The sequence below is a fragment of the Streptomyces sp. NPDC040610 genome, from assembly GCF_055594065.1.
In genome coordinates this window covers 212,706-443,391 of record NZ_JBVIXA010000004.1, presented here as the reverse complement: position 1 = coordinate 443,391, position 230,686 = coordinate 212,706, and the positions used below count along the sequence as shown (strand labels likewise).

The window sequence follows — 230,686 nt, the reverse complement described above, 5'->3', positions numbered from 1 at the left end:
ATTCCGCAGCCTCGTAGACGTCCGGCACCGCCCCCATCGCCGCCCTGCCCACGTAGTAGCGGAATGCGCTGGGGTACCTCGCACCCCGCTCCCGGTACATCAGAACCCGCCCCATGAGGGCGCTGACTTGCCACTCATCACCCAGAGCGGTGGCGAGTAGTCGGAAGGCCTGATCCGCAGACAGGGAGCCGGCGGGGACGGTGAGTAGGGCCTCGTCAACGGCAGCAGCTCGGTGATCGTATCGGAACACGTAGGGCAGTTCAGTCTTGAGAAGCGTGGCAAGTTCAGACGTCGTGAGTTGAAGGGCAGGACCGTCAGTCCGCAAGGTCCAAGTCAGGTCAATTGGATGGAGCACATCGAAGTGTTGGCTGTTGAGCCGGGCAGAGTCCCGCATCCGACCGGCGTCGTGGTTCCCGAAGCCGTTGTTATTCCAGGACGGTGCTACCCCTTGATCATGCAGTCGCCGGAACACAACAGCTTCCGGAGCAACGTAGCTAAGGTCGTCGTCGATTTTCAGGTAACTAAATTTGACGTTTCGTGAGTTGACGTAGTGACGTCCGTCGATTTTCCGCAGAAGTCTCTTGAGTCGGGAGGCGATGGAGCGGTCGCCTTTGCCAACGTAGACGATCTTCCTTGCTTCACCGTCGAGTTCCTCGTGGAGGAGGAAGACACCGGGCCAGTCATCGAGCTTCTCGATGCTCGGGAGCGCGAGGTCGTACCGCGGCTGTGCCGCGAGAATCTTGAGGAAGAGGTCTGTGTGATCCCTGGTAATCAGCCGGAAACCGGCGCCACCGGCGTACGCGACGTTGCGGCTGAAGGCGTACGAATCGGCGGTATCCGTCCCACGCTGGTTGGGCTCTGGAAGGCCGGACGCTTTGAGCTTGCGCTTGAGCGTCGGATAGATATCACTTAGCGCGAGCGTCGGAGGAGCGTCAGCTATGCCTTCTCTGACGACGTCACGCAGTGCCGCAGTGAAGGACGTGCAAGCCGCCTTCTGTTCCTCTGGTGGCGGCACGTGGGCGATCTGATCCGCCGCTGTAAGTGTGTAGACACCACGGACATCAGCGGCATCAGCAAAGTGGCTCTCGTCTGTGCCAGCGAGTCCCTGAATGGCCCGACCCGAATAGCAGCAGTCGAGGACCATTAGCTTCACTTGGGCGGGCGAGTCGAGCAGGGCGTTACGGACCTTGGCATACTCCAGACCGGTCAGGTCAGGGTAGCGGAGTTGAGTCTCCCCAGTGGCTAGGCAGAGCTCACCAGTCTTGGTGGCCATCCCGTGGCCGACGAAGTACACGAGCAGGGTGCCTGTTGTCTTTTCAGCCAGACGGTATAGCTGCAGCGCAAGGTCGCTAGCTGGCGTGGGGTTTTCCAGTACGAGCACGCTCTCCTCGGACCACCCGCACAGGTCGGGGTCGGTGAGGAGTTGGCGCATGGCCTCAAGACTGTTGAGCGCCGCAGGCACGTCGGGAAGAGAGGGATCGCGGTACTGGGAGACGCCGATGAGTACGGCGATGTCGTCAGACGCCATCGACGTCATCAGCAAAGAAGCGCCTGATGAGGGCATCAGCCTCTCCGGCGTCTCCGGTCTCAATTTCCAGGGAGCGATCGGCCCGGGTGATGGTGATCCGCAACTTCGTTGGAGTACGGCGGCTCTGCAGCCAGGTGGCAAGGGAGCCGGCGAGGACAGATGCGATCCCACCGGAGCCAAGAGCGATGGTGAGAAGCCCAAGAGCACCGCCCAACTCGCCTTCGGCGGGAGGAGCGGGTACGACTCGTACACGCCCTTGGAGGCCACGTTCGTGTCGAAGCCACTCGACCAACGCCACCTGGTCGTCGAGAGCATCAGTCGAGTCGATCACGATTTGAGCGTCCGTCGTCTCGACGTCCCCAGTGCCGTTCATCAAGTGGCTCACCCTCACCTGCACCTCGCGCCGGAGGCTTCCGGACTAGTACTAGCGATCACATTACGTGAGTGCGTCCTGGCTTCGGCCAGAATCAAACGAAGCAGAGGCGATGCCAAGGACCGCCTCAACCAGATCGCGCGCCCGACTGCTACTCGTCTTCACCAGTGCCTTGGAACCGCCAGGCATACCGTTCAAGGGCCTTCGCCGTGTTCTGAAGACGGCTGACAAGCTGCTCAGCCTCTTGGCGTTCTCCAACTGCGTATCAGGCAGTGTGGACCTCTCCCTGTCGTGCGGTACCCCCGGTTCTGGAGGCTGGCTGGTCATGAACGTGCATCGCGGCCAGGCGTTCAGGCCGAGACCAAGCTGCACGTGCGCTTTGGCTTGACGGGGCGAGTTCGACCGGAAGCCTTCCAAGCGGGCGCTGCCGATCAACCACAGCAACCGACAGCGGAAGGGATGCCTCCGGTGAATGCGCGGTCACGACCGCCGTGACAGACTGCCGGGTTCCATATCCCCGCAGCTCAGGCGGTCACCGAACACGGATGGATCGGCTCTCTTCTAAGCACTTGGCCGCAGGTTCGAGTCCTGCCGGGGGCGCTCATCTGCGTCATGGTTCGGCCCTCCCACCGGGAGGGCCTTTTCGCTGGTCAGGGGTTCTGGCTCCGCATCCGCCCCAAAGCCACCCACTGCACCGCGGCGAATCCCGCCACCACCAACCCCTGCAGGACGATCCACACCGTCCCCACCGTCGTCATGGACAGCGCGTCCGTGGCGGCGAGGGTGAAGCTGAGGGCGGCCCAGAGGAGGTTCGCGGTGATGATGGAGGTGAGGGCGGGGCGGGCTATTCGGGGGCGGGTTGCCGTGAATTGGACCGCTGCCGCGTAGAGGAGGAGGAAGGCGCCCACGGGGTAGAGGAGTGCCGCTTCGAGTCCTAGGAAGGAGTCGAGGATCTGGGCCAGGGCCAGGTAGGCGAGGCCGTTGGGGCCGGTGACGGCTGCGTCGAGTTTGAGGGTCAGGCGGGCCAGAGAGTCCTCGTGTCGCGGCTTCGTCGCGTCGGTCGTCGTGACGGGTCCGGAGTAGTTCGCCGATGCCATCTTTTGGTTCCTCCCGCTCGTCTCCTCGCCCTGTTCCGGGCGACTCCAGACTCGTTCGGCGGGGGAAGTGCGGCAATTACCTGTGAGGTAAGGGGAGAGGAGGCAGGGGGCCAGCTCCGTCACGGGTGGTTCTGTGTCGTCGATGCCTCCTCCTCCAGGCGTCGCTTCGCCTCCGCCCAATCGATCGGCAGCTCCCCCGCCGGCACCTCCCAGAACGTGAACACCGAGTCCCGTGTCGCCCGGCGCAGGCCCGTCATGATGCTCTTGTGGGGTTCCGCGCGGGCGTACGCGTACAGGGCGGTGCGGTCCTGCCAGGCGGAGAGGGTGTAGAAGACGCCCTTGGTGAGCTGGGCCTCCAGGGAGGCGCCCAGGGCGCCGGGGGCGGTGCGGACCTGTTTCCAGGCCTTGTACGACTGCCAGAAGAAGAGCGGGACGTGCTTGCGGGACTTCGTCTCCAGGCGGGAGGCCATGACGAACGCCGTGGTGTCGGGGGCCGCCTCGTGCGGGGTCACCCAGGGAATGATCGGCACGGTATCCTCGATCCCTAGTTAGAGAGTGGCGCTATCTATATTAGGTAGTGGCGCTCTCTAATGCCATAGGTCAGTCCGAGGAGAGGGTGGCGGCTGTGCGGATCTCCGAGTTGAGTCGGCGCAGTGGAGTGCCCACCGCGACGATCAAGTTCTATCTGCGGGAAGGGCTCGTGCCGCCGGGGCGTGCCACCTCCGCCACGCAGGCCGAGTACGACGAGACCCATCTGCGGCGGCTGCGGCTCGTCCGGGCCCTGATCAGCGCGCGCGGGCTGAGTGTCAGTGCCGCCAAGGAGATCGTGGGCAGCCTGGGCGAGGTGGAGGGTGATACGTACGAGTTGCTCGGGCTCGTCTTCGGGGTGTGGCCCGGCACGGGCGGCGACACCGGGCAGGATGTCGACGCCGACGCCGACGCCGACACCGACACCGACGCCCTCATCGCCGAACTCGGCTGGGACATCACTGAGTTCAGCCCCGCCCGCCAGACCGTCACCCAGACCCTGAACACCCTGCGCGGCCTCGGCGTCCCGTACGACTGGCGCACCCTGCTCCCCTACGCCCGCCTCGCCGAACGCACCGCCGTCCTCGACCTCGACCAGATCGAGGGCCCGGACGACCCGCTGGAGAAGGCCGAGCGCGCCGTCCTGCTCACCTACCTCCTCGAACCGGCCCTCCTCGCGCTCCGCCGCCTCGCACAGGAGTCGGAGGCGGCGGCGCGCTACCGCGGCGATCAGCCACAGAGCCAGGCGCAGGGCTGACCGGGCCAGGAGCAGAGCCAGGAGCGGAGCCAGGCGCAGGGCCAGTCACAACGCCAAGCGCAGAGCTAGTCGTACAGCTTCTCGATCTCCTTCGCGTACGCCGCCGCCACCGCCGACCGCTTGATCTTCAGGGACGGTGTGAGCAGGCCGTTCGCCTCGGTGAACTCGCCCTCGGTGACCACGAAGCGGCGGATGGACTCCGCGCGCGACACCGCCTCGTTGGTGTAGTCCACCGCCTTCTGCAGGTCCGCGAGGAGTTGCGGGTCGTGGCACAGCTCGGACAGGGGCGTGTCCTTGGGGCGTTTGCGCACGGACAGCCAGTGGGCGACGGCTTCCGGTTCGAGGGTGATGAGCGCGGCCACGTAGGGGCGGTTGTCGCCGACGACCAAGCACTGGCCGACCAGGGGGCGGCCGCGCAGGCGGTCCTCCAGGACGGCGGGTGAGACGTTCTTGCCGCCGGAGGTGACGATGAGGTCCTTCTTGCGGCCGGTGATGGTGAGGTAGCCGTCGTCGTCGAGGGATCCGAGGTCCCCGGTCGCCAGCCAGTCGCCGGTGAGGACGGCGTCCGTGGCTTCCTTGTTGTTCCAGTACGCGCTGAAGACGATGCCGCCCTTGATGAGGACCTCGCCGTCGTCCGCGATGCGGATCGCGGTGCCGGGCACGGGCGTGCCGACGGTGCCCGGGCGCGGGCCGAGCGGCGGCACGATGGTCGCGGCCGCGGTGGTCTCCGTCAGGCCGTACCCCTCGTAGATGAGGATTCCGGCGGCGTAGAAGAAGAGGTTGAGGCGTTTGTCGAGCGGGGAGCCGCCGCTGATCGCGTAGCGGAGGCGGCCGCCGACCTCCTTGCGGACGCGGCGGTAGACGAGGAGTTCGTACAGCGCCCAGCCGAGGTACAGGCCCGCGGAGGGGCCACGGCCGCGGCCCTGGAACTTGGTCAGGTACGCCTCGGCGAAGCGCACCGCGATGCGGTCCGCGCGCTCGAAGGAGGCACCGCGGCCCATCCGTTCGGCGGTCGCGCGCCCGGTGTCGTGGATCCGCTCGAAGAGGTACGGGACGCCGACGACGAACGTCGGCCTGAAGGCGCGCAGTTCGGGGCGGAGCTCGTCCGGCCTCACGCTCGGGAAGTGGCCCAGTTCGATGCGGGCGAGCATGCAGGCGATCTGGAGGGAGCGGCCCAGGATGTGGGCCAGCGGCAGGAACAGCAGGGTCGACGCGGTCTGGCCCGTGACCTCCTTGAAGACCGGGTGCATGAGCTCGACGGTGTTCGCGGCCTCGGCGTGCAGATTGCCGTGCGTGAGGACGCAGCCCTTGGGTCTGCCGGTGGTGCCGGAGGTGTAGCAGACGGTCGCGACGGAGTCGGGCGTGAGGGCCGTGCGGCGCGCGGTGACCTGCTCGTCGCCCACCTCGTGGCCGCGCTCGGCCAGTTCGATGACCGCGCCGTCGTCGAGGACCGACACGGCCGGGGGTACGGGATGTGCGGCGACCGCGCGGCGCACCGTCTCCGCGTTCTCCGCGGTCTCGGCGATGAGGAGCGTGGCGCCGGAGTCGCGCACGATCCACTCGATCTGGTCGGCGGACGACGTCGGGTAGACGGGCACGGTCTGGCCGCCCGCCGCCCAGATCGCGAAGTCGAGGACCGCCCACTCGTAGCGCGTACGGGACATCAGGGCGACCCGGCCGCCCGGTTCGAGGCCGGACGCGATCAGGCCCTTGGCGGCCGCGGTGACCTCGCGGGCGAAGGCGGCGGCCGTGACGGGGCGCCACTGGCCCGCCTCCTTGCGGCGCAGGACGACGGCGTCGGGGGCCTCGGCGGCGTTGGTGAAGGGGATGTCGGCGGCGCTGCCGCGGGTGGCCGCCGCCGCGAGGGCGGGGGTGCGGGCCTCCCGTACGACGCCGTGCTCGTCCCTGACGGTCTCGACCTTGGCGCGATCCGCCAGGTCGGTGCGGCGGCGTGCCTGTTTCAGGTCCTTGCGTACGCCCATGACGGCTCCCGTTGGTTCGCTCGGCGCGGGTGCGGGGGTGCGGTGCGGGGGTGTGGGGGGAGCGGATCCTGACACTTACTTTTGGGTCAACTTACCGACGCGTAAGGGAAATTCAATGGTTCGGGCAGAAGAACTCCGGACCGCGTGCGGGGCCCACCGGCGCAGCCCCCACCGTGTTTCCGCGCGGTCGTCGTCCCTGGCCCCGTGCGCACGGGTCTTTCCCCTGCGCCCCAAGACCCGGCCCACGCGCCCCAAGACCGGCCGATGCACCCCAAGACCCGGCCGATGCACCTCAAGACCCGGCTGACCTGCGCCGAAGTACGCTGCATGACCTCTACACGCACCCCAGTCCGCGGCCGCGGCACGCTGGGCGCCCTCACCGCGCTCGCCGGGACGGCCACCGCGCGGCAGGGCGGCCGACTCGCCGACGCCCGGCCGTATCTGCGGGCGGCACTCTGCCTGGCGCCCGCCCTGCTGATCCTCGTCGCCGGGTTCCAGCGGCGCTGGATGTCCGACGACGGGCACATCTACGTCCGCACGGTCCGGCAGATCCTCGCCGGGCACGGGCCCGTGTTCAACGCGGGCGAGCGCGCCGAGTCGTCCACGGGGACGCTGTGGCAGTGGCTGCTCGTGCTCGCGGGGCTGCCGGGCGCGGACATCGCGAGCGCCGCCGTGTACGGCGGACTGCTGCTCACCGCCGCCGGGTTCGCGCTCGCCGCGTGGGGGGCGGTCCGGCTGTACGACGACGACGGCGGCGGCACGGGGGACGGCGGGCGCGGCGGCCGGGTGCTGCTCCCCCTCGGTGTCCTGGTGCCGCTCGCCCTGCCGCCCGTCTGGGACTTCGCCACCTCCGGCCTGGAGACGGGGTTCGCCACCTGCTGGCTCGGCGGTGCCTGGCTGCTGCTGGTCGCGCGGCCCCGCTCCCTCGCCACCGCCTTCGTCATCGGGCTCGGCCCGCTCGTGCGGCCCGATCTGGCGCTGGTCTCCGCCGTGTTCCTGGGCGCGCAGTGGCTGAGCGCGCGCCCCTCCCGGCGCGCCGCGCTCGCCGGGGCGGGGGCGGCGGGGGCGCTGCCCGTCGCGTACGAGATCTTCCGGATCGGGTACTACGGGCATCTGGTGCCGCTGCCGGGCGTCACCAAGGAGGCCTCGCGGAGCCTGTGGGGGCGCGGCCTCGGCTACCTCGGCGACTTCGCCGGGCCCTATCTGCTGTGGGTGCCCGCCCTGTTCGTGGTCGCGGCCGCGCTGCCGTCGGGGCGGGCGCGGCTGTTCGGGCACGGCGGGTCGGACGGGAGCGCGGGGGCGTCCGGGCCCGCCGGGATGTCCGGGCCCGCCCGGATGTCCCGCCCCCTCGGGACGTCCGTGCCGCTCGTCCCCGCCCTCGCGCCCGTCCTCGCGGGCGCGCTCTGCTGGGCGTACGTCATCAAGGTCGGCGGCGACTTCATGCACGCGCGGATGTTCCTGCCGGGGCTGTTCCTGATGGTCCTGCCGGTGTTCCTGGTGCCCGCCACGCGCGCGTGGGCGCTCGCCGCCGCGGGGGTGTGCGTGTGGGCCGTGGTGTGCGCCGCGGTGCTGCGGATCGGGTACGAGGGGCGGATCGGGCCCGGCGGCATCGCGGACGAACGCGGGGTGTACGTCCGGCAGAACGCCGCCGCCCACCCCGTCCACCACACGTTCGGCGGCTACCGCGAGAACGCCGCGTACGCGCGCGAGGTGCGCACGGCCGGGCGCGACGGCGAGGCGGCGGCCCTGTTCCTCTCGCGCACCCGCGTGACCGCCGCCACCCCCTCCGTGACCGGCTTCTACGCCACCCTCGGCCTCAACGGCACCGTCGTCCCCCTGGACGGCGCCGCCCTCGACCCGATCGGCCTGGCCTACCCCCTGGCCGCCCACTCCCAGCGCATCGAGCACGCGCGCGTGGGTCACGACAAGTGGCTGCCCGACGAGTGGGTCGTCGCCGACCGCGGCACCGCCGACCTGCCGTCCGGGCTCGACCCGGCCCGGGTGGCCGCCGCCCGCCGCGCGCTCACCTGCGGGCCGCTCGCCGAACTGCGCGCCGCCACGCGCGCCCCCCTCACGCCGGGGCGCTTCCTGCGCAACGCCGCCGGCGCCCTGGAGCGGACGGCGTTCCGCTTCCCGAACGATCCGGTGCGGGCGGAGCGGGAGTTGTGTGGCGGCGGGCGGTGAGCGGCCGCTCGGGGAGCCGTCAGCGCGGAGCGGGGCTGTCGTGCCCCGGGGCCGGTGTCCGGGACGGGTAGGAGGTGGGCGGCTCGCTCTGCCGCGTGGGCACCCGGCCCCGCAGGTCGTTCGCCTCGCGGATGCTCTCCGCCAGCTCGCTCACGTCCTTGTCGCCCGTCGTGTACGCGAGGCCGCGCGCCCACTCCTCCAGGCGGTCCGGCGCCGGGGCGCCCGGCAGCGGGGCCGTGCCGTTGTCCTCGCCCTGGCCGCCACGGTCGTCCGGGGCGCCCTCCCGCTGCGGTTCGGCGTCGGCGACGCGGTCGTACGCGCGCAGCCCGTCGGCGAAGTACGCGGCGGTGGCGGCCACTTGGAAGCGCGGCTCGGCCTTCTCCAGCGTGCCGTCCAGGTCGTCGGTGCCGATGTCGGCCGACGCCTCGCGCGGGGCGCGGCTCCCGGGGTCGAGCCAGCGGACGCGCGCCGTGGCCACGGGGCCGCTCGCGCCGGGCCGGGTGCGGACGGCGTACAGGGCCGTCACCGTGTGCCCGGGCCCGATCTCCCCGCCGTCCACGCGGTCGTCGCGGAAGTCGTCGTCGGCGACGCGCCGGTTGTCGTACCCGATGAGCCGGAACCGCTCGACCGTCTCCGGGTCGAAGGTCACCTGGGACTTGGCGTCGCGGGCGCGCAGGTCGATGTTCGCGGGCAGCCGCTCGCAGAACACCTCGCGTGCGTCGTCCTCGTCCGCCACGTAGGTGGTGTGGCCGTCACCCCGGTCGGCGAGCCGTTCCATCAGGGCGTCCCCGTAGTCGCTGCCGACGCCGACGCCGAACAGCGTGATGCCGTGCGCGCGGCGGGCGTCCTCGACGCGCCGCAGGATGCCGTCGGCGCTGGTGTCGCCGGTGTTGGCGAGGGCGTCGGAGAGCAGCACGACGCGGTTGGTCGCGCCCTCGCGCAGGCCGCGGGACGCGGTGTCGTAGCCGGTGGTGATGCCCGCCTCCACGTTCGTGGAGGCGGTGGGGCGCAGGTCGTCGACGGCGGCGTGCACCTCGTCGCGGCTGTCGCCGACGCGGGTCATGGGCAGCACGGTCTCGGCGCGGTCGCTGAAGGTCACGAGGGCGACCGAGTCGTCGTCGCGCAGCCGGTCGGTCATCACGCCGAGGGACTTCCTGACCAGGTCGAGGCGGCCCGGCTCGGCCATGGAGCCGGAGATGTCGATCACGAAGGTGAGCGCGGCGGGCGGGCGGCGCTCCTCGTCGTCCGGGCGGGTGGCGAGGCCGACGCGCATCAGGGACCAGCCGTCGGCGCCGGTGCGGGCCCCGTCCACACTCACGGAGAAGCCGTCGCCGTCGGGCTTGCGGTAGTCCTGCCGGAAGCTGTTGACGAACTCCTCGGGGCGCACCGTCGCAGGGTCGGGCAGGATGCCCCGGTCCAGGGTGCGGCGCGCGAAGCCGTACGAGGCGGTGTCCACGTCCAGGGCGAAGGTGGAGCGCATGTCGGCGGGGCGGGGGCCGGGGGCGATGTCGCGGCTCAGGCCGTTCTCGCGCTGCCGTGAGTCCTGCGCCCCGTCGGGCGGCGGGGCGGGCGCGGGCAGGGCGTTCGACCCGCGTTCCTTGCTCGCCGCCCGGCGCTTGTCGCCGCTGTCGTCCCCGCCGCCGCTGCAGCCCGCGAGGAGCATGCCGCCCGCGAGGAGGGCGGCGGTCAGGGCGGTACGGCGGCGTCGGTCACGTATGCGGGTGCGGGTGCGGATGCGTGCGCGTGTGTGGCTGCGGGTGTGACTGTGGCTGTGGGTGCGTGAGAAAGGCGTGTGTGTCATGGGCCGGTCCCCCGGTTCGTCTCGTCAGCGCTCGTGACTGTGACGGCCGAGGGGCCCAGGACGATCGATCCCGTACGTTGCGGAAGGGTCTCAAGTCGGCCACGGCGAGCGGAAGTCGGGGCTCCGCCGCCGCGGCCCGGCCGCCCCCGGGGACGATCCGGACAGGCCCTACGACACCACGTCCTTCCGCGAGAACCCCCGGAACGCGAGCGCGAACAGCACCAGGGCGTACGTCACCGAGATCGCCGAGCCCTGGATCATGCCGCCCCACTCCGGTGTCGGCTGGAACACGTCCGCCCAGGCGAACTGCCAGTGCGCGGGCAGGAAGTCGCGCCAGCTGCCTAGGGCCGTCACGGCGTCCAGGACGTTCCCGGCGATGGTGAGGCCGACGGCGCCGCCGACCGCGCCCAGCGGGGCGTCGGTCTTCGTCGACAGCCAGAAGGCGAGGCCCGCGGTGACCAGTTGGGACACGAAGACGTACGCCACGACGATCGCCAGGCGCCGCGCGGCCGTGCCCGCTTCGAGCGTGCCGCCGGTCGGGATCTCCAGCGGCCCCCAGCCGTACGCCGCCGCGCCGACCGCGAGCGCGACCACCGGGAGCAGCAGCATCGCGGCGGCGCTCAGGCCGAGTGCCACGGCGAGCTTGGACCACAGGAGCCGGGCTCGCGGCACGGGCGCCGCGAGCAGATAGCGCAGGCTGGACCAGCCCGCCTCGGAGGCGACGGTGTCCCCGCAGAACAGCGCCACGGGGATCACGAGCAGGAACCCGGCCGACACGAACAGGCAGGTCGCGGCGAAGTTCACGCCGGACGCCGTGGCCGTGTCCATGAGGGTGACTTGGTCGTTCCGCCCGCCCGGTGATCCGGCGACGGCGAAGGCGATGAGCAGCACGAACGGCAGCAGGGCGAGGATGCCGCCCATCACCAGGGTGCGCCGCCGCTTCAGCTGGCGGATCGCCTCGACGCGCAGGGGCAGGGTGCGCCCGGCGCGGTATCCGGGTGCGGTGGCGCGCTCGGCGGGGCCGTCACCGGGGGCTGCAGCCACCGTGGTCGCCATGTCGTTCGCGTCGGTCACGTCTGTCACCCCCGCAGTGGCCGCCGCGTCGGGCGCGCCCGGTGTGCTCTCGGTCGCCGTCATGCGGTGCCTCCGATCAGGGTCAGGAACGCGTCCTCCAGGCGGCGGTGCGGGCCGACGGACTCGACGGGCACCTCGAGGCGGACGAGTTCGACGAGCAGCCGGGACGCCGGGGAGCCGTCCCCGGTCCCCGGTCCTTCGAGGCGCACCAGGAGCCCGCCGTCGGCGCGCGTCGCCGACGCCACGCCCGGCAGCGACGCCACCTTCTCCACCAGCGGGTCCGCGATGTCGGCGGCGAGGCCGACCAGGAGCGTGTCCCCGGAGCCGACGATCTCGTCCACGGGCCCCGCCTGGACGAGGCGGCCGCGGTCCATGACGACCAGGTGCGTGCAGGACTGCTCGACTTCCGCGAGGAGGTGGCTGGAGACGATGACGGTGCGCCCGCCCTCGGCGTACCGGATCATCACCTCGCGCATCTCGCGGATCTGCGGCGGGTCGAGGCCGTTGGTCGGCTCGTCGAGGATGAGCAGGTCCGGCAGGCCGAGCATGGCCTGGGCGATGGCGAGGCGCTGGCGCATGCCCTGGGAGTAGGTCCGCACCGCGCGGGCGAGGGCGTCGCCGAGCCCGGCGATCTCCAGGGCCTCGTCGAGGTGGGCGTCCTCGGCGGGGCGGCCGGTGGCCTTCCAGTACAGCTCCAGGTTCTCCCGGCCGGAGAGGTGCGGCAGGAATCCGGCGCCCTCGACGAACGCGCCGACCCTGGACAGGACGGGCGCGCCGGGCCTGATCGCGCGGCCGAAGACGCGGATCTCGCCCGCGTCGGGGCGGATGAGGCCCATGAGCATGCGCAGGGTCGTCGTCTTGCCCGCGCCGTTCGGCCCGAGGAGGCCGAGGACCTGGCCCTTCTCGACGCGGAAGGACAGGTCGCGGACCGCGTACCGGTCGGTGGACTTCGCGTACCGCTTGCTCAGGTCCGTGATCTGCAGGGGGACTTCGGCGAGCGCCGGGTCGGGCGCGGGCGCCGTGGTGCGCCTGCGGCCGAGGGCGAGGAGGGCCACGGCGAGCACGGCGCCGGTGATCGGCAGCCACCACACCCAGGCGGGCAGCGGGGCGGCGGCGGTCTCCACGCCAGGGGCCGTCGGGACCTTCAGGCCGCTCTTCAGCGACACCGTGTACGCGGCCGGGCGGGCCGGTGAGGCGTAGCCGAGGTCGGTCGAGGCGAGCACGAGGCGGAGCCGGTGGCCCTTCTTCAGCTCGTGGTCGACGGCGGGCAGCGTCAGGTCGACGTCCGCGCCGTCGACGGCGCCCGGCACCCGCACGGGGGCGACGAGTTGGGCGGGCAGGACCCGCTGGTCGCCGCCGGGCCCGATGTCGTACACCTTCCCGAACAGGACCGTGTCCTCGCTGTCGGACTTCACGTGCGCCCGCACGGTCGGCGCGCCGGTGACGCGCAGGTCCGCGGAGACGGGCTTCGACTCGAAGGCCGCGTACTGGCCGGGGAAGTCGAGGGAGACGCCGATGCCGAGCGAGGAGAGCTGGGCGAGACCGCCGCCGCCCCGGCCGCCGCCACCGGCCGCCGAGCCGATGCCGGGCAGCGAGGAGACGGCGGGCGGCGAGGCGCCCGCGGGGTTGTCGAAGGTCTGCGGGCGCCCGGCGAGGGGAACTTCGCGCACGCCGCTCGCCAGGCCCGGATAGCGGTCGCCGCTCGCGCCGCGCAGGGTGGCCGCGCCGTCCGTGGAGTCGATGCCGCCGGTGCGCGTGACGCGGAAGGCGGGGCCGGTGTCGACGCCCTTGTCGTCCTTCAGATAGCGGTCGAACCAGGTCCCGACGCGGCCCGCGACCCGGTCGGTCTCCATGTCGCCGCCGTCGTGACCGCCCGCGATCCAGTCGACCGAGACGGGCGCGTGGTTGGCGCGGATCGCCCTGGCCATGGCGTCGGACTGGTTGAGCGTGAACAGCGAGTCGGTCTGGCCCTGCACGATCAGCGCGGGCACCTTGATGCGGTCGCCGACGGCGGAGGGGCTGCGCTCGCTCAGGAGCTCGCGCGCCTTCGCGTCCGGCTTCCCGGCCACCGCCACGCGGTCGTACATCTCGCACAGCCGCTTCTCGAACCGGTCGCAGCCGCCGCCCGCGCTGAGGAACATCCCGGCCCACAGCTTCTTGAACACGCCCTGGGGGAACAGCGCGTCCGCCAGGTTCCAGTACGTGACGACCGGGGCGATGGCGTCGACCCGCCGGTCGTACCCGGCGGCGAGCAGGGCGGCCGCGCCGCCGTACGAGGCGCCCGTGACGCCCACGCGCGGGTCGCCCGCCTTGTCGAGGCGGACCTCGGGGCGCTCGGCCAGCCAGTCGATGAGGCGGGAGACGTCGGCGACCTCGCCCTTGGGGTCGTTCAGACCGATCCGCCCCGTGGACCTGCCGAAGCCGCGCGCGGACCAGGTCATGACCGCGTAGCCCTCGCGGGCCAGCTTCTCGGCCTGGTCGCGCACGTCGCTCTTGCTGCCACCGAAGCCGTGCCCGATCAGGACGGCGGGCCGCTTGGTGCCGGGGTCGCCCGCCGTGAAGTACGACGTGTCGATCCGCACCTCCTGGCCGTCGGCCGCCTTGCCCATGTCGAGCATCCGGTCCGAGCGCCGCACGCCCGGGCCCTCGTCCGACGCCAACGCCGTCCACGTACCCGCCCCTGCGAGCACCACGACGGCGGCCGCGGCGGCGAAAAGACGCCGCGGCCCGCGCAGCGCGGCCTTCCAGGCTCCGGCCTTGGGCCGTCGTAGATCCATGGCGTCAACGGTACGGGGGCCCGCCGACAATCAATGCCCCCGCCGGTCGGAACCCCGATGCCTCCCCGGGAAGTACGGCGGGGCGGTGGCATACCGCCGACGCGGTAGGCACGGGCCGTCCGGCACGGTAGGCACGGGCCGCCCCGCGCCCCCGCCGCCTCACCCCGGCCCGCCGGGCCAGGGGTCAACTGTCAGGGGCGCCTACCCTGTTGACCCATGACACCTCACCCCGCGAACCCCGGGACGCCCACCGCCCCCACGGAATCCCTGGCCATCGGTCAGCGCTCGCTCGGCGACCCCTCCGTGCTGTTCCCGCTGTGGCCGCCGCTCACCGAGGGCTGCCCGGTCACGAGCACGGAGTCCGTCGCGTACCCCGTAGAGGTCGATTACGCCTACGACAAGGTGCCCGCCGACTTCTTCGCGACCGCCGCGGCGCGGCCGCGCGGGCACGAGCGGTGGGCGCCGCTGCTTCCGCCCCTGCACGGCCCCGGGCTCGCGGAGGGCGGCACTCCGCTGCTGCCCCTGGAGGACGGGGTGTGGATCAAGGACGAGTCCCGCAATCCGACCTGGAGCCACAAGGACCGCCTCAACCGGGTCGCCGTCGGCGCGGCCGTCGGGGTCGGCGCGGCAGGCGTCGTCGTCGCCTCCTCCGGCAACCACGGCGCCTCCGCGGCGGCGTACGCGGCACGGGCCGGGCTCCGCTGCGCCGTCCTCACCTCCACCGAGGTGCCCGCGGCCGTCGACGCGTTCCTGCGCGGCTACGGAGCGGTCGTCCTACGGGTGCCCGCCGAGGCGCGGTGGCCGCTCCTGCGCCGGATCGTCGAGCGGACCGGCTACCACCCCGTCAGCAACCTCACGCCCGCCGCGCACACCGGGCACGGCTTCGGGCCCGAGGGCTACAAGACCCTCGCCTACGAGATCTTCGCCGACCTCGGCGTCGTCCCGCGCGCGGTGTTCGTGCCCACCGGCTACGGAGAGATGCTGTTCGGCCTCTGGAAGGGGTTCGCCGAGCTGGTGCGGCTCGGGCAGGCGGAGCGGGTGCCCCGGCTGTACGGGTGCGAGCCCGCCGCCGGGGGTCCGCTCGCCGCGGCCGTGCGGGGCGGATTGCCCGCGGCGCACGTCCCGCTCGGGGCCACCGCCGCGTACGCCATCGCCTGCCCCGTCGGCGGGTATCGCGGGGTCGTCGCCGTCCGGGAGAGCGAGGGGGCTCCGCTCCTCGTCACCGACGCGGAGATGGCCGCCGCCCGCTCGGAGTTGGCCCGCAACGGGGTGTGGGCCGAGCTCTCCGCCGCCGCGGGCCTCGCCGGGCTCCGGCAGCTCGGCCGCCCGGAGGACGGCCCCGTGGTGTGCGTGTCCACGTCCAGCGGCTTCAAGGACCAGGACCTGCTGGCCGCTGGGCCGTCGGAGGTGGTCGACCCGGAGGACTGGGACGCGGTGGAGCGGCGGCTGCGCCAGGCGTGATGGCGTGATGGCGTGCTGACACACGGCCGGGCGTCTCAGCTCTTGACCGCCCGGCCGAAGACCGAGCGGGCCCAGAGGAAGCCGACCAGGGTCAGGCCCGCGATCCAGGCCAGGGCCTGGGCGCCGCTGGTGCCGATCCCGGTGCCGAGCAGCAGCCCGCGCAGGGTCTCGTTGATCGGCGTGAAGGGCTGGTACTCGGCGAACCAGCGCAGGCCCGTCGGCATCGAGTCGGGGGTGACCACCGCGGAGCCGAGGAAGGGCAGGAAGGTCAGCGGCGTGGGCGCGTTGCTCGCCGCCTCGACGGTCCTCGCGCCCAGGCCCATGGCGGCCGACACCCAGCTCAGCGCGAAGGCGAGCAGCACCAGGATGCCGAGGGCGGCGGCCCACTCCACCGGCCCGGCGTTCGGCCGGAACCCCACCGCGAGCGCCACGCCGATCACCAGGGCCAGGCTGATCAGGGTCTGGACGACGTTGCCGACGACGTGCCCGGTCAGGACGGAGCCGCGCGAAATCGCCATCGTACGGAAGCGGTTGATGATGCCCTCGGTCATGTCGCTGCACACCGAGACGGCCGTCGAGATGGCCCCGGCGGTCACCGCCATGAGGATGATGCCGGGGGTGACGTAGTTGGTGTACTCGTCCCGGCCGCCCGCGCCGCCGCCCGGCAGTCCCATGCCGTCGCCGAGCGCGCCGCCGAAGACGTACACGAACAGGAGCAGCATCAGGATCGGCATGGCGACGACCGAGAGCGTCATCGACGGATAGCGCCGGGCGCGCTTGAGGTTGCGGCGCAGCATCGTCAGGGAGTCGCGCAGCGCGTGCGAGCGGGCGCCACCGGGGCGGTTGGGGCGGGTGGAGCCGATGGCTCCGGTGCTGTGCGTGGTGCTCATCGGGCGTTCCTCTTCAGGGAGTCGGTGGCCGCGCTCAGGGAGCCGGAGGTGGAATCGGCGGCGGAGCCGGTGGCCGGGCCGCCGGTCAGCGTCAGGAACACGTCGTCGAGGTCGGGCGTGTGCACGGTCAGGTGCTCGGCGGGGATGCCGGCGCCCTCCAGCACGTCGAGCACGGCGCGCAGGGCGGCGATGCTGCCGTCGCTGGGGATCTGGACGGTCAGCGTCTCGGCGTCGCGGGTGACCGTGTCCAGGGCGAGGCGGTCGGCGGCGGCGTCCATGCGCGCCGCGTCGGCGAACGCGACGCGGATGTGGCCGCCGGGGATGCGCCGCTTCAGCTCGTCCGGTGTGCCCTGCGCGACGATCCGGCCGCCGTCGAGGACGGCGACGCGGTCGGCGAGCTGGTCGGCCTCCTCCAGATACTGCGTGGTCAGGAAGATGGTGGTGCCGCCCGCGACGAGGTCGCGGATCATGTCCCACATCGTGCGGCGGCTGCGCGGGTCGAGGCCCGTCGTCGGCTCGTCGAGGAAGATGACGCTCGGGTCGCCGACCAGCGTCATGGCGAGGTCGAGCTTGCGCCGCATGCCGCCGGAGAAGGTGCCGGGCAGCTGCTTCGCGGCGTCCGCGAGGCCGAACCGGCCGAGCAGTTCGGCCGCGCGCCGCCTGCCCTCGCGCCGGGGCAGGTGCAGCAGGTCCGCCATCATCAGCATGTTCTCCTCGGCGGTGAGGAGCGCGTCCACCGCCGCGTACTGACCGGTGACGCCGATCGCGCGGCGTACGGCGTCGGGGTCGGCGGCGATGTCGTGTCCTGCCACGTGCGCCCGGCCCGCGTCGGCGGTGATCAGCGTCGACAGGATCTGCACGGTGGTGGTCTTGCCCGCGCCGTTCGGGCCGAGCAGCGAGAAGACCGTGCCGCGCGGGATGTCGAGGTCGATGCCGTCGAGCACGACTTTGTCGCCGTAGGCCTTGGCGAGCCCGGAGGCCGAGACGGCCGAGCCGACCGAGCCCGCCGTGCCCTCCAAGGCGGCCGACGTACCGACCTCCGTCGGCGGATTGTTCCTGCCGGTCACCCTGCCCATGTCCCATCACTCCAGACTCGTACGGCGTTCAAGCCAGACTTTTACGGCGTTCAAGCGCCGCGCTTGAACACTGTAAAAGACGACTTGCACGCCGTGCAAGTAGTTCCTGAACACTGTGCAAGTGATCGGCTATCCTGGCCGTATGCCGCGTGAGACGTTGAACCGTGACCAGATCGTCCAGGCCGCGATCGAGCTGCTCGACGCGGAGGGCGTCGACGGGCTGAGCATGCGGCGCCTGGGCCAGCGCCTGAACTCGGCCGCCACCGCGATGTACTGGCACGTCGGCAGCAAGGACAAGCTCATCGTGCTCGCGGGCGACCGGGTGTGGGGCGAGGTCGCCCTGCCCGACCCCGACACGATCGGCTGGCGGGCCGCGGCCGCCGCCTTCGCGCACGAGTGGTACGCGATGCTCACCCGGCACCAGTGGCTCATGCCGGCCAGCAGCACCCACCTCATCTACGGCCCGGAGACCGCGCGCCGCCAGGACCACTGCTACCGCGTCTTCGAAGCCGCCGGTTTCTCCGGCGACGAGCTGGACGGGGCCGTGACCACGCTCCTGACGTTCGTGACCGGCACGGCCCTGGAGGACGCGGCCGCGGCCACCATGCGGGCGCAGATCCGCAGGCGGGGCGGCGACGAGGAGCGGGAGGTCAAGGAGGTCGTCGAGTGGGCGAACGACATCGCGAAGGAGTTCCCGCGGCTGCGCGCCCGCATCGAGGCGGGGGCGCGGGCCCGCCTCACGGAGGAGCGGGACACACGAGCCCAGGACGCTCGGGACACACGGGCCCAGGACACTCAGGACACCCAGGCCCCGGACACGCGACGACCGGACACCCAGCAGTCGCACACCCCGGAGCCGCACACCCCGGAGCCCCGCACCGCCCCCGAAGGCCCGAGCCCCGCGAGGATCAACTTCGGCGTCGAGACGATCCTCGACGGCCTCGAAGCCCGCCTGGGCGCCCGGACCGGCGGCGGGCCCGCGCGCTAGCCGGGACTACTCCCGCATGTCCTCCGGCACGCTCACCAGCCACCGGCTCTCCCGGCGCGGCCGCAGGTAGCAGAGCCAGTACAGCGTCGCCGCGCCCACGATCCCGCCCGTCCAGAGCAGATACGAGGCCTCCTGGCGGCTCAGCACATACGCGAGCACCGCGATCAGCACCACCGGAACCCCCGGCCACAGCGGCATCCGCCAGGCCGGCGCGTGCCGGTGCGACCCGCGCCGGGCGAGCAGCGCCGCGACGGCGACCAGCAGGTACATCCCGGTCACGGACACCCCGGTCACGCCGTAGAGGGTGTCCAGGTTCACGAAGCACAGCGCGGCGCCCGGCACGCCCACCAGGAGCGTGGCGACCCAGGGCGAGCCGAAGCGGCCGAGCCGCGACAGGACGTTGTTCACGGGCTCGGGCCAGGCCTTGTCGCGGGCGGAGGCGAACAGGACCCGCGAGTTCTGGATCACCATGACGATGCCCGCGTTGATGATGGCGAGGGCGACGCACAGGCTGATGAAGGTGCCGACCCCGGAGCTGGACCAGGCGGCGACCATGCCGCTGATGTCACCGCTGGTGAGCGCGGCGAGATCGGGCGCGCCCATGGTGATCGCGGCGACCGGCACGAGGAGCACGACCGCCGAGATGCCGAGGGTGAGCAGCACGGTGCGGGTGACGTTCTTGCGGGGGTTCTCCATCTCCTCGGAGAGGTACACGGCCGTGGAGAAGCCCTGGGTGACGAAGAGGGCGATGGCGAGCCCGGAGACGATCAGCATGGCGGTGACGGTCTTGGTGCCGTCGCCGGACCCGGACCCCGTCGCCACGGTGAGGTCGACGAGGCTGCCCGCGCCCCGCTCGGCGTGCGCGAACCCGAGCACGGCCACCACACCTGCGGCGACCACCTCCAGGACCAGGAAGATCCCGGTGATCCACGCGTTGGCCCGCAGGTCGAGCAGGCCCGCGAGGGTGGCCAGGAGCATCACGCCGGCGCCCGCCATGGACGGGTCCAGGTGCACGACCGGGGCGAGGTAGTCGGCGGTGCCCATGGCGATCACCGGCGGCACGATCATCACGACGAGCAGGGACAGGACGAACACCAGCCAGCCCGCGAGCCGTCCGGCCATGGTCGACACCATCGCGTACTCGCCGCCCGCGCTGGGGATGAGGGTGCCCAGCTCCGAGTAGCAGAACGCGACGCCCACGCACAGCAGCGCGCCGATGGCGATGGTGAGGGCGGTGGCGGTGCCGAGCGAGGAGAAGAGGTCGGGCACGACCACGAAGAGCGTGGAGGCGGGCGTGACGCAGGACAGCGTGAGCAGGGTGCCACCGACGACGCCGATGGAACGCTTCAGCTTGCGCGGGGCCTCGGCGGCCGCGGGAGCTGCCGGTTCCGTCGGCGCGGAAGCGGGCACGGCCACGGGCTCGGGCAGCGTGCGAAGCGTTTCGCTCATGCGGCGGTTCCGTTCGGTTCGGGCGGCAGAGCCGTCATGGAAACCCCGGCGTAAGGAGAACGTCAATGGCCGATTACCTACGGAATCCGCACCCCGGCCAGGAACCAACTCGCCGTTGAATCCCAGCCTTTCGTACCTCTAGGTGAATTTCACCTGATCAATTCGATGCACGACCTTCGATACCAAGGTCGACTGCCATCACAGCCTCTGCCACCCGTTTCGCGCCCTCTGTACGAGAACCGCAGCCCGAGCCCCGAAAAACAAACGAAGCCGTCCGGAGTCCGGACGGCTTCGTGCCCTACCGCTGCGTTACGGCGTACCGCTCAGTGATTGCGCGGGAACCCCAGGTCCACGCCCGCCGGGGCGTCCGACGGGTCCGGCCAGCGGGTCGTGACGACCTTGCCGCGGGTGTAGAAGTGCGTGCCGTCGTTGCCGTAGATGTGGTGGTCGCCGAAGAGCGAGTCCTTCCAGCCGCCGAAGGAGTGGTAGCCCACCGGCACCGGGATCGGCACGTTCACGCCGACCATGCCCGCCTCCACCTCCAGCTGGAAGCGCCGCGCGGCGCCGCCGTCCCGGGTGAAGATCGCGGTGCCGTTGCCGAACGGCGAGGCGTTGATGAGGGCGAGCCCCTCCTCGTACGTCTCCACGCGCAGCACACAGAGCACCGGGCCGAAGATCTCGTCCTTGTACGCGTCCGCCGTCACCGGCACCCGGTCGAGCAGCGAGAGGCCGATCCAGTGGCCGTCAGCGCATTCGGGGTGGCCCTCGACGGTGTAGCCGGTGCCGTCCAGGACGACCTCGCTGCCCTGTGCCGCCGCGCCCGTCACGTACGACGCCACCTTGTCGCGGTGGGCGGCGGTGATGAGCGGGCCCATCTCGGAGGCCGGGTCGGTGCCGGGGCCGATCTTGATCTTCTCGGCGCGCTCCTTGATCTTCGCGACCAGCTCGTCGCCGACCGCGCCGACGGCCACGACCGCGGAGATGGCCATGCAGCGCTCGCCCGCCGAGCCGTACGCGGCCGAGACGGCGGCGTCGGCGGCCGCGTCCAGGTCGGCGTCCGGCAGCACCAGCATGTGGTTCTTGGCGCCGCCGAGCGCCTGGACGCGCTTGCCGTTGGCGGAGGCGGTGGTGTGGATGTAGCGGGCGATCGGGGTGGAGCCGACGAAGGAGACGGCGGCCACGTCCGGGTGCTCCAGGAGGCGGTCCACGGCCACCTTGTCGCCGTGCACGACGTTGAACACGCCGTCCGGCAGGCCCGCCTCGGCGAGCAGCTCCGCGACGCGCATCGACGCCGACGGGTCCTTCTCGCTGGGCTTGAGCACGAAGGTGTTGCCGCACGCGATGGCGAGCGGGAACATCCACATCGGCACCATGGCCGGGAAGTTGAAGGGCGTGATGCCCGCGACGACGCCGAGGGGCTGGCGGATCGAGGAGACGTCCACGCGGCTCGCGACCTGCGTGGACAGCTCGCCCTTGAGCTGCACGTTGATGCCGCAGGCGAGGTCGACGACCTCCAGGCCGCGGGCGACCTCGCCGAGGGCGTCGGAGTGCACCTTGCCGTGCTCGGCGGTGATCAGCTCGGCGATCTCGTCGCGGTGCGCGTCGAGCAGCGCACGGAACTTGAACAGGACCGAGGTGCGCTGGGCGAGCGAGGACTGGCCCCAGGTCGTGTACGCGGCCTTCGCGGCGGCCACGGCCGCGTCCACCTCGTCCACCGACGCGAAGGCGACGCGGGTCGTCACGGCACCGGTCGCCGGGTCGGTGACGGGGCCGTACGTACCGGACGCACCCTCGACGGTCTTGCCACCGATCCAGTGGTCGACGGTCTTCGTCATGCTCGTCATGCCGAGAATTCCCTTCACAGATGGCGGCGCCGGGCTGAGACGTGCCGGTCGTACTCCTCGCGTGCCTTGACCGCCGACGCCCGGGTCGCGGTCTCGGCCACGGGCACATCCCACCACGCCTGTGCGGGGGGCGGGCCCGACACTGTGTCTGCCGTTTCCGTCTCCACGTAGACACATGTGGGGCCGTCCGCTTCGCGTGCTTCGCGCAGGGCCTCGCGCAGGTCGCGGACGGTCTTCGCGCGCCGCACCGGCAGTCCGAGCGAGGCCGCGTTGGCGGCGAGGTCGACGGGCAGCGGGGCACCCGTGTAGGTGCCGTCGGGCGCCCGGTGGCGGTAGGCGGTGCCGAACCGCTCGCCGCCGACGGACTCCGAGAGGCCCCCGATGGAGGCGTACCCGTGGTTCTGCAGGATCACGACCTTGATCGGGATGTTCTCCTGCACGGCCGTGACGATCTCGGTGGGCATCATCAGATACGTCCCGTCGCCGACCAGCGCCCACACGGGCCGCTCGGGCGAGGCGAGCGAGACGCCGATCGCGGCCGGGATCTCGTAGCCCATGCAGGAGTAGCCGTACTCCACGTGGTACTGCCTCGGCGAGCGCGCCCGCCACAGCTTGTGCAGGTCGCCGGGGAGCGAACCGGCCGCGTTGATGAGGACGTCGGCGTCGGTGACCAGCTCGTCGAGCAGGCCGAGCACCTGCGCCTGGGTGGGCCGCACATCGGGTTCGTCCGCTTCGTAGGCGGCGTCGACGCGGTGTTCCCAGCGGGCCTTGTCGTCGACGTACTCGTTCACGTACGCCGGGTCGACGCGATGGCCCGGCAGCATGTCCCGCAGCCCTTCGAGGGCGGCGCGGGCGTCGGCGACGACGGTGGCGCCCGCCATCTTGTGGGCGTCGAACGCGGCGACGTTGATGTTGAGGAAGCGCACTCCGGGCGCGGCGAAGAGGGTGCCGGACGCGGTGGTGAAGTCGGTGTAGCGGGTGCCGACGCCGATCACCAGGTCGGCGGTGCGGGCGAGTTCGTCGGCGGTCGCGGTGCCGGTATGGCCGATGCCGCCGACGTCGGCGGGGTGGTCGTGGCGCAGCGCGCCCTTGCCGGCCTGGGTGGAGGCGACGGGGATGCCGGTGGCGTCCGCGAGGTCGGCGAGCGCCTGCTCGGCGGCGCTGTGGTGGACGCCGCCGCCCGCGACGATCAGGGGCCGGTCGCTGCCCTGCACCAGGCGGGCCGCGGCGGCGAGTTCGGCGGGGTCGGGGGCCTGGCGGCGTACCGTCCAGACCCGCTCGACGAAGAACTCCTCGGGCCAGTCGAAGGCTTCCGCCTGCACGTCCTGGGGCAGCGCGAGGGTCACCGCGCCCGTGTCGACGGGGTCGGTGAGCACGCGCATCGCCTGGAGCGCGGCCGGGATCAGCGCCTCGGGGCGGGCGATGCGGTCGAAGTACTTCGAGACGGGCCGCAGGCAGTCGTTCACGGACACGTCGCCCGCGTACGGCACTTCGAGCTGCTGGAGGACCGGGTCGGCGGGGCGGGTCGCGAAGGTGTCGCCCGGGAGCAGGAGCACCGGCAGGTGGTTGACGGTCGCGAGTGCGGCGCCCGTGACGAGGTTGGTGGCGCCGGGGCCGATGGACGTCGTCACGGCGTGCGTGGACAGGCGGCCGCACTGCCGGGCGTACCCGACGGCGGCGTGCACCATGGCCTGTTCGTTGCGCCCCTGGTGGAACGGCATCTGCTCGCCGTACTCCACGAGCGCCTGGCCGAGTCCCGCCACGTTGCCGTGCCCGAAGATGCCCCAGGTCGCGCCGATGAGGCGGCGCCGCTCGCCGTCCCGCTCGGTGAACTGCCGCGCCAGGAAGCGCACCAGGGCCTGGGCCGTCGTGAGCCGGACCGTGCCGGGCGCGCCGCGCGTGCCGCCCTGCGTTTCGCTCATCGGTAACCCTCCGTGTGGTCGGGGTGGAAGCAGATCTTCCACTCCCGCTCGTCCCCCGGTCCCGCCATGACGTTCAGGTAGTACATGGTGTGCCCCGGCTGGGCGATGGACGGGCCGTGCCAGCCGTCGGGCACGAGCACCGCGTCGCCGGAGCGCACCTCGGCGAGCAGGTCGGTGCCGCCCTCGCGGGAGGGGGACACCCGCTGGTAGCCGAAGCCGTTGTCGCCCTCGATCTCGAAGTAGTAGATCTCCTCGAGGACCGACTCGACGCCGGGGCGGTGCTCGTCGTGCTTGTGCGGCGGGTACGAGGACCAGTTGCCGCCCGGCGTGATCACCTCCACGGCGATCAGCCGGTCGCAGTCGAAGGCGTCCGCGGACGCGAAGTTGCGGACCTGGCGCGCGCAGCTTCCGCTGCCGCGCGCTTCGACGGGGACCTCCGGCGCGGGGCCGTAGCGGGCGGGGAGTCGGCGCTCGCACTTCGCTCCTGCCAGGGCGAAGCGGCCTCCCACGCCGGAGGCGATCTGGATATGGGCGTCACGGGGAACGTAAGCGAAGTCGGTGGCTCCGCTGAACACGCTCTCGCGGCCCAGGAGTTCGATGATCTCGCCCTCCGCGTGCACCGTACAGCCGCCGGTCAGCGGGAGCACGATCCATTCACTCTCACCGGTGGCGAAGGAGTGCGATCCACCGGCCGGGATCTCGACGACGCGCAGCCCCGCATACGTCCAGGCTGCGCTTTTCGGGTCGATGGCGACGGCGTAGGGCCCGTCGCCCGCACTTCCTTTTGGTACGTACGTCATGCGGGGCTCCTCCTGATTGCGTACGTCACGGCTACAGCAGGCCGACCGCGGTGTCGACGGCGCCCGCGACATCGCCGTCCGCCGGGTAGAGCAGCGTCCGGCCCGCGACCAGGCCCTGCACGGTGGGCAGGCGCAGGGCGCCGCGCCACTTCTCGTACGCGGCGTCCGCGTCGCCCGCGATGTCGCCGCCGAGCAGCACGGCGGGCAGCGTCGAGGTCTCCATGACGCGGGCCATGTCGTCGGGGTTCTCGGTGACGGGGACCTTCAGCCAGGTGTACGCGGAGGTGCCGCCGAGTCCCGCGGCGATGGCGATGGACCGGGTGACGGCCGCCGCGCTCAGGTCGTTGCGCAGCACGCCGTCGTCGGACCTGCGGCACAGGAACGGCTCGACGAACACGGGCAGTCTGCGCGCGGCCATGCCGTCGACGGCCCGCGCGGTGGCCTCCAGGGTCGTCAGGGAGCCCGGGTCGGCGTAGTCGACGCGCAGCAGCAGCTTGCCCGCGTCGAAGCCGAGGCGGCGCAGGTCCCGGGGGCGGTAGCCGGTGAACCGGTCGTCCAGCTCGAACGCGGCGCCCGCGAGGCCGCCGCGGTTCATGGACCCCATGACGACCTTGCCCTCCAGGGCGCCGAGCAGCAGCAGGTCGTCGAGGATGTCCGCGGTGGCCAGCACTCCGTCCACCCCCGGCCGCGACAGGGCCAGGCACAGCCGCTCCAGGAGGTCGGCCCGGTCGGCCATCGCCATCGGGTCCTTCCCGACGCCGAGGGCGCCCCGGGCCGGATGGTCCGCCGCGATGATCATGAGCCGTCCGGAGTCCCCGACCAGCTCCCGCCGCTTGCGCCGGGCGGCGGCCTCGGCGATGGCCTCGGGCTCCCGCACCCGGGTCCGTACGAGCCGGGCCACGTCCACGGCGGTCATGTGACGGCCCCCGCGGCAAGGGCGGCGTCCACCTCGGCCGCGTACGGCATCGCCGAAGAGCACTCCAGGCGGGAGGCGACGATCGCCCCCGCCGCGTTGGCGTACCGGATCACCCGCTCCAACTCCCACCCGGCGAGCAGCCCGTGACACAGCGCCCCACCGAACGCGTCGCCCGCCCCGAGCCCGTTCAGGACGGTCACGGGCAGCGGCGGCACCTCGACGGTGTCCCCCGCCTGGTTCATGGCGAGCACGCCCTTGGGCCCCTGCTTGACCACGGCCAGCTCGACCCCGGCCGACAGGAGCGCCCCCGCGGCGGCCCGCGGCTCCCGCACCCCCGTGGCGATCTCCACCTCGTCCACGTTGCCGACGGCGACGGTGGCGTGCCGCAGCGCGGCGGCGTAGTGCGGCCGGGCCTCGTCCGGGTCGCCCCAGAACATCGGCCGCCAGTCGAGGTCGAAGACGGTGATGCCGCCGGAGCGGGCGCCGAGCGCGGCGACGGTCGCCGTCCTGCTGGGCTCCGCGCACAGGCCGGTCCCGGTCATCCAGAAGATGCTGGCCTCGGCAATGGCGTCGAGGTCGAGATCGGCCGCGGCCAGCTCCAGGTCGGGCGCCTTGGGCTGACGGTAGAAGTACAGCGGGAAGTCGTCGGGCGGGAAGATCTCGCAGAACGTCACGGGCGTGGGCAGCCCGGCGACCTCGCCGACCCACCGGTCGTCGACCCCGAACTCCCGCAACTGCTTGCGCAGATACGCGCCGAAGGGGTCCTGTCCCGTCCGCGTGACGACGCCCACGCGCCGCCCGAGCCGCGCCGCCGCGACCGCCACGTTCGTGGCCGAGCCGCCGAGGAACTTCCCGAAGGTCGTGACCTCCGAGAGCGGCACCCCGGTCTGCAGGGGGTAGAGGTCCACCCCGATCCGGCCCATCGTGATGACGTCGTACGGGTCGTACGGATCGGTGTTCGGATCGCTCACCCTGCACATCCCTTCCTGGAGGCAGCCTGTCGCCTCCCCCAGGTCTAATCCCGTCCCAGGAACCCTGTCAACATTTTGTCCTTACATTCGGACTACTCCTTGACACTCTTCTCGGCCGCCGTGGAGGCTGACGCCCATGGCGACCCAGACCTCCTTGACCCCATCGTCGGCTTTGTCCCGCATCCGCGTCGGCTCGGCCCCCGACTCCTGGGGCGTGTGGTTCCCCGAGGATCCCCAGCAGGTCCCCTGGACGCGCTTCCTGGACGAGGTCGCCGACTCCGGTTACGAGTGGATCGAGCTGGGCCCGTACGGCTATCTGCCGACCGACCCGGCGCGGCTGACCGCCGAGACGGACCGCCGGGGCCTCAAGGTGTCCGCGGGGACGGTCTTCACGGGCCTGCACCACGGCCCGGACGTCTGGGACAAGACCTGGGAGCACGTCTCCGCCATCGCGGAACTGACCCGGGCGATGGGCGCGCGCCACCTGGTCGTCATCCCGTCCTTCTGGCGGGACGACAAGACCGGCGAGGTCCTGGAGGACTCCACCCTCACCCCCGAGCAGTGGCGGCAGCTCACCACCCAGACCGAGCGCCTGGGCCGCGAGGTGCGCGAGCGCCACGGCCTCGACATCGTCGTCCACCCGCACGCCGACACCCACATCGACACCGAGGAGAACGTCACCCGCTTCCTGGACGGCACGGACCCCGACCTGGTCTCGCTGTGCCTGGACACCGGGCACTACGCCTACTGCGGCGGCGACAGCGTCAAGCTCATCGAGACGTACGGCGAGCGCCTCGGCTATCTGCACCTGAAGCAGGTCGACCCGGCCGTGCTCGCCGAAGTGCGCGCGCAGGACATGCCGTTCGGGCCCGCGGTCGCGCGCGGCGTGATGTGCGAGCCGCCGACCGGGGTGCCCGCCCTCGGCCCCGTCCTCGAAGCCGCCCAGAAGCTCGACGTCGACCTGTTCGCCATCGTCGAGCAGGACATGTACCCGTGCGAGCCGGAAAAGCCCCTGCCGATCGCCCGCCGGACCCGGTCGTTCCTGCGCTCCTGCGGAGCCTGAGCGCTTCGCCGGCTGTGTGGTGATGCCCCTGCGGGTCGCTGGGGGCTGGTCGCGCCCACGCGGCGGAGGCCGCATGTCGGCACAGTCCCGCGCCCCTTACGGGGCGCGGCACGCCCGCGTACGGCACCCTTGTCCCACGACGGGCGAGGCCGGGCCGACGACGAGCGGGAGGCCGGATGAACGCGGGCCGCTGGCACGACGCACGCACACGCACCACGGTGCGCTCCCTGCACGGCCCGGACGGCCTCTGGGAGGTCGCCCTGGCCCGGCCGCACCCGCGGCTGCGCCCCGGCGTCATCAGCTACCGCGGCTTCCGGCTCGCCCTCGGCGCGCCCCGGCGGCGGCTCGAAGTCCCCATCGGCGCCGTCACCTTGATGTTCGGCTTCGGTGACCAGCTGCGCATCAGGGGCCTCACGGGCTCCGCGCGCCCGCCGGTGTCCCTGGTCTCGGTGGTCTCCGGGCTCACCACGCGGCCGGTGCTCGGCGAGCACGACGGACGGCTCGCGGGCGTCGAGGTGCTGCTCACGCCGTGGGCCGCGTTCACGCTCCTCGCCACGGAGCAGCACGAGCTGGCCGAGCGCGCCCTGGACCCGGACGTGCTCGGCGTCCGGCCCGGGCGGGGCCGGTGGGAGGGGGTCGGGGACCTCGCGTCGGCGCTCGGCGCGCTGCCCCGCTGGAGCGACCGCTTCGGCCTCCTCGACGACGTCCTCGCCCGCTGGTCCGAGGACGGGCCGCCGTGCTCGGCGCGGATCGTGCGGGCCTGGGAGGAGCTGGTGCGAAGCCGCGGCCGGGCGTCCGTGGCCCGGATCGCGGAGGAGGTCGGCTGGAGCGTGCGGCAGTTGGAGAACCGGTTCCGCGAACAGATCGGCGTCGGCCCGAAGGCGGCGGGCCGGATCCTGCGCCTCCAGCACGCCCGCCGACTGCTCGCCGCGGGCCACGGCCAGGCGGAGACGGCGGCGCTCTGCGGCTTCTACGACCAGGCGCACCTCAGCGGCGAGTTCAAGGCGATGACGGGCTGCACCCCGCGCCGGTTCGCGCTCGCCGGGGCCGCCCCGCTCCCGGCGCACAGCGGGCCGCCGTCCGCCGAGCGGCTCGCGGGCGAGCAGACGAGCCTGGTCCTCGCGCCCGGCACACCGGGGCAGCGGGCGGTGTTCGCGAAGACCGCGGGACGCCGCCGCTGAGGACCGGCCGACCGGGGGAACGCCTCGGCCGGGGGCACCAGCGCGCCGAGGCAGGGGCACCGGCACATCGACCGACACACCGAGACAAGGGCACCGGCACACCGGCACCCGGGGCCACCACGGGTAATCACGCGCCCCGGACACGCCCCGCGCCCGCGCCCTTCGCGGGCGACACTTCCGTCACAAACGCCCCTTTCTCGTCACACATGTCTCGTGTACGCGGGTCTTGCGTCACAGCCAGTCGACAGACGCCCCCGCGCGGTCACTCTGCGTCGTTCACGGGGCACAGGCTGAGTGATCGCCAGTGCCGCGCCCAGCTCCCCCGTCGGCCGTTCCGGCCGCCCCTGGGCGCGCGCAGGGAGGAGCCACCCATGACCGACCGAAGGCTCTGGTCGTACAAGGACATCGCGGCGCACATCCGGGTCCAGCCCGACACCGTGCGCTCCTACCGCAAGCACGGTCTGCTGCCCGAGCCCGACCACGTCGAGGGCGGCAAGCCCTACTGGTACGCCGACACCATCCGCGCCTGGGTCGCGTCCCGGCCGGGCAACCGCACCCGCAGGGACGGCTGAGACGAGCCCGGCACCCCTCTTGGATGAGTACCCCCTAGGGGTATAGTGTGAAGCACGTCAGGGGTTCCCTGGAACCAACGGGACCCCACGCGTGCGCAGACGTCCGACACGTCCACACCTTTCACCGAGGAGAACGACATGACCGCCAACGCCCAGACCTCGCAGACCGAATCCGTCACCACGGTGTTCGCCGTGACGGGCATGACGTGCGGCCACTGCGAGGGCGCCGTGGCCGAGGAGATCGGCGAGCTGGCGGGCGTCCACTCGGTCAAGGCCGAGGCCGCCAGCGGCAAGGTGACCGTCGTCTCCGCCGCCGCGCTGGACGAGGAGGCGGTCCGCGCCGCCGTCGACGAGGCCGGCTACGAGCTCGTCGGCAAGGCCTGACCGCCGCCCCGCCCCTCCCCCGGGCCCCGCGGCACGCCACCCACGGCCGCGGGGCCCGGCGCCTTTCCCCGAAAGAGCCGCCATGAACACCTCCGAGGTCGAACTCGCCATCGGCGGAATGACCTGCGCCTCCTGCTCGGCCCGCATCGAGAAGAAGCTGAACCGGATCGAGGGCGTGACCGCGTCGGTCAACCTCGCCACCGAGAAGGCCAAGGTCGCCTACGCGGACGGGGTCGAGGTCGGCCAACTCCTCGCCACCGTCGAGAAGCTCGGCTATTCGGCGCGCGAGATCGTGCCGCCCCCGCCGGACGCCGGGCCGGACGACGACGGCGCCGACCGGCCCGTCACCACCGACCTCACCGAGGCCGACCGGCTCCTGCAGCGCCTGCTCGTCTCCGCGGCCCTCGCGCTGCCCGTCGTGGTGCTCGCGATGGTGCCCTCGCTCCAGTTCGAGTACTGGCAGTGGCTGTCCCTGACGCTCGCCGCGCCGGTCGTCGCATGGGGCGGGCTGCCCTTCCACAAGGCGGCACTCACCAACGCCCGGCACGGCGCTGCGACCATGGACACCCTGGTGTCCCTCGGCACACTCGCCGCGTTCGGCTGGTCGGTGTGGGCGCTGTTCCTCGGCACGGCGGGCGAGCCGGGCATGCGGCACGGCTTCGAGTTCACGATCGCGCGCGGCGACAGCTCCTCGGCGCTCTACCTCGAAGTGGCCGCGGGCGTCGTCACGTTCATCCTGCTCGGCCGCTATCTGGAGGCCCGCTCCAAGCGGAAGGCGGGCGCGGCCCTGCGGGCCCTGCTCGAACTCGGCGCCAAGGACGTGTCCGTGCTCGGCGCCGACGGCACGGAGACGCGGATCCCGGTGGGGCGGCTCGCCGTCGGGGACCGCTTCGTCGTCCGGCCCGGCGAGACCGTCGCCACCGACGGCACCGTCGTCGAGGGCGCGTCCGCCGTCGACGTGTCGATGCTGACCGGCGAGTCCGTGCCCGCCGACGTCACGGTCGGGGACGCGGTGACCGGCGCGACCGTGAACGCGGGCGGGCGCCTGGTCGTCGCGGCCACCCGCGTCGGCGCCGACACCCAACTGGCCCGCATGGCCCGGCTCGTCGAGGACGCGCAGAGCGGCAAGGCCGAGGTGCAGCGCCTGGCCGACCGGGTCGCCGCCGTGTTCGTCCCCGTCGTCATCGCGCTCGCCGTGGCCACGCTCGGCTTCTGGCTGGGCAACGGCGTGGGCGCGGCCGCGGCGTTCACGGCCGCCGTCGCCGTACTGATCATCGCCTGCCCGTGCGCGCTCGGCCTCGCCACGCCCACCGCCCTGCTCGTCGGCACCGGCCGCGGCGCCCAGCTCGGCATCCTCATCAAGGGCCCCGAGGTCCTTGAGTCCACGCGCCGCGTCGACACGATCGTCCTCGACAAGACCGGCACGGTGACGACGGGCCGCATGGCCCTCCAGGACGTGTACGCGGCCGAGGGCGCCGACGAGAAGGAACTGCTGCGGCTCGCGGGCGCCCTGGAGCACGCCTCCGAGCACCCGGTCGCGCGCGCCGTCGCGGCGGGCGCCGCCCAGCGGCTCGGCCTCGACGCGGGCGCGCTGCCGGTGCCGACGCGCTTCGAGAACGCCCCCGGGTCCGGTGTGCGCGGCACGGTCGACGGACACGAGGTGCTGGCCGGGCGCGAACGGCTGCTCACCGATGCGGGTGTGACCGGCCTGGCCGGGCTGACCGCCGCCCGGGAGCGGGCCGAGGCCGCGGGCCGCACCGCCGTCCTCGTCGCCGTGGACGGGGTGGCCCGCGGGCTGCTCGCGGTCGCCGACACGGTCAAGGACACCAGCCCCGAGGCCGTACGCCGACTGCGCGAACTCGGCCTCGAACCGGTCCTCCTGACCGGCGACAACCGGTCCGTGGCCGAGGCGGTCGCGGCGGCCGTCGGCATCGCCCCCGACGCCGTGCACGCCGAGGTGCTGCCCGAGGACAAGGCCGACGTGGTGCGCCGCCTCCAGGACGAGGGGCGGGTCGTGGCCATGGTCGGCGACGGCGTGAACGACGCGGCGGCCCTGGCGACGGCCGACCTGGGGCTCGCCATGGGCACGGGCACCGACGCGGCCATCGAGGCGGGCGACCTCACCCTCGTCCGGGGCGACTTGCGGGTGGCCGCCGACGCGATCCGGCTCGCCCGCCGCACCCTCGCCACCATCAAGGGCAACCTCTGCTGGGCCTTCGGTTACAACGTCGCCGCGCTGCCCCTCGCGGCGGCCGGACTGCTCAACCCGATGATCGCCGGAGCGGCCATGGCGTTCTCCTCCGTGTTCGTCGTCACCAACAGCCTCCGCTTGCGGTCTTTCACATAGCCTCGCGATCCTTCACACTGTCTTCGCGGGACTCTCACCTCAGGCGAGATATCCGCATATGGGCCCCCTTGCGTCCGTTCGATGGCATATGCAAGAGACGTAGATCACAGCGATCGCAACGTAACCATCAGGGGGGTTCGCGAGTCTAAGAGGGCGACACCAGAGGGATCTTGGGGGATCCATCGGGCGTCGGGGGACATCTTGGGGGATGTCCCGGATGTGTTGGCCGGGGCACGTGCACCGGGGAGCTTTGAGCGGCCCTCCCGATCTCGTACGCGTCCCGGCAGAACGCAGACCACACAAACTCCCGGCCGGATCCCGTGGGGGGAATCCGCACCGGGGCACAGGAAAGCGCCCCGACCGTCGACCCGTGGGGGGATCGACGGCGGGGCGTTTTTCATGGCGTGGGCGCCTTGACCAGTAGGGCGCGGTGACGCCGAGCTTCGCCCCGTAAGGGGCGCGGGGAACTGCGCGACCAGCCACAACAAAAGCCGCAGACGCGCCTGCCGGGATCTCGGCAGGCGCGTCTGCGGCTTTTCGCGCGCTGAGCGCGCAGTTCCCCGCGCCCCTTACGGGGCTCAGGTCGGCCCGACGGGCCTAGGTCAACGAGACTCGACCGGGACGAAGTCCCGGATGACCTCGCCGGTGTAGATCTGGCGGGGGCGCCCGATACGCGAGCCGGGCTCCTTGATCATCTCGTGCCACTGGGCGATCCAGCCAGGCAGCCGTCCCAGAGCGAAGAGCACCGTGAACATCTCGGTCGGGAAGCCCATGGCCCGGTAGATCAGGCCGGTGTAGAAGTCCACGTTGGGGTAGAGCTTGCGCTCGACGAAGTAGTCGTCGGCCAGCGCGTGCTCCTCCAGCTTGAGCGCGATGTCGAGCAGCTCGTCGGACTTGCCGAGCGCCGAGAGGACGTCGTGCGCCGCCGCCTTGATGATCTTCGCCCGGGGGTCGAAGTTCTTGTAGACGCGGTGCCCGAAGCCCATGAGCTTCACGCCGTCTTCCTTGTTCTTCACCTTGCGGATGAAGGTGTCGACGTCGCCGCCGGAGGCCTGGATGCCCTCCAGCATCTCCAGGACCGACTGGTTGGCGCCGCCGTGCAGCGGACCCCAGAGGGCGGAGATGCCCGCGGAGATCGACGCGAACATGTTGGCCTGCGAGGAGCCGACCAGCCGGACCGTGGAGGTCGAACAGTTCTGCTCGTGGTCCGCGTGCAGGATCAGGAGCTTGTCGAGCGCGGCGACGACGACCGGGTCCAGGTCGTACTCGGCGGCGGGCACCGAGAAGGTCATGCGCAGGAAGTTCTCGACGTAGCCGAGGTCGTTGCGCGGGTAGACCACCGGGTGGCCGACCGACTTCTTGTACGCGTACGCCGCGATCGTCGGAAGCTTGGCGAGCAGCCGGATCGTCGAGAGGTGACGCTGCTTCTCGTCGAACGGGTTGTGGCTGTCCTGGTAGAACGTCGACAGCGCGCTGACCACGGAGGACAGCATCGCCATCGGGTGCGCGTCGCGCGGGAAGCCGTCGTAGAAGCGCTTGACGTCCTCGTGCAGCAGGGTGTGCTGGGTGATCTCGTTCTTGAAGGTCGCGAGCTCGTCGACCTTCGGCAGCTCACCGTTGATCAGCAGGTACGCCACCTCGGTGAAGGTGGAGCGCTCCGCGAGCTGCTCGATCGGGTAGCCGCGGTAGCGCAGGATGCCCTGCTCGCCGTCGAGGTACGTGATGGCGGATTTATAGGCGGCCGTGTTGCCATAACCGCTGTCCAGGGTCACCAGACCGGTCTGGGCGCGGAGCTTGCCGATATCGAAGCCCTTGTCGCCGACAGTGGACTCGATCACCGGGTAGGTGTACTCGCCATCGCCGTACCGCAGTACTACAGCCTTGTTAGCGTTCTCGCTCACGTCATCCCTCACCGACGTTGTGCCTCTTCTTCGAGGTGCCCTGACTGTCTCTACCATCCCCCATTTGGCCCTGGAGAGTGCACTCGGGGTCGACCATTGGGCCTATTGGCGGCACTCAGTGCCGCCAACCTGCTCATCCTGCCCCCTTCGCCCCAGTTCCGAAAGTGCTGTGTGACGTTTCCGACTCGTTTGATCGATCAAAGGTCGGCAGTGCGTTGACGCCTACCCTCAACCGCCGCGCCGAACCGCGAGCCGATGATCCAGGGCCGTCCATCTGCGGCCCGCGGAGACCGTGCGGACCGCCTGCCCCAGAGCCTTGCGCGAACCGACCAGGACGACCAGTTTCCTGGCCCGCGTCACGGCCGTGTAGAGCAGATTCCGCTGGAGCATCATCCAGGCGCCGGTGGTGACCGGGATCACCACCGCCGGGTACTCACTTCCCTGTGAGCGGTGGATCGTCACCGCGTAGGCGTGGGCGAGTTCGTCGAGTTCGTCGAAGTCGTACCCGACCTCCTCGTCCTCGTCCGTCTTGACCGTGAGGCGCTGCTCGTCGGCGTCCAGGGCGGTGACCACGCCCACCGTGCCGTTGAAGACGCCGTTCGCGCCCTTCTCGTAGTTGTTGCGGATCTGCGTGACCTTGTCGCCGACACGGAAGACGCGGCCGCCGAAGCGCTTCTCCGGCAGGTCGGGGCGGCCGGGGGTGATGGCCTGCTGGAGCAGGCCGTTCAGGTGACCCGCGCCCGCCGGGCCCCGGTGCATGGGGGCGAGCACCTGCACGTCCCGGCGCGGGTCGAGGCCGAACTTGGCGGGCAGGCGGCGGGCGGCCACGTCGACGGTGAGCCGCCCGGCCTCCTCGGTGTCGTCCTCGACGAACAGGAAGAAGTCGTTCAGGCCCTGGGTCAGGGGCGGTTGCCCGGCGTTGATGCGGTGGGCGTTGGTGACCACTCCGGACTGCTGGGCCTGGCGGAAGACCCGGGTGAGGCGGACCGCGGGGACCGGCCCCTCCTCGCTGAGCAGGTCCCGCAGGACCTCGCCCGCGCCGACGCTGGGCAGCTGGTCGACATCGCCCACGAAGAGCAGATGGGCGCCCGGCGGGACGGCCTTCACCAGCTTGTTGGCGAGGAGCAGGTCGAGCATGGAGGCCTCGTCGACGACCACCAGGTCGGCGTCCAGGGGCCGGTCCTTGTCGTACGCGGCGTCGCCGCCCGGCTTCAGCTCCAGGAGGCGGTGGACCGTGGACGCCTCGGCGCCGGTCAGCTCGGCCAGGCGCTTGGCGGCGCGGCCCGTGGGCGCGGCGAGCAGCACCTTCGCCCTCTTCGCCCGGGCCAGCTCCACGATCGAGCGGACCGTGAAGGACTTGCCGCAGCCCGGCCCGCCGGTGAGGACGGCGACCTTGCTGGTCAGGGCGAGCTTGACGGCCTCCTCCTGCTCGGGCGCGAGGTCGGCCCCCGTGCGCCCCTTGAGCCAGCCGAGCGCCTTGTCCCAGGCGACGTCCCCGAAGCCCGGCATCCGGTCCTCCGGCGCCCGCAGCAGCCGCAGGACCTGGCCCGCGAGGGACAGCTCGGCGCGGTGGAAGGGGATCAGATAGACGGCCGTGACGTCGTCCCCGCCGTCCGGGCCGGGAACGGCTTCGCGGACCACCCCTTCGGGATCTTTGGCCAGCTCGGCCAGGCAGTCGATGACGAGACCCGTGTCGACCTGGAGGAGCTTGACCGCGTCGGCGATCAGGCGCTCCTCGGGCAGGAAGCAGTTGCCCTGGTCGGTGGATTGCGAAAGGGCGTACTGGAGACCGGCCTTGACGCGCTCCGGGCTGTCGTGCGGGATGCCGACGGACTGGGCGATGCGGTCGGCGGTGAGGAAGCCGATGCCCCACACGTCGGCGGCGAGGCGGTAGGGCTGATTCCGCACGATCGAGATGGAGGCGTCCTCGTACTTCTTGTAGATCCGCACGGCGATGGACGTGGAGACGCCGACGCCCTGGAGGAAGACCATCACCTCCTTGATCGCCTTCTGCTCCTCCCACGCGGCGGCGATCTTCTTCGTGCGCTTGGGGCCGAGGCCGGGGACCTCGATGAGGCGCTTGGGCTCGCTCTCGATGACGTCGAGGGTGTCCACGCCGAAGTGCGTGGTGATGCGGTCGGCCATCACCGGGCCGATGCCCTTGATGAGGCCGGAGCCGAGATAGCGCCGGATGCCCTGGATCGTGGCCGGCAGGACCGTCGTGTAGTTCTCGACGGTGAACTGCTTGCCGTACTGCGGGTGGGAGCCCCAACGCCCCTCCATCCGCAGCGACTCGCCGACCTGCGCGCCGAGCAGCGCGCCGACCACGGTCAGCAGATCGCCGCCGCCCCGGCCGGTGTCCACCCGCGCGACCGTGTACCCGTTCTCCTCGTTGGCGTACGTCACCCGCTCCAGGACGCCCTCGACAACGGCCATCCGGGGCGCGGGGACGCCGGCGCTGTTCGGCTGTGCGGCACTGGGCATGCCCCGAAGCTACCGTCGCCCACTGACAGCGCCCCGTCAGGGGCGCGGGGAACCGGGCCCGTAGGGGGCGCGGGGAACTGCGCGCTCAGCGCGCGAGAAGCCGCAGACGCGTCTGCCGAGATCCCGGCAGATGCGGCTGCGGCTTTGCTGTGGCCGGTCGGGCAGTTCCCCGCGCCCCTGACGGGGCTCAGGTCGGCCTGGCGGGCGCCCGCTGGTCGAGGCGCCCCCGCCAGCGAAAGTCACGATCGAGTTTCAGCCACTGGACAGGGGGTTGCCAGACCCTCGTGTAATCGTTTCCAATCCCTCGTGTAATCGATTCCACGAGGAGGTGGCATCGGCAGTGGCAAGCGTCGGCATCAAAGACGTCGCGGCCCGCGCGGGCGTCTCCGTGGCCACGGTCTCGCGTGTCCTGAACGCGCACGCGTCCGTGAGTCCGGCCGCCCGGGAGCGTGTGCTCGCCGCGGTGGACGCGCTCGGCTACCGGCCCAACACGCTCGCGCGGTCCCTCAGGACGGACCAGACGCGCACGCTCGGCCTGGTCATCAGCGACGTGCTCAACCCGTACTTCACCGAACTGGCCCGCTCCGTCGAGGAGGAGGCCCGCGCGCTCGGCTACAGCATCATCTTCGGCAACGCCGACGAGCGGCCCGAGCTGCAGGACCACCACATCCGCACGCTCCTGGACCGCCGCATCGACGGCCTCCTCGTCTCCCCCGCCGACGGCGGCTCCCCGCTGGTCCTGGACGCCGCCCGCGCGGGCACCCCGATGGTCTTCGTCGACCGCTGGATCCCGGGCCTCGACGTGCCCGTCGTGCGGGCCGACGGCAGCTCCGCCGTGCGCGACCTGGTCGCGCATCTGCACGGGCTCGGCCACCGCAGGCTCGCCATCATCGCGGGCCCGGCGGCCACGACCACCGGCAGCGAGCGCGTGGCGGCCTTCCGGGACGCGCTGGCCGCGTACGGGCTCGAACTGCCGCAGGAGTACATCGGCCAGGGCGACTTCCAGGCCGCGAGCGGGCGGCGCGCCACCGAGCGGTTCCTGGAGCTGCCCGAGCCGCCCGAAGTCGTCTTCGCCGCCGACAACTTGATGGCGCTCGGCGCGCTCGACGCGATCCGCGCGCGCGGCCTGCGGATTCCGCACGACATCGCGCTCGCCGCGTTCGACGACATCCCCTGGTTCGTGCACACCGATCCGCCGATCACGGCGATCGCCCAGCCCACGGGCGAGCTGGGCCGGGCCGCCGTGCGGGCGCTCACCGACCTGATCGAGGGCCGGGCGCCGGAGTCCGTGACGCTGCCCGCCCGTCTTGTCGTACGCGGTTCGTGCGGCGAGGCCCCCACAACCGGCACGTCCGGCACGACCCGAAGGAGTGACGCATGACTGGCCCCGCACCGGTGCGCGACGCCGTGCAGGACGCACCGGAACTGCTGCGCGTCGAGGGCATCCGCAAGGCCTTCCCCGGCGTCGTCGCCCTGGACGGCGTGGACTTCGACCTGCGCGGCGGGGAGGTGCACGTACTCCTCGGCGAGAACGGGGCGGGCAAGAGCACGCTCATCAAGATGTTCTCCGGCGCCAACCAGCCCGACGCGGGCCGGATCCTCGTCGGCGGCGACGAGGTGCGCATCCACGGCGCGCAGGACGCCGAGCGCCTCGGGATCGCCACCATCTACCAGGAGTTCAACCTCGTCCCCGACCTCACGGTCGCCGAGAACATCTTCCTGGGCCGGCAGCCCCGCCGCTTCGGCCTCATCGACCGCAAGAAGATGGAGGCCGACGCCGCCGAGCTCCTCGCGCGCGTGGGCGTCGACGTGTCGCCGCGCGCCCGCTGCCGCGAACTGGGCATCGCCCGGCTCCAGATGGTGGAGATCGCCAAGGCGCTCAGCCTGCACGCGCGCGTGCTCGTCATGGACGAGCCGACGGCCGTGCTCACCTCCGAGGAGGTGGAGAAGCTCTTCACCATCGTGCGGGGGCTGCGCGCCGACGGCGTCGGCGTCGTCTTCATCACCCACCACCTGGAGGAGATCGCCGCGCTCGGCGACCGTGTGAGCGTGCTGCGGGACGGCCGCAGCGTGGGCCAGGTGCCCGCGTCGACGCCCGAGGACGAACTCGTACGACTCATGGTGGGCCGGTCCATCGAGCAGCAGTATCCGCGCGAGCGGACCGGGAAGGGCCAACAGGCCGACGGGGACGCGCCGTTGCTGCGGGTCCGCGGGCTCACGCGCGGCGGGGTCTTCCACGACGTCGGCTTCGAGGTGCGTGCCGGTGAGGTCGTCGGTGTGGCGGGCCTGGTCGGAGCGGGGCGCACGGAGGTGGCGCGGGCCGTCTTCGGCGCGGATCCGTACGACGCGGGCACGGTGGAGGTCGCGGGCCGTGCGCTGCCCCGGCACGACGTGTACGCGGCGATGACCGCCGGGGTCGGGCTCGTGCCGGAGGACCGCAAGGGCCAGGGGCTCGTGCTCGACGCGTCCGTGGAGGAGAACCTCGGCCTGGTGACGCTGCGGGCGGCGACCCGCGCGGGCCTGGTCGACCGGGCCGGGCAGCGGGCCGCCGCCGAGCGGATCGCGGGCCAACTGGGCGTACGGATGGCGGGACTTCACCAGCACGTGCGCACCCTCTCCGGCGGCAACCAGCAGAAGGTCGTCATCGGCAAGTGGCTCCTCGCCCAGGCGAAGGTGCTCATCCTCGACGAGCCGACGCGCGGCATCGACGTCGGCGCGAAGGTCGAGATCTACCAGCTCATCAACGAACTCACGGCCGCCGGGCACGCCGTCCTGATGATCTCCAGCGATCTGCCGGAGGTCCTCGGGATGAGCGACCGGGTCCTGGTCATGGCGCAGGGCCGCATCGCGGGCGAACTCGGCGCGGCCGAGGCGACGCAGGACGCGGTGATGGCGCTCGCCGTCAGCACGGGGGCCTCGACGGCGCCGGTGGACACCGCCTCGCCTGTGGACGCCGGCGCTTCTGTGGACACCGGCGCCCCTGTGGACAACGACAACACCCGCGCGGGCGACGACGCCCCTGCCGGGGACGCGAAGGAGGACTCCCGTGGCAACCACTGACACCCGTCCGGACAAGACGGGCACCGGCGGCGCGGGCGGCGGCCTCGACCTGCGCCGCGTCCTGCTCGACAACGGCGCGCTCAGCGCCCTCGTGGTCCTGGTGGTCGCGATGTCGCTGCTCTCCGGCGACTTCCTGACCACGCAGAACCTCCTCAACGTCGGTGTGCAGGCGGCCGTGACGGCGATCCTCGCGTTCGGCGTCACCTTCGTCATCGTCGCCGCGGGCATCGACCTGTCGGTCGGCTCGGTGGCGGCGCTGTCCGCGACGGTCCTCGCCTGGTCGGCGACGAAGGAGGGCGTGCCGGTCTGGATCGCGGTGCTCCTCGCGGTCGCCACGGGCATCGCCTGCGGTCTGGTCAACGGCGTGCTCGTCTCGTACGGGAAACTCCCGCCGTTCATCGCGACGCTCGCGATGCTGTCGATCGGCCGCGGCCTGTCCCTGGTGATCTCGCAGGGCTCCCCCATCGCCTTCCCTGAGTCGGTCTCCAAGGTCGGCGACACGCTGGGCGGCTGGCTGCCGGTGCCGGTCATCGTGATGGTGGCGATGGGCCTGATCACGGCGCTGATCCTGACGCGTACGTACATCGGCCGCTCCATGTACGCGATCGGCGGCAACGAGGAGGCCGCGCGCCTCTCGGGCCTGCGGGTGAAGCGCCAGAAGATCATCATCTACGCGCTCTCGGGCCTGTTCGCGGCCGTCGCGGGCATCGTGCTCGCCTCCCGCCTGGTGTCCGCGCAGCCGCAGGCCGCGCAGGGCTACGAGCTGGACGCGATCGCCGCGGTCGTCATCGGCGGCGCGAGCCTCGCGGGCGGTGTCGGCAAGGCGTCCGGGACGCTGATCGGCGCGCTGATCCTCGCGGTGCTCCGCAACGGCCTCAACCTCCTTTCCGTGTCGGCGTTCTGGCAGCAGGTCGTCATCGGCGTCGTGATCGCCCTGGCGGTGCTCCTGGACACGCTGCGCAGGAAGGCCGGGGCGGGCTCGGGCGGCGGCGGTGCCGTCGGCAGTACGTCGTCCGGGTCCGGCGGCAAGGGACCGCAAGCCCTCAAGTACACGCTCGCCGCCGTGGTCGCGGCGGCCGTCATCGCCGCGGTGTCCGTCTTCCACTCCGGCTCGTCCGGTACGTCCACGAAGATCGGCCTGTCCCTCTCCACCCTCAACAACCCCTTCTTCGTACAGATGAAGGAGGGCGCGCAGGCGGAGGCCAAGAAGGCGGGCGTCGACCTGACGGTCACGGACGCGCAGAACGACGCGTCCCAACAGGCCAACCAGCTCCAGAACTTCACCAGCGAGAGCATGAAGGCCGTCATCGTCAACCCGGTCGACTCCGACGCCGTCGGCCCAGCCGCGCGCGCCGCGAACAAGGCGGACATCCCCGTCGTCGCCGCCGACCGGGGCGTGAACAAGGCGGACGTGGCCACCCTCGTGGCCTCCGACAACGTCGCGGGCGGCAGGCAGGCCGCGAAGGCCCTCGCCGACAAGCTCGGCGGCAAGGGCGAGGTCGTCGTCCTCCAGGGCACGGCGGGCACGTCCGCGAGCCGGGAGCGCGGCCAGGGCTTCGCCGAGGGCATCAAGGCGTTCCCCGGCATCAAGGTCGTCGCCAAGCAGCCCGCGGACTTCGACCGCACCAAGGGCCTGGACGTCATGACGAACCTGCTCCAGGGCAACCCGGGCGTCGACGGCGTCTTCGCGGAGAACGACGAGATGGCGCTCGGCGCGGTCAAGGCCCTCGGCGACAAGGCGGGCAAGTCGGTGTCGGTGGTCGGCTTCGACGGCACGCCCGACGGCCTGAAGGCGGTCGAGGCGGGGACGTTGTACGCGTCGGTGGCGCAGCAGCCCGCGGAGCTGGGCCGGATCGCGGTGCGCAACGCGATCCGCGCGGCGGACGACAAGAAGGTCGACTCCGTGGTGAAGGTGCCGGTGAAGGTGGTCACGGAGAAGAACGTGGCACGGTTCAAGTGAGGCGTCGTACGCGCACGGGGACGGTCCCGGCACGGGGAACGACGGGGAACAGTGAAAGGCAGAACCACGATGCATGACTACGACCTGCTGGTCGTGGGCTCGGCCAACGCCGACCTGGTGACCGCAGTCGAGCGGCGGCCGGGGGCCGGCGAGACGGTGCTCGGCTCGGACCTGGCCGTCCATCCGGGCGGCAAGGGCGCGAACCAGGCGGTGGCGGCGGGCAGGCTGGGCGCGCGGACGGCGCTCCTGGCGCGGGTCGGCGACGACGCGTACGGGCGGCTGCTGCTCGACTCGCAGCGGTCGGCGGGCGTGGACACGGTGGGCGTCCTGGTGGGCGGCGCGCCGACCGGGGTCGCGCTGATCACGGTGGATCCGTCGGGCGACAACAGCATCGTGGTGGCGCCGGGCGCGAACTCGCGCCTGACACCCGAGGACGTACGGGCGGCCGGGAGCCTCTTCCAGGCGGCGCGGGTGGTGTCGGTGCAGCTGGAGATCCCCCTCGACACGGTCGCGGAGGTGGTACGCGCGCTGCCGGAGGGCACGCGTCTGGTCCTGAACCCGTCACCGCCCGCCCCGCTGCCGACCGAGGTCCTGGCGGCCTGCGATCCCCTCGTGGTGAACGAGCACGAGGCGCGGGTGATCCTGCGGGGCGCCGGGGCGGACGTCCCCGAGGCGCCGGAGGACTGGGCGCGGGGGTTGCTGGCGCTCGGCCCGAGGTCGGTGGTGGTGACGCTCGGCGGCGACGGCGCGCTGGTGGCGGGTCCCGAGGGGATGGCGCGGGTGCCGTCGGTGAAGGTGGATGCCGTGGACACGACGGGTGCCGGGGACGCGTTCACGGCGGCGTTGGCGTGGCGGCTCGGCGCGGGCGAGGACCTGGAGTCGGCGGCGCGGTACGCGGCGAAGGTGGGGGCGCTCGCGGTGACGCGGGCGGGGGCGCAGGTGTCGTATCCGTCGGGTGCCGAGGTGGCGGCGCTGTGAGGAAGGCCGGGATACTCAACCGCCATCTGTCGGGCGCGCTGGCCGAGCTGGGTCATGGCGACCGGGTCCTGGTGTGTGACGCGGGGATGCCGATTCCGGCGGGGCCGCGGGTGGTGGATCTGGCGTTCGTCGCCGGGGTGCCGTCGTTCGCGCAGGTCCTGGACGGGCTGCTCGCGGAGCTCGTGGTGGAGGGCGCGGTGGCGGCGCGGGAGGTGCGGGAGGCGAATCCGGGGGCGGCGGCGTTGTTGGAGCGGCGGTTTCCGGGGGCGGCGCTGGGGTTGGTGCCGCACGAGGAGTTGAAGGGGCTGTCGGCGGGGGCGCGGCTCGTGGTGCGGACGGGCGAGGCGAGTCCGTACGCGAACGCGTTGCTGACGTGCGGGGTCTTCTTCTGAGCCCGGGAACGTTTCGAGGGGGCCCGGTCCGTCGACTGGGCCCCCTCGGTTTCCCTCCCCTTGCCAGCGGCTCTGCGGATCCCCCCGGATCCCCCCTCCAGAGCTTCTGACACCCAGTACGACACGCGTGGTGGCGGAAGGGTTGCACGCCGTCGCCAAGTTCCCCCGGAAGATTTCGGCGTGCCGACAAACCACCACGGACGTAGCGTTTCGCCCATGGGCGACGACACCTCATTCGAGCAGGACGTACTGACCGAGCTGGGCGACGACAGGCTCCAGGAGATCGCCGACGTGCTCGGCACGGACCCGGCCGGCGCGCAGGCCGTCGTGGGCCAGACGGTCTCGACGCTCTCGGGCACCCTGCAGGACAAGGCGCAGACGGCCGACCCGGCGGAGGCGGCCGAGGTGCGCCAGGCCTTCACGGAGGAGGCCCCGCTCCAGGGCGTGGCCACTCTGGGCGGCGGCCTCGGCGGGCTGCTCGGCGGCGGCATCATGGCGGGCGTGCTCGGCAAGCTGAGCCGCCCGGTGGCGAACGCGGTCGCGAAGAAGACGGGTCTCCCCGTGGCGACGGTGACGCGCGCGGTGGAACTCCTGATCCCGGTGGTCCTCGCGGTACTCACGAAGCGCGCCCAGAAGACGCGGCCGACCGGATCCTCCGGCGCCGCGCCGGGTGCGGCGCCCACCGCCGGTCAGGGCGGCGGCGAGAGCGGGGGCGGGCTCGCGGATCTGCTGGGGGACATCCTGGGGAGCGGCAAGAAGTAGCCGTACGCGGCGCCGCGCCCACGAGCACCGCACCCGCGAGCACCGCGCCCCGAGCCCGTCAACAGCGGCGTGCGGTCCGCAGCCAGGCGAGATTCAGCACCGCGATCGCACCCCAGATCCAGCAGACGACGGTGCTTCCGTCGGGCGCCAGCGCCGTGGCGAGCGCGCCCAGTCCGACCGTGCCGAGCACCAGCCCGGTGCTGCGCCTCAGCTCCAGTGCCGTGCGCAGCGGCCCCGGTTCGGCCAGCCTGTCGGCGAGGTAGGCGTCGAACGCCTCCGCGACCTGGTCGTCGATCTCGTCCCGCACCTGGGCATCCAGCGATTCAGCCATGGTCGGCCACCCCGCCCCGGTTCTTTCGCATCTCGACCCCCGAGCGTTCCGGCGCCCGTTGGCGCCCCTTGAACCAACGTAGCCATTGCAGAGACATTCTGCAAACAATCTCTGCAACAACTGCAGAGACTCTCTGCAGTACCCTGGTCGGCATGGTCGAGCGCCCCGAGAAGAGAGTCCTCACCGGCCCGGACCTCAAAGCCTTCTACAAAGCGCTGTCCAACCCGGTGCGCCGCGACATCCTGAGCTACCTGGGCGAGCACGGCGAAGCGAACTCCACCAGCGTCGCCAAGGCCCTCGGCGAGAGCACCGGCACCACCAGCTACCACCTGCGCAAGCTCGCCGACCTGAAGCTGATCGCCGAGATCGAGGAGCGGTCCACCGGCCGGGAACGCTGGTGGAGGTCGCTGATGACGGACATCTTCACGCCCCCGGGCCTGGAGTTGACGGCCGACGAGCGCGAGGCCGCCGTCAAGGTCGGCGCGCTCAAGATGACGCAGGACCTGAACCTGGTCGTGAGCGCGTACGCCGGGTACGACGCCTCCGCGGGCTGGAACCAGATCCAACGCTCCGGACTGCGGATGACGAAGGAACAGGTCGCCACGTTCACCGAGGAGTACCTGGCGCTGCTGCGCAAATACCGGACCGAGCCCGGCGACCACCCGCCCGACTCACGACAGATGGCCGTACGCCTGGTGGTCGTGCCCGACGAAGGTCCCCGGCCCACCCTGCCGACCGCGCCTGACGACGGCGCCTGACGGGCGGGCAGGCGGGCAGGCTCAGCAGACGTGCTCCAGATACCTCCGCACCGTCTCCCCCAGCACCTCCCGCCCGTCCCCCGCCCACAAGCCGTCGTTGAACAGTTCGACCTCCGTCGGGCCGCTGTAGCCGGAGGACTCGACGAGGTGGCGCCAGTGGTGGAAGTCGATGGTGCCGTCGCCGAGTTGGCCGCGGCCGGTGAGGGCGCCGTGGGGCAACGGGGTGGTCCAGTCGGCGAGCTGGAAGGCGTGCAGGCGGCCCGTGGTGGTGGCGTGGGTGAGGGCGGTGGGGGCCTGGTCGTCCCACCAGATGTGGTACGTGTCGGCGCAGACGCCGACCTGGTCGGCGGGGAAGCGTTCGGCCAGGTCGAGGGCCTGGGTGAGGGTGGAGACCACGCAGCGGTCGGCGGCGTACATCGGGTGGAGGGGTTCGATGGCGAGGCGGACGGCGCGGGCGGCGGCGTAGGGGGCGAGTTCGGCGAGGGCGTCGGCGACGCGTTCGCGGGCGGCGGGCAGGTCGCGGTCCCGGTCACCGGCGGGGAGGCCGCCGGAGACGAGGACCAGGGTGTCGGTGCCGAGGGTCGCGGCCTCGTCGATGGCGGCGCGGTTGTCGGCCAGGGCGCGGGCCCGTTCGGCGGGGTCGCGGGCCGTGAGGAAGCCGCCCCGGCAGAGCGTGGTGACGGTCAGACCGGCGCCCCGCACCAGCTTCGCGGCCGCCTCCACCCCGTACTCCTGGACCGGCTCGCGCCACAGGCCGACACCCCGGACGCCCAAGTCGGCGCAGGCAGTGACCAGTTCGGGCAGGGAGAGCTGCTTCACCGTCATCTGGTTGATGCTGAAGTCGGCCGGGGCGCGGGGCGGGGGTGGTGTCATGGGGTGACTCCGTGGATCTCCTGGAGCACGCGCATGCGGTACGCGGCCAGGTCCGGGTCGGGGAACAGGGAGAGGGCGGCGGCGAGTTCGTACGCCCTGGCGAGGTGCGGCAGGGAGCGGGCCGACTGGAGGCCGCCGACCATCGTGAAGTGGTCCTGGTGGCCCGCCAGCCAGGCCAGGAGGACGACGCCCGTCTTGTAGAAGCGGGTCGGCGGCTCGAAGAGGTGGCGGGCCAACTCGACGGTGGGATCGAGGAGTTCGCGGAAGGCCTTGGGGTCGTCCGCGTCCAGGGCGCGTACCGCTCGGGCCGCCACCGGTGCCAGCGGGTCGAAGACACCGAGGAGCGCGTCGCTGTGGCCGCGGTCGTCGCCCGCGATCAGGTCGGGGTAGTGGAAGTCGTCGCCCGTGTAGCAGCGCACCCCGTCCGGGAGGCGGCGGCGCAGGGCGACCTCGCGGTCGGCGTCCAGGAGCGAGATCTTCACGCCGTCCACCTTGCCGGGGTGGGCGGCGATCACCTCCAGGAACGTGTCCGTGGCCGCGTCCAGGTCGGCCGAGCCCCAGTAGCCCGTGAGTGCCGGGTCGAACATCGGGCCGAGCCAGTGCAGGATCACCGGGGCGGTGGCCTGCCGGAGCAGGTCGGCGTACGTCGTCAGGTAGTCGTCCGGGCCCTCCGCCGTCGCCGCCAGGGCCCGCGACGCCATCAGGATCGCCCGCGCGCCCACCCCCTCCACCAGCGCCAACTGCTCCTCGTACGCGTGCCGTACGTCGGTGAGGGTCGTCGCGGGCGAGGTCAGCTGGTCCGTGCCGACGCCGCACGCGATCCGGCCGCCGACCGCGGCGGCCTCCGCGGCCGAGCGCCGGATCAGCTCGGCCGCGCCCGCCCAGTCCAGGCCCATGCCGCGCTGCGCGGTGTCCATGGCCTCGGCGACGCCCAGGCCGTGCGCCCACAGGTGGCGGCGGAAGGCGAGGGTGGCGTCCCAGTCGACGGCGGCGGGTCCGTCCGGGGACACGTCGGCGCGCGGGTCGGCGACGACATGGGCGGCGGCGAAGACGGTGCGGGAGCGCAACGGGGACGAGGGGGGCGAGGAGGGCACGGAGGGCACGGAGGGCACGGACGCCGCGTTCACAGCGCGATCTCCGGTACGTCGATCCGGCGCCCCTCCGCCGACGACCGCAGCCCCAGCTCCGCCAGCTGCACGCCCCGCGCGCCCGCGAACAGGTCCCAGCGGTAGGGCGCGTCGGCGTACACATGCCGCAGGAACAGCTCCCACTGGGCCTTGAAGCCGTTGTCGAACTCCTCGTTGTCGGGGACCTCCTGCCACTGGTCGCGGAAGGAGTGCGCGGCGGGCAGGTCGGGGTTCCACACCGGTTTGGGCGTGGCCGCGCGGTGCTGGAAGCGGCAGCCGCGCAGGCCCGCGACCGCCGAGCCCTCGGTGCCGTCGACCTGGAACTCCACCAGCTCGTCGCGGTGCACCCGCACCGTCCAGGACGAGTTGATCTGTGCGACGGCGCCCCCGTCGAGCTCGAAGATGCCGTACGCGGCGTCGTCCGCCGTCGCGTCGTAGGGCTTGCCGCGCTCGTCCCAGCGCTGCGGCACATGGGTGACGGCGAGCGCCTGCACGGAGCGCACCCGGCCGAACAGCTCGTGCAGGACGTACTCCCAGTGCGGGAACATGTCGACGACGATGCCGCCGCCGTCCTCCGTGCGGTAGTTCCAGGACGGGCGCTGCGCCTCCTGCCAGTCGCCCTCGAAGACCCAGTAGCCGAACTCTCCGCGCACGGACAGGATCTGCCCGAAGCAGCCGCCGTCCACCAGGCGCTTCAGCTTGCGCAGGCCCGGCAGGAAGAGCTTGTCCTGGACGACGCCGTGCTTGACGCCGGCGTCCCGGGCGCGCCGGGCCAGGTCCAGGGCGGCGGCGAAGGACGTGGCGGAGGGCTTCTCGGTGTAGATGTGCTTGCCCGCGGCGAGCGCCTTCCCGAGCGCGTCCTCGCGGGCCGAGGTGACCTGCGCGTCGAAGTAGACGCCGATCGTGGGGTCGGCGAGGACGGCGTCGAGGTCGGTCGACCAGTGGGCGAGGCCGTACCGCTCGGCCAGCTCGCGCAGCGCGTGCTCCCTGCGGCCCACGAGGACCGGCTCCGGCCAGAGCCGGGTGCCGTCGCCCAGGTCGAGGCCGCCCTGCTCGCGCAGGGCGAGGATCGAGCGGACCAGGTGCTGGCGGTGACCCATGCGTCCCGTCACGCCGTTCATGGCGATGCGGACCGTCTCGCGTGTCACGTGAGTTCCTCCGTAGGCGCGGGGCGCCGGGTGCGCGGCCGGTGGGCGGGGGCGGTGGTGGGGGCGGGGTTCTTGTGTCCCGTGCGGCGAACCATGCGTAGCAAGCGCTTTCTATTGGGGAGAAGCTAGCCTGCCGGACAAGGTTCGTACAAGACCGGAGGCCAACAGATGACCGTGACCCTGGCGGACGTGGCGGCTCGCGCCCAGGTGTCCCCCGCCACCGTGTCCCGCGTACTGAACGGCAACTACCCCGTCGCCGCGGCGACGCGGGAGCGCGTACTGCGCGCGGTGGACGACCTGGACTACGTCCTGAACGGCCCCGCCAGCTCGCTGGCCGCGGCGACCTCGGACCTGGTCGGCATCCTCGTCAACGACATCGCCGACCCGTTCTTCGGGATCATGGCGAGCGCGGTCCAGTCGGAGATCACCGGCCCCGGCGGGCGGGCCGGGGGCGAGCGCATGGCGGTGGTCTGCAACACCGGCGGCTCCCCCGAGCGCGAGCTGACGTATCTGACCCTGCTCCAGCGCCAGCGGGCCGCGGCCGTCGTGGTGACCGGCGGCGCCATCGAGGACGCCCCGCACGCGGCGGCGATCGGCGGGAAGCTGCGGCGGCTCGGCGAGGCGGGCTCGCAGGTGGTCCTGTGCGGGCGGCCGCCCGCCGACGAGGCGCCGGACGCGGTGGCCCTGACCTTCGACAACCGGGGCGGCGGGCGGCGCCTCACCGACCACCTCATCGGCCTCGGCCACCGCCGCATCGGCTACATCGCGGGCCCCACGGAACGCACCACCACCCGCCACCGCCTGGAGGGCCACCAGGAGGCCCTGGCCGCCGCGGGCGTCCCCGACGACCCCCGCCTGACCCTGCACGGCCCCTACGACCGCCGCTCCGGCTACGATGCCACCCTCGAACTCCTGCGCCGCGCCCCCGAGTTGACGGCCGTCGTCGCCGCCAACGACACGGTGGCCCTGGGCGCCTGCGCCGCCCTGCGCGACCGCGGCCTTTCCATCCCCGGCGACGTCTCGGTGGCGGGCTTCGACGACCTCCCGTTCAGCATCGACGCGGTCCCCGCCCTGACGACGGTCCGCCTTCCGCTGTACGAGGCGGGGGCGCGGGCCGGGCGGATCGCCATGGGCCGCGAGGAGGAGCCGCCCGGAGGCATCGCGACGGTGCACGGCGAACTGATGGTGCGCGGCTCCACGGGAACGCCCCGCCGGGCCTGACGCCCCCGCCTCGCCCCGGCCCGCCTCAGCTCCCCGCGATCGTCCACCGCCCGACCTCCCGGTGGGCCGAGTCGAGCACGGTCTCACCGGCCCCCGGCTCCAGGGCGTAGTACCGCAGGCTCCCCGCCCAGTAGCGGAGGATGCGCCCCAGTTCCCGGGTGGTGTCCTCCGCCGACGCGGCATCGTCGACTTCGACTTCGAGCAGAAACTTCACGACGGCCTCCCACAGGCGCAGCCGGGGCGAGGCCGATGCCGTCGCCCATTCGTGGGTTCCAGCATTCCATTGAAGTTCCCTTGGGGACTTTTCCCAGACCATGGCTGGTCAGTGAGGTGCGTAAGGAGAAAAGTCTCAAACAGGAGTGGTGCCGGGGCGAGACCGCTCCCCCTCCGCGGGCGGGCTTCACCCGAGATACGGCGCCCCGCGCTCCTCCAGCGACTCGTCGGAGACGGCCGGGGTCCCGCCGACGAGCCGGGCCCGGAAACAGACGTTGAACTGCCGCCGCACCTCCCCGTCGCTGTACGCGATGACGTGCTTCGGGTCGGTGTACGTGCCGACAAGGCCGGTGATCTCCACATCGAGGCCCGTCTCCTCCCTGACCTCACGGACGGCCGCGCCGGGCAGGCTGTTGGGTTCCGGGGCGTCGGGGTCGTCGTAGTACTCGGTCCGTGCCATCAGGCGACCTCCACGGGTTCGGCCGTCTGCCAGACGGCACCGTGACTCGATGCCGTGCCCGTACCTCTCCTCACGGCCACGGGCGGTCGCGTTCCCGGAGTCGGCGTCCCCGAGGCAGATGCGCACCGCGCAACCTGCGGCGGCCTTGCCCCGAAGCAGGTCGTTCAGCTTGGGATACGCCTCGTGCAGGAACACGGCCGCGTACACGAGGATGTCGACCTGTTCGCGGGCCGCCGACAGCAGGTCGATGAACACCGACACCGGCAGGTCGGCACGCTGCTCGTACAAGGCGACCAGTTCCGGGCTCACGGCACCCGCCCGAGGTTCACCCACCGCTCAACCGACTTGGGATCTATGTCGACTTCGGCCGCCGGGCTCGCATGCGTCCAACCCCCGGCAGGCATGGTCGCCCGCAGCCGCTCATTCGCCGCCACAGGGGCGTTCTAGCACTCTCGGGACGTCCTGAAGTGGGAAACGTACGAGGTTCCCGCGTCCTGGTGGCCAGGCGGAACCTCGCAGCATGAAGCAACAGACCACGCCCGAACCGGCGGTAGTTCTCCCCATCGGTTTCCACGCATGGCTACTCGACTGCATCCCCACGCCTCGCTGCGATGTGTGTGCCGCGAACTGGAAACAACTCAACGTGGCCAAAGGCCGGGGCGACATCACCCAAGCGGCCAGGCATACCACGGAGATCAGGGATCACGCGGGCGGTGCGCACGACTGAGGAAAGCCATGCGCCTTCACCGTTCAGACCTCGATGGGGCTGGTATGACTGACGCATGCAGGAAGAAGCCGCACAGTCCGCGATCGACACGTTCATCTCCGCCTTCAACGCGCCGGACGACAGCGGTGTGACGACACTGCTCGCCCAGGCCCTGACCTCGGACGTGGTGTTCTGGGGGCCGCTCGGGCGCCGTGAGGGGATCGAGGAGGTCGAGCGGTTCGTGCTGGATCTCCGGCGGCATCCGGCGGGGGCCGGGACCATGGTGCGGTGTTCGGCGGTGGACATGCCGGACGAGTGGGCCCGGTATCGGTGGGTCTTCACCACTCCGGACGGGGGGCCGCGGCTCGCGGGCACGGATGTCGTGCATCTGCGGCGGAGCCTCATCGACCAGATCATCGTGTTCGCGGGGGAGATCAAGCCGTCCGGCTCCTGATTCCGTCCGTCCGACAGACCCGTGATACCGGCGGGAACTCCGGTACCCAAGTGGGCCCTGCTCGCCGAAGCTGAAGGGGAGTTCGTCTCCTCCCTTCCAGTCGATACGGAGAGTTGAGTCATGACCTCAGAGCATGCTTCGGCCCGTGTGTCCGGGCCGTCACGGCCGTCCCGTCGCACCGTTCTGGTGGGTGCGATCGGCGCCGCCGGGGCGGTCGCCGCCGGTGGCGGGTCCGCGCGGGCCGCGTCCGGGAGCGGCGGCGGGCCCACCACCTTCCCGCTGCCCGACGGCTTCCGGCCCGAGGGCATCGCCATCGGGAGAGCGCCCTACGCCTATCTGGGCTCGCTGGGCACCGGGGCCGTGTACCGGGCCGATCTGCGCACCGGGCGAGGGGGGTTGCTGCACGCGGGCGTGCCCGGGGTGCCCGCCGTGGGGATGAAGGTCGGGCGGGAGGGGCTGCTGTACGTCGCCGGGGGCGCCAGTGGCACCGCGCGTGTGCTCGACCTGCGGACCGGGGCGATCGTGGCCACGTATCGACTCGCGGCGGAAACCGGACACTTCATCAATGACGTTCATCTGGCGGAGGGCCGGGCGTGGTTCACGGATTCCAGTGACCGGGTGCTGTACGGCGTGCCTCGGGGGCGGCGAGGGGGTCGGGGAGACGTCCGGCGGGTGCGGCTCGGCGGGGACTGGCAGCAGGAGCCCGGTGTCATCAACGCCAACGGGATCACGTCCACGCCCGACGGGCGGGGGCTGATCGTCGTCAGGAGTCTGCCCGAGGGGCGCCTGTACCGGGTCGACCCACGCAGTGGTGACGCCGTGGAGATCCGGCTGAAGGGTGCGGCCGACGTGCGGTACGGCGACGGGCTGGTGCGGGTGGGGCACACGTTGTTCGTGGTTCAGAACCGGCTGAACGTCGTCACCGGGTTCCACCTCGGCGCCGACGCCCGCACCGCCGTCCTGCGCCACCGCCTCACCGACCCCCGCTTCGACGTCCCGGCGACCGCCGCGCGCTTCGGCGACCGGCTCTATCTCGTCAACGCCCGCTTCACGACCCCGCCCACGCCCGACACGACGTACGACGTCGTCGCCGTGCCGCTGCCCGGGGCCCGGGTCGCCGACGGCTGACGCCGGGGCATGGCTCCTGGCCGGTTCCGGCCGTATGCTCGGAGTCGTATCTCTGACTGAGTCAAGTATCCGAGGTTCCCGGTCGGGCGAGGTGGCTGCGCATGAGCGTGCAAGAGATCCGGTCCTTCAACCGCTTCTACACGAATCTCATCGGCGCGCTCGACTACAGCCGCCACCTGTACGCGCCCTACACCCTCACCGAGTCCCGGGTGCTCTACGAACTGGCCCACTCGCCGCGCACCGACGTCGCCGACCTGCGCGGTGAACTCTCCCTGGACGCAGGGTACTTGAGCCGCATCCTGGCCAGGTTCGAGGAGGACGGCCTGGTCGAGCGGACGCCCTCGGAGCGGGATCCGCGGCGGCGGCGCGTCACGCTCACCGCGCGCGGGCGCACCGCCGCCGAGCTGCTCGACGAGCGGTCGCGGGAAGCGGTCGGCTCGCTGCTCGCGACGGTACCGGCCGCCGAGCGCGAGCGGCTCACCGCCGCCATGGCGACCGTCCGCGCCATCCTGTCGGACAGCACCCGCCGCCCGCCCCGCGCCGACGACGTGCTCCTGCGCGAGCCCGGCGCGGGCGAACTCGGCTGGATCGTGCAGCGCAACGGCGCGCTGTACGCGGCCGAGTACGGGTGGAACGCCGACTACGAAGGCCTGGTCGCCCGCATCGTCGCCGACTTCGCCGAGGACCACGATCCGCACCTGGAGCGGGTCTGGATCGCCGAGCTCGACGGGCGTCCCGTCGGGTGCGTGATGTGCGTACGCGACGAGGTGCCGGGCACGGCGCGGCTGCGGCTGCTGCTCGTCGAGCCGGAGGCGCGGGGGCTCGGCATCGGGGACCGGCTGGTCGGCGCGGTCGTGGAGTTCGCCCGGAGCGTGGGGTACCGGGAGCTGGTGCTGTGGACCAACGACGTCCTCAGCTCGGCCCGGCCCATCTATCAGCGGCACGGGTTCGTGCTCGTGGCGGAGAAGGCGCATCGGTCGTTCGGGGTGGATCTGGTGGGGCAGGACTGGCGGTTGCAGGATCTGGCCGGGGGCCTTTGACGTGTGGGGTGGCCCCGTCCAGGGGGTGGCCCCGTTCGGGGTGCGGGTGGCGCGGTTGCGTCTGCCCTGTTGCGCGGGGTGCGCGGGTGCGGGTGCGTTGGGGCTTGTCGCTCAGTTCCCCGCGCCCCTTACGGGGCACTCGGTACCCCGCGCCTCAGCGGGGGCGTTTCCGTAGTCCTCCTCGGGAAAGAAGTCCGGCCATGAAACTCGCCTTCTCCACGCTCGGCGTACCCGGCATGCCCGTCCCGGACGTACTGCGGCTTGCCGTCACCCACGGCTATCACGGCGTCGAGCTGCGCGCGCACCCCGAGGAGCCCGTCCACCCGGGCCTCGGTCTCACCGAACGGGCCGACGTGGCCGCCGCGTTCAAGGACGCGGGCGTCGACGTGCTCGGCCTCGCGGGGTACGCCCGCGTCGCGGCGCCCGGCGACGACGAGCCCGTCCTGGACGAGATCCGGGCGCTGCTCGCCCTCGCCCGGGACCTCGGCGCGCCCTACGTCCGCGTCTTCCCGGGCGGATTCCCCGGCGGCTCCCCGGACGACGGCACCGAGCCGTCCCAGGAGCAGCGGGACGAGGCCGACGCCACGGCCGCGCGACGCCTCGGCACCGCCGCCGAGCACGCCGCCGACGTCGGCGTCCGCATCCTCCTGGAGACCCACGACTCGCACCGCACCGGCGCCGCCGCCGCCCGCGTCCTCGGCCCCGTCGGCCACCGCAACGCCGGAGCCCTGTGGGACCTGATGCACACCTGGCTCGGCGGCGAACAGGTCGCCGACACCTTCGCCACGCTGTCCCCGTTCCTCGGCTACATCCAGGTCAAGGACATCGCGAGCGCCGACGACACCACCCCGCTCCCCCTCGGCGCGGGCGTCCTGCCCCTCGCCGAGTGCGTGGAACTCCTCACCCGCAAGGGCTGGGACGGCTGGCTGTGCTGGGAGTACGAGAAGCGGTGGTACGAGGGGGCGGCGCCGCTGCCGGAACTCCTGGGGCCGGGGCGGGAGCTGCTGGCGCGGCTGCTGACGGAGTCGGCCTGAGGGGGCGCCCGGCCGCGCGCGAGGGCGGCGGCGGGGTCCGGTGACGCCTGCGGCCCGGCCGAACTCCGCACCCCTGGGCGGGAGTCGCCGCCCGGATCACCGACGGGGCCGCCCCGAGGATGCCTCCGACCACCCGGCGCAGCCACCGACGGCACGGCAGCCCCAGCCGCCGGCGCCCGCCGTTCGGCCCAACCACCCGGATTCGTCGGCCCCCCAGCCGCCAGCACTCGCCGACCGACCCGACCGTCCCGACCCGCCGACCGGCCAGCCGTCCGGACTCACCGCCCGCCCGGCGCCCGGACTCGCCGACCAGCCCGACCGTCCCGACTCACCACCCGCCCAGCTGTCCCGATTCGCCGCCCGCCCGGCTGTCCCGACTTGTCGACCGGCCCAACACCCGTGCCCCGCCAGCCGCCTCCGCGTCCCGGGCTGCTCGGGTCCCTTCGACCGCCCCAGCACCCGGCACCCGGCACCCGGCACCCGGCACCCGGGGAGCCTCTCAGGCCTCCTCCGCCGCCCCTCCCCCGTCTCCCTCTCCCCAGCCCTCACCCACATACCCGTCCAGCAACCCCGCCCCCGCCAGCATTGCCCGTGACCTCCGCGTCAGCTCCTCCTGGCGGCGGGCCAGGGCCGCGCGCAGGGCCTCGCTGCTGCCCGTCTCGCGCAGGCCGTCCAGGACCGGGCGGATCGCGGGCAGGGCGTAACCGGCCTGGCGGAGCATGGCGATCATGCGGGCGTCGCGGACGTCGGCGGCGTCGTAGCGGCGGTACCCCGTGCCCCGCTCCCGCGCGGGCGCGAGCAGGCCCGCCGACTCCCAGACGCGCAGCGCCGAGGCCCGCACACCGACGCGGGCGGCGACCTCGCCGACGGTGAGGTCCACGCGGGACGGCACCGCGGACCCGGCGGGCGGAGGTCCGGCGGACGCGGACCCGGCGGGCGCCGACCCGGTGAGCGGCGCCCCCGGCCCCACCGCCCCTTCCCCCTCCCGCGCCACCGCCTCCAACGCCGCCCCCGTCGCCCGCAGCGCCTCCCTGCGCGCGTGCAGGTCCGCGTGGGCCGCGTCCAGCAGGGTCAGCGCCAGCGGTACGTCGTCCGCGTGCACCGCTCGCATCACGGCGCGGGCCGTGTCGGGGCCGAAGCCCTTGGCCAGGGCGCGGTAGGTGAGCAGGGCGCGGCCGTGGACGGGGGCGAAGCGGCGGTAGCCGGAGGGGGTGCGGGGGGTGGGGGGCAGGATGCCCGCGTCGGCGTAGTCGCGTACGAGCTGGGTGGAGACGCCCGCCATCCGGGCCAGGTCGACGGGGCGCAGGGCCTTGGGCAGGGGCCGCGCGGGGCGCGGGGTCATGCGCGGGACGAGGGTTCCGGGATCACTTCGTCAGCGTACGTCGCCGGGGTGGGCGGTGAGACGGGCGTGCGGCGCCGGGGCGGGAGCGAGGCGAGCGCGACCCCGCCCACGAGGAGCGCCGCCGCGCACCACTGGAGCGTGCCCACGGACTCGTCCAGGAACAGGGCGGCCGACGACATGCCGAAGACCGGGACGAGGAGCGAGAACGGGGCCACCGTCGACGCCGGGTGGCGGCGCAGCAGGTACCCCCAGACGCCGAAGCCGAACACGGTCGTGATCCACGCGACGTACACGATGATCCCGACGCCCTGCCAGTCGAGGGAGCGCAGCGCGTCGAGGTCGCGTGCGGGGCCCTCGAAGAGCAGGGAGAGGGCGAGGAGGGGGAGGACCGGGACCGTGCTCACCCACACCATGAAGTTCAGGGCGTCGGGCGGTGCGGCCTTGCGGGTGAGGACGTTCGACACGCCCCAGCAGGCGGCCGCGGCGACGGTCAGGCCGAAGGCCGTGAGCGGCCCGGACGCGCCCTCGTGGACGGCCGCGACCCCGATGCCCGCGAGGGCGACCGCCATGCCCACCACCCGTATCCGGGCCGGGCGTTCACCGAGCACGGCGAAGGCGATGAGGGCGGTGAACACGGCCTGGATCTGGAGCACGAGCGAGGACAGACCGGCCGGCATCCCCGCGTCCATGCCGATGAACAGCAGCCCGAACTTGGCCACGCCGAGCGTGAGGCCCACGCCCACCAGCCACTTCCAGGCGACCTTGGGGCGGCCGACGAAGAACACGGCGGGCAGCGCCGCGACGAGGAAGCGCAGGGCGGAGAAGAGGAGGGGCGGGAAGTGGTCGAGGCCGATCTCGATGACGACGAAGTTGACGCCCCAGACGGCGGCGACCAGGACGGCGAGGAGGATGTGGGTGGGGCGCATGCGTCGAGGATCACGCGACCCGAGTGTTCAGCACCAGCGCGAGTTTCTTCATGATTGTCTGAAGCGTTGCTTAGGAGTGGCGCCCCGGCACGGCGAAGTGGCAACCCCGGCGTCCGGCGCGGCGGCCCCGGCCGCACAGGGACGGGGCGCGCGGGGACGAGCCGTACAGAGACGAGCAGCAGAGAGACGAGGTGACCCCCGTGCTGGATCTCGCCCGGCTGCGCGCCCTGCACGCCGTGTCCGTCCACGGCACCGTCGGCGCCGCCGCCGAGGCGCTCGGCTACACGGCGTCCGCCGTGTCCCAGCAGATCGCCAAGCTGGAGCGGGAGACCCGCACCACGCTCCTTGAGCGGCGGGGCCGGGGCGTGGCCCTGACCGAGGAGGCGGTGCGCCTCGTCGAGGCGGCGCGGGAGCTCCTCGCGATCGTGGAGCGCGCGGAGACGGACCTGGAGGAGCGCCGGGGCGTCCCGGCCGGGCGCCTGACGGTGGTGGCGTTCGCGTCGGCGGCGCGCGGCCTGCTGCCCGGGGTGCTCGCGGACCTCGCCCACCGCCATCCGGCGCTCGACGCGCGCCTGTCGGAGGTCGAGCCGCATCTGTCGGTGGACCTCGTCGCCAAGGGCGCCGCGGACCTGGCGGTCGCGCACGACTGGGACATCGCGCCGCTGCCCGCGCCGCCCGGCGTCGAACAGGCCGTGATCGGCGACGACTTGTGCGACCTCCTGGTCCCTTCGGGGCACCGTCTGGCCGGGCGGGCGGCGGTGCGGCGCGAGGAGCTGCGGGACGAGCGGTGGATCTCGCAGCCGCCGGGGCGGGTGTGCCACGACTGGCTGCTGCGGACGATGCGGGCGGCGGGCTGCGAGCCGGACATCGTGCACCGCGCCGAGGAGAACCCCACCCTGATCGCCCTGGTCGCGGCCGGACTCGGCATCGCCGTGATCCCCCGCCTCGGCCGCGGCCCGCTCCCCGCGGGCGTCACGGCGGTGCACCTCGACCCGCTGCCGGTGCGCAGGCTGTACGCGGTGTGGCGGACGGGGGCGGCACGGCGCCCGGCGATCGCGGAGGCGGTACGGGTGCTGCGGGAGCGGTGGGCGCCCGCGGCCGAAGGGGCACCGGACGCCACCGGCTGACCCCGCACCCCATCCGCACCAACTTCGGGCGTTCGGAGGCAGTTCGGGAACCCTGACGCGCGCCCCGTCGTCCAAGGGGCACGCTGTCGGAGAGTCTCCGCGGGGCGGTGTCGGCATCGCTGCTGGCTGCGAGCGCTGACCACCCTCTCCAGCCGCCCGTGGCCGGCAGCGCGCCGCCACCGGTGCGCCCCCTCCCTTGCACCGGTGGCGGCCCCTCCCCGGCCCCACGGCGGACCCGCGGCAGCCCCACGTCGGCACCACCCTTGACCCGCCGCACCCCACGGGATATCCGTGGCAGGTGCCTCACGACTCCCACTCCACCCCCAGCGGCCAGGACACCCCCGACGACCACGACGCCCACCCGCGCGACCTGCTCGCCCGCATGACGCTCGAAGAGAAGGTCGGCCAGCTCTTCGTCCTGCATGTGTACGGGCATCACGCGAGCGCCCCGGACCGGGCCGACATCGAGCTGAACGAGCGGGAGCTCGGCGTGCGCACCCCCGCGGACGCCGTCGCCAAGTACCGCCCGGGCGGGCTCATCTACTTCGGCTGGGCCCACAACACCCGCGACCCGCGCCAGCTCGCCACGCTCTCCAACGACGTGCAGCGGGTGGCCCACGACACCTCGCCGGGCGTCCCGCTGCTGCTCTCCGTGGACCAGGAGCACGGCGTCGTCGCCCGCATCGGCGCGCCCGCGACGCTCCTGCCGGGCGCGATGGCCCTCGGCGCGGGCGGCGCGGCCGACGACATCCGCGAGGCGGCCCGGATCGCGGGCGCCGAACTGCGCGCGCTCGGCATCTTCCAGAACTACGCCCCCTCCGCCGACGTCAATGTGAACCCGGCCAACCCGGTCATCGGCGTACGGTCCTTCGGCGCGGGCCCGGACGCCGTGGCCGCGTCCGTGACCGCGCAGATCGAGGGCTACCGGGACGCGGGCATCGCCCCGGCCGTGAAGCACTTCCCCGGCCACGGCGACACCGAGACCGACAGCCACTCCGCGCTGCCGCACATCCACCACACCCGTGAGCAGTGGGAGGAACTCGACGCCCCGCCGTTCCGTGCCGCGCTCGCCGTCGGCGTCGACGTGGTGATGACCGCGCACATCGTGGTCCCCGCCCTCGACCCGGCGCTCGACCCGGCGACGCTCTCGTACCCCGTCGTCACCGGCGTCCTGCGCGAACAGCTCGGCCACCAGGGCGTGATCGTGACCGACTCCCTGTCCATGCAGGGGGTACGCACCAAGTACGGCGACGACCGCGTCGCCGTCCTCGCCCTCAAGGCGGGCGTCGACCAGCTGCTGCACCCGCCGCAGCCCGAACTCGCCTGGAACGCCGTCCTCCAGGCCGTCCGCGACGGTGAGCTGACCGAGGCCCGCATCGACGAGTCGGTCCTGCGCATCCTGCGGCTGAAGCGGAAACTGGGCCTGTTCGAGCAGGCGTACACGACTCTGGACGAGGTGGACGCCACCGTCGGCAGCGCCGCCCATCTCGCCGCCGCCGACCGCATCGCCGAGCGCACGACGACGCTCCTGCGCAACGAGGGCGGCCTGCTCCCGCTGTCCCCGGACACCCACCGCCGCCTCCTGGTCCTCGGCGCCGACCCGGTGTCCCCCTCCGGCACCACCGGCCCGCCCACCACGGTCCTCGCCGCCGCCCTCACCGAACTCGGCTTCACCGCGACGGCGTCGAGCACCGGCACCGAGCCCTCCCCCGAGGCCGTCGACAAGGCGCTCGCCGAGGCGGCCTCCGGCCACGACGCCGTGATCGTCACGACGTACGACGTCACGCACGGCGACCGCCAGCACGCCCTTGTGACGGCGCTCACCTCCGCCCCCGAAGGCCCGCCCGTCATCACCGTCTCCGTCCGCACCCCGCACGACGTGACCCGGCTGCCCGGGGTGCGGGCCGCGCTCGCCGCCTTCTCCTGGACAGACGTCGAACTGCGCGCCGCCGCCCGCGTCCTCGCCGGCCGCGTCGGCCCCGTCGGGCGCCTGCCCGTGCCGGTGCCGAGCCCGGACGACCCCGGGCAGGTGCTGTACCCCATCGGCCACGGCCTCACGTACGAGCCCTACGCCACCCCCGGCCCGGAGGCGTAGGGCTCGTACGCGGCCCGCCCCCTCCGCCGGGGCCAACGTGCGCAAAGCCCCCCGCGCGCCTGGCGTGCGCCCGCCGCGGGGGGTCACGCTGGGTGCACATGGTGTACGTGGCGGGGGGGTCCGGCCATGCGGGTGTCAGGAGCGGCGGTGGTGTGCGGCGGCGCGCTGCTCGCCGCCGCGCTCGCCCTGACCGGCTGTCAGAAGTCTCCCGGTGACAGCTCCGGTGCCGGGCCTACCGGCGACACCGCGCCCGCCGGGTCCGCCGGGGCCGGGCACGGTGCCGTCTTCCTCGGCGCCGACGAGTGCAGTTCCCGTGGGCGGGGTTCCTTCACCGAGGTGCCCTGCGGCAGTGAGCGGGCCGCCGCGCGCGTCATCGCCCGGCACGGCGGTCGCGCCGCCGACGGACCGCCCTGTCCCGGGCGCACCGACTTCGTCCTCCACATCAGCGCGAACCGGCCCTCCGTCGACGAGGACGGGGACGGGGCGGTGCCTCAGGGGTACGCCTGCATGCGCAATCTGGAGTCCCCGCATCCCGGGGATCCCGGGGCCGGGGGTGGGCCTCGTACCGTCGTCGGGGACTGTGTGTACGGGGATGGGCGGGGGCAGGTGCGGGAGACCGCCTGTGACGGCTCCGGCCGCCGGGCCCCCGAGTACCGCGTGGCCGCGGCCGCCCCCTCGCGCGAGCTCTGCCCTGCGGGCACGGAGTTGTATGTGGTGCTGGGTGGGGGGCGGCCGGTGGGGTGTGGGGTGCGGGTGTGACCCTGCCGGGGGCTTCCCCAACCCCGCCCCTTCCCGAAACTGGGGGCGCTGCCCCCAGACCCCCGCTCCTCAAACGCCGGAGGGGCTGAAATCAGCCCGTCCGGCGTTTGAGGACGAGGCGCGGAGCGCCGATAGCGGGGGTCCGGGGGCGGCAGCCCCCGGTTTCGGGAAAGGGGCGGGCCTGGGGCGCCCCGCGAGGGCTACGGCCGCAGCATCTGCTGCCGGTCCCGGTCCCGGCGGTCGAGCTTGGAGTCGTACGGCGCGAGCGGCTTCGCCTCCGCGGCCTGAGCGGCGGGCACCCCGGCCCAGGCGAGGATGCGCTCGGTGGCCTTGGCCTTGTCCGAGGCGGCGAGCCCGGCGACGTTGGCGCCGTGGTTGGCACCGGGCGCGGTCATGACGTACGAGTCGTGCTTGGCCCCGCGCGCGGGCTTGAACGGCTCGGCCCCCCACGGGTCGTTCTCGCCGTACACGAACAGCATGCGGTGCGAGTTGTGCCGCACCCAGCGGTCGACGTCCTTCATGGCGTTCTTCTGGAACTTCATCGGGATCTCCCGGGGCACGAAGTTCCGCGGCGGCTGGTACCCGTAGCGGCTGAGGCCCTTGAGCCAGGGCTGCTTGATGTCGGGCGAACCGAGCTGCGTACCGGCCTGGTAGTAGTACGGCGTGTAGTACTCGAGGCCCTGGTCGGTGTAGGAGGCCCAGCCGCCGACCTCGTCGATCCAGCCGAACAGCGTGGCGTCGCTGGCGGTCTTGGCGACGGGCACGTCGGCGCAGGCGGTGGCCGCCTGCTGGTACTGCCAGAAGCCCCAGTTGACGTCGAGGACGACGGCCTCGAAGGCCTTGTCGATGCCGCCGATGGTCTTGAAGGTGTGGTTGTTGGCGGCGGCGAAGTCGGCGTACAGCTTCTTCATGGGCGCGCGCCGCACCAGCGACTCGTGCTGCACGGCCTCGATCTTCGCGCGGCACTCCTTGGTGCCGACGGTGTCCAGGAAGCGGTCGTACGCGGAGTCCTCGCGGTTGTTGACGTCGTTCGGCGCGACGTAGGCGACGACGCCGTCCATGTCACGCGGGTAGAAGCGCTCGAAGTAGGTGGCGGTCATGCCGCCCTTGGAGGCGCCCGTGGACAGCCACTTCTTGCCGTAGATCGGCTTGAGGGCCTTGAAGATGCGGTGCTGGTCGGTGGCGGCCTGCCAGATGTTCAGCTTGGACCAGTCGGCGGGCGCGGGGCGGGACGGCGTGAAGAAGCGGTACTCCATGGAGACCTGGTTGCCGTCGATGACGCGGGTGGGTTCCGCGCGGCCCGGGTTGGTGTTGAGTCCGTAGCCCGAGGTCGAGAAGACGGTGGGCCGGGCGGTGTCCTTGTGCAGCACGGTGATGCGCTGCTGGAACGTGCCCTTGGACGGGTGCCGGTGGTCGACCGGCTGGGTGTAGTTGAGGACGAAGAAGCGGTAGCCGTCGTACGGCTTCTCCTCGATCAGGCTCATGCCCTTGATGGCGAGGAGCCGGTCCTTGATGTCCTTGCTTGCGGCGGGCGCGCCCTGTTCGGCGTCGGTGGCCGCCGTGGCCGTGACTCCGGTGAGGCCCACGGTGCCTATGAGCACCACGAGCGAGAGCACCCATCTGAGGGTCTTGCGCATGCATCCTCCCCTGTCGGCGCAGCGATTGACCGGAACCTAACCGAGCAACTCGTCGCACACCAGGGCACATTGAGGACATTCGGGACTCAGGGAAATTCACTGAGAGGACGGGCGTGTCCGGTGAGCGGACATCTCGGACTCAGCAGAGGATCCAGCCCGAGCTGACCTTCGCCCGGCCCACCGAGCCCTTGATCCAGACGCAGCGGTGTCCCGCGTGCACCTTGACCGGGCCCGCGAGGCGGGTGAAGGTGCCCGCGTCCCGCACGGGGCGGCTGCCGCGGGCCTGCACGCTGATCGACATCTTCTGGCGGGCGCCGGGGTTCTTTGCGTACGTCACGGCGCAGACGTAGCCGCGCTTCTTGTAGAGCACGACCTTGCCGGTGCTGAAGGTCAGGGTGCGGGCCTTGTGTCCGGGGCAGGGGCCCGCGGCCGCGGCGGTGCCCGCGCCCGGTCCCACCAGCGCCACCAGAACGGCGGCCACCAGCGCGGCGGCACCCGCGGCCAGGCTCCGTCGTATCCGACCACTCTTCACGTCTGCCCCTCCCGACACCCCCGCATCAGCGTACTGACGTACGGACGCCGAACCGGCACCGGATGGTTGCGGAAGCTGATCTATCACTTTTGTCGCCCGTGAACCGTCGGAAACCGCCTGGTCAGGCTCCCACCGGCTCTCCGACGAACGTCCGCCACAGCTCCGCGTACCGCCCGTCCCGCGCGAGCAGCTCGTCGTGCGTGCCGTCCTCGGCGACCCGGCCGTGGTCCATCACGATCACACGGTCGGCGCGGGCGGCCGTGGTGAGGCGGTGGGCGACGACCAGCGTGGTGCGCTTGCCCGCGATGCGGTCCGTGGCCTGGTTGACCTGGGCCTCGGTGGCGAGGTCGAGGGCGGCGGTGGCCTCGTCGAGGAGCAGGATGTCGGGGTCGACGAGTTCGGCGCGGGCCAGCGCGATCAGCTGGCGCTGTCCGGCCGACAGGTTGCGGCCGCGCTCGGAGACCTCGTGCAGATAGCCGCCGTCGAGCGTGGCGATCATGTCGTGCGCGCCGACGGCCCGCGCCGCCGCCTCGACCTGCGCGTCGGTGGCGTCGGGGCGTCCGTAGGCGATGGCGTCGCGGATGGTGCCCGCGAACAGATAGGCCTCCTGCGGGACGACGCCGAGCCGGTGGCGGTACGAGGTGAGGTCCAGGGAGCGCAGGTCGGTGCCGTCGACCGTGACCCGGCCCGACGTCGGGTCGTAGAACCGGGCGACCAGCTTGACCAGCGTGGACTTGCCCGCGCCGGTCTCGCCGACGAAGGCCACGGTCTGCCCGGCCGGGATGCGGAGGCGGACCCCGCTGAGCGCGGCCTCCGGCTCGTCGGCCGAGCCGTAGCCGAAGTCGACGTCCTCGAAGGCGATCTCGCCGCGCAGGGACAGCACGTCGAGGGGTTCGTCGGCGGACTTGGTGGACGTGGGTTCCTGGAGCAGTTCCTGGATGCGGCCGAGGGAGACCGTCGCCTGCTGGTAGCCGTCGAAGACCTGGGACAGCTGCTGCACGGGCGCGAAGAACAGGTCGATGTAGAGCAGGTAGGCGACCAGGGCGCCGGTGGTGAGCGTGCCCGCGTCGACCCGGTGCGCGCCCACGATCAGGACCGCCACGACGGCCACGGACGACAGGAACTGCACGAACGGGAAGTACACCGAGATCAGCCACTGGCCGCGGATGCGGGCCGCGCGGTAGTCGGCGCTGCGCGCGGCGAACGACTCGCTGCCGGAGCCCTCGCGCCGGAAGGCCTGCACGATCCGCAGCCCCGACACCATCTCCTGGAGGTCGGCGTTGACGACCGAGACGCGCTCGCGCGCCAGCTCGTACGCCTTGACGCTGGAGCGGCGGAAGAAGAACGTGCCGACGACCAGGAGCGGCAGCGTCGCGAAGACGACGAGGGCGAGCTGCACGTCGATGACGAGGAGCGCGACCAGGATGCCGAAGAAGGTGACGACGGAGACGAACGCGGTGACCAGGCCGGTCTGCAGGAACGTGGAGAGCGCGTCCACGTCCGTGGTCATCCGGGTCATGATGCGCCCGGTCAGCTCCCGCTCGTAGTAGTCGAGGCCGAGCCGCTGGAGCTGCGCGAAGATCTTCAGGCGCAGCGCGTACAGGACCCGCTCGCCGGTGCGGCCCGTCATCCGGATCTCGCCGGTCTGCGCCGCCCACTGCACGACGACGGCGACGAGCGCGAGCGCGGACGCGGTCCACACGGCGCCGAGGGCGAGCTGGGTGACGCCCTCGTCGATGCCGTGCCGGATCAGCACGGGCAGCAGCAGGCCCACCCCGGCGTCGACGGCGACGAGCAGCAGGCTCAGGGCGAGCGGCCCGCCGAAGCCGCGCAGGAGCCTGCGCAGTCCGTACGACTCCTCGGCGGCGACGGCCCGCGCCTCGTCGACGCCGGGGGTGTCGTTCGCGGGCGGCAGGGCGTCGACCTGGGCGAGGAGCTCGGGCGTCGCGGGCGTCCCGGCGAGCGCCCCGGCGTCGGTGTCGCGGGGCTCGCGGTCGCCGACCCACAGGCGCGGGGTGATGCCGCGCTCGGCGTCGAACTCGGCGTCCAGCTCCTCGCGCACGGAGGTGTCCTCGACGGCCTCGGCGGGCGCGGCGGGGGTGATGTGTCCGGGCGAGACGCCGCCCAGCTCGTCGGGGTCGGTGAGCAGGCGCCGGTACAGCGGGGAGCGGCGCTCCAACTCGGTGTGGGTGCCGATGTCGGCGAGGCGGCCGCCGTCGAGGACGGCGATGCGGTCGGCGAGGTTCAGGGTGGAGCGGCGGTGCGCGATGAGGAGAGTCGTACGGCCCTCCATGACGTGCTTGAGGGCTTCGTGGATCTCGTGCTCGACGCGGGCGTCCACCGCCGAGGTGGCGTCGTCGAGGACGAGCAGGCGGGGGTCGGTGAGGATGGCGCGGGCCAGGGCGACGCGCTGGCGCTGGCCGCCGGAGAGGGTCAGGCCGTGCTCGCCGACCTTCGTGTCGTAGCCCTCGGGCAGCTCGGCGATGAAGCGGTCGGCCTGGGCGGCGCGGGCGGCGCGCTCGATCTCCTCGTCGGTGGCGCCGGGGTGGCCGTAGGCGATGTTGGCGCGGACGGTGTCGGAGAAGAGGAAGGAGTCCTCGGGGACCAGGCCGATGGCGGCGCGCAGCGAGTCGTGCGTCAGCTCGCGCACGTCGTGGCCGCCGATGAGGACGGCGCCGCGCGACACGTCGTAGAAGCGGGGCAGCAGCAGCGACACGGTCGACTTGCCGCTGCCGGAGGAGCCGACGACGGCGAGGGTCTCGCCGGGGTGTATCTCGAAGCTGAGGCCGTCCAGGACCGGGCGGCCGTCCTCGTACGCGAACGACACGTCGTCGAACTCGACGGTCGCCGGGGCGTCCGCGGGCAGCTCCTTCGTGCCGTCCGTCATCGTCGGCTCGGTGTCGATCAGCTCCAGGACGCGCTCGACGCCCGCGCGGGCCTGCTGGGCGACGGTCAGGACCATGGCGAGCATGCGCACGGGGCCGACGAGCTGGGCGAGGTAGGTGGAGAACGCCACGAACGTGCCGAGCGTGATCTCGCCCTTGACGGCGAGCCAGCCGCCGAGCGCCAGCATCGCGACCTGCCCGAGCATGGGCACGGACTGCAGGGCCGGGGTGTAGCGGGAGTTCAGCCGGATGGTGCGCAGACGGCCCGCGAACAGCCGCCGTCCGACCTCCCTGAGCTTCCCCGTCTCCTGCTCCTCCTGTCCGAAGCCCTTCACCACGCGGACGCCGCCGACGGCACCGTCGACGACGCCCGCCACGGCGGCGGCCTGCGCCTGCGCGTACCAGGTGGCGGGGTGCAGCTTGGCGCGGCTGCGGCGGGCGATCCAGAGCAGGGCGGGGGCGACGGCGAGGGCGACCAGGGTCAGCGGCAGCGAAAGCCACGCCATGATCACCAGCGACATCACGAACAGCAGGACGTTGCCGATGGTCATCGGCAGCATGAAGAGCAGGCCCTGGATGAGCTGCAGGTCGCTGGTCGCCCGGCCGACGACCTGCCCGGTCGACAGCTCGTCCTGCCGCCGCCCGTCCAGGCGCGTGACCGTGTCGTACATCTCGGTGCGCAGGTCGTGCTGTACGTCGAGGGCTAGGCGGCCGCCGTAGTAGCGGCGGATGTACGTGAAGACGTAGACCAGGACCGCGGCGCCTATGAGGGCGGCGGCCCAGGGGCCCATCGACCTGCTGTGATCGCCGATCACGTCGTCGATGACGATCTTCGTGAACAGCGGCACCAGCGCCATGACGGCCATGCCGCCCAGCGAGGAGCCGAGCGCGAGCACGACGTCCAGGGGGTGCCGCCAGGCATAGCCCCAGAGTCGTTTCGCCCAGCCCCGTTGCTCCGGCTGCTCCGTCACTGTCCGCCTCCCGTCGACCTGACCTGCCGAGAGCGCCAACGCGGGCTTCTGCCGTTTTCATCCCGCCGCAACAAAACAGCTGGGGGCCGCGCCCCCGTTCCCCCTGCCTTTTCGGCGCTCCGCGCCTCGTCCTCAAACGCCGGACGGGCTGAAATTGCCCGCCCGGCGCCAAGGGGTCCGGGTCAGGACTGCGGCACGGGCACCGCCGCTTCCTTCGGGGTCTCGGTCGGGGCGAAGCGCGTGGGGGCCTGGCTGATGGGGGTCAGGTCCTTGTGGATGGCCTTGGAGACCCGCTGGATGGTGTCCACGCCGTAGTTCATGTTGCTGTTGCCGTGCGTGAGCACGGAGATCGTGTAGTCGTGGCCGCGGCCCTTGAAGGCGCCGAGGCTGTGGACGCGCCAGCCGTGTGTGGCTCGCGGCAGCCAGCCGTTCTTGACGGCGATGGAGGTGCCGGACGGGGCGCCCGCCGGGGTGCCCCAACGCTGGTCGCGGACGACCTTGCCCATCAGCTTCAGGATGTACGCGCGGGCGTTGTCGCTGAGGACGTTGTTCTTGCCGGTGACCAGGGCGAGCAGCTTCTGCTCGTCGGTGGCGTTGATCCGGGTGAGGCCCCAGTAGCCGCCGGAGCCGGGCACCGTCTTGGTCATCTTGGCGGCGGCCAGGAACTTCTTGACCTTGGTGACACCGAGCTGCCGCCACAGCGCGCTGGTGGCGTCGTTGTCGGATCTGGTGATCATGGCGGTGGCGAGGTTGGACTCGCGCTCCGTCAGGTACCGGTTGGTCTTCTTCGCGTCCCACAGCAGGGTCGCGAGCACGGTCACCTTGACGACGCTGGCCGAGTCGAACGACGTGGAGCCGCGCAGGGTGCAGGTGGTCTTCGTGGCCTTGTCGTGGAAGCCCACTGCGATGGTGCCCTTGCGGTTCTTCAGGGCGGCCGTGATGTCCTTCGTCAGCTTCTTCGCCAGCGCGGGCTGGGCCGACGAGGTGCACTTGACCTGGGCCGTCGCGGCGGCCGCCGGGGTGGCGGCCGCCACCCCGGCGACGGGCACGAGGACGGCGGCGGCCGCTCCCGCGCTCAGGATGCGGGCACGCCGGGATATGCGGTGAGTCATGGAGGTTCCCCCCGTAGTCGGACACGCGTACGCCCCCAGCGCACGCGTTTCACTTGACTCACCGGACCCGGTGAAAGGTTGCACGCAGAACGAAAAAACTCAGCCCAGATGCGTCGGCGCGAACATCCGCAGGAGCGCGGGCAGCACCACGACCGACGGCCCGGGCTCCGCCAGCGCCTTCGCCAGGTCCTCCCGCAGCCGCTCCGGCGAGGTCCGCACCCCCGGCACCCCGAAGGACTCGGCGAGCGCCACGAAGTCCGGCCGGGCCAGCTCCGTGCCGGTCGCCTCGCCGAAGGCGTCGGCCATGTACTCGCGCAGGATGCCGTAGCCCCCGTCGTCGACGATCAGCCAGGTGACGTCGAGGCCGTACTGCTTGGCCGCCGCCAGCTCCGCGATCGAGTACATCGCGCCGCCGTCGCCGGAGACCGCGAGGACGGGCCGCGTCGGGTCGGCCGCGGCGGCGCCGAGTGCGGCGGGGAAGCCGTAGCCGAGGCCGCCCGCGCCCTGCGCGGAGTGCATGGTGTTGGGCCGTCGCGCGTCGAAGGCGGACCAGGCCCAGTAGGCCAGGATCGTCATGTCCCAGAAGGACGGGGACCCGTCCGGCAGGGCGGCCCGCACGGCGGCGAGCACGTCCTGCTCCAGGGTCAGCTCCTGCCCGTCGATGCGCTCCCGCACGGCGGCGAGGACCTGTCGCACCCGCTCCGGTGCGGCGGGGTCGGGCCGCTCCCCGACGGTCTCCAGGAGCGCCGAGAGGGCGAGCCTGGCGTCCGCGTGGATGCCGAGCGCCGGGTGGTTGGACTCCAGCTTGCCGAGGTCGGCCTCGATCTGGATGACCCGGCCGCGGGGCGTGAACGTGTGGTAGTTGGACGACAGTTCGCCGAGCCCGGAGCCGACGACGAGCAGGACGTCGGCGTCCTCCAGGAAGTCGGTGGTGTGCCGGTCCTCCAGCCACGACTGGAGCGAGAGGGGGTGCTCCCAGGGGAAGGCGCCCTTGCCGCCGAAGGTCGTGACGACGGGCGCGTTCAGGCGCTCGGCGAGCGCGCGCAGCTTGCCGGAGGCGTCGGCGCGCACCACACCGCCGCCCGCGATGATCGCGGGCCGCTCGGCGCGGGTGAGCAGGTCGGCGGCCACGGCGGTGAGCTCGGGCCGGGGCACGACCTCGTGCGGGGTGGCGTCGACGGCCGTGACGACCGGCAGCGTGGTCTCGGCGAGCAGCACGTCCTGGGGGATCTCCACCCACACCGGCCCGTGCGGCGCGGTGAGCGCCGACTGCCAGGCCGCGGCGATCGCGGACGGGATCTGCGACGGCGTCCGCACGGTGTGCACGGACTTCACCACGTCCCGGAACGAGGCCTGCTGGTCCCGCAGCTCGTGCAGATAGCCGTGGCGCCCGCCGCCGAGCCCGGCGACGGGGACCTGGCTGCCGATGGCGAGCACCGGCGACGACCCGGCGGCGGCCTCCTGGAGCGCGGCCAGGGAGGTGAGCGCGCCGGGCCCCGTCGACAGGAGCAGCGGCGCGACCTCGCCGGTGATCCGGCCGTACGCGTCGGCGGCGAAGCCGGTGTTGTTCTCGACCCGCAGCCCCACGTACCGCAGGGAGGAGCGGCGCAGCGCGTCGAACATGCCGAGCGCGTGCTGGCCGGGAAGACCGAACACGGTGGTGGCGCCGAGGCCCTGCAGGGTCTCGACGACGAGGTCACCGCCGTTGCGGCCGGGCGGCGGGTTCAGGGCGGCGCGGGTCTGCGCCTCGGTGGGGCGCAGGACCAGGTCGTGGTCGTGGGTCACCGGGCGGCCTCCGCGGTCCCCCGGGCGGCGATCTCCTGGATCATGGCGGCGTCGCGGGCACCGGCGATCTGCCGGGACATGATCGTCGTCAGCTCGTACGCGGTGTGGGAGGCGGCCACGGCCGTGATCTCGGCGTGGTCGTAGGCGGGGGCGACCTCCACGACGTCGGCGGAGACGAGGTTGCAGGAGGACAGGCCCCGCAGGATCTCCAGGAGCTCCCGGGACGTCATCCCGCCGGCCTCCGGCGTACCCGTGCCCGGGGCGTGCGCCGGGTCGAGGCAGTCGATGTCGATGGAGATGTACAGCGGCCGGTCCCCGATGCGCTGCCGCAGCTGGTCGGCGACCTCGTCCGCGCCGCGGCGGTAGATGTCCGACGACGTGACGATGCCGAAGCCCATCTTCTCGTCGTCGGTCAGGTCCTTGCGGCCGTACAGCGGGCCGCGGGTGCCGACGTGGCTGAGCGCCGAGGTGTCGAGGATGCCCTCCTCCACCGCCCGGCGGAACGGGGTGCCGTGCGTGTACTCCGCGCCGAAGTACGTGTCCCACGTGTCCAGGTGCGCGTCGAAGTGCAGCAGCGCGACCGGGCCGTGCTTCTTCGCCATCGAGCGCAGCAGCGGCAGCGCGATCGTGTGGTCGCCGCCGAGCGTCATCATGCGCGCGCCGGTCGCGAGCAGGTCGTCGGCCGCCGCCTCGATCGTCTCCACGGCCTCGTTGATGTTGAACGGGTTCGCGGCGATGTCGCCCGCGTCGGCGACCTGCGCGAGGGCGAAGGGGGACGCGTCCTGGGCCGGGTTGTACGGGCGCAGGAGGCGGGACGCCTCCCTGATCGCGTTCCCGCCGAAGCGGGCGCCCGGGCGGTACGACACGCCCGTGTCGAAGGGGACGCCCACGACCGCGATGTCCGTCGTGCCGACCTCGTCGAGGCGGGGCAGCCTGGCGAACGTCGCGGGGCCCGCGTAGCGCGGGACGCGCGAGGAGTCGACAGGTCCACGGGGTTCGTTCGTCACGCTGCTGCTCATGGTCGGGTTCCTCCTGGTGATGCTGGTTGTACGTGGTCAAGTGTCGCGCGGTCGTGGGCCCTGCGGGGCTTTCCCCCATCCCGCCCCTTCCCGTAACCAGGGGGCTCCGCCCCCTGGGCCCCCGTATCGCCGCTCCGCGGCTCGTCCTCAAACGCCGGACGGGCTGAATCCAGCCCCTGGGGAATGTTCATGCCGTCACCGAAGCCTCCGGTGCCGTCGGCTCGGCCCCGCGCCCGGCGACCCGCTCGCGCCACGCGGCCAGCGTCACCGCGTCCGTGGGCGGCGTGGCCAGCGACACGACGACGTACACGACGAGCGAGGTCAGCAGCCCGTAGTAGATCGGCTCGTTGGCGAGGATGCCGTACCACCACATGAGGCCGACCACGGAGAGCCCACCGGCGACGACGGCGGCCAGCGCCCCCGCCCCGGTCCCGCGCCGCCACAGCAACCCGCCCAGGATGGGCACGAGCAGCCCGCCCACCAGCAGGTTGTACGCGACGGTCAGCGCCTGGACGACGTCGTTGAGGGCGATGGAGACGCAGATGACGGCGACGCCCATGACGAGGATGAAGAGCCGGTTGCCCTTCACCTCGTCGTGCGGCTCGTCGGAGGCGCCACCCGCGCGCACAGCGCCCCGCACCCGCGCCCAGATGTCGTTGTTGGCGACGGTCGCGCAGGCGATGAGCGCCCCGGACGAGGTGGACATGACGGCGGCGAGGGCGGCGGCGAGCACCAACCCCCGTACGCCCATGGGAAGTTCGTCCTTGACGATGGTGGCGAAGGCGGCGTCCGCGCTGGGCAGCTTGGGGTACATGACCTTGGCCGCCGTCCCGATGACGGCTCCGGCGAGGGCGTACACGAGGCAGTACGTCCCGGCGACGGTCCCCCCGTACCGGGCGACCTTGTCGCTGCGCGCGGTGAAGACGCGCTGCCAGATGTCCTGCCCGATGAGCATGCCGAACGTGTAGATCAGGACGTACGTGAAGATCGTCTCGGCACCGACGCCGAACGGCGAGAAGTACTCGTCCGGCAGCTTGTCCCGCATCTCCCCGAAGCCACCGGCCTTGACGACGGCGATGGGGAGCAGCAGGAGCAGCACACCCACTGTCTTGACGACGAACTGCACCATGTCGGTCAGCGTGATCGACCACATGCCGCCGAGGGTGGAGTACGCGACGACGATGGAGCCGCCGATGACGATGGCGAGCGTGCGGTTCATGTCGAAGAGGACGTCGAAGATGGTGGCGTACGCGATGGTCGAGGTGACCGCGAGCATCAGCGTGTACGCCCACATGACGACGCCGGAGAGGACGCCCGCGCGGCCGCCGTAGCGCAGGTCGAGCATCTCGGAGACGGTGTAGACGCGGAGCCGGGCGATGCGGGCCGAGAAGAAGATCGAAAGGGCGAGCAGGCCGAGGCCGATGGTGAACACCATCCACGCGCCGGACAGGCCGTGGGTGTAGCCGAGGCCGACGCCGCCGATGGTGGAGGCGCCGCCGAGGACGATCGCGGCCATCGTGCCGGAGTACATCCACGGCCCGAGGCGACGCCCGGCGACCAGGAATTCGCTCTTCGACTTGGCGCGGCGCATGCCCCACCAGCCCATGGCCAGCATCCCGGCGAGATAGACGACGATCACTGTGTAGTCGACGGCCATGGTGGGGCCTCCTTGCGCGCTCGGTCGGTGGCGTGTCGTGCGGGTGGAGTGCTGCGGGGAGCTGCGAGGACCGGCCGCGGGGACATCCGCCCGTACCCGAGGCGCCGGTCGGCACGACCTTAGGTGGCCGGAAAGCGACGCTGAAGTGTACGTTTCCTACACTCGCCGAGCGGTGGATGGAGGAAGTGTCCATGGTGCCGAACCCCGAGCCCACGTCGCCGCCGTCACCAGCACCACCCCCGACCCCACCCGTCCCCCTGACCGCCCTGCTCGCCCACGAGGAGCTGGGCCTGCGCCAGATCGCGGGCCCGGACGCGGGGCGCACCGGCGCCGTCGTGCACTGGGTGCACACCTCGGAGATGGCCGACCCGTACCCGTACCTGCTGGGTGGCGAGCTGCTGCTCACGGCCGGGGTGCACGTCCCGGCGGCGGACGCGGAGGGTGCGGCCGACCGCCTGGACGCGTACGCGGCGCGCATCGTGGCGGCGGGCGGCGCGGCGCTCGGCTTCGGGGTGGCCCCCGTGCACGACACGGTGCCGCGGGCCCTGGTCGACGCCTGCGAACGCCACGGCCTCCCCCTCCTGGAGGTGCCCCCGCGCACGACCTTCAGCGGCATCGCCCGCGCGGTGTGGCAGCTCATGGCCGAGGCCCGGCACGCCGAACTCCGCCGCGTCACCCAGGCCCAGCAGGGCCTGGCGGCAGCGGCGTCCCGCCCGGACCCGGTCCCGTCCCTGCTCCGCCAACTGGCGGCACGCCTCGGCGGGTACGCGGCGCTGTACAGCCCGGACGGAACGCCCACCCAGGCGGCGGGCACGCCCCCGGAGGCGGAGGCGGGTCTGGCGTTGGGACGGCTGGTGGGGGTGGTCAATCCGGGCGGGGGCGCGGGGTTGGGCGGCGTGGCGGGACCCGGCGGCCCGACGGGGCAGGCCGGCCAGGCCGCGCGGCAAGCCGAGCGGGCTCCTCGCCCGGCGCCCGCCTCCGCCACCGACACGGTCGCCGGGGCCCACCTCACCGCGTACGCCCTCGCCGGGGCGCACGGGCTCGCGCTCGGGGTGGCCACGCGGCAGCGGGAACCGGGCGACCACACACTGGCCGGGGTCGCCGCCGTGCTCCTGTCGCTGCTGACCGCGCCGCACCAGGGCGCGGCCGAGTCGGCCCGGTCGGCGGCGCTGGTGCGGCTGCTCCTGGGCGCGGCCCCGGAGGACGTGGCGCCACTGCTCGGCGCCGGACGGTGGACCGTCGTCCACGCCCGGGTACGCGGCGGCGACCACGACCGGACACCGGCCACCCCGGCGTCCCTGGCGGCGGCCCTGGGCAGCACCCTGGCGGACGACGGCAGGGGGGCCGAGGGCGACGGGTCCGGCGACGAGGGCCGGGCTGGGGGCAGCGGCGGCAGCACCGGTAGCGGTAGCGGAACCGGCAGCGGCAGCGGCGGCAGCAGCAGCGGAACCGGCACCAGTAGCCGCACCGAGGCCCACGGCGGCCCGGCAGGCGACGGCGCCCCCCACCCCGTACGCCTGCTCCTGCCCGCCGACCGGGAACCCGCCCCGCAGACCGGCTGGACGCTCGGGGTCTCCGCGCCCGCCGGGGCCGGGGCCCTGCCCGCCGCCGACGCGCAGGCCGCGCGGGCCCTGCGTCGGGCCGAGGCGACGCGGGTGCCGTTGGTACGGCACCGCGAGACCGGTCTGGCCGGGCTTGTCGCACCGGCCGAGGCCGACGCGCACGCGCGGGCGCTGCTCGCCCCGCTCGGCGGGGGGCCGCTCGCCGAGACGCTGCGCACCTGGCTCTCCCTGCACGGCAGTTGGGACCGTACGGCCGCTGCCCTGGCCGTGCACCGCAACACCGTCCGCCAGCGCATCACCCGCTGCGCGACGCTGCTCGACGCGGACCTGGACGACCCGGACGTCCGCATGGAGCTGTGGTTCGCGCTGGGGCGCAGGGACGGGGCGGGCTGAGCAGCGGGGGCCGTACGCCCCGGGGCGACTGCGGTACCCGCAGGCGGCACCGGCCGCCCGACCACGTACCCGAGCCCCGATCCGCACGCGCCGGAGTGGTCTCAGCCCTCCGCACGCCCCCAGAACGTGAGTCGCCGCACAGGTCCGGCCTGCGGGACGGCCCGCGCCGGGGTCGTTGGCGACGGCACAATGGGTCGCATGCCGATACCCAGCCGCGCCGCGCTCGTCGATCATCTCGTCCGCACCCGCATCGCGGGCGATGTCGCGACGCCCCGCGACAACAACCTCTCCCACTACCGCAAACTCGCGAACGGCGACCGCCACTACTGGCTGGGCCTTGAGCTGGGCGACCGCTGGACCGACGAGCAGGACGTGCTCGCGGTGATGGCCGAGCGCTGCGGTGTGAACGACGACCCCGAGTACCGCCAGGGTCAGGACACCATCGACCCGGAGCTGACCGTCGACGCCCTGGAGCGGATGGCGGGGCGGCTGCGCAAGGCCGCGTCCGCCAAGGAGCGCGTGCTGTTCGCGACCGGTCACCCCGGCGGTCTGCTCGACGTGCACCGCGCGACGGCCGCCGCGCTGCGCGCCGCGGGCTGCGAGATCGTCGTCATCCCGGAGGGGCTCACCGCCGACGAGGGCTTCGTCTTCCAGTTCGCGGACGTGGCCGTCCTGGAGCGCGGCGCGACCCTCTGGCACACCCACTCCCCCGAGCCGATGAACGCCATCCTGGACGGCCTGCTGCGCGAGGAGCGGCCCCTGCCGGACCTCGTCGTCGCCGACCACGGCTGGGCGGGCCGCGCGGGCCAGCGCGGGATCGACTCCGTCGGGTACGCGGACTGCAACGACCCCGCCCTGTTCATCGGCGAGGCCGAGGGCACCGTCCAGGTCACGGTGCCGCTCGACGACCACGTGACCAGCCCGCGGTTCTACGACCCGCTGACGGCGTACCTGCTCGACGCGGCGGGGCTGGCGCAGGCCTGAGTCGGCCGGAGACGCCGTCGGCCCCAGGGGCGCCCGGAGCCTCAGCCCCGGGGAACCCGGACCACACCCTCCTGGATCACGGTCACCGCCAGCTTCCCGTCCATCGTCCAGATCCGTCCCTGCCCCAGGCCACGCCCGCCCCCGGACGACGGCGACTCCTGGTCGTAGAGGAGCCACTCGTCCGCACGGAAGGGCCGGTGGAACCACATGGCGTGGTCGAGCGAGGCGCCGACGACGTCCCCGACGGCCCACCCGCCGCGCCCGTGGGCGAGCAGCACGGAGTCGAGGAGCGTCATGTCGGAGACGTACGTGGCGAGGCACAGGTGCAGGAGCGAGCCTGCGGGCTCCGCGCCGAGCTTGCCGTTGGTGCGGAACCACACCTGCGACCGCGCCTGCCGGGGCGCGCCGACACTGGCGAACGGCGGCTCGTCCACGTACCGCAGGTCGACGGCGGCCCGCGCCTCGAGGAGCCGCCGCACGACGTCGGGCCCGAGCACGTCCACGTACCCGGGCAGCGACTCGGCGGCGGTGGGCAGCGTCTCGGGGTCGGGCGCGGGCGGCATCCCGTCCTGGTGGTCGAGCCCCTCCTCGTACGCCTGGAACGACGCGGAGAGGTGGAAGATCGGCTGCCCGTGCTGCACGGCGACGACGCGGCGCGTGGTGAAGGAGCGCCCGTCGCGGATGCGGTCGACGGTGTAGACGATGGGCACGCCGGGGTCGCCGGGGCGCAGGAAGTAGGCGTGCAGGGAGTGCGCGATTGGGGTCTCCCCTGCTCGAGCGGAGCCGAGAGCTTGGGGAAGGTCGCCGGGGACGGTGCGCCCGGCGGCGACGAGGGCCTGCGCGGCGACCTGGCCGCCGAAGACGCGCGGCACGAGCGACGTCCGGCTGACGCCGCGGAAGATGTCCTCCTCGACCCGTTCCAGGTCGAGGAGGCCGAGCAGGCTTTCGAGTTCCTCGCTCATCGGCGAGTTACAGACCCATCGACTTCGCGATGATCATCTTCATGACCTCGCTGGTGCCGCCGTAGATGCGGTTGACGCGGTTGTCGGCGTACAGGCGGGCGATCGGGTACTCGTTCATGAAGCCGTAGCCGCCGTGGAGCTGGAGGCAGCGGTCGATGACGCGGTGCGCGACCTCGGTGCAGAACAGCTTCGCGGAGGCGGCCTCGGCCGGGGTCAGCTCGCCCGCGTCCAGGGCTTCGAGGGCGCGGTCGGCGACGGCCTCGGCGGCGTCCACCTCGGCCTGGCAGGCGGCCAGTTCGAACTTGGTGTTCTGGAACGAGGCGACGGACTTGCCGAAGACGGCGCGCTCCTGGACGTACTCCTTGGCGAACCGGACGGCGGCCTTGGCCTGCGCGTACGCGCCGAAGGCGATGCCCCAGCGCTCGGAGGCGAGGTTGTGGCCGAGGTAGCCGAAGCCCTTGTTCTCCTCGCCGAGCAGGTCGTCGACCGGGACCTCGACGTCGACGAACGCCAGCTCGGCGGTGTCGGAGACCTTCAGGCCGAGCTTGTCGAGCTTGCGGCCGACCGAGTAGCCCGCGGACTTGGTGTCGACGGCGAACAGGGAGATGCCGTAGCGGCGGTCGTCCTCGCGCGGGGCGGAGGTGCGGGCGCAGACGATCACGCGGTCGGCGTGGACGCCGCCGGTGATGAAGGTCTTGGCGCCGTTGAGGACGTAGTGCGTGCCGTCGTCGGAGAGCTTGGCGGTGGTCTTCATGCCCGCGACGTCGGAGCCGGTGCCGGGCTCGGTCATGGCGAGCGCCCACATCTCCTCGCCGGAGACGAACTTGGGCAGGAAGCGCTTCTTCTGCTCGTCGGTGGCGAGCATCTCGATGTACGGCAGGCCGAGCAGGACGTGCACGCCGGAGCCGCCGAAGGAGACGCCCGCGCGGGCCGTCTCCTCGTACATGACGGCCTCGAACTTGTGCGAGTCGATGCCGGCGCCGCCGAACTCCTCGGGGACACGGATGCCGAAGACGCCGAGGTCGGCGAGCTTGTAGTAGAAGTCCCTCGGCGCCTGGCCCGCCGCGAACCACTCGTCGTACACGGGCACGACCTCGGCCTCGATGAAGGCCCGGACGGTCTCCCGGAATGCCTCGTGGTCCTCGGTGAAAACGGTTCGGCGCACGGCTTGGACTCCCTCTGGCGACGGCGCGTACTAAGCGCTTGCTCAGCCCGAGGTTACCCGGCGGTCACTGTGACCGTCCAGAGCCAGAACTGTCACCTGCGTCTCCCCTGGAGGCCGCCGCCAGCGCCCCGTGCGCCAACCTGCTCAGCAGCCCCGCCATGCCCTCCCGGTCCGGGAGCGACCCCGGCCGCCCCAGGTGCGGCGTCGAGTTCAGGAGGCCGAAGACCGCGTGCACCGACGCCCGCGCCTCGGCCTCGGCGAGCCCGGCGTACACGTCCCGCACCGCGGAGACCCACAGCTCCACGTACCGCCGCTGGAGCGAGCGGACCAGTTTGCGGTCGCTGTCCCGCAGGCGGTCCAGCTCCCGGTCGTGGAGAGTGATCAGCGGGCGGTCGTCGAGGGCGAAGTCGATGTGGCCCTCGATGAGCGAGTCGAGCACGGCCCCGGGCGACCCCGCGGCCTCCGCGGCCCGGCGCTCACCGCCCCGCAGCAACTGCTCGCTGATCCCCACGAGCAGCTCGGCCAGCATCGCGTCCTTGCCCGCGAAGTGGCGGTACAGGCCGGGCCCGCTGATCCCGACGGCGGCCCCTATCTCGTCCACGCCGACGCCGTGGAAGCCGCGCTCGGCGAAGAGCCTCGCGGCTTCCTTGAGGATCTGCTCGCGGCGGGTGGGGGCGTCGGTCCTGGTGGCCATGGAAGCAATTCTAGACAGCACGGTTAGCGGTCGTTAACCTTAACGGCATACGTTAACGCTCACTAACAGTGGGAGCCCAGCGGATGCAACAGGCACCAGTCCTCGCGAGCGCGGCGGACCCCGCCTCGGAAGCCTGGCGGTCGAACGAGACGGCGCACCGCGCCCTGGTCGAGGAGCTGCGCGGCAAACTCGCGGCGGCCCGGCTCGGCGGCGGCGAGCGCGCCCGGCAGCGGCACGTGGCGCGCGGCAAGCTGCTGCCGCGCGACCGCGTGGACGCCCTCCTCGACCCCGGCTCGCCGTTCCTCGAACTGGCCCCGCTCGCGGCCGACGGCATGTACGACGGCGCGGCCCCGGCCGCCGGCGTCATCGCGGGCGTCGGCCGGGTCAGCGGGCGCGACTGCGTCATCGTCGCCAACGACGCGACCGTCAAGGGCGGGACGTACTACCCGATGACGGTCAAGAAGCACCTGCGGGCGCAGGAGGTGGCACTGGAGAACCGTCTCCCCTGCCTCTACCTGGTCGACTCGGGCGGCGCCTTCCTGCCGATGCAGGACGAGGTGTTCCCCGACCGCGAGCACTTCGGGCGGATCTTCTACAACCAGGCGCGGATGTCCGGCGCGGGCATCCCGCAGATCGCGGCGGTCCTCGGGTCCTGCACGGCGGGCGGGGCGTACGTGCCCGCGATGAGCGACGAGGCCGTGATCGTGCGCGACCAGGGCACGATCTTCCTCGGCGGCCCGCCCCTGGTGAAGGCCGCCACCGGCGAGGTCGTCACCGCCGAGGAGCTGGGCGGCGGCGAGGTCCACTCCCGGGTGTCGGGCGTCACCGACCACCTCGCCGAGGACGACCCGCACGCCCTGCGCATCGTCCGCACGATCGTCTCGACGCTCCCCGCGCGCGGGGAGCTGCCCTGGGAGGTCCGCCCGGTCGAGGAGCCGAAGGTCGACCCGCTCGGCCTGTACGGCGCGGTGCCGACGGACTCCCGCACCCCCTACGACGTCCGCGAGGTCATCGCCCGCGTCGTCGACGGCTCGCGCTTCGCCGAGTTCAAGTCCGAGTACGGCCAGACCCTGGTGACGGGCTTCGCACACATCCACGGCCACCCCGTCGGCATCGTCGCGAACAACGGCATCCTGTTCTCGGAGTCCGCCCAGAAGGGCGCCCACTTCATCGAGCTGTGCGACCAGCGCGGCATCCCGCTGGTCTTCCTGCAGAACATCTCCGGCTTCATGGTCGGCCGGGACTACGAGGCCGGGGGCATCGCCAAGCACGGCGCGAAGATGGTCACGGCGGTGGCCTGCACCCGCGTCCCGAAACTGACCGTCGTGGTTGGCGGCTCGTACGGAGCGGGCAACTACTCGATGTGCGGCCGGGCCTATTCGCCGCGCTTCCTGTGGATGTGGCCCAACGCCAAGATCTCCGTGATGGGCGGCGAGCAGGCGGCGTCCGTCCTCGCCACCGTCAAGCGCGACCAGCTCGAAGCGCGCGGCGAGGAGTGGTCGGCCGAGGACGAGGACGCCTTCAAGGCCCCGGTCCGCGCGCAGTACGAGGAACAGGGCAACGCCTATTACGCCACGGCACGGCTGTGGGACGACGGTGTCATCGACCCGTTGGAGACCCGCCAGGTGCTCGGCCTGGCTCTGACCGCGTGTGCCGGGGCGCCCTTGGGCGAACGCGGCTTCGGCGTCTTCCGGATGTGAGGGACCAGACCCCATGAGCATGTTCGACACAGTCCTTGTGGCCAACCGGGGCGAGATCGCCGTCCGCGTCATCCGTACGCTGCGGGCGCTCGGCGTCCGTTCGGTGGCCGTCTTCTCCGACGCCGACGCCGACGCCCGGCACGTCCGCGAGGCCGACACGGCGGTGCGGCTCGGGCCCGCCCCGGCCGCCGAGAGCTATCTGTCGGCCGAGCGCCTCCTGGCGGCCGCCGCCGCGTCCGGCGCCCAGGCCGTCCACCCCGGCTACGGCTTCCTCGCCGAGAACGCCGCCTTCGCGCAGGCCTGCGCGGACGCCGGGCTCGCCTTCATCGGCCCGCCCGCCACCGCCATCGACCTGATGGGCGACAAGATCCGCGCCAAGGAGACCGTGCGGAAGGCCGGGGTCCCCGTCGTCCCCGGCTCCTCGGGCAGCGGCCTCACCGACGCCCAGCTCATCGACGCCGCCCGGGAGATCGGCACCCCCGTGCTCCTGAAGCCCTCCGCGGGCGGCGGCGGCAAGGGCATGCGCCTGGTCCGCGACGCCGCCCTCCTCGGCGAGGAGATCGCCGCCGCCCGGCGCGAGGCCCGTGCCTCCTTCGGCGACGACACCCTCCTCGTCGAGCGCTGGGTCGACCGCCCCCGGCACATCGAGATCCAGGTGCTCGCCGACGCGCACGGCAACGTCGTCCACCTCGGCGAGCGCGAGTGCTCCCTCCAGCGCCGCCACCAGAAGATCATCGAGGAAGCGCCGTCCGTCCTCCTCGACGAGGCGACGCGGGCCGCGATGGGGTCCGCCGCCGTGGAGGCCGCGCGCTCCTGCGGGTACGTCGGGGCGGGCACCGTCGAGTTCATCGTGCCCGGCGACGACCCCGCCTCGTACTACTTCATGGAGATGAACACCCGCCTCCAGGTCGAGCACCCCGTCACGGAGCTCATCACCGGCCTCGACCTGGTGGAGTGGCAGCTCCGGGTCGCCTCCGGCGAGCCGCTGCCCTTCGCCCAGGACGACATCACGCTCACCGGGCACGCGGTGGAGGCCCGCGTCTGCGCGGAGGACCCGGCTCGCGGGTTCCTTCCGTCCGGCGGGACCGTCCTCTCCCTGCACGAGCCGTCCGGCAACGGCGTGCGCACCGACTCCGGGCTCAGCGAGGGCACGGAGGTCGGGAGCCTGTACGACCCGATGCTGTCCAAGGTCATCGCGTACGGGCCGGATCGCGCGACCGCGTTGCGGAAGCTGCGGGCCGCGCTCGCGGAGACGGTCACCCTGGGGGTGCCGACGAACGCGGGGTTCCTGCGGCGGCTGTTGGCCCACCCGGCGGTGGTGGCCGGGGACATCGACACCGGCCTGGTGGAGCGGGAGGCCGAGGGGCTGGTGGACCCGGATGTGCCGGTGGAGGTGTACGGGGCGGCGGCGTTGGTGCGGGCGGCCGGTTCCTTCCCCGATCCCGCCCCTTCCCGAAACCGGGGCTCCGCCCCGGACCCCGCTCCTCAAACGCCGGAGGGGCTGAAGAACAACGCGTGGCTCGACCCCTTCTCCGTGCCCAACGGGTGGCGCCTCGGCGGTGAGCCCGCGTGGACCGTGCACCATCTGCGGGTGCCGGGGCACGAGCCCGTGTCCGTGCGGACACGTCTGACCGCCGACGGCGACGTCGAAGTCGACCTCGGGGGGCCCGGGGGCTCGCCCCCGGTTTCGGGAAGGGGCGGGCTTGGGGAAGGCTCCGCGCAGCGCCCCACCCTCCACCTCGACGGCCGCACCCACACCTTCCACCGCGCCGGCACCTGGCTCGGCCGTGACGGCCACGCCTGGCACGTCCAGGACCACGACCCCGTGGAAGCCGCCCTCAGCGGCGCCGCGCACGCGGGCGTGGACGCGCTGACGGCGCCCATGCCCGGCACGGTCACCGTCGTCAAGGTGGCCCCCGGCGACGTGGTGGCCGCGGGCCAGAGCCTGCTGGTGGTGGAGGCGATGAAGATGGAGCACGTCATCTCCGCGCCGCACGCGGGCACCGTCACCGAACTGGACGTCACCCCGGGCACCACGGTCGCCATGGACCAGGTCCTTGCCGTGGTGACCCCCGCGGAGGAGGACGCGTCATGACCGCACGAGCCCCCGGCGGCCTGCCGATGGTCGTCCCCACCGAGGACCTCCCGCCCCGCGTCCGCATCCACGAGGTGGGCGCCCGGGACGGCCTGCAGAACGAGAAGGCGACCGTGCCCACCGAGGTGAAGGCGGAGTTCATCCACCGCCTGGCGGCCGCGGGCCTGACCACGATCGAGGCGACCAGCTTCGTGCACCCCAAGTGGGTGCCCCAACTGGCCGACGCGGAAGACCTGTTCCCGCTCCTCGACGACCTCGCGCACACCAAGGGCGTGCACCTGCCGGTGCTGGTCCCGAACGCCCGCGGCCTGGACCGCGCCCTCGCGCTCGGCGCCCGCCGCGTCGCGGTGTTCGCGAGCGCCACCGAGTCCTTCGCCAAGGCCAATCTGAACCGCACGGTGGACGAGGCGCTCGCCATGTTCGAGCCGGTGGTGGCGCGGGCGAAGGAGGCTCAGAGCGCGCACGACCAGGTGCATGTGCGCGGCTATCTGTCGATGTGCTTCGGCGACCCCTGGGAGGGCGCCGTCCCGATCGCCCAGGTCGTCCGCGTCTGCAAGGCGCTGCTCGACATGGGCTGCGACGAGCTGAGCCTCGGCGACACGATCGGCGTGGCGACCCCCGGCCACGTACAGGAACTGCTCGCCGCCCTGAACGAACAGGGCGTGCCCACGCACCGCGTGGGCGTGCACTTCCACGACACCTACGGCCAGGCGCTCGCCAACACCCTGGCGGCCCTGCAGCACGGGGTGACGACCGTGGACGCGTCCGCGGGCGGCCTCGGCGGCTGCCCGTTCGCCAAGAGCGCCACCGGAAACCTCGCCACCGAAGACCTCGTGTGGATGCTTCACGGCCTCGGCATCGAAACCGGGGTCGACCTCGGCCGTCTCACCGCCACGAGCGTGTGGATGGCCGGCCAGCTGGGCCGACCGAGCCCGTCCCGCACCGTGCGTGCCCTCTCCCACCAGGAGCAGTGAGAACGATGGACCACCACCTCTCCCCCGAGCACGAGGAACTGCGCCGTACCGTCGAGGCGTTCGCCCACGACGTGGTCGCCCCGAAGATCGGCGACCTCTACGAGCGGCACGAGTTCCCGTACGAGATCGTGCGCGAGATGGGCCGCATGGGCCTCTTCGGGCTGCCCTTCCCCGAGGAGTACGGCGGCATGGGCGGCGACTACCTGGCGCTCGGCATCGCCCTGGAGGAGCTGGCGCGCGTCGACTCGTCCGTGGCGATCACGCTGGAGGCGGGCGTCTCCCTGGGCGCGATGCCGCTGCACCTGTTCGGCACCGAGGAGCAGAAGCGGGAGTGGCTGCCGCGGCTGTGCTCCGGCGAGATCCTGGGCGCCTTCGGCCTGACCGAGCCGGACGGCGGCTCCGACGCGGGCGGCACGCGCACGACGGCGCGCCTGGACGAGGCGACCGACGAGTGGGTCATCAACGGCACGAAGTGCTTCATCACCAACTCCGGGACCGACATCACGGGCCTGGTGACGGTGACGGCGGTGACGGGCCGCACGGACGCGGGCAAGCCCCTGATCTCCTCCATCATCGTGCCGTCCGGCACGCCGGGCTTCACGGTCGCGGCGCCGTACTCGAAGGTCGGCTGGAACGCCTCGGACACGCGGGAGCTGTCGTTCTCCGACGTGCGGGTGCCGCGGGCGAACCTGCTCGGTGAGATCGGCCGCGGGTACGCGCAGTTCCTGCGGATCCTGGACGAGGGCCGGATCGCGATCGCGGCGCTCGGCACGGGGCTCGCGCAGGGCTGTGTCGACGAGTCGGTGAAGTACGCCAAGGAGCGGCACGCGTTCGGGCGGCCGATCGGCTCCAACCAGGCCATCCAGTTCAAGATCGCCGACATGGAGATGAAGGCGCACACGGCGCGGCTCGCCTGGCGCGACGCGGCCTCGCGGCTCGTCTCCGGGGAGCCGTTCAAGAAGGAGGCGGCGCTGGCGAAGCTGTACTCGTCGACGGTCGCCGTCGACAACGCGCGCGAGGCCACGCAGATCCACGGCGGGTACGGCTTCATGAACGAGTACCCGGTGGCGCGGATGTGGCGGGACTCCAAGATCCTGGAGATCGGCGAGGGCACGAGCGAGGTGCAGCGCATGCTGATCGCCCGGGAGCTCGGCCTCACCAGCTGAGGCGGGAGGGGCCGCCGACCGGGGCGGGGGGCCGCTGGACCGGAAGCAAGGTTAGGTTAACCTAAGCACCACTTCCGGCCAGTGCCCCGTACGAAAGCAGAGACCTCATGTCGCACAGCCTCCGCACGCCCTCGCGCCGCGGCATCCTCGCCGCGGGCGGCGCCCTCGGGCTCACCGCCGTCCTCGCCGCCTGCGGGGACGACAAGAAGGACAAGAGCGGCGGCTCGGGCAGCGGCACCAAGGACGGCGGCCCCTGGTCCTTCAAGGACGACCGCGGCGAGACGGCCAAGGCGGACGCGACGCCCGCGAACATCGTGGCGTTCACCGGCGTCGCGGCCGCTCTGTACGACTACGGCGTCGAGGTCAAGGGTGTTTTCGGCCCGACCAGGACCAAGGACGGCAAGCCGGACGTCCAGGCCGGCGACATGGACATCAGCAAGGTGACCATCCTCGGCAACGCCTGGGACCAGTTCAACATCGAGAAGTACGTGGGCCTCCAGCCCGACGTCCTGATCTCCACGATGTTCGACGACAAGGGCACCCTCTGGTACGTCCCCGAGCAGTCCAAGGACAAGATCCTGGGGCTCGCCCCGAGCGTCGGCGTCTCCGTCTACGACCGGCAGATGACCAAGCCCCTGGAGCGCATCCTCGCCCTCGCCGAGTCGCTCGGCGCGGACGTGAAGTCCGACAAGGTCGTCACGGCGAAGAAGCGCTTCGAGGCCGCGGCGGAGCGGCTGCGCAAGGCCGCGAAGTCCCGCCCGGAGATCAAGGTCCTGATCGGCTCGGCGAGCGCGGAGATCTTCTACGTCTCCGGCTCCGACCTCTCCGCCGACCTGGAGTACTTCAAGGCGCTCGGCGTGAACATCGTCGAGCCGCCGGAGAAGGCCAAGAAGGAGAGCGGTGGCTGGTTCGAGAACCTGTCCTGGGAGAACGTCGACCAGTACGAGGCCGACGTGATCATGATGGACAACCGCACGTCGGCCCTGCAGCCCGCGGACCTGGCGAAGCAGAAGCCCACCTGGGGCAAGCTGCCCGCCGTCAAGGCCGGGCAGGTCATCCCGCGCGTCACCGAGCCGATCTTCTCGTACGCCAAGTGCGCACCGATCCTTGAGGACCTGGCCAAGGCCATCGAGAAGGCCAAGAAGGTCTCCTAGCCGGGCGCCGACCCCGGAGCCGCCCGTCTGCTTCCGCAGGCGGGCGGCTCTTTGTGTGAGTACCCCTGTGACCTGCGAGTTTATGGACGACTCGTGAATATCCCGGTGACTTGTGGGACGGAAGGGACCCCAGGACCCTGTCGCGATGAACTTAGGTTAGGCTACCCTAAGTTCCATGTCGCGCCCTCGGCCCTCCCTGCTGTGCCCTGTCCCGGGGGCGCGACCAAGTCCCCTCACCTGGAGGACAGTTCATGCGCTCGCACCTGCTCAATGACACCACCACGGAGCGGTACCGCGCCTCCGTGACCGAAGGAGTCGAGCGGGTGGCGGCCAGAATCGCCACCACCTCCCGCCCGTTCACCGGCGTCTCCGCGGACGCGCTCACCCCCCGCGTCGAGGCCGTCGACCTCGACACCCCGCTGCACGACACCGGCGCCGCCCTCGACGAGCTGGACGAGCTGTACCTGCGCGACGCCGTCTACTTCCACCACCCCCGCTACCTGGCCCACCTCAACTGCCCGGTCGTCATCCCGGCCGTGCTCGGCGAGGCCGTCCTGACCGCCGTGAACTCGTCCCTGGACACCTGGGACCAGTCCGCGGGCGGCACCCTCATCGAGCGCCGCCTGATCGACTGGACCGCCGAGCGCATCGGCCTCGGGCCCGCCGCCGACGGCGTGTTCACCTCCGGCGGCACCCAGTCCAACCTGCAGGCGCTGCTCCTCGCCCGCGAGGAGGCCAAGGCGGAATCCCCCGACCGGCTGCGCATCCTCGCCTCCGAGGTCGGCCACTTCAGCGTCCAGAAGGCCGCGAAGATGCTCGGCCTCGGCCAGGACGCCGTCGTGGTGATCCCCACCGACCGCGACAAGCGCATGCAGACCGTGGCGCTCGCCCGCGAGCTGGCCCGCCTCGACCGCGAGGGCCTGGTCCCCATGGCCGTCGTCGCGACCGCGGGCACCACCGACTTCGGCTCCATCGACCCGCTGCCGCAGATCGCCGACCTCTGCGCGCAGTACGAGACGTGGCTGCACGTCGACGCCGCCTACGGCTGCGGTCTGCTCGCCTCGCGCACCCGCCGCGACCTGCTCGACGGCATCGAGCGCGCCGACTCCGTCACGGTCGACTACCACAAGTCGTTCTTCCAGCCGGTCAGTTCGTCCGCGCTCCTGGTCCGGGACGCGGTGACGCTGCGGCACGCCACGTACCACGCCGAGTATCTGAACCCGCGGCGCGCGGTGCAGGAGCGCATCCCCAACCAGGTCGACAAGTCCCTGCAGACGACCCGCCGCTTCGACGCCCTGAAACTGTGGATGACGCTGCGCGTGATGGGCGCCGACGCCATCGGCGACCTCTTCGACGAGGTCTGCGACCTGGCGGCCGAGGGCTTCGACCTGCTCGCCGCCGACCCGCGCTACGACGTCGTCGTCCAGCCGAGCCTCTCCACGCTCGTCTTCCGCTACATCCCGGCGGCGATCTGCGACCCGGCGTCCATCGACCGCGCCAACCTCTACGCCCGCAAGGCCCTGTTCACCTCCGGTGCCGCCGTGGTCGCGGGCACCAAGGTGGGCGACCGCCAGTACCTGAAGTTCACCCTGCTCAACCCCGAGACCACGGCCGCCGACATCGCCGCCGTCCTCGACCTGATAGCCGGCCACGCCGAGCAGTACCTGGGAGAGAACCTTGACCGCGCCAGCTGACCGCCACGACGCGCGGCCGCAGACCCCGACGGCCACGGCGCCGGACACGACGTACGACTTCATCGGCATCGGCCTCGGGCCCTTCAACCTCGGCCTCGCCTGTCTCACCGAGCCCCTGGACGACCTGAACGGCCTGTTCCTGGAGTCCAAGCCGGACTTCGAGTGGCACTCGGGCATGTTCCTGGACGGCGCCCATCTGCAGACTCCGTTCATGTCGGACCTGGTGACGCTCGCCGACCCCACGTCCCCGTACTCCTTCCTGAACTTCCTGAAGGAATCGGGTCGTCTGTACTCCTTCTACATCCGCGAGAACTTCTATCCGCTGCGCCGGGAGTACAACGACTACTGCCGCTGGGCCGCCGGGAAACTCTCCTCCGTCCGCTTCGGCACGACCGTGACCCGGGTGTCGTACGACAACGGCGTCTACGACGTGACGACCGGCTCCGGCGCCACCCTGCGCGCCCGCCACCTCGTCCTCGGCACCGGCACCCCGCCCCACATACCGGCGGCGTGCGAGGGCCTCGGCGGCGACTTCCTGCACAACTCCCGCTATCTGGAGCACAAGGAGGAGCTGCAGAAGAAGAACTCCCTCACCGTCGTCGGCAGCGGCCAGAGCGCCGCCGAGATCTACTACGACCTGCTCGCCGACATGGACACCCACGGCTACCGCCTCAACTGGGTGACCCGCTCGCCGCGCTTCTTCCCGCTGGAGTACACGAAACTGACGCTGGAGATGACCTCTCCGGAGTACATCGACTACTTCCACGCGCTGCCCGAGGACACCCGCTACCGCCTGGAGAGCGAGCAGAAGAACCTGTTCAAGGGCATCGACGGGGAGCTGATCGACGCCATCTTCGACCTGCTGTACCAGAAGAACCTCGACGGGCCCGTGCCCACCCGGCTGCTCACCAACACGAGCCTGCGAAAGGCCCGGCACACGGGCGGCGTCTACACCCTCGGCCTGCGCCAGGAGGAGCAGGGCAAGGACTTCGAGATGACGACGGAGGGCCTGATCCTCGCCACCGGCTACCGCTACGCCGTCCCCGCCTTCCTGGAGCCGCTGCGCGACCACCTGCGCTTCGACGGCCACGGCCGCTTCGACGTGGCCCGCAACTACTCCGTGGACGCCACCGGCCGCGGTGTGTTCCTCCAGAACGCCGCCGTCCACACCCACTCCATGACCAGCCCCGACCTCGGCATGGGCCCGTACCGCAACGCGTACATCATCCGTGAGCTGCTCGGCCGCGAGGTCTACCCGGTCGAGAAGTCCATCGCCTTCCAGGAGTTCGCCGTATGAGCTGGATGCAAGGAACGGGCAGGACGAGCGGCACGAGCGGCATGAGACGCAGGCCGAGCCGGGAACGCGGCGTCGGCACCCTCACCATGCGCCCCCTCGACCCGTTCGAGGACGCCGAGCTGGTCCACTCCTGGGTCACCCACCCCAAGTCGGCCTTCTGGCTGCTCCAGGGCGCGAAACTGCAGGACGTGGAGCGCGAGTACATGGGCATCGCCGCCTCCGAGCACCACGACGCGTTCGTCGGCCTGCACGACGGGGAGCCCGCGTTCCTGATGGAGCGCTACGACCCCCGCTACATCGAGCTGGTCGGCCTGTACGAGCCCGAGCCCGGCGACGTCGGCATGCACTTCCTGGTCGCCCCCACCGACCGGCCGGTGCACGGCTTCACCCGCGCCGTCATCTCCACGGTGATGGAGCACCTGTTCGCCGACCCGCGCACCCACCGCGTCGTCGTCGAACCCGACGTCACGAACACGGCCGTGCACCGCCTCAACGAGGAGGTCGGCTTCGTGCCGGAGCGCGAGATCGACAAGCCGGAGAAGCGGGCGCTGCTCAGCTTCTGCACCCGCGAGAGTTACGAGGCGGCCGTGGTGCGCCACGCCGTAGCAGCACGCCCCACCGCAGTTTCTGGAGCACGGACATGACCCTGACGCCCACCGCACCCCTGACGCGCCTCTCCCCCCAGGCCGAGGCCGTGGACCATCTGAACCCCGAGCGCTGGGCCGAGGCCAACCGGCTCCTCATCCGCAAAGCCCTCGCCGAGTTCGCGCACGAGCGGCTGCTCGCCCCCGAGGAACTGGGCGCGGGCCGGTACGTCGTGCGCAGCGACGACGGCCTGACCCGCTACCGCTTCGCCGCGCGCGTCTTCGCCCTCGACCACTGGGGCATCGACGCCTCCTCGATCACCCGCCACCGCGACGGCGCCGAACTCCCCCTGAACGCCCTGGAGTTCTTCACCGAACTGCGCGGCGCCCTCGGCCTGAGCGACCAGGTCCTGCCGGTGTACCTGGAGGAGATCTCCTCCACCCTCTCCGGCACCTGCTTCAAACTCACCAAGCCCCGCGTCTCCGCCGCCGAGCTGGCCACCGCCGGTTTCCAGGAGATCGAGACCGGCATGACCGAGGGCCACCCCTGCTTCGTCGCGAACAACGGACGGCTCGGCTTCGGCGTGCACGAGTACCTCTCGTACGCCCCCGAGACCGCGAGCCCCGTCCGGCTGATCTGGCTGGCGGCGCGGCGCGACCGGGCCGCGTTCACCGCGGGCGAGGGCCTGGAGTACGAGTCGTTCCTCCGCGCCGAGCTGGGCCGGGAGACCCTGGACCGGTTCGACGCCGTGCTGCGCGCCCAGGGCCTCGACCCGGCCGACTACCTCCTCATCCCGGCCCACCCCTGGCAGTGGTGGAACAAGCTCTCCGTGACCTTCGCCGCCGAGGTCGCCGACCGGCGTCTGGTGTGCCTGGGCGAGGGCGACGACGAGTATCTGGCCCAGCAGTCGATCCGGACGTTCTTCAACGCCTCCGCTCCGGCCAAGCACTATGTGAAGACGGCCCTCTCCGTCATCAACATGGGCTTCATGCGCGGGCTCTCGGCCGCGTACATGAAGGCGACCCCGGCCATCAACGACTGGCTGCACGCCCTCGTCGCCTCCGACGAGGTCCTGCGCTCCACCGGCCTCGGCATCATCCGCGAGCGCGCTGCCGTGGGCTACCGGCACCTGGAGTACGAGGCCGCCACCGACCGCTACTCGCCGTACCGCAAAATGCTCGCCGCGCTGTGGCGCGAGAGCCCCGTGCCGACCCTGAAGGACGGCGAGCGGCTCGCCACCATGGCGTCGCTGCTGCACACCGACCGCGACGGGGCCTCCTTCGCGGGCGCCCTCATGGAGCGCTCGGGCCTGGCGCCCGCCGAGTGGCTGCGCCGCTATCTGCGCGCCTATCTGACGCCGCTGCTCCACTGCTTCTACGCCTACGACCTGGTGTTCATGCCGCACGGCGAGAACGTGATCATGGTCTTGAAGGACGGTGTCGTCGACCGGGTCCTGTTCAAGGACATCGCCGAGGAGATCGCCGTGATGGACCCGACGGCGGTCCTGCCGCCCGAGGTCGAGCGGATCCGCGTCGACGTGCCCGAGGACCGCAAACTCCTGTCGATCCTCACGGACGTCTTCGACTGCTTCTTCCGCTTCCTGTCCGCGAGCCTCGTCTCCGAGGGCCGCATCGACGAGGACGTCTTCTGGCGCACGGTCGCCGAGTGCGTCCGCGACTACCAGCACTCGATGCCCGAACTGGCCGACAAGTTCCGGCAGTACGACATGTTCGCGCCCGAGTTCGCGCTGTCCTGCCTGAACCGGCTCCAGCTGCGCGACAACGAGCAGATGCTGGACCTCGCCGACCCGGCGGGCGCCCTCCAGCTGATCGGGACCCTGAAGAACCCGATCGCCTAGACCGGGCGGGGCTCCGCGGACGGTCCCGCGGAGCCCCGCTCAGCCGTGTCCGGTTCTACCGCGTGGGCCAGGGAACCTGCGGTGACTTGTAGTAGCCGATGCCGAGCGCGTCCCAGCGCGGGGCCTGCTCGGCGAGCCGGGACTTGTAGGTGTCCCAGTCGTGCGTGGACGCGGGCGACCAGCCGAGCTCGGCGATGCCGGGCAGGCGCGGGAACGCCATGAAGTCCAGTTGCGCGGGCGTGGACAGGGTCTCCGTCCACAGCGGCGCCTCGACGCCGAGCACCGAGTCCGCCGGGGCCCCTTGCAGATACGTGCCGGGGTCCCAGTCGTAGGAGCGCTGCACCTCGACGTAGCCGGCCCAGGACAGCCCGAGCGGGGTGTCCTTGTGGTACTTCATGTCGAGGTAGGCGCGGTCGGCCGGGGAGATCACCAGCTTGGTGCCGTTCTTCGCCGCGTTCACGACCTGGTCGCGCTCGGCCTGGCCGGTGCGGTCGTAGCCCCAGTACTGGGCGACGGCGCCCTTGACCGGGTTGGCGCCCGCCAGTTGGTGCCAGCCCATCACGCTCTTGCCGTACTTGGTGACGACGGGCTGCACCTTGTCCATGAACGTCACGAAGTCCTCGTGGCTCGTGGAGTGCGCCTCGTCACCGCCGATGTGCACGGTCCCGCCGGGCGTGAGCGCCGCCAGCTCCCGGACGACGTCGTCCACGAACTCGTACGTCACGTCCTTCTTCACGCACAGCGAGCTGAAGCCGACGTTCGTGCCGGTGTACAGCGGCGGCGCGACGCCGTCGCAGTTCAGTTCGGCGTACGAGGCGAGGGCCGCGTTGGTGTGGCCCGGCATGTCGATCTCCGGGATCACCTGGAGCCCTCGGGACGCGGCGTAGGCGACGATGTCCTTGTACTGGTCCTTGGTGTAGTAGCCGCCGGGGCCGCCGCCGACCTGTGTGGATCCGCCGTAGGTGGCGAGGCGCGGCCAGGAGTCGACGGCGATGCGCCAGCCCTGGTCGTCGCTCAGGTGCAGATGCAGCTTGTTCATCTTGTAGAGCGCCAACTGGTCGATGTAGCGCTTCACGTGCTCGACGGGGAAGAAGTGCCGGGACACGTCCAGCATCGAACCGCGGTAGGCGAAGCGCGGCTTGTCCTTGATGGTGCCGCCCGCGATCCGCCACGGTCCCGGCTGCTTGGTCTTCTTCTCGACGGCGACGGGCAGTTGCTGCCGCACGGTCTGCACGCCGTGGAGCAGTCCGGTGGGCGACCAGGACGTGATGGTGAGGGAGCCGCGCTCGGAGATCACGCGGTAGCCCTCGTTCCCGAGGGCCTTGTTCTCCGGCTCGGCGCTGAGGCGCAGCCGGATGGCGTCGCCGCCCGCGCGGTCGGTGACGGGGAGCCGGTAGCCGGTGGAGGGGCGCAGGATGCCCGCGAGGTACTCGCCGACGCGGCGCTCCTCGGGGCGGTCGCCCACGCGGATGCGGGTCTTGGCCGTGATCTCGAAGCCGGGTCCGCCCGGTTCGGCCTTCATGGGCACCGGCACGATCCGGCCCAGCGGGATGGGCTCGGCACGGGCGGTGGCGGGGCCGGGGGCGTCCGATCCCGAGGTGGCCGCCGACGACGCCGTACCGGCGGCGGCGATCAGCAGGAACGATCCGATGACACAGGCAGTTCTGCGGTGCTGTCTCACAAGCGGGTCCCTTCGCCGGGCAACGCGGATGTGACGCAGTCGAACCGTCACCATGCGTACCGCGCACCCCAGACCTGGTCAAGGTGTAGACCACCCGCCCTGGCCTGCGGTGCGAGAATCGGGGCATGGCGGAAATCATCCAGCGCGACGGGACCTGGACCTTCGACGGAGAGACGCTGCGGCTCGTGCCCGGCCGCGACAAAGCCGTCTCGCTGCTGCGCAAGACCCTCGGCGAACTCACGCTGCCCCTGGCGGCGTTGGCGGGCATCGCCTTCGAACAGGGCAAGAAGAACGGCCGGTTGCGGCTGCGGCTGCGCGACGGCGCGGACCCGCTGCTCCAGGCGACGGGCGGCAAGCTCGCCGACGCCTCCGACCCGTACCAGCTGACGGTGGAGCCGGACCGGTACGGCGTCGCGGAGTACGTGGTCGACGAGGTGCGCAACGCGCTGCTCCTGGAGCAGGTCCCGGCGAAGGGCTGCGAGGGCTATCTGCTGCCGGGCCCCTCGGTGCCGCTGCAGGTCGCCGCGGGCGACGCCACGGTGAGCTTCGACGGGGAGAACGTCCGCCTGGAGTGGAACTGGAAGACGGAGGAGGCCAAGGCGGCCTCCGGCACCCGCTCCATCGCCCTGGCCGACGTGGCCGCCGTGGAGTGGCAGCCCGCCATCGGCCTGGAGAACGGCTATCTGCGGTTCACGGTGCGCAACTCCCCCACCAAGGCCCCGCCGAAGTACGACCCGAACTCGGTGGAGCTGTGGGGCTTCAAGAAGGACCCGCTGATGGCGCTGGTCGCGGCGGCCGTGCAGGCCCGCCTGCCGCACCCGGCCGCGCCCGCGAAGGCGGCGCTCGCCCAGGATGCCGCGGCCGCCTCGGCCGACGCGGTGGCCGCGCTGCCCGCCGCCCCGGCCGAGGACGGCCATGACGCGCTGCTGCGGCGCCTGCGAGAGCTGGGCGAGCTGCACCGGAGCGGGGTCCTGACGGACGAGGAGTTCGCGGCGGCCAAGCAGGCGGTGCTGAAGCGGATGTGAAGGCCTTCAGGGCCCGATAAAAGTACAGACCAAGCTACTCCTGCCCGATATCGGGCAGGATTCTTGCGAAAGCTCCCTTCGTACCCCAGGATCAACGAGTGCACGAAGAACTTGTCGATCACCTGACCCGGTCCTCCTCGCTCCAGCGCGGTGAGGCCCTGCGGGTGATCCAGGACGTGCTCGCCTACTTCGACGAGACGGCCGAACAGTTCGTCCGCCGCCGCCACCGCGAACTCCAGGGTCAGGGCCTGGTGAACGCGGAGATCTTCGAGCGGATCGCGGCGGACCTGCGGTACCGCGCGGTCGCGCCGCCGGAGCTCACGCTTCGGCAGCTGCGCCGCATGGTCTACGGCTAGACCCGTCCGCTCCACGTACGAACCGCCCAACCCGAGGGGACCCTTTATGTGCGGAATTGTCGGATACATCGGTAAGCGTGACGTCGCTCCGCTCCTCCTGGAAGGCCTGCAGCGCCTGGAGTACCGCGGCTACGACTCCGCGGGCGTCGTGATCACCAGCCCGAAGGCCACCGGTCTGAAGATGGTCAAGGCCAAGGGCCGCGTCCGCGACCTGGAGGCCCGCGTCCCCAAGCGCTTCACCGGCACCACCGGCATCGCCCACACCCGCTGGGCCACCCACGGCGCCCCCTCCGACGAGAACGCCCACCCCCACCTGGACGGCGAGAACAAGGTCGCCGTCGTCCACAACGGCATCATCGACAACGCCTCCGAGCTGCGCGCCAAGCTGATCGCCGAGGGCGTCGAGTTCCGCTCCGAGACGGACACCGAGGTGATCACCCACCTGATCGCCCGCTCCGACGCCGCGAAGCTGGAGGACCGGGTCCGCGAGGCGCTGCGCCACATCGAGGGCACCTACGGCATCGCCGTCCTGCACGCCGACTTCAACGACCGCATCGTGGTCGCCCGCAACGGCTCGCCCGTCGTCCTCGGCATCGGCGAGAAGGAGATGTTCGTCGCCTCCGACGTCGCCGCCCTGGTCTCGCACACCCGCCAGGTCGTCACTCTCGACGACGGCGAGATGGCCACCATCAAGGCCGACGACTACCGCACGTACACCACCGAGGGCTCGCGCACCTCGGCCGAGCCGACCACCGTGGAGTGGGAGGCCGAGTCGTACGACATGGGCGGCCACGACACGTACATGCACAAGGAGATCTTCGAGCAGGCCGACGCCGTGGACCGCGTGCTGCGCGGCCGCATCGACGACCGCTTCTCCACCGTGCACCTCGGCGGCCTGAACCTGGACGCGCACGACGCCCGCAAGGTGCGCCGCGTCAAGATCCTCGGCTGCGGCACCTCGTACCACGCGGGCATGATCGGCGCCCAGATGATCGAGGAGCTGGCCCGCATCCCCGCCGACGCCGAGCCCGCCTCCGAGTTCCGCTACCGCAACGCGGTCGTCGACCCCGACACCCTGTACGTGGCCGTCTCCCAGTCCGGCGAGACCTACGACGTGCTCGCGGCCGTGCAGGAGCTCAAGCGCAAGGGCGCCCGCGTCTTCGGCGTCGTCAACGTCGTCGGCTCCGCCATCGCGCGCGAGGCGGACGCGGGTGTGTACGTGCACGCGGGCCCGGAGGTCTGCGTCGTCTCCACCAAGTGCTTCACCAACACCACCGTCGCCTTCGGGCTGCTCGCCCTGCACCTGGGCCGCATCCGCGACCTGTCGGTCTCCGACGGCAAGCGGATCATCGCGGGCCTGCGGCAACTGCCCGCGCAGATCGAGCAGATGCTGGAGCGCGAGGACGAGATCAAGAAGCTGGCGCAGGAGTTCGCCGAGGCCAAGTCGATGCTCTTCATCGGGCGCGTACGCGGCTACCCGGTGGCCCGCGAGGCCTCCCTGAAGCTCAAGGAGGTCTCCTACATCCACGCCGAGGCCTACCCCGCCTCCGAGCTGAAGCACGGCCCGCTCGCCCTCATCGAGCCCGCCCTGCCGACCGTCGCGATCGTCCCCGACGACGACCTCCTGGAGAAGAACCGCGCCGCCCTGGAGGAGATCAAGGCCCGCAGCGGCAAGATCCTCGCGGTCGCCCACCGGGAGCAGGAGAAGGCCGACCACACGATCATCGTCCCGAAGAACGAGGACGAGCTCGACCCGATCCTGATGGGCATCCCGCTCCAGCTCTTCGCCTACCACACGGCCCTGGCCCTGGGCCGGGACATCGACAAGCCGCGCAACTTGGCGAAGTCGGTCACGGTGGAGTAGTCCTGCCACTGATCACGGCAGCGAAAATTGAGCAACCCCCACGGCGAGCAACCAGGTCCGCGAGAGCGGCGGCGGTTTAGCCGCAAAGGGGCGAACGGTCCCCTGTGTGTGCCACCAAGCGCACAGGGGACCGTTCTTCGAGGGACCGGGGTCGCCCATTACCCCGGCCCGCGCCTGCTCAGCCGGCGGCCGTCACCCCCCGACCTGCAGGGCATACGCCGCGCGCGCCGGCATGGGCCGCCGGACGCCGCCGCACGGGCACTGGGCCGTGGTTCTGCCCCAACAAGCGGTATGTACCCTTCACAAGGGAACAACCCACCTCTACGCGCGAGTAGATTTATGCGTCGCCGATGCGCGGCCGCCGCCCCGCGCCCCTCATCCCACCTGGGGCGAAGGGGAGTTGCGCAGCTAGGGGATCACGACGACGGGCCGTTGCGCACGGCGCGCGAGACGGCCCGCGACGGACCCGAAGATGCGCCCCACGATCCCGTGCGTCGAGCCGACGACGATGGCGTCCGCGGAGTACTCCCGGCCGACCTCTTCGAGTTCGTGGCAGATGTCGCCGCCGCGCTCGACCAGGATCCAGGGCACCTCCGACAGATACTCGGCGCAGGCCAGTTCGAGGCCGAGGACTTCGGTGCGGTGGTCGGGGACGTCGACGAAGACCGGGGGCTCGCAGCCCGCCCAGACGGTGGTGGGCAGCCGGTTGGCGACATGGACGATGATCAGGCCGGAGCCGGATCGGTGTGCCATCCCGATCGCGTAGGCGAGGGCCCGCTCGCTGGATGTCGAGCCGTCGAAGCCGACGACGACACCGTGCCGGAAGGCGGGATCGCAGGAGTGACGTGGTTCTTCCGCCGCCTGGGGGGTCGCGCTCGGATCGGCGACCTGCCGCTTGCGGTTCGCGGGTTCGGAGAATTCGTGACCGGCCATCGGTGTCTCGGCGAAGGAGTCCTCTGTGGGAGGGTCGGCTTTTCGGGTGCGCGATCTGCGTGCGCGGTAGGGGACAGGGCGGCACAAACAAGTACGAGCAGGTTCGGACGTGTGCGGGTCACCGCAGGTCGGGCACTGTGACGACGCACATCACCGGACGTGTGTCCGGGAATCATCTTCCCAACCCCTTACCCCCAAGGGTACGGCCGCACTCCTCTCCTGCCCAGCTCTCGACGAGCCTCGTCCGGACCCCCTCGGGGACCCGCCCGGGCCTGGCCCCGGGGCGCCGCCGCGGGCCCGCACAAGGCCCGCCCAAGGCCTCAGGGAGGCCTCACGGCGTTCACCGGAGCATGCATGAGCCCGGCTCGGATGGCAATGGCGGCTGCCCCGTACAGGCGGTTTGCGCCCGGTTCGCGCGCGCGGTCCCTTCAGGCCAGTGACCGGCCGGTCGGCCGCGCGTTGAACCCGTGAAACCACTCTTTCGGAGACATCCGCCGCCACCGCCACACCGTGCGAAACCACAGCCGCAGGGAGCACGCCGTGCCAGGACCGTCCACCGCAGCCCCGGTCGTCGCAGCCACCACCCGCCGCCGCGCACCCGAGGGGGCGCGCGAGCGCCGGGCCCCCTCGGTCCCGGCGCCCCGCCCCGCGAGGACCCCGGCGCCCGCCCCGCAGGAATCGGCGAGCGACGTGGTGCGCTGGGCGGCTTTCTCCTGCGTCCTGGTCCCGGTGGTCCTGGTCGGGTACGGGACCTCGCTGGCCGGCGCGGGCGGGGCGGCCCTGGGGCTGGCCGCCGTGACCGGGGTGTGCCGGGTGCTTCTGCAGCAGTCCGAGCGCGGGGCGGCGCGGGCCCGGGCGCAGCGGGGCGCGGCCACCCGCGGACGGCGTCAGCGACAGGCGCCGGGGGCGCACCGGGGCGGGCGCCGTCCGGGGCCGGACGCGCCGGTGGACTGACTGATTCCCACGCACTCCCCCGTATGTTTTCAGCCAACTTCCCAGCCGTCGGCATTCCCTGGCGGAACGGGGGGTCAACGCACGTCTCACCAGGGGTGAAAGGAGCGGGGAAGGCCTCTGCACCCTACGTTGACCGGCCACTGGCACAAGGCGCACTTCCCTGCGCGGCCCGTGAGTGCGACGCTTCGTGATCGAATGCTTCACGCCAAGTTGCCATGTCGACAATGCGCCGGGTGCTGAACTGGTCACAGCGGCGTCACATGACGCAGTAGATTCGATCTTGACTGTAGTACGGCGGGGGACTGGTGGAGGACCGAGGGGAAACGTGCAGGAGCGACAGGCCCAGAAAGCACGTCAAGAACAGGGAGCCGCGACGACCGAGGGGGGCTTAGCACCATGAGCCACGACTCCACTGCCGTGCAGGAAGCCGCGGCGCGGAAACTCTCCGGGCGGCGACGTCGGGAGATCGTCGCGGTGCTGCTCTTCAGCGGTGGTCCCATTTTCGAGAGTTCCATACCTCTCTCCGTGTTCGGCATTGACCGGCAGGACGCGGGAGTACCCCGATACCGGCTGCTCGTGTGCGCCGGTGAAGAGGGGCCGCTGCGCACCACCGGCGGACTGGAACTGACCGCGCCCCACGGGCTGGAGGCGATCTCGCGGGCAGGCACCGTCGTGGTGCCGGCCTGGCGCTCGATCACATCGCCGCCCCCGCTGGAGGCACTCGACGCGCTGCGCCGCGCGCACGAGGAGGGCGCGCGCATCGTCGGCCTGTGCACCGGCGCGTTCGTCCTGGCCGCGGCCGGTTTACTGGACGGCCGACCGGCGACGACGCACTGGATGTACGCGCCGACGCTGGCCAAGCGCTACCCGTCCGTGCACGTCGACCCGCGCGAGCTGTTCGTCGACGACGGCGATGTGCTGACGTCGGCCGGCACCGCGGCCGGAATTGATCTCTGTCTGCACATCGTGCGCACGGATCACGGCAATGAGGCGGCGGGCGCGCTCGCCCGCAGGCTGGTCGTGCCACCGCGCCGGGCCGGCGGCCAGGAACGCTACCTGGACCGGTCGCTGCCGGAGGAGATCGGCGCCGACCCGCTCGCCGAGGTCGTCGCCTGGGCGCTCGAACACCTTCACGAGCAGTTCGACGTGGAGACGCTGGCCGCCCGCGCCTATATGAGCAGGCGCACCTTCGACCGGCGGTTCCGCTCGCTGACCGGGAGCGCCCCCCCTGCAGTGGCTGATCACCCAGCGGGTGCTGCAGGCACAGCGGCTCCTGGAGACCTCCGACTACTCCGTGGACGAGGTCGCCGGACGCTGCGGCTTCCGCTCGCCGGTCGCGCTGCGCGGCCACTTCCGGCGCCAGCTCGGCTCCTCGCCCGCGGCCTACCGCGCGGCGTACCGGGCACGGCGGCCGCAGAACGAGCGGTCCCTGGAGTCGGCCTCGGCGCCCTCCGCCCCGTCGGCCGCCACCGCGGCGGCCGCCGTGTCCGCCGGACCCTCCGTGGTCGCCGCGGACGGACCAGGGCCGGGGCCGGGCGGAAATCCCGGCCTGGCACCGGGCCCCGTCCCGTCCCAGACCCGGCGCACGGCCGCCGCCAGCTCGCTCGGGGCCGCGGCGTCCTTGCCCATGGATCCGGGCAAGCCGCACTCCGACGCGTACGCGCCGGGTCGCACTCCCCTGCCCGGTCAGAGGAGCGCGCCGTAGGGTTGGGCGCATGAACGATCGCATGGTGTGGATCGACTGCGAGATGACCGGGCTCTCGCTGACGGATGACGCACTTATCGAGGTGGCCGCACTGGTCACCGACTCGGAACTGAACGTGCTCGGCGAAGGTGTGGACATCGTGATCCGCCCGCCGGACGCGGCCCTGGAGACCATGCCCGAGGTGGTGCGGCAGATGCACACCACCTCGGGGCTCCTCGACGAGCTGGCCGGCGGCACCACGCTGGCCGACGCCGAGGAGCAGGTCCTCGCCTACATCCGCCAGCACGTGAAGGAGCCCCGCAAGGCCCCTCTGTGCGGCAACTCGGTCGGCACGGACCGCGGCTTCCTGCTGCGGGACATGCCGACCCTCGAGGACTTCCTGCACTACCGCATCGTCGACGTCTCCTCCATCAAGGAGCTGGCCCGGCGCTGGTACCCCCGGGCGTACTTCAACAGCCCGGACAAGAACGGCAACCACCGCGCCCTCGCCGACATCCGCGAGTCCATCGCGGAGCTGCGCTACTACCGCGAGGCGATCTTCGTCCCGCAGCCCGGGCCGGACTCCGACACCGCCAAGTCGATCGCCGCGAAGCACGTCCTGCCTGCGGATTAGCCCTCCGCGGCACCCCGTGTACGGGGTCCGGAAAAGGCGTGCGCGAGCACCCCTTCGGACCCTGTACACTTTTTCTCGGCCGGTCGGAAGAACGACAAAGACCGGCCCGTGGTGGGTGTAGCTCAGTTGGTAGAGCACCTGGTTGTGGTCCAGGTGGCCGCGGGTTCAAGTCCCGTCACTCACCCTGAAGGATCGGCCCCTGACCCGGGAACGGGTTGGGGGCCGATTCGTTTGCCGCTCTCGCCCGACCAGGCCTAGGGCGATGCGTACCGCATCACATCAGTAATCCGGCAGACGACCTTCCCTGACACCTCACGAACCCCGAGCGCGGATTCGTTCGCCACCTGATCCGGCGCCAAGTTGCTCGCGACAGCGACACCCTCGGCGATACGTACACCGTCGGCGGCGACGAACTCCACCTCAACCGAGTAGTCGGACGTCTTCGAGCTGTGGTTGGTGATACGCAATTCAGCGGTGGGCCAGCGGGTGCTCGGATCCACCGAGCACTTGGTGAGCCGCACGTCGGCACGCGCATCCGGCACCGCCGGGGCGGTCTGCTCCTGGGAAGGGTCCCGTCCGGGAGGCGACTCATCGCCACCGTCGCGGATGAGCGCCAGCGCCACCAAGATCGCCACCAGGACGACAGCGATCAGCGCCACGTAGAGAAACACCCGCCCGAGCCGCTTCCCACGCGGCGGAGGACGTTGCCCCTGGGGCGGCCCGCTCAGCGGCCCGCTCGGCGGCCCCGGTGGCCGCCCCCACCGACTCGGCGGTGACGCGGCAGGAGGCCGCTGACCTGACATGGCGCCCCCAGATGGCGCGTGGGGCTGATACGTCAAGCATCTCTCCGCGAGGTGAAACGCGCATGTCAGACCGTGTCGCCCAGGGCCCGCACGGACGGCGCCGGGGCCCTCAGGACGAGGCCCTGCGCACCAGCTCTGTCGGCAGCACGATCTGTCGGCGGGCGAGGCGGCGGGCTGCTGCCGGGCGGGTGTCGGCGATCTCGGCGAGCAGGACGTCCGTCATCGTGCGGCCCATCTCGGCGATGGGCTGGCGGACGCTCGTCAGGGGCGGATCCATGTGACGGGCGATGGCCGAGTCGTCGAAGCCGACCAGGGCCACGTCGTCCGGTATGCGGCGGCCCGCCTCGCGCAGGACCTGGCGGGCGCCCGCCGCCATCACGTCCGAGCCCGCGAAGACCGCGTCCAGGTCGGGGCGGCGGGCCAGAAGCTCCGTCATGGCGCGGCGGCCGCCGTCCTCGGTGAAGTCGCCGCGGGATATCAGGGCCTCCTCGACGGGGTGGCCCGCCTCGGAGAGGGCCTCGCGGTAGCCGTCCAGGCGGCGCTGGGCGCCGTACACGTCCAGGCGCCCCGTGATCGTGGCTATCGTGCGGCGGCCCCGGTCGAGAAGGTGGCCGACGGCCGCGCGGGCGCCCGCGAAGTTGTCGGAGTCCACCGAGGCCAGCGGCTCGTCGGCCGAGCGGCGGCCGCTGATCACCGCCGGGATGTCGAGCTGCTGGAGCAGGTCCGGCAGGGGGTCGTCGGCGTGCACCGACACAAGGAGGACGCCGTCCACGCGGTGCGCCGACAGATACTGGGCGAGGCTGCGGCGCTCCCGGTCGCCGCCCGCGAACGTCAGCAGGAGCTGCATGTCCGTCTCCGCGAGCGCGGTGCCCACGCCATGGATGATGTCCGAGAAGTACGGCTCGGCGAAGAACCGGGACTCCGGCTCGGGGACGACCACGGCGATCGAGTCCGTACGGTTCGCGGCGAGCGCCCGGGCCGCCGTGTTCGGGACATAGCCCAGCTCCGCGACCGCCTCCTCGACGGCGGCCCGCGTCTGCTCGCTCACCCGGGGCGAACCGTTGATCACCCGGGACACCGTGCCGCGCCCGACCCCCGCCCGCGCGGCGACCTCCTCCAGCGTGGGCCGTGCCCCGCCGCGCCCCCTGGACTGACCGCTCCCCATCAGTGCCTCCCCACGACGCGAATCTAACAGCAGGGCCACGACCACCAGCGACGGCGCCGACGGCCCGCAACTCCCGGCGTCCGGTGCCTTGACACCCCCCGGGCGAGCCGCGAACCTTCAAGGCATCACACATGGGAGCGCTCCCACCCTACCCGGCTCTTACATGACCCGCACGTCCCGTCCGAGCCATTTCCCACCAACTCGCCCATTTCATACGAGAGTTGACCGGCTGTCGGTACGTCTGGGACCAGGAGGACGCAATGCGCTACAGGACTCGAACGTCCCGCACGGCCGTGGTCCTCGCGGCCGCCACCGCTCTCGCCGCCGGACTGCTCGCCGGCTGCGCGGAGGACTCAGCCGAGGACGAGCCCGGCGGTTCCTCGGGGGGCGGCGGGGGCGGGAAGGGCAAGACGACCCTGACCGTCGGGGTGTTCGGCGCCTTCGGCCTGCAGGAGGCCGGTCTGTACGACGAGTACGAGAAGCTCAACCCCGAGATCAACATCAAGCAGAACTCCGTACAGCGCAACGAGAACTACTGGCCCGCGCTCCTCACCCACCTCAGCAGCGGCAGCGGCCTCTCCGACATCCAGGCCGTCGAGGTCGGCAACATCGCCGAGCTGACCGGCACCCACTCCGGCAAGCTGGTGGACCTCGGCAAGACCTCCGGCGTCGACAAGAACGCCTACCTCGACTGGAAGTGGCAGCAGGGCACCACCGACGACGGCAAGACCATCGGCCTCGGCACCGACATCGGGCCGACCGGCATCTGCTACCGCAAGGACCTGTTCAAGAAGGCCGGGCTGCCCACGGACCGCGAGGAGGTCGGCAAGCTCTGGGCCGGGGACTGGAACAAGTACCTGGAGGCGGGCAAGCGGTTCCAGAAGAAGGCGCCCAAGGACACCGCCTTCGTCGACGGCGCCACCGGAGTGATGGCCGCCGTGCACGGCTCCGGCAAGGAGAAGTTCTACGACGCCGAGGGCGAGCTGGTGTACAAGGACAGCGCGGGCGTCAAGGAGGGCTGGGACCTCGCGGCCGAGTTCGCCGAGGCCGGTCTGACCGCCAAGCTCCAGCAGTTCCAGCCCAGTTGGGACCAGGCCTTCTCCAACGCCTCCTTCGCCACCGTGACCTGCCCGCCCTGGATGCTCGGCTACATCAAGGACAAGGCGGGCGACAAGGGCAAGGACCAGTGGGACGTCGCCGCCGCGCCCAAGCCCAGCAACTGGGGCGGCTCCTTCCTGACCGTGCCCGAGGCGGGCAAGAACAAGGAGGAGGCCGCCAAGCTCGTCGCCTGGCTGACCGCGCCGAAGCAGCAGGCCAAGCTGTTCGACAAGCGGGCCAGCTTCCCGAGCGCCGAGGCCGCGTACGGCCTGCCCGAGGTGAAGGACGCCAAGAACCCCTACTTCGGCGACGCCCCGGTCGGACAGATCTTCGCCAAGGCCGCCGAGGGCGTGCCGGTCCAGCCCATCGGCCCCAAGGACGGGATCATCTCCCAGTACCTGGCCGACACCGGGATGCTCGGCGTCGACCAGAAGGGCACGTCTCCCGACAAGGCCTGGGACAAGGCAGTGAAGACGATCGACAACGCGCTGGACCAGTGATCATCCGGTGACCGACATCCCGAGCGACACCCGTACCGCCGCGCCCTCCACGGGGGAGGAGGGCGCGGCCCCCCGCGCGCGGGCCGGGGCGCTGCTCGCCGACCCGGCCGCCGAGCGCCGCCGGGCCCGGCGCAGCCGCCGCTACCGCTGGGACATGAAGTGGAGTCCCTACGCCCTCATCGCGCCGTTCTTCCTCTTCTTCATCGCCTTCGGGCTCTTCCCGCTGCTCTATACGGGGTGGGCCTCGCTGCACCGGGTGGAGCTGGGGACGCCCACGGACATGGAGTGGGTGGGGCTGCGCAACTTCTCGCGGCTCCTCGATGACGACTTCTTCTGGAACGCGCTGCGCAACACCTTCACCATCGGCCTCATCTCGACCGTGCCGCAGCTCCTGATGGCCCTCGGCCTCGCCCATCTCCTGCACTACCGGCTGCGCGGCTCGATGTTCTTCCGCGTCGCGATCCTCACCCCCTACGCCACCTCCGTGGCCGCGGCGACGCTCGTCTTCGTGCTCATGTTCAGCCGCACCGACCACGGCATGATCAACTGGGCGCTCGGGCTCGTCGGCGTCGACGCCGTGGACTGGCAGAACGGCGACTGGACCGCGCAGTTCGCCGTGTCCTCCATCGTCATCTGGCGGTGGACCGGCTACAACGCGCTGATTTATCTCGCGGCGATGCAGGCCATCCCCAACGATCTGTACGAGTCGGCGGCGCTGGACGGCGCGAGCCGCTGGCAGCAGTTCCGGCACGTCACGATTCCCTCGCTGCGGCCGACGATCCTGTTCACCTGCGTGGTGTCGACGATCGGGGCGACCCAGCTCTTCGGCGAGCCGCTCCTCTTCAGCCAGGGCGCGAGCCCCACCGGCGGCTCCGACCACCAGTTCCAGACGCTCGGCCTCTATCTGTACGAACAGGGCTGGTTCAACCAGCACCTGGGCCGGTCCTCGGCGATCGCCTGGACCATGTTCCTCATTCTCGTCCTGATCGGCCTGCTCAACTGGGCGATCAGCCGCTGGATCCGCAGAAGCGCGTGAGGGGATGACGTGGCAAGCCTCAAGAAACGCGGTACACGCGTCAAGAAGCGTGGCGCCGGGCGCCAACTGCACGGCGGCAAGGTGGCCTACGCCGTACTGATCCTGTTCACCATCGGCTCCCTCTTCCCCCTGGTGTGGACCGCGATCGCCGCGTCCCGCAACAACACGCGGCTCGCCGAGACACCCCCGCCCTTCTGGTTCGGCGGGAACCTCTTCAAGAACCTGGAGATCGCCTGGACCGACGCCAATATGGGCACGGCCCTGCTCAACACCCTGGTGGTGGCGGGCACCATCACCGTGGGCACCGTGCTCTTCTCCACCCTCGCGGGCTTCGCCTTCGCCAAGCTGCGCTTCCGCTTCCGGGGGCTGCTGCTGCTCCTGGTGATCGGCACGATGATGGTGCCGCCGCAGCTCAGTGTCGTACCCCTGTTCATGATGGTGGCCGAGTTCGGCTGGACCGATCAGCTGCAGTCGGTGATCCTGCCGACCCTGGTGAGCGCCTTCGGGGTGTTCTTCATGCGGCAGTACCTCATCGAGGCGCTGCCCACCGAGGTGATCGAGGCCGCCCGGGTCGACGGGGCCAGCAGTCTGCGGCTGATCTGGCACGTGGTGTTCCCCGCGGCGCGGCCCGCCATGGCCGTCCTCGGCATGCTGACCTTCGTCATGGCCTGGAACGACTTCTTCTGGCCCATCATCGCGCTGACCCAGGGCGGCGAACCCACCGTGCAGGTGGCCCTCGCCGGTCTCGGCCGGGGCCAGATCCCCGACCAGTCCGTGATCATGGCGGGCGCGCTGCTCGGCACGCTGCCGCTGCTCATCGCCTTCGTCCTGTTCGGCAAACAGATCGTGGGCGGCATCATGCAGGGCGCGGTGAAGGGGTGACCCGCACCGCCGTCCCTCACCGCACCGCCGTCCTGGCCCGACGTGCACCGACCTTTCCGTCCGACCCATGGGAGCGCTTCCATGACCCACGCGAACCTGCGATTCCCGTCCTCCTTTCTGTGGGGCGCAGCCACCGCCGCGTACCAGATCGAAGGGGCGGTGCGGGCGGACGGCAGGACGCCGTCGATCTGGGACACCTTCAGTCATACGCCGGGCAAGGTGCTCGGCGGGGACACCGGGGACGTGGCCTGTGACCACTTCCACCGGTGGCGCGACGACGTGCGGCTGATGGCCGACCTCGGGATCGGCGCGTACCGCTTCTCCGTGTCCTGGCCGCGGGTGCAGCCCACCGGGCGCGGGCCCGCTGTGCAGCGCGGGCTCGACTTCTACCGCGCGCTCGTCGACGAGCTGCTCGCGCACGGCATCACGCCGATGGTCACGCTCTACCACTGGGACCTGCCCCAGGAGCTGGAGTCGGCCTTCCCCAGCGGCTCCCCGGCGGGCGGCGGCTGGCCGGAGCGGGACACCGCCTACCGCTTCGAGGAGTACGCGGGCATCGTCGCCGGGGCGCTCGGCGACCGCGTGGAGCTGTGGGCGACCCTCAACGAGCCCTGGTGCAGCGCCTTCCTGGGCTATGGCTCGGGTGTGCACGCGCCCGGCCGCACCGACCCGGCGGCCGCCCTGCGCGCGGCGCATCACCTCAACCTCGCCCACGGCCTGGGCGCCCGGGCGCTGCGCGCGGCGCTGCCGACCCGCGCCCGGGTCGGCGTCTGCCTCAACCCGAGCGCCGTGCGCCCGCTGACCTCGTCCGCCGCGGATCTCGACGCGCGCCGCCGCATCGACGCGCTCGCCAACCGCGTCTTCACCGGGCCGATGCTTCGCGGGACGTACGACGACGATCTGCTCGCCGACACCGCGCGGATCACGGACTGGTCCTTCGTGCGCGACCGGGACCTGGCCACCGCCCGGCAGCCGCTGGACTTCCTCGGCATCAACTACTACTCCCCCGCTGTCGTGTCGGCCGCCCCGCCCGCGGCCGGACCGCGCCTGGACGGGCACGGCGCCGCCGACCACTCCCCCTGGCCGGGCGCCGACTCCGTCTCCTTCCACCGGGCGCCCGGTGAACTCACCGCCATGGACTGGCCGGTGGACCCCACCGGCCTGAAGGACCTTCTCCTTGAGTACACCGCTCAGGCCCCCGGGGTTCCCCTTTTCGTGACGGAGAACGGAGCGGCCTACGACGACAAGCCCGGCGCGGGCGGCCAGGTCCACGACCCCGACCGGATCCGCTATCTGCACGGCCACCTCACCGCCCTGCACGAGGCGATCCTCGCGGGCGCCGACGTACGCGGCTATTTCCTCTGGTCGCTCCTGGACAACTTCGAGTGGGCGTACGGCTACAGCAAGCGGTTCGGAGCGGTGTACGTCGACTACGAGACGCAGGCGCGGACGCCGAAGTCGAGCGCGCACTGGTACGCGAAGGTGGCGGCGAGCGGGGAGCTGCGCGCGGCCGAGGAGTGAGGCGGCGGACGGGCAGGGGGGCAGGGGGCAGGGGTGCGCCCCGGCCGAGTGGGGGGAAAGTCCGGCCGGGGCGCGTGTGGGGGGATGCAGTGGCTCTTGGGGAAAGCGGCCGTGGGGGCGGCTACTTGTAGGCGGCGAACGCCTTCGTGAACGCCAGGGGGTCCTGGGCGATCGACGAGCACGTCGGCTGCACCGAGTTGTTGCCGCCCGCGCAGGCCTTGTCGCGCGTCGAGGACCACATCGACAGCCAGCCGATGCCCTTGTCCTGTGCGAACTTCACCAACTGGGTGGCGTCGTCGACCTTGAAGACCTCCGTGGTGACGTCGTTCACGCCGATCATCGGGGTGACCGCGACGGCCTTCCATGCCTGGGCGTCCGAGAGGCCGAGGACACCCTTGATCTGCGCCTGTGTCGCGGTCGCCGCCTGGGTGGCGTAGGTGCCCATGTCGTCGCTGTAGGCCGGTCCGTAGTCCATGGCCATGATGTTCACGGCGGAGATCTTCACGCCGTTCTTCTTGGCGTCGGCGAGCAGGTCGACGCCGGGCTGGGTCAGGCCCTCGGGCATCACCGGCAGCGTGAAGGAGACGTCGAGCCCCGGGTGGTCCTTCTGGAGGGCGGCGATGGCCTGCGCGCGCCGGGAGTTGGCGGCGGTGTCCGGCAGGGCCGCACCCTCGATGTCGAAATCGACCTTGGTGAGCTTGTACGCGTCGATGACCTTGCCGTAGGCCTTGGCGAGCGCGCCCGCGCTGTCGCAGCGCAGGCCGAGTTCGGAGCCGGCCGCGCCGCCGAAGGACACGCGGACGTCGCCGCCCTTGGCGCGCAGATCACCTATCTGGGCGGCCACCTTGTCGTCGCCGAGCGCGGTGCTGCCGCCCCACAGGGGTGCGCAGCCGCCGCCCGAGGTGACGAAGGCCAGGTTGAACTCCTTCACGCCGGTCTTCGCGGCGGTGTCGAGGAGGTCGTAGGCCGGGGCGAGGGAGGTGTCGACGAAGGGGGCGAACTTGGCGGCGCCCTTGCCGCCGGTGCCCTCACCCGGGGTGGAGGTCGGGGTGGGCTTCTCGGTGGGGCGGCCGGAGGGCCGCGGGGCCGCGCCGTCGTCGGCCGCGCACTTGGCCCCGTTGATCAGACACTTGACCGGGTCGGCGGCGCCGGACACGACGAACCCGACCGTCAGGGACTCGCCGGGCGCCAGCTCCTTGTCCCACTTGGGCGGGGTGACGGTGACGCGGCGCCCCTCGACCTTGTGCTCGGCGTTCCACAGCGAGCTGAGCTTCGCGTCCGCGGGCAGGTCGAACTCCAGCGTCCAGTCGGCCTGGGCCTTGTCTGTGCTGTTCTTGACGACGTACTGCGCGGTGTAACCGCCCGACCAGTCGCTGGTCTTGGTGTACGCGGCGCCGACGGAGGCCGCCTGGGCCGTACTGGACAGCAGGAAGGCACCGCCACCGACGACGGCCGCCGTGACGACGGCACCTATCGCCTTCTGTCTGCCGGTGACCCTGCGACGGTGGGTGCTCATGGCTGCGCCTGCCTTTTCCGGGGGGGTGCGGGTGGGACCGCTCCGCACGTTAGCCCCGCGTGGGCGCGACAAAAGGGGCTTCCCCGGGTCCGGGGGTGGATCTTAGGGCGGGCTTAAGAGTGGGATCGGGGTGGGGAAAGGTTGGGTCGGCTTCTTCCCCGATCCCGCCCCTTCCCGGCTGTGTCGATCTGCGGCTCCGCCGCGTGGGGGGCTCCGCCCCAGACCCCGCTCCTCAAACTCCCCCAAGCTCTTGAGGAGCAGGGGGACCCTCACGAGGGGCTGGATATTTCGCCGGTGCGGCAAGGTTCTAGCCCGTCCGGCGTTTGAGGACGAGGCGCGAAGCGCCGATCAGCGGGGTCCAGGGGGCGCAGCCCCCGGTTTCGGAGAAGGGGCGGGACCGGGGAAGCCCCCGTCAGCCCGAACCACCCCCCACCGACGCCGACCGCCGCCCCCGTCGCCGCACGCTCCCCCGCCGCCGCCCCCCGGCCAGGGACCGCCGAGGATCCCGCTGGATCCAGAGGCGCACCTCCGTACCGCCGAGGACCGAGCGGCCGATGCGCACATCGCCGCCGGTGGACTCCGCGAGGCGGCGGACGATGTCGAGGCCGAGGCCGGTGGACCCCGTCGCGCCGGTCGCGGCCCCGGAGCCGCCGCGGGCGAGGGCGGCCCCGGGGTCGGCGATCCCGTCCCCCGCGTCGGAGACGAGCACGATCACCGCGTCCTCCCCGCTGTGCACGTCCACGGCGAACGCCGCCCCCTCCCGCGTGTGCCGGAAGACATTGCCGAGCAACGCGTCCAGGGCGGCGACCAGTTCGGCCCGCGCCACCGGGATCCACACCGGCTGCTCCACCCCCGCGACCCGAGCCTCGCGCCCCTCGTCCTCCGCGAGCGCCGACCAGAACCCCATCCGCTCGCGGATCACCTCGGCGGCGTCGCACCCGGCGCCGGGCCCGACGTGCACACCGGCCGCCGTCTGCGGCTTCGCGTCCCGCGCCGTGCGGATGATGGTGTCGACCTCGCGTTCGAGGCGCTCGACGGCGACGCGGGTCTGCTCGGCGGCGGGCCCTTCGCCCAGCGAGGCGGCGTTGAGGCGCAGCACGGTCAGGGGTGTCCGCAGGCGGTGCGACAGGTCGGCCGCCAGTTCCCGCTCGTTGGCGAGGAGCTGGACGACCTGGTCGGCCATGGAGTTGAACGCCACGGCGGCGAGCCGCAGTTCGGTCGGCCCGTCCTCCGGCACCCGCGCGCCGAGCTTGCCCTCGCCGAGGTCGTGCGCGGCGCCGACGAGCCGCCGGGCGGGCTGGACCATGCGCACGCCGAGGCGGTCGGCGACCGCGACGGACCCGATGATGAGCGCCACGCCGACGCCCGCGAGCACCAGCCACGCCGTGGCCACGCCGTTGCTGACCTCGCTCTCCGGCACGAAGATCTCGACGACGGCGATCTCCCCGGAGCTCAGCCCGAAGGGCTGGAGCAGCGCGGAGCCGCCGGGCACGCCCGCGGTCCTGGCCCGCCCCTCCGCCCGGGTGGCGGCCACGTCGCGGGCGGCGGCGCGGCGCTCGCCGATCCTGAGCGGCGGCTGCTCGCCGATGGCCGGTACGTACACGGCCATCCGCCCGTCGCCGCCCGCCTCGGAGGTGGCGACGGCCCGGGTGAGCTGGGCGCGGTCGGTGGTGATGGAGAGGGTCGGGCCCATGCCGGCGGCGTGCCGTTCGGCGGCGGAGAAGGCACGGTCGCGGGCCATCTCCTGGATGACGAGGCCCAGCGGGACGGCGAACGCGGCCACGACCATCGTGGTGACGGCCAGGCACACCCGCACGAGCGCCCACCTCACGGCGCGGCTCCCGCCCGCCGGGCGCGGATCACAGCGGTGGCTCCAGCTTCACGCCGACGCCCCGCAGGGTGTGCAGATAGCGGGGGTTGGCTGCGGTTTCGCCCAGTTTCCTGCGCAGCCAGGAGAGATGGACGTCGATGGTCTGGTCGTCGCCGTAGCTCTGCTGCCAGACCTCGGCGAGGAGTTCCTTGCGCGGTACGACGACACCGGGCCGCCCGGCGAGGAAGGCGAGCAGGTCGAACTCGCGCCGAGTCAGGTCGAGCCGGGCGCCGTCCAACTGGGCCTGGCGGCGCAGCGGGTCGACGGTGAGGCCGCCGACCTGGAGCACGGGCCGGGGCGTGGCCTCGCCGTTGCCGGATCCGGAGCCGCGCGAGCGCCGCAGCACCGCGGCCATCCGCGCGGACAGGTGCTCGACGGAGAACGGCTTGGTCAGATAGTCGTCGGCGCCGTCGTTGAGGAGCCGCACGATCTCCGCCTCGTCGTCGCGCGCGGTCGCGATGATCACGGGTACGTCGGTGATGCCGCGCAGCATCTTCAGCGCCTCGGCCCCGTCCAGGTCGGGCAGCCCGAGGTCCAGGATGACCAGGTCGAACCGGATATGGGCGACCTCGCGCAGCGCCTCCAGGGCGGTGCCGACGCTCCGTACCGTGTGGGAGGCGTCGGTGAGATGCCGGATGAGGGCCGAGCGTACGAACTGGTCGTCCTCGACGACGAGCACACTTGCCATGGGCGGCACCGTACGCCATTCGGGGGACACGGGTGCCGAGCGGGACTTTTGGCCCGGACTTGGGTCCGATGTCCGGTCCTGAACGTGTGCGGGGCCGCGCGCCGGACCGCACGCGGAGACCAAGCGGAAGGTTCAACTCCTGGTCCTGGGCACGGCGGGTGGTGCACTATGGCCCGCGATGCACAGAGGTCTCGTACACGCGATCGCGTGGTCGCTCGCCACGGGCGCGGCGGTCACGCTGTCGTGGTGGGGCGTGCACACGGTGATGGCGGGCACGGCGTACGATCCGCCGCGCGCCCTGCCCCTGGTGTCCGGCGACCGCGCGGCGGACCCCCTGTCGTCGTCGACGCACCGCCCCGAGCCGACGTCGAGCAGCAGGCCCCCGAAGTCCGGCGCCCCGTCCACGTCGAAGCGCCCGGACCCCACGAAGAGCCCCGAGCACCCCCGGAGCCCGTCCCCGGACCACTCGGCCGAGCCTCCGAAGAAGCCCGCCCACCCCTCCCCCTCGGGCAGCGTGAAGGGCTACAACACCGACGGCGGCCGGGTCGTCTTCGACCTCGGCGACACCTACGCGACGCTGGTGTCGTCGTCGCCGTCGGCGGGTTGGTCGATGCAGGTGTGGAAGGCGTCGACGTGGATCCGGGTGGAGTTCACGTCGGGCGCGGACCGGGTGTCGGTGTTCTGTACGTGGCACGACCACGCGCCGCGGGTGGACATCAACACGTACTGAGCCGGGCGGCTCGGGGAACGCCGAGGGTTAGCGGAACACGGACGACGGGGGCGCGGGCGACGCCACGGCGCCGGCGTCCGTGACGGCGGCCGCGCCGCCGCTGAAGGCGCCGAGCGCGGGCCCGTGTTCGACCCGGGCGGGGTGCGGGTCGCTGGCGCTGCGCCGGGTGAGTTCGGCGATGGGCAGGGGTTGTCCGGCGCCGAGGAGCACGGCGTTGCCGAAGCGTTTGCCGCGCAGGACCGCGGGGTCGGCGATGAGGGCGAGTTCGGGGAAGACGGTGGCGGCGGTGGCGAGTTGGCCGCGCAGATAGGCGAGGGGCGGGCCGTCGGCGAGGTTGGCGGCGTACCAGCCGGTGGGCTTCAGGGCCCTGCGGACGTCGCCGAGGAATTCCACGGTGGTGAGGTGGGCGGGGGTGCGGGCGCCGCTGAACACGTCGGCTATGACGAGGTCGGCCCAGCCGTCGGGGGTCTTCGCGAGGCCTGCGCGGGCGTCGGTGCCGCGGATGCGGATGCGGGCGCCGGGGTCGAGGGGCAGGGCGCGGCGGACGAGTTGGACGAGGGCGGTGTCGCGCTCGACGACCTGCTGGGTGGAGCGGGGCCGGGTCGCGGCGACGTACCGGGCGAGGGTGAGGGCGCCACCGCCGAGGTGCAGCACCTGCACGGGCCGTCCCTGCGGGGCGACGAGGTCGATGATGTGGCCGATCCTGCGCTGGTACTCGAAGTCGAGGTGGGCGGGATCGTCAAGATCGACGTGCGACTGCGGCGCACCGTCGACAAGGAGGGTCCACCCCCGGGCCCGCTCCCGGTCGGGCATCAGCTCGGCAAGCCCTCCGTCAACTTCCTCGACGACCGCTTCCCGCGCCTGCTGCCCCCGCCTGTTCCTTGCCACAGGCTCATTATCGCCGGGCGGCTACGCCCCCGCCCGCCCGGACGTATTCAGCCCCGACGCCAAGCCGAGCCATATCAGCCCGTCCGGCGCTTGAGGACGAGCCGCGCAGCGGCGAAAGGCGGGGCAAGGGGCGCAGCCCCCTGTACCGGCCCAGGCACCCCGCCCGCACCCTCAACGGCAGTTGTCCGCGGCCTCGATCATGCGAGCGGCCTCCCCCAGCGCGGCCCGCAGCACAGCGGGGTCGGTCACGGGGTCCGTTTCCCCCGGCGGCACGAGCCACCCCGTCCCGGCGACGGGCGGCGCGGGCACCGGATCGGGGTCCCGGGCCACGGCGACTCCACGCCCGAAGGTCTGGGTACAGGCGCTGCCGGGCAGATCCCACCCGTCCGCGGTGCCGGGCGGCACGAGAAAGCCGAGCGTGTCGCACCCGCCGTCGTGCAGGACGGGCCCCACGGCCTCGCCCCCCGCCCCCCGGCGCAGAATGTCGACGGCCTCGAGCCCCTGGCGCGCGGGAACGGTCACGAGATCGCACTCCTCGTGACCGTCGGGGTCCTCATAACCGTCAAGGCCCGTACAGCCGGGCCCCGCGCTGCGGTCCTGGCTCGGCCAGTGCCGGGCCGTCGTCAGCGCGCCCCCGGATTCGCTGTTCTCCATGCCGAATTCCAACAAGGGAACCTCCTCGCAAGGGCGGAAGCGGCGTCGCTCCCTCTCCGCATGGTTCAACGCGCCGGGGTGTCAACGGCTACGGCGCCACGCCGCCGCAAAGGATGGCAGTTCATGGCAGATCACGGGTGAGATATCCGGTTTGTAGCCAAACTCCGCGTGGTGGCCGGTTCACAGCTAGTACGTTCTTGCTCCGCCGGAACGAGCCGGAACAAGCCGGAACAGCCCGCACCGGTCGGCTCCGGTCGGCGTACCGGTGGCCGACGGCGCGGGACGGCGTACCACGGTCCAGCACGGTCTTCAGCGAGAGGATCCGGCATGGCGTCGTCGTCATCGGCATCGTCAACTCCGCCTCCGCGTCCGAATGTCGCGTTCCGGCAGCTGCGCGGGCAGCGCTCCCCGGGCGAGTTCGCGGCCGCGGTGCGGCGGGCCGCGCGCGAGATCGGCGAGCGGGTCAGCTGCGACGCGCGGTACGTCGGCCGCGTGGAGGCGGGCGAGATCCGCTGCCCCAACTACGCGTACGAACGGGTGTTCCTGCACATGTTCCCCGGCCGGACGCTGACGGACCTGGGCTTCGCGCCGCGCGCGGCCGTCCGGGGGCGGGGGGCGCGGGCCGCCGGGGACGCGCGCGGGGCGGCCACCGGCTGCCCGCATGACGGCCACGACCCGAGGTACCCGCGTGCCAGTGACAGCGACAACACCTTCAGCACCGAGGAGAGCGACGTGCGGCGTCGCGCATTCATGACCAGCGGCACGGCCACCGTGGCCGTCGCCTCCCTGGGGTCCTTCGGGCTCCCGCTGGACGGCGCCGCCGAGGCCCGCGCCCGCGAGCCCCGCCGGTTCCGCGCGGCGGACGAGCACGAGGTGAACGCCGTCGAGGAGGCCGTCCGCGAGATCCGCCTGCTCGACGACCGGCACGGCGCCGACGGCCTCTACCAGCGGGCGGCCGCCCCGCTGCGCACCGCCTACGCCCTGCTCGACGCGGGCACCACCCGGCAGGCCGGGCAGGCGGCGTCCGCGCGGCTGTACTCGGGCGCGGGCGAGCTTGCCATCTCCGTGGGCTGGCTCGCGCACGACTCGGGCCGCTTCGACGACGCCCGCTCGCACTACGCGGAGGCGCTCGCGACGGCCCGGATGGCCGGGGACCCCGCCCTGGAGGCGCACGCGTTCTGCAACACGGCGTTCCTGGCCAGGGACGCGGGCCGGCCCCGGGAGGCGGTGCGGGCGGCGCAGGCCGCGGCGCGGGCGGCCCGGCACCTGGAGTCGCCCCGGTTCCTCTCGCTGCTCGCGCTGCGCGAGGCGGGCGGCTGGGCCGGGCTCGGCGATCGCACGGGCTGCCGCCAGGCGCTCACCCGCGCGCACGCCCTGTTCGACCGCGGCCCGGCCGAGGCCGACCCGGAGTGGATGACCTTCTACGGCGACGCCGAGCTGGCGGGCCTCGAGGCGCAGTGCTGGTCGGCGCTCGGGCAGTGGGAGCGCGCGGCCCGGCACGCGCAGCGCGCCGCGGGCGTGGCGGCGGAGCGGACGCCGGAGTTCACGCGGAACATCGCGCTGTACACCGCGGAGCTCGCCGACGACCTGGCCCGCGCGGGCCGCCCGGACGAGGCCGCGGCGGCGGGCGTGCGGGTCCTCGCCCTCCTGGACGAGGTGCAGTCGTCGCGGATCGCGTGCATGCTCGCGACCACGGCCCGGCTGCTGCTGCCGCACCGGCGGGCCGCCGAGGTGACGGACTTCCTGGAGCGGCACGCGGCACGCGCGCGTGGATGACGGCACGGCGTACGCGCGCGTGGATGACGACATCGCGCACGCGCGCGTGGACGACGGTTTATCCGGCGAGGTGGCCCGTCTCGTTCCAGGACTCCAGGGCGGGCTCTCCGTAGGCCCAGCCCAGGACCGAGAGGGACGTCGGGTTGAGGCGGATGCGGGACGCGAACTCGATGTCGTAGCCGAGCCAGCGGGCGCCGATGACGCGCAGGATGTGGCCGTGGGCGAACACGAGGACGTCCCGGTCGGCCTCGCGGGCCCAGGCGACCACCTCGTCGGCGCGCGCGGACACCTGCGCCAGCGTCTCGCCGTCCGGAACCCCGTCCCGCCAGATGAACCACCCGGGGCGCAGGGCCTGGATGTCGGCGGGGGTCAGTCCGTCGTACGCCCCGTAGTCGAACTCCATCAGCGCGTCCCACTCGGCGGCCCGGTCGCCGAACCCGGCGAGCTCGCACGTCTCCCGCGCGCGGGACAGCGGGCTGGTGCGCACCTCGACTCCCGGGAGGCCGTCGTAGGGCGCCCGGTGCAGCCGCTGGCCCAGGAGCTTGGCGCCGCGCCTGCCCTCTTCGAGGAGCGGGATGTCCGTCCTGCCGGTGTGCTTTCCGGACAGCGACCACTCGGTCTGTCCGTGCCGGGCCAGCAGGATGCGCGGTGCCATGAGAAGCCTTTCTAGAGGGACATGCAAGGACAAAAAGGGACAGTCACCTGTCCGTTCCTTCCATCATCACTCACACCGCGAAAGCGCAACCCGGGCGGCGATCTCTGCGTCTTTGAGGCACAGGGGGATGGCTCATCGGCCTTCGCGTACGCCGTAAAGTGACCCAGCGGCCGTACGCCGCGAGAACAGAGCGGGAACAGCGCGAATGAGATGGGGGACCCACCGGATGCCGCAGACCGAGGCAAAGGGCGCCGGCAGCCGCGGCATATCCGAGGGCCTGACGTCCCCACTCCGCCTGCGCTGGTGGACGGAGCTGCCGCTGATCCTCCTGGTGTACGGGGCCTACTCCGCCGGGCGGCTGCTCGCGCGCGGGGACGTCACGACGGCCGTGGGCCACGGCCTGGACATCCTGCGGGTCGAGAAGGCCCTGAACCTGAACCTGGAGCATCCGCTCAACCGGCTGTTCACGGCCCACACCTCCATCGGCGTTCCGGCGGACTTCTGGTACGCCTCGCTGCACTACCTGGTCACACCCCTGGTGCTGATCTGGCTGTTCCGCAGCAAGGCCGTGCACTACGCCGCCGCCCGCACCTGGCTGATGGTGTCCACGCTCATCGGCCTGATCGGCTTCACGCTGATGCCGACCTGCCCGCCGCGCCTCCTCGACGGCAAGCACGGCTTCGTCGACACGATGGCGCAGTACAGCGACTGGGGCTGGTGGGGCGGCCAGGCCAGCGCCCCGCGCGGGCTCGGCGGCATGACCAACCAGTACGCGGCGATGCCCAGCCTGCACGTCGGCTGGTCGCTGTGGTGCGGTGTGGTGCTGTGGCGCTACGGCCGCACGCCCCTGGTGAAGGCCATCGCCATCGCCTATCCGCTGCTCACCACCATCGTCGTCATGGGCACCGCCAACCACTACTTCCTCGACGCGGTCGCGGGCGCGGCCGTGATGGGGATCGGCCTGCTGCTCGTCCGGCCGGTGCAGCGCGGGGCGGCCCGGGTCAAGGCCCGGTTGCGGCCGGTCGTCGCGACCGCGCTCGCCGCACGCACTGCGGGGCGCGCCGAGGCCCCCGCGGAAGCCACCACCGCCCCAGCCGCCACTGACTCCTCGATTGTCAGTGCCGGATGCCAGACTTCGGCGGGTGAGCGAATTCCCCATCAGCGCAAGCTCGGGACCGATCCGGGCGGCAAGTCCGCCGCCAAGCCGGGTGGCAAGCCCCGCGGGAACAAGGGCGCCAGACCCGCGGGCCGCGCCGCGGACACCGGGGACAGCGCTCAGACACCGGCTCGCGGAGCTGCGCGGACCTGACGTACCGCCGCAGTCCCTGGACGCCCGCGCGCTGGCGGCGCTCGCGGCGAACCCGGGCTGCGGGCGGCGCGCGCTCCTGGACGGCGCGGGCGTGCCCAAGGCGGCGCTCGCCGAGGCGCTCGGCTCGCCCTCGGGCTTCGGGCAGTCGCAGTTCGCGTTCATGCGGGGGCACGCCTTCGAGGCGCGCGTGAAGGCCGACGGGGGCACGGAGCTGCTGCGCCTCACGCACGCGTGCCTGGGCGGCGGCCCTGAGCCGGAGCCCGGTGCGGCGAGCGTGCCGGACCTCACTGCGGCCGGGCCCGAGGGCCGCGCGGCCCGCACGGAGCTCGCCCTGGACGAGGCCTCGGCCGCCGGGGCCTGGACGCTGCTCGACCACCCGATGCTGGCCCTGGACGTCGCCGGCACGCCCGCCTTCCTGGAACCGGACGCCGTGGTCGTGGCGCCGGACGGGACCTGGACGGTCGTCGAGATCAAGTCCTTCCCCATGATCGACGGCGCGGCGGACGCGGCGAAGGTGGGCGCGGCGGCGCGCCAGGCCGCGGTGTACGTCCTCGCCCTGGAGCAGGTCGCGCGGCGCCTCGACCCCGCGCCCCAGGTGCGCCACCGCGCGCTCCTCGTCTGCCCCAAGGACTTCTCGAACCTGCCCGCCGCGTCCCCCGTGGACGTCCGCAAGCAGCTCGCCGTCACCCGCCGCCAGCTGTCCCGCCTGACCCGCGTCGAGGACATCGCGGCCACGCTCCCGCCCGGCACGACGTTCGACGTGACGCGGCCCGCCGCCGAGCTGGCCGCCGCGGTCGACGCGGTCCCCGCGACGTACGCCCCCGAGTGCCTGGCCGCCTGTGAGCTGGCCTTCCACTGCCGCGACCGGGCCCGCGCGGCGGGCGAGCTGACCTCACTCGGCCGCTCCCTGCGCGCCGACCTCGGCACGCTCGCCACCATCGACGAGGCGCTCGCCGCGGCCCGGGGCGAGGCGGGCGACGCCGACGACCCGGCGGTGGCGGCGCTGCGCCGCGCGGGCGCGCTGCGCGCGGAGGCGCTCGCCGGAGGTGTGCGTTGTCCCTGATCGACAACCTGGCCCGGCTCGACGCCGCCACCACAGGCCGCGCCCAGCCGAGGGCCACCGTCCGGCACCGGCACCTCTCCCAGCGCCCCCTCGTCTTCGTGCCGCTCATCACCGCCGGTGAGGCGGGCGCCCCGCTCGGCGCCCTGATCGGCACGGAGCGCACGGCCCCCCGGCTGCTCACGGTGGCCCAGCCCCGCGACCGCGACCTGCGCTTCGCATTCCTGTCCCGGCTCGCCGAGATCCTGCTGCCGTACGTCGAGTCGTACGCGGACGACGTCGAGGCCGCCGAGCGCACCGAGACCGACCCGGAGACCGGCAAGCGCGTCAAGGTCGAGGTCGAGCTGTGCGCGGACGCCCCGCAGCTGATCGTGCCGAGCCGCGCGGGCATCGAGTTCGTACGGCTGCTCGGCCGCTCCATGCGGTTCCGGCGGACCGCCGAGCAGGATCCGGACGCGCCGTATCCCGCGCCCCCGCGCGTGCCGCTGCTCGGGCGCTGGCTCACGCACTACGGCGAGCGGTCCCGTGTGCCCGGCTCGTCGCTGCTGCTCGCCATGACCGACCTGCTGTCCCGGCACTGGGCCACCGGCCAGTCGTCCCTCGAGGAACAGCACCTGGGCGCGCTGCTCGCGTGGATCGAGGCGCCCGAGGGGACGTCCGGCGCGGACGCGGCGCTCCGCGCGGAGCTGGCCAGGGACGCCGACGGGCAGTTGCTGTGCCCGCCCGCGGGGCCCGCCACGGACCCGGCGTTCGACAACCAGCTCCTCGCCCCGGCCATCGAGCGCCACGACCGGGCCCGCACCGCCCTGGCCGCCGCCGCGGACGGCATCGAGGCGGACGCGCTGCTCGCCTCGCTCGGCGCCGCCGAGCGCGAGATCGACGCCCTGGTGGCCAGCCGCACCCGGCCCACCTGGGACGCGGTGTGGCGCGGCCTGGACGCGCTGTGCACGCTGCCCGAGGCGCCGAGCGCCGTGGACCGGTGGCGCGGCGACCGCTGGTCCTTCACCGGGCACCGCGACCGTGTCGCCGCCGGTGAGCCGCCGCAGCCCCGCGTCGACGACGCGGTCACCGCCGCGAACAAGCTCGCCACCCGCGAGCGCGAGCAGGCCCGGCTCGACGCCCAGGAGGCCCTGGACGACCCGCTGGTCATGGCCGGGCGGCGGCTCGCGGGCGAGGCCTTCGCCGGGGAGGTGACCGACGTCGTCATGGCGTACAGCGAGGGCCGCTCGCCCCGCCCCCGCCCCCTGGTCACCGTCCGCACCGCCGACCGCCCCCAGCTCGACGAGGGCGTGAAGGCCTACCGCTCCCTCGCGGGCAAGCCCCAGTCCTTCCAGTTCGTCACCCACGACGCCGACGGCGGGCTCGTCCTGCGGCTCCTGGACAAGATGGGCCGCGGCAAGGAGCCCGAGCCCGGTTCCGTGCCGGAGGTGGGCGACCGCCTGTGCTGGACGCTCTTCGAGCACGAGCAGCGGGGCGGGCCGCGCCTCCCGGACCCGGAGGACACCCCGTGGACGCACGGCGGTCCCCCGGAGACGACGCCCGCCCTCAGCGCCCCCGTCGGCGAGCGGCCCGACCCCGTGACAGCGGAGGACATCCTGTGACGCCCGTGGCCCCCGCCGCCCCCGCCACCCCGGAGGACACCCTGTGAGCCCGGCACCCCTCGACGCGAGCCCCGCGCCGTTCGACCCCGGGGCGGAAGCCGCCCGGGCCACCGACGCGATCCTGCGCGACACGCTGGACGGCGCGCACCGGGGTGTCGTCGTCGACTCGCCGCCCGGCGCCGGGAAGTCCACCCTCGTGGTCCGCGCCGCCCTCGAACTGGCCGCGGCGGGGCGCCCCCTGATGGTCGTCGCCCAGACCAACGCCCAGGTCGACGACCTCGTCCTGCGCCTCGCCGAGAAGAACCCCGAACTGCCCGTCGGGCGGTTGCACAGCAGCGACCCCGACCCGTACGACAAGGCGCTCGACGCGCTCGCGAACGTACGCAAGTCCGCGAAGGTCGGCGACCTCGCCGGGCTCGACGTCGTCGTGTCCACCGCCGCGAAGTGGGGGCACGTCAAGGACGTCGAGCCCTGGCGGCACGCCATCGTCGACGAGGCGTACCAAATGCGGTCGGACGCCCTGCTCGCCGTCGCCGGGCTCTTCGAACGGGCCCTGTTCGTGGGCGACCCGGGGCAGTTGGACCCCTTCGCCATCGCCGAGGCCGAGCAGTGGGCGGGGCTCGCGTACGATCCCTCGGCCAGTGCGGTGACCACGCTCCTCGCCCACAATCCCGGGCTGCCGCAGCATCGGCTGCCCGTGTCGTGGCGGCTGCCCGCGTCGGCCGCGCCGCTGGTCTCCGACGCGTTCTACCCCTACACGCCCTTCCGCAGCGGCACAGGTCACGCCGACCGGTCCCTCAACTTCGGTGTCCCGTCCGACGGTTCGGGCCCCGACCGGGTCATCGACGAGGCGGCCCTCTCCGGGTGGGGCCTGCTCGAACTGCCCGCCCGGAACACTCCGCGCACGGACCCCGAGGCGGTCCGGGCCGTCGCCCTCGTGGTGCGGCGGCTGCTCGACCGGGGCGGGGCCGCGACGTCCGAGCGGGCGCCCGAGCCCGTCCCCCTCACGGCCGACCGGATCGCCGTCGGGACAGCGCATCGGGATCAGGCCGCGGCTGTACGCGGGGCGCTCGCCGCACTCGGTGTGGTGGACGTGACCGTCGACACCGCCAATCGGCTCCAGGGGCGGGAGTTCGACGTGACCGTCGTGCTCCACCCCCTGTCCGGGCGGCCGGACGCCACGGCCTTCCACCTGGAGACGGGGCGGCTGTGTGTGCTCACGTCCCGGCACCGGCACGCGTGCATCGTCGTGTGCCGGGCGGGAGTCGACACACTCCTGGACGACCACCCCTCCACGGAGCCCGTCCAGCTGGGCGTCACGGTCAAGTTCCCCGACGGCTGGGAAGCCAACCACGCAATCCTCTCGCGTCTCGCGGAACACCAAGTCCCCTGGCGCGCGTAGCCCAGAGCACCCGGGGGTCGCCCTCCCCCCCCCACGTCACGGGTGCCGTCGGCCTGGGCTGTGCCCACCCTCCCCCAAGCTCTCGGCTCCGCTCGAGCAGGGGGACCCCCATCGCCCTCTGCGCGGCCCAGCTGCCCACAGGGTTGGGGGGCAGTTGGTAGTGACCGCACCCCGCCGGACCGTTGGCCGGACGGGTACCCCCCACCGGACCGTTGGCCGAACGGGCACCCCCACCGGACCGATCGCCGCCATCCGAACCGGAGGGGACGTGCCGGTATGTCCGCGCGCAGCTCGGCCCACCACGACGGGCGTAAAGCAAAACGTTGGCGATGAGGCACACGCGAGCACGGACATACCGGCACGGCCCCGCCCCACGAACCGAAGCGAGGGCGAAGGACCGCAACCCCCACGCGCGGCGCGCGGACCTCTTGCGTGGGGAGGGACAATGGATGCGGCCACGCGGCGTACGACGAGAGGAAAACGATATGGCGGAGCCCTCGCGGCCCCGGTCCAGCCAGCGCATGCGCCCCGCACCGCTCCTCTTCGAGCCCGCGGAAGCCACTGCCGACCCCGAGCACTTCTTCGACCTGGAGTCCATCGACGACCCGCGCGAACTCCTCGCCAGGTCCACCGAGTTGACCCTGGCCTTCCGCGCCGCGACCGACCGCTCCGTCGAGTTCCAGGCCCTGGCCGCCGCCCAGCTCGCCGACCCGCGCCGCTTCGACCGCCTCACCCCGGCGGACATCGCGGAACGCGCCGAGTGGACCGAGGACTACGCGAAGAAAATGATCGAGTTCGGCCGCGAACTCCTGCGCGGCGACCCCGAGGCGTCGGGATCGAGTTCGAGCCCGACAGGGACGACGGACCCGACGGATTCGGCGACGGAGCCCGGGGCCCACTGAGCCGGAGGATCCGTTGGCATATGCCGGTGGGGCAAGGTACCCCACACCTCCGGCCGCTGTCCCGGATTCCGGCAACTCTGCGAGATCACCCGCTCACACCCGGTAGATCTATCGACATGAGCAGCTCCCCCCTCACCCTCACCCCCCACACCCCCGCCACCCCCCACGCCCCCGGCACCCCCACCAACGCCCACGACGTCACCCCCGCGGGCGCAGCCTGGCTCACCTCCGCCGAAACGTATCCGCACAGGGCCCTCGCGGACTGGCGCGCCCGCCCCACCACCCCGGCCGTCCTGTCCTGCGGCACAGCCTTCGACGTGGTCAGCGTGCCGGGCGTCTTCGGACGGCGGATGGTCGACCGGTTATGGCACGAGGGCCCCGGCTCGGGCCCCGTGGCCACGTACCGCGGCCGCATGCTGCTCTTCACGGCCCCGGGCACGGCCAGCCGCCTCCCCTCGCTCCTGGAGTGGGAGGAATGGGGCCCCGCGGTCCCCGCCCTGCTCTGCCACGGCGCAGGCGACGCGGTGACCGTGCCCCCGCTCACCGCGAGCCACGGCACAGGCCCCGACGACCGGCTCGGATCGCGCTGGCTGGTCACCCCCGACACCCGCCGCCCCTGGCTCCCCGGACCCGACGTAGTGCTCTGGGCCTGCGTCCGCGCGGCCCGCGCCGCAGCCGGATCCGCGGTGCGTATATCGATTTTTCCTCGCGGCGATCAGGATGCTAAGGTCTACGACGTCAGCAGGCGCCGCTAGCTCAGTTGGTTAGAGCAGCTGACTCTTAATCAGCGGGTCCGGGGTTCGAGTCCCTGGCGGCGCACGACACCGATACCGACGCATGTCCACAAAAAGCGTGGACATGCGTCGGTATCGTCGTTTTTGCGCGGCTTCGCCGCGCGTTGTGGGGGCTTCGCCACCCACACCCCCCCTTTGGGTCGGCCTGGGGACCGGGGCGTTTGGGTACCCCCTCCCGGCTGGGCGGTCGGGGGCCGGAACATTTCGGTCGGGGGCCGGAACATTTGGGTGGTCTGCTGGGTCACGTGGGGGTGATCTTGACGGTCCAGGCGCCGGAGGGGGTTCTGGACTCGACCTCGATGCGGATCTGCTCGCCGGGCACCGTGAAGGCCTCCCCCACTCGTACCGGCGCGTCCGCCAGCGGCGGGTAGACCGACTCCGTGTCGCACGCCTCCGAGTCGGGATGGGCGTCGATGACCTCGACGGGCCCCCGGCCGGAGGCCGTCTCGTTGCGGACGTGATAGGCGAGGACGCCCTCGCTGCAGGTGCCCTGGTCGTTGCCCACGGCACCCCGCGCCTCGATGGCAACGGCGCTGCCCCGGCCCGTGCGGACCACGGCGAGCTTGGTGGCGCCCACGCCGCCCGGAACGGGCGGGGCGGCCAGCGGGTCGAGGGTCAGCCGCCGCGGGCCGCCGTCCACGCAGACCACCTGGCGCGGCCCGAGCCAGCCGAGCTTCCACTTGTGCCAGCCGAACAGCTCGGGAGCCAGGCCGAACTGGCTGCCCATGACGTCCCAGTCACCGACGTGGGTGTCCCAGTCACCCTTGCCGTCGGTGGGCCGGTGATAGAGGTCGGGCAGGTCGAAGACGTGGCCGGTCTCGTGGGCGAGGACGTTACGGTCCGGCGGATGGCGCTCGAAGACGGTGACGATGCGGCGGATGCCGGTGCCGTCGGCCCGCATCGGACGGTCGAAGTTCACGACCTTCGTGGCGTCCGAGTTCACGCCGGGCGCGTCCGGATCGGCGACGAAGTACACGATGTCGTACGCGGAGAAGTCCACGCGCGGATCGGCCGCGGCGACGGCGTCCCGGAGGTAGGACGCGCGGTGCTGCGGGTCCCAGTCCCGCTCTATGGCGTACATCGTGGAATCTTCCGGCATTTCCACCCATTCGTGTTGCGGATGGGCGCGCAGCCGGAACCTCCCGTAGGAGGCTTGGGCGAAGAAGTCGCTGGTGGCCGGGAAGTGGTCGGCCGCGAGTTCCCGCGGGGTCGTCAGCGGCGGGGAGTCCGGGAAGGAGAGGAAGACCATGACGGCGTCGAGGGTGCGGGAGGGGCGCGGATAGGCGCCGTTCCAGGTGTCGAGGCCTTCCGAGTGGTGCGCGGGCGTGCGCCGCAGGGCGCACGGGCCCGCCTCGCCGTGGGCGATCGCCGGCCCTGCGACCAGTGAGGTGGCGGCCAGAGCGGTCAGGCAGGTGAAGAGGATGCCCGCGGTGCGCAGCCGCGGCCGCTCCCCTCCACGGGTGAGCATCCAAGGGGGGAGCTGACGCTCCACGTCGACCTCCGGGTGCGGAATGCGAGACACCTCACCCACCCTGTGATGCTTTGTCATACTTCGCCCTGTTTGTCTGACCCGGTCGAGTGAGGATCGGCCAGGATGCGACACTCCGGCCGCTCACCGGCTGTCACAAGCGGTCGAGCAGCAAAGAAGCCTGTACAGGGCCGAGCAGAAACGATCTGTCGGTCGCCTTGGGGGCCCTCGCGGGGCGTGGTACGGCTGGAACGGGCCGTCGGCCTGCCTCTATGATCGGCACACTTTCCCGGCCCCGTCGGCCGCCCCCCAAACGGCCGACCGCCTCCCCAGACCCGCCAGGATTCGGGGCCCATCGACCTGCTCGACATCAATTGCACTGCGGGAGCAAGCGGTGAACGGAACCTCACAAGGGCCGACCGCCACAGCGGTCGCAGACCCCGGCCGCGCCCGGCCTGCCGTCACAGAGCGTCACCAATCGGGCCCGACCGGGCCCCTCGCCCAGTACGCCGCCGACTACCGCGCCGCCTTCGCCGCGGCCCCCCTGGCCCTCGCCGTCGTGGACCGCGAGGGCCTGGTCGTCAGCGCCAACGAGGCGCTGGCCGAACTGCTCGGCGCCGATGCCGCCGACCTCACCGGCCGGGTCGCCGCCGACCTGGTGGACCTCGCGTCCGACGCCCGCACCTGGCACGCGTACCGCGAGGTGCTCCGCGGCCGGCAGGCCAAGCTCCGCTGCACCCGCCGCCTCAAACACCCCGACGGGCACTCGCTGTGGACGCAGATCACCGCGTCGCCGCTGCCCGGCGGGGCCGAGCGGCGCGGCGCGGGCAGCGTCCTGCTCGCCGCCGCCGACATCAGCGCGCGCCGCGATCTGCAGGCCCGGCTGCGGCATCTGCAGATGCACGACCCGGTGACCCGGCTGCCCAACCGCGCGCTGTTCTTCGAGCGCCTGGCCACGGCGCTGGAGGCGGGGTCGTACGACGACACGAGCACCGGCCGGATCGGTCTGTGCTATCTGGACCTCGACGGGTTCAAGGCGGTCAACGACACGCTCGGCCATCGCGTCGGCGACCGGCTGCTCGCCGCCGTCGCCGAGCGGCTCACCGCCCTCGCCGACCGCGCCGGATACGGCAGGGCGTCGGCGCCGCTGGTCGCCCGGCTCGGCGGCGACGAGTTCGCGCTGCTCGTGGAGGACTCCACCGGCACCGACCAGCTCACCGAACTCGCCGAGACGGTCCTCAGGGCCCTTCAGGAACCCTTCGACCTGTCCGGGCAGCGGCTCTCGGTGTCGGCCTCCATCGGTGTCGTCGAGCGGCGCGCCGCGGGCACCACGACCACCGGCCTGATGCAGGCCGCCGACACCACGCTGTACTGGGCGAAGGCCGACGGCAAGGCCCGCTGGACGCTGTTCGACCCCGAGCGCAACGCCCACCGCATGACCCGCCAGGCGCTCGCCAGTTCGCTGCGCCCCGCCGTCGAGCGCGACGAATTCGTCCTGGACTACCAGCCGTTGGTATGCCTGGAGAGCGGCGACGTGCGCGGCGTCGAGGCACTCGTACGGTGGAATCATCCGCAGTTCGGACTGCTCACGCCGAATCGGTTCATCGGACTTGCTGAAGAAGACGGCTCGATCGTGCAGCTCGGCCGCTGGGTGCTGCGGACCGCGTGTCGCCAGGCCCGGCGGTGGCAGCTCGAACACCCCGACAGGGAGCCGCTGTTCGTGAGCGTCAACGTCGCCGTGCGCCAGGTGTGGGACTCCGACCTGGTGGCGGACGTGGCCGAGATCCTGGCGGAGACCGGCCTGGCGCCGGGACTGCTGCAACTGGAGCTGACCGAGTCCGCCGTCATGGGCTCCGCGGGCCGGCCGCTGCAAGCCCTGCAGGCGCTCAGCGACATGGGCGTCCGCATCGCCATCGACGACTTCGGCACCGGCTACTCCAACCTCGCCTACCTCAGCCGTCTCCCGGTGTCCGTCCTGAAGCTGGACGGCTCCTTCGTCCGCGGATTCCAGTACGACGAGGGCGAGTACGGCACGGCGTCCGCGCACATCAACCCCGCCGACGAGGTGATCGTCGAGGCCCTGGTGCAGCTCGCCCACCGGCTCGGGCTCACCGTCACCGCGGAGTGCGTGGAGACCTCCGGGCAGGCGGAGCGGCTGCGCAGGATCGGGTGCGACACCGGGCAGGGGTGGCTGTACTCACGGCCCGTGGGGGCGGATCGTATCTCCGTACTTCTGGGGTCGCGGGGCGCGTGAGACTCGGCCCCGCGGCGCGCGTGCCGCCCCCGGTCACTCCGCGGGTTCCGGCTCGTCGCGCGCGGTGACGCATGCCTGTACGAAGTCCCTTACCTCCTGCGGGACTTGGGTGCCCCGGGTGCGCGCCACGCCGACCTGGGACGGGCCGATGCCGCGCACCACGCGGTAGACCACGCCGGGGCGGTGGCAGGAGCGGGCCGTGGCCGCCGAGGCGAGGGACACGCCCTCGCCGTCCGCTATGGCGGTCAGCCACGCCTCGAAGGTGCGGGCGACGGCGCCGATCTTCGCCGGGCGGCCGTCGCGTGCGTCCGTCGCCAGCCAGTGGTCGCGCCACCAGCCGGACTCCGGCGGGGCCGCGACGAAGGGCTCGTCGAGGAGTTCGGCGAAGTCGACCTCCTCGTACGCGGCCAGGCGGTGCGCGGCGGGCAGCGCGACGTGACGCGACTCGGTCAGCAACACCTCGACGTCCAGGGCCTCCTGGCCGGGAAACGGCAGCCGCAGCAGCGCCGCGTCGACGGCGCCCGTGGCCAGGCCCGCCGTCGGGTCGTCCGCCGCGGCCTGCGTCAGACGCACCCGCCAGCCGGGTCTGCGGCGCGCGAACTCGGCGACGCTCCGGCGCGCGAGCCCGTCCGCCCCGTCGGTCACGAAGCCCACCCGCAGGACCCGGTCCGCGCGCGCCGCCGCGCCCCGCGTGGAGCAGAGCGCCGCGTCCCAGGCGTCCAGCACCGCGGGCGCGGCGGCGGCGAGTGCCGCGCCCGCGTCCGTCAGGGCCATCCCGGCGCGCGACCGCGTGAACAACTCCGTCCCCAACTGCGTCTCCAGGCGCCTGAGTTGACGGGTCAGCGTGGGCGTCGACAGGAAGAGGCGGTCGGCGGCACGCCTGAGGTCGCCCTCCTGGGCGACGGCGGTGAAGCTGCGCAGCAGGCGGGTGTCCATGTCCATGGCGACAGATTAGGGAAGCGGGTGGGGCGCGGGGGCCGTGGGGTGGCGGCGGGCCGGACGCGCCAAGGTCCTTGCGGGTGAGGGGAGTTCGGGTGCCGCCCCCACCCCCGTCGGGGCGGCACCCTCCCTCGCGGTGTGCGGGCCGCGGGTCAGGCGGGGTTCGGCAGTCCGTAGGCGTCCGCGATGAGTTCGTAGCTGCGCAGGCGTACGTCGCCGCTGTGCGCGTTGGCCGTGAGCATCAGCTCGTCGGCGCCGGTGCGCTTGGCGAGGTCGTCGAGGCCCGTGCGGACCTGGTCGGCGGTGCCGTGGACGACGTTGGAGTTCCAGCTCGTGATGAAGTCCCGCTCCATCTCCGTGAACCGGTGTGCCTCGGCCTCCTCCGGCGTCGGCACGAGGCCGGGGCGGCCGGTGCGCAGGCGGACCATGTTCAGGGCGGCCGCCAGCACCTGGCGGCGGGCCTCCTTCTCGTCGTCCGTCGCGAGCGCCGAGACGCCGATGAGGGCGTACGGGGCGTCGAGGACGGCGGACGGGCGGAACGACTCGCGGTACAGGTCGAGGGCCGGGATCGTGTTCTGCGCGGAGAAGTGGTGCGCGAAGGCGAAGGGCAGGCCGAGCGTGCCCGCGAGGCGGGCGCTGAAGCCGGACGAGCCGAGCAGCCAGACGGGCGGGCGGTGCGGGGACTGCACGCCGCCGGGGGAGGTGGACTGGACGGGGCCCGGGACCGCGTGGATGCGGGCGTAGGGGTGGCCGTCGGGGAAGTCGTCGTCCAGGAAGCGGGTCAGCTCCGCGAGCTGCTGGGGGAAGTCGTCCGCGCCCTCGTTCAGGCGGTCCGTGCGGCGCAGGGCCGCGGCGGTCGCGCCGTCCGTGCCCGGGGCCCGCCCGAGGCCCAGGTCCACTCGGCCCGGGGCCAGGGCCTCCAGCGTGCCGAACTGCTCCGCGATGACCAAGGGGGCGTGGTTCGGCAGCATCACGCCGCCTGAGCCGAGGCGGATGCGGGTCGTGTGGGCTGCCAGGTGGGCGAGGATCACCGCCGGGGAGGAGGAGGCCACTCCCGGCATCGAGTGGTGTTCCGCCACCCAGTGGCGGTGGTAGCCGCGGGACTCGGCCAGCTTGGCCAGGGCCACGCTGGTGTGCAGCGCGTCGGTCGCCGTGCGGCCCGCGCCCACGGTCACCAGGTCCAGTACGGACAGTGGGGTGGGGGCGTCGCCGTGCCTCGGGGCCCGGATTTCGTCGCCGTCGCCGCCGCTCTGCTCCACCGTCACCGGGGCCTCCTTGTTCTCGCCGTCTTCGCCTGCGTCTTTGCGGTACGCAGGGTCGAACAGGAGGGGGGCTCCGCTTATTCCCGCGTGGGACGCCCCAGTCCCGCCCCTTCTCCGAAACCGGGGGCTGCCGCCCCCTGGACCCCCGCTTGTCGGCGCTTCGCGCCTCGTCCTCAAACGCCGGACGGGCTATATCCAGCCCCTCGTGGGGGTCCCCCCTGCTCCTTAAGAGCTTGGGGGAGTTCGAGGAGCGGGGGCCTGGGGGCGGAGCCCCCAGGATCGGGAAGGGGCGGGGTTGGGGAGCTCCCAGCCGGGCTACCGGTCTCGGATCTGGACCACGGGTTCCTTCGTGAAGAGGGTGCCGAGGGTGGGGGCGTTCACTCGGCGGGAGGCCAGGCGGAGGGCTTCCCAGACAGTGACCTGGTTGGCGGTGAGGACCGGCTTGCCGAGTTCGGCCTCCAGGGGCTGGATGTGGGCGGCCGTGTGGAGGGCGGTGTCGGGGAGGAGGACGGCGGCCGCGTCGGGGTGGTCGCCCGCGCGGGCGAGGGCGAGGACCTCGTCCCAGCCCCAGGTGCCGACCTCCGCGGCGGTGATGATGCCGCTGCCCCGCATGGCCACGACCTCGGCCCCCGCGGCCTTGAGGAAGGCGGAGAAGTGGTGGGCCACGTCCTCGGGGTAGGTCGCGGCGATGGCGACGCGCTCGGCGCCCAGCTCGCGTACCGCGTGGGCGAAGGCGAAGGACGTGGAGGAGGCGGGCAGCCCGGCGGCACGGGCCAGCGCCCGGACCTGGTCGTGCGCCCCGTCCCAGCCGAAGACGAAGCTTCCGCTGGTGCAGGCCCAGACGACGGCCTCCGCACCGGTGAGCCGCAGGTCCTCGACCCCGGCGGCGAGCCGCGCCGCGGAGCCCATCTCCAGGAGCGCGTCGACACGGTGCGCGTCCTCTCCGATGTCCGTGTGCACGACGTGCAGGCGGATGTCGGAGTCGAGGAGTTGTTCCATGCGGGGGTAGTCGTCCTCGGCCGAGTGTCCGGGATAGAGGAATCCGAGTGCGGTCAAGTCCAGCCTCCTTCGGCGGTCGGTCCTGCGGGCCCGGTGGGTTCCGCGGGCCCTGACGGTCCCCCGGGCGGGTCGGGCAGGCTGTCGGAGGGCGCCGCGGCCGGCGGCACCGCGGGCGACACGGGCGGCTCGGCGAGTGCGTCGAGGGCGCCGTACTCCGCGGTGCCCGGCCGCGCGCCCGCGTTGATCAGCGCTTGGTAGGGCCCCACGGCTCGCGTACCCAGCTTGCGCAGGGACGACCACATCGTGACCTGGTTCGCCGAGATCACCGGCATCCGCAGCTCCGCCTCCAGCTGCGGGATGACGTCGTACGTGGGCAGGTTCGTGCAGCTGATGAACAGCGCGTCGACGGGGCCGGACGCCGCCTGCCGCGCCATGTCGGCCACGTCGCGGTAGGGCACCTTCCAGATGTGCCGGGTCAGGCCCAGATAGGCGCGGCCCACGACCGAGACGCCCGCCTCGGCCAGATACTCCTCCAGGGACTGGGTCACCGACCAGGTGTAGGGCGTGACCAGGGCGATCCGCCGCGCGTCCAGCTCGTCGAGCGCTTCGAGCAGGGCGCCGGACGTCGTCACGGAGGCGACCGAGCCCTCGCGCGACATGGCCTCGCACATCGCGCGCTCGCCCGCGATGCCGCCGACGAAACTGCCCGAGGTGCAGGCGTAGGCGAGGACTTCGGGTTCGGCGGCGGTGAGCGCGCGCACCGCCTCGGCCAGGGTCTCGTGCTCGCTGACCAGGCGGGCCAGGTCGAGGCTGACTTCGACGGGCACGTACGGCGTACGCGTCAGATGCAGGGAGACCTCGTCCGGGACCCAGCGCCACAGCTCCCGGTCGAGGGCGAAGTCGAAGGGTGCGACGACACCGACACCGCGCTGAGGGTGTGGTCCGCCGAGGGTGGAAAAGGAAGTGACGTCCATGAGCAGGCCCTAAGTTCGTGCGTGCAGGGACAGGGCCGGCCGGGGGCCGGAATTGGAGCTTGGCGGCGCGCGACGCGCCGGGACGTCGGGACGGGGGTGCGTGTGCGGCGAGCACACCGTGCGCGAGGGAGGGAGCACTCAGCGTGCCCGTCCCTGTGGTGCCTGAGCTGAACTGCTTCTGTTGACGAAGGTAGGTTGGGGTGCCAGCGTGGTCAATCCGCACATCTCAGACGGCTGAGAACGTCGGCCGCCGGGACGCTGCGGTGTCGTCCTGACGCTCTCCCAGGGAAGCGGGCTCTCGTTGCGAAACGGTTTCTCTGCCATGTCCGAAAGCGGTGGCTCCGAGAGCGCCGCGCGCGCCGGAAGCGGGGGCTCCGGGGGCGGGGCTTCCGGAAGCACGGTGCCCGGTGAGGGCGTGCCCCGGAGCACCGGGGCGCGGGCCGCAGCGCCTGCCGAGGCCCCCGCGCCCCCCACCGCTCCCCCTGTCCCCGCCGTCCCCACCGTTCTCGTACTGGACGCCCCTTCCCCCGCGCCCCCGCCCCGCCTCGGCTCCCTCACCGGGCGCGCCCGGGTGCTGCACGCCGACGAGGACACCCTCGCGGAGCGGCTGCCGGACGCCGATGTGCTCCTGGTGTGGGACTTCCTCTCGCACGCGGTGCGGCGCGCCTGGCCCGGGGAGGGGCCGCGGCCCGCGTGGGTGCACACCGCGAGCGCGGGCGTCGACCATCTGATGTGCCCCGAACTCGCCGCGTCCGACGCGGTGGTGACCAACGCGCGGGGCGTGTTCGACGAGCCGATCGCCGAGTACGTGGCCGCGCTCGTGCTCGCCATGGCCAAGGATCTGCCGCGCACCCTCGACCTCCAGCGGGAGCGGACCTGGCTGCACCGCGAGAGCCGGCGGATCGCGGGCACGCGCGCGTGCGTGGTGGGTTCGGGGCCGATCGGCCGCGCCGTCGCCCGCACCCTGAAGGCGCTCGGCATCGCCCCCGCGCTGGTCGGGCGGGCCCCGCGCACCGGCGTGCACGGCCCGGACGACCTCAACCGGCTGCTCGCGCGCGCCGACTGGGTGGTGTGCGCGGCGCCCCTGACGGACGACACCCGCGGCATGTTCGACGTGCGCCGCTTCGGCGTCATGCAGCCGTCGGCGCACTTCATCAACGTCGGCCGGGGCCAGCTCGTCGTGGAGGACGACCTGGCCGCCGCGCTGTCGAAGCGGTGGATCGCGGGTGCCGCGCTCGATGTCTTCGAGCGGGAGCCGCTGCCCGCGGACAGCCCGCTGTGGACCGCTCCGGGCCTGATCGTCTCGCCGCACATGAGCGGTGACACGGTCGGCTGGCGGGACGAACTCGGCGCGCAGTTCGTGACGTTGTACGGCCAGTGGGAGGCGGGCCGGCCGCTGACGAACGTGGTCGACAAGAAACGTGGGTATGTCCCTGGGCACTGATCGTTCCGCGCCCGCGCACGGGCACCGAACGGCCGACGCCCGGCCGTCGTCGACGCCTGCCCCGCCCCCGTCTCCTGAAGGAGCACGCATGACCGAGCTCACGGACCTCACCGCCGTACAACTCGTCGATGGCTACCGCAAGGGCGAATTCAGCCCCGTGGATGTCACCCGTGCGGTGCTGCGCAGGGCCGAGGAGATCCAGCCGGTCGTCAACGCGTTCGTACGGCTGGACCCCGAGGGGGCGCTCGCCGGGGCCGAGGAGAGCGCGGAGCGCTGGCGGCGCGGTGAGCCCGCCGGGCTCGTCGACGGGGTGCCGGTGACGGTGAAGGACCTCCTGCTGCAGCGCGGCGCGCCCACCTTCCGGGGCTCCAAGTCCGTGGCGGAGGAGGGCCGTTGGGACGAGGACGCGCCCTCGGTGGCGCGGCTGCGCGAGCACGGTGCCGTGTTCGTCGGCAAGACGACGACGCCGGAGTTCGGCTGGAAGGGCGTGACGGACAGCCCCCGGCACGGCGTCACGCGCAATCCGCACGATCCCTCGCGCACCGCAGGCGGCTCCAGCGGCGGCAGCGCGGCCGCCGTGGCGCTCGGCGCGGGGCCGCTGTCGCTCGGCACGGACGGCGGCGGGTCGGTGCGGATCCCGGCCGCGTTCTGCGGGATCTTCGGGTTCAAGCCCACGTACGGCAGGGTGCCGCTGTATCCGGCGTCGGCGTTCGGGACGCTCGCGCACGTCGGGCCGATGACGCGGGACGCGGCGGACGCGGCGCTGCTCCTTGACGTGATCTCCGCGCCGGACGCGCGGGACTGGTCGCACCTCGGGCCGACGGCGGGGAGCTTCCGGGACGGGCTCGACGGCGGGGTGCGGGGGCTTCGGGTCGCCTACTCGCCCTCGCTCGGCGGGCAGGTCGCGGTGCGGCCCGCCGTCGCCGCGGCCGTGCGGGACGCGGTGGGGGTGCTGGCCTCGCTCGGCGCGTACGTCGAGGAGGCCGATCCCGACTTCACCGATCCCGTCGAGGCCTTCCACACGCTGTGGTTCAGCGGGGCGGCCCGGGTCGTGCAGCAGCTGCCGCCCGGGCGGCGGGAGCTGATCGACCCGGGGCTGCGGGAGATCTGTGCGCAGGGGGCCCGGTCCAGTGCGCTCGACTATCTGGCCGCCGTGGATGTGCGGATGGCTCTGGGGCGGCGGATGGGGCTCTTCCACGAGACGTACGACCTGTTGGTGACGCCCGCGTTGCCGGTCACCGCGTTCGAGGCGGGGGTCGAGGTGCCGGGGAAGTCCGGGCTTCGGCGGTGGACGGGGTGGACTCCGTTCACGTATCCGTTCAATCTGACGCAGCAGCCCGCTGCGACGGTGCCCTGTGGGGTGGATGGGGACGGGTTGCCGGTGGGGGTGCAGATCGTGGCCGCTCGGCATGCGGACGCGCTGGTGTTGCGGGTGGCGCAGGCGCTGTACGGCGGGGGCGCCGCGCGGGGCGTCCCCCAGCCCCGCCCCTTCCCGTAACCGGGAGGGGGCTAAAAACCATTCTCACGCCCGCCGGAAGTTCAGCGTCTCCCCCAGCGCCCCCGACCTCCACAAGTCGTTGCACGCGTCCGCCATCTCCTCCAGGCCCTCGACGATCTGGCCCCAGACGATGCCGGGGACCCAGCCCACATCGCCGTTGATCAGGAGGTTGTTGCGTTCGTAGAAGAGGGCCAGGTCGACGATGGTGCCCTGTTGGGCCGTCTCGTAGCCGTGGGACTTTGTGCCCAGCTCTGTGCCGGAGAAGGTGAAATAGCACAGGTCGCCGGGGATGGGGGTGATGGTGGGGTTCTCCAGCGGGGGCTCCTCGGGGGCGAATGCCGGGAACAGGGCGTAGATCTCGTTCCGGGCATACTTCGCGTGGAACACCTCTCCGCCCAGGGGGAGCGCGTCCCAGACCGCCGCGCAGGTCACCGGGGCCCGGTCGTCGAGGAGCTTCGCCGTGGCCTGAACTCCCCGCTTGGCGAGGGAGACTTCGATGTATCGGTCTGCCATGCGCCCCATGGTTCCCTCCGGGGCGAGGCTCACGTCAAGTGCGCAACGATCGGATCAGGGGCCGAAATTCAACGGCATATCTCGTGTCGACTCGGGTAGCCGCGCGGCCATGGCTCCACCATCGAGGAACCCAAACAAGACAGAGCGCGCACCCGGCGTGCGCCGGAGATCCGTGCTCGCCTCCGCCGCCGTCCTGGGCGCGGGCGCGCTCGGCGCGACGGCGTGCAGCCGGGTGCCGACGGGCGACACACTGGCCCGCCTGAAGTCGCAGGGCACGGTGCGGCTCGGCATCGCGGGCGAGGCCCCGTACGGCTACATCGACGACAAGGGCGACTTCACCGGTGAGGCGGTGGAGCTTGCGAAGATCATCTTCAAGCGGCTCGGCGTGGACGACGTGCAGCCCGTCGCCACCGACTTCAGCTCGCTGATCCCCGGGCTCAAGACCCAGCAGTTCGATGTCGTGTCGGCCGGCATGTACATCAACAAAGAGCGCTGCCAGCAGGTGATCTTCTCCGATCCCGAGTACCAGATGCTGGACGCCTTCATCGTGCGCAAGGGCAACCCGAAGGGGCTGCACACCTACGCCGACGTCGTGAAGAAGAAGGCCAAGTTCGGGACCGGGACGGGCTACGCCGAGATCGCGTACGCCGTCGACGCCGGGTACAAGGAGAGCGACATCGTGATCCTCCAGGACCCGGTGGCGGGGCTCAACGCCGTCGAGGCCGGACGGATCGACGTGTTCGGCGGCACCGCGCTGACCGCGCGCGGCGTGGTGAAGAAGAGCCGCAAGGCCGAGGCCACCGAGGCGTTCGCGCCCCTCGTCGACGGCAAGAAGCACGTCGACGGCGGCGGCTTCACCTTCCGCCCCAACGACACCGAGCTCCGCGACGCCTTCAACGTGGAGATCCACAAGATGAAGAAGAGCGGCGAGCTCTTCCGGGTGCTGAAACGGTTCGGTTTCACCAAGGACGAGATGACCACCCTGACCGCAGAGGAGCTGTGCAAATGACAGCGGGACTGTGGGAACACTGGGTACTTCCGGGCATCTGGATCACCATTCAGCTCACGCTCTACAGCGCGGCGCTCGCCACCGTCGTGGCCTTCGCCGTCGGCATCGCGCGCACGCACCATCTGCGTGTGGTGCGCTTCTTCGCCGGGTTCTACACCGAGATCTTCCGCGGCACCTCGGCGCTGGTGCTGATGTTCTGGATCTTCTTCGTGCTGCCGCAGCTCGCGGGCTGGGCGCTCGTCCCGATGTGGGCGGCCGTGCTCGCACTGGGTCTGTCGTACGGGGCCTACGGCGCCGAGGTCGTCCGCGGCGCCCTGAACGCGGTGGCACCCGCACAGCGCGAGGCGGGGGTCGCGCTGAGCTTCACGCCGTGGCAGCGGATGCGGCTCATCCTGCTGCCGCAGGCCGTGCCGGAGATGATCCCGCCGTTCTCCAACCTGCTGATCGAACTGCTCAAGGGCACCGCCCTGGTGTCGCTGCTCGGCATCGGTGACGTGTCCTTCGCCGCCTATCTGGTGCGGCTCGCCACCACCGAGAGCGCGGAGATCTACTCGATCACGCTGGTCATCTACTTCGTGCTCGCGTTCCTGCTGACCCGTGGGATGCGGATCCTGGAGCGCCGGGCCAAGGCCGGGATCGGGCAGCGGCCCGAGCCGGGCGTCGGCATCATGCGCAGGCTGAGCCTGCGCCAGTCGACGAACGAGCTGACCCACGCGGTGAAGCAGAACGGGGGTGCCTCATGAACGACGGTACGGACAAGTGGGACTGGGGCGCCGTCTCCGACTTCATGCCGCACTTCTGGGACGGGCTGCTCGTCACCCTCCAGGTGCTCGCGCTCGGCTCGCTCATCTCGTTCGGGCTCGGCCTCGTCTGGGCGCTCGCGTTCCGGGCGCCGACGCGGTTCGTCCGCTGGCCGGTCGGGATCGTCACCGAGTTCATCCGCAACACCCCGCTGCTCGTGCAGCTCTTCTTCCTGTACTTCGTGCTGCCGGAGTGGGACATCCAGTACTCCGCGATGACGACCGGCACCATCGCGATCGGCCTGCACTACTCGACGTACACCGCGCAGGTGTACCGCGCGGGCATCGAGGCCGTGCCCGTCGGCCAGTGGGAGGCGGCCAAGGCGCTCAGCCTGTCGTACACGCGCACCTGGACCGCGGTGATCCTGCCGCAGGCGATCCGGCGCGTGATCCCGGCGCTCGGCAACTACGTGATCGCGATGCTCAAGGACACCCCGCTGCTCGCGAGCATCGGCGTGCTGGAACTCCTGCAGCGCTCGCGTCTCGAAGCCGCGCAGACCTTCCAGTACACCGAGGCGCTGACCGTCGTCGGTGTCGCCTTCATCCTCATCGCCTACCCGTCCTCCCTCCTCCTGCGAGCCCTGGAGCGCCGTCTTGTCCGCTGACACGAATCTCACCAAGGACCAGCCGAACCCTGCGGTGGACGGCAGCGAGCTGATCCGCTTCGACAAGGTCGTCAAGCGCTTCGGGTCCAACACGGTCCTGGACGAGCTGGACTTCTCCGTCGCCTCCGGCAAGCACGTCACCCTGATCGGCCCGTCGGGATCCGGCAAGACGACGATCCTGCGGCTGCTGATGACCCTGCTCAAGCCGGACGAGGGCACGATCAAGGTCGGCGGGGAGTATCTGACGCACGAGGAGAAGAACGGCAAGCTCGTCCCGGCGGGCGAGAAGCACGTGCGCGAGGTCCGCAAGAACATCGGCATGGTCTTCCAGCAGTTCAACCTCTTCCCGAACATGAAGGTGCTGCGCAACATCACCGAGGCGCCCGTCACCGTGCTCGGCCTGTCCAAGGACGAGGCGGAGCAGCGGGCCCGGGACCTGCTCGACCTGGTCGGCCTCGGCGACCGCTGCGACGCCTACCCGACGCAGCTCTCCGGCGGCCAGCAGCAGCGCGTCGCGATCGCCCGCGCCCTCGCGATGCGGCCGCAGGTGCTCCTCCTGGACGAGGTGACGTCCGCGCTCGACCCGGAGCTGGTGGCGGGCGTCCTCGACGTCCTGCGGGACATCGCGCACACCACCGACATCACGATGCTGTGCGTGACCCACGAGATGAACTTCGCCCGGGACATCTCCGACCAGGTACTGATGTTCGACGCGGGCCGGGTGATCGAGTCCGGGCCGCCGGAGAAGATCTTCACCGAGCCCGAGCACGAGCGGACGCGGGGATTCCTCTCGGCGGTCCTCTGAGCACGGGCGTCGTGCCGGGCGGTGCCGTGAGCACGGCACGCAACGCGTGAGGCCATGGCGCCGGTGTATTCACCTGGCATATGCCAGAGTGGCGCGTTCCTGTTCAGCGAGTCGGAAACGCGCCACTCTTGTGGTCAACACCCCCTCCCCAGGGGGTATTTGGCGGTTATCGTGGACAGTGTCCAGCTGTCCGGAACCGTTCCATCTCAGGCTCAGGGGATCAGGGAGAAGCCGTGGCGGTGCAGCGCGAGTCGACGACGGCCCACCAGTTGGTGCAGAACGCCCTGCGGGTGCTCGAAATCGTCGCGCGCCGGGGCACCGGCGTCACCGAGGAAGAGCTGACCCGGCGCGCCGCCCTGCCCGCCACCCAGCTCGCCGCCCTCCTGCGCATGCTGCGCCGCGAGGGGTACGTCGAGCAGATCACCGACGGGGCGTACGTCACGGGCGCCTCGCTCACCCGCCTCGGCTCCGCCCACGACCGCGCCCTCGCGCTGCGCGACAAGCTCCGGCACACCCTCGGCGGCCTGCGCGACTCCATCGGCGCCGCGGTCTACGTCAGCCGGTACGTGGACGGCGAGATCCGGGTCACCGACTTCGCCGACGGCCCGCGCACGCCCAAGGTCAACGAATGGGTGGACTTCCGGGTCTCCGCGCACGCCAGCGCCGTCGGCAAGAGCCTGCTCGGCCAGCTCGACCTGGACGCCCGCCGCGACCACCTCTCCCGGCACAAGATGGCCCGCCTCACCTCGCGCACCATCACCAGCGAGCGCGTCCTGCTCCACAACCTCGACGCCCAGGCCGCCACGGTCCCCGTCCTCGACCTCCAGGAGTACGCGGTCGGCACGGTCTGCGCCGCCGTCCCGATCACCGCGGGCGCCACGGTCGGGTCCCTCGCCCTCTCCCTGCCGGTCGAGCACGCCCACCGGCTGCGCGAGGCCGCGGAGACCCTGAACCGGAAGGCGGCCCCGGTGCTGCTGTCCCTGGCGATCTAGGGGGCTCGGGGCCAGGTGGCCCCGCCCCCTCCCCGGGTGGTCCGGAGCACCCTCCAGGACCAGGTATTATTTTCGAGTCAGCAGGCGCCGCTAGCTCAGTTGGTTAGAGCAGCTGACTCTTAATCAGCGGGTCCGGGGTTCGAGTCCCTGGCGGCGCACGACAGCGAAGGGCCTCCGTGATCACGGAGGCCCTTCGTGCTGTTCCGGTGCCCGGTGGCGCCTCAGTCGAAGCTCAGCGTCCGGTACACCGTCACGTTCCCCGCCAGTTCCTGGCAGCGTTGGGCCGCCGCTGTCAGCTTGGTGTGGCAGTCGGGTGCCGCGGTGTCCAGGAGGATGCCGAGGGCCGTGCCGCTGTGGCCGACGACGACGCCGAGGCCGCCGACGTCCGCGCAGATGGCGATCATCGGCTCCAGGGACCACTTGTGCCGCAGGACCTGGTTCATCCGGGCGCTGGCCGTGGCGACCCGGCCGACCTCGGCGAGGTCGCGGCGGGCCACGGCGCGGGTGACGCGGTCGAGGAGCCTGGCGTACTCGCGTCTGTCGGCGGCGGTGAACGGCTTGGGGATGTTGTTGAAGTCGACGGTGTCCACCGAGCCGCCCTCGTCGACGCTGACCACCGCCATCGACGGCAGCGAGCCGAGCCGCGCGCGCAGCCGCACGCTGCGGTGGTGGAAGGCGACGACCGAGGGGTAGAGCACGCCGTCGGTGGGCTCGATCCTGGCGAGGTAGGTCTCGATGCGGCGCGGCGGCATCGGCTCGCGCAGCGCGTTGGCGACCGCGCGGGCCGTGGCCACCAGGTCGGCGGAGGAGCTGGCGAGGCCCTTGCCCTCGGGCAGGGTGCTGTCGAGGGTGAGCAGGCCGCCGCCGGGGCGCCGCGCTTCCTCCATGATCATGGAGGTGAGGCGGAGCGCCTTCTTCTTGTGCGGCGGCACCACCGCCAACTCCTCCGCACCGCGATCGAGTTCGAAGCGGGCCATGGCCCAGCGGGCGACCGGAAGGGTCACCAGGAAGTCGCCGTCCCGCTCGGGCAGCACGCCCTGGAGCAGCTCCCCGAAGGTGCCGAAGGCCGCGCTGACGCCGACGGCGGCCGCGCCGGGCGGGGCCGCGCCGGTCAACAGGTGTGCGTGCGTGGTCACGTGGTTCCTCCTTGCCCCGGCGGCCCGGCGCGCAGCGCGGCCCGCACCGCTCCCGCCGCGTCCGCGGGGCGGGTACTGACGAAGTAGTGGCCTCCCAGAGGCAGTTCGTGGCTCGTGACGTGGTCGCTGACCGCCTTCCATTCGAGGTGCGACCGGGCGGAGCGCCCGGTGGCCGGGTCGTCGCGCGCGACGACGACGTGCAGGGGCGCCCGCACCCGGTGCGCGTCGGGGTCGGCGCGCACGCCCAGGAGGTACGTGTGCGCGACCCGGAGGTCGTGGCGGCAGGCGCGGGCCACGACCTCGGCGCGCTCCGGCCCCAGCGCGTCCAGCTCGACGTACGCGCCGCCCGCGCGGAGGCCATCGAGGAGCGTGCCGTCGTCCGCCGCCTCGGCCCGGTCGGCGCGGGCGCGCAGGGTGGTGGGGTCGTCGAGGAGCTGGGCGCCGAGGAAGACCCGGGCGACGGCGTGGCCCGCGGCCTCCAGGAGCCGGGCGGTCTCCAGGGCGGGCGCGGCGCCCGCCCCGTGGCCCCAGAGCAGGACGGGGCCGGTGGCGCGCGCGGCCAGTTCGTCCCGTACGCGGCGGGCGAGCCGGGGCACGTCCGCGAGGGGGCACGCGGCGCCCGCGAGGTCGTGGCCGGGCGGCTCCACGCCGAGGACGGCGATGCCCTCGCCCTCCAACTCGGCGGCGAGCGCGCGGTAGTTGACGGCGTTCCCGCCCTCGTACGGGAAGCAGACCAGGGTGTGGCGCGGATTGCGGACCAGGGACAGATCCTGGAGCAGGGCACCGCCCCGGGCCCCGGCGCCGTCGACGGCCGCGGCCAGGTCGGCGAGGACCGGGTGGGCCGTGAGACGGGCGAGGGAGAGGGTGCCGTCGAGGTGAACGAGGAGGCGTACCGAGGCGAGGGACGTGCCGCCCAGCTCGAAGAAGCTGTCGGTGCGGCCGATGCGCTCCAGCGGTACGCCGAGGACCTCCGCCCACAGCATGGCGAGCCGCCGTTCGGTGGCGGTGGCGGGCGCGGTGTGCGGGGCGCCGCCGTGGCCGAGGGTCCCGGCGAGGCGGACCAGGGCGGGCTTGTCGGCCTTGCCGTTGCCGGTGCGGGGCAGCCGCTCCAGCTGGTGGACGTAGGTCGGCACCATGTAGTCGGGCAGGCGGGCGGCGAGGTGGTCGCGCACGCGGTCGGCGGGCAGCGGTCCCGGGCCGCTGACGAAGGCGGCGAGGTGGCGCGGGGCGCCGGTGCCCTCGCGCGGGCCCGCGGCGGTGGCGGCGGTCTCCGTGGTGCCGCCGTCGACGACCACGGCGGCCTCGCGCACGCCCGGCATCGCCGTCAACCGGTGCTCGATCTCGCCGAGTTCGATGCGGTAGCCGCGGATCTTGACCTGTTCGTCGTGGCGGCCCAGGTACTCGATGCGCCCGTCGGGCAGCCAGCGCCCGAAGTCGCCCGTGCGGTACATGCGGGCGCCCGCGCGGAACGGGTCGGCCACGAAGGCCTGCCGGGTGCGCTCCTCGTCGCCCACGTAGCCGCGGCCGACGCACACGCCGGAGAAGGCGATCTCGCCGGTCGAGCCGAGCGGCACGAGGTTCAGGTTCGCGTCGAGGATGTACGGGTTGACGTTGCGCAGCGGGCGGCCGAGCGGCACGAAGTCGCGCTCGGGCGCGGCGTCGAGCACGTCGTGCACGGTGTCGTCGCAGACCTCGGTGGCTCCGTAGGCGTTGACGAGCCGGATGTGCGGATACAGCGCGAACCAGCGCCTGACCAGGCCGAGGGCAAGGGCCTCCCCCGTCACCGACAGGGCCCGCAGCGCGCCGAGCGGGCGCGGCGGCCCGCTCTCCAGGTGGGTGAGCAGGACTTCCAGGTACGAGGGGACGACCTGCGCGACGGTGACGCCGCCGTCGACGATCTCGTCCACGAAGCCGTCCGCACTGAGCTGTCGCCCGGTGTCGACGACATGGACGGCGGCGCCGGTGAGCAGGGGCGCGGCGAACTGCCAGAGGGAGATGTCGAAGCTCTGGGAGGCGGTCTGGGCGACGACTTCGCCACTGCCGCCGGTCCCGCCGCCCGCGCCCGCCGGACCCGCGAGCCCCATGTCGTCGATCTTCGCCCGAAGGTGGTTGAGCAGCCCGGCGTGCTCGCACAGGGCCCCCTTCGGGGCGCCGGTGGAGCCGGAGGTGAAGTAGATGCACGCGGCCCGGCCGGGGGTCAGGGCGACGTCGGGGGCGTGGCCGGGACCGCCCGCCGCGAGGATGCGGGGGACGGGGAGGATCTGGGGTGGGGTGGGAGTGGTCGGCCCCGCGAAGGCACCCGGCCCCGTGAGGACTGCGGCCGCCGCCTCCCGCGCCGGGCCCTCGCCGTCCGCGTCCGTCAGTGCGAACGCCGCCTCGCTGCGGGCGAGTTGGGCCGCGATGTGGTCGACGGGGAAGTCGGGGCGTACCGGCAGATAGACGCCGCCCGCCTTGAGGACGCCGAGGGCGGCGGTGATCCAGTCGGGGGTGCGCTCCATGACGACGGCCACCACGCCCTCGGCCGCGAGGCCCGCCGCGAGCAGCGCGTGGGCGACGGCGTTCGCGCGGCGGTCGAGCTCCCGGTACGTCAGCCGCCGCTCCCCGTGGACGACGGCGAGGGCGTCGGGGTGGGCCCGCACCCGGTCCTGGAACTCCGCCACGAAGGTCCGCTCCGCCAACTGCGCGCGTGGACCGGCGAATTCGTACAGCTGCGTCTCCGTCTCGCGCGCCGAGAGCAGGCTCTGCCGGTCGTGGCGCGCGGCCGGGTCGGCGGCGATCAGGCGGAGTGCGGCGAGGTGGTATCCGGCGACGCGTTCGGCGTACGAGGCGTCGAGCGCGGCCGAGTCGTAGGTGACGCGCAGGGCGAGCCCGCCGTCCGCGTCCGGGGCGAGGCGCACGCGCAGGACGGTGCCGTCGTCGGGCAGGGTGGCGTCCGCCGGGTCCGGCCCTGACGCCGAATCCGGGCCTGACAGCAAGTCCTGCCCTGGTGGCAAGCCCTGCCCTGACAGCAAGCCCTGCCCTGACAGCGAGTCCGGCTCCGACAGCGGGTCCTGCCCCGACAGGTCGAGGGTGACCTCGGGGCGGGCCCCGCCGGGATAGGTCGCCGCCCCGGCCGCGCCCGCGATCAGCTCGGCCCACGTCGAGTCCGGCACGGCGAGGCGCAACGGCCCCTGGAACGCTGCCTGTTCGTGCGGTACGTAGCCGATGAGCAGGTCGCGTTCGTTGGTGAGGGTCGACAGGACCCGGGCGTGGGCGGCCAGCAGGAGTGCGGGCAGGGTGGCGCCCAGGTCGGCGGCGGTGCGCTCCAGGGCCCGGGTGACGTCGGCGGGCAGCCGGGCCGTGCGGGTGCCGGTGCCGGGCCTGCCTCCGGGGAGGGCGGTCCAGCGGGGGATCCTGGTGGCGGGTTCGCCGGCGGGCTCCCTGGCGAGGCGCGCGGAGGGCCCTTGGGTCGACGCGTACGTCGGGGCGCTCCTCGGGTCGTGTGCCGGGACGTGCTTCGGGTCGTACGTGGGCGTGTGCTTCGGGCCGTACGCCAGGGCGTGCTTCGGCTCGTGCGTCGGCGTGGCCCGCGCCTCGTGGTCGGTCATCGGTCCCCCTCCGCGGCCTCGCCCAGCTCGACGTCGATCAGGTGCGTGGCGTCCCGCGCGTGCCGCGCCGCCGCCTCGGGGTCGGGCCCGGTGGCCACGACGCACGCCAGGCGGTCCAGGAACGAGTGCGTGACACGCACGTCCCTGCCGACGGCGGTGCTGACGGTCGCCGCGACGACCCCCGGGGCGGCGAGCGCGTCCTGCAGCCCCGCGACCGCCCTGACCCGCCCCTCCCCCGCCGCCCGCAGGAAGCGGACGGCGGCGTGCCCGGCACCGGTCCCGGCCGGGGCGGGCCCCAGGCCGGAGGCGCGCGCGATCACCGCGTCGACCAGGTCCACGCCGGTGGCGGCCCGGACGGCGACGGGGATCATGCCGCCCGCGAGCCTCGGGTTGACCTCGATGACGACGGGTCCCCGCGCGGTCAGGCGCAGTTCGGTGTGGGCCGCGCCCCAGCCGAGGCCGAGGGCGGCGAGCGCCCGCAGCGCGGTGGCGGCGAGGGCGGCCGCCGTGTCCTCGGGGACGGGCGCGGGTACGTCGTGCCCGGTCTCCACGAAGTACGGCTCGGCCCCGACGTGCTTGGCGACGACCGCGACCACCCGGTCGTCCAGGGTCTCCACGGAGAACTCCGGCCCCCGGACGGCCTGTTCGACCAGGATGCGGGCGGGCACCGGGGTCCCGCGTTCGTCGGTGGCCCGCTCCAGGAGGCGGCCGGCCCAGGCGCGGGTCTCCGCCGGGTCCCGGCACAGCCGTACGCCGACGGAGCCGGAGCCGCTGACCGGCTTGAGGACCACCGGGAACCCGGTCTCCTCGGCCGCCCGCACCGCGTCCGCCACGCTCCCGGCCTCCGCGAACGCCGGGACCGGCACCCCGTGGGCCGCGAGCGCCGCCCGCTGGGTGCCCTTGTCGCGGCAGCGGGCGACGGCGTCGCCGTCGGCGGCGGGCAGGCCGAGCTTGGCCGCCGCGCGGGCGGCCGTCGCCACGAAGTACTCGGAGCTGGAGGCGACTCCGGCGAGACCACCGGTGCCCCCGGCGGTCTCGCCACCCCCGTGTGCGGCGGCTTCAGTGCCTTCGGCGGCTTCAGCGGCTTCGCTGGCTTCGGCGAGCGCCCCGCACACTTCAAGCACCGCCGTCAGATCCCCGGTGTCCACGACCCGTACGTCGACGGCGTCCTCGGCGACGTACGGATAGCGCGCCGGATCCCGGGTCAGGAGCACGGGCCGGAGCCCGCGCGCCCGGGCGGCGGCGCAGAACTCGCGGCCCGTACCGGTGGTGTTGCTCTCGACGAACGCGAGGTACGCGCCCTTGCTCATCCCGAACCTCCCGTCGCTTCCCCGGACCCGGCTGCCGCAGAGGGGCCGGGCCCGTACCGCTCGACGACCCCCGCCACGGCCGCCGCAAGCGCGCCGTCGGCGTCCCGCAGCCGGGCCCGGCAGGCCGCGCCCCAGTCGGCGTGGGCGCCGAGCCGTCGGCGCAGCGCGGCCACGACCTGGTCGCACTCGCCGGGGCCGCCGCCGCGGTCGTGGTCGGCCACCACGTCGGCGAGCGGCGGGAGCGGCCCGCCGAGGCCGGGGTGTCCTTCGGGCGGGGTGATGTCGGTGAGTTCGGCGGCGCCGGAGTCGACGGCGTCGCGGACGGCGGCGCCGACGGCGTGGTGGGCGGTGCGGAACGGTACGCCCTGCGCGACCAGGCGGTTGGCGATCGCCGTGGCGGTCACGAAGCCCTCCCTGGCGCGCTGTTCCATCCGGGCGGGCACCGGCCGCGCACCCGTGACCAGGACCTGGGTCAGGAGCACGGAGTCCCGCACGGCGGCGAGGGCGGGCCACACCACGGCGACGGCCTCCGTGCCGACCTCGATGGAGTTGGTGAACGGCGTCGACTTCATCGCGGACGCCGACGCGGTCCAGGCGCCGACGGCCGCGGCGGCCTTGGCCTTCACATGCTCCAGGAGGAACGCGTTCCGTTTCTGCGGCATGGCGGAGCTGCCGCCGACGAGCCGCTCCGGGAACTCCACGAAGCCGAACTCCTGCGTGGACCACAGCTGCAGGTCGGTGGCGAGACGGCTCAGAGTCACTCCGGCCGAGGCGGCCGCGGCGAGTGCCCGCAGCGCGGTGTCGCGGGCGGCCACCGCGTCCGTGGCGTGCAGCGGCGGGCCCGCGAAGCCGAGCAGGGCCGCGGTGCGCCCGGGCCGGATCGGCAGGTCGGTGCCCGCCACCGCGCCCGCGCCGAGCGGGCAGCGGCGGCCCAGCTCGTCGACGGTGTGCCTGAGGCCCGCGACGTCCCGGTCGAGGGCGGTGGCGAGGCCCGCGAGGTAGTAGCCGTAGGTGATGGGCATCGCGGGCTGGAAGTGGGTGTACACGGGCATGACCACGTCCCGGTGGACCCGGGCCCGGGACAGCAGCGCCGCCTGCAGCCGGAGCAACTGGCTGAGCAGCTCCAGGAGTTCGCCGCGCAGGCGCATCGCCGTGACGGTGGCCTTCAGGTCGTTGCGGGAGCGCCCGGTGTGCAGCTTGCCGCCGACGTCCGCGCCGAGCGCGGCGACGAGGTGCCCCTCGTACATGAGGTAGAGCCCGCGCGGCGTCGGTGCGCCCACGAGGTCCCGGAAGCCGTCGGCGCGCAGCCGTCCGACGCGGTCCAGGAGGGCCGCGGCGGCGGGGCCGGGGAGCAGCCCGCTCTCGGTGAGCATCACGACGTGCGCAAGGTCGACGGTGCTGGTGAGGTCCAGTTCGGCGCGGATGTCGGCGGGGGTCGGTTCGCCGTAGACGACACGGCGGGTGCGGGGGCCGAGGACGGCGGTGAGGCGGCCGGTGCCGGGGGGTGGGGACGAGGCGGCCGGGGTGGTCGGGGCTCGGGACGGCTCCGAGGCTGGTGCCGAGGGCGGGACTTGGGGCGTTTCCCCGGCCGCCGGGGCGCCGAGCGGTGGGGCCGTCACGACAGGACCTGTTCCGCGCGGTCGCGGCCCGCCGGGCGAGGCACCACGCCGGGCACGTCCTCGTAGCCGCGCCGGTTCCACGCGAACCGGGTCCACGCCTCGCCCGCCTCGTCGGGCGAGGCGACGGTCACGGGCTCGGCGTCGGGGCGCGGGTCGAGGACGTACCCGTTGTCCGCGAGCCAGGCGTCGTCGTACACCGTGGCCTGATAGCGGTAGCCCTCGTCCGGCATCATCACCACGCACAGCTTGTCGGGGTTGCGGCGGGCCCACCACTGCGCGACGAGATAGGCGGCGCCGCTCGTCGGCCCCTGGAACAGGGCGTGCTGGGCGTGCAGGGCGCGGGTGTGCGCGTACGCCTCCTCGGCGGCGCACCAGTGGACCTCGTCGAAGACGCCGTGGTCGAGGTTGGCGGGCCACAGGCTGTTGCCGAGTCCGCGCAGTGTGCGCGGACCGTCGTCCTGGCCGAACAGCACACTGCTGTGCGTGTCGACGCCGATGGCGAGGGTGTCCGGGTTGTGCGCGCGCAGGCCGCGCGTGGTGCCGCACATCGAGCCGCCCGAGCCGACCGGGCCCACCAGGCAGTCCACCGCGCCGAGGGTGCGGATCAGCTGCTCGGAGACCCGCTCGTAGGAACGGGGGTTGTCGGGGTTGGTGTACTGCTCGGGGCAGAACGTCGACGGCAGCGCGGCGCGGATCTCCGCGAGCCGCCGCAGCCGGGCCTCCTGGAAGCCGCCGACGGCGGCGGGCTCCCGGCAGATCTCGACCTTCGCGCCGAGGTCGCTGAGCCTGCGGTACAGGTTCGCGTCGATGGCCGGGTCGCTGACCAGGATCAGCTCCCGCTCGGTCAGCGCGGCCTGCATGGCGAGGGCGAGGCCGAAGGTGCCGGAGGTGGTCTCGACGACCACCGTGTTGTGGTGCAGCTCGCCGCGCTCACGCGCGCGTTGGAGGATGAAGTGGGCGGGCAGCAGCTTCATCAGGGTGAAGACCGCGCCGTAGAGGTTCGGGCCGATCCGCACGAGGCGCGGCATCATCTGCGCCTCGGTGATCGAGTGGTACGTCGGGGGGGTCACCGGCATGGGAGCTCCCTGGGAATCGGGGTGGTGCTGGTCGGTGCGGCGGCGGGCGGAGCCCACGGGTGGGCGGCGGAGCCCGAGAGGCGGATGGCGGGCGCCACGGGGACGCGGGCCGGGCTCCGCGCGAGGCCGGCGCTGAGGGCGGTGCCTCTCCTTCGGTCAGGATCCCGGGCGGCCCTGACAGCGGACTGACAGGCCGGACCGCCGTCGGCCGGGGGCGGGTGCCGCCGGGCCCCGGGCCCGGTCGGGGTGCCGCAGCTCACGTTCCGCGGTCAGGTGGCCGTCAGCGGGCGGTGGAATCATGGACGCCGACCGGTGTGCCGTCGCACGCCGGTGGACGACCGGCTGACTGGGGGACGGCAATGGTGTGGACGCAAGCAGTCGAGGCACGGCCCTTCGCGGCGGGCCGCCTGGTGTGCTTCCCGCACGCCGGGGGCTCGCCGTACTTCTACCGCTCCTGGGGCAAGGCGCTCACGGACGTGGAGGTCCACACGGTCTGCTATCCGGGCCGCGCCGACCGCATCGCCGAACCGCCCGCCACGGACCTGAAGGCGATGGCCCGCGACCTCGCCGAGGAGCTGCGCCCGCTGCCCGACGGGCGGCCCACGGCGTTCTTCGGGCACAGCATGGGCGCGTTCGTGGCCTACGAGGTGGCCCGGCTCTGGCAGGCCGACGGCGCGCAGGTGAGCCACTTCTTCGCGTCGGCGGCCCGCGCCCCGCACACGGCGACCGGCACCCCGGAGCGCGCCGCCGAGGTGGACGACGCGGCCGTCCTGCGCACCCTCGCCCAACTGGGCGGCACGGACGCGGAGCTGCTCGACAACCCGGTGTTCCTGGAGCTCGTGATGCCGTACGTGGGCGCGGACTTCCGGATGGTCGCGGGCTACGCGGGGCGGCCGGACGCGCTCCTGGACTGCCCCGTCACGGTGCTCCGCGGCGAGGCGGACACGCGGGTGAGCCCCGCGGAGGCCGCCGCCTGGCGGGAGCAGACCCGGGGCCCGGTCACGCTGCACACGCTGGCCGGCGGGCACTTCTACCTGACGGACGAGCCGCCGCTGCGGATCGTGGAGGACGCGCTGCGCACGGGGTGAGGCGTGGGCGGGTGCGCCCGGGCCGCGTCGGGGTGTGCCCGGGCCGCGTCGGAGTGCGCCCGGGCCGTCGGGGTGCGCCGCGTCAGCTCCCGCCGTGCCCGCGGTACATCTCGGCCAGCAGGAACGCCAGATCCAGGGACTGGGTGCGGTTGAGGCGGGGGTCGCAGGCCGTTTCGTAGCGGTGCGGCAGGTCCTCCTCCAGGACGGCGTTGCCGCCGCCGACGCACTCGGTCACGTCGTCGCCGGTCAGCTCCACGTGGATGCCGCCGGGGTGGGTGCCCAGCTCCTGGTGGACCTCCACGAACCCGCGCACCTCGTCCAGGACGGTGTCGAACCGCCGGGTCTTGTGGCCGCTGGGCGCCGTCGTGGTGTTGCCGTGCATCGGGTCGCTGACCCAGGCGACCAGGGCGCCCTCGGCGTTGACCTTCTCCACCAGCGTGGGCAGCAGATCCCGTACGCGGTCGGCGCCCGCGCGCACCACGAACGTGAGGCGGCCGGGCTCCCGGTCCGGGTCGAGCCGGTCGAGCAGGGAAAGGACGGTGTCGGGGGACGTCGTCGGGCCGAGCTTGACGGCGATCGGGTTGGCGACGCGGGAGAAGTACTCGACGTGGGCGCCGTCGAGGTCGCGGGTGCGCTCGCCGATCCACAGGAGGTGGCCGCTGGTGGCGTAGGCGCGGCCGGATCCGGGGGCGGCCTCGGGGTCGGTGCGGGTCGCCGGTTCGGCGTGGGTCGCGGGCTCGGTGCGGGTCAGGGCCGCCTCGTAGTCCAGGAGCAGCCCCTCGTGGCCGACGAAGAACTCGGCGGTGGCCAGCTCCCGGGTGTCGACGCCGCAGGCCCGCATGAAGTCGAGGCTGCGGCCGATCTCGTCGGCGAGCTGTGCGTAGCGCTCGCCCGCGCCGGACGCGGCCACGAACCCCTCGTTCCAGGCGTGCACCTGGCGCAGATCGGCGAAGCCGCCCGTGGTCAGGGCACGCACCAGGTTGAGGGTGCGCGCCGACGCCTCGTACATCGCGCGCAGCCGGCGCGGGTCGGGGACGCGGGCCGCCTCGGTGAACTCCAGGCCGTTGACCGCGTCGCCCCGGTACGAGGGCAGCACGACCCCGGCGCGCTCCTCGACCGCGCTGGACCGCGGCTTGGCGTACTGCCCGGCCATGCGGCCGACCTTGACGACGGGCAGCGCGGTGGCGTGCGAGAGGACCACGGCCATCTGGAGCAGCGTCTGGAGCTTGCCGCGGATCGCGTCGGCGGTGGCCCGCTCGAAGGTCTCGGCGCAGTCGCCGCCCTGGAGCAGGATGGCCTCGCCGCGCGCGACGGCCGCCATGCGTCGCCGCAACTGGTCGCACTCGGCGGCGAAGACCAGCGGCGGCGCGGCGGCCAGGTCGTCGGTGACGGCCCGCAGGGCGCGCGGGTCCGGCCAGTCGGGCTGCTGCCGGGCGGGGAACGCCCGCCAGGATGCGGCGGCCGTGTTCTCCGCCGCGATTTCCCTTTCGTCGGCGATCGCTCCGGCTCGTGCGTCGGCTCTTGCGCTGTCTTCCATGACGGCCTTCCCCGTGCGGACATAGGACAGGAGGAACTAAAACGCGTCACCACTGAATCCGTGCGACCCCGTCCGGGTCAAGCGATTCGGAATTGGTCCGCCTCAGGTCCCGGGAATTGGTCTGGCACGGTTCACGGCACCGCTGTTTGACTTTCCGACAGCACGGAAAGGCAGCCGTGGGACAAGCCGACGGCGGCGAATTCACAAGGAGTTCACCATGCCGGACTTCACGCCGGTCGACGTGCGGGTGACCGCGAGCGAACTGCCCCGCCACGACCCCCTGGACCTGTACGTCCCGCTGCGCACGGCCCTCGGCCAGGACGAGGTGTTCCTGTTCGAGAGCGTCGACGGCGCCGACCAGGACCGCCGTGCGGCCGTCGTCGGCTTCGGGCGGCTCGCGGAGATCCGGGTGTACGACGGGTACGTCGACCTCGACGGCACGCCCGCCCTCACCCGGGCGCTCGCCGGGGCGGCCTGCGCGGCCGGCCTGCGCAGGGACCATCCGCGGGAGCCGGACCCGGGCGTGCACCGGCTCCGCCTCACCGCCGCCGACCAGGTCTGGGACTTCCTGGCCCGCGCGCAGCGCCTGTTCGCCCTGGACACCGAACTGCTCACGACGGCCTACGCGTTCGGCTTCCTCACGTCTCTCGCGTACGAAGCCGCCTGGCACCTGGAGGCGCTGCCCGCCCGCACAGAGCCGCCGGGCGCCCCGGACATCACGCTGACGCTCTTCCGGGACACCGTCTGGTACGACCTGGCGGACGGGTCGGTGCGTCATCTGCGGGCGGCGAGCAGGGCGTTCGGGGACGATGATCCGGCGAGGGCCCGTGAGGTGGCGTACGAGGCGGCGCGGGCGGCAGCTTCGGGCGGGCGGCCGGTGGTGGTCCCCGAGGCGCCCGGGCCGGAGTCCGTGCGGGACAGCGTGGACCGCGAGACCTTCCTGGGCTGGGCGAGGACGTGCCTGGAGCACATCGGGGTCGGTGACGTCTACCAGATCCAGATCGGCCACCGCATCGACGTCCGCACCGCGTTGACGCCCGTCGACGTCTACCGAAGGCTGCGTGCCCGCAACCCGTCGCCGTACATGTATCTGATGCCGCGCGCGGGCCGCACGCTGATCGGGGCGAGCCCGGAGCTGTTCTTCCGGATCGAGGGCGACGAGATCGTGATGCGCCCCATCGCGGGCACCGCGCGGCGCGGCCCCGACGAGGAGGAGAACCAGCGCCGGGTCAAGGAGATGCGCGAGTCCATCAAGGAGCAGGCCGAGCACATCATGCTGGTCGACCTGTGCCGCAACGACATCGGGCGGGTGACCACGGCGAGCACCAAGCCGGTGGACCGGCTGATGGCCGTGGAGGGCTTCAGCCATGTCTTCCACCTGGTGTCGACGGTGTCGGGGCGCCTGGAGGGGGGCGCGGGGGGCGCAGAGGGCACGGACACCTGGCGGGCGGTGCGCGCGACGTTCCCCGCGGGCACCATGACCGGGGCGCCGAAGGTGCGCGCCATGGAGATCGTCGACGGCCTGGAGCGGGAGCGGCGCGGCGCCTACGCGGGCGCGGTCGGCCTGGTCGACGTGCGCGGCTGGAGCGAACTCGCGCTGTGCATCCGCACGGTGGAGCACGACGGGGAGACCTACTCCACGCAGAGCTCGGCGGGGCTCGTCGCCCAGTCCGAGCCCGAGGCCGAGTGGCGCGAGACGCTGGCGAAGATGGGCGCCGCGTACTGGGCCCTGACCGGTGCGGAGCTGCTGCCGTGACCGGCGCGCCGTCCGCGTACGACACTCCCCCGGCCCCGTACGAGAGAGGCACCCCCGGCATGAACGTCCTGCTGATCGACGCCTACGACAGCTTCGTCCACATCATCGACCAGTACCTGCGCACGCTCGGGGCGCGCACCCAGGTGGTGCGCTCGCTGACCCGCTCCCCCGCCGACCTGGCCGCGACCGGGCCCGACGCGGTGGTGCTCGGGCCCGGTCCGGGGCATCCCGAGGCGTCCGGACACGTGGAGCTGGTACGGGAGTTCGCGGGGCGGGTGCCGCTGCTCGGCGTGTGCCTGGGGCACCAGGCCATCGCGCTCGCGTACGGCGGGCGCGTCGAGGTGGCCGGGCAGGTGATGCACGGGCGCACCAGCACGGTGCGGCACGACGGCGCCGGGGTCTTCCAGGGCCTCGGCCACACCCTCGAAGCCACCCGCTACCACTCCCTGGTCGTCGCCGAACCGCTGCCCGCACAGCTGGTGACGACGGCCACCGCCCTCGACCACGGGTACGTGATGGGCCTGCGGCACCGGACACTGCCCGTGGAGGGCGTGCAGTTCCACCCCGAGAGCATCATGACGAACGGGGGGCTCGCGATGATGGAGAACTTCCTCGGGCTTGCGGCCGCCACCGCCGCGGTCACCTCCCCCTGACCACCTCCGCGATCTCCCGCACCGCCTCCGTGACGCCCGAGCGGGGCAGGTGGGCGTGGCCGACGACCAGGGCGGGCGCGGTGGGGCCGGGCCGGGCGTGGAACGCCGCGCCGCCGCGCACCAGGACGGAGCGGGCGAGCGCCCCGGCCACCACCGCGGCCTCGTCCACGTGCCGGGGCAGCCGCACATACGCGTGCAGGCCCGCCGCCCGGCCGATGACCCGGGCGCCGGGCAGTTGCTTGTGCACCGCCTCCTCCAGGGCCTCGCGGCGGCTGCGGGCGCGGGCGTTGAGGCGGCGCAGATGGCGGTCGAACTGGCCGCCGCGCAGGAGTTCGGCGAAGGCCAGCTGGGTGAGGGTGTCCGTGCCCAGGTCCTGCCGGGCGCGCACCCGCAGCAGCCGGTCGAGGAGCGGCCGGGGCGCGGCGACCCAGCCGAGGCGCAGGCCGGGGGCGAGGGTCTTGCTCGCCGTGCCCGCGTACACGACGTGGTCGGGGGCCTCGCGCTGGAGGGCGAGCGGGCGGATGCCGCCGCCCTGCTCGTACCAGAGCCCGCCGTCGTAGTCGTCCTCGATCACCAGGCCGCCGGTCTCGCGCGCCCAGCGGGCCAGGGCCTCGCGGCGGCTCGCGGACAGCTTGACGCCGGTGGGGAACTGGTGGGCGGGCGTGACCAGGACGGCGCGCAGACCGGACGCGGCGAGCGCCTCGACGTCGATGCCCTCGGCGTCCACGGGCAGCGGCACCGGGCGCAGTCCGCTGTCGCGCACGAACTGCCGCTGTCCGGGGTGCCCGGGGTCCTCGATGCCGAGCGCCGTCACCCCGTCCTGCGCCAGGGTCGCGCACACCAGGGACAGCGTCTGCGCGAACCCGGCGACCACCATCACCTGGTCCGCGGCCGTGCGCACGCCCCGCAACCGGCCGAGGCAGTGGGCGAGTTCGCGGCGCAGGACCGGCTCGCCCGCCGGCGGCGGATAGCCGTGGTCGGTGGCGTTCGCGCGGTTCAGGACCCGCTGGTAGCAGCTCAGCCACTCCCGGCGCGGGAACGCAGCGAAGGTGTGGCCGCCCGGTCTCAGGTCCCAGCGGACGCCGGGCACATCGGCGTCGGGGCCCTCGTCGAGCAGCGCGGGCACGACCGGTCCTGCGGCGGCCGCGGCGTCCAGGTGCTCCACCACCCGGGTGCCCGCGCCCCGCACCGCCTCCAGATAGCCCTCGGCGACGAGCTGCCCGAACGCCTCGACGACCACGCTGCGCGAGACGCCCAGGTCGTCGGCGAGGCGGCGGCTCGACGGCAGCCGCGTGCCGGGGTGCAGAATTCCCTCCGCTATCTCCTTTCTGATGAAACGCTGTATCTGGGAGGTCAGGGACTGCTTCGATTCCCTGACGACGTCCACCGCGATGTGCAGGGCCACGGCCCCTCCCTCTCTTGCGCTTCGTGAACTCCTCGGAGTTCTTTCGGAATTGGCCCGTACGGCTCCTCGGAAAGTGGTCTGGAACGCGCGTCCGACGCTCTCCAGAATGAAAGGGACGTGCTCTTCTTCGAGGATTCGAGGAGAATTCCCGTGACCGCCGATGAGCCACAGGGCCGTACCTGGCCGGAACTGCTGAACGCACTGCTGAGCCGCAGGGATCTGACCTCGGCCGAGACCGCCTGGGCGATGGATCAGGTGATGTCGGGCGCCGCGGGTCCCGCGCGGCTCGCGGGTCTGATGGTGGCGCTGCGCGCCAAGGGCGAGACCGCCGAGGAGATCGACGGCCTGGTCGACGCCATGTACGCGCACGCCGTGCCGCTGTCCGTGCCGGGGCCCGCGCTCGACATCGTCGGCACCGGCGGCGACGGCTCCCACAGCGTCAACATCTCCACGATGTCGGCCGTCGTCGCCGCCGGAGCCGGGGCGCGTGTCGTCAAGCACGGCAACCGCTCGGCGTCCTCCGCGTGCGGCTCCGCCGACGTCCTGGAGGAGCTGGGCGTGGCGCTCGACCTGCCCGCCCCTGAGATCGCGGAGGTGGCGGAGGAGGTGGGCATCACGTTCTGCTTCGCGCCGCTGTTCCACCCGGCGATGCGGCACGCGGCCGGGCCCCGACGGGAGTTGGGCATCCGCACGGTCTTCAACATCCTGGGCCCGCTGACGAACCCGGCCGCGCCGGTGGCCCGCGCGGTGGGCGTGGCCGATGCCCGGCTCGCGCCGCTGCTCGCCGCGGTCCTCGCCCGGCGGGGCGTGTCGGCGCTGGTGTTCCGGGGTGACGACGGGATGGACGAGTTGACGGTCACGACTACCTCCACGGTCTGGTCGGTCTCCGGCTCCGAGGTGCGCGAGGAGTCCTTCGACCCGAGGGACATCGGCATGGCGTACGCCACCGGGGACGCGCTGCGCGGCGGCGACCGGACACACAACGCGCGGGTGGCACGCGAGTTGGTCGCGGGCGCCCGCGGCCCGGTCCGGGACGCCGTCCTGCTCTCGGCCGCCGCGGGCCTCGCGGCCCTGGAGCCGAGCACCGCCTCCGCCACGGAGCGCATCGCCGCCGGGGTGGACCGCGCCGCCGATGCCATCGACTCGGGCGCCGCCGCGGCCGTGCTCGACCGTTGGGCGACGGTCACGACGAAGCGCCGCGACCAGGGGGCGTGAGCGGGACGGCCGGGACGAGCACCGTCCGACGAGCACCGCTCCACGGCCCCGGGTGACCGGGGCCTTCGGCCGTCGGTGCGGGGCGGGTTGCGCCGGGCGCCGGACGGGCGAGTCCGCCGGGCGGGCCGGGCTGTCGACGAGTGAATCTGCCGGGCGGGCCGGGCTGGGGACGAGTGAATCGGGCAGGCCCGCGGAGGCGCGGACTCGCGGGGCGGGGACACTCAGGACACACGGACTCGCAGGACACGGGCGCGAAGCACAGGGGCGCGAAGGACACGGGCTCGCCCCGCTGCGGGTGCGGGCGCACACAAGAACCTGTGCCACAAGCCCGGGCAGGGCTACAGATCCCAGGCCCCAGGCCCGAGCAGACCACAAGCCGCAGGGTCAGGCAGGACCAGACTTCACAAGCACAAGCACAAGCACAGACTCAGGCGCGAGCACCGACTCAGGGACAAGCACCAGCACGGACTCAGGCACAAGCTCGGGCACGGCCACAGGACGCCGCCCCGGGCATCGGCTCGGGCGCCGCCCCAGCCACCACCTCGGTGACCGCATCAGCGACCCCCTCAAGACTCACCCTCACCCCATCCCACCAACCCCCCGCCCCCGCTGCCGCACAAGCCCCCGGCCCGCCGCCACCAGCTGGGCCACCGCCTTCCTGCTGTCGCCGCCCGTCACCACGGACTCGCCCACGAGGATCGCGTCGGCGCCCTGGGCCGCGTACGCCAAGGCGTCGTCGGGGCCGCGGACGCCGGATTCGGCTATGCGCACGACGCCTTCCGGTATCTCCGGGGCGAGCCGGGCGAACATGCCGCGGTCCATCTCCAGGGTGCGCAGATCGCGGGCGTTGACGCCGATGATCCAGGCGCCCGCGTCGAGGGCGCGCTTGACCTCCGTCTCGTCGTGCACCTCCACCAGGGGCGTCAGGCCGATCTCGGCGGCGAGCGCCAACAGCTCGGCCAGCAGCGGCTGTTCGAGCGCGGCGACGATGAGCAGGACCAGGTCCGCGCCGTGCGCCCGGGTCTCCCAGAGCTGATACGGGTCGACTATGAAGTCCTTGCGTAGGAGCGGCACCCGCACCCGCGCCCCGACCGCGTCCAGGTCCGCGAGGTGGCCGCCGAAGCGGTGCCGCTCGGTGAGGACGCTGATCGCCGCGGCGCCCCCCGACTCGTACTCCGCGGCGAGGCCCGCCGGGTCGACTATGTCGGCCAGGCACCCCCGGGACGGGCTGTTCCGCTTGACCTCGGCGATGACCTTCAGGCCGTCCGCCCCGGAGAGCAGCGCGGCGCAGTCCAGGCCGGGGCCGACCTCGGCCACGCGGTCCGAAAGCTCGGCCTCCGGAACCAGCCGGCGCCGCTCCGCCAGGTCGGCCCGCACCGCCCCGATGATCTCGTCGAGCGCGTTCATCCATCCGTCCTTCCCTATGCCAACAAACCTAAGGACGGCCGGAGCCCCGGACCACACCCTTTAGCGTTCGTTGAAAGTCCCAGGTGGGAGGGTGTGGTCCGGCGGTCCGCCCGTCGAGCAGCGGGCTGCGCGCGGTCCTGGTCCGGGCGGCCCGGGCCGCATCGGCCCAGGTCGCGGCGGTCCGGGCCGCGCCGCTCAGGTCATGGACACCACCACCTTGCGGGTGCCGGTGAACGCCTCGCGGCCGTGCAGGACGGACATGTTGTCGACGATCATGATGTCGCCGGCCTGCCAGGGCTCGGCGATCCGGTGCGCGCGCTGGGACGCGCGCACGTCGGCGAGGTCGCCGTCGGAGAGCGGTGTGCCGTCGGCGTAGGTGATCCAGTGCGGCAGTTCGGCGGGGTCGTCGATGAGGGAGAGCAGGGTCTCGGCCTCCTCCGGGGGGAGGTTGGACGGGTGCCACTGGTCGGCCTGGTTGAACCAGGTGTCGCGGCCGGTGCGCGGGTTCTTGCGGATACCCGGCCGGTGCTGGCGCACGCGCAGCCCGCCGTCGCCGGTCCAGGTGAACTCGGCCCCGGACGCCGTCAGGAACTCCTCGACGACCGCCTTGTCCTCGGTCTCGAAGGTCGCCTGCCAGGACTTGCCGAGGCCGAGGCCGCCGTGCAGGTGCTGGTGGTAGACGACGCCGTCGGCGAACCGCGCGCGCACCTCGGGCGCGAGGCCCGCGAGCAGTGCCTCGCCGTCGCACACCGGGGTCGCGCCGCCGGTGTCGGGGGCGTCGAGGCAGCAGAAGTACAGCCGCGTGGGCCACGCCATCGCGTACGACATCTCGTTGTGCAGGGAGATGTCGTAGCGCGCCGGGTACTCCGTGGACGTGAAGACGCCGTCGGAGACCGTGGCGCGCGGGGTGTTGCCGCCGCGGTAGCTGTCGATGAGGGAGTCGCCGAAGCGGGTGACGGTGCGGTGGAAGGCGGCGGCGTCGGCGATGCCGAGTCCGCGCACGAGCACGGCGCCGCACTCGGCGATCAGCTCGTCGGCCCGCACGCGCACTGCCTCCCAGGAGTCGGATCCTCCGCTTCCGGCCCCCTTACCCACCTGGCCGCCGCCGAAGTCGCCTTCAGGGGAACCGTGTTCGGGCCCGCGTTCACCGTCCGCGCCGAAGTCGCCCTCCGCCGCGAAGTCCCCCTCGACGTGCAGCAGGGCCAGCGTCGTCCCGCCCGTCGTACGCCTCTCGTCACGCATCGCCGTCCGTCCCTTCCCTGGCCGGCTCCGCCGTGAAGGCGACGGGCAGACCGCTGTAGCCGTGTACGAAGTTGGAGTAGAGCCGCCGCGCGGGACCGCGCAGGCCGATCCGCGCGACCTGGTCGCGCAGGGTCTCGACCATGGCGTTCACATGGACGCGGCCGAGGAACGCGCCGAGGCAGAAGTGCGGGCCGTGCCCGAAGACGACGTGCTTGTTGGGGCTGCGCCCCACGTCGAAGGAGTACGGGTCGGTGAAGACGTCCTCGTCGAAGTTGGCGGAGCTGTTCCACAGCGTGACGACGTCGCCCGCCTTGATGACCTGGTCCCGCAGCGGTACGTCGACGAGGGCGCGGCGTCCGAAGTGCATGGCGGGCGTGGTCCAGCGCAGGATCTCCTCGGTGGCGCTGTCGGAGGTGACCTCGCCCGCCTTGAGGCGCCGCCACTGCTCGGGGTTCTCGGCGAGGGCGATGAGGCCGCCGACGAGGGACATGCGGGTGGACTCGTCGCCGCCGAGGATGAGGCTGTAGCAGTTGAGGACGATCTCGTCCTCGGTCAGCGGCTCGCCGTCGACGGTGGCGGTGGCCAGGACGCTGATGACGTCATCGCCGGGGTTCCCGCGCCGCTCGGCAGCGAGTTCGGACAGGTAGAGCAGGATCTCGTTGCGCGCCATCAGCGATTCCAGCTCGCTGTCCTCGCTGCTGTGCCGGGACAGGGTCTGGGTGTTCCACTCGACCAGGCGCGGCCGGTCGGCGTGGGGGATGTCCATGAGGTCGCCCATGGTGTGGATCGGGACGTGGTCGGCGACGTCCGTGACGAAGTCGGCCTCGCCCGACGCGACGGCGCGGGCGACGAGTTCGCGGGTGTGCCGGTGCACGCCGTCGACGACGGGCGCGAGGACGCGCGGCGCGAAGGACTTCAGCATGAGGTTGCGGATCGCGCGGTGGCGGGGCCCGTCGGTGACGGCGAGCATCTTGCCCGCGGCCGAGTCGCCGCCCTGGAGCAGGGTCGTGAGGACGTTGCCCTTCTCCGAGGTGAACCGCTTGTTGTCGCGGTACACGGCGACGGCGTCCGCGTACGTGGACACCACCCAGAAGCCGGGCGCGCGCTCGGTCGGCGGGTGCCAGTGGACGGGGCTGTCCTCGCGGAACCGCCGCCACAGGGCGTGCGTGTCCACGTCGTGGAAGGTGCGGGGGTCGGTGAGGTCGACGGCCGCCGGGTCCGGCGGCGCCAACACCTGGGGTACGGACATGGGGTGACTTCCTTCAGGCTTCGCTTGCGGCTTCGGAGGGTCGGCGGGGCAGGGACCGGGCCTAGGAGCCCGCCGTGCGGAACCTGCGCAGGCTCACGGCGACACAGGTCGCGAAAAGCACGCCCAGGGTGAGGGCGACCACGACCAGCGGGTGCTCGCCGGGGAAGCCGCCGCCGGTGGTGGCCGGGTTGCCCCACAGGTCGCGGCAGGAGGCGATGACGGCGCTCACCGGGTTCCACTCGGCGACCGGGCGGACGGCGCCCGGCATGGACTGCGGGGCGAGGAACGCGCTGGACAGGAACGGCAGGACGACCACGATGAACGGCGCGACCACACTGATCGTCTCCACGCTGCGCAACGTCATCGCGAGGAGCACGCCGAGCCAGAGCATCGCGTACAGGAAGAGCGCGACGATCCCGAACCCGGCGAGCGTCGGAAGCACGCCGGTGTGCGAGCGCCAGCCGAGCGCGAGGCCCGCGCCCGCCGTGACCGCGAGCCCGGCGAGCCCGACGAGGAGGTCGGCGAGGGTGTAGCCGAACGGCACCGCGGATCTGCTGATCGGCAGCGAGCGGAACCGGTCGACGAGCCCGCCCCGCAGGTCCATGGCGATGGACACCGCCGTCGGCCCGACGCAGGCGAGACCGACCTGCACCGCGCCGCCCGCGAAGACGTACTCGGTGTACTCGCCGCCCGCGGGCAGCGTGATGGCGTCCCGGAAGAGATAGCCGAGCAGCACCATCGACACCAGCGGGTTGAGGACGATGCCGATGGCCCGCCCCGGTGCCCGGCGCAGCCGTCTGAGCCTGCGGCCCGCGACGGCGAGCACCTCGGTGAGCAGGGCCGCGGGGCCGGACCGCGCCGGCGGCAGTGCGGTGCCGGGCGGGCCGCCGGGGCCGGGCCGCCCGGTGGGGCGGCCCGCGGGCGGGCCCGGCTCCAGGAGGGTGGCGGTCATGACGTCTCCCGCCCGGCCGCGGCCGCGCGCTCCGACTTCGCCTGCATGCGGGCCAGTTCGGCGGCGACGAGCGGCCCGATCTCGGCGAGCGGCCCCGGGTCGAGCATGTCGTCGTGCGCGCACTCGACGCGGTGGACGGCCACTTCGCCCGTGCAGTACGGCTCCCACAGCCGTTCCTTGTCGGTCACGTCGCCCCAGGGCGAGTGCTCGGCGAGGAACAGCCGCATCCGGCCGTCGAAGGCGCCCGGCGTGTAGTCGGGGATGATCGCCTGGTGCCGGGCCATGAGCCGCAGCATCCGGCCCATGCGCTCCTCGCCGAGCCGCGCGAGCGGGTTGCCGTCGCGCCGCAGGACGTCGATGACGTCGTCGGGGGTGAGGTCGCGGTCGCCGAACTCGGAGCGGTGGTGGCCGACGCCCTCCAGGAACCAGCCGAGCATGTTCTGCTCGCCGCCCCGGTGGTCGGCCACTCCGGTACGCGGATACGAGTCGAGGTTGGCCACCAGACCCACCTCGTCCCCGCCCGCGCGCAGTCGCACGGCGATCTCGTACGCGACGATCCCGCCGAACGACCACCCGAGGAGGTGGTACGGGCCGCTGGGCCGTACGCCCTTGATGAGCCGGACGTACGCGGCGGCGATGTCCTCGATGCTGTCCGGCAGCGGTGCGCCCGCGACGACAGCGGGCGCCTGGATGCCGTACACCGGGTGCTCCGCGTCGATGTGGCGCGTGAGCGGCAGGTACGAAAGGGCGAGTCCGACGCCGCTGTGCACGCAGAACACGGGCGGGCGCGAGCCGGTCTCGCGCAGCGGAAGCACAGTCGCGAAGGGGTCCGCCTCGTCGTCCCCGGCCGCCGCGCCGATGGAGGCGATGGCGTCGGCGACGATCTGGGTGCTGCCGCGCGGGGTCGGGGCCGCGGGGGCGGGTTCCGGTGCCGGCGACTCGGCCGGTTCCGGGGTCAGTGTCGCCGCCAGGGCCCGCACGCTCTGGTGCGCGAAGACGTCCGCGATGCTGATCCTCAGCCCGGCCTTGCGTGCCTGGCTGACGAGCCGCAGCGACTTCATGCTGTCCATGCCGCCGGACACCTCGAAGAAGTTCTCCTCGACGTCGAACCGCTCGACGCCCAGGAGCCCGGCGACGATGGTGGCGAGGGTGTCCTCGGCGGAGGCGGGGAGGGGTTCCGCCTCGGGCTCCGGGGCCGCGACCGCCACGGGGGCCGCCTCGACCGCCGGGGCCACCGCGACCGCCGGGGCCACCTCGGGCTCCACGACCGTCTCGGCAGGGTCGGCCGTGTCGGCCACATCGACCGCGTCGGCCCCCACCCCCAGCCCGCTGAGCCGCACGTCCGGGTCCGCCGCCACGGCCCGCAGCACCCGCGTGAACTGCTCGACCATGCGCTCCGCCGTGGCGCGCGCGTACAGGTCGGTGCTGAAGGTGAGGAGTCCTCGCAGGCCCTCGTGGCCGGGCCAGGCGACCAGTTCGAGCAGCAGGTCGAGCTTGGCGTGGTCGGAGCCGACGTACTCGGGGCGGACCGTCAGGCCGGGCAGGTCGAGGTCCGTGACGCCCTCCGTGCGGACGCCGAGGCCGATCTGGAACAGCGGGTTGCGGCTGAGCGAGCGCGGCGGCTTGAGCGCGTCGACGACCTGGTCGAACGCCACGTCCTGGTGGGCGTACGCCGCCAGGTCGGTCTCCCGGAGCCGGTCGAGCAGCTCGCGGAAGGTGGGGTCGCCGCCGGTGTCGCCGCGCAGGACGAGGGAGTTGATGAACATGCCGACGAGGTCGTTCAGGGACTCGTCGGCGCGACCGGCCACCGAGACGCCGAGGGGGATGTCGGTGCCCGCGCCGAGCCCGGTGAGCAGGGCCGACAGGGCCGCCTGGAAGACGATGAAGTCGGTGCTGCCGGTGGACCGTGCCAACGCCGCGAGGGCGTCGGCCAGTTCGGGCTCCACGTCGAAGAGGACCACGTCGCCGTGGGACGCGCTCACCTCCGGGCGCGGGAAGTCCGTCGGCAGGTCCAGCTCGTCGGGCAGCCCCGCGAGGGCGTCCCGCCAGAAGGCCAACTGCCGCCCGGCCAGGGTCTCCGAACCCCCGTCACCGTCCCCATCGCCGCTCCCGTCGCCGTCGAGCAGCTCCCGCTGCCACACCGCGTAGTCGGCGTACTGCACCGGCAGCGGCGTCCAGCGCGGCGCGTGCCCGGCGGTGCGGGCCCGGTAGGCGGTGGCGAGGTCGTTCTGCAGGGGCTCCATCGACCAGCCGTCGAAGACGATGTGGTGCAGGACCAGGAGCAGCACGCACTCGTCGGGCCGCACCGGGAAGAGCCGGGCCCGCCAAGGGAGTTCGGCGGTGAGGTCGAAGCCCTGGTCGCCCTCGGCGGCGAGCGCGGCGGCGAGGTCGGCCTCCGCGACGGTGACGGCCTTCAGGTGCGGACCGCCGGTGGCCGCGTCCCGCACCTCGGGCGTGGGCACGCCGTCGGTCTCGGGGATCACCGTGCGCAGCACCTCGTGGCGCACGGCCACGTCGCCGAGTGCCTGCTGGAGCGCGGCGGTGTCGAGGCGGCCGGTGAGCCGGAAGGCAAGGAGCGTGTTGTACGAGCCGTCCTCGCGCCCTTGGCGCCGGTTGAGGAACCACTGGCGCTGCTGGCTGTACGACAGGGGCCGGTCGGCGCCCGCCGGTGCCGGGGTCAGCGGCGGCCTGGCGCTCGCCGCCGCCTCGACGTGCCCGGCGAGGGCGACGACAGTGCGGGCGTCGAAGAGGGCGCGGATGGGCAGTTCCACGCCGAGCGCGGTGCGGGCGCGGCTGACGAGGCGGGTGGCGAGCAGCGAGTGCCCGCCGATCTCGAAGAAGTCGTCGTCGATGGAGACGTGGTCGGCGCCGAGGATGTCGGCGAACAGGCCGCACAGGATGCCCTCGGTGAGGGTGCGCGGGGCGCGTCCGCGCGAGGCCGCGCCGAGTTCCGGATCGGGCAGCGCCCCGCGGTCCAGCTTGCCCTGGGCGGTCGTCGGCAGCGCGTCGAGGGCGACCACGGCCGAGGGCACCATGTAGTCGGGCAGGGCCGCGGCGAGGCGGTCGCGCAGGGCGGTGGTGTCGACGGCGCCGACCCCCGCACCCGTACCGGAGGCGACACCCGCACCGGAAGCGGCACCCGCCCCGGACACCGTGCCCGGCCCGGCAACCGATCCCGGCCCGGAAGCCACCACGTACGACACGAGCCTCCGCTCCCCCGCGGCGTCCTCCCGCACCACCGTGACCGCCTGTTCCACGCCCGCCTGGGCGAGCAGCGCCGAGGAGATCTCGCCCAGTTCGACGCGGATGCCGCGCAGCTGGACCTGGTCGTCGACGCGGTCGAGGTAGTCGAGTTCGCCGTTCGGCAGCCAGCGCACGAGGTCGCCGGTGCGGTACATGCGCTCGCCCGCGGGGCCGTAGGGGTCGGCGACGAAGCGTTCGGCGGTGAGGCCGGGCCGGTCGAGGTAGCCGCGGGCGAGGCCGCCGCCGACGTACAGCTCGCCGGGGACACCGGGCGGGGTGGGCCTGAGGTCGCGGTCGAGGACGTACACGCGGTGGGCGTTGGTGGGGCGGCCGATCGGCGGGCGGCCGGAGGCGGCGAGGGGGCCGCTGACCGTGCAGCCGACGACGGCCTCGGTCGGCCCGTATCCGTTGAACATCTTCACCGACCCGGCCCAGCGCTGGACGACCTCCGCGGGCACGGCCTCGCCGGTGCCGACGAGGCGCAGGTCGGCGGGGAGCGTCGCGCCCTCGGGGAGCGCGCCGAGGACGACGGGCGGCAGGGCTACGAGGTTGATGCGGGCGCTGTTGATCAGGTCGACCAGGGGCCACCCCGGGGTGCGGCACTCCTCGTCGGCGATGACGAGCGTGCCGCCGGGGAGCAGCGCCAGCATGATCCCGAAGATGGACGCGTCGAAGCTGAACGACGCGAACTGCAACACCCGTGTGTCGGCGTCGAGTTCGAAGCGGTCGGAGAGGCTGTCGACCATCGCGAGCAGCCCGGTGTGCGCCACGACGACGCCCTTGGGGCGGCCGGTGGAGCCGGAGGTGTAGATGATGTACGCCGGGTGCCGAGGCCGCAGCGGGGTGGTCCGGTCGGCGTCGGTGAGGTCGGCGGCGTCGAGGCCGGCGAGGCGCGCGGCCGTCTCCGGGGCGTCGAGCAGGACCAGGCGGGTCGTGGCGCCGGCGTGCGCGCCGACCGTCTCGGGGAGTCCGGCGGGCCGGTCGGCGAGGGCGCTGTCGGTGAGGAACACCGTGGGCCGGGCGTCCGCGACCATGTAGCCGACGCGGTCCGCGGGGTACTCGGAGTCGACCGGTACGTAGGCGGCGCCCGCCTTGATCGCCGCGAGGGCCGCGACGAGCAGGTCGGGGGTGCGCGGCAGCATCACCGCGACGGCACGCTCGGGTCCGGCGCCGAGCTCGACGAGCAGCCGCGCGAGCCGGTTGGCGCGGGCGTTGAGGTCGGCGTACGACACCTCCTGCTCACGCAGGACGACGGCGGTCTTGTCGGGGGTCTCCGCGGTCCGCGCCTGGAACACGTCGGTGGCGAGGCCCCCGCGCTCCGGCCGCGCCCCGCCGCTGCCCGACCAGTCGCCGAGCACCTGGCGCAGCTCGTCCTCGCCGAGCGCGTCGAGGCGGCCGAGGGGGACGCCGGGCGCGGCGGCGAGCTGTTCGAGGACGCGGGTGAAGCGGCGTACGAACACGGCGACTTCGTCGGCGTCGAAGATGTCCGGGCGGAACTGGGCCTCCAGGCGCATCCGGTGGCCCTCGACCGGGAACACGCCCATCGCCAGGGGGTACTCGGCGACGACGCGGGCGTTCCAGGCGCGCGTGGACAGGCCGGGGACGTGCTCGCCGAGGGTGTCGAGGGCGCCGGACGGGTAGTTGTGGAAGCTGACGACGGTGTCGAACAGCTCGCCCGCGCCCGCGCCCTGCTGGACGTCAGCGAGACCGAGGTGCTGGTGCGGCTCCAGGGCGAGTTGGCGGTCCTGGAGGTCGGTGAGCATCGCCTCGAACGGCACGGACGGGTCGAGCGTCACGCGCACCGGCAGGGTGTGCATGAACGCGCCGACGATCCGCTCCACATCCGGCAGGTCCGCCGGACGCCCGGACGCCACCGCGCCGAACGTGACGTCGCGCCGCCCGGTGAGGCGGCCGAGCGCGACGGCCCAGCAGCCCTGCATGACGGTGTTCAGGGTCAGGCCGCGCGTGTGCGCCCACGCGGAGACGGCGGCGGTCAGCTTCTCGGGCAGCTCGGCCGTCAGCGTCCCGGGCAGCACGGACACCCGCGGCCGGTCGGCCGGGCCGAGCCGCGTCGGCTCGTCGATCCCGGCGAGTTCCTTCTGCCAGGCCTCCCGCGCGGCGGCCTTGTCCTGCGCGGCCGCCCACTCCAAGTAGGCGCTCACAGGGGCGATTTCGGGGAGTACGGAGGTGTCGGCGCCGTTGGCCCACAGCGTCACCAGCTCGCTCGCGAGGACGGCCGACAGGGACCAGCCGTCGACGAGCATGTGGTGGGTGGTCCACACGACGCGGTGCCGCTCGGCGCCCGCGCGGTAGACGGTGAAGCGGGTCAGCGGGCCCTCGGTGACGTCGAAGCGGCGCAGCCACTCCTCGTCGGTGCGCCGGGCCAGCTCGGCCTCCACCGCGTCGGCGGCCACGTCCGTCAGGTCCACCTCGGCCCACGGCACGTCGACCGCGCCGGGGATCAGCTGGACGGGGTCGCCCGCGTCCCGTTCCCGGAAGCGGGCGCGCAGGCCGGGGTGGCGGGCCACGAGGGCGGTGGCGGCGGCGCGCAGGGCGGCGGGCTCCAGGGGTCCTTCGACGTCGAGGACGACCTGGAGGGTGTAGGCGTCCATGCCGTGCCGGTCGAACTCGGCCTGGAACAGCAGGCCGCGCTGGAGCGGCGACAGCGGCAGGATGTCGTCGAGGCGCGCGCACTCGCTCTCGTACGCCTCGATCTCGCGCTGGGAGACGGTGACGAGCGGGAACTCCGACGGGGTGCGGCCCCCTGCGTCCGGCCGCTCCGCGTGCGCGGCGAGCGCCCCGAGCGCGCGGAACCAGCCGTCGGCGAGCGCCCGCACGTCGTCCTCGGCGAGCAGCGCGCCCGCCCAGGTCCACTCGGCCACGAGCACCGGCCCCTCCGGGCGGTCCTCGGTCAGGGAGACCAGCTCCAGGGCGTGCCGCAGCGGCGTTCCGGGGGCCGCGCCGAGGCCGAACGTCCCGGCGCGCATGGTCCAGTCGCGGTGCTCGCCGACGGTGAAGCGGCCCAGGTAGTTGAAGCCGACGCGCGGGGTGGCGGCGCGGGCGAGGACGGCGGCGGTCTGCGGGTTGAGGTGGCGCAGCAGGCCGTGGCCGAAGCCGTGGTCAGGCAGGGCGCGCAGGGTCTCCTTGACGCGCTTGAGGGCGGCGGCGCAGGCGGGACCGCCCGCGTACAGGTCGGCCCAGTCGGCGTCGTCGAGGTCGCCCAGGTCGAGGGCGACGGGGAAGACGCTGGTGAACCAGCCGACGGTACGGGACAGATCGACGTCCTCTACGCCTGCGAACTGCTCGCGCCCGTGCCCCTCCAGCTCCACGAGCGCACGCCCTGCCGGGGTCCCCCGGCGCCGGGCCCGGTCGGCGAGAGCCAGCGCGAGGCCGGTCAGGAGCACCTCGTTGACCTCGGTGCCGAAGGCCGCGGGCAGCCGGGTGAGCAGCGCGCGCGTCTGCTCCGCGGACAGCTCGACCCGGAGCCCGCCCGCGGTGGCACGCGTGTCGGTACCGGGGTCGAGGGGGCGGTCGCCGAGGGCGTCGGCGCCCGGGTCCGACCGGGCGGTCCACAGGGGGAGTTCGGCGACGCGGCTCGCACTGCGGGCCTCGTCGGCGAGGAGGGTCGCCCAGCGGCGGTAGGAGGTGACGACGGGGTCGAGCCGGGGCACGCGCCCCGCGGCGAGCGCGGTGTACGCGGCCTCCAGGTCGGGCAGCAGGATCCGCCAGGAGACGCCGTCGACGGCGAGGTGGTGGATGACGAGGAGAAGCCCGGGGGCACCCGCGTCGGGGGTGGCACCGGGGCCGGCCTCGCGACCAGCACCGTGTCCGGCGCCGCGTCCGGCCTCCCGCTCGGCCCCGCCCGCTCCCCCACCCTCCAGCAGCACCGCCTGGACCATCACCCCGTCCTCCGGACGCAGTCGCGCCCGCGCCGCCGCCACCTGCTCGGTGAGCGCCGCGTCCGGGTCGGACGTCGGGGCGACGGTGACCCGGCTGAGGACGTCGGCCGCGGCCACCGCGCCCTGCGGGAGCGTCTGGAGGGACCAGAGCCCGGCCACCGGTACGCCGAGGCGCAGGCGCAGTGCGTCGTGGTGGTCGAGTACCGCCTGGAGGGCGTGCTCCAGGGTGGCGGCGGACACGTCAGCGGGCAGGGAGACCGTGACGTACTGGCTGAACTCGCGCGTGGCGTCCGGGAGTTGGGAGACCTCTTCGCGGAGCTGGTCGACGATCGGGGTGAGGGCGACCTCGCCGACCCCGTCCGCGACGGCGACCGGCTTGGTGGCGGCGTGCCCGGCCACGGCCGCGATGGCCGCCGCCGTCCGGTGCTTGAACACGTCGCGGGCGGTGACGACGAGGCCCGCGCGACGGGCGCCGCTGACCACCTGGAGGGAGCTGATGCTGTCGCCGCCCAGCTCGAAGAAGCTGTCGTCGGGGCCCACTTCGGGGAGGCCGAGGACGTCGGCGAGGACGGTGCGCAGGATCCGCTCCGCCTCGGGGCGCGCCCCGCCGCCCGCGCTCCCGGTAACCGTGCCGCCGGAAGCCACCCCGCCCATGGGCGCCCCGCCGGCAGCCGCCCCCTCGGTCTGCTCCCAGCGCGGCGCGGGCAGCGCCTTGCGGTCGACCTTGCCGTGGGCGGTGAGCGGGAGTTCGTCGAGGGTCAGGAGGACGGAGGGGACGAGGGCCCCGGGCAGTCGCGCGGCGAGCGCGGCGCGCAGCTCGCCCGGTCCGGGGGCCGAGCCGTCGCCCGCCGCCTCCGTGACCACGTAGCCGACGAGCCGCCGCTGCCCCGCCGGGTCCGTGACGGCCGCGGCGACCGCCTCGGTCACCCCGTCCAGGGCGCGCAGGCCCGCCTCCACCTCGCCCAGCTCGACGCGCTGGCCGCGGATCTTCACCTGGTGGTCGCGGCGCCCGACGAAGGCGAGTTGCCCGTCCGGGCGCAGCACCACCTGGTCGCCGGTGCGGTACATCCGGGAGCCGTCGGCGGCGAACGGGTCGGGCACGAAGGTGACGGCGGTGCGCCCCGGGTCGCCGAGGTAGCCGCGGCCGACTCCCCGGCCCGCGATGAACAGTTCGCCGGGCAGCCCGCGCGGCACCGGCCGCAGGTCGTCCCCGAGGACGTACAGGCGGGTGTTGCGCAGCGGCCGTCCGATCGGCACGACCGGGGTGTCGAGGTCGGCGGCGGAGCGGACGTAGGCGTGCGTGACGTCGTCGGAGCACTCGGTGGGACCGTAGAGGTTGGCGAGCGGGACGCCGGGGTGCCGGTCGAACCAGCGCGCGCACAGGTCGGCGGGCAGTGCCTCGCCGTTGGAGATCATCCAGCGCAGCGCGGGCAGCCCGGGCGCGTCCCCGGCGGCGTCCCACACGTCGAGGGCCGCGCGCAGCAGGGACGGTACGACTTCGAGGACGGTCAGGCGCTCCTCGGCGATGACGCGGAACAGCGCGTCGGGGTCGGCGAGGTCGAGGCGGTTCACGGCCCGGACCCGGCCGCCGACGAGCAGCGTGGTGAGGGTCTGCCAGACGGTGACGTCGAAGGTGACGGGCGCGTTGTGGACGAGCGCGTCCGCCGCGTCGAGGCCGAACTCCTCGACCTTGGCGAGCATGTGGTTGACCATGCCGCCGCGCTGCACCATCGCGCCCTTGGGGCGTCCGGTGGAACCGGAGGTGTGGATGACGTACGCGAGGTCGTCGGGGCCGCCGATGACGGGCGCGAGCGCGGTGTCCGGGTCGCTGGTGCCGTCGAGCACGTGGACGGGCAGGGGGCCGCCGGGCAGGTCGGCGGTCAGGTGCTCGGCGAGGGCACGGTGGTGGGCGTCGGTGAGGACGAGGGCAGCGCCCGCGTCGCGCAGGAGCGCGGTGAGGCGGGGCAGCGGGGCGCCGGGGTCGAGCGGCATGAAGGCGCGTCCGGCGCCGAGGACGGCGACCTCGGCGGTGACGAAGTCGCGGCCGGGCTCGGTGAGGATCGCGACGGGGCCCGTCGGAGCGGGTGCGCTTGTCGGCGCGGATGCACCTGTCGGTGCCGGTACGCCTGTCGGTGCCGGTACGCCTCCCGGCAGCAGCGCGGCGCCCGCCAGCGGCACGGCCCTCGTCAGAACGCGGGACACGGCACTCGCCCGCCCCACGAGCCCCGCGTAGTCCAGGCTGCCGCCGTCGTCGGTGACGGCCACGGCGTCCGGGGTCTCGGCGGCGCGCTGCCGGATCCGCTCCACGACGCCCAGGTACGGGGTCGCGCGGACCGGCCCGGTCAGGTCGGCGTCGCTCTCGCCGGGGGCGGCGAGGTCGAGGGCGGACAGCGGGGTGTCGGGCGCGGCGGTCAGGAAGCGGTCGAGGAAGCCGGTGAAGCGGGCGAGGTGGTCGCGGATGTCGCGGGCGTCGTAGCGGGCCTCGTTGCCGCTGAGGTCGACGGCGATCCCGGCGTCGCCCTTGTCGGCGACGGTGAACTCCAGGTCGTCGACGAGGCCGGGGGACGGGGTGTGGATGGTGGCGTCGGCGGGGCCGATGGGGAGGCGCTCGACCTGCGGCAGGACGTTGACGTACGGGCCGAACGGCCTGCGGTCGTCGCTGCCGAGGCCCATGGCGCGGCGGATCAGGCTGACGCGGTGGCGCTGGTGCCTGAGGCCGTGGGACAGCGACTGGTAGGCGTCCGCGAGGAGTTCGGCGCGGGTCGTCGCGGGGTGCGCGGTCAGGCGCAGCGGGAGGCAGTTGACGACGACGCCGGGCGTGGCCTGCATGGCGGCGCCCGCGCGCGCGGTCACCGGCAGGGACAGGAGCACGTCGTCGGTGGCGGCCATGCGGGCGGTGTACGCGCCGATCGCGGCGACGAGCGCGGTCTGCCAGGTCACCCGGGCCTCCCAGGCCACGGCCCGCAGCCGCTCGGCGACGTCGGCGTCGAGGACGGCCACGTCCCGCAGGAACGTCTGGCCGGGCGGCACGTCGCGCGCGGCGAGGCTGACCAGCGGCGGCCGGGCGCCGTCGGCGAACCGCGCCTGCCAGTACGCGCGGTCGCGGTCGGCCCGCGCCGAACCCGCGTACGCCGCCTCGGCGTCGACCAGGGTCCGCAGCGGCGCGAAGGCGCCCTCGGTCGGCGGCGTACCGGCGAGCAGCGCCTCGTAGATCGCCGCGAGCCGCCGCCACAGCAGCACGACGCTGAAGCCGTCCGTGACGAGGTGATGGCTGACCAGGCAGAAGAAGGCGCGGTCCGGGCCGAGCGCGAACAGGCTCAGGCGGAACAGCGGGACGTGCGCGGCGGCCGTCACCGGGAACGCGGTGCGCAGGTCGGCGTCGATGGCGGCGCGGGCGGCGGCCTCCGGGTCGTCGGCGCCGCTGACATCGTTGACCGTCAGGGGCAGCCGGTCGAGCTCCTCGACGAACTGCCGGGGCCGGCCCTCGGCGTCCTCGGCGAACCGCACCCGCAGGCACTCGGCCTCGGCGGTGAGCCGCTCCAGGGCCGCCCGGAAGAGACCGGCGTCCAGGGGGCCGCGGATGTCCCAGTAGGCGGCGGTGTTGTAGGTCGCGCCGCCGCCGGACAGCTGCTCGTCGAACCAGATGTCCTGCTGGCCGGCGGTGAGCGGAAGGCCCTCCGGCGCCGGGTGGTCCGTCGATATGTGGGTCATAGCAATCCCCTAGCGAAGGTCACTGATGTCACAGCCTCGATCGTCGGAAAACCGCGCTGACAGCGGGCTGATGGCGGTCTGACGCCGGTCCTGCGGAAGGCCCGGCGAGGGCCTGGCGGAAGGTCCGGCAGAAGGCCCGGCGGAAGGTTCTGGGCATGCCGGGAGCGCCGCCGGAGCGTGGCTCCGGCGGCATCCTGAGGGCGCGTCGTCCCGGTGGCGACGCTTCAGACGACGAGTCCGCCGTCGACCCCGAAGACCTGCCCCGTGATGTACGAGGCCCGGTCGGAGGCGAGGAAGGACACGAGGTCGGCGACCTCCTGGGGGCGGCCGAAGCGGCCCAGCGGGATGCGCTCGGTCATCCTGCGCACGTGGTCGTCGGAGAGTTCGGAGAGCATGTCGGTCACGATGAAGCCGGGGGCGACGGCGTTGGCGCGGATGCCGTAGCGCCCCGACTCCTTGGCGAGGGCCTTGGTGAAGCCGATGATCCCGGCCTTGGTGGCCGAGTAGTTGGTCTGCGTCGCGTTGCCGTACACCCCGGCGACCGACGACAGCGTGATCACGGAGCCGGTGCGGCGTTTCATCATCGCGAACACGGCCGCCTTGCACAGGTGGTACGTCCCGTCGAGGTTGACGCGGACCACCTGGTCCCAGTCCTCGGGCGAGAGCATGACCAGGGGGTTGTCGCGGACGATGCCCGCGCAGGACACCACGGTGTGCAGGGGGCCGAGTTCCCGCTCGGCGCCGCGCACGAAGTCGCGTACGGCCTCGTGGTCGGCGACGTCGGCGCGCGCGGTGTGCACGCGCGCCCCCGCGGCCGTCGCGGCCTCGACGACGGCGTCGGCGGCCTCCTTGTTGGACTGGTAGCAGAAGGCGACGTCGTATCCGTCCTGGGCGAGCCGGATCACCACGTGCCGCCCGATGCCCCGCGAGCCCCCGGTGACCAGGGCCACGCGCCGTTCGGTTGCGGACATGCTGCTTCTCCTCTGGTCGGGGGAATGTCAGCCCGTCCGGCGTTTGAGGACGAGGCCGTTCAGGCCGATCGGGGGTCCGGGGCGGAGCCCCCAGGGACGGCACCGGGGCGGCGGCCACCGGAACGCGGGGTCACGCACCACCAAGCAGGGCGCAGCCCACCGTGCCGTCGCGCTCGACCCCGGTGACCAGCGCCACCTCACCAGGCCGGAGGCCCCGCTCCCCCGCGGCGGCGAGCACGGCGGCGATCTGCAGACAGGTGGCGGCGGCCGAGGTGTCACCGAGCAGCGCGCTCACCCGCAGCCACCGGGGCCGGGCGTCGCCGAGCGCGTCGCCGACGGCCCGCTCCTCCTGCACGGCGAGCGGCCCGCCGAGGCCGAGGGGCGCGACGAGACGTACCGCGTCGGCGCCGACCCCCGCCGATTCGAGGGCGCCGCGCACACAGGCGGCGAGCGCCTGCCGGGCGTCGTCCGGGGAGTGGTGGGCGCGGAAGCGGGTGGCGAGGATCCGGGCGAGCGGCCCGCGCCCGGCGGCGCGCGCGTCGGCGGCGGGCTCCACCAGGAACACGGCGCCGCCCTCGCCGAGCGGCACGTCCCGCTCGGCCTCGCCGCGGCCGTGCCACTCCAGCCAGGCGCGCTGCGTGGAGTACTCCTCGGCGGCCCCGCACAGGACACGGGCGCAGTGCCCGCCCTTGTGCAGCCTGAGGGCGTAGCTGAGGGCGAGCAGGCCGGTCAGGGCGCCGCCCGCGACGGTGGTGTTGGGGCCCTTGATGCCGTGCCGGATGGCGCTCTGCCCGGTCGCGCGGTTCATCACGGTGCTGGGGAACCGGGCCGGGTCGACGTGGTAGGGCCGCTCACCCGTCAGCGAGTCGCGGGTGAAGTCCATGATGCTCTGTACGCTGCCGGATCCGGTGCCGAGCACCAGGCCGACCTCGTCGGGCCGTTCGGTGAGGCCCTCGCCGCACGCGGCGATGAGGCGGCCCACGGCGGTGACGGCGATCGCCGTCTCCCGGTCCATGGTCCGGGTGCCTTTCTTGCCGACGTACTCGGCCGCGCTGAAGTCCGGGACGATCCCGCCGCGCGTGAACGGGCCGGGGTGCGTCTCGCGGTCCAGGACAGCGACGGCCTCGCGCCCGGAGGTGATGCCCGCGCGGAACGGCTCGGCGCCCACGCCGTAGGGGGTGACCGCCGACCAGGCGGACAGGACGAGGTCGTTCATCGCGCGGCCTCCCGGTGGTGCCGGCCGAGGATCAGGACGGCGTTGTTGCCCGCGAACGCGAGCGCGTTGTTCTGCACCACGGTCAGCTCGGCGGGGCGCGCCTCGTTGGGTACGCAGTCCAGGCCGCACTCGGGGTCGGTCTCGCCGTGGTTGACGGTGGGCGGGATGAAGCCCTCGGTGAGGGCGAGGGCGCAGGCGGCGGAGGCGAGCGCGCTGGCCGCCCCCATGGAGTGGCCGATCATCGACTTGATGGAGACGGTGGGCGGCGGGGTCGCGAAGACCTGCCGGATGGCGCCGGTCTCGGTGACGTCGTTGGCGCGGGTGCCGGTGCCGTGGGCGGAGATGAAGTCGATGTCGTCGGGCTTCACCCCGGCGTTGCGGTGGGCGACCTCCATGCAGCGGGCCAGGGAGTCCTGGTCGGGGGCGACGGGGTGGTGGGCGTCGCAGTTGAGGCCGTAGCCGAGGACCTCGGCGTAGATCCGGGCGCCGCGGGCGAGCGCGGAGTCCAGGCTCTCCATCAGCAGGATGCCCGCGCCCTCGCCGGTGAGGATGCCCTTGCGGTCCTTGTCGAAGGGCTGGCAGACCTCGGGGGCGACGGTGCCGAGGCGGTAGAAGCCGACGAAGTTCTTGCGGCACACCGCGTCCGCGCCGCCGCACAGCGCCACGTCGACGTCGCCGTCGCGGATGGCGTCGAAGCCGTTGCCGATGGCGTAGTTCCCGGCGGCGCAGGCGGTGGGGATGGTCAGCGCCTCGACGTCGGTGAGGCCGAGCTCGCGGACGATGCCGGTGGAGAGCCGCCCGGCCTGGGCGCGGCGCGCCACGACCGGGTCCAGGTGCTCGGGCCCTGCGGCCAGTTGAGCGGCGGTGAGCGTGTCCAGGTCGCGGGTCTCGGCGTCGGTGGTGCCGACGGAGACCAGGGACCTGCGGGCCCGCAGCTCGCCCTGGCTCAGGCCCGCGTCGGCGACGGCCATGCCCGCGGCGGCCACCGCGAACTGGGTGGCCCGGCCGAGCGTGTCCGGGTCGATGTGGTGGATCCAGCGGGCGGGGTCGAAGTCGTCGACCTCGCAGCCGTTGGCGTGTGCGAATCCCGTGGTGTCGAAGCCCGTGATGGGCTTGACGCCGCCCCGGCCGGATCGCAGCCCGTCGAGAAACGCGGCGACGCCCAGTCCGATGCTGGTGACCGTCCCGAGGCCGGTGATCACCACGCGGCGCGGTCGCTGCTCCTTGTCGTGCACCATGCCCTCCAGTCGTCGATGGCCGAGGTCCGCGGGCGGGGCGGCTAGGCGCGGGCCGCGACGGAGTCGGCGACCACGGCGACGATGCCGTCGAGGTGGACCATGCGGGGCAGGTCGGCCTGGTCGATGTCGACGCCGAAGGCACGCTCCAGCTGGGAGAGGATCTCGATGGCGGCCATCGAGTCCGCGTCGTGCTCCTCCTTGAACAGGCTGGTGTCGGTCAGCTCGTCCGGCTCGATCTCGAGGATCGCGCAGACGATGTCCTTGATCTTCGCGCGGTCCACCGCGGCGACTTCCTTGGCTGTGGTCATGCCGACGATGCTGGCGAACGGCCCCTGACAGCTGGCTGATTTACGGCTGACGCACCGGTGCGCCGGGGGTTCGGAACCCATCGCTCCATGAAACGGCGCAGCCCCCGCGCCGCCGGTCGTGGCGGTGCGGGGGCTGACACGTGTACCTCTGCGACCTCTGCCGGATGAACGTTCCGGCAGCGCGCGGCTCCTAGGACGTCGACGTCGATGTCGGCGACGTCGGCGCCGTGAAGCCGTTCAACTCCAGGAAGTCCCGGGGGTGTTCGACGATCCAGTGCCAGTAGCCGGGGACCGTACGGGCGTACTCGCCGTAGTACTGGCGGACGGTGTCGACCAGCTTGCGCAGGGTCTCGCGGGGCACCGCGCCGCTGCGCCACACCAGCAGCATCTCGACGCGCTCGGGCCCGGTGAGCGGCACCAGGCGCACATCCGTGGTGGCGCCGGTGGGCGGGGTGAGGGCGGCGACGCCGAGGTCGCGCACCCAGTTCATCGCCTCGCGGTGCCCGTCGACGCGGTGCAGGATCTCCAGGTCCGGGTGGTCGAAGGCGGCGAACAACTGCCGTTCGATGGCGTGGAACCAGTGGTCCTGCGAGTACCGGACCCAGCCGAGCGTGGCGAGTTCGCCGGGCTCCAGGCTGTAGCGCCCGGCGAGCGGGTGCTGCAACGGCAGGGCGAGCCACACGGGTTCGCGGACGATCAGCATCTTGCCGAGCGCCGGTTCGGGCCCCTCGGCCGCCTCGGCGACGGTGATGCTGGGGACGAGGGCGGCGGTGAGCGTGCCGCTCTGGACGCCCTCGACCGCGGTCGCCGGGTCCATCGTGACGGTCTGCAACTCGACGGCGGGCAACGCCGACTGGAGCGCGCCGCGCAGGGTCGGCGGCGTCCACTCCATGTTCCCGAACCGCAGCGGACCCGAGGTGGGCGCGGCCGCCGCGGCCATCACCTCTTCCGCGCGTTTGACCAGGTCGGACAGCATGGGGATGAGCCGCTCACCGAGTGCGGTGCGGGTCACCCCGGCGCGGGACCGGATGAACAGGTCCCCGCCCACTGCCCTTTCGATCCTGCGTAACTGTGCGGTGAGACTGGGCTGCGGCAGATTGAGCTCGCCTGCCCCCTTTGAAATGCTCCCGGCAGCGTCGATTGTGGCCACTATCCGGGCGTGGCGCAGCTCTATGTCCAAGTCCCCGTAACCCCCTGAAGGCAAATCCCCCGAACGCCTCACGGAAGTTGTTGAAGACGTGCACGTGAACTGGAACGACCGCATGCGAGACGCCCAAGAACCTTAACCAAGCGGGGCGTTGACTGTCTACCGATCATCGCGTTAACAGCCCCGGGGTGAACGGAAGTTCACGGCGTTCAGGCCATACCCACAGGATTGGCCGAGGATCCCGTTTGAGGGTAATTCGTCAGGATGTCTGCCCCATGTAAGCGAGCGCCTGGCGGGGTTCCCCGAGGCCCTCGTCCTGCTGGAGGATCGCCTGGTAGACGCGGTGCAGGGCGCGGCCGGGCTCCAGACCCAGATCGCTGGCGAGGCGCTGGCGCGCTCCGTGGAACACCTCAAGGGCCTCGGCCTGTCGTCCGTCACGGTAGAGGGCGAGCATCAGAAGTTCACTGAGCCGCTCGCGCTCGGCGTGTTCCGTGGCCAGCTGGCGCAGTTCCGTCACCGACACCCGGTGTGCCTCGACGGCCAGTTTGGCGGCGGTCAGGTCCTCGTACGCGGTGATCCTGCGCTCTTCGAGCTGGGCGGCGCTGATGCGGCAGCGCAGTCCCTCGCAGGCGTCCATCAGGGCGGGCCCGCGCCACAGGGCGAGCGCCTGCTCCAGGCGGGCGATGGCCGCGGCCGGGTCGCGGTGGACCAGGTCGGCGCCGGCGTCCGCGAGCTTCAGGAAGCGGTGGGCGTCCACCGTCTCCGGCGGTACGTCGAGCAGATATCCGCTGCCGACGGTGCGAATGAGATCGCCGCCCTTGATTCCCGTGATGGATTCCAGGTATTTGCGGAGCCGCCCCACATTGGCGTGCAGCGCGTTCCGCGCATTCGCCATCCGGCGTTCGCCCCAGAGTTCGTCCACGAGTTGGTCCGAGGAAATCGGCTCCCGCGGTGTGAGGGCGAGAACGGTGAGTACGGAACTGACGCGCCGGGACGCCATCGCGTACTGCTTGTCCTCGTGGGACAGGAAAACAGAACCAAGGATTTGAATTTCCATCGTGCCAGACCCCCGTAACGAATCGTCGGCCAGGTGGTGAGATCCATCGTGCCCCGGCGGGCCGCGCCGCGGGAAATACCATCCGGCGGGCCGTCGGGGCGGGAGGTGGTATGGCCGACCATGTCACATCCGCGGGCGGGACTTCGTCGCAGGTGGGAGGCGCCGGACCGGCGGGGGATTCCGGTCCGGCGCCTCGCTCGGGAGGGGGGCGTCAGGGGGTGCGGGCGGCCGCGACGGGGACCGGGGGCGTGTCCTCGGCGGGGATGGCGGGTGCCTGCCGGGCCCCGGTGGGCTCGTCGGCCTCGGCCGACCCGATGGCATCGGCGGCCCCGGTGGACCCGGTGGCCCCCGTGGCCCGGCGCAGCTTCGTCGAGGGCCACCAACTGGCCCTGCCCAGGAGGATCATGGCCGAGGGCAGGATCAGGATGCGGATGATGAAGGCGTCCAGGAGCACGGCCACGGCGAGGCTGAAGCCGATCTGCTTCATCTCCGCGAGGTGCAGGAAGACGAAGGTGGAGAACACCGTCACCATCACCACGGCCGCGCTGGTGACGACCTTGGCCGACTTGGCAAGACCGTCGAGCACCGCCTCGCGGGTGGGCATACCGGCGAGCGCCGCCTCCCTGATGCGGCTGACGACGAAGACCTGATAGTCCATCGAGAGCCCGAAGAGGATCACGAACAGGAACAGCGGTACGCGGCTGCCGATCTCGCTGGTGGCGCTCGCCTCGAAGCCGAACAGGGTGGACGCGAGCCCCCACTGGAAGAACACGGTGAGCACGCCGAACGCGGCGGCCACGGACAGCAGGTTGAGGGCGACACCGATGAGCCCGAGGACGACGGAGCCGAAGACGAGGACCGTCATCACGAACGTGACGAGCAGCAGCACACCGAGGATCAGCGGCATCTTGGCGTTCTGGTTGTCGAGGTAGTCGCGGTCGACGGCGATGGGCCCGTCGACTCCGTACTCGGCTCCGGGGACCGTGCCGACGGTGGCGGGGACGTAGTCGTCCCGCAGGTGGGTGAGGGAGTCCTTGGCCTGGTCGGAGCCCAGCTTGAAGGGGACGCGCAGGGTGAGCAGGCTGGTGCGACCGTCCTTGGAGGTGCGCACCTCCAAGGGGGTGCGGGCGAAGTCGGTGTCGGCCTCGGTCTTCTTCTTGAGCGCGGTGAGGGCGTCGGCGACCTCGTCCTGCTGATCCTGCGGGGCGTGTACGACGACCCAGTGCTCGCCGCGCAGCTGCGGGAAGGCGTCGTTGAGGCGGTCGTAGGCGCGCATCTCGGGGATCTGGCGGGAGTGGGTGTCCTTGTTCAGGACGCGCAGCTCCATGCCGAGCGCGGGGGCGGCGAGGCCGAGCATGACGAGCACGGAGACGAGGAGCGTGACCGCGGGGCGCCGCTGCGCGGGCTTGAGCAGGGCCGACCAGACGCGGCCGTTCTTCTCGGGGGTGCGGCGCCTGACGGGCTTGCCGCGCTCCATGGCGCGCCGGGCCCTGCGGTCCATGCGGTGGCCGATCTTCACCAGGAGCGCGGGCAGCACGGTGACGGAGCTGACCATGGCGACGAGCACCACGACGATGGTGCCGGTGGCGAGCGTGGAGAAGATGGTGTCGTCGGCGAGGAAGAGCGTGGCGGTGGAGACGATGACGGCGAGCGCGGAGACGACGACGGCGCGTCCCGAGGTCGCGGCCGCGATGCCGACGAGGGCCTCCGGCGAGAGCCTGCCGCCGGCCAGCTCGCGCTCCTCGCGCTCGCGCTTGAGGTAGAAGAGGGTGTAGTCGACGCCGACGGCCATGCCGATGAGCAGGATCATGTTCATCCCGAGCCCGGAGTCGGGCACCGCGTGCGAGACGACCATCGACAGGCCGACGGCGCCCGCGATCGAGGTGAGCGCGAGCAGCAGCGGCACGCTGATCATGATCAGCGAGCCGAAGACCACGAGCAGCGTCACCAGCGTCACCGGGAACGTGATGAGTTCGGACTTGGTGAGGTCCTTGCCGCGCTGCTTCTCCAGGCCGTACGTCACGGACGCGTCGCCGATCTCCTCGACGACCAGGCCGGGGTGGGCCTTCCGGACGGCGGCGGTCTCGTCCAGGAGCGGTTCGATGTAGTCCTTGGCCTCGCGCTTGGTGCCCTTCATGGACACCTCGACGCGGAGCATCTTCCCGTTGGCCGAGGTCACGGGGTCGCGTACGCCGACGACTTCGGGGAGCCGCTTCATCCGGGCGGTGACGTCCCGGGCGGCGGCCTCGGCCTGCCGGGAGTCCAGGGCGCCGGACTTGGCGTAGATCATCACGTGCTCGGTGGGCCGGTCCTGCACGTCGGCCCGTAAGGCGATGGCCTCGGCGCGGCCGGACTCGCCGACCTGGAAGTCGCCGTCGCCCGCGCGCTGGTTGCCGAGGGCGAGGCCGACGGCGAGGCAGAGGGCGACGAAGGCGAACCATCCGGCGATCGCCCGGCCCGGGTGCAGGGCGCTCCAGTTGGCCACTCTCAAAACGGTCGGCTGCTTCTTCACGGCACCGGCTCCTCAAGCTCGTTCAGTACGTTCTTTCATGTGTAAGTTGAGGATTACAGGTGCCCTGAAGAAGCGTCAACCACGCCTCCGCTTCTGGCCGAGTCCCGCCCCCGAGGGGCGGTCCGGCGCCCGGAACCGGCTGGTCCGTGCGTTGCCCACCGCGAATTCCGGCGGCCGAAAACAGCCATACGCACGGCCGGGAAAGCAAGGGCACGGAGAGGCCCGAAGCTATGCTTGCGAACTCCCTCTGACACATCTCTGACAAGCGCTTGGCGCTTTCTGTGAACGGTCGCGTTCCTTCGCTTCACCTGCGAGTTTCGGCCGATGCTTAAGGACCTGGATCGGCGTTCCCGGCACTCCTAGGCTCATTTTCAATCGTGAAGCCACCCGACGGGAGTCACCAATGCTCAACCGTGTAGTGATTGTTGGCGGCGGAACTGCAGGATGGATGACGGCCTCGTACTTCAAGGCCGCGTTCGGCGACCGAATAGACATCACGCTCGTTGAATCCGGCAACGTGGGCACGGTCGGTGTCGGCGAGGCGACCTTCAGCGATATCCGCCACTTCTTCGAGTTCCTCGGACTCAAGGAGAAGGACTGGATGCCGGCGTGCAACGCCACGTACAAGCTCGCCGTGCGCTTCGAGGACTGGCGCGAGAAAGGGCACTACTTCTACCACCCCTTCGAGCAGATGCGGTCGGTCAACGGCCTGCCGCTGACGGACTGGTGGCTCCAGCAGGGCCCCACGGACCGGTTCGACAAGGACTGCTTCGTGATGGCCTCGGTCATCGACGCCGGGCTCAGCCCGCGCCACCTGGACGGCACCCTGATCGACCAGCCCTTCGACGAGGGCGCGGACGAGATGCAGGGCCTGACGATGTCCGAGCACCAGGGCAAGACCCAGTTCCCCTACGCCTACCAGTTCGAGGCCGCGCTGCTCGCCAAGTACCTGACGAAGTACTCCGTGGAGCGCGGCGTCAAGCACATCGTCGACGACGTCAAGAAGGTCGACCTGGACGAGCGCGGCTGGATCTCCGGCGTCACCACCGGCGACCACGGCTACATCACCGGCGATCTGTACGTCGACTGCACCGGCTTCCGCGGCCTGCTCCTGAACAAGGCCCTGGAGACCCCCTTCATCTCGTACCAGGACACGCTGCCCAACGACAGCGCGGTCGCCCTCCAGGTGCCGATGGACATGCAGAAGCGCGGCATCCTGCCCTGCACCACCGCCACCGCCCAGGACGCGGGCTGGATCTGGACGATCCCCCTCATGGGCCGCGTGGGCACGGGCTATGTGTACGCCAAGGACTACCTCTCGCCCGAGGACGCCGAGCGCACGCTGCGCGAGTTCGTCGGCCCGGCCGCCGCGGACGTGCCCGCCAACCACATCAAGATGCGCATCGGCCGCAGCGAGAACTCCTGGGTGAAGAACTGCGTGGCCATCGGCCTGTCCAGCGGCTTCGTCGAGCCGCTGGAGTCCACCGGCATCTTCTTCATCCACCACGCCATCGAGCAGCTCGCGAAGAACTTCCCCGACGAGACCTGGAACCCCGCGCACCGCGACCTCTACAACGACGCGATCGCCCACGTCATGGACGGCGTACGCGAGTTCCTGGCGCTGCACTACGCCGCCGCCAAGCGCTCCGACACCCAGTACTGGCGCGACACCAAGACCCGCCCGCTGCCCGACGGGCTCGCCGAGCGCATCGAGAAGTGGAAGGTCCAACTGCCCGACTCCGAGACCGTCTTCCCCTACTACCACGGCCTGCCGCCGTACTCGTACATGTGCATCCTGCTCGGCATGGGCGGCATCGACCTGAAGGCGTCGCCCGCCACCCGACTCAGTGAACCCGACGCCGCCGCGCGCGAGTTCGCCGCCATCCGCGAGAAGACCCGGGCCCTCACCTCGGCCCTGCCCCCGGCCTACGACTACTTCGCGCGGATGCGGTGACGCCGGGCTCCCCCGGCCGCGCCACCGACGTCCAGGGCATCCCGGCCACGCGCCCCGCGGCCGGGATGCCCGCCCCCACCGAGCCAGGAAGGCCCTCCCATGAGAGATCCCGCCCTGCAAGTGGCCGCCGAGGCGACGCCCGACGGCTTCCGCACGATGATGAGCCGCTTCCCCACCGGCGTCTGCGTGGTCACCGCGCTCGACGCCGACGGTGAGCCGCGCGGCATGACCTGCTCCGCGGTGTGCAGCGTGTCCATCGACCCGCCCACCCTGCTCGTCTGCCTGCGCGGCGACAGCCCGACCCTGGCCGCCGCCCTCGAATCCGGCGCCTTCACGGTGAACCTCCTGCACGAAGGCGCCCAGGACGTGGCCGAGCTCTTCGCCTCCGGCGACCCCGACCGCTTCCGCACGACGCCCTGGGAGCGGGCACCGGACGGCGCCGGACCCCATCTGATCCGCGACGCGCACACCGTCGCCGACTGCGACGTGGTCCTGACCCAGCGCATGGGCAGCCACGTCACCGTCTTCGGCGAGACCCGCCGGATCACCCAACGCCACGTACAGGAACCGCTGTTGTACGGACTGCGGCAGTTCCGCTCCTGGTCCCGGACCTGACCCGCCGGCCCACGCCCGCCTCTTCGGCCCACGGCCCCAGCGACGCTCCGCGACCCGCCACAAGCCCATTCACTCCCCACGAAGGACGCCATTCATGAGCGGGACCACAAGCCCCGACCCCCAGGAAGTCGTACGGCTCGACGCCGTGCACAAGGTCTACGGCGGCGCCAAGGGCCAGAAGAACCAGGTGGCCGCCCTCGACGGCGTGTCCATCGGCCTCGACCGGGGCACCTTCACCGCGGTGATGGGCCCCTCCGGCTCCGGCAAGAGCACCTTCCTGCACTGCGCCGCGGGCCTGGACCGGCCCACGTCGGGCTCCGTGCGGCTCGACGGCGTGGAGCTGTCCACCCTCAAGGAACGCGCGCTGACCAAGCTCCGCCGCGAGCGGATCGGCTTCATCTTCCAGGCCTTCAACCTGCTGCCCGCGCTCAGCGTGCTCGACAACGTGACGCTGCCGCTGCGGCTCGCGGGCCGCAAGCCCGAGCGGGGGGCCGTGGAAGAGGTCCTGGAGCGGGTCGGGCTCGCCGGGATGCAGGGCCGCCGGCCCGGCGAGCTGTCCGGCGGCCAGCAGCAGCGCGTCGCCATCGCGCGGGCGCTGGTCGCCAAGCCCGCCGTCATCTTCGGCGACGAGCCCACCGGCGCCCTGGACACGCACACCGCCCGCGAAGTCCTCATCCTGCTGCGCGAGTCCGTGCGGTGGGCGCGGCAGACGATCGTGATGGTCACGCACGACCCGGTGGCCGCCGCGCACGCCGACCGCGTCCTGTTCCTCGCCGACGGCCGCATCGTCAGCTCCCTGGAGCAGCCGACGCCGGACCAGGTGGCGGAGCGGATGACGCATCTGGGGGCGTGGGGTTCGGAGCGGGTCGCGCCGGCCGCGGCGGGGCCCGGGGCCGAGCGGAGCGCGCTCGGGGGTGCCGGGGGCGGCCTCGGAGTGGACCGCGGGGCCGGGGCGGACCCGGGTTCCGGGGCGGCCGGTGGGCGGGCCGTGCGGCCGTCCGCGCGGGCCTCCGTGCAGGCGCCCGCGTGGGAGGGCCTGCGATGATCAGGATCGCCCTGCGCACCCTGCGCCACCACCGCAACGGCTTCCTCGCCTCGTTCATCGCGCTGTTCTTCGGCGCCGCGATCGTCGTCGGCTGCGGCGGACTCCTGCAGAGCGCCCTGAAGAGCACGGCCGAGCCCCAGCGGCTCGCCGCCGCGCCCATCCTCGTCAGCGCCGACCAGCGCTATCTCGGTACGCAGAGCGAGGAGCCGTTCGTCGAGCGGGTCCCCGTGGACGCGAAGCTGGCGCAGCGGCTGAGGTCCGTCGACGGCGTCGCCGCGGCGGTGCCCGATGTGTCGTTCCCCGGCGCGCTCGCGTCCGCCGACGGCAAGCGGGCCGCGGCGAAGGTCACCGGCCACGGCTGGTCCTCCGCCAAGCTCACCCCGTACCGCGTCAGCGAAGGCACCGCGCCCTCGAAGCCGGGCCAGGTCGTCCTCGACGAACGCCTCGCCCGGCAGGCCGGTGTCGACCCCGGCGACCGCGTCCGGCTCCTCGTCGGCGGCGGCACCCAGAGCTTCACGGTCTCCGGGCTCGCCCGCGGCGACGGCGGCTCCGGCCGTGTCTTCCTCACCGACGCGCGGGCCGCCGAACTCTCCGCCCGCCCCGGGAAGGCCGACGTCATCGGGGTGTTCCCGCGCCCCGGGGCCGACCCGGCGCAGGTCGCGAAGGCGGTCGAGGAGACCGTGGACAGCCCGGCGCTCACCGTCCTCACCGGCTCCGAGCGTGGCCGCGCCGAGAACCCCGACATCGTCTCCGGCGGCGACGACCTCGTCGCCCTCGCGGCAGCCTTCGGCGGACTGGCCGCGATGGTCACCGTGTTCGTGGTCGCGAGCACCCTCGGCCTGTCCATCCAGCAGCGGCAGCGCGAGATGGCGCTGCTGCGCGCGATCGGCACCACCCCGGGGCAGCTGCGCCGCCTCATCCTCGGCGAGACGCTGCTGCTCACGGTCATCGCGACGGCGCTGGCCTGCGCGCTCGGCCCGCAGTTCGGCCGCGTCCTGCTCGACGCGTTCGCCTCCGCCGGTGTCGTACCGGACACCATGGAGTTCCACCCGGGCCCCGTCCCGCTGATCGCGGGCGCGGCGACGGCCCTGGTCACGGCGGTCGGCGCCGCGTTCATCGCGGCCCGCGGCCCGGCCCGCACCCGGCCCACGGAGGCGCTGGCCGAGGCGGGCCTCGAACGGAGCTGGTTCAGCTGGCCGCGGGTGATCGTCGCGGTGCTCTGCCTCGGCGGCGGCGCCGCGCTCGCGGTGGTCACGGCCGGGATGGACGGGCCGAAGGCGGCCGGGGCCGCGACTCCGGCGGCGATGGTGTGGACGGCAGGGTTCGGGCTGCTCGGGCCGGTGCTCGCGCGGGCCATGACGCGGGGCCTGTTCCGGCCGCTGCGCTCGCTCTCCGGCCTCTCCGGGCGCCTCGCCACGCTCAACTCGCAGGCCCGCACGGCCAGGTTCGCGGGCGCGGTGATGCCGGTGATGCTCGCCACCGGCCTGGCCATCGCCCTGATCTACATGCAGACCACCAACTCCCGGGGCGCGGAGCGGGCGTTCGACGACAGCCTGCGCGCCGACCTGGCCGTGACCTCCGACGCCGGGGGCCTGCCCCTGGACATGGTGGAGACGGTGCGGCGCCAGCCCGGCGTGGCCGCGGCGTCCGCGCAGGTCTCCAGCAGGGGGTACGTCGAGCCGAGGACACCGGTCGAGCCCACCGCGGACAGCGGTGAGGGCGCGGCCGACCCGCCCGAGATGGCCCTCGCGGGCGTCACGCCCGAGGGCATCTCGAAGACGACGGCGTTCCGCGCGACCGAGGGCAGCCTCGACGCGCTGCGCGGCGAGTCCGTGGCCCTGCCGACGCGTTACACCGACGGCCACCGCATCGGCGACATGGTCCCGATGCGGCTCGGCGACGGCAGCCTGGTCAAGCTCAAGCTGGTGGCCACGGTCAAGGGCGAGCGGGGGTACGAGACGGCGCTGCTGCCCGCCGCGTTCCTCGCCCGGCACACGGACTCCGGCCTGATCCCCCGCATCATGGTGACGGCGGAGCCCGGCACGGACCGCGCCGAGCTGACCTCCACCCTCTCCGCGCTCTCCGACGACCGGCCCGGTCTGCGGGTCACCACCCGCGACACCCTGGCCGCCGCGCAGGCCGAACAGGACGACACCCAGGCGTGGATGGCGTACCTGGTCCTCGGCGTGGTCGTCGGCTACGCGGTGATCGCCCTGGTCAACACCCAGGCCCTGGCGACCACGGAACGCCGCCGCGAGTTCATGCTGCAACGCCTCATCGGCGCGACCCGCCGCCAGGTGATGCAGATGATGGCGATGGAGGCCGCCCTGGTCTCCCTGGCCGGCATCCTCCTCGGCTCCCTGGTCGCGGCCCTCACCCTGGTCCCCCTGAGCCTGAGCGTCCTGGGCACGGCCACCCCCGAGGGCTCCCCCTGGATCTTCGCCACGGTCGTCTCGGCGGCCTTCGCCCTGACCCTGGCGACCACCCTGATCTCCGCCCTGACAGTCCTGAGGAACCGGCCGGTGGAGGCGGTGGGGGTACGGGAGTAGGCCCTGCGGGGGCTGGCCTGCGGCCTTGTGGGGACCCGGCACACGTGAAGGTGCGTGTGCCGGGTCCCCGGCTTTGCGGGGCCCGGCTTTGCGGGGCCCGGCTTTGCGGGGCCCGGCTTTGCGGGGCCCGGCTTTGCGGGGGGGCGCTGCGGCCCGGCCGCTCTTGGGGGTGCGCGCGGATAGGACACCTCGGTGGTGCGCGCGGGACGGGCGCCCTCGGTCGTGCACGCGGGACGGGCGGAAACGCCGAAGCAGCCCTCATCGAGGGCTGCTTCGTGACGAACGGGGGCGTCGCTTACGACGCGTGGCGGACCGCCCGCTGGGCCGGTATGGCGTCCACGACGCGGAGGCGGGTGGACTGGGGGCCGCGGCGGCGGGGGGTGTGCTCGGCGGCCTGGGCGGGGCGGGTGGTCATGCCCTTGAGGAGGGCCACGCCCAGGGGGGTGAGGGTGTGCAGGACCGTGTTGCGGATGCGGCGGGTGGTGATGAGGCCGGTCTGGCGGAGCACCGCCGTGTGCTGGCTGGCTCCGGCCGCGGAGATGCCGAGGCGGTCGGCGAGCTGGCTGGTGGTGCAGCTGGCCCGCAGGACGTGCAGGGCCGCGGCGCGGGTCTGGCCGACCAGGGCGCCGAGGCTCTGGGTGCTCTCCTCGGGCTCCGGCTCGTCCCACAGTGCCGCCGCCTGCTGTACGTCGGGGGGCGTGGCGAACGCCAGGACGACCGGGCTGTTCTCGCCGAGCTTGCGGGTGACGCGGCCCGCGCGGTGGTTCAGGAACACCGACGGCGTGAGGACGAGGCCGCGCCCGTCGAGGTAGATGTCCTCGTCGGGGCCGTCGTGGATCTCCAGGACCGGCGCCTTCCACGTCATCTTGGAGTGCAGGGTCGCCAGGAGCAGCTCGACGCCGCCCGCCATCACGACCCGGCCGCGCGCGTCGCACTCGGCCTCCAGGTAGGCCACGATCCGGTCCCAGTACGGCGCCACGACCGCCTTCCACAGCTGCGACAGGTCCCCGGCCGCCTCCTGCGTCGGCAGCTGCGGGACCGGCGCCGCCGCGTCCAGGAGCTCACCGCTCATCGCCCGGTCGGAACGCTCGATGCTCCGCAGCAGGGAGTCCAGGTCGCCCGTGCCGGACAGCAGTCCCGGCCGCTGCGCCAGCGCCTTGCCGACCTGGCTGCGCCAGCGCGCGAACGGCGCCGGAACGCCGCGGCCGAGCAGCCCGCAGGCGAACGCCGTCTCCGCCAGCGGCCCGGCCGTCGTCTTCAGTCGCGTCCGCGCGAAGTCCGCGGCGGTGAAGTGGATTCGTTGCATGGCGATGCCCCCAGGTGTCCGCGTGCCCCGTGTCCCGTGTCCCGTGTGGGTCCCGCGCGAAGAGAAAGAGAAGAAGAGAGAAGAAGAGAGAAGGAGGTGGAGAAGGAGAAGAAGAGAGAGGAGGTGGTGGCGGAGGCCGGCCCCGGTGCGGCCCCCGCCGTTCGGGCCGTCGCGCCGACCTACGCCGACTTGCCCGTGAGCGTCACGAACACCTCGTCGAGCGTCGGCCTGCGCAGCGCGAAGTCGGCCACCTCCACGCCCTGTTGGCGCAGGGCCACCGCCGCGTTCGCGAGGCCTCCCATGCCGTCGCTCAGGGCGATGGATATGAGGCCGCCGTCGGCGTCCACGGACGGCTCGTCGGCCGACACCCCGCGCAGCGCGGCCACCGCGGCGGCCAGGCCGTCCGGGCGCGCCACCGACACTTCGAGGCGCTCCTCGCCGACCTTCCGCTTCAGCTCGTCCGGTGTGCCGTCGGCGATGACGCGGCCGGAGTCGATGACGGTGATCCGGTCGGCCAGGAAGTCGGCCTCCTCCAGATACTGCGTGGTGAGCAGCACCGTCATCCCGTCCGCCACCAGCTCACGCACCACGTTCCACAGCGCCATCCGGCTCACCGGGTCGAGTCCCGTCGTCGGCTCGTCCAGGAACAGCACCGACGGCGTCGCGACCAGGCACGCGGCCAGGTCGAGCCGGCGCCGCATGCCTCCGGAGTACGTCCGCGCCGGGCGGTCCGCCGCGGCCGTCAGGTCGAAGCGGTCGAGCAGGTCGTGGGCGCGCTGCCGGGCGGCCCGACGGCCCAGGTGGAGCAGTGTCCCGATGAGGACCAGGTTCTCGCGGCCCGTGAGGTGTTCGTCCACGGCGGCGTACTGCCCCGCCAGGCCGATCCTGCGCCGCACCTCACGCGCCTCGCGCACCACGTCGAACCCGGCGACCTCGGCGCGGCCGCCGTCCGGTTCGAGCAGCGTCGCCAGCATCCGCACGGTCGTCGTCTTGCCCGCGCCGTTCGGCCCGAGCAGCCCGAGCACCGTTCCGCTCGGCACCTCCAGGTCGACCCCGCCGAGCGCCTCGGTCTGCTCGTAGCGCTTGCGCAGACCCTCCGCCCGAATCGCCATGCCCACGAGTACTCCTCAAGGTCCGGTGGCCGACGGCTGTCAGGCGGCGTTGGCGTCCGCGGCCGCGCGCAGGCCGCGCGGGCGCATGTCCGTCCAGTGCGCCTCGACGTACGCGAGGGCGTCCGCGCGCGGGCTCTCGCCGAGCGCCACCGTCCAGCCCTCCGGCCGCTCGGCGAACGCGGGCCACAGGGAGTGCTGGCCCTCGTCGTTCACCAGCACGAGGAAGGAACCGTCCGGGTCCTCAAAGGGGTTCGACACGTCGCACACTCCGTATCCGAGTAGTCAGGTGGCGGGCCTGGCACCTGGTCCCGAAGCGCGCTCCCGGCCCGTACCGCCATGTTCTCGGCACGGCTCTGACAAGGTTCTGACGTCCCGCTGATCAGGCAGGGCGGGGCGGCCGGTCCCCGGTCCCGGCCTCAGGCGCCGGACGGGCTCATATGCCGCGCTCCAACTGGCGTCGCGTCGCCGCCACATCGCACTTGCCATTGGCGTTGAAGACGATGTCCGGGACCACCCGCACCGACTCCGGGACCAGGGCCGACGGCAGCTTCTCGGCTAGGGCTTCCCGGACCGTGTCCGGGAAGTCGGAGACGGGGGCCCGGTCGGCGGGGGCGGCGGTCGCGGAGGCGGGGGCCGTGGCGTCCTTGGTGCGGATGAAGAGTTCCAGCGTGTCGACCGGGCCCCGGACTATGTCGAAGGCCGCGTCGGCCACCCCCGGCACCGCCAGGACGTGGTGGCGAAGCTCCCCCAGTTCCACACGGTGGCCGTTGACCTTCAACTGGTCGTCGCCGCGGCCCAGATAGAGCAGGGCGCCCTCGGGCAGCAGCTCCACCATGTCCCCGGTGCGATACGCCCGGCCCGCCGCGCCGCCCAGGTCCCGCTCGTCGAGGAACTTCGCACCGGTGTCCCGGCCCCCGAGATACCCGGCGGCCACCGCGCGGCCCGCGATCACCAGCTCGCCCGGCTGCCCCGGCGCCACCGGCCGCAGCTGGTCGTCGACCACGTACGCCCGGGTGTTCCAGGCGGGGGCGCCGATCGGCACCGTCGGCGTCGTGGGCACGTGGGCGCTGTCGAAGGCGTACGCGCAGCAGCCGATCGTCGTCTCCGTCGGGCCGTAGTGGTTGACCAGGCGCACCCCGTCGAGGCGGTCGCCTAGCGAGGCGATCAGGGCCGGGTCGAGGCCCTCGCCGCCGAACATCAGCAGCCGCGTCGCGAGGTCGTACCGCGGCGGCTCCGCGAGGACGTCGAAGAACCGGGCGTGCGACGGCGTCAGCTTCACGAACGTGTAAGGGTCCTCGCGGGCGCCGAAGAGCGTCTCCTGGTCGTGCAGCCCGGACACCGTCACCACCCGCAGGCCCCGCGCCAGCGGCACCCACAGCGACGTCATCGCCAGGTCGAACCCGAGGCTCGCGAACAGCGGGCTGCCGCTGCCGCCCACGCCGACCAGCTCACCGCACCAGGACACATAGTTGGCCAGCGACGCGTGCGGCACCATGACGCCCTTGGGCGCCCCGGTCGACCCGGACGTGAACACCACATACGCGATGTCCTCCGGTCCGGGCAGCACCCGCTCCGGCGGCGCGACGACCCCCGCCCCGCCCACCGGGCCACCGCCCCCGACCGAACCCGCCGAACCCGCCGAACCCGCCGAACCCAGCGCACCGGACGCACCCCCCGCGCCCGCCCCCAGCAGTTCCCCCACATCCAGCACAGGCACCCGCACCTCCGGCAGCCTGGCCGCGGCCGGGCCGCCGTCGTGGAGCAGCGCCGCCGGGTCGGCACCGGCCAGGACGGCAGCGGTGCGGTCGCCGGGGTGCGCCGGGTCGATCGGCACATACGCGGCGCCCAGCGCCATCACCGCCAGCGCCCCGGTCACCACCCCGGCCGTACGGTCGGCCCACAGCGCGACGCGGTCGCCGGGGCCGACCCCCGCCTCCTCAAGACCGGCCGCCACGGACAGGACTCCGCACCACAGTTGACGGAACGTCACGACCCGTCCGGCCGACTCCACGGCCACCGCGTCCGGCCGCAGCCGCGCGTGGTCCCGCACCATCCGCACCACCGAGTCGGTCTCGACCCGGCGCACCGCGCCGGACAGCATGCTGGGGTGTGCCACTGACGACACGGTCGACGTCACCATCGTCACTCCACTCCTGTCATCGGGCCGGGCCCTGCCCGGTCATCGCGCCGGGACATCCCCGGCGCCGCTGGTCGCCCGCACCTGTATGAGGTGCCCCGGGCGCTGTGGGTCGTGCTTCGTGGCGGGCCGTCGGTCCACCTGCTCCGGCCCCTGCGTAGGCCCCTCCGCCGCCATCCGGCGCAGCTCCGCCGTCACCACCGCGAGCAGCAGCACGTCGAGGACCAGGTCCTGGACGGCGGAGAACTGGTGGATCGTGAAGTTCAGGACCTGGCCCGGGAGCAGGTCGATGAGGACGCCGGTGCGCAGGGCGCGGAAGGCCGCGCCGCGGTCGCGGCGCAGCTTGCGGACCGCGTACACATACAGCCCCCAGGTGACCGTCGCGCAGGCCAGGGCCACCACCAGCGCGTTCCACTCGCGCTCGCTGTCCGGGCCGCCGAGGCCGCTGGCCGCGAGGCGGCCGAGGCGCAGGAAGCCGAACAGCACCGCGAGGACCACCGCGGCCCTGACCACGCCGGCGCGGTCCGCGAGGCCACCGAGCCGGTCGGACAGCGCGTCCCGGGCCCCGCGCCACGCGGCGGGCCTCGGCTCCCGCAGGGGCAGCGTGCCGAGCGCCCGCAGCAGCGCGCGGTCGGTCTCCCGCGGCGAACCCTCCAGGAGCTGCCGGGCCTTGGCCGCCTCGGCCGCCGTCAGGCCGTCCTCCACGCCGTGCAGCAGCAGCTCGGCCGCCTGGGAGGAGCGGGTGGCCTCGATGTGGTCGCCCCGGCCGTCGCCCGGCACCCCGTCGTCCGCGCGCCAGGCTATGACGACCAGGACCGCGAAGCTCAGGTAGATCAGCCCGGCCGCCGGAGCGTACAGATACCCCTCGTTCGACACCTGCTTGCCGACCTGGTCGATGAACAGGCCGAAGCCGATGCCGCCGACCGCGGCCCCGGCTGTCCGCAGCCGACGCCCGGCGAGCCCGAGCAGGGCCACCTGGCTCACGGCCATGAGCAGGCCGCCCCACAGCATGTGCGAGATGTGCACTGTGGCGTCCGGGTCCTTGCTGCCCAGCTTGGGATATCCGGCGAGCGCGAGGAACGCCCGCGTGAGCAGGACGGTGAGGATCCCCGACATCACGAACAGCCGCAGCAGGGGCGCCGAAGTGGCGGACCTGCGAGCGCCGATGGAGGTCAGTGGCTTCATGATTCGAGTGTCCCGGCGCCGCCCCGTCCACCGGATCCGGACTTTCCCCCACCCCACCCCGATCCGCCCCCTACGGGTCCCCTCGAACAGATCACCCGGCGCATCATCCGCCGCACTACCGCGCCCAGTTCGGTCGTCGGGTCCCCCAAGTCGAAGGGCAGGTCGAAGTGGTGGCGCCCCCGCACCACGAGGTCCGTCACCTCGGCCCCGCCCAGGCGGACCCGACGCACGAACTCCCTTTGCTGACGCGCGAATTCGTCGGTCTCGTTCTCACCTCGGGCGACGACGAGCGGAGGCAGATCCAGGCCGACGGGCCCCGCCCCCCGAAGCACTCCCTCGGGGCCGGTCGGCCCCGCCCCGCAGAGCGCTCCCCCGGCCCCGGGCAGCAGCCGCATCGGGCTGCACTCCCGCGCCTCCTCATCGTCCATCCCCAGCGCGTCGTTCACGTACGTGTGCCGCAGCAGCTCCAGGTCGTACACCCCGCTGATCAGCGTGGCCGAGGACACCGCGGCGGACGGCCCGGTGCCCGCGCGCCGCCAGCCCTCGGTGTCGAGCAGCGCCGAGGCGACCAGGTGCGCACCGGCCGAGTGCCCGGCCAGGTGGACCGCGCCCGGCGCCCCCGGCAGGCCCACGAGCCCGGTGCAGACGCGGCGCAGGGACTCGGTCGCCGCCGCCGTGACCTGCCGCATCGAGTGCGCGGGCGCGAGGCCGTAGCCGAGGGCGGCGAACGCGATACCCGCGGCGACGAAGTCCCGGGCGGCGAAGGCGGCTTCGGACTTGCTGAGCTCCTGCCAGTACCCGCCGTGCACGAAGACGAGCAGCGGGGCGCCCGGGTCGGCGGCGGGGAAGTAGTCGAAGGTCTGCTCGGGCAGCGGGCCGCAGCTCAGGTCCCGGTGGACGGTCAGGGTGGCGCGGGCACGTGCGCTGTCGGCCGCGTACCGGTCGAGGTGGGCGCTGAGGTCGTCCACGCGGGAGCTCGGGGAGAACTCCCGGTCGAGTTCCCGCCGCTCACCCGCCGTCCGGGGCACACCCGGCCGACCGGACGCGCAAGGCTCACTGAAGTCGTCCGACCCACCAGCCGCACCCACCTCAGCAGTCCCCACCGCACCCCCCGCCCCCGTCACGACACCACCGCCCACACCTCCGGCAGCACCCGGCGCCGAGCCGCCTGCCACAGGTACGAAGCGCCGTCGGACCCCGCCGTCCCCGTCGCGCCGCCGAGGAACCGCTCGGCGAGGACCGCGTGCCGGGCCCGCCACATGGCGAGCGCCTCGTCGAAGTCGATCAGCGCGCCGCGGACCTGCTCGACGACGGCCGGGTCGGCGGGGCCCGCCACGAAGTCGCGGTACGCCTCCTGGACGGACCGCTCCTCCAGGCGGGCGCGCAGCCGTGCCCGGTCGCCCTCGGTGAATCCGTCGGTCTTCAGATAACGCGTGTCGCGCAGCCCGCAGAGGAATTCGACCTCGCGGAACTGCGCGGACTGGAATCCGCTCGCGCTGCCCAGCTCCGTGCGTATCGCGTCGAATGCCGCGGGGGTGAGCGTGGCGAGGCCGTCGAACTGCCGCACCAGCGTGCTCACGATGACGGGGAGCGGCGCGACCCGCCGTGCGGCGAGCCGCCCGTCACCCGCGTCGAGCGCGGCCCGCGCGGCTTCGAGGTGCCGCAGCATCACGGCGAAGAAGATCTCGCACGACTGGTGCGTGGCCAGGAACAGGACGCTGTCCACGTCGTCGTCGTGCACGCGCGCGCTCTGCAGGAGTTCGTCGAGCTGGAGTATCTGCCCATAGGACGGAGCGACGGCTTGGCCGTTCACAGCAGACCCCTTCCTCGCAGACGGAAGGGTCTGCGCTTGCACACGACACACCCCGAATGACCGGCGGTCGCGAATTGGCGTGGAATTGGAGCTGGCGTTGGCGTCGGAGCCGGCGTCGGAGTCGGAGCCGGAGCCGGAGTCGGAGTCGGAGCTGGCGTCGGAGTCGGCATTGGATGGGGAGGCGACGGCACCCGCGTTCACGACGCCTTCCGTGTGACGAGCCTAACCAGCGGAAATTCCCCAGGCAGCCTCATCAAGCGCACACTTAAAAGCGCACCTCACCCCCGAACAACCCGCACGGAAATCAGGACGGCCAGATGCCCCGCACGCCCCGCCCCACCCACCTGGCCCTCGCCCTGACCGCCGTCCTCGCGGTACTGGCGGGCTGCTCCACCACCGACAAGAACACCGCCCCCGACACCGGCCACAGCACCGACCACAGCACCGGCCACGGCACGAACCGGCCCGACGACCGCCGCACCACCACCCCCGGGAAGACCCCCCGCCCGCCCCGCGCCAACACCCCCTTCGACTACCAGCTGGGCGGCCCCTACACACCCCCGGACGGCGTCCGCGCCGTCTCCCGCGACCGCGCCGCGAACCCCGCCCCCGGCCGCTACAACATCTGCTACGTCAACGCCTTCCAGGCCCAGCCGGGCAAGAAGGCCGCCGCCTGGTGGGACGACGAGCACCCCGACCTGATCCTGCGCGACGACGACGGCGACCCGGTGATCGACAAGGACTGGGACGAACCGCTGCTCGACATCTCCACGGCCGCCAAGCGCAAGGAGCTGCTCGGCGTCGTCGGCGACTGGATCGACGGCTGCGCCCGCTCCGGCTTCGACGCGGTCGAGCCGGACAACCTCGACTCCTACGCCCGCTCCGACGACCGGCTCGACCCGGCGGACGCGACGGCGTTCGCCCGGCTCCTCGTCCGCCGGGCGCACGACCGGGGGCTCGCCATCGCGCAGAAGAACACCGCCGAACTCCTCGGCAGGGGCATCGGGTTCGACTTCGCGGTGGTCGAGGAGTGCGGGCAGTACGACGAGTGCGAGCCGTTCTCGTCCGCGTACGACGGGAGGGTCTTCGACATCGAGTACGAGACGAAGGGCTACGACACCGCGTGCCGCCGCTGGGGCAAGGAGCTGTCGATCATCCTGCGCGACCGGGACGTGCTGCCCGCCGGGGAGAAGGGCCACGTGTACAGGCGGTGCTGAGCTGAGTCCCCCGCCCCACCGATCCCCGGCCCCGGCATCTCCCCCGCACCGGCGAGGACGCGCCCCACCGCCCCCGGCGATACTGGCAGCCGCCTCCGCCCGGGAGCCGCCGTATGCCGCACCACGACCCGCACCGCCCGGACCACCTGCACCACCCGCAGCACCCAGACCACCCGCACCACCCCCTCCACACACTGATCCGCACACGCTCACGCGCGCTCAGCCGCCACCCCTACGTCGTGGACGCGGCCCTCGCCGCCCTCGTCCTGCTCGCCGTGTCGTTGCAGTTCGTCTTCCCCGACGAGGGCGACGACCGGCTTTCGACGGTCGGGTTCCTGCTCGGGGCGGGGACGGCCGTGCCGCTGGCCTGGCGGCGCCGGACGCCGATGACGGCCGTGTATCTCGTCAGCGTCTTCACGCCCGCGATGGCGGTGTACCGGCAGCCGCCGCCGGACGTGGCGTACGGCGGGCTCGTCGCGCTGTACACGCTGGCGCTGGCCGGGCGGCCCGTGGAGCGGCGGGTGGTGCTCGCGGTGTGGCTGGTCGCCTCGACGGCGACGATGACGTTCCGGGAGCGGGCGGAGCCATTCGAGTACGCCTTCCACCTGCTCAGTTTCGTCACCGCGTACGGGTTCGGGGTGCTCGCGCGGGTGCAGCGGGCGTACACGGCGGCGCTGGAGGACCGGGCCCGGCGCCTGGAGAGGGAACGGGCCGCCGAGACGGCGCGGGCGGTCGCGCGGGAGCGGGCGCGGATCGCCCGGGACATGCACGACGTGCTGGCGCACGCGGTGAGCCTGATGGTGGTGCAGGCGGAGGCGGGGCCCGTGGTGGTGCGGGCCGATCCGGAGCGGGCGATCACGGCGTTCGACGCGATCAGCGCGTCGGGGCGGGACGCGATGGCGCAGCTGCGGCGGATCCTCGGGCTGCTGCGGGCCGTGGAGGGTGCGGGGACGGGCACGGAGGCGGGGGGACGCGGGCCGCAGCCGACGCTGGGCGAGCTGCCGTCGCTGGTGCGGGACGTCGAACTCGCGGGGATACCGGTCGAGTCGCGGGTGACCGGGGAGCCGGTCGCGCTGCGGTCGGACGTGGAGGTCGCGGCGTACCGGGTGACGCAGGAAGCGCTGACCAACGTGCTCAAGCACGCGGGCCCGGCGCGGGTCGTCCTCGAACTGGCGTGGTCGCCGGGCGAATTGAGGCTCACGGTCACGGACGACGGAGGGCGCGCGACCGTCGACGGAGCCCCTGTCCCGGTGGGCGGGTCGTCCACCGGGGCCAACGGCACGCTCGTCCCGGGGCCGCGCCCGCAGGCCCCGCCGTTCGAGGCAACGCCCGCCGCCGGTGAACACCCGGGCGGCCAGGGCCTCGTGGGGATCGCCGAACGCGCCGCGGCCTGCGGCGGGGCGGCCGAGGCCGGGCCCGTACCGGACGGGGGTTTCCGTGTCGCCGTGCGGCTGCCCACGGCATCCTTGACACATGAGCATCCGCGTAGTGGTGGCCGACGACCAGGAGCTGGTCCGCAGCGGCTTCACGATGATCCTTGACGCGCAGCCCGACATCGAGGTGGTGGCGGAGGCGGGCGACGGCGCCCAGGCGCTGGAGGCGGTGCGCAGGCACACCCCGGACGTGGCCCTCCTGGACATCCGGATGCCCGTGATGGACGGCATCGAGGCGGCGCGCGCGGTGTGCGCGGAGTCCGCCTGCCGGGTGGTCATGCTGACGACGTTCGACGTCGACGCGTACGTGTACGACGCCCTGTACGCGGGCGCGAGCGGCTTCCTGCTCAAGGACGTGCGCCGCGACGACCTGGTGCACGCGGTGCGCGTGGTCGCGGCGGGCGACTCGCTCCTCGCGCCGTCCGTGACGCGGCGCCTGGTCGCGGACTTCGTACGCCGCGGCCATACGACGCGGTCCGTCACGGCGTCGCCCGCGCAGCGCCTCGCCGTGCTCACGGCGCGCGAGGAGGAGACCCTGCGGCTGCTCGCGCGCGGGCTGTCGAACGCGGAGATCGCGGCGGCCTTCGTGGTGAGCGAGCACACCGTGAAGACGCATGTCAGCAATGTGCTCTCGAAGTTGGCGCTGCGCGACCGGGTGCAGGCGGTGATCTGCGCGTACGAGAGCGGTCTGGTCGTACCGGGCGACACCGAGCCGGAACCGGCCGCGCCGGACGACGACGGGGCGCGCTGACCGCGAAGGGCACGGGCACGGACCGGCCGCGAAGAAGCACGTGCGTGCGCGGGCCGCGAAGAAGCACGTGGGTGCGCGGGCCGCGAGGAACACGTGCGTGCGCGGGCCGCGAAGAACACCTGCGTGCGCCGCCCTCCACGCGCACGTCCACGCACCCGGCGGCCGCCCCCTCCCCCGCCCGGGGGAGCCCTCACCCGCGCGGGCGAGGCCCCAAGACCGCTCCGCGCGGCGATCCGTCGCGCCCGTTCCACGGCGAAGGTGTGGGCCAAGGCGTTCGGGGTCGCCCGGCCCCGGACGCCACTCCCAGGGCTCCGGCCCCCACGCCTCCAAGCTCCCGAGGAGCGGTCATGCTCGCCACCCTCGCCCGGACGGCCACGCGCCGCCCCCGCACCGTGCTCTTCATCTGGTTCCTGCTGCTCGCCGTCGGACTCGGCTTCGGTACCCGGGTGTTCGGCGACCTCACCTCGACGGTGGAGGACGTGCCGGGCAGCGAGTCGGTCGTCGCGGACGACCTGCTGTCCCGGCTCGACCCCGACGGCGACGACTTCACCGCGGCAGTCTTCGGCGGCCCGGTCCGCGCCGCCGACGTGCGCGAGGCGGTGACCGCCGCCGTCGCGGACGTCCGGAGGGCGCCCGGGATCGCCCTGGCCTCCGACCCGTACGGGACCGACGGGCTGGTCGCCGCGGACGGCAGGGCGCTGCTCATTCCCGTGACGCTCAAGAGCGGCCTCGACGACGACGCCGAGGAGGACGTGGTCGGCGATGTCGCGGACCGGCTGCGGGAGATCGGCGCGGCGGTGGACGGCCGCGTCGACGTGGCGGTGAGCGGCGATCCGCTGCTCGGGGAGCAGATGGGCGGCCGGGCCCAGGAGGACGTGGCGCGCGCGGAGTTGATCACGCTGCCGGCCGTGCTCGTCGTCCTGCTGCTGATCTTCGGCGGGCTGCGGGCGGCCGGGCTTCCGCTCCTGGTCGCGGTCAGCGGGGTGGCGGGCGCGTTCCTGACGCTGTTCGGGTTCCAGCAGGTCACGGAGATCTCCGTGTACGCGGTGCAGGTGGTCACGATGCTCGGGCTCGGGCTCGCGGTGGACTACGCGCTGCTCCTGGTGATGCGGTTCCGGGAGGAGCGGGCGCGGGAGGACGACGTGGTGACGGCGGTGCGGGCGACGGTCGCGCACGCCGGGCGGACGGTGCTGTTCTCGGGGCTGACGGTGGCCGTGTGCCTGTCGGGGCTCGTGTGGTTCCCGAGCCCGTTCCTGCGCAGCATGGGGCTCGCGGCGGGCGCGGTGGTCGTGGTCGACATGCTGGCGGCGCTGACGCTGCTGCCCGCGCTGCTCACGCTGTTCGGCGGCCGGATGAAGCCGAGCCCGGCGACGTCTCGCAGCGGCGCCTTCTTCGCCCGTCTCGCGCGCTTCTCGCTGCGCCGTCCGCTCGCGGTCGTGACGGCGGTGGTGGCCGGGCTCGTGGTGCTCGCGCTGCCGGTGTTCGGGATGCGGATCGAGATCGGCGACGCGCGCCAACTGCCGCACGACACCGAGGCGCGGCAGCTGTACGACACCGTGCACGCGCACTTCCCCGCGGGCACGGCCACCGACACCGTCGACGTCCTCATCAGGCCGGGCGCCGAACCGGACTGCGAGCGCAGGATCCGCGCGCTGCCGGGCGTGACCCGGGTGGAGAACGGGCGGATGACCGACGGCACGATCCTGCTGCGGCTCACGGCACGCGGCTCGGCGGACGGCCCCGAGGCGACACGTCTGGTGGAGCGGGTACGGGACCTGCGCGGCGCCGAACCCGTCGAGGTCACCGGTGACGCGGCCCGGCTCGTGGACTTCCGCGACATGCTCGCCGACCGGGCCCCGTGGGCCGTACTGACCGTACTCGCGGGGCTGTTCCTGCTGCTCTTCGCCTTCACCGGGTCGTTGCTCAGCCCGCTGCGCACGCTTCTGACGACGCTCCTGAGCCTCGGTGCCGCGCTCGGCGTGGTGGTGTGGGTGTTCCAGGACGGGCACGGCGCGAGCCTGCTCGGCGGCGAGGGGCTCGGGGCGCTCAGCCTGACCGCGCCGCCGCTGATCATCGCGATCGCGTTCGGCCTCGCCATGGACTACGAGCTGTTCATCCTGGCGCGGATGCGCGAGGCGTGGACGTCCGGGCCCGAGGCGGGCGACCACCGGGCGGCGATCGTGGCGGGGCTGCGCAGTTCGGGGCGCGTGGTGAGCTGTGCGGCGCTGCTGCTCGCGATCGTGTTCGGCGGCTTCATGACGGGCGGCTTCTCGCCGATCCTGCAGATCGGGCTCGGCCTGACGCTCGCGGTCCTGATCGACGCGACGGTCGTGCGGATGTTCCTGGTACCGGCGGCGATGGCGCTGCTGGGGCGGCGTGCCTGGTGGGCGCCGCGGGGGCTGCGGCGGCTGCACGAGCGGTACGGGCTCTCCGAGGGGGACGAGCCCGCCGGGAGGTCCGGGGCCGCCGAGGGCACCGGGTCCGCAGAGGGCACCGGATTCGCCGAGTCCACCGAAGGCACCGGATCCGCCGAAGGGCCCGGGGTCGCCGAGGGGGCGGCGCCGGAAGCGCGCTAGGACAGCACCACCACGTCCATGAGCAGCGCCGCGACCAGGCCGGCAGCCAGCAGATAGCTGCCGAGCCTGGTCCGGCCGCGTCTGCTCAGCTCGATGACCAGGCCGCAGAGGATGAGCAGCAGCCCGTAGACGCCCACGACGAGCACGGACGACCGGCTCGCGAGCCGGACGGCGAGCAGTACCGCCGCGGTGGCCATGAGGAGCGAGGCCGCGGCGATGCGCAGCCGCCGGGCCTGGCGCGGGGTGAGCCCGAGGCGTTCCGGTGCCGCCGCGTCGGCGGGCGCTGCGTCGAGGGACGCTTCGTCGAGAGGCGCCTCGTCGGCGGGCAGTTGGTCGGAGGGCGCGCGGTCGGGGACGCTCATGTCCGGCAGCGTAGTCGAGAAGTACACGTCAAAAGGGGCGGGACTCCGGGGCGCGGATGGCCGGGGCTCCGGGGCTCCGGGGTGCTCAGGCCCGCAGGTACGCGAGGACGGCGAGCACGCGGCGGTGGGTGGTGTCGGTGACCGGCAGGTCGAGCTTGGCGAGGATGTTGCCGACGTGCTTGCCCACCGCGGCCTCCGTGACGACGAGTTCGGCGGCGATGGCCGCGTTGGAGCGGCCCTCGGCGACGAGGGCGAGCACTTCGCGCTCGCGCGGGGTCAGCCGCTCCAGCGGGTCGCGTCTGCGCCGCAGCAACTGGCGTACGACTTCGGGGTCCACGACGGTGCCGCCCGCCGCGACCCGCGTGAACGCGTCGACGAACTGCTCGACCTGGCCCACCCGGTCCTTGAGCAGGTAGCCGACGCCGCTGCCGTCCCCGGTGTCGAGCAACTCGGCGGCGTACGACCGCTGGACGTACTGACTGAGGACGAGCACGGGCAGCCCCGGCCGCTCGGCGCGCAGGTCGAGCGCGGCGCGCAGCCCCTCGTCCCGGAAGCCGGGCGGCATCCGTACGTCGGTGACGACGATGTCGGGCGTGTGCGCGGCCACGGCCTCCCGCAGCGCGTCCGCGTCGCCGACCGCCGCGACCACCTCGTGCCCGAACCGGCCGAGCACGCCCACCAGGCCCTCGCGCAGCAGCACGCTGTCCTCGGCGAGGACTACTCGGTGGGCGCGGGGCCGCTCGGTGGGCGCGGGGTGCACGGGATCTCCAGGGTCAGGACGGTGGGGCCACCGGGCGGGCTGGTGACGGTCAGTGTGCCATCGAGGACGGCGAGGCGGTCGGCGAGCCCGGTGAGGCCGGAGCCGCGGGAGGGGTCGGCGCCGCCGGTGCCGTCGTCGCGCACGGTCAGGCGCAGGGCGCCGCGGGTGTGGCGGGCGTGGACGGCGGCGCGGGTGGCGCCGCTGTGCCTGGCGACGTTGGTGAGGGCTTCGCGGACGGCGAAGTAGGCGGCGGACTCGACGGGTTCGGGAAGCCGGGGCAACAGGGTGTCGGTGCCGACTTCGGTACCGGTACCGGTACCGGTGCCCGTGTCCACGTCCACGGGGACGGGCGAGCGGTCGGCGGCGTCCTCGATCGCGGCGGGCAGGCCGTAGTCGGCGAGGACCTGCGGGTGGATGCCGCGGATGAGTTCCCGCAGTTCGGCGAGGACGGCGTCGGCCTCGCCGTGGGCGGTGGCGAGGCGGGCGGCGAGCGGGCTGTCCGGCTCGGCGTCGAGGCGAGCGAGGCCCAGCGTCATGCTGAGGGCGACCAGGCGCTGCTGGGCGCCGTCGTGCAAGTCCCGCTCGACGCGGCGGCGTTCGGCCTCGAAGGCGGTGACGAGGCGGGCCCGGGAGCGGGTCACCTCGGCGAGCAGGGCGCGGGTCTCCGCTTCGCGCGGGGCGAGCAGGAGCCGGGTGAGGGCGGCGCGGGCGGCGGCGTACGCGCCGAGGGGGTACAGCAGGACGGCGAGCAGGACGAGGCCGAGCGCGGCGGTGCCCCAGGCCGTCGGCCAGCTCTCGACCAGCCAGAGCTTGGCCGGTCGTACGCCACCCTCGTCGGGGCCGCCCGCGAGGGCGAGGTGGGCGGGGGCTCCGGCCAGGAGCAGGGGCAGGGCGAGGGTGCAGGCGGCGACCACCAGGTCCAGGGGCCACAGGACGAACGCCATCAGGACGGCGTACGCGAGCTCGCGCCAGGTCGCCTGTTCGCGGGCGCGCAGCCGGAGCCAGGCGGTGAGGCCCGGGGTGTCCGGGGCGCGGTGCGGGCTCGGCGCGGGTGCCGGGTCCACCAGGCGGAGTCTGCGGCGCTCCAGGGCGGCGACGGGCAGCCCCACGAAGGCGAGGGCGGCGAGGAGGGGCAGCCCCACGAGGACCGGGCTGAGGACGATCCCCACGGCGAGGGACGCCACCAGTGCCACCAGCACGGGTACGCCGACGAGCGCCCCGCCCCCCACGTACGCGGCCGCCCGCCACGGTGCGGCCCCCCGCAGGTACCGTCTGCCGCCGTCCCGTAGCTCGGCCCACACACTCTCCCGTCGCATGGCCGCACGGTACCGGCGCCCCGCCGATTCCCCGCCGCTCCGCGGCGAGCCCCCCGACCCGAGCCCACATCCTCACCCTCACCCCTCCCCCAAAACCCCCTCCCTCCCCCTCTCCCGAAACTCCCCCACCACCCCCTCCACATCCCCCACCGTGAACTCCCGATAAGCCCCACCCCGGCAGCCACCCCCACGAGGCCTCCACCACAGATCACCCGTCTCCCCCTCCCCCAGCCCCGCGCAGCGGAACCCCTCCCTGCGCAGAGCCGCACGCGCCACCTTGTGCGTGGCGGTCACGGGCAACCGGGTCAGAACCCGCACGAACCGAGGCGCCATCTTCGTCCCCAAATCCCCCTGCGCCAGCAGAAACTCGGAGAAGGCGAGCGGATCGAAGGACACCCCTTCGCGCAGGGCGAGCGCGGCCATCACCTGGTCCCCGGCGACGGGATCCGGCACGGCGTACACGGCGACGCCCACCACCGGCTCCCACCGCGCGAGGATCGCCTCGATCACCGCCGCCGCGAGGTTCTCGCTGTCGACCCGCAGCCGGTCGTCGGCGCGCCCGGCGAAGTAGAGGTATCCGTCCGCGTCCCGGTAGAAGAGGTCCCCGGTCCAGTACCACCCGTCTCCCCGGACCCGCTCCGCGTCGGCCGCGGCATTGCGCCAGTAGCCCTCGAAGGGGCTGCGCCCCCGGTTGACCAGCTCACCGATCGCCGCGTCCCCGTTGAGCAGCCGCCCGCCGGGCCCGAACTCGGCCGCCGCGCACTCCGTGCCGGTCTCGGGGTCGAGCACGGCGAGGTCGTCCCCGGGCGCGGCCCGCCCGACGGCCCCGTCGGGCGTGCCGGGCGAGCGCTGGATCGCGGCTCCGCCCTCCGACGACCCGTACCCCTCGACGAGCCTCGCCCCGAACCGCTCCTCGAAGCGCCGCGCGTCCACCGCCCCGGCCTCGGTGCCGAAGCCGAGGCGCAGCGGGTGCGCGCGGTCGTCGGCGCGGGCGGGCGTGGCGAGGAGGTACTGCACGGCCCGGCCCACATAGGTGAAGTACGTGGCGCCGAACCGCCGTACGTCCGGCAGGAATCCGGACGCGGAGAACCGCCGTCGCAGCGCGACTCCGGCCCCGGCGGCGAGCGCGGGCGCCCAGTCGGCGATGACGGCGTTGCCGTGGAACATGGGCATGCAGACGTAGTGGACGTCGTCGGGCCGTACGCCGAAGTGCCGGACGAGGGAGTGTCCGGCCGCCGCGAGCCGCCGCTGGCTGCACACGGCCGCCTTGGGGGCGCCGGTCGACCCGGAGGTGAAGTAGAGGAGCAGCCGGGCTGCGGGGGTGGCGGCCGGGGATGGCTCCGGTGCGGCCCCGGCGTAGGGCGCGAGGAGTTCGTCGTACGCGGCCGTGTCCGTGACCAGGATCCGTACGCCGGGCAGGCCGAGCCCGGTGAGCAGCGGCAGGTGGGCCCGCTCGGTGACGAGCACCTGGCAGTCGGTGTGCAGGATGTCGCGGGCGAGTTCGGCGCCGCGCCGGGTCGGGTTGATCCCGGCGACGGCCGCTCCGGCGAGGGCGGCGGCGCTCAGCCACAGCGGGTACTCGGGGGTGTTGTCGAGCAGGACGCCGAGGTGCGGGGCCCGGCGCGCGGACAGGAGGTCCCGCAGCAGCGCGGCCCGCGCCGCCGCGTCGGCGGCCACCTGGTGATGGCTGAGTTCCTGGTCCTCGAAGCGGAGCCCGGGGCGGTGGTCGCCCCACCGCGCGAGGACGAGTTCCGCGACCGTCTCGGGTTCGGACTTCATGGCGGCGCACGATAATTGACGTACCGTCAGAAGTGGAGAGGCGGGACGACTCGGCGCCCCCGGACGGCGGAAGGCCGGGCCGTCCTGCGCACGCCGCCGCGTCCGCGTACGGCGTGCACAGAACTCACCCGTGGGGGGTGGCGGTCCTACCGGGGCAGGTCAGCTCAGAACTGGACGTCCGAGCAGGCGTAGAACGCGTTCCCCGTGTCGTGGACGGTCCACACGGCCACGATCACGTGGTGGCCGCTGCGGCCGCCGGGGATCGTGCCGCTGTGCGACAGGGTCGCGGGCGGCTGCTGACCGCCGTAGGGGACGTTGAGGAACGGCTGGGTGTCGAGCGCCGCCCGCGTCACCGGCTGACCCTCGTTCCAACCCTGCTTGGTGATGTAGTACTTGAAGTCGGTGGTGCGGTGCCGGGCCGTGAACTGCCAGCGGAAGCTGTAGTTCTGACCGGCCGAGACCTTCGTGGTGGGCCAGGCGCCGCCGCCCGGCTTGGTCGCCTTGTCCAGCGAGCTGAAGCCCGCGATGCCGGCGGAGCATATCTTTCCGTCGGCCGGACCGGCCGCCGGGAAGCCCTTGGGGCCCTCGACGCTCTGCGGTTCGTACTGAATGGCGCCACAGCCGGTCACTACGCCCTTCGCGCAGTTGATCTGTCGGCTTGCGGGCAGGTCGGTGTAGCCATGGCTGCTGGCGCCGCCGGTCGAGAGCACGAACGCTCCCACCGTCGCCATCCCGAGCATGGCCGCGGAAATCTTCTTTCGCATGCTGCCGCTCCTGAAGAACGTGGGGGTGTTCCATGAGCCGTGCGCGCGCTAACGGTCGTGCGTCGCCCTTCGAGGCACCGTCGGTTCCCGAGACTGCTGCGTACCTCTGGGGGCGATGTTGGGGAAGTACATGTTCTGCGGTCTAGACCAAGCCTCAGATTATTGCGAGTAGTTGAACATGTCCATACCAATCGTGGAGAGGATCCGGTCGCACCGACCGCGCGAGGCCGCCACGAGTTCACCGTTCGGAACGTCGTTCTCCGCCACCCACGCCCGCGCGGCCTCCTGCCCCCGCCCACCCGCCAACTGCCGCTCCACGAGCCGCTCCTGACGCACGCCGCCGGGCGCGTCGACGTACCAGCACGCCGCCATCAGCTCCCGCGCCGCCCGCCAGCCCGGCAGGTCGCACGCCAGGTAGTTGCCCTCGGTGACCACGAGCCGAGCGCCGGGCGCGACCCGGTGCCGGGCGGCGACGGGCTCGTGCAGGGTGCGGTCGTAATCGGGTACGTAGACGTCGGCGGCGGTGTCGTCGAGGACCCGGTGGAGCAGGGCGACGTACCCGCGCGCGTCGAAGCTCGGCTCCGAGCCCTTGCGGGAGGTCAGGCCGAGCCGCTCCAACTGGACGTTCGACAGGTGGAAGCCGTCGAGCGGCAGATACGCGGCGCCGTCACCCAGCTCGGCGACCAGCGCGCGGGCGAGGGTGGACTTCCCGGCGCCGGGCGGCCCCGCGAGTCCGAGCACGACGCGCGGTCCGCGCTCGGTCAGCTTCCAGGCGTCGGCCGCCAGTGCGGTCAGGCTCGGTGGCGGGCTCGGAGTCGGGTTCGTGGGCTGGCTCATGGGCGGGTTCGTGGGCGGGTTCATGGGCGGGGACGATACGACGGCGCCGGTCGTGGCGGGCGGGCGCCCCGGCGTCGCACCCCCGGGAGGGGCAGGGGTCGGCCGGGCAGGCGCTGTCCCCGCCCGGCGGCCACGCCGTCAGGCGCTGTCGCCGCCCCGCCCCGTGCAGAACGCCACCGTCAGGTCCTTCACCAGCGCCCTGCGCTCGTAGTCGTCGAGCTCGACCAGGCCCCGCGTGGTCAGCCGGGTCACCGTGTCCTCCACGGAGTCCACCACCGACGTGAGCAGGCTGTCGCGGTGCCGGGCGTCGAGCGCGGCGATCCGGTGGCGGTGCATGGCGGCGGCGACCTCCGGCGCGTACTCGATGCGGGTCGGCTGCACCGAGAAGATCTCCACGCCCACCGGCTCCGTCTGCGCGGCGAGCGCCCGCGTGAGCGCCTCGCCGACCGCCTCCGCGTCCCGCAGCGTCGGCGCGTCGTCGTGGAAGGCGTCGGCGGGCAGCTTCGACAGCACCCGCGCGGTGGTCGCCTCCACGCACTCCCGCAGATACTCCTGGTGGTCGGCGACGGCGAGCGTCGCCCGCGCGGTGTCCTTGACCCGCCACACCACGAGCACGACCACGCGCAGGGCCACCCCGGAGCGGTCCACGGCGGCCATCGGCTCGCTGCGCCAGTGCCGAAGGCGTACGTCGACGCGGCGCCGCAGCAGCAGCGGGTTCACCCACAGCAGCCCGGTGCGCCGCACGCTCCCCCGGTACCTGCCGAACAGCGAGAGCACCCACGCCCCGCCGACCCGCCCCCGCGCGAGCCCGCCGAACCCGAAGAGCGCCAGCGCCCCCGACCCGGCGAGAGCGGCCCACTGCCCGACGGAGATCCCGGCCGCACCACCGCCCCGGAGATCCCCGGCCGGCGCCACCAGGTCCACCACCGGCTCCGGCAGCACCCCCGCCCACCACAGCGCGAGCACACACCCGGCCGTGCCGACGCCGCCGCCGAACACCCCGACCGCCCCGGGCAGCACCCGCGCCCGGCGCTCGGTGACCCCGGCGTCGAGCTGGGGCACGCAGGGCGCGGGCGGCACGGCTCCCACGGCCGCCCGCCCCACCTGCCCCACCCGCCCTGCCTGCCTGGCCTGACCTGCCTGCCTCTGCTGTCCCTGCTGTCCCGCCCGGCCCGCATCACCCTCCCGGCCCGCACCACCCGCGCCCTCCGCGCGCCCCGGCCCGCCCGTCCGCCCGGACCCGGCACGCCCGGACCCGCCCGCGCCCCGCGTCCCGCCCGAGAGCACCGCCCCGCGCCGCACCACCGCGGGTCCGAGCGGTACGCCCGGTGTGCCCGACGCCGCCGCCATGTCCTGGGGGTCGTCGCGGAAGAGCAGGTGGACGGGGATCTCCGTGGTGGCCTCGCTGTGGATCAGGCGCGGCGAGCGGCCGGCCGGTCCTGAGCCCTCGCCGGATTCCGGCGGCCGCTGTGTCGTCGTACTCATCCGTGCCTCCGTCATGAGTTCCGTACCGCGCGCGTGCTCCTCATGCGAAGAGCCGCCGCCACGTCTCCGGCCCCGGCATCCCGTCGGCCGCCCCGCCCCGCCACCCCTGCGCCCGCTGGAACGCCTCGACCGCCCGCCGGTCCGCCTCGCCCCAGCGCGGCCCGGGACCGCGCGCGTAGTACTTCCCGAACCCCGCGCGCACGAGCTGCCTGCCGAGCCGGGTCACGTGGTCGTTGGACTGGCCGGGCCGGAAGTACGCCTTGCCCGGGAAGGCGGGCGCGGCCGGGGCCCCCGGGGCACCGGGGCTGCCCTGGACGGCGGGGATGTCCTTGCCCTTGCCGCCCACCAGGTACGCCCAGGTGGTCGGGCCCGGCAGGCCGTCCGCGTCGGCGCCGGTCCAGCCCTGCGCCCGCTGGAAGGCCCGGGTCGCCGCCCGGTCGGCCTCGCTCCAGCGCGGCCCTGGTCCGGTGCGGTAGAAACGGGCGCCGCCGCGTGCCACCAGCATCTCGCCGAGCCGGGTGACGTGGTCGTTGGCGGCGCCGGGCCCGAAGTACCCGGCCCCGGGGAAGCGCGCCGACGCCGGTCCCGAGCCCGCCTGCCCGGTCGGCCGCAGCCCGTTGTAGCGGTACGCCAGATAGCGGTCGCCGTTGTTCCAGTACCCGTACGGGGTGGCCTGCCTGCGGGCGTGCGGGCGGGCCTGTTCGTAGGCGAGGTAATAGCCGCGGGTGTAGTCGGTCCAGCCGCCGAAAATGGTCACGTGCGAACCTCTCTCCGGGTTCGCCGGATTATGGAAGAGGAGAATGTCGCCGGGCTTCAGTTCTTCCTTGGAGATGCGGGTCGCATAACGGTCCAGGCTGCCCGTCCATTCGTTTCCGCCGAGATTCCAGGCCATCGAGACAAAGCCCGAGCAGTCCTGCCGGTAACCGTCGGCCGAGTACTTCTGCATGCTGTACGGCACCTTCGCGGCGACCCACCGCTTGGCCCGGGTGATGATCTCGGCGCGGCTGGTCGTGCGGGCCGCGGCGCTCTTGCCCGGCGCTCCGTGCAGGGCGCTCGGGCCGCGCTGGGGGGTGTCGGGGCCGTCCGCTCCCGGCAGGCCCGCGGGGGCTCCGGCCGGGGTGGTGCGGGGCAGCCCGCCCGGTTGCGCGGGGCGCTCCCCCGCTCCTCCCACCTGTCCTGCGACCTGCTCGGACGCCACCGCGGGCAGGGTGTGGGCGGAGCCGAGGACGGAGCCCGCGGCGGCCGCGAGGACGAGGGCGCGGCGGGCGCCGTGGGCGGCCGGGTGGCCGCCGAGCCGCAGCGGCAGGGCGTGGGCTCCGGAACGCCGCCAGTGCACGCAGCCCGGGCAGTCGCAGTCGTTCGCGGGCTCGAATTCCTCGAATACGGGAGCAGCCTCCATGCGATTCCCCTCACACTCCGGCGCATTCCCGACGACGTCGGGGAACGGGCCCGGGAAAGTCTCTCCGCGCGTCTGCACATGCGTCAGCTTCTCAACTGTCCGGGGATGGCGCATGTTGACGGTCCGAATGATGCAGCGCACCACTCCCGCCCTCCGCCACGAACACCCCGGCCTCCCCCGGTGGGGGCCGGGCGCCCCCCGGGGTGGTCAGAAGCACCCCTCACCATCCGGTAGAGTTCTCCAGGTCAGCAGGCGCCGCTAGCTCAGTTGGTTAGAGCAGCTGACTCTTAATCAGCGGGTCCGGGGTTCGAGTCCCTGGCGGCGCACAGACAGCGAAAGGCCCTCCGTTCCGACGGAGGGCCTTTTCGTACTGTTCACGCGACCGTCCGATGCCCCCGGCGCCCCCGCGCACCCCTGGGACCCGTCCGGTGCGACCGCTACGGTTGCGCCATGCCACGCGACCTCCAGGAGCGGATCAAGAAGCTCATCATCGACCAGCGGCTGCCCTCGGGGGCCGTGCTGCCGACCGAGCCGGAGCTGATGGAGCGGCTCGGCGCCAGCAGGAACTCGGTGCGCGAGGCGCTGAAGGCGCTCCAGGCGATGGGCATCGTCGAGATCCGGCACGGCTTCGGCACCTACGTCGGACCGATGTCGGTGGCCCCGATGATCGAGGGCCTGACGTTCCGCACGGTCGCGGGCCACTACCGGGGCGAGGACAGCCTGCTCCAGCTCCTCGAACTGCGCGAGGCCGTGGAGACCGGCCTGATCGCCCGCCTCGCCGGGTCCATACCCCCCGCCGACCTCGCGGACCTCGACGCCCTGGTGGACCGCATGGACGCCGAGGCCGCGGGCCCGGACGGCGCCGTGCGCGCCGAGACCGACCGCGCCTTCCACGCCGCGCTCTACAGGTGCCTGGGAAACCGCCTGCTCAGCGAGGTCCTGGAGGCGTTCTGGGACGCTTTCCACCGGGTTCGTACGGACCTGGTGGACATTCCCCAGGACCCCAAGGTCACCTGCCGCCAGCACCGGGAGATCCTGGACGCGGTGCGCTCCTCGGACGTGCTCCGCGCCGAGCGGGCGATACGGGAACACTTCGGTAACATTCGCACCCGGCTGAGCGCACCTGCCTCAACAGCCGTCCCTCACCCCAGTTATGACCGGTAAACTGCTTGTTTCGCTCTTGCGATCATGCTTGGGCGCGTAGAACCCTGACGGGAGGCCCGGGCCCGGCCCGGCTCTCATGAGGCGTGCGGCGCAGGGCAGTTGGGGGGCTCGCACGCCGGCGGTGAGAGTGCCCGCGTGAACGCCTGGACGGGGGTCCCCGCGTTCATGAACGGATGCCAAGGGGGGCATCATGCAACCGGAAGGTCGCCTTTCGCTGTCCTACGGGAAGGTGGCCTGCCACTGATGCGTCCGCGAAGGTCGAGGGGGACCGGGCGGGCGGAGGACCGACGAACACGCGGGCGATCGCGTGCGGGGGGATGACTCATGACGTCGACGCCGACGGGGCAGGGCAGCAACGACCCGTCCCAGACGACCCAGCTGCGGGTCCTCTCGAACCGCACGGGCGGCTTCAGACGCATCAAGAAATCACTGCCGCGGTACGACTACGAGCACTACAGCCGACTTGCGGGGCCCCTCACCCAGCCGGACCCGGCGAAGCCGTACAAGGTCCAGTACCGCTCGCTGCTGTCCCAGGAACCGCACCGCCTGCGCGCCGCGCTGATGCTCGGCGCGGCCCCGCTGCTCTCCCTCGTCCTGCTCGCCTGGCTGCTGCAGCCCGAGCACTGGACGGAGCGCGACTATGTGGCGAACGACTGGCTGCCGGTGCTCGACGTTGTCATGCTCGTCTCGATCGGCCTGATCGAGTTCTTCCGCTGCATGAACGTCCTTTCGAACGCACACGCCACTCTCGTCGCCCGCGACCCGATCCCCGTGGTGCCCGAGAACGGCACCCGCGTCGCCTTCCTCACCTCGTTCGTGCCCGGCAAGGAGCCGATCGAAATGGTGACGAAGACCCTGGAAGCGGCGGTGAAATTGCGCCACCGCGGACTCCTGCACGTCTGGCTGCTCGACGAGGGCGACGACCCGGAGGTGAAGCAGGTCTGCGCGCGCCTGGGCGTGCACCACTTCTCCCGCAAGGGCATCGCCAAGTGGAACCAGGCCAAGGGCCCGCACCGCGCCAAGACCAAGCACGGCAACTACAACGCCTGGCTGGACGCGCACGGCGACGGCTACGACTACTTCGCCTCCGTCGACACCGACCACGTCCCGATGCCCAACTACCTGGAGCGGATGCTCGGCTTCTTCCGCGACCCGGACGTCGGCTTCGTCATCGGCCCGCAGGTCTACGGCAACTACGACACGTTCGTCACCAAGGCCGCCGAGTCCCAGCAGTTCCTCTTCCACGCCCTGATCCAGCGCGCGGGCAACGCCTACGGCTCCCCGATGTTCGTCGGCACCTCCAACGCCGTACGCATCAGCGCGCTGAAGCAGATCGGCGGTCTGTACGACTCGATCACCGAGGACATGGCGACGGGCTTCGAGATCCACCGCCACAAGAACCCGGCCACGGGCAAGAAGTGGAAGTCGGTCTACACCCCGGACGTGCTGGCCGTCGGCGAGGGCCCGAACGCCTGGACGGACTTCTTCACCCAGCAGCTCCGCTGGTCGCGCGGAACGTACGAGACCATCCTCAAGCAGTTCTGGAAGGCACCCTTCTCGCTGCCCCCGGGACGGCTCTTCAACTACACGATGATGGTCATCTTCTACCCGATGTCCGCGATGAACTGGATCCTCGCGGCCCTCAGCTGCGCGCTGTTCCTGGGCCTCGGCGCGTCCGGCGTGAACATCGACCCGACCATCTGGCTGATGCTGTACGGCAACGCGTCGGCGCTGCAGATCGGCCTGTACATCTGGAACCGCCGCCACAACGTCTCCCCGCACGAGCCCGAGGGCTCCGGGGGCATCGCGGGCATGGTGATGTCGGCGCTGTCCGCACCGATCTACGCGCGCTCCCTGATGGACGCGGTGCTGCGCCGCAAGTCCTCGTTCGTGGTGACGCCCAAGGGCGACTCGGCGAGCCCGGACACGCTGTTCGGCACGTTCCGCATCCACTTGTTCTTCATCCTGGTCTTCGCGGGGTCCATAGCCGCGGCGTACGTGTACGACCACGCGCATCCCGCGATGATCATCTGGGCCACGTTCGCGCTGCTCGTCACGGCCGCGCCGATCTTCGCCTGGCGGCACGGCATGCGGCAGGAGAAGAAGAAGGCCGCCGCTCCCGCCACGGGCCCCGCCGAGCCGCAGGTGCCCCAGCCCCGGCACGCGGCCCCGACCGTGCACGCGCCACAGCAGTACCCGCAGCCGTACCCGCAGCAGCACGCGCCCCAGCCGTACGCACCGCAGCAGTACGCACCGCACTCCGCGCCCCCGCACGCGCGTCCCGCGCCGCACGCACCGCAGCAGAAGCCCAGTTGGGCCTCGAATGACGAGACCATGCAGACCGCCCTCGGGAGCCACGAACAATGAAAGACCCGTCCAGCCGCCGCCGCGTCCGCCGGATCGCGATAGGTACGGCGGTGGTACTGGCCCTGGCCGGAATGAACGGCCCCTGGCTGTGGCGCGTGGGCTCCGAGAAGTACCACAACTACAAGATCAACCAGCCGGAGTACAAGGCCGCCAACGGCAAGTGGGAGGTCATCGACTTCCCGGAGGAGTACCGGCAGAACACGATCCACGCGTCGCTGCTGCACACCGGCAAGATCCTGATGGTGGCCGGGTCGGGCAACAACCAGAAGAACTTCGACGACAAGAAGTTCGACACCCGCCTGTGGGACCCGATCAAGAACACCATCAAGAAGATCCCGACGCCCGTCGACCTGTTCTGCACCGGCCACACCCAGCTCGCCGACGGCAAGCTCCTGATCGCGGGCGGCACCAAGCGCTACGAGAAGCTCAAGGGCGACGTCACCAAGGCCGGCGGCCTGATGATCGTGCACAACGAGAACCCGGACAAGCCGATCACGCTGCCCGCGGGCACCAAGTTCACCGGCAAGAAGAACGGCAAGACGTTCGTGTCGAAGGACCCGGTGGTCGTCGAGCGCGCGAAGAAGGTCTTCGACAAGCAGACCGGCGCGTTCCTGCGCAACGACCCGGGCCTCGGCCGCATCTACGTCGAGGCGCAGGCGAGCGGCGCGAAGTACGAGACCGGCACCCAGGACAACTACCGCGTGCAGGGCCTCAGCGGCGGCGACACCCGCAACACGTACGGCATCGCGCAGAAGCTCGCCCTGGACAAGAAGGACTTCCAGGGCATCAAGGACACCTTCGAGTTCGACCCGGTCGCCGAGAAGTACATCAAGGTCGACCCGATGAACGAGGCCCGCTGGTATCCCACGCTGACCACGCTCACCGACGGCAAGGTGCTCTCCCTCTCCGGCCTGGACGAGATCGGCCAGCTGGTGCCGGGCAAGAACGAGGTGTACGACCCCGAGACCAAGAAGTGGACGTACACCAAGGGCGTCCGGCAGTTCCCGACCTACCCGGCGATCTTCCAGATGGCCGACGGCAAGCTCTTCTACTCCGGCTCCAACGCGGGCTACGGCCCTGACGACGTCGGCCGCAAGCCGGGCATCTGGGACCTGGAGACCAACAAGTTCCAGAAGATCCCGGGCATGAGCGACCCGGACCTCCTGGAGACCTCCAACACCGTGGAACTGCCGCCCGCGCAGGACCAGCGGTACATGGTGGTCGGCGGCGGTGGCGTCGGCGAGTCCAAGGACTCCTCGCCGAAGACCCGGATCGTCGACCTGAAGGAGAAAGCCCCGCGGTTCCGCGACGGCCCGGAGCTGGAGAAGGGCACCCGCTATCCGCAGGCGTCCGTCCTGCCCGACGACTCCGTCCTCGTCTCCGGCGGCTCCGAGGACTACCGCGGGCGCGGCGCCTCCAACATCAAGCAGGCCCGGATCTACGACCCGACGTCCAACACCTTCGACAAGGTCGCCGACCCGCTCGTGGGCCGCAACTACCACTCGGGCTCGATCCTGCTGCCCGACGGCCGCGTGATGTTCTTCGGCTCGGACTCCCTGTACTCCGACAAGGGCAACACGAAGCCGGGCGTCTTCGAGCAGCGGGTGGAGATCTACACGCCGCCGTACCTGTACCACGGCTCCCAGCCCACCCTGGGCGAGGGCCCCAAGAAGATCGCGCGCGGCGGTTCCGGGACCTTCCCGACCCGGCACGCCTCGTCGATCAAGAAGGCCCGGCTGATCCGGCCGTCCGCCACGACCCACGTCACGGACATCGACCAGACGTCGATCGCCCTCGACATGAAGAAGACCGCGAAGGGTCTGACGGTCACCATCCCGAAGAACCGCAGCCTGGTCGAGTCCGGCTGGTACATGCTCTTTGTCACTGACGACAAGGGCACCCCCAGCAAGGCCCAGTGGGTGCACGTGCCGTGAGCTTGTAGCGGGGCCCCGTAAGGGGCTTTTAAGGGGCGCGGGGAACTGCGCGACCAGCCACAACAAAGCCGCAGACGCATCTGCTCAGTTACTCGGCAGATGCGTCTGCGGCTTTTCGCGCGCTGAGCGCGCAGTTCCCCGCGCCCCTTACGGGGCCCTACTTACTCGCCTTCGCCAGCGCGAGCGCGTACTCCGGGAACCACTGCCCGGCCTGCGGGCCACCGCGACACGTCCCGTCGGACTCCCCGGGCCGCTTGACCCATACATAGGCGTCGACGAGGTCATCACCGGTGTTGACGGTGGGAGCCTCACCGAGCGCCCGCCCGGGCGGGTTGCACCAAGGGTCCTTGCCCTTACCCGTATAGGGCCCGTTCCCATTGCGGCTCGTGTCGATGATGAACGGCTTCCCGCCGACCTTCGAGGACAGCGTCTTGCCGTAGGCCTTGCTGGCGTCCGTGGTCTGGAAGTTGGAGACGTTCACGGAGAACCCGTCGGCCAGCTCGACGCCCGAGCGCTTCAAGGGGTCGTGCAGCGAGTCGGGCTGCGACCACCCCGCGTTGCCCGCGTCGAGATAGACCTTCGTGTTCTTCAGGGACTTGAGCTTGGTGACGGCACCCTTGAGGAGGTCGTAGCGCTCCTCGTGGAACTGCTCGGGCGTGCACTTGTCGACCATGTGGAGGACCGCGTCCGGCTCCAGGACGACCGTGGCGTGCCGGTCGCCGATGCCCTTGGCCACGCCGTCGATCCACGCGCGGTAGGCGTTGCCGTCGGCGGCGCCGCCCTTGGAGAACTGGCCGCAGTCGCGGTGCGGGATGTTGTAGAGGACGAGGAGGGCGTCCCGGTCGGCCTTCTCGGCGGCCTCCGTGTACCCACGGGCCTCCTCCTCGGGCTTCTCCGGGCCGATCCACTCGCCGACGGGCTGCTCGGCGATCTTGCGGATCTGCTCGGCGTCGTCCTTCTTGCCGTCCTTGTCGTACGCGGCGACCTGCTTGGCGGCGGTCCCCTCGGGGTTGACCCAGAACGGGTCCTTGCCCTTGGGCTGTTGGCTGACGCCGTTGCCGGAGCCCTCCTCGTCCTTGCCGTCACCGTCCGACGAGCACCCGGAAAGCAGCAGCGCGGCCCCCGCGAGCGCCACTGTCACCGACACCCCCCTGGCCGCGTAGCCCCGCGCGCGACCTGTGATTTTGCGGTACATCCACTCCCCCTAGGGTGCACAGTCCGGTGCTCAATCCTGACATAACTGGGTGCGGCCCACGAGGTCCGACCGCCTCGACGACACACCTGTAGGAGACCTGTTACAGCCCGCCGAACCGGGGTAGGCGAGGGGCCGTGGGGGGCGGGCAAGAAGGGGAGCGTCATGCTGGACCGCACCTCTGCGCACAGGCTGGCGCAGGCCCTGGTGGAGGCCGCCGACACCACCGCCGACGACTTCGACGCGCAGCGCCATCTGCGCCGCGTCTGCCAGCACTGCGCCGAACTCCTCGGGGTTCTCGCCGCGGGCGTGATGTACGCCGACGCCGGCAGCACCGTCCGCCTCGCCGTCAGCGACAAGGGCGGTGAGCTGGCCCGGGACCTCCTCGAAGCACAGGCGGTGGACGGCCCCTGCCTGGAGTCCTACGGCACCGGCTGCCCCGTGCCGCCCGTCCGGCTCACCTCGGCCGACGCGCTCGCCCGCTGGCCCGGCTTCACGGAACGGGCCCGCGCGCGAGGCGTGGAAGCCACGTTCGCGGTGCCGCTGCGGGCCCGCAAGCGGGTGCTCGGCGCGCTGAACGTCTTCGTGGCACCGGCGCCGAACGGGAACCGGCCCCACGTCCGTCCGCAAGAGGGCGAAGAGGACAGCGCGTTGGTGCTCGCGCAGGCGCTCGCCGACGCCGCCGGAGTCGGGTTGCACAACCACCGCGCGTACGCCGAGTACCGCGACCTCTCCCGGCAGTTGCAGGCCGCCCTGACCAGCCGCATCCGCATCGAGCAGGCCAAGGGGATACTGGCCGAGCGCTGGCGGACCGGCCTCGACGTGGCGTTCGAGGCGCTGCGGCGGCACGCGCGCCGGGAGCGCCTGGTGATGGACGTGGTCGCCGGAATGGTGATCGAAGGCGCCCTGGACGACGCGACATTGCTCGGCGGGGACTCGTAACGCAGCGGAGCGCGAGGAGGACTTGGCGTCAAAAGCCCTCTAGGCCACGGGCGTCTTCCGTTCTAGAGTCTGTCCTACGGCCCAAGCCCCCGGCCGGAGTTGCCTTATTCCACACCGTTGGGACCAGCCACACCGTTGGGACCATCCAAGGCCTCCCGTGCCGGCGCCGGGTTTCTCCCGCAGCTCGAGCGCGCGCGGTCGAGGACCAGCCCGGTCGACGACTCCGGGGGGAGCGGGTCGTTGGCCGGGCCAGGTTGTGTCCGCGCCGCCGCGCGCCGGGGCGTGCGCCGTGCACACGAGTCCGCACGTCAGGGGCGCGAGGACTGGTTGACAGTGTCCATGACCACCTGGGACTCTCCGGGCGACAAGTCCATACATCGAGGCGACGGTTGCCAGGAACCCGGTGCGACTCCGGGACGGTCCCGCCACTGTTACCCCGCGCGAGCCACCGCTCGCCCGCGCGCGGAAGTCAGGAACTGACCCGTCGTCCTCCTGCCATGGGGCGTGGAAACCCCAGAAGGAGGCCCACCGACATGTCCGTCACGTCTGCGCACAGCGCACCACACAGCGACACGGCGGCGATACAGTCCGCGACGATCGAGACCCGCGACTGGCTGATCGCCGCGGCCGCGGCGATCGTCGCACTGATCGCCCTGTACGCCGTCTTCATGGACAACGGCTCGCTGATCTCGGCGACCGGCGACTACCTGCACGAGTTCGCTCACGACGGCCGGCACCTCTTCGGTGCTCCCTGCCACTGATCGGGGCCGCACGCACCATGCCGACGTCCCCGAATTCCCCGAACTCTCCCACCGCTCCCGGCACTTCCCCCGATCCCTCTCCCGATCCCTCCCCCGACTCCTCCCCCGACCTCTCCGGCGAACCCCCCAAGTCGCCCGGGACCACTGATACATCCGCGCCCCCCGACACCTCCCGCGCCCCCGCCCGCGCCCGGACCGGCGGCTCCCCCGTGCTGCCGCTGCTCGGTCGCGGGATGGTCGCCGGAGCGCTCGGCGGGCTCGCCGCGGGACTGTTCTCGCTGCTGCTCGCCGAGCCCCTGATGGACAAGGCGATCCGCGCCGAGGAGGCCCGTTCGCACGAGCACGAGCCCGCGGGTGGCGCCGTCCAGCACCACGAGGAGCTGTTCTCGCGCTCCACCCAGCACGCGGGCCTGGTGATCGCGCTGGTCGTGGCGGGGCTCGCGATCGGCGTGCTGTTCGCCGTCGCGTACGCGCTCGTGCACCGGCGTGATCCGCGGGGCAACCCGTGGCCGCGCGCCCTCGCGTTCTGCGCGGCCGCGTTCTGCGCCGTGTCGCTGTTCCCCGCGCTGCGCTATCCGGCGGCCCCGCCCGGGGTCGGCGACGCGGGCACGGTGGGCGACCGGCAGGAGATGTGGCTGGGCGCGGTCGTCCTCGGCGTGCTCGGCATGTTCCTGGTGTGGCAGGTGTACGTACGCCTCGCCGCGCGCCCCGTACCGGTGCGGCAGTGTGCGGCCGCCGTGACGGCGGTGGCGGTCCTCGCGCTCCTGTGGGCGCTGCCCGACAACCCCGATCCGGTCCCGGTCAGCGCGACCCTGCTGTGGGACTTCCGGATGCTGTCCCTGGCGTCGCACGTGCTGCTGTGGGCGGTGTTCGCGGGTGTGTTCGGCGGCCTCGGGCTGCGCGCCCTGCGGACGAAGGAGCCGGTCACGGCCGGTGCGGCGGGCTACGGCTCGGCGGCGCCGGTGAGCTAGCGGTTATGGCATCGCGGTCGCGGTGAGCCGACTGTTTCGGCCTCGCGGCCGCGGTGAGCCGACGGCTACGGCTTCGCGGCCCCCGTGAGGTAGGCGGACACGACCACGTTGGCCGAGTACGTGCGGCTCGCGCGGTCGAAGGTGCCGCCGCAGGTGATCAGGCGCAGTTCGGCCCGGCCCTCCTCACGGGGGCCGTAGGCCGTGCGCGCGCTGAAGTCGTCGCGGCCGAGGACCTGCACGTCGTCCACCGTGAACTCGGCGACGGAACCGTCGTCCCTGGTCACGCGCACCTTCTCGCCGGGGCGCAGGGCGCTGAGGTGGTAGAAGACGGCGGGCTTGGACTCGGTGTCGACATGCCCCACGAACAGGGACGTGCCGCGGGCGCCGGGGCGCACCCCGCCCCCGTACCAGCCCACGACACCCGGCTGCGCGAACGACGGCGGGTCGATGGCGCCCTCCGCGTCCAGGCCGCGGGCGACGACGGGGGCGCGGACGCCGAGGCCCGGTACGTCGACGCGCTGCGGGCGGGCGGCGGCCAGCGGCTCGTGCGGGGGCGGCAGGTCGACCCCGGCGGGGCGGCCGACGGCGGCGACGTCGCCCGTCGTCGGGTCGGAGAGGCCGCCGCGCACATCGGTGATCTCGTTGCCCCACAGCCACAGGCCGACGAGCAGGAACGCCCAGGCCACGCCCATGACGAGACGGCTCGTGCCGGGCGGGTGCGGGGCGGCGTCCGGGTCCGGGCCCGTCACGGCGTCACTCCGGTCGGCGGCGGACGCTGCGCAGCGCCACGGCGACGGCCGCCACACCCGCGAGGACCAGGCCGATGACGGCGTGCCGGGTGCCGGGGCCCGCCTCCTCGGCCTCGGCCGCGGCTGCGGTGAGGGAGGCGGTGCCGCCGCCTCCGGCGCGGACCGGGGCACTCGGGGTCCGGGCCGCGCCCTTGACCTGGACGGTGCCCACGCCCTGGTGCGGGTGTCCGTCACAGGTGACGGTGATCTCGTACGTGCCGGACACACCCGTGCGGATGCGGGTCGTCCCGGACAGTGTGTTCCCCTTGCCGTCCCGGCCGGTCAGCTCGGCGTCCCGGGTGAACGCCCCGGAGCCCGCCGCGCCGGTGGTGCCGTCGCACCCCTTCACCCGTACGTCGACCCGGGCACCCGGGGTGACGTTCGCCGGGGTGACCTGGGCTTTCACCTGATCCTGGTCATGCGCGGTCGCCGGCGGGGGCGCCCACACGGCGACGAGGACGGCGGCGCCGACGCCACGCACGGCGAGCGAACATATACCCATCGTGAACCTCCTGTACCAGCAGGTTCCCGCCCTCCCCGGTGCCCCGCACCCCCGACACACCCGTCCGAGGGCCGGGGGGAGCCCCGTAAGGGGCGCGGGGAACTGCGCGCTCAGCCCAGAAAAAGCCGCAGACGCATCTGCCGGGTGACGTGGCAGACGCGTCTGCGGCTTGTACGTGGCTGGTCGCGCAGTTCCCCGCGCCCCTTACGGGGGCTCCCTAGACCCTGTCGACCAGGTCGGCGATCGAGTCGACCACGTTCGACGGGCGGAACGGGTGCCGGTCGATGTCGGCGCGGGTCGTCAGCCCGGTGAGGACCAGGAAGGTCTCCATTCCGGCTTCCAGTCCGGCGAGGACATCCGTGTCCATGCGGTCCCCGATCATCGCGCTCGTCTCGGAATGCGCCCCGATCGCGTTCAGCCCCGTCCGCATCATCAGCGGATTCGGCTTGCCCGCGAAGTACGGCTGCTTGCCGGTGGCCTTGGTGATGAGGGCGGCGACGGCGCCGGTGGCGGGCAGCGGGCCCTCCGTGGAGGGCCCGGTCTCGTCCGGGTTGGTGCAGATGAAGCGGGCGCCGCCGTTGATGAGCCGGACGGCCTTGGTCATGGCCTCGAAGCTGTAGGTGCGAGTCTCGCCGAGGACCACGTAGTCGGGGGCGTGGTCGGTGAGGACGTACCCGATGTCGTGCAGGGCGGTGGTGAGTCCGGCCTCGCCGATGACGTACGCGGTGCCGCCGGGCCGCTGGTCGTCGAGGAACTTGGCGGTGGCGAGCGCGGAGGTCCAGATGTTGTCCACGGGGACGTCGAGGCCCATGCGGTTGAGCCGGGCCTGGAGGTCACGGGCGGTGTAGATGGAGTTGTTGGTGAGGACCAGGAACGGCTTGCCCGAGTCGCGCAGCTTCTTGATGAACGCGTCGGCGCCGGGGATCGGCACGCCTTCGTGGATGAGCACGCCGTCCATGTCGGTGAGCCACGATTCGATGGGCTTGCGCTCTGCCATGGGGTGCACTCCTGCGGTCTGCGCGAACTGATGCTGCTGGGGGCGCCGGGACGACAGTGTGCCGACGCCCCCAGCCTAATCACGATGCGCTGATCTTCACCCCGTCGATCACCCAGAACCAGTTGTTGCCCCCGGTGTAGCGGAAGTGGACCTGAGCGGTCCGGACGCCCGCCGGGACCTGGAGCCGCAGCGACTCGACGACGGAGGGGGTGTCGGCGGCGTACGTCTTCACGACGACGGGCGCCCCGCCGTCGTAGGAGACGAGCACCTGACCCTGCTGCGGCGCCTCGTGGCGGTAGAAGGTCGTGTACATGAGGGTGGCGGCGGCCCCGCCCCGCACCTCGTACGCGGGACTGATCAGGGTCGAGTCGAAGGTGCCGGTGACGGCCTTGTCGGACCACTCGTCGCCGTCGGCGACGGCGAAGACGTTCCGGGCGCGGATGTTGAGTTCGCGCTGCTGGTCGCGCTGGGTCTTGGTCCAGAACTCGTCGGTCGTGAACGACCAGCCGCGCCACTCGGTGACCCCGCCGCCGCCCATCCGGGAGTTGTCGACGGACCAGCCGCTCGGCGGGGTGTGCGTGAAGCCGATGACGCCCGCGCCGACGCCGGTCTCGTCGACGGGCGGCTTGAGCGTGGCGCGCAGCGCGTCGAAGTCGTCCGGGGACGGCTGCTGTATCGGGCGGCCGTCCAGGCCCCAGGCCGGGTCGATCGGGACGCCCAGGTGCGCGAGGGCGCTGGCGGCGACGTCGGGCATCCGCACGTCGTGCCGCACCGACCCGGCGGCCGTACCGCCGCCGCGCGCGATGAGGAAAGTCTGCCGCTCGGCCCAGCTGGACCCGCCGTGACCGCCCGCGTCGGTGTGGCCGTGGTCGGCGGTGATCATGATCAGCCAGTCCTCGGCGCCGTACGAGGGACGGGAGGCGACGGCGGCGAGCAGCTGCCCGACCTGGCCGTCGGCGGTGCGGACGGCGTCCAGGTACGCCTGGCTCGCGGCGCCGTCGCTGTGCCCGGCGTGGTCGATGTTGTCGAGCTGCACGAACACGGCGTCCGGGTCGGTGTCGCGCAGTCTCGCGACGGCCCGCGCGGTGGTGCCGGTGTCGTACTCGGCTGCCGGAGTGGAGACCCGGGCGTCGACCTTCGGCGAGAAGATCGTGTCGGTGATGGGCGCCCAGGAGGACACGGCGTAGGTGTTCAGGGACGGCTTCGCGGCCTCGGCCCGGGTCATGAAGTCCGGGTAGCGGGCCAGGTCGTGGCCGGTGAAGTCGTTGTTGAGGACCTTGTGCTTGTCGGGCCAGACACCGGTGAGGAGCGTCGACCAGCCGGGGCCCGACGAGGTGGGCGCGAGGGGGCTCGCGTAGAGGGCGCTGGGGGCGGTGAGCCCGTCGGCCATCAGGGACTTGAGGGTGGGCGCGGCGGCGTCCTTGATGCGGTTCAGGAGCGCGCCGTCGAGCCCGATGATCAGGATCTTGGGCTTGCGCGCGGCGGCTCGGGCGGCGGCGAGGGGTCCTGCGGTGACGGCGAGGGCGGCGCCGAGGGAGGCGGCGGAGACGAGGAGCGAGCGGCGGGACGGGCCGTGGGACACGGTTCCTCCGGGGGGAGTTGGCTGGAGCGGGGCGTGCGGGCACACCGACGCCCCTGGCGGTGCAGGGGCGTTGGTCCGGGCTCGTTGCCGTCGGAGGCGACGGCGAGGGTGCTCAGCTGCCGGTGGCCGACTTCCATTCCTCCACGTACGACTTGAGGTTCTTGGAGATGTCGTCCCAGTCCGGCTCGAAGACCTCGACGCCGTCCATGAGCTTGTCGAGGGCGATGGCGTTGGCGTCGGTGGCCTTGACGTCCTTGCGGGCGGCGAAGCCACCGCCGATCTCGCTGACCTGCGCCTGCGCGGTGCGGCTGAGCAGGTAGTCGAGGAACTTCTTGGCGTTGGCGCTGTGCGGCGCCTTGTTCACCAGACCGGCCGCGTACGGCAGCGCGAAGGTGGTGGGCTTCTTGCCCTTCTTCGCCGGGAACCAGATGCCGAGGTTCGGCATGTCCTTGGACTGCGCGTAGTTCATCTGGACGTCGCCGTTGGCGACGAGCAGTTCGCCCTTGTCGACCTTGGGGGCGAGCTTGCCGGTGGAGGCGGACGGGCCGACGTTGTTGGACTGGAGCTTCTCCAGGTACTTCATGGCGGGTTCCTTGCCGCCGAAGTCGTGCATCGCCTTGATGAGGACGGCGGTCCCGTCGCCCGCGACGCCGGGCGTGGAGTACTGGAGCTTGTTCTTGTACGTGCCGTCCGTCAGCTCGTCCCAGGTCTTGGGGGCCTTGGCGCCACCCAGTTCCTTCTTGTTGTGGATGAACCCGAAGTAGTTGTTCACGACGGAGGTCCACTTGCCGTCGGACGCCTTGTTGGCGCCGTCGACCTGCTCGGACCCCTTGGGCTCGTACGTCTGGAGCAGGCCCTTCTCGTCGGCCTGCTGGATGAACGGCGGCAGCGTGACGAGGACGTCGGCCTGGGTGTTGGACTTCTCACGGACGGCGCGCTGCACCATCTCGCCGGAGCCGCCCTCGACGTACTTGACCTTGATGCCGGTCTTCTTCTCGAAGTCCTTGAAGACCTTGTCGTACCAGCCGTCGCCGTTCTCGCCCTTGAGGCCGTCGGCGCTGTAGACGGTGACGACCTTGGCGTCGGAGGCGGCGGAGTTCCCGCCGCAGGCGGTGAGGGTGCCGGCGAGGACGAGGCAGCCGGACAGGGCGGCGAGCGTGCGGACGGGGACGCGGGGGTGGCGGAACATGACGTGTCGTACTCCTAACGAGTCACAACGGAACACAGGGGAAGGGGAGTTGGGGGGGTGGGGGGTGGTCAGCGGTAGGAGGCCTTCGTGCGGACCCTCGACACGGCGAACAGGACGAGCAGCGTCGCCGTCATGAGGACCACGGCCAGGGCGGCGCCGGTGAAGGTGGCGCCGCGGTCGGTGGCGGCGTAGATCCGCACGGGCAGCGGGGTCCAGTCCGGCGGGTAGAGCATCATCGTGGCGCTCAGCTCGCCCATGGACAGGGCGAAGCAGAGCCCGGCGGCGGCGGTCAGGGACGGCAGCAGCAGGGGCAGTTTCACCCGCCACAGGACGTACGCGGGCCGGGCGCCCAGGGACGCCGCGGCCTGCTCGTACGCCGGGTCGAGACGCACGATGGCGGCCGCGACCGACTGGTAGGCGAACGCCGTGACAAGAATGGCGTGCGCGAGGACGACGATCGTGGACGTGCCGTTGAGGATCATCGGCGGCTTGCTGAAGGCGACGAGGACCGCGAGGCCCACGACCACCGACGGCACGGCGACGGGCAGCATGAACAGGGTGTCGAGGGTCCGCCCGCACAGCCGGGACAGCCGTGACGTGCCCTCCCCGCACCCCTTCAGCGCGGCGGCGGCGAGCGCGGCCCAGGTGCCCGCGGCGAGCGCGACGATGCTGGCGCCGAGGGCGGTGAGCAGGCTGGTGGTGAGGGCCTGGAGGGATTCGCCGCGGGTGGCGGCCGAGTAGTGCTCGCCGGTGAAGCCGGACGGGAACGCCCCCGACCAGTGCCCGGCGAACGACGCCGCGACGATCACGAGCAGCGGCAGCGCGAACAGCGGCAGGAACAGCACGAAGAAGAGGGCCCAGGTCGCCCACTTGCCCTTGCGGCTATGCACCAGCACGACGGCTCACCACCCGGTAGAGGCCGTACAGGCCCACGGAGATCGCGATGTTGACGACGGCGACGACGCAGGCCGCCGGGTAGTCGGACTCCAGCATCGCCTTGCTGTAGACGAGCATCGGCAGCGTCGTGACGTCCTTCGCCCCGGTGAAGAGCACGATCCCGAACTCGTTCAGGCACATCACCAGGACGAGGCTGCCGCCGGCGGCGAGCGCGGGCAGCGCCTCCGGCAGGATGACCTGCCGTACGACCCGCAGGGGCCGCGCGCCCAGCGAGGAGGCGACCTCCAGCTGGGCCGTGTCGATCGCCGAGAACGCGGCGAGCAGCGGCCGCATCACGAACGGCGTGAAGTACGTGATCTCGGCGAGCAGCACGCCCCACGGCGTCGTCAGGAACTGGAAGGGACCGTCCCCGCCCGCCCCCGTGGCATCCGTCCACAGCCCGTTGGCCATGCCCTTGGTGCCGTAGATGAACAGCAGCGCGAGCGTGATCAGGAAGGACGGGAAGGACAGGAACACATCGATGAACTTGGCGACGGCCTTCCCCCCGGGGAAGGGCACGAAGGCAATGACCAGCGCGAGCGCGAACCCCAGCACCAGACACCCGACGGTGGCCCCCACGGCCAGCCACACCGTCGTCCCGAGCGCCTCCCGGAACGACTCGGACGCGAACACGTCGGAGTACGGCTGCAGCGAGGTCCCACCCGTGTCGGGCTGCACGGACTGCTGCACGACGAGGGCGAGGGGATAGAGAAAGACGAGCCCGAGCAGGGCGACGGGCGGCAGGGCCCAGACGAACGCCGGAACCCTCCATCCCCGCTGTGGGCAATCGTCCCGCAGGGCGGGACGGGTGGGCACAGCCCCAGGCCGACGGCCACCGTCCATCAGGCGCTCAGCTGGACTACCCATCGGTCACCCCTGCGGCCAGCAGCACAGCGTCCTCCGGCGCGAAGTGCAAGGTGACTTCACCGCCCAGAACGGGCGGCTCCCGAAGCTCCCGCACATCGGCCTTCACGGAGTGACCCCCCACATCGACGAACACCCGATGCGTAGCGCCCCGCCACTGCACCTCGGAAACCTTCCCGGCAAGCGAGTTGGGCCCGGGCCCGAGCCCGACCAGATGCGGCCGCACACACAAGGTCGCCGAAACCCCCGAGGCCACCTCCCCGGTGTCGACCTTCAACTCGGCCCCGCCCAGGGAGACCGAGCCCTCCCCCACAGAGACCGGCAGGAGGTTCGCGTTGCCCACGAACGAAGCCGTGAACTCGTTCCGAGGCTTCCGGTAGAGCTCCTGCGGAGTCCCGCAGTCCTGCAGCCGGGCCCGGTCCATGACGGCGATCCGATCGGCGAGGGTGAGCGCCTCGACCTGGTCATGGGTGACGTACAGAATCGAGACGTCGGGCAACTCCCGGTGCAGCCGGGCGAGTTCGGCGAGCATTCCGGACCGGAGCTGCGCGTCGAGCGCGGACAGCGGCTCGTCGAGCAGCAGCACCCCGGGCCGGATGGCGAGAGCCCGGGCGATGGCGACGCGCTGCTGCTGCCCTCCGGACAGCTCCCGGGGATAGCGCTTGGCGTAGGCGCCCATGCCGGTCAGTTCGAGCGCGTCGGCGACCCGCCCGGGGATCTCGGCCCGCGAGACCTTCTGCGCCTTGAGGCCGAAGGCCACGTTGTCCTCGACCCGCATGTGCGGGAACAGCGCGTACTGCTGGACGACCATGCCGATGCCGCGCCGGTGCGGCGGCAGCGAGGTGACGTCGCGGTCGCCGATGAGCACCCGCCCGGACGCGGGCCGCACGAACCCGGCGACGGCACGCAGCGCGGTGGTCTTGCCGGAGCCGGAGGGCCCGAGCAGCGCCATGACCTCGCCGGGCTCGACGGTGAGGTCCAGCCCGTCCAGGACGACGTTCCCGCCGTACGCGACCGAGACGGAGTCGAAGCGTATGCCGCTGCTCATCGGCCGGAACCCCGGAGCAGCGCGGGCAGTTCGGCGACGGAGCCGAGGACGTGGGTGGCTCCGGCGTCGGTGAGGGCCGCCGCGTCGTGGGCTCCGGTGAGCACCCCGGCGACGACCGAGGCCCCGGACCGTACGCCGCTGCGCATGTCGTACGCGGTGTCACCGGCGACGGCGATCTCGCGGACGTCGTCGGCGGCGCCGGTGCGCAGGAACGCGGCGAGGACCATGTCGGGGTAGGGGCGCCCGCGGCCGCCCGCGTCGGCGGGGCACAGGGTGAGGGCGACCAGGTCGCGCCAGCCGAGTGCCGCGAGGATGGCGTCCTGGGTGACGCGGGCGAAGCCGGTGCTCAGGACGACGGTCAGGCCGTCGGCCCGCAGCTCCTCGATGGCTTCGCGCGCCCCGGGGATCGGGGCGATGCGGCCGCCGTCGACGAGCTGCCCGTACGCCTTCTCGAAGGCCACGTTCGCCCGCTGCGCGAGCGCCTCGTCGCCGAACAGGTGCCGGAAGACGGAGATCTTGGACTCGCCCATGGTGGCGCGGACGTACTCCAGTTTCGCGGCGTGGTCGGCGGAGCCCTCCTCGACGCCGAGTTCGCGCGCGGCGGCGGCGAAGGCCTGCTCGACCAGGCCGCCGTCGGCGACGGTGGTGCCCGCCATGTCGAGCACCACGAGTCGGACGTTCTCGTACGCGGTCAATTCCGTCACCATCCCAGCTCGTCGGCGGTCTTCTCGGCGATGGCGGGCGAGCAGGTCATGCCGCGCCCGCCGGGCCCGGTGACCAGCACGACGCCGCCCCGCACCTGCTCGCGGTGGACGACCCGGCTGGTGTCGACGCACTGCGCGTACACCCCGGCCCAGCGCCGCTGGATCTTCGGCAGCGGGCGCCCCAGGAAGCCCTCGACGACCTCGGTGAGGTGGTCGTAGGGGTCTTCGAGGGTGTCGAAGGCGAAGGGGTGTTCGTACTCGTGGGTGTCGCCGATGGTCAGGCCGCCGTCGGCGCGCTGCACCATCAGGAGCTGCATCTTGTGGGCGGCGGCGGTCGGCGCCTGGGCCTGCCCGGCGTTGAGGGCGTCCAGCTCCGGTGACTTGTACGCCGGGTAGTAGCGGAAGCTGTCGGCGTCGGCGACGGACGTGGTGAGGGGCTCGCCGAGCGGGGCGGTCTGCATCATCTGGAGGCGGACGCGGCGCACCGGCAGCTCCGGCGCCAGCTCCCGCACGAGCCCGCCGAGCCAGGCGCCGGTGCACAGCACCACGACGTCGCCGCGGTGCACGTCGCCGTGGTCGTCGCGCACGGCGCCCGCACCCACGACCTCACGGACCTCGCGGCCGGGCAGGAAGGTGTAGCGGGGCGACTTGAGCAGCTCCGCGCGCAGGTGCAGCTGGGCGGTGCGCGGCTCGACGGCGGCGTCCCGCTCGCACCACAGGGCGGCGGTGAACTCGCCGCGCAGGGCCGGGTTGAGCGCGCGGGCCTCGGCGGCGCCGAGCAGCTTGTAGCCGCGGGCCGCCGCGTCGGGGCGGGCGAGCGCGGCTTCGGCGACGGCCCGCTCGCGCTCGTTGCGTACGAGGGTCAGCGAGCCGATGGCCCGGAAGCCGAGGCCCGGGACCCGGGCGCCGATGTCCTCCCACAGCTCACGGGCGCGCAGCGCGGTGTCGAGCTCCTCCCCGCCCGCGCGGCCGCTGACCCATATCTGCCCGAAGTTGCGGAGCGACGCCCCGCGGGCCTCGCTCTCGCGCTCGATCTGTACGACCTCGTGGCCGCGCTCCACTGCGTGCCAGGCGTGCATGGTTCCCACCACGCCGGCTCCTACGACGATGACTCTCACGACGGCAACGCTCCTGTCGACGGGTGACCCGGCGGGGGCCGGTTGGCAACGGGACGGTGAACGGCCCATCAAGCTTGGACTAGACCCGTTACCGTTCCGTAATCATGAGGGGTCAACTGGCGTACGGGAAGGGGCGGTTCGGCCGGTTTTCGGCCCCGCGCGCCGCCGGAGTGTGCCGCCGGGCAGGGTCAGCCCTCGCTGGCCAGGTGCGTCGTGAAGGAGAAGCGGTCGCCCCGGTAGAGGGTGCGCACGCGCTCCAGGGGGCGGCCCTCGGTGTCGCGCGAGACGCGGTGGATCAGGAGCATCGGCAGCGCGGGCGGCGTGCCGATGAGCAGCGCCTCGCGCGGGGTGGCGAGCACCGTCTCGATGCGTTCGTCGGCGTCGCCGAAGGGGATGCCGAGCCGTTCGCGCAGGTAGGCGTAGAAGGACGAGTCGGGTTCGAAGTCCTGGTCCAGGCGCGGCACCCGCTCCACGGAGACGTACGTGGACTCCAGGCCCACCCGCTCCTCGTCCGCGAGCAGCACCCGCTCCATGTGCCAGACGGGCTCGCCGACCGGGACCCCTATGTCGGCGGCGAGCACGGCCGGGCACGGGAAGCGGTCGAGGGAGATGAGGCTGCGTCCGGGGGTGCGGCCCTGCCTGCGGACGCCCTCGGTGTAGCTGGCGAGCGACAGGGGCTGTTCCAGCTTGGGCCCGGCGACGACGGTGCCGCGGCCCTGGCGGCGCAGACGGCCCTCAAGGAGCAGTTCGCGCAGCGCCTGCCGCACGGTCTCGCGCGCGACCTCGTACCGCTCGGCCAGGTCCCGCTCGGTCGGCAGCGCCTGCCCGTCGCCCAACTCGTCGATCAGCTCCGCGATGCGGGCCTTGACGGCGTAGTACTTCGGGATGCGGCCGTGCTCGGGGATGCCGGAGCGGATCGGGGCTCCGGGAGCCTGGTCGCGCAGGTGGTCGGGCGGGGCGGCGTTGGGCTTGTCCACGGGCAGATGTTCGCACGTCGCGGGGGTGGGGGTGGGCGGGCGTGCCTCGCGTGGGGGCGGCGGGGGCACGGCCGGTTGTTCACGGCGGGACGCGGGGGGGGCATGGCGGGGACGCGGCGGGACGGGGTGCGGAGAAGGCCGGGCCCGTGCCGCCGGGTGGTGCTTCGGCTGGGGCGGCACGGACACGGCCTTTTCGGAGGCGGCGGGACGGCTGTGTCAGCGCCCTCTGGCCCGAAGGCGCCGAGATCCCACCACAAGGGCCACGCCGCCGAGGAGGAGGGCAGCGGCAGTGACCCCGAGCCCGGGCAGACGTCCCGGGCCGGTCTTCGCGAGTTCGCCGGGGGACTCGGCGGCCGGGCCGCCCGCCCCGACGATGTCGAACACGTAGTCGTTGGAGGCGCCCACCCAGTCCCCGTCGTCGTCGCGGCGCCGCACCACGGCGGCGCTCGCCACGACCCCGCCGGGCGCCGCGTCGGAGGTGAAGGCGAGCCGGAGGCCGACGGTGCGGGTGCCGCCGGGGGCGAGGGTGAGGCCGGGGCCCGCGTCGGGCCCGGCGCCGCCGAGGACGCCGATGGTCTCGTCCCGGTCCGTCCGCTCGAACCGCACCGGCCGCCGCCGCGCCCCGTCGTCGTACTCCAACTGGATCTGACGGGGCTTCAGGGACTTGGCGCCGTCGACGAGCACGATGACGGGATGGACGTTTCCGCAGGTGTCGTCCGTGGTGTTGGTCAGCTCCAGGGACCACTCGCGAAAGCCGCCGCCGCGCTCGTACGTGGCGGGGCCGCCGCTGATGCGGGTGCTGATCGGGAACCCGTCCCCGGCTCCCTTCGCGCAGGTGGGCCGCAGTGCGCCCGGGCCGCCCTCGCGCGACGGGTCACCGGCGGCCGCCGCCTCGGCCCCGGCGGGCACGAGGGTGACGGCGGCGGCGACGCCTGCCGCGAGAGAACTGCGAAGTCGCATGGGGAGCCCTTGCTGGCGGCCGGGGCGCGGGGACGCCGGGGACGGCCGAACTGACGGCGGAACAGCGCCCGTTGAGCTGCCCGGAAAGCGGCCGGGCGGCAACGGGTCGCGGCCCAGACCCTGCCACGCGCGCGCGACCCCGCACCCGTCCCACCGCCGTCGGCGACCCGTTCGGCTGGCCGATTCCCCCCTAACAGCCGATTCTTCGTCAAGTCCGATTGGCGGGAAAGGCGGCACTCGCCCGGCCGAACAGCGGGGCGAGGACGAGCTGCGCGGCGCCCTCCGCGACGCCCCGGTCACCGCCGGGCGCGACCCGCACCCCGACGGCCGCCCGGGCGCCCTCGCGCCGGGCCCGCTCGGCGACGACGGCACCCACACCCCGTACGAACAACTCCTCGGCGGCGCCGACGGTCCGCCCGCCGAGCAGCACGAGGTCGATGTCGAGCAGCGCGACCAGGTTGCCCGCGGCGGTCCCGAGCACGCGCGCGGCCTCGTCGAGGTCACCCCGCGCGACGGCGGCCAGGCACAGCGCCTCCACACACCCCCGGTCCCCGCACTCACAGACCGGCCCGTCCAGTTGCACCACCTGATGCCCGAACTCCCCGGCCCCGGTCCGCGCCCCCCGGTACAGCCCCCCGCCCAGCACGAGCCCGGCCCCGAGCCCGGTCCCCAAGTGCAGATAGGCGAACGACTCGGCGGCCCCGCCCAACGCGAGCCCGAGCGCGGCGGCATTGGTGTCCTTGTCCACCACCACGGGCAACCCCAGCCGCCGCGCCAGCACATCCCGCAACGGATACCCGTCCCACTCGGGAAACCCGGTGACGCGGTGCAACACCCCGGATGCGTGGTCGAGGGGCCCGGGCAGGGCGACACCCACCCCGAGGACGACCGCCCCCGCCGCCTCCGCGCCGGTCGGCGCCGCGCCGACCAGCGCGGCAACCGCGCCCGCGGCAACCTCCACCACGGCATCGACCCCACCGGCGAAGTCCAGCCCGGCCCGCCGCTCGGCGACGACGACCCCGGTCAGGTCGACCAGCACGGCCACCAGGGAGTCCCGCTCAAGGTGCACCCCCACCGCGTACCCCGCCCCGGGAACGAGCCGCAGCAGCGTCTGCGGCTTGCCCCCGGTGGAAGCCCGACGCCCCGCGTCGGCCACCAGCCCCTCCCCCCGCAGCCGAGCGACGATCTTGCTGACGGCCTGCGGCGTGAGCCCGGTCCGAGCGGCGAGCTCAAGCCGACCGACACCCCCGCCCCCACCGCCGGAGGCACCCCGCAGCAGGTCAAGGACCAGCGCCGCATTGTGCCCGCGCAGCGCCCGCAGATTCGCCCCGCCGCCGAACGCGGCCTCGTTCTCCCTGTTCACACCCCCATTGTGGGCCTCGCTTGCACTTTGGCAACAGCGTTGCCAAAGTAGAGGGCATGACTCAAGGCACGAACGACCTCCGCGTCGGCCTGATCGGCTACGGCCTCGCGGGCTCCGTCTTCCACGCCCCCCTGATCGCCGCGACCGAGGGCCTGGCCCTGGACACGGTCGTCACGTCGAACGCCGAGCGGCAGGCGCAGGCGCGCGCCGAGTTCGGCGCGGACCTGCGCTGCGCGGCGGACGCCGAAGAGCTGTGGGCCCGGGCGGACGAGCTCGACCTGATCGTCGTCGCGTCGCCGAACAAGACGCACGTTCCGCTCGCGACCGCCGCGCTCAAGGCGGGCCTGCCGGTCGTCGTGGACAAGCCGCTGGCGGGCACCGCGGCCGAGGCCCGCGACCTGGCGGCCCTCGCGGACGAGCGCGGCCTGCTGCTCTCGGTGTTCCAGAACCGCCGCTGGGACAACGACTTCCGCACGCTGCGCAAGCTGCTCGCCGAGGGCGGCCTCGGCGACGTCCAGCGCTTCGAGTCCCGCTTCGAGCGCTGGCGCCCGCAGCCCAAGGGCGGCTGGCGCGAGTCCGGCGACCCCGAGGAGATCGGTGGCCTGCTGTACGACCTGGGGAGCCATGTGGTCGACCAGGCCCTGGTCCTGTTCGGCCCGGCGGCGGCGGTGTACGCGGAGGCGGACGTGCGCAGGCCGGGCGCGCGGGCCGACGACGACACGTTCATCGCCGTGACGCACGCGGGCGGCGTCCGCTCGCACCTGTACGTGAGCGCGACGACGGCCCAGCTCGGCCCGCGCTTCCGGGTGCTCGGCTCGGCGGCGGGCTATGTGAAGTACGGCCTCGACCCGCAGGAGGCCGCGCTGCGCGAGGGCAGGCGGCCGACGGACGAGGACCCGTGGGGCGTGGAGCCGGAGGCCCTGTGGGGCAAGGTCGGCTCGGGCGAGTCCCCACTGACCGGCGGCGGCCGCCCCGAGCCCACGCTGCCGGGCGACTACCCCGCGTACTACGCCGCCGTGGCCGCCGCGCTGCGCGGCGAAGGCGACAACCCGGTCACCGCACAGGAGGCCGCGGCGACCCTCGACGTCCTGGAGGCCGCGCGCCGCTCGGCCCGCGAGGGCGTGGCGGTGACGCTGTGACGACGCGGCCCACGACACCGGCCCCGGCCGCCCCCGCCATCGCCGAACTGGAGGAGCAGGAACGCTGCCTGACGCTCCGTCGCTTCTCGTACGACGACGCCTGGGCGCTCGGCTCGCTCCTGGTGGAGATGGCGCGCGAGCGCGAGGCGCCGGTCGCCATCGACATCCGGCGCGGCGGCCAGCAGCTGTTCCACGCCGCGCTGCCCGGCTCGACGCCCGACAACGACGCGTGGATCGACCGCAAGCGCCGCGTCGTCGAGCGGTACGGCTGCTCGTCGTACCTGGTGGGCAGCAGGTTCCGCGCCAAGGGCACGACGTTCGAGGAGTCCTCGCGCCTCGACCCCGACCGGTACGCGGCGCACGGCGGCGCCTTCCCGATCGCGGTCGAGGGCGCGGGCGTCATCGGCACGGTGGTCGTCTCGGGCCTCCCCCAGGTCGCGGATCACGCGCTGGTGGTGGCGGCCCTGGAGCGCTTCACGGCGTCCTGACGACCCGTACGGACCGGGGGGGGGGGGGGGGGGGGGGGGGGGGGGGGGGGGGGGGGGGAGGGGGGGGGGGGAGGGGGGGGGGGGAGGGGGGGGGGGCTGGGGA

180 protein-coding genes, 4 tRNA genes, 3 pseudogenes and 1 riboswitch (1 of these 188 running past the window's edge) are annotated in these 230,686 nt (G+C 72.8%); of the genes and pseudogenes, 86 read left to right on the top strand and 101 right to left on the bottom strand.

What is annotated here, in order from left to right; translation table 11 throughout:
- The 4 genes from ACZ6AA_RS17805 to ACZ6AA_RS17790 all read right to left on the bottom strand — a co-directional run.
- A protein-coding gene (locus ACZ6AA_RS17805; RefSeq protein ID WP_471458789.1) for a caspase, EACC1-associated type crosses the window boundary here: on the bottom strand, positions 1-1,528 show its 5' portion. Its footprint begins 14 nt before the window's first position; 1,528 of the gene's 1,542 nt are visible here — the first part of the coding sequence; it begins with the start codon at positions 1,526-1,528; the stop codon falls past the left edge of the window.
- A complete protein-coding gene (locus ACZ6AA_RS17800; RefSeq protein ID WP_471458787.1) occupies positions 1,518-1,859 on the bottom strand; it encodes an effector-associated constant component EACC1 in 342 nt (113 codons plus the stop codon). Before ACZ6AA_RS17800 ends, ACZ6AA_RS17805 begins: the two co-directional genes overlap by 11 nt.
- A gap of 692 nt (positions 1,860-2,551) precedes the next feature.
- The gene (locus ACZ6AA_RS17795) at positions 2,552-2,998 is read right to left on the bottom strand and encodes a hypothetical protein (protein WP_471458785.1); all 447 of its coding nucleotides are present in this window, start codon (positions 2,996-2,998) and stop codon (positions 2,552-2,554) included.
- Between the two features lie 119 nt (positions 2,999-3,117).
- Positions 3,118-3,528: a DUF3291 domain-containing protein gene (locus ACZ6AA_RS17790; protein ID WP_468480782.1), complete on the bottom strand. Its 411-nt coding sequence runs from the start codon at positions 3,526-3,528 to the stop codon at positions 3,118-3,120.
- A 95-nt stretch (positions 3,529-3,623) separates the two neighbouring features.
- On the opposite strand from ACZ6AA_RS17790, the gene ACZ6AA_RS17785 reads away from it, so the two are divergent.
- Positions 3,624-4,283: a MerR family transcriptional regulator gene (locus tag ACZ6AA_RS17785; RefSeq protein WP_471458975.1), complete on the top strand. Its 660-nt coding sequence runs from the start codon at positions 3,624-3,626 to the stop codon at positions 4,281-4,283.
- Positions 4,284-4,348: 65 nt separating this feature from the next.
- Here ACZ6AA_RS17785 and ACZ6AA_RS17780 read toward each other — a convergent pair whose 3' ends face one another.
- The gene (locus ACZ6AA_RS17780; RefSeq protein ID WP_471458783.1) at positions 4,349-6,265 is read right to left on the bottom strand and encodes an AMP-dependent synthetase/ligase; all 1,917 of its coding nucleotides are present in this window, start codon (positions 6,263-6,265) and stop codon (positions 4,349-4,351) included.
- Positions 6,266-6,592: 327 nt separating this feature from the next.
- Between ACZ6AA_RS17780 and ACZ6AA_RS17775 the strand changes: the two genes are divergently transcribed.
- Positions 6,593-8,449 (top strand): arabinofuranosyltransferase AftB family protein, encoded by a 1,857-nt coding sequence (locus tag ACZ6AA_RS17775; protein WP_471458781.1) that lies wholly within the window; start codon positions 6,593-6,595, stop codon positions 8,447-8,449.
- 19 nt (positions 8,450-8,468) lie between these two features.
- Here ACZ6AA_RS17775 and ACZ6AA_RS17770 read toward each other — a convergent pair whose 3' ends face one another.
- From ACZ6AA_RS17770 to ACZ6AA_RS17760, 3 genes are all read right to left on the bottom strand, one after another.
- Positions 8,469-10,112 (bottom strand): vWA domain-containing protein, encoded by a 1,644-nt coding sequence (locus tag ACZ6AA_RS17770; protein ID WP_471458973.1) that lies wholly within the window; start codon positions 10,110-10,112, stop codon positions 8,469-8,471.
- A 306-nt stretch (positions 10,113-10,418) separates the two neighbouring features.
- Positions 10,419-11,306 (bottom strand): ABC transporter permease, encoded by an 888-nt coding sequence (locus ACZ6AA_RS17765; protein WP_468480906.1) that lies wholly within the window; start codon positions 11,304-11,306, stop codon positions 10,419-10,421.
- Between the two features lie 77 nt (positions 11,307-11,383).
- The gene (locus tag ACZ6AA_RS17760) at positions 11,384-14,101 is read right to left on the bottom strand and encodes an alpha/beta fold hydrolase (protein WP_471458779.1); all 2,718 of its coding nucleotides are present in this window, start codon (positions 14,099-14,101) and stop codon (positions 11,384-11,386) included.
- Positions 14,102-14,317: 216 nt separating this feature from the next.
- Here ACZ6AA_RS17760 and ACZ6AA_RS17755 point away from each other — a divergent pair, with 216 nt between their 5' ends.
- Entirely contained in the window at positions 14,318-15,562 is a 1,245-nt protein-coding gene (locus tag ACZ6AA_RS17755; RefSeq protein WP_471458777.1) for a threonine synthase, read from the top strand.
- Positions 15,563-15,597: 35 nt separating this feature from the next.
- On the opposite strand, the gene ACZ6AA_RS17750 is transcribed toward ACZ6AA_RS17755, so the two are convergent.
- Together ACZ6AA_RS17750 and ACZ6AA_RS17745 are read right to left on the bottom strand one after the other, a co-directional pair.
- Positions 15,598-16,452: an ABC transporter permease gene (locus tag ACZ6AA_RS17750; RefSeq protein WP_471458775.1), complete on the bottom strand. Its 855-nt coding sequence runs from the start codon at positions 16,450-16,452 to the stop codon at positions 15,598-15,600.
- Positions 16,449-17,528: an ATP-binding cassette domain-containing protein gene (locus ACZ6AA_RS17745; protein WP_471458773.1), complete on the bottom strand. Its 1,080-nt coding sequence runs from the start codon at positions 17,526-17,528 to the stop codon at positions 16,449-16,451. The genes ACZ6AA_RS17750 and ACZ6AA_RS17745 overlap by 4 nt, the downstream gene beginning before the upstream one ends.
- A gap of 142 nt (positions 17,529-17,670) precedes the next feature.
- On the opposite strand from ACZ6AA_RS17745, the gene ACZ6AA_RS17740 reads away from it, so the two are divergent.
- Complete coding sequence (locus ACZ6AA_RS17740; protein WP_471458771.1) at positions 17,671-18,516, top strand: TetR/AcrR family transcriptional regulator; 846 nt, start codon at positions 17,671-17,673, stop codon at positions 18,514-18,516.
- A 6-nt stretch (positions 18,517-18,522) separates the two neighbouring features.
- On the opposite strand, the gene ACZ6AA_RS17735 is transcribed toward ACZ6AA_RS17740, so the two are convergent.
- From ACZ6AA_RS17735 to iolC, 6 genes are all read right to left on the bottom strand, one after another.
- Positions 18,523-19,965 (bottom strand): APC family permease, encoded by a 1,443-nt coding sequence (locus ACZ6AA_RS17735; RefSeq protein ID WP_468449801.1) that lies wholly within the window; start codon positions 19,963-19,965, stop codon positions 18,523-18,525.
- A gap of 323 nt (positions 19,966-20,288) precedes the next feature.
- On the bottom strand, positions 20,289-21,800 hold the full coding sequence (mmsA, locus tag ACZ6AA_RS17730) for a CoA-acylating methylmalonate-semialdehyde dehydrogenase (protein ID WP_468480904.1): 1,512 nt from the start codon (positions 21,798-21,800) through the stop codon (positions 20,289-20,291).
- 23 nt (positions 21,801-21,823) lie between these two features.
- Complete coding sequence (gene iolD / locus ACZ6AA_RS17725) at positions 21,824-23,731, bottom strand: 3D-(3,5/4)-trihydroxycyclohexane-1,2-dione acylhydrolase (decyclizing) (protein ID WP_471458769.1); 1,908 nt, start codon at positions 23,729-23,731, stop codon at positions 21,824-21,826.
- Complete coding sequence (gene iolB / locus ACZ6AA_RS17720; RefSeq protein WP_468449803.1) at positions 23,728-24,531, bottom strand: 5-deoxy-glucuronate isomerase; 804 nt, start codon at positions 24,529-24,531, stop codon at positions 23,728-23,730. Before iolB ends, iolD begins: the two co-directional genes overlap by 4 nt.
- Positions 24,532-24,562: 31 nt before the next feature.
- Positions 24,563-25,447: a Cgl0159 family (beta/alpha)8-fold protein gene (locus tag ACZ6AA_RS17715; protein WP_468449804.1), complete on the bottom strand. Its 885-nt coding sequence runs from the start codon at positions 25,445-25,447 to the stop codon at positions 24,563-24,565.
- The gene (iolC, locus tag ACZ6AA_RS17710; protein ID WP_468450211.1) at positions 25,444-26,370 is read right to left on the bottom strand and encodes a 5-dehydro-2-deoxygluconokinase; all 927 of its coding nucleotides are present in this window, start codon (positions 26,368-26,370) and stop codon (positions 25,444-25,446) included. The genes ACZ6AA_RS17715 and iolC overlap by 4 nt, the downstream gene beginning before the upstream one ends.
- A gap of 184 nt (positions 26,371-26,554) precedes the next feature.
- Here iolC and ACZ6AA_RS17705 point away from each other — a divergent pair, with 184 nt between their 5' ends.
- The 5 genes from ACZ6AA_RS17705 (at position 26,555) to ACZ6AA_RS17685 (ending at position 31,965) form a co-directional block, all read left to right on the top strand.
- Positions 26,555-27,481, top strand: coding sequence for a sugar phosphate isomerase/epimerase family protein (locus ACZ6AA_RS17705; protein WP_468449805.1), 927 nt, complete (start codon positions 26,555-26,557; stop codon positions 27,479-27,481).
- A gap of 176 nt (positions 27,482-27,657) precedes the next feature.
- Positions 27,658-28,662 carry a helix-turn-helix domain-containing protein gene (locus ACZ6AA_RS17700; RefSeq protein WP_471458767.1) on the top strand — a complete coding sequence of 335 codons (1,005 nt, stop codon included), beginning with the start codon at positions 27,658-27,660 and terminating at the stop codon, positions 28,660-28,662.
- A 371-nt stretch (positions 28,663-29,033) separates the two neighbouring features.
- Positions 29,034-29,234: a helix-turn-helix transcriptional regulator gene (locus tag ACZ6AA_RS17695; RefSeq protein WP_030359942.1), complete on the top strand. Its 201-nt coding sequence runs from the start codon at positions 29,034-29,036 to the stop codon at positions 29,232-29,234.
- 138 nt (positions 29,235-29,372) lie between these two features.
- Positions 29,373-29,618 (top strand): heavy-metal-associated domain-containing protein, encoded by a 246-nt coding sequence (locus tag ACZ6AA_RS17690; protein WP_468449807.1) that lies wholly within the window; start codon positions 29,373-29,375, stop codon positions 29,616-29,618.
- 82 nt (positions 29,619-29,700) lie between these two features.
- Positions 29,701-31,965: a heavy metal translocating P-type ATPase gene (locus tag ACZ6AA_RS17685; RefSeq protein ID WP_471458765.1), complete on the top strand. Its 2,265-nt coding sequence runs from the start codon at positions 29,701-29,703 to the stop codon at positions 31,963-31,965.
- Positions 31,966-32,567: 602 nt separating this feature from the next.
- On the opposite strand, the gene ACZ6AA_RS17680 is transcribed toward ACZ6AA_RS17685, so the two are convergent.
- On the bottom strand, positions 32,568-33,866 hold the full coding sequence (locus ACZ6AA_RS17680) for a citrate synthase (RefSeq protein WP_468449809.1): 1,299 nt from the start codon (positions 33,864-33,866) through the stop codon (positions 32,568-32,570).
- Between the two features lie 228 nt (positions 33,867-34,094).
- Positions 34,095-36,350 carry an SF1B family DNA helicase RecD2 gene (recD2, locus tag ACZ6AA_RS17675; protein WP_471458763.1) on the bottom strand — a complete coding sequence of 752 codons (2,256 nt, stop codon included), beginning with the start codon at positions 36,348-36,350 and terminating at the stop codon, positions 34,095-34,097.
- Between the two features lie 340 nt (positions 36,351-36,690).
- On the opposite strand from recD2, the gene ACZ6AA_RS17670 reads away from it, so the two are divergent.
- The 6 genes from ACZ6AA_RS17670 to ACZ6AA_RS17645 all read left to right on the top strand — a co-directional run bounded on the left by ACZ6AA_RS17670 (position 36,691) and on the right by ACZ6AA_RS17645 (position 43,502).
- Entirely contained in the window at positions 36,691-37,731 is a 1,041-nt protein-coding gene (locus tag ACZ6AA_RS17670) for a LacI family DNA-binding transcriptional regulator (RefSeq protein WP_468449810.1), read from the top strand.
- Positions 37,728-39,410: a sugar ABC transporter ATP-binding protein gene (locus ACZ6AA_RS17665; protein WP_471458761.1), complete on the top strand. Its 1,683-nt coding sequence runs from the start codon at positions 37,728-37,730 to the stop codon at positions 39,408-39,410. The genes ACZ6AA_RS17670 and ACZ6AA_RS17665 overlap by 4 nt, the downstream gene beginning before the upstream one ends.
- Entirely contained in the window at positions 39,397-41,370 is a 1,974-nt protein-coding gene (locus ACZ6AA_RS17660) for an ABC transporter permease/substrate-binding protein (protein ID WP_471458759.1), read from the top strand. The genes ACZ6AA_RS17665 and ACZ6AA_RS17660 overlap by 14 nt, the downstream gene beginning before the upstream one ends.
- 69 nt (positions 41,371-41,439) lie before the next feature.
- On the top strand, positions 41,440-42,348 hold the full coding sequence (locus ACZ6AA_RS17655) for a ribokinase (RefSeq protein WP_471458757.1): 909 nt from the start codon (positions 41,440-41,442) through the stop codon (positions 42,346-42,348).
- Positions 42,345-42,740, top strand: coding sequence for a D-ribose pyranase (gene rbsD, locus ACZ6AA_RS17650; protein WP_471458756.1), 396 nt, complete (start codon positions 42,345-42,347; stop codon positions 42,738-42,740). Before ACZ6AA_RS17655 ends, rbsD begins: the two co-directional genes overlap by 4 nt.
- Positions 42,741-42,956: 216 nt before the next feature.
- Positions 42,957-43,502 carry a DUF937 domain-containing protein gene (locus tag ACZ6AA_RS17645; RefSeq protein WP_471458754.1) on the top strand — a complete coding sequence of 182 codons (546 nt, stop codon included), beginning with the start codon at positions 42,957-42,959 and terminating at the stop codon, positions 43,500-43,502.
- Between the two features lie 58 nt (positions 43,503-43,560).
- On the opposite strand, the gene ACZ6AA_RS17640 is transcribed toward ACZ6AA_RS17645, so the two are convergent.
- Positions 43,561-43,833 (bottom strand): hypothetical protein, encoded by a 273-nt coding sequence (locus tag ACZ6AA_RS17640; protein ID WP_471458752.1) that lies wholly within the window; start codon positions 43,831-43,833, stop codon positions 43,561-43,563.
- A 152-nt stretch (positions 43,834-43,985) separates the two neighbouring features.
- Between ACZ6AA_RS17640 and ACZ6AA_RS17635 the strand changes: the two genes are divergently transcribed.
- Positions 43,986-44,591, top strand: coding sequence for an ArsR/SmtB family transcription factor (locus ACZ6AA_RS17635; RefSeq protein ID WP_471458750.1), 606 nt, complete (start codon positions 43,986-43,988; stop codon positions 44,589-44,591).
- A 21-nt stretch (positions 44,592-44,612) separates the two neighbouring features.
- Here ACZ6AA_RS17635 and ACZ6AA_RS17630 read toward each other — a convergent pair whose 3' ends face one another.
- From ACZ6AA_RS17630 to ACZ6AA_RS17620, 3 genes are read right to left on the bottom strand one after another with little or no spacing between them, the layout of a single operon-like run.
- Positions 44,613-45,464 carry a sugar phosphate isomerase/epimerase family protein gene (locus ACZ6AA_RS17630; protein ID WP_468449818.1) on the bottom strand — a complete coding sequence of 284 codons (852 nt, stop codon included), beginning with the start codon at positions 45,462-45,464 and terminating at the stop codon, positions 44,613-44,615.
- Complete coding sequence (locus tag ACZ6AA_RS17625; RefSeq protein ID WP_471458748.1) at positions 45,461-46,591, bottom strand: dihydrodipicolinate synthase family protein; 1,131 nt, start codon at positions 46,589-46,591, stop codon at positions 45,461-45,463. Before ACZ6AA_RS17625 ends, ACZ6AA_RS17630 begins: the two co-directional genes overlap by 4 nt.
- Positions 46,588-47,739, bottom strand: coding sequence for a Gfo/Idh/MocA family protein (locus tag ACZ6AA_RS17620; protein ID WP_468449819.1), 1,152 nt, complete (start codon positions 47,737-47,739; stop codon positions 46,588-46,590). The genes ACZ6AA_RS17625 and ACZ6AA_RS17620 overlap by 4 nt, the downstream gene beginning before the upstream one ends.
- A gap of 168 nt (positions 47,740-47,907) precedes the next feature.
- Between ACZ6AA_RS17620 and ACZ6AA_RS17615 the strand changes: the two genes are divergently transcribed.
- A complete protein-coding gene (locus ACZ6AA_RS17615; RefSeq protein ID WP_468480763.1) occupies positions 47,908-48,960 on the top strand; it encodes a LacI family DNA-binding transcriptional regulator in 1,053 nt (350 codons plus the stop codon).
- 25 nt (positions 48,961-48,985) lie between these two features.
- Here ACZ6AA_RS17615 and ACZ6AA_RS17610 read toward each other — a convergent pair whose 3' ends face one another.
- The 3 genes and pseudogenes from ACZ6AA_RS17610 to ACZ6AA_RS17600 form a co-directional block, all read right to left on the bottom strand.
- Positions 48,986-49,174, bottom strand: a complete 189-nt coding sequence (locus ACZ6AA_RS17610) for a hypothetical protein (RefSeq protein WP_468449820.1) — start codon at positions 49,172-49,174, stop codon at positions 48,986-48,988.
- 198 nt (positions 49,175-49,372) lie between these two features.
- Positions 49,373-49,633, bottom strand: a pseudogene (locus tag ACZ6AA_RS17605) (NUDIX domain-containing protein); the annotation flags it as partial.
- Positions 49,634-49,660: 27 nt separating this feature from the next.
- Positions 49,661-50,037: pseudogene (locus ACZ6AA_RS17600) on the bottom strand (XRE family transcriptional regulator); the annotation flags it as partial.
- A gap of 116 nt (positions 50,038-50,153) precedes the next feature.
- Between ACZ6AA_RS17600 and ACZ6AA_RS17595 the strand changes: the two are divergent.
- The 5 genes from ACZ6AA_RS17595 to ACZ6AA_RS17575 all read left to right on the top strand — a co-directional run bounded on the left by ACZ6AA_RS17595 (position 50,154) and on the right by ACZ6AA_RS17575 (position 53,995).
- Positions 50,154-50,360 (top strand): hypothetical protein, encoded by a 207-nt coding sequence (locus tag ACZ6AA_RS17595; protein WP_471458745.1) that lies wholly within the window; start codon positions 50,154-50,156, stop codon positions 50,358-50,360.
- Between the two features lie 55 nt (positions 50,361-50,415).
- On the top strand, positions 50,416-50,793 hold the full coding sequence (locus ACZ6AA_RS17590; protein ID WP_468449822.1) for a nuclear transport factor 2 family protein: 378 nt from the start codon (positions 50,416-50,418) through the stop codon (positions 50,791-50,793).
- A gap of 120 nt (positions 50,794-50,913) precedes the next feature.
- The gene (locus ACZ6AA_RS17585; RefSeq protein WP_471458743.1) at positions 50,914-51,921 is read left to right on the top strand and encodes an SMP-30/gluconolactonase/LRE family protein; all 1,008 of its coding nucleotides are present in this window, start codon (positions 50,914-50,916) and stop codon (positions 51,919-51,921) included.
- A 101-nt stretch (positions 51,922-52,022) separates the two neighbouring features.
- Positions 52,023-52,961 (top strand): bifunctional helix-turn-helix transcriptional regulator/GNAT family N-acetyltransferase, encoded by a 939-nt coding sequence (locus tag ACZ6AA_RS17580; protein ID WP_468449824.1) that lies wholly within the window; start codon positions 52,023-52,025, stop codon positions 52,959-52,961.
- A gap of 200 nt (positions 52,962-53,161) precedes the next feature.
- Positions 53,162-53,995, top strand: a complete 834-nt coding sequence (locus tag ACZ6AA_RS17575; RefSeq protein ID WP_471458741.1) for a sugar phosphate isomerase/epimerase family protein — start codon at positions 53,162-53,164, stop codon at positions 53,993-53,995.
- 499 nt (positions 53,996-54,494) lie between these two features.
- On the opposite strand, the gene ACZ6AA_RS17570 is transcribed toward ACZ6AA_RS17575, so the two are convergent.
- Together ACZ6AA_RS17570 and ACZ6AA_RS17565 are read right to left on the bottom strand one after the other, a co-directional pair.
- Complete coding sequence (locus tag ACZ6AA_RS17570; RefSeq protein WP_471458739.1) at positions 54,495-55,337, bottom strand: MerR family transcriptional regulator; 843 nt, start codon at positions 55,335-55,337, stop codon at positions 54,495-54,497.
- A complete protein-coding gene (locus ACZ6AA_RS17565) occupies positions 55,334-56,263 on the bottom strand; it encodes an EamA family transporter (RefSeq protein WP_468449827.1) in 930 nt (309 codons plus the stop codon). The genes ACZ6AA_RS17570 and ACZ6AA_RS17565 overlap by 4 nt, the downstream gene beginning before the upstream one ends.
- A 200-nt stretch (positions 56,264-56,463) precedes the next feature.
- Here ACZ6AA_RS17565 and ACZ6AA_RS17560 point away from each other — a divergent pair, with 200 nt between their 5' ends.
- The 3 genes from ACZ6AA_RS17560 (at position 56,464) to ACZ6AA_RS17550 (ending at position 60,244) form a co-directional block, all read left to right on the top strand.
- Positions 56,464-57,390 carry a LysR family transcriptional regulator gene (locus ACZ6AA_RS17560; protein ID WP_471458737.1) on the top strand — a complete coding sequence of 309 codons (927 nt, stop codon included), beginning with the start codon at positions 56,464-56,466 and terminating at the stop codon, positions 57,388-57,390.
- A gap of 298 nt (positions 57,391-57,688) precedes the next feature.
- Positions 57,689-59,485 (top strand): glycoside hydrolase family 3 protein, encoded by a 1,797-nt coding sequence (locus ACZ6AA_RS17555; protein ID WP_471458735.1) that lies wholly within the window; start codon positions 57,689-57,691, stop codon positions 59,483-59,485.
- A gap of 126 nt (positions 59,486-59,611) precedes the next feature.
- The gene (locus ACZ6AA_RS17550; protein ID WP_471458733.1) at positions 59,612-60,244 is read left to right on the top strand and encodes a hypothetical protein; all 633 of its coding nucleotides are present in this window, start codon (positions 59,612-59,614) and stop codon (positions 60,242-60,244) included.
- A gap of 200 nt (positions 60,245-60,444) precedes the next feature.
- Here ACZ6AA_RS17550 and ACZ6AA_RS17545 read toward each other — a convergent pair whose 3' ends face one another.
- The 7 genes from ACZ6AA_RS17545 to ACZ6AA_RS17515 all read right to left on the bottom strand — a co-directional run bounded on the left by ACZ6AA_RS17545 (position 60,445) and on the right by ACZ6AA_RS17515 (position 71,842).
- Positions 60,445-61,881: a S28 family serine protease gene (locus ACZ6AA_RS17545; protein ID WP_471458731.1), complete on the bottom strand. Its 1,437-nt coding sequence runs from the start codon at positions 61,879-61,881 to the stop codon at positions 60,445-60,447.
- A gap of 139 nt (positions 61,882-62,020) precedes the next feature.
- Entirely contained in the window at positions 62,021-62,413 is a 393-nt protein-coding gene (locus ACZ6AA_RS17540; protein ID WP_471458729.1) for a hypothetical protein, read from the bottom strand.
- 121 nt (positions 62,414-62,534) lie between these two features.
- The gene (locus ACZ6AA_RS17535) at positions 62,535-66,269 is read right to left on the bottom strand and encodes an ABC transporter ATP-binding protein (RefSeq protein WP_471458727.1); all 3,735 of its coding nucleotides are present in this window, start codon (positions 66,267-66,269) and stop codon (positions 62,535-62,537) included.
- A 182-nt stretch (positions 66,270-66,451) separates the two neighbouring features.
- On the bottom strand, positions 66,452-67,381 hold the full coding sequence (locus ACZ6AA_RS17530; RefSeq protein ID WP_468449834.1) for a serine hydrolase: 930 nt from the start codon (positions 67,379-67,381) through the stop codon (positions 66,452-66,454).
- Positions 67,382-67,480: 99 nt separating this feature from the next.
- Positions 67,481-69,166: a thiamine pyrophosphate-binding protein gene (locus tag ACZ6AA_RS17525; RefSeq protein WP_468449835.1), complete on the bottom strand. Its 1,686-nt coding sequence runs from the start codon at positions 69,164-69,166 to the stop codon at positions 67,481-67,483.
- Positions 69,163-70,185, bottom strand: a complete 1,023-nt coding sequence (gene speB, locus ACZ6AA_RS17520; RefSeq protein WP_468449836.1) for an agmatinase — start codon at positions 70,183-70,185, stop codon at positions 69,163-69,165. The genes ACZ6AA_RS17525 and speB overlap by 4 nt, the downstream gene beginning before the upstream one ends.
- A 187-nt stretch (positions 70,186-70,372) precedes the next feature.
- The gene (locus ACZ6AA_RS17515; RefSeq protein WP_468449837.1) at positions 70,373-71,842 is read right to left on the bottom strand and encodes a sodium:solute symporter family protein; all 1,470 of its coding nucleotides are present in this window, start codon (positions 71,840-71,842) and stop codon (positions 70,373-70,375) included.
- Positions 71,843-72,018: 176 nt separating this feature from the next.
- On the opposite strand from ACZ6AA_RS17515, the gene ACZ6AA_RS17510 reads away from it, so the two are divergent.
- Complete coding sequence (locus ACZ6AA_RS17510) at positions 72,019-73,797, top strand: PucR family transcriptional regulator ligand-binding domain-containing protein (RefSeq protein WP_471458725.1); 1,779 nt, start codon at positions 72,019-72,021, stop codon at positions 73,795-73,797.
- A 198-nt stretch (positions 73,798-73,995) separates the two neighbouring features.
- On the top strand, positions 73,996-74,781 hold the full coding sequence (locus tag ACZ6AA_RS17505; RefSeq protein WP_468449839.1) for a phosphatase: 786 nt from the start codon (positions 73,996-73,998) through the stop codon (positions 74,779-74,781).
- Between the two features lie 41 nt (positions 74,782-74,822).
- Here ACZ6AA_RS17505 and ACZ6AA_RS17500 read toward each other — a convergent pair whose 3' ends face one another.
- From ACZ6AA_RS17500 to ACZ6AA_RS17490, 3 genes are all read right to left on the bottom strand, one after another.
- Positions 74,823-75,743: an acyl-CoA thioesterase gene (locus ACZ6AA_RS17500; protein ID WP_468449840.1), complete on the bottom strand. Its 921-nt coding sequence runs from the start codon at positions 75,741-75,743 to the stop codon at positions 74,823-74,825.
- Positions 75,744-75,750: 7 nt separating this feature from the next.
- A complete protein-coding gene (locus ACZ6AA_RS17495; protein WP_468449841.1) occupies positions 75,751-76,908 on the bottom strand; it encodes an acyl-CoA dehydrogenase family protein in 1,158 nt (385 codons plus the stop codon).
- 64 nt (positions 76,909-76,972) lie between these two features.
- The gene (locus ACZ6AA_RS17490; protein ID WP_468449842.1) at positions 76,973-77,602 is read right to left on the bottom strand and encodes an SACE_7040 family transcriptional regulator; all 630 of its coding nucleotides are present in this window, start codon (positions 77,600-77,602) and stop codon (positions 76,973-76,975) included.
- 83 nt (positions 77,603-77,685) lie between these two features.
- Here ACZ6AA_RS17490 and ACZ6AA_RS17485 point away from each other — a divergent pair, with 83 nt between their 5' ends.
- The 9 genes from ACZ6AA_RS17485 (at position 77,686) to ACZ6AA_RS17445 (ending at position 90,125) form a co-directional block, all read left to right on the top strand.
- Positions 77,686-79,302, top strand: a complete 1,617-nt coding sequence (locus tag ACZ6AA_RS17485) for a carboxyl transferase domain-containing protein (RefSeq protein WP_468449843.1) — start codon at positions 77,686-77,688, stop codon at positions 79,300-79,302.
- Between the two features lie 19 nt (positions 79,303-79,321).
- A complete protein-coding gene (locus ACZ6AA_RS17480) occupies positions 79,322-81,397 on the top strand; it encodes an acetyl/propionyl/methylcrotonyl-CoA carboxylase subunit alpha (protein ID WP_471458971.1) in 2,076 nt (691 codons plus the stop codon).
- A complete protein-coding gene (locus tag ACZ6AA_RS17475; protein WP_471458721.1) occupies positions 81,394-82,371 on the top strand; it encodes a hydroxymethylglutaryl-CoA lyase in 978 nt (325 codons plus the stop codon). Before ACZ6AA_RS17480 ends, ACZ6AA_RS17475 begins: the two co-directional genes overlap by 4 nt.
- Positions 82,372-82,376: 5 nt before the next feature.
- Positions 82,377-83,537 (top strand): acyl-CoA dehydrogenase family protein, encoded by a 1,161-nt coding sequence (locus tag ACZ6AA_RS17470; protein ID WP_468449844.1) that lies wholly within the window; start codon positions 82,377-82,379, stop codon positions 83,535-83,537.
- A 107-nt stretch (positions 83,538-83,644) separates the two neighbouring features.
- Entirely contained in the window at positions 83,645-84,691 is a 1,047-nt protein-coding gene (locus tag ACZ6AA_RS17465; RefSeq protein WP_468449845.1) for an ABC transporter substrate-binding protein, read from the top strand.
- Positions 84,692-84,942: 251 nt separating this feature from the next.
- The gene (locus ACZ6AA_RS17460; RefSeq protein ID WP_471458719.1) at positions 84,943-86,385 is read left to right on the top strand and encodes a pyridoxal phosphate-dependent decarboxylase family protein; all 1,443 of its coding nucleotides are present in this window, start codon (positions 84,943-84,945) and stop codon (positions 86,383-86,385) included.
- Positions 86,386-86,446: 61 nt separating this feature from the next.
- Positions 86,447-87,682 (top strand): lysine N(6)-hydroxylase/L-ornithine N(5)-oxygenase family protein, encoded by a 1,236-nt coding sequence (locus ACZ6AA_RS17455; RefSeq protein WP_468450221.1) that lies wholly within the window; start codon positions 86,447-86,449, stop codon positions 87,680-87,682.
- Positions 87,683-87,723: 41 nt separating this feature from the next.
- Positions 87,724-88,326: a GNAT family N-acetyltransferase gene (locus tag ACZ6AA_RS17450; protein WP_468450223.1), complete on the top strand. Its 603-nt coding sequence runs from the start codon at positions 87,724-87,726 to the stop codon at positions 88,324-88,326.
- Positions 88,323-90,125: an IucA/IucC family protein gene (locus ACZ6AA_RS17445; RefSeq protein WP_471458717.1), complete on the top strand. Its 1,803-nt coding sequence runs from the start codon at positions 88,323-88,325 to the stop codon at positions 90,123-90,125. The genes ACZ6AA_RS17450 and ACZ6AA_RS17445 overlap by 4 nt, the downstream gene beginning before the upstream one ends.
- Before the next feature lie 55 nt (positions 90,126-90,180).
- On the opposite strand, the gene ACZ6AA_RS17440 is transcribed toward ACZ6AA_RS17445, so the two are convergent.
- Positions 90,181-91,806 carry a beta-N-acetylhexosaminidase gene (locus tag ACZ6AA_RS17440; protein WP_468449848.1) on the bottom strand — a complete coding sequence of 542 codons (1,626 nt, stop codon included), beginning with the start codon at positions 91,804-91,806 and terminating at the stop codon, positions 90,181-90,183.
- 125 nt (positions 91,807-91,931) lie between these two features.
- On the opposite strand from ACZ6AA_RS17440, the gene ACZ6AA_RS17435 reads away from it, so the two are divergent.
- From ACZ6AA_RS17435 to glmS, 3 genes are all read left to right on the top strand, one after another.
- Entirely contained in the window at positions 91,932-92,831 is a 900-nt protein-coding gene (locus ACZ6AA_RS17435) for a DUF4429 domain-containing protein (RefSeq protein WP_468449849.1), read from the top strand.
- A 98-nt stretch (positions 92,832-92,929) separates the two neighbouring features.
- Positions 92,930-93,187, top strand: coding sequence for a hypothetical protein (locus ACZ6AA_RS17430; RefSeq protein ID WP_030360000.1), 258 nt, complete (start codon positions 92,930-92,932; stop codon positions 93,185-93,187).
- A 46-nt stretch (positions 93,188-93,233) separates the two neighbouring features.
- Positions 93,234-95,051 carry a glutamine--fructose-6-phosphate transaminase (isomerizing) gene (gene glmS, locus ACZ6AA_RS17425; protein WP_468449850.1) on the top strand — a complete coding sequence of 606 codons (1,818 nt, stop codon included), beginning with the start codon at positions 93,234-93,236 and terminating at the stop codon, positions 95,049-95,051.
- Positions 95,052-95,459: 408 nt separating this feature from the next.
- Here the strand turns inward: glmS and ACZ6AA_RS17420 are convergent, their stop codons facing one another.
- Positions 95,460-95,984, bottom strand: coding sequence for a universal stress protein (locus ACZ6AA_RS17420; RefSeq protein WP_030360002.1), 525 nt, complete (start codon positions 95,982-95,984; stop codon positions 95,460-95,462).
- 540 nt (positions 95,985-96,524) lie between these two features.
- Here ACZ6AA_RS17420 and ACZ6AA_RS17415 point away from each other — a divergent pair.
- From ACZ6AA_RS17415 to ACZ6AA_RS17400, 4 genes and pseudogenes are all read left to right on the top strand, one after another.
- Positions 96,525-96,938, top strand: coding sequence for a hypothetical protein (locus ACZ6AA_RS17415; protein WP_468449851.1), 414 nt, complete (start codon positions 96,525-96,527; stop codon positions 96,936-96,938).
- 396 nt (positions 96,939-97,334) lie between these two features.
- Positions 97,335-98,643 (top strand): annotated as a pseudogene (locus tag ACZ6AA_RS17410) (helix-turn-helix domain-containing protein).
- A 10-nt stretch (positions 98,644-98,653) separates the two neighbouring features.
- The gene (gene orn, locus ACZ6AA_RS17405; protein WP_385711635.1) at positions 98,654-99,256 is read left to right on the top strand and encodes an oligoribonuclease; all 603 of its coding nucleotides are present in this window, start codon (positions 98,654-98,656) and stop codon (positions 99,254-99,256) included.
- Positions 99,257-99,367: 111 nt separating this feature from the next.
- Positions 99,368-99,440: transfer RNA gene (locus ACZ6AA_RS17400), tRNA-His, on the top strand.
- Positions 99,441-99,510: 70 nt separating this feature from the next.
- Here ACZ6AA_RS17400 and ACZ6AA_RS17395 read toward each other — a convergent pair.
- Together ACZ6AA_RS17395 and ACZ6AA_RS17390 are read right to left on the bottom strand one after the other, a co-directional pair.
- Entirely contained in the window at positions 99,511-99,915 is a 405-nt protein-coding gene (locus ACZ6AA_RS17395; protein ID WP_468483283.1) for a hypothetical protein, read from the bottom strand.
- Positions 99,916-100,168: 253 nt separating this feature from the next.
- The gene (locus ACZ6AA_RS17390) at positions 100,169-101,224 is read right to left on the bottom strand and encodes a LacI family DNA-binding transcriptional regulator (RefSeq protein WP_468483282.1); all 1,056 of its coding nucleotides are present in this window, start codon (positions 101,222-101,224) and stop codon (positions 100,169-100,171) included.
- A 260-nt stretch (positions 101,225-101,484) separates the two neighbouring features.
- On the opposite strand from ACZ6AA_RS17390, the gene ACZ6AA_RS17385 reads away from it, so the two are divergent.
- The 4 genes from ACZ6AA_RS17385 (at position 101,485) to ACZ6AA_RS17370 (ending at position 106,261) form a co-directional block, all read left to right on the top strand.
- Positions 101,485-102,822, top strand: coding sequence for an ABC transporter substrate-binding protein (locus ACZ6AA_RS17385; RefSeq protein WP_468449854.1), 1,338 nt, complete (start codon positions 101,485-101,487; stop codon positions 102,820-102,822).
- 7 nt (positions 102,823-102,829) lie between these two features.
- A complete protein-coding gene (locus ACZ6AA_RS17380) occupies positions 102,830-103,858 on the top strand; it encodes a carbohydrate ABC transporter permease (protein WP_468449855.1) in 1,029 nt (342 codons plus the stop codon).
- A 9-nt stretch (positions 103,859-103,867) separates the two neighbouring features.
- Positions 103,868-104,740, top strand: coding sequence for a carbohydrate ABC transporter permease (locus ACZ6AA_RS17375; protein ID WP_468449856.1), 873 nt, complete (start codon positions 103,868-103,870; stop codon positions 104,738-104,740).
- 81 nt (positions 104,741-104,821) lie between these two features.
- Entirely contained in the window at positions 104,822-106,261 is a 1,440-nt protein-coding gene (locus ACZ6AA_RS17370; RefSeq protein WP_468449857.1) for a GH1 family beta-glucosidase, read from the top strand.
- 121 nt (positions 106,262-106,382) lie between these two features.
- Here ACZ6AA_RS17370 and ACZ6AA_RS17365 read toward each other — a convergent pair whose 3' ends face one another.
- The 3 genes from ACZ6AA_RS17365 to ACZ6AA_RS17355 form a co-directional block, all read right to left on the bottom strand.
- Positions 106,383-107,777 (bottom strand): glycoside hydrolase family 18 protein, encoded by a 1,395-nt coding sequence (locus tag ACZ6AA_RS17365; RefSeq protein ID WP_471458711.1) that lies wholly within the window; start codon positions 107,775-107,777, stop codon positions 106,383-106,385.
- Between the two features lie 412 nt (positions 107,778-108,189).
- Positions 108,190-109,608 carry a sensor histidine kinase gene (locus tag ACZ6AA_RS17360; protein WP_468449859.1) on the bottom strand — a complete coding sequence of 473 codons (1,419 nt, stop codon included), beginning with the start codon at positions 109,606-109,608 and terminating at the stop codon, positions 108,190-108,192.
- A gap of 28 nt (positions 109,609-109,636) precedes the next feature.
- Entirely contained in the window at positions 109,637-110,335 is a 699-nt protein-coding gene (locus ACZ6AA_RS17355) for a response regulator transcription factor (RefSeq protein WP_468483280.1), read from the bottom strand.
- Positions 110,336-110,513: 178 nt separating this feature from the next.
- Here ACZ6AA_RS17355 and ACZ6AA_RS17350 point away from each other — a divergent pair, with 178 nt between their 5' ends.
- Complete coding sequence (locus ACZ6AA_RS17350) at positions 110,514-111,065, top strand: hypothetical protein (RefSeq protein WP_468449861.1); 552 nt, start codon at positions 110,514-110,516, stop codon at positions 111,063-111,065.
- Between the two features lie 27 nt (positions 111,066-111,092).
- Here the strand turns inward: ACZ6AA_RS17350 and ACZ6AA_RS17345 are convergent, their stop codons facing one another.
- Positions 111,093-111,953, bottom strand: a complete 861-nt coding sequence (locus tag ACZ6AA_RS17345) for a spermidine synthase (RefSeq protein ID WP_468449862.1) — start codon at positions 111,951-111,953, stop codon at positions 111,093-111,095.
- Positions 111,954-112,124: 171 nt separating this feature from the next.
- Complete coding sequence (locus tag ACZ6AA_RS17340; RefSeq protein WP_468449863.1) at positions 112,125-112,607, bottom strand: hypothetical protein; 483 nt, start codon at positions 112,605-112,607, stop codon at positions 112,125-112,127.
- A gap of 327 nt (positions 112,608-112,934) precedes the next feature.
- Between ACZ6AA_RS17340 and ACZ6AA_RS17335 the strand changes: the two genes are divergently transcribed.
- Positions 112,935-114,383, top strand: a complete 1,449-nt coding sequence (locus tag ACZ6AA_RS17335; protein WP_468483279.1) for a tetratricopeptide repeat protein — start codon at positions 112,935-112,937, stop codon at positions 114,381-114,383.
- A gap of 58 nt (positions 114,384-114,441) precedes the next feature.
- Here ACZ6AA_RS17335 and ACZ6AA_RS17330 read toward each other — a convergent pair whose 3' ends face one another.
- Positions 114,442-115,038, bottom strand: coding sequence for a histidine phosphatase family protein (locus tag ACZ6AA_RS17330; RefSeq protein ID WP_405664080.1), 597 nt, complete (start codon positions 115,036-115,038; stop codon positions 114,442-114,444).
- 226 nt (positions 115,039-115,264) lie between these two features.
- On the opposite strand from ACZ6AA_RS17330, the gene ACZ6AA_RS17325 reads away from it, so the two are divergent.
- From ACZ6AA_RS17325 to ACZ6AA_RS17295, 7 genes are all read left to right on the top strand, one after another.
- Complete coding sequence (locus ACZ6AA_RS17325) at positions 115,265-116,347, top strand: phosphatase PAP2 family protein (protein ID WP_471458708.1); 1,083 nt, start codon at positions 115,265-115,267, stop codon at positions 116,345-116,347.
- Positions 116,247-117,410, top strand: coding sequence for a hypothetical protein (locus ACZ6AA_RS17320; RefSeq protein WP_471458706.1), 1,164 nt, complete (start codon positions 116,247-116,249; stop codon positions 117,408-117,410). Before ACZ6AA_RS17325 ends, ACZ6AA_RS17320 begins: the two co-directional genes overlap by 101 nt.
- Positions 117,401-119,008 (top strand): hypothetical protein, encoded by a 1,608-nt coding sequence (locus ACZ6AA_RS17315; protein ID WP_471458704.1) that lies wholly within the window; start codon positions 117,401-117,403, stop codon positions 119,006-119,008. The genes ACZ6AA_RS17320 and ACZ6AA_RS17315 overlap by 10 nt, the downstream gene beginning before the upstream one ends.
- A gap of 43 nt (positions 119,009-119,051) precedes the next feature.
- Positions 119,052-120,410 carry an AAA domain-containing protein gene (locus ACZ6AA_RS17310; protein WP_468449867.1) on the top strand — a complete coding sequence of 453 codons (1,359 nt, stop codon included), beginning with the start codon at positions 119,052-119,054 and terminating at the stop codon, positions 120,408-120,410.
- A gap of 485 nt (positions 120,411-120,895) precedes the next feature.
- The gene (locus ACZ6AA_RS17305; RefSeq protein WP_468449868.1) at positions 120,896-121,312 is read left to right on the top strand and encodes a hypothetical protein; all 417 of its coding nucleotides are present in this window, start codon (positions 120,896-120,898) and stop codon (positions 121,310-121,312) included.
- Positions 121,313-121,428: 116 nt separating this feature from the next.
- Positions 121,429-122,067, top strand: coding sequence for a bifunctional DNA primase/polymerase (locus ACZ6AA_RS17300; RefSeq protein WP_471458703.1), 639 nt, complete (start codon positions 121,429-121,431; stop codon positions 122,065-122,067).
- Positions 122,058-122,131 (top strand) — tRNA-Lys (locus tag ACZ6AA_RS17295). The genes ACZ6AA_RS17300 and ACZ6AA_RS17295 overlap by 10 nt, the downstream gene beginning before the upstream one ends.
- A 216-nt stretch (positions 122,132-122,347) precedes the next feature.
- Here the strand turns inward: ACZ6AA_RS17295 and ACZ6AA_RS17290 are convergent.
- Positions 122,348-123,574 carry a M6 family metalloprotease domain-containing protein gene (locus ACZ6AA_RS17290; protein WP_471458969.1) on the bottom strand — a complete coding sequence of 409 codons (1,227 nt, stop codon included), beginning with the start codon at positions 123,572-123,574 and terminating at the stop codon, positions 122,348-122,350.
- Between the two features lie 394 nt (positions 123,575-123,968).
- On the opposite strand from ACZ6AA_RS17290, the gene ACZ6AA_RS17285 reads away from it, so the two are divergent.
- Positions 123,969-125,828, top strand: coding sequence for a putative bifunctional diguanylate cyclase/phosphodiesterase (locus ACZ6AA_RS17285; protein ID WP_468483276.1), 1,860 nt, complete (start codon positions 123,969-123,971; stop codon positions 125,826-125,828).
- 33 nt (positions 125,829-125,861) lie between these two features.
- Here the strand turns inward: ACZ6AA_RS17285 and ACZ6AA_RS17280 are convergent, their stop codons facing one another.
- From ACZ6AA_RS17280 to ACZ6AA_RS17265, 4 genes are all read right to left on the bottom strand, one after another.
- Positions 125,862-126,770 (bottom strand): LysR family transcriptional regulator, encoded by a 909-nt coding sequence (locus ACZ6AA_RS17280; RefSeq protein ID WP_471458701.1) that lies wholly within the window; start codon positions 126,768-126,770, stop codon positions 125,862-125,864.
- 149 nt (positions 126,771-126,919) lie between these two features.
- Positions 126,920-128,032, bottom strand: coding sequence for an LLM class flavin-dependent oxidoreductase (locus tag ACZ6AA_RS17275; protein ID WP_468449872.1), 1,113 nt, complete (start codon positions 128,030-128,032; stop codon positions 126,920-126,922).
- 312 nt (positions 128,033-128,344) lie between these two features.
- The gene (locus ACZ6AA_RS17270) at positions 128,345-129,085 is read right to left on the bottom strand and encodes a maleate cis-trans isomerase family protein (RefSeq protein WP_468449873.1); all 741 of its coding nucleotides are present in this window, start codon (positions 129,083-129,085) and stop codon (positions 128,345-128,347) included.
- Positions 129,082-130,002: a maleate cis-trans isomerase family protein gene (locus tag ACZ6AA_RS17265; protein WP_468449874.1), complete on the bottom strand. Its 921-nt coding sequence runs from the start codon at positions 130,000-130,002 to the stop codon at positions 129,082-129,084. The genes ACZ6AA_RS17270 and ACZ6AA_RS17265 overlap by 4 nt, the downstream gene beginning before the upstream one ends.
- A 511-nt stretch (positions 130,003-130,513) precedes the next feature.
- On the opposite strand from ACZ6AA_RS17265, the gene ACZ6AA_RS17260 reads away from it, so the two are divergent.
- Positions 130,514-131,446 (top strand): D-2-hydroxyacid dehydrogenase, encoded by a 933-nt coding sequence (locus ACZ6AA_RS17260; protein ID WP_468450229.1) that lies wholly within the window; start codon positions 130,514-130,516, stop codon positions 131,444-131,446.
- Between the two features lie 88 nt (positions 131,447-131,534).
- Positions 131,535-132,944 (top strand): amidase, encoded by a 1,410-nt coding sequence (locus ACZ6AA_RS17255; RefSeq protein WP_471458699.1) that lies wholly within the window; start codon positions 131,535-131,537, stop codon positions 132,942-132,944.
- Positions 132,945-132,968: 24 nt separating this feature from the next.
- Here ACZ6AA_RS17255 and ACZ6AA_RS17250 read toward each other — a convergent pair whose 3' ends face one another.
- The gene (locus tag ACZ6AA_RS17250) at positions 132,969-133,457 is read right to left on the bottom strand and encodes a DUF3830 family protein (protein WP_468449876.1); all 489 of its coding nucleotides are present in this window, start codon (positions 133,455-133,457) and stop codon (positions 132,969-132,971) included.
- Between the two features lie 109 nt (positions 133,458-133,566).
- On the opposite strand from ACZ6AA_RS17250, the gene ehuB reads away from it, so the two are divergent.
- From ehuB to ACZ6AA_RS17220, 6 genes are all read left to right on the top strand, one after another.
- Entirely contained in the window at positions 133,567-134,466 is a 900-nt protein-coding gene (gene ehuB / locus ACZ6AA_RS17245) for an ectoine/hydroxyectoine ABC transporter substrate-binding protein EhuB (protein ID WP_468449877.1), read from the top strand.
- Positions 134,463-135,209: an ectoine/hydroxyectoine ABC transporter permease subunit EhuC gene (ehuC, locus tag ACZ6AA_RS17240; protein WP_471458697.1), complete on the top strand. Its 747-nt coding sequence runs from the start codon at positions 134,463-134,465 to the stop codon at positions 135,207-135,209. Before ehuB ends, ehuC begins: the two co-directional genes overlap by 4 nt.
- The gene (ehuD, locus tag ACZ6AA_RS17235; protein WP_468449879.1) at positions 135,206-135,871 is read left to right on the top strand and encodes an ectoine/hydroxyectoine ABC transporter permease subunit EhuD; all 666 of its coding nucleotides are present in this window, start codon (positions 135,206-135,208) and stop codon (positions 135,869-135,871) included. Before ehuC ends, ehuD begins: the two co-directional genes overlap by 4 nt.
- On the top strand, positions 135,861-136,676 hold the full coding sequence (gene ehuA, locus ACZ6AA_RS17230) for an ectoine/hydroxyectoine ABC transporter ATP-binding protein EhuA (RefSeq protein ID WP_468449880.1): 816 nt from the start codon (positions 135,861-135,863) through the stop codon (positions 136,674-136,676). The genes ehuD and ehuA overlap by 11 nt, the downstream gene beginning before the upstream one ends.
- A gap of 233 nt (positions 136,677-136,909) precedes the next feature.
- Positions 136,910-137,668, top strand: coding sequence for an IclR family transcriptional regulator (locus tag ACZ6AA_RS17225; protein ID WP_468449881.1), 759 nt, complete (start codon positions 136,910-136,912; stop codon positions 137,666-137,668).
- 84 nt (positions 137,669-137,752) lie between these two features.
- A tRNA-Lys gene (locus ACZ6AA_RS17220) sits at positions 137,753-137,826 on the top strand.
- 63 nt (positions 137,827-137,889) lie between these two features.
- Here ACZ6AA_RS17220 and ACZ6AA_RS17215 read toward each other — a convergent pair.
- From ACZ6AA_RS17215 to ACZ6AA_RS17195, 5 genes are read right to left on the bottom strand one after another with little or no spacing between them, the layout of a single operon-like run.
- On the bottom strand, positions 137,890-138,804 hold the full coding sequence (locus tag ACZ6AA_RS17215) for a GHMP family kinase ATP-binding protein (protein WP_468449882.1): 915 nt from the start codon (positions 138,802-138,804) through the stop codon (positions 137,890-137,892).
- A complete protein-coding gene (locus tag ACZ6AA_RS17210; protein ID WP_471458694.1) occupies positions 138,801-142,391 on the bottom strand; it encodes a non-ribosomal peptide synthetase in 3,591 nt (1,196 codons plus the stop codon). The genes ACZ6AA_RS17215 and ACZ6AA_RS17210 overlap by 4 nt, the downstream gene beginning before the upstream one ends.
- Entirely contained in the window at positions 142,388-143,701 is a 1,314-nt protein-coding gene (locus tag ACZ6AA_RS17205) for an ATP-grasp domain-containing protein (RefSeq protein WP_471458692.1), read from the bottom strand. Before ACZ6AA_RS17205 ends, ACZ6AA_RS17210 begins: the two co-directional genes overlap by 4 nt.
- Positions 143,698-145,320 carry an argininosuccinate lyase gene (gene argH / locus ACZ6AA_RS17200; protein WP_471458690.1) on the bottom strand — a complete coding sequence of 541 codons (1,623 nt, stop codon included), beginning with the start codon at positions 145,318-145,320 and terminating at the stop codon, positions 143,698-143,700. Before argH ends, ACZ6AA_RS17205 begins: the two co-directional genes overlap by 4 nt.
- Complete coding sequence (locus tag ACZ6AA_RS17195) at positions 145,317-146,396, bottom strand: cysteine synthase family protein (protein ID WP_468449886.1); 1,080 nt, start codon at positions 146,394-146,396, stop codon at positions 145,317-145,319. Before ACZ6AA_RS17195 ends, argH begins: the two co-directional genes overlap by 4 nt.
- Before the next feature lie 362 nt (positions 146,397-146,758).
- Between ACZ6AA_RS17195 and ACZ6AA_RS17190 the strand changes: the two genes are divergently transcribed.
- Entirely contained in the window at positions 146,759-147,484 is a 726-nt protein-coding gene (locus ACZ6AA_RS17190) for a thioesterase II family protein (RefSeq protein ID WP_471458689.1), read from the top strand.
- 82 nt (positions 147,485-147,566) lie between these two features.
- Here ACZ6AA_RS17190 and ACZ6AA_RS17185 read toward each other — a convergent pair whose 3' ends face one another.
- On the bottom strand, positions 147,567-149,021 hold the full coding sequence (locus tag ACZ6AA_RS17185; RefSeq protein ID WP_471458687.1) for a class II 3-deoxy-7-phosphoheptulonate synthase: 1,455 nt from the start codon (positions 149,019-149,021) through the stop codon (positions 147,567-147,569).
- 217 nt (positions 149,022-149,238) lie between these two features.
- Here ACZ6AA_RS17185 and ACZ6AA_RS17180 point away from each other — a divergent pair, with 217 nt between their 5' ends.
- Together ACZ6AA_RS17180 and ACZ6AA_RS17175 are read left to right on the top strand one after the other, a co-directional pair.
- Positions 149,239-150,777: an anthranilate synthase component I family protein gene (locus tag ACZ6AA_RS17180; RefSeq protein WP_471458685.1), complete on the top strand. Its 1,539-nt coding sequence runs from the start codon at positions 149,239-149,241 to the stop codon at positions 150,775-150,777.
- A gap of 59 nt (positions 150,778-150,836) precedes the next feature.
- The gene (locus ACZ6AA_RS17175) at positions 150,837-151,430 is read left to right on the top strand and encodes an anthranilate synthase component II (protein ID WP_468483292.1); all 594 of its coding nucleotides are present in this window, start codon (positions 150,837-150,839) and stop codon (positions 151,428-151,430) included.
- Here ACZ6AA_RS17175 and pdxR read toward each other — a convergent pair.
- Positions 151,417-152,835 (bottom strand): MocR-like pyridoxine biosynthesis transcription factor PdxR, encoded by a 1,419-nt coding sequence (gene pdxR / locus ACZ6AA_RS17170; protein WP_468449890.1) that lies wholly within the window; start codon positions 152,833-152,835, stop codon positions 151,417-151,419. The two genes, ACZ6AA_RS17175 and pdxR, sit on opposite strands and share 14 nt — an antisense overlap.
- Positions 152,836-152,985: 150 nt before the next feature.
- Between pdxR and trpD the strand changes: the two genes are divergently transcribed.
- A complete protein-coding gene (gene trpD, locus ACZ6AA_RS17165) occupies positions 152,986-154,050 on the top strand; it encodes an anthranilate phosphoribosyltransferase (RefSeq protein WP_468449891.1) in 1,065 nt (354 codons plus the stop codon).
- Positions 154,051-154,629: 579 nt separating this feature from the next.
- Here the strand turns inward: trpD and trpC are convergent.
- The 12 genes from trpC to ACZ6AA_RS17105 form a co-directional block, all read right to left on the bottom strand.
- Positions 154,630-155,457 carry an indole-3-glycerol phosphate synthase TrpC gene (gene trpC / locus ACZ6AA_RS17160; protein ID WP_468449892.1) on the bottom strand — a complete coding sequence of 276 codons (828 nt, stop codon included), beginning with the start codon at positions 155,455-155,457 and terminating at the stop codon, positions 154,630-154,632.
- 195 nt (positions 155,458-155,652) lie between these two features.
- Positions 155,653-156,699, bottom strand: coding sequence for a TauD/TfdA family dioxygenase (locus ACZ6AA_RS17155; RefSeq protein ID WP_468449893.1), 1,047 nt, complete (start codon positions 156,697-156,699; stop codon positions 155,653-155,655).
- Positions 156,692-157,948 (bottom strand): cytochrome P450, encoded by a 1,257-nt coding sequence (locus ACZ6AA_RS17150; protein WP_468449894.1) that lies wholly within the window; start codon positions 157,946-157,948, stop codon positions 156,692-156,694. The genes ACZ6AA_RS17155 and ACZ6AA_RS17150 overlap by 8 nt, the downstream gene beginning before the upstream one ends.
- Positions 157,949-158,009: 61 nt before the next feature.
- Positions 158,010-158,900 (bottom strand): ABC transporter permease, encoded by an 891-nt coding sequence (locus tag ACZ6AA_RS17145; RefSeq protein ID WP_468449895.1) that lies wholly within the window; start codon positions 158,898-158,900, stop codon positions 158,010-158,012.
- A complete protein-coding gene (locus ACZ6AA_RS17140; RefSeq protein WP_471458680.1) occupies positions 158,897-169,753 on the bottom strand; it encodes an amino acid adenylation domain-containing protein in 10,857 nt (3,618 codons plus the stop codon). The genes ACZ6AA_RS17145 and ACZ6AA_RS17140 overlap by 4 nt, the downstream gene beginning before the upstream one ends.
- 224 nt (positions 169,754-169,977) lie before the next feature.
- A complete protein-coding gene (fabG, locus tag ACZ6AA_RS17135; protein WP_468483265.1) occupies positions 169,978-170,724 on the bottom strand; it encodes a 3-oxoacyl-[acyl-carrier-protein] reductase in 747 nt (248 codons plus the stop codon).
- Positions 170,725-170,854: 130 nt separating this feature from the next.
- Positions 170,855-171,940, bottom strand: a complete 1,086-nt coding sequence (locus ACZ6AA_RS17130; protein ID WP_468483264.1) for a beta-ketoacyl synthase N-terminal-like domain-containing protein — start codon at positions 171,938-171,940, stop codon at positions 170,855-170,857.
- Entirely contained in the window at positions 171,937-173,178 is a 1,242-nt protein-coding gene (locus ACZ6AA_RS17125; protein ID WP_468449899.1) for a beta-ketoacyl-[acyl-carrier-protein] synthase family protein, read from the bottom strand. The genes ACZ6AA_RS17130 and ACZ6AA_RS17125 overlap by 4 nt, the downstream gene beginning before the upstream one ends.
- Before the next feature lie 41 nt (positions 173,179-173,219).
- Entirely contained in the window at positions 173,220-173,486 is a 267-nt protein-coding gene (locus ACZ6AA_RS17120) for an acyl carrier protein (RefSeq protein WP_468449900.1), read from the bottom strand.
- A gap of 190 nt (positions 173,487-173,676) precedes the next feature.
- Positions 173,677-174,708, bottom strand: a complete 1,032-nt coding sequence (locus tag ACZ6AA_RS17115) for a LysR family transcriptional regulator (RefSeq protein WP_468483263.1) — start codon at positions 174,706-174,708, stop codon at positions 173,677-173,679.
- Between the two features lie 184 nt (positions 174,709-174,892).
- Positions 174,893-175,690, bottom strand: a complete 798-nt coding sequence (locus tag ACZ6AA_RS17110; RefSeq protein ID WP_405664174.1) for an AfsR/SARP family transcriptional regulator — start codon at positions 175,688-175,690, stop codon at positions 174,893-174,895.
- A gap of 211 nt (positions 175,691-175,901) precedes the next feature.
- Entirely contained in the window at positions 175,902-178,202 is a 2,301-nt protein-coding gene (locus ACZ6AA_RS17105; protein ID WP_471458676.1) for an MMPL family transporter, read from the bottom strand.
- 403 nt (positions 178,203-178,605) lie between these two features.
- Here ACZ6AA_RS17105 and ACZ6AA_RS17100 point away from each other — a divergent pair, with 403 nt between their 5' ends.
- The 4 genes from ACZ6AA_RS17100 to ACZ6AA_RS17085 all read left to right on the top strand — a co-directional run bounded on the left by ACZ6AA_RS17100 (position 178,606) and on the right by ACZ6AA_RS17085 (position 184,365).
- Positions 178,606-180,156: a tryptophan halogenase family protein gene (locus tag ACZ6AA_RS17100; RefSeq protein ID WP_471458674.1), complete on the top strand. Its 1,551-nt coding sequence runs from the start codon at positions 178,606-178,608 to the stop codon at positions 180,154-180,156.
- 99 nt (positions 180,157-180,255) lie between these two features.
- A complete protein-coding gene (locus ACZ6AA_RS17095; RefSeq protein WP_468449905.1) occupies positions 180,256-180,771 on the top strand; it encodes a flavin reductase family protein in 516 nt (171 codons plus the stop codon).
- A 94-nt stretch (positions 180,772-180,865) separates the two neighbouring features.
- Positions 180,866-181,816, top strand: a complete 951-nt coding sequence (locus ACZ6AA_RS17090; protein WP_468483261.1) for an ABC transporter ATP-binding protein — start codon at positions 180,866-180,868, stop codon at positions 181,814-181,816.
- Positions 181,813-184,365, top strand: a complete 2,553-nt coding sequence (locus tag ACZ6AA_RS17085; protein ID WP_468449906.1) for an FtsX-like permease family protein — start codon at positions 181,813-181,815, stop codon at positions 184,363-184,365. The genes ACZ6AA_RS17090 and ACZ6AA_RS17085 overlap by 4 nt, the downstream gene beginning before the upstream one ends.
- A 295-nt stretch (positions 184,366-184,660) precedes the next feature.
- Here ACZ6AA_RS17085 and ACZ6AA_RS17080 read toward each other — a convergent pair whose 3' ends face one another.
- The 7 genes from ACZ6AA_RS17080 to ACZ6AA_RS17050 form a co-directional block, all read right to left on the bottom strand.
- Positions 184,661-185,671, bottom strand: coding sequence for an ArsR/SmtB family transcription factor (locus ACZ6AA_RS17080; protein WP_468449907.1), 1,011 nt, complete (start codon positions 185,669-185,671; stop codon positions 184,661-184,663).
- A gap of 179 nt (positions 185,672-185,850) precedes the next feature.
- Positions 185,851-186,783, bottom strand: coding sequence for an ATP-binding cassette domain-containing protein (locus tag ACZ6AA_RS17075; RefSeq protein WP_468449908.1), 933 nt, complete (start codon positions 186,781-186,783; stop codon positions 185,851-185,853).
- Between the two features lie 39 nt (positions 186,784-186,822).
- The gene (locus ACZ6AA_RS17070) at positions 186,823-187,041 is read right to left on the bottom strand and encodes an MbtH family protein (RefSeq protein WP_468449909.1); all 219 of its coding nucleotides are present in this window, start codon (positions 187,039-187,041) and stop codon (positions 186,823-186,825) included.
- A gap of 175 nt (positions 187,042-187,216) precedes the next feature.
- Positions 187,217-188,899 carry an amino acid adenylation domain-containing protein gene (locus ACZ6AA_RS17065; protein WP_471458671.1) on the bottom strand — a complete coding sequence of 561 codons (1,683 nt, stop codon included), beginning with the start codon at positions 188,897-188,899 and terminating at the stop codon, positions 187,217-187,219.
- A gap of 63 nt (positions 188,900-188,962) precedes the next feature.
- Positions 188,963-190,105 (bottom strand): hypothetical protein, encoded by a 1,143-nt coding sequence (locus ACZ6AA_RS17060; RefSeq protein ID WP_471458669.1) that lies wholly within the window; start codon positions 190,103-190,105, stop codon positions 188,963-188,965.
- Positions 190,102-191,133, bottom strand: coding sequence for an alpha/beta hydrolase (locus ACZ6AA_RS17055; protein ID WP_471458667.1), 1,032 nt, complete (start codon positions 191,131-191,133; stop codon positions 190,102-190,104). The genes ACZ6AA_RS17060 and ACZ6AA_RS17055 overlap by 4 nt, the downstream gene beginning before the upstream one ends.
- A gap of 92 nt (positions 191,134-191,225) precedes the next feature.
- Positions 191,226-191,918: a tryptophan 2,3-dioxygenase family protein gene (locus ACZ6AA_RS17050; RefSeq protein ID WP_468449913.1), complete on the bottom strand. Its 693-nt coding sequence runs from the start codon at positions 191,916-191,918 to the stop codon at positions 191,226-191,228.
- Positions 191,919-192,235: 317 nt separating this feature from the next.
- Between ACZ6AA_RS17050 and ACZ6AA_RS17045 the strand changes: the two genes are divergently transcribed.
- The 4 genes from ACZ6AA_RS17045 (at position 192,236) to ACZ6AA_RS17030 (ending at position 197,895) form a co-directional block, all read left to right on the top strand.
- Complete coding sequence (locus tag ACZ6AA_RS17045; RefSeq protein WP_468483257.1) at positions 192,236-193,135, top strand: endo alpha-1,4 polygalactosaminidase; 900 nt, start codon at positions 192,236-192,238, stop codon at positions 193,133-193,135.
- Positions 193,136-193,248: 113 nt separating this feature from the next.
- Positions 193,249-194,676: a sensor histidine kinase gene (locus ACZ6AA_RS17040; protein WP_471458664.1), complete on the top strand. Its 1,428-nt coding sequence runs from the start codon at positions 193,249-193,251 to the stop codon at positions 194,674-194,676.
- Positions 194,609-195,319, top strand: a complete 711-nt coding sequence (locus ACZ6AA_RS17035) for a response regulator (protein ID WP_471458662.1) — start codon at positions 194,609-194,611, stop codon at positions 195,317-195,319. The genes ACZ6AA_RS17040 and ACZ6AA_RS17035 overlap by 68 nt, the downstream gene beginning before the upstream one ends.
- A gap of 347 nt (positions 195,320-195,666) precedes the next feature.
- Entirely contained in the window at positions 195,667-197,895 is a 2,229-nt protein-coding gene (locus ACZ6AA_RS17030) for an MMPL family transporter (RefSeq protein ID WP_471458660.1), read from the top strand.
- Here the strand turns inward: ACZ6AA_RS17030 and ACZ6AA_RS17025 are convergent.
- The 8 genes from ACZ6AA_RS17025 to ACZ6AA_RS16990 form a co-directional block, all read right to left on the bottom strand.
- Complete coding sequence (locus tag ACZ6AA_RS17025; RefSeq protein WP_468449918.1) at positions 197,892-198,257, bottom strand: hypothetical protein; 366 nt, start codon at positions 198,255-198,257, stop codon at positions 197,892-197,894. The genes ACZ6AA_RS17030 and ACZ6AA_RS17025 overlap by 4 nt on opposite strands.
- 85 nt (positions 198,258-198,342) lie before the next feature.
- Entirely contained in the window at positions 198,343-199,017 is a 675-nt protein-coding gene (locus ACZ6AA_RS17020; RefSeq protein ID WP_468449919.1) for a response regulator, read from the bottom strand.
- Positions 198,975-200,333 (bottom strand): sensor histidine kinase, encoded by a 1,359-nt coding sequence (locus ACZ6AA_RS17015; RefSeq protein WP_471458658.1) that lies wholly within the window; start codon positions 200,331-200,333, stop codon positions 198,975-198,977. Before ACZ6AA_RS17015 ends, ACZ6AA_RS17020 begins: the two co-directional genes overlap by 43 nt.
- Positions 200,334-200,411: 78 nt before the next feature.
- On the bottom strand, positions 200,412-202,112 hold the full coding sequence (locus tag ACZ6AA_RS17010; protein WP_471458656.1) for an AMP-binding protein: 1,701 nt from the start codon (positions 202,110-202,112) through the stop codon (positions 200,412-200,414).
- Between the two features lie 164 nt (positions 202,113-202,276).
- On the bottom strand, positions 202,277-202,876 hold the full coding sequence (locus ACZ6AA_RS17005; protein WP_030358267.1) for a lytic polysaccharide monooxygenase auxiliary activity family 9 protein: 600 nt from the start codon (positions 202,874-202,876) through the stop codon (positions 202,277-202,279).
- A 159-nt stretch (positions 202,877-203,035) separates the two neighbouring features.
- A complete protein-coding gene (locus tag ACZ6AA_RS17000; protein WP_471458654.1) occupies positions 203,036-203,713 on the bottom strand; it encodes a nucleoside/nucleotide kinase family protein in 678 nt (225 codons plus the stop codon).
- 138 nt (positions 203,714-203,851) lie between these two features.
- A complete protein-coding gene (locus ACZ6AA_RS16995) occupies positions 203,852-205,198 on the bottom strand; it encodes an SPFH domain-containing protein (protein WP_468449923.1) in 1,347 nt (448 codons plus the stop codon).
- 40 nt (positions 205,199-205,238) lie between these two features.
- A complete protein-coding gene (locus ACZ6AA_RS16990; protein ID WP_468449924.1) occupies positions 205,239-206,597 on the bottom strand; it encodes a peptidoglycan-binding protein in 1,359 nt (452 codons plus the stop codon).
- Positions 206,598-206,849: 252 nt separating this feature from the next.
- On the opposite strand from ACZ6AA_RS16990, the gene ACZ6AA_RS16985 reads away from it, so the two are divergent.
- The 4 genes from ACZ6AA_RS16985 (at position 206,850) to glxA (ending at position 212,062) form a co-directional block, all read left to right on the top strand.
- Positions 206,850-206,923, top strand: a tRNA-Lys gene (locus tag ACZ6AA_RS16985).
- Between the two features lie 124 nt (positions 206,924-207,047).
- The gene (locus tag ACZ6AA_RS16980; RefSeq protein ID WP_468449925.1) at positions 207,048-207,761 is read left to right on the top strand and encodes a FadR/GntR family transcriptional regulator; all 714 of its coding nucleotides are present in this window, start codon (positions 207,048-207,050) and stop codon (positions 207,759-207,761) included.
- A 324-nt stretch (positions 207,762-208,085) separates the two neighbouring features.
- Entirely contained in the window at positions 208,086-210,128 is a 2,043-nt protein-coding gene (locus ACZ6AA_RS16975; RefSeq protein WP_468483250.1) for a glycosyltransferase family 2 protein, read from the top strand.
- A complete protein-coding gene (glxA, locus tag ACZ6AA_RS16970) occupies positions 210,125-212,062 on the top strand; it encodes a radical copper oxidase GlxA (RefSeq protein WP_471458653.1) in 1,938 nt (645 codons plus the stop codon). The genes ACZ6AA_RS16975 and glxA overlap by 4 nt, the downstream gene beginning before the upstream one ends.
- A 157-nt stretch (positions 212,063-212,219) precedes the next feature.
- Here glxA and ACZ6AA_RS16965 read toward each other — a convergent pair whose 3' ends face one another.
- Positions 212,220-213,257: a glycoside hydrolase family 6 protein gene (locus ACZ6AA_RS16965; protein WP_468483249.1), complete on the bottom strand. Its 1,038-nt coding sequence runs from the start codon at positions 213,255-213,257 to the stop codon at positions 212,220-212,222.
- A 162-nt stretch (positions 213,258-213,419) separates the two neighbouring features.
- Between ACZ6AA_RS16965 and ACZ6AA_RS16960 the strand changes: the two genes are divergently transcribed.
- The 3 genes from ACZ6AA_RS16960 to ACZ6AA_RS16950 all read left to right on the top strand — a co-directional run bounded on the left by ACZ6AA_RS16960 (position 213,420) and on the right by ACZ6AA_RS16950 (position 215,928).
- Entirely contained in the window at positions 213,420-214,196 is a 777-nt protein-coding gene (locus ACZ6AA_RS16960) for an ANTAR domain-containing protein (protein WP_468449928.1), read from the top strand.
- A gap of 349 nt (positions 214,197-214,545) precedes the next feature.
- A riboswitch (cobalamin riboswitch) is annotated at positions 214,546-214,695 on the top strand.
- Positions 214,696-214,729: 34 nt separating this feature from the next.
- Positions 214,730-214,957, top strand: coding sequence for a CbtB domain-containing protein (locus ACZ6AA_RS16955; RefSeq protein WP_030358276.1), 228 nt, complete (start codon positions 214,730-214,732; stop codon positions 214,955-214,957).
- A 233-nt stretch (positions 214,958-215,190) separates the two neighbouring features.
- Positions 215,191-215,928 carry a CbtA family protein gene (locus ACZ6AA_RS16950; protein WP_471458652.1) on the top strand — a complete coding sequence of 246 codons (738 nt, stop codon included), beginning with the start codon at positions 215,191-215,193 and terminating at the stop codon, positions 215,926-215,928.
- Positions 215,929-215,993: 65 nt separating this feature from the next.
- Here ACZ6AA_RS16950 and ACZ6AA_RS16945 read toward each other — a convergent pair whose 3' ends face one another.
- The 13 genes from ACZ6AA_RS16945 to ACZ6AA_RS16885 all read right to left on the bottom strand — a co-directional run bounded on the left by ACZ6AA_RS16945 (position 215,994) and on the right by ACZ6AA_RS16885 (position 228,956).
- Positions 215,994-216,620 (bottom strand): class F sortase, encoded by a 627-nt coding sequence (locus ACZ6AA_RS16945; protein ID WP_468450234.1) that lies wholly within the window; start codon positions 216,618-216,620, stop codon positions 215,994-215,996.
- Between the two features lie 61 nt (positions 216,621-216,681).
- A complete protein-coding gene (locus ACZ6AA_RS16940; protein WP_471458651.1) occupies positions 216,682-217,218 on the bottom strand; it encodes a hypothetical protein in 537 nt (178 codons plus the stop codon).
- A 217-nt stretch (positions 217,219-217,435) separates the two neighbouring features.
- Positions 217,436-218,215, bottom strand: a complete 780-nt coding sequence (locus ACZ6AA_RS16935; RefSeq protein ID WP_190113904.1) for an HAD-IIA family hydrolase — start codon at positions 218,213-218,215, stop codon at positions 217,436-217,438.
- 79 nt (positions 218,216-218,294) lie between these two features.
- On the bottom strand, positions 218,295-219,797 hold the full coding sequence (locus ACZ6AA_RS16930) for an alkaline phosphatase family protein (protein ID WP_471458650.1): 1,503 nt from the start codon (positions 219,795-219,797) through the stop codon (positions 218,295-218,297).
- Positions 219,798-219,909: 112 nt separating this feature from the next.
- Positions 219,910-220,986 carry a 2-aminoethylphosphonate ABC transporter substrate-binding protein gene (locus tag ACZ6AA_RS16925; protein WP_471458649.1) on the bottom strand — a complete coding sequence of 359 codons (1,077 nt, stop codon included), beginning with the start codon at positions 220,984-220,986 and terminating at the stop codon, positions 219,910-219,912.
- A 68-nt stretch (positions 220,987-221,054) separates the two neighbouring features.
- Entirely contained in the window at positions 221,055-221,882 is an 828-nt protein-coding gene (locus ACZ6AA_RS16920) for an ABC transporter permease (RefSeq protein ID WP_471458647.1), read from the bottom strand.
- Positions 221,869-222,765, bottom strand: coding sequence for a 2-aminoethylphosphonate ABC transporter permease subunit (locus ACZ6AA_RS16915; RefSeq protein WP_468450236.1), 897 nt, complete (start codon positions 222,763-222,765; stop codon positions 221,869-221,871). Before ACZ6AA_RS16915 ends, ACZ6AA_RS16920 begins: the two co-directional genes overlap by 14 nt.
- A 16-nt stretch (positions 222,766-222,781) precedes the next feature.
- Positions 222,782-223,834: an ABC transporter ATP-binding protein gene (locus ACZ6AA_RS16910; protein WP_468449934.1), complete on the bottom strand. Its 1,053-nt coding sequence runs from the start codon at positions 223,832-223,834 to the stop codon at positions 222,782-222,784.
- Positions 223,831-224,541 (bottom strand): phosphonatase-like hydrolase, encoded by a 711-nt coding sequence (locus ACZ6AA_RS16905; protein WP_468483244.1) that lies wholly within the window; start codon positions 224,539-224,541, stop codon positions 223,831-223,833. The genes ACZ6AA_RS16910 and ACZ6AA_RS16905 overlap by 4 nt, the downstream gene beginning before the upstream one ends.
- A complete protein-coding gene (locus ACZ6AA_RS16900) occupies positions 224,535-225,656 on the bottom strand; it encodes a TIGR03364 family FAD-dependent oxidoreductase (protein WP_468449936.1) in 1,122 nt (373 codons plus the stop codon). The genes ACZ6AA_RS16905 and ACZ6AA_RS16900 overlap by 7 nt, the downstream gene beginning before the upstream one ends.
- Positions 225,657-225,844: 188 nt before the next feature.
- Positions 225,845-226,633: a GntR family transcriptional regulator gene (locus ACZ6AA_RS16895; protein WP_471458645.1), complete on the bottom strand. Its 789-nt coding sequence runs from the start codon at positions 226,631-226,633 to the stop codon at positions 225,845-225,847.
- 216 nt (positions 226,634-226,849) lie between these two features.
- Positions 226,850-227,593, bottom strand: a complete 744-nt coding sequence (locus ACZ6AA_RS16890; protein ID WP_468449938.1) for a hypothetical protein — start codon at positions 227,591-227,593, stop codon at positions 226,850-226,852.
- 208 nt (positions 227,594-227,801) lie between these two features.
- Positions 227,802-228,956, bottom strand: a complete 1,155-nt coding sequence (locus ACZ6AA_RS16885) for an ROK family transcriptional regulator (RefSeq protein ID WP_468483243.1) — start codon at positions 228,954-228,956, stop codon at positions 227,802-227,804.
- A gap of 56 nt (positions 228,957-229,012) precedes the next feature.
- Between ACZ6AA_RS16885 and ACZ6AA_RS16880 the strand changes: the two genes are divergently transcribed.
- Both ACZ6AA_RS16880 and ACZ6AA_RS16875 read left to right on the top strand, forming a co-directional pair.
- A complete protein-coding gene (locus ACZ6AA_RS16880) occupies positions 229,013-230,095 on the top strand; it encodes a Gfo/Idh/MocA family oxidoreductase (protein WP_471458642.1) in 1,083 nt (360 codons plus the stop codon).
- Complete coding sequence (locus ACZ6AA_RS16875) at positions 230,092-230,583, top strand: heme-degrading domain-containing protein (protein ID WP_471458640.1); 492 nt, start codon at positions 230,092-230,094, stop codon at positions 230,581-230,583. Before ACZ6AA_RS16880 ends, ACZ6AA_RS16875 begins: the two co-directional genes overlap by 4 nt.
- Positions 230,584-230,686: the final 103 nt, after the last annotated feature.

Coding starts and splice junctions, on each gene's coding strand:
- trpC (WP_468449892.1), bottom strand. CDS start 155,457: ATGAACGCGCTCGACGAGATCATCGGGGCGGTGCGGGCCGACCTGGCG.
- ACZ6AA_RS16880 (WP_471458642.1), top strand. CDS start 229,013: ATGACTCAAGGCACGAACGACCTCCGCGTCGGCCTGATCGGCTACGGC.
- ACZ6AA_RS17000 (WP_471458654.1), bottom strand. CDS start 203,713: ATGAGCCAGCCCACGAACCCGACTCCGAGCCCGCCACCGAGCCTGACC.
- ACZ6AA_RS17460 (WP_471458719.1), top strand. CDS start 84,943: ATGCGCTCGCACCTGCTCAATGACACCACCACGGAGCGGTACCGCGCC.
- ACZ6AA_RS17140 (WP_471458680.1), bottom strand. CDS start 169,753: ATGACCCACATATCGACGGACCACCCGGCGCCGGAGGGCCTTCCGCTC.
- ACZ6AA_RS17755 (WP_471458777.1), top strand. CDS start 14,318: ATGACACCTCACCCCGCGAACCCCGGGACGCCCACCGCCCCCACGGAA.
- ACZ6AA_RS16935 (WP_190113904.1), bottom strand. CDS start 218,215: ATGGCAGAGCGCAAGCCCATCGAATCGTGGCTCACCGACATGGACGGC.
- fabG (WP_468483265.1), bottom strand. CDS start 170,724: ATGTCCGCAACCGAACGGCGCGTGGCCCTGGTCACCGGGGGCTCGCGG.
- ACZ6AA_RS17450 (WP_468450223.1), top strand. CDS start 87,724: ATGAGACGCAGGCCGAGCCGGGAACGCGGCGTCGGCACCCTCACCATG.
- ACZ6AA_RS17005 (WP_030358267.1), bottom strand. CDS start 202,876: ATGCGAAAGAAGATTTCCGCGGCCATGCTCGGGATGGCGACGGTGGGA.
- ACZ6AA_RS17355 (WP_468483280.1), bottom strand. CDS start 110,335: ATGGCAAGTGTGCTCGTCGTCGAGGACGACCAGTTCGTACGCTCGGCC.
- ACZ6AA_RS17335 (WP_468483279.1), top strand. CDS start 112,935: ATGGCGTCGTCGTCATCGGCATCGTCAACTCCGCCTCCGCGTCCGAAT.
- ACZ6AA_RS17750 (WP_471458775.1), bottom strand. CDS start 16,452: ATGAGCACCACGCACAGCACCGGAGCCATCGGCTCCACCCGCCCCAAC.
- ACZ6AA_RS17635 (WP_471458750.1), top strand. CDS start 43,986: ATGGTCGAGCGCCCCGAGAAGAGAGTCCTCACCGGCCCGGACCTCAAA.
- ACZ6AA_RS17530 (WP_468449834.1), bottom strand. CDS start 67,381: ATGACTCACCGCATATCCCGGCGTGCCCGCATCCTGAGCGCGGGAGCG.
- ACZ6AA_RS17740 (WP_471458771.1), top strand. CDS start 17,671: ATGCCGCGTGAGACGTTGAACCGTGACCAGATCGTCCAGGCCGCGATC.
- ACZ6AA_RS17580 (WP_468449824.1), top strand. CDS start 52,023: ATGAGCGTGCAAGAGATCCGGTCCTTCAACCGCTTCTACACGAATCTC.
- ACZ6AA_RS17485 (WP_468449843.1), top strand. CDS start 77,686: ATGCAACAGGCACCAGTCCTCGCGAGCGCGGCGGACCCCGCCTCGGAA.
- ACZ6AA_RS17615 (WP_468480763.1), top strand. CDS start 47,908: ATGACCGTGACCCTGGCGGACGTGGCGGCTCGCGCCCAGGTGTCCCCC.
- ACZ6AA_RS16925 (WP_471458649.1), bottom strand. CDS start 220,986: ATGTTCCGCCACCCCCGCGTCCCCGTCCGCACGCTCGCCGCCCTGTCC.
- ACZ6AA_RS17365 (WP_471458711.1), bottom strand. CDS start 107,777: ATGAGCACCCACCGTCGCAGGGTCACCGGCAGACAGAAGGCGATAGGT.
- ACZ6AA_RS17290 (WP_471458969.1), bottom strand. CDS start 123,574: ATGCTCACCCGTGGAGGGGAGCGGCCGCGGCTGCGCACCGCGGGCATC.
- ACZ6AA_RS16905 (WP_468483244.1), bottom strand. CDS start 224,541: ATGGTGACGGAATTGACCGCGTACGAGAACGTCCGACTCGTGGTGCTC.
- ACZ6AA_RS17120 (WP_468449900.1), bottom strand. CDS start 173,486: ATGACCACAGCCAAGGAAGTCGCCGCGGTGGACCGCGCGAAGATCAAG.
- glmS (WP_468449850.1), top strand. CDS start 93,234: ATGTGCGGAATTGTCGGATACATCGGTAAGCGTGACGTCGCTCCGCTC.
- ACZ6AA_RS16990 (WP_468449924.1), bottom strand. CDS start 206,597: ATGGAGGCTGCTCCCGTATTCGAGGAATTCGAGCCCGCGAACGACTGC.
- ACZ6AA_RS17305 (WP_468449868.1), top strand. CDS start 120,896: ATGGCGGAGCCCTCGCGGCCCCGGTCCAGCCAGCGCATGCGCCCCGCA.
- ACZ6AA_RS17325 (WP_471458708.1), top strand. CDS start 115,265: ATGCCGCAGACCGAGGCAAAGGGCGCCGGCAGCCGCGGCATATCCGAG.
- ACZ6AA_RS17370 (WP_468449857.1), top strand. CDS start 104,822: ATGACCCACGCGAACCTGCGATTCCCGTCCTCCTTTCTGTGGGGCGCA.
- ACZ6AA_RS17770 (WP_471458973.1), bottom strand. CDS start 10,112: ATGCTCCTCGCGGGCTGCAGCGGCGGCGGGGACGACAGCGGCGACAAG.
- iolC (WP_468450211.1), bottom strand. CDS start 26,370: ATGGGCCGGATCGGGGTGGACCTCTACCCCCTGCAGACCGGGGTGCCG.
- iolD (WP_471458769.1), bottom strand. CDS start 23,731: ATGAGCGAAACGCAGGGCGGCACGCGCGGCGCGCCCGGCACGGTCCGG.
- ACZ6AA_RS16975 (WP_468483250.1), top strand. CDS start 208,086: ATGACGTCGACGCCGACGGGGCAGGGCAGCAACGACCCGTCCCAGACG.
- ACZ6AA_RS17205 (WP_471458692.1), bottom strand. CDS start 143,701: ATGAGCAAGGGCGCGTACCTCGCGTTCGTCGAGAGCAACACCACCGGT.
- ACZ6AA_RS17075 (WP_468449908.1), bottom strand. CDS start 186,783: ATGGCGATTCGGGCGGAGGGTCTGCGCAAGCGCTACGAGCAGACCGAG.
- ACZ6AA_RS17060 (WP_471458669.1), bottom strand. CDS start 190,105: ATGAAGCCACTGACCTCCATCGGCGCTCGCAGGTCCGCCACTTCGGCG.
- ACZ6AA_RS16910 (WP_468449934.1), bottom strand. CDS start 223,834: ATGAGCAGCGGCATACGCTTCGACTCCGTCTCGGTCGCGTACGGCGGG.
- ACZ6AA_RS17700 (WP_471458767.1), top strand. CDS start 27,658: ATGAACGCGGGCCGCTGGCACGACGCACGCACACGCACCACGGTGCGC.
- ACZ6AA_RS17585 (WP_471458743.1), top strand. CDS start 50,914: ATGACCTCAGAGCATGCTTCGGCCCGTGTGTCCGGGCCGTCACGGCCG.
- ACZ6AA_RS16915 (WP_468450236.1), bottom strand. CDS start 222,765: ATGGACGGTGGCCGTCGGCCTGGGGCTGTGCCCACCCGTCCCGCCCTG.
- ehuB (WP_468449877.1), top strand. CDS start 133,567: ATGGCTCCACCATCGAGGAACCCAAACAAGACAGAGCGCGCACCCGGC.
- mmsA (WP_468480904.1), bottom strand. CDS start 21,800: ATGACGAAGACCGTCGACCACTGGATCGGTGGCAAGACCGTCGAGGGT.
- ACZ6AA_RS16960 (WP_468449928.1), top strand. CDS start 213,420: ATGCTGGACCGCACCTCTGCGCACAGGCTGGCGCAGGCCCTGGTGGAG.
- ACZ6AA_RS17040 (WP_471458664.1), top strand. CDS start 193,249: ATGCCGCACCACGACCCGCACCGCCCGGACCACCTGCACCACCCGCAG.
- ACZ6AA_RS16965 (WP_468483249.1), bottom strand. CDS start 213,257: ATGTACCGCAAAATCACAGGTCGCGCGCGGGGCTACGCGGCCAGGGGG.
- ACZ6AA_RS17145 (WP_468449895.1), bottom strand. CDS start 158,900: ATGACCGCCACCCTCCTGGAGCCGGGCCCGCCCGCGGGCCGCCCCACC.
- ehuC (WP_471458697.1), top strand. CDS start 134,463: ATGACAGCGGGACTGTGGGAACACTGGGTACTTCCGGGCATCTGGATC.
- orn (WP_385711635.1), top strand. CDS start 98,654: ATGAACGATCGCATGGTGTGGATCGACTGCGAGATGACCGGGCTCTCG.
- ACZ6AA_RS17685 (WP_471458765.1), top strand. CDS start 29,701: ATGAACACCTCCGAGGTCGAACTCGCCATCGGCGGAATGACCTGCGCC.
- ACZ6AA_RS17510 (WP_471458725.1), top strand. CDS start 72,019: ATGGAGGAAGTGTCCATGGTGCCGAACCCCGAGCCCACGTCGCCGCCG.
- recD2 (WP_471458763.1), bottom strand. CDS start 36,350: ATGCCCAGTGCCGCACAGCCGAACAGCGCCGGCGTCCCCGCGCCCCGG.
- ACZ6AA_RS17150 (WP_468449894.1), bottom strand. CDS start 157,948: ATGTCCGTACCCCAGGTGTTGGCGCCGCCGGACCCGGCGGCCGTCGAC.
- ACZ6AA_RS17350 (WP_468449861.1), top strand. CDS start 110,514: ATGCACAGAGGTCTCGTACACGCGATCGCGTGGTCGCTCGCCACGGGC.
- ACZ6AA_RS17080 (WP_468449907.1), bottom strand. CDS start 185,671: ATGCAACGAATCCACTTCACCGCCGCGGACTTCGCGCGGACGCGACTG.
- ACZ6AA_RS17090 (WP_468483261.1), top strand. CDS start 180,866: ATGAGCGGGACCACAAGCCCCGACCCCCAGGAAGTCGTACGGCTCGAC.
- ACZ6AA_RS17705 (WP_468449805.1), top strand. CDS start 26,555: ATGGCGACCCAGACCTCCTTGACCCCATCGTCGGCTTTGTCCCGCATC.
- ACZ6AA_RS17155 (WP_468449893.1), bottom strand. CDS start 156,699: ATGCGTGACGAGAGGCGTACGACGGGCGGGACGACGCTGGCCCTGCTG.
- ACZ6AA_RS17110 (WP_405664174.1), bottom strand. CDS start 175,690: ATGGAAATTCAAATCCTTGGTTCTGTTTTCCTGTCCCACGAGGACAAG.
- ACZ6AA_RS17575 (WP_471458741.1), top strand. CDS start 53,162: ATGAAACTCGCCTTCTCCACGCTCGGCGTACCCGGCATGCCCGTCCCG.
- ACZ6AA_RS16945 (WP_468450234.1), bottom strand. CDS start 216,620: ATGGGCGTGGCCTGGGCGTTCCTGCTCGTCGGCCTGTGGCTGTGGGGC.
- ACZ6AA_RS17490 (WP_468449842.1), bottom strand. CDS start 77,602: ATGGCCACCAGGACCGACGCCCCCACCCGCCGCGAGCAGATCCTCAAG.
- ACZ6AA_RS17025 (WP_468449918.1), bottom strand. CDS start 198,257: ATGAGCGTCCCCGACCGCGCGCCCTCCGACCAACTGCCCGCCGACGAG.
- ACZ6AA_RS17550 (WP_471458733.1), top strand. CDS start 59,612: ATGCGGGTGTCAGGAGCGGCGGTGGTGTGCGGCGGCGCGCTGCTCGCC.
- ACZ6AA_RS17745 (WP_471458773.1), bottom strand. CDS start 17,528: ATGGGCAGGGTGACCGGCAGGAACAATCCGCCGACGGAGGTCGGTACG.
- ACZ6AA_RS17715 (WP_468449804.1), bottom strand. CDS start 25,447: ATGACCGCCGTGGACGTGGCCCGGCTCGTACGGACCCGGGTGCGGGAG.
- ACZ6AA_RS17435 (WP_468449849.1), top strand. CDS start 91,932: ATGGCGGAAATCATCCAGCGCGACGGGACCTGGACCTTCGACGGAGAG.
- ACZ6AA_RS17015 (WP_471458658.1), bottom strand. CDS start 200,333: ATGCGACGGGAGAGTGTGTGGGCCGAGCTACGGGACGGCGGCAGACGG.
- ACZ6AA_RS17760 (WP_471458779.1), bottom strand. CDS start 14,101: ATGGATCTACGACGGCCCAAGGCCGGAGCCTGGAAGGCCGCGCTGCGC.
- ehuD (WP_468449879.1), top strand. CDS start 135,206: ATGAACGACGGTACGGACAAGTGGGACTGGGGCGCCGTCTCCGACTTC.
- ACZ6AA_RS17765 (WP_468480906.1), bottom strand. CDS start 11,306: ATGGCGACCACGGTGGCTGCAGCCCCCGGTGACGGCCCCGCCGAGCGC.
- ACZ6AA_RS17185 (WP_471458687.1), bottom strand. CDS start 149,021: ATGGAAGACAGCGCAAGAGCCGACGCACGAGCCGGAGCGATCGCCGAC.
- ACZ6AA_RS17175 (WP_468483292.1), top strand. CDS start 150,837: ATGAACGTCCTGCTGATCGACGCCTACGACAGCTTCGTCCACATCATC.
- ACZ6AA_RS17385 (WP_468449854.1), top strand. CDS start 101,485: ATGCGCTACAGGACTCGAACGTCCCGCACGGCCGTGGTCCTCGCGGCC.
- ACZ6AA_RS16995 (WP_468449923.1), bottom strand. CDS start 205,198: ATGAGTACGACGACACAGCGGCCGCCGGAATCCGGCGAGGGCTCAGGA.
- iolB (WP_468449803.1), bottom strand. CDS start 24,531: ATGACGTACGTACCAAAAGGAAGTGCGGGCGACGGGCCCTACGCCGTC.
- ACZ6AA_RS17505 (WP_468449839.1), top strand. CDS start 73,996: ATGCCGATACCCAGCCGCGCCGCGCTCGTCGATCATCTCGTCCGCACC.
- ACZ6AA_RS16950 (WP_471458652.1), top strand. CDS start 215,191: ATGGTCGCCGGAGCGCTCGGCGGGCTCGCCGCGGGACTGTTCTCGCTG.
- ACZ6AA_RS17500 (WP_468449840.1), bottom strand. CDS start 75,743: ATGAGCGAGGAACTCGAAAGCCTGCTCGGCCTCCTCGACCTGGAACGG.
- ACZ6AA_RS17645 (WP_471458754.1), top strand. CDS start 42,957: ATGGGCGACGACACCTCATTCGAGCAGGACGTACTGACCGAGCTGGGC.
- ACZ6AA_RS17390 (WP_468483282.1), bottom strand. CDS start 101,224: ATGGGGAGCGGTCAGTCCAGGGGGCGCGGCGGGGCACGGCCCACGCTG.
- ACZ6AA_RS17100 (WP_471458674.1), top strand. CDS start 178,606: ATGCTCAACCGTGTAGTGATTGTTGGCGGCGGAACTGCAGGATGGATG.
- ACZ6AA_RS16955 (WP_030358276.1), top strand. CDS start 214,730: ATGTCCGTCACGTCTGCGCACAGCGCACCACACAGCGACACGGCGGCG.
- ACZ6AA_RS17210 (WP_471458694.1), bottom strand. CDS start 142,391: ATGACCGACCACGAGGCGCGGGCCACGCCGACGCACGAGCCGAAGCAC.
- ACZ6AA_RS17340 (WP_468449863.1), bottom strand. CDS start 112,607: ATGGAGAACAGCGAATCCGGGGGCGCGCTGACGACGGCCCGGCACTGG.
- ACZ6AA_RS17085 (WP_468449906.1), top strand. CDS start 181,813: ATGATCAGGATCGCCCTGCGCACCCTGCGCCACCACCGCAACGGCTTC.
- ACZ6AA_RS17030 (WP_471458660.1), top strand. CDS start 195,667: ATGCTCGCCACCCTCGCCCGGACGGCCACGCGCCGCCCCCGCACCGTG.
- ACZ6AA_RS17795 (WP_471458785.1), bottom strand. CDS start 2,998: ATGGCATCGGCGAACTACTCCGGACCCGTCACGACGACCGACGCGACG.
- ACZ6AA_RS17545 (WP_471458731.1), bottom strand. CDS start 61,881: ATGCGCAAGACCCTCAGATGGGTGCTCTCGCTCGTGGTGCTCATAGGC.
- ACZ6AA_RS17195 (WP_468449886.1), bottom strand. CDS start 146,396: ATGCCGGTGACCCCCCCGACGTACCACTCGATCACCGAGGCGCAGATG.
- ACZ6AA_RS17445 (WP_471458717.1), top strand. CDS start 88,323: ATGACCCTGACGCCCACCGCACCCCTGACGCGCCTCTCCCCCCAGGCC.
- ACZ6AA_RS17330 (WP_405664080.1), bottom strand. CDS start 115,038: ATGGCACCGCGCATCCTGCTGGCCCGGCACGGACAGACCGAGTGGTCG.
- ACZ6AA_RS17010 (WP_471458656.1), bottom strand. CDS start 202,112: ATGAAGTCCGAACCCGAGACGGTCGCGGAACTCGTCCTCGCGCGGTGG.
- ACZ6AA_RS17515 (WP_468449837.1), bottom strand. CDS start 71,842: ATGGCCGTCGACTACACAGTGATCGTCGTCTATCTCGCCGGGATGCTG.
- ACZ6AA_RS17250 (WP_468449876.1), bottom strand. CDS start 133,457: ATGGCAGACCGATACATCGAAGTCTCCCTCGCCAAGCGGGGAGTTCAG.
- ACZ6AA_RS17280 (WP_471458701.1), bottom strand. CDS start 126,770: ATGGACATGGACACCCGCCTGCTGCGCAGCTTCACCGCCGTCGCCCAG.
- ACZ6AA_RS17480 (WP_471458971.1), top strand. CDS start 79,322: ATGTTCGACACAGTCCTTGTGGCCAACCGGGGCGAGATCGCCGTCCGC.
- ACZ6AA_RS17470 (WP_468449844.1), top strand. CDS start 82,377: ATGGACCACCACCTCTCCCCCGAGCACGAGGAACTGCGCCGTACCGTC.
- ACZ6AA_RS17695 (WP_030359942.1), top strand. CDS start 29,034: ATGACCGACCGAAGGCTCTGGTCGTACAAGGACATCGCGGCGCACATC.
- ACZ6AA_RS17045 (WP_468483257.1), top strand. CDS start 192,236: ATGCCCCGCACGCCCCGCCCCACCCACCTGGCCCTCGCCCTGACCGCC.
- ACZ6AA_RS17125 (WP_468449899.1), bottom strand. CDS start 173,178: ATGGTGCACGACAAGGAGCAGCGACCGCGCCGCGTGGTGATCACCGGC.
- ACZ6AA_RS17735 (WP_468449801.1), bottom strand. CDS start 19,965: ATGAGCGAAACGCTTCGCACGCTGCCCGAGCCCGTGGCCGTGCCCGCT.
- speB (WP_468449836.1), bottom strand. CDS start 70,185: ATGAGCAGCAGCGTGACGAACGAACCCCGTGGACCTGTCGACTCCTCG.
- ACZ6AA_RS17590 (WP_468449822.1), top strand. CDS start 50,416: ATGCAGGAAGAAGCCGCACAGTCCGCGATCGACACGTTCATCTCCGCC.
- ACZ6AA_RS17665 (WP_471458761.1), top strand. CDS start 37,728: ATGACTGGCCCCGCACCGGTGCGCGACGCCGTGCAGGACGCACCGGAA.
- ACZ6AA_RS17265 (WP_468449874.1), bottom strand. CDS start 130,002: ATGGACGTCACTTCCTTTTCCACCCTCGGCGGACCACACCCTCAGCGC.
- ACZ6AA_RS17630 (WP_468449818.1), bottom strand. CDS start 45,464: ATGACACCACCCCCGCCCCGCGCCCCGGCCGACTTCAGCATCAACCAG.
- ACZ6AA_RS17300 (WP_471458703.1), top strand. CDS start 121,429: ATGAGCAGCTCCCCCCTCACCCTCACCCCCCACACCCCCGCCACCCCC.
- ACZ6AA_RS17420 (WP_030360002.1), bottom strand. CDS start 95,984: ATGGCCGGTCACGAATTCTCCGAACCCGCGAACCGCAAGCGGCAGGTC.
- ACZ6AA_RS17775 (WP_471458781.1), top strand. CDS start 6,593: ATGACCTCTACACGCACCCCAGTCCGCGGCCGCGGCACGCTGGGCGCC.
- ACZ6AA_RS17780 (WP_471458783.1), bottom strand. CDS start 6,265: ATGGGCGTACGCAAGGACCTGAAACAGGCACGCCGCCGCACCGACCTG.
- ACZ6AA_RS17255 (WP_471458699.1), top strand. CDS start 131,535: ATGACCGAGCTCACGGACCTCACCGCCGTACAACTCGTCGATGGCTAC.
- ACZ6AA_RS16940 (WP_471458651.1), bottom strand. CDS start 217,218: ATGGGTATATGTTCGCTCGCCGTGCGTGGCGTCGGCGCCGCCGTCCTC.
- ACZ6AA_RS17690 (WP_468449807.1), top strand. CDS start 29,373: ATGACCGCCAACGCCCAGACCTCGCAGACCGAATCCGTCACCACGGTG.
- ACZ6AA_RS17640 (WP_471458752.1), bottom strand. CDS start 43,833: ATGGCTGAATCGCTGGATGCCCAGGTGCGGGACGAGATCGACGACCAG.
- ACZ6AA_RS17570 (WP_471458739.1), bottom strand. CDS start 55,337: ATGACCCCGCGCCCCGCGCGGCCCCTGCCCAAGGCCCTGCGCCCCGTC.
- ACZ6AA_RS17595 (WP_471458745.1), top strand. CDS start 50,154: ATGAAGCAACAGACCACGCCCGAACCGGCGGTAGTTCTCCCCATCGGT.
- ACZ6AA_RS17565 (WP_468449827.1), bottom strand. CDS start 56,263: ATGCGCCCCACCCACATCCTCCTCGCCGTCCTGGTCGCCGCCGTCTGG.
- ACZ6AA_RS17095 (WP_468449905.1), top strand. CDS start 180,256: ATGAGAGATCCCGCCCTGCAAGTGGCCGCCGAGGCGACGCCCGACGGC.
- ACZ6AA_RS16890 (WP_468449938.1), bottom strand. CDS start 227,593: ATGCGACTTCGCAGTTCTCTCGCGGCAGGCGTCGCCGCCGCCGTCACC.
- ACZ6AA_RS17035 (WP_471458662.1), top strand. CDS start 194,609: ATGAGCATCCGCGTAGTGGTGGCCGACGACCAGGAGCTGGTCCGCAGC.
- ACZ6AA_RS17475 (WP_471458721.1), top strand. CDS start 81,394: ATGACCGCACGAGCCCCCGGCGGCCTGCCGATGGTCGTCCCCACCGAG.
- ACZ6AA_RS17180 (WP_471458685.1), top strand. CDS start 149,239: ATGCCGGACTTCACGCCGGTCGACGTGCGGGTGACCGCGAGCGAACTG.
- glxA (WP_471458653.1), top strand. CDS start 210,125: ATGAAAGACCCGTCCAGCCGCCGCCGCGTCCGCCGGATCGCGATAGGT.
- ACZ6AA_RS17465 (WP_468449845.1), top strand. CDS start 83,645: ATGTCGCACAGCCTCCGCACGCCCTCGCGCCGCGGCATCCTCGCCGCG.
- ACZ6AA_RS16980 (WP_468449925.1), top strand. CDS start 207,048: ATGCCACGCGACCTCCAGGAGCGGATCAAGAAGCTCATCATCGACCAG.
- ACZ6AA_RS17130 (WP_468483264.1), bottom strand. CDS start 171,940: ATGAACGACCTCGTCCTGTCCGCCTGGTCGGCGGTCACCCCCTACGGC.
- ACZ6AA_RS17655 (WP_471458757.1), top strand. CDS start 41,440: ATGCATGACTACGACCTGCTGGTCGTGGGCTCGGCCAACGCCGACCTG.